We start from the raw sequence: 229,466 nt of genomic DNA, 5'->3' as shown, positions 1-229,466 counted from the left end.
CGTCTCCCGCCGCCTCCCCGGCGGCGGCGGGAGACGCGGACGCGAGCGCGGCGTGTCGTCTCATCGGGGCTGCGGCCCGCTCAAGGCTGCGGCGTCGGCGCCGGATGCTCGTGGTGGTCGGGATGCTCGTGGGCCGCCTTCCAGGCGCCGAGGACGCTGGTGACCCACTCGGCGACGGCGTGCGCCCGGGCGTCCTCGCGCAGCGAGGTGAACAGCACCGGCCTGCCGTCCCGCACGGCCTTGGCGTCGCGGGACATGACGGTGAGGTCGGCCCCGACGAGGGGCGCGAGGTCGGTCTTGTTGATGACCAGCAGGTCGGCGCCGGTGACGCCCGGCCCGCCCTTGCGCGGCACCTTGTCGCCGCCGGAGACGTCCAGGACGAAGATCTGCTTGTCGGCGAGGCCGCGGCTGAACGTCGCGGTCAGGTTGTCGCCGCCGCTCTCCACGATCACCAGGTCGAGGGGGCCGAAACGCTCCTCCAGGGTCTCGACCGCGTCGAGGTTGGCGACGATGTCGTCGCGGATCGCCGTGTGCGGGCAGCAGCCCGTCTGCACGGCGAGGATGCGTTCGGGATCGAGTACGCCCGCCTTGCGGAGGAACTCGGCGTCCTCGGTGGTGTAGATGTCGTTGGTCACCACGCCGAGGCGCAGCGCGGGCCCGAGGGTCCGGCACAGGGCGGCGACCAGGGCGGTCTTGCCGCTGCCCACCGGGCCGCCGACGCCGAGACGCAGCGCCCGCCCGTGCGGGTCGGGAGCGTCGTGCTGATCGCTGTGGTCAACGCCCATGAGGCTCGTCCTTCTGTCGGGGAGAGTCGGCCGGGTCTGCCCGGTCCTGCCTGAATTGCGTCGCGTGCAGGAGCGCGGGCCGGTCAGGAGACAAACAGCCGCACCTCCCTGCGCAGGTGGCCTTCGGCCAGGAGATCGAGCGCCGGAGCGCCGCAGGACGGCAGCGCCGCCCAGTCGTACCGGATCGTGTGGTCGTGCGCCACGTCGTCGATGCGGGAGCCGGGCGAGGCATCCTCACGCGACGTGAAGTCGCGTGCATGGCCGTGATCCGAGGCCGTGCCGCCGGGGCGGTCGGTCGGTTCAGGCGATTCGCCGGTCTCCCTGGTGTCCCTCTGGCCTGCGACGCCGACGGAGATCGTGTCGTCGGCTGCCGGGGTGCGGCCGAGAGGCTCGGTGCATTGGGGCGGTACGCCCATCTCGCCCACCAGGGCGTCGTTCACCGCCGCGACGGCGGCCGTGGCCGTGCCGTCGAGTTCGGGGGAGAGGTCGGCGAGCAGCCGGTGCACGGTGACGGGATCGAGGCCGAGCAGGCGCACGGCCGCCGTCGCCGGTCCGGTGATCGCGTTGTAGGCCGCCGCCAGCGCCGCGTCCCTTGGCGGGCATCCGGCGGCGCAGGCGACCGCGCCGAGCGCGACGGGGTGGTGCGCCCCTTCCGGCAGCGCCAGGGCCAGTCCGTCCAGCACCGCCGACGGCCAGATTCGCCGCGCGCTGCGCACGAGCAGCCGGCCCTGGGTACGGCTCGCCGTGCGCATGGCGGGCGAGGGGGTCCGGGCGTCGGCCTCCGCGTCCAGTTCCCCCCACAGGCCGGCGGATTCCTCCGGTGACGCGTCTCCGGCCGGGGGCGTGTCACCGGGCGAGGCCGCCCTCGTGGTACCCGATTCGCGGGCCGGGGCGCGGCCCCGAGCCCTGGATTCGGCGTCGGATGCGCCATCCGCCGGAGAGGGCCGGAAGATCCCGTCTCGCACGGCCGATTCCCGCCGCGGCTTCACCTGGTCCCCAATGGTGGCGGCGAGGTGGCAGGCGGCGGCGGAGAGGGCGGCGGCGACGAGTCCCGTCGTGGCGAGCCGGCCTCGGAGGAACCGCGCCAGATCCTCCGGGCCGGCGATCGCCCCGACGTGAACCGCCTCCTCGGCTCCCCCGGAGTGGGCGTGCCCGCCCGCGGGTAGCCGGGAGTCGGCGATCAGGAGGAGGGCGGCGGACAGGCCGGTGGTGCCGAATCCGGTGGCGGCGTCCGCCGCGCCTCGTGTGCCGTGCATCAGAACAGGCCGTACATCAGAACAGGAAGTACCGCTGGGCCATGGGCAGCCGCTCGGCGGGCGCGGGCTCGATGAGCTCCCCGTTGATCCGGACGGCGAAGGTGTCCGGATCCACGTGGATCGCGGGCAGCGCGCCGTTGTGCGGCATCGACTCCTTTCCTCGGCCGCGCACGTCCGCGACGGCGACCAGCTTGCGTCGTACGGCCAGCCGCTCCGCGAGCCCGGCCTCGATCGCCTGCGGGGCGACGAAGTGCAGCGACGTGGCGGAGGCGGCGGCGGGCATCGCCCCGAACATGGGCCGGGGCATCACCGGCTGCGGCGTGGGGATGGAGGCGTTGGCGTCGCCCATCTGCGCGTAGGCGATCATGCCGCCCTTGAGCACCAGGTGCGGCTTGACGCCGAAGAAGGCGGGCTCCCACAGCACCAGGTCGGCGAGCTTGCCCGCCTCGACGGACCCGACGTGCGCGTCCACCCCATGGGCAATGGCCGGACAAATCGTATATTTCGCGACGTAGCGTTGGGCGCGGAGGTTGTCGGCCCGGCCCGAGCAGTTCGACCCGAGCACGCCCCTGCGGTGCTTCATCACGTGCGCCGTCTGCCACGTCCGGATGATCGTCTCGCCGATCCGCCCCATCGCCTGCGAGTCCGATCCGATCATCGAGATCGCCCCGAGGTCGTGCAGCACGTCCTCGGCCGCCATCGTCGTCGGCCGGATCCGCGACTCGGCGAACGCCAGGTCCTCGGGCACCGCCGGGTTGAGATGGTGGCACACCATCAGCATGTCCAGGTGCTCGTGCAGCGTGTTGACCGTGTACGGCCGGGTCGGGTTCGTCGAGGACGGCAGCACGTTCGCGTGCGAGGCCATCGTGATGATGTCGGGCGCGTGCCCGCCGCCCGCCCCCTCGGTGTGGTACGCGTGGATCACCCGGTCGCCGATCGCGCCCAGCGTCGACTCGACGAACCCGGCCTCGTTGAGCGTGTCGGTGTGGATCGCCACCTGCACCCCGGTCGCGTCCGCCACCCGCAGGCAGGCGTCGATCGCGGCGGGGGTCGTGCCCCAGTCCTCGTGCAGCTTGAAGCCGCTCGCGCCCATCCGGAGCTGTTCGAGCAGCCCCTCCTCGCTCACCGTGTTGCCCTTGCCGAGCAGCGCCACGTTGACCGGCATGCCGTCCATCGCCTCGAGCATGCGCGGCAGGTACCAGCCGCCGGTCACGGTCGTCGCCTTGGTGCCCTCGGCCGGGCCGGTGCCGCCGCCGATCAGCGTGGTGACGCCCGCGGAAAGGGCCTCGTCGACGATCTGCGGGCAGATCAGGTGCACGTGCGAGTCGATCGCCCCGGCGGTGACGATCTTCCCGTTCCCGGCGAGGATCTCGGTGGACGGGCCGATGACCAGGTCCGGGTGTACGCCGTCCATGGTGTCCGGGTTGCCGGCCTTGCCGATCGCGACGATGCGCCCGTCGCGTACCCCGATGTCGGCCTTGACCACGCCCCAGTGGTCGAGGATCACCGCGCCGGTGATCACCAGGTCGGGGGCGCCCTCCGCGCGGGTGGCGCGGGCCTGGCCCATCGACTCGCGGATCACCTTGCCGCCGCCGAAGACCGCCTCGTCGCCCGCTCCGGCGGGGCCCATGCTGAGGTCGTCGGTGATCTCGACGTACAGGTCGGTGTCGGCGAGCCGTACCCGGTCGCCGGTGGTGGGGCCGTAGAGCAGCGCGTACCGGGCGCGGTCGATGGTCGGCCCAGGCACGGGGGTCGGCCCTGGGACCGGCCCTGAGATCGGCCCAGAGGTCGGCTCAGACATCGGGGCTCCTGTCCAGCGGTCCGGCCCACTCGGGCCGCAGGCCCGGCACGACGCGGCGGCCGGTGATCGGAACGAGCGTCACGTCGCGTTCCACGCCCGGCTCGAACCGGATCGCGGTCCCGGCGGGCACGTCCAGCCGCATGCCCCAGGCGGCCTCGCGGTCGAACCGCAGCCCCGGATTCGCGGCGGCGAAGTGATAGTGCGAGCCGACCTGCACGGGCCGGTCGGCGGTGTTGACCACCCGCACGGTACGGCGTTCGCGCCCCGGGTTGAGCGGGATCGGGCCGTCCCCGAAGACGATTCCTCCCGGTGCCTCCGGTACCGGGAGCGCCCCGTCGGTGGCGCTCATTGGATCGGATTGTGGACGGTGACGAGCTTGGTCCCGTCGGGGAAGGTCGCTTCGATCTGCACCGATTCCAGCATCTCGGGCACCCCCTCCATGACGTCCTCACGGCGCAGCACCTTGCGTCCGGCCTCCATCAGATCGGCCACGCTCTGCCCGTCCCTGGCGCCCTCCAGAAGGAAGGACGCGATGATCGCGGTAGCCTCGGGATGGTTGAGGCGGAGCCCGCGGGCCTTGCGATCGCGCGCCACGCCCGCGGCGACGTGAATGAGCAGGCGTTCCCGCTCATGTGGAGTGAGCCGCATGGCGGGACCCTAGGTAACGGGCGTTTCCACGACGTTAATCCGCCATTTCGGCGATGTGTCGTATCCCGGGCCGGACCTATCGGCGAATAACCGTCACGGGTGAACCTCCCGCAAACAGCAATTAACGTACCGGAACTTGCTGGGAAATTTGCCCAAGTCACCTTGACGGTCAGGTAGTAGCGCGGGGGCGGAGCCGCAGGGAGGACAATTGCGGAATTCATCCTGGCCGGGCATATCGCGGATCGGCGCGCTGGTCGCCGCCTCGATCATCGGCCTCGCCGCCTGTGGGGGTGGAACGAGCCAGAGCACGAGCGGAGCGACCGGAGGTGCGGCGGGAGACACGATCAAGGTCGGCATTCTGCATTCGCTGAGCGGCACGATGGCGATCAGCGAAGTGACCGTGAAGGACGCCGAACTTCTCGCGATCGAGGAAATCAACGCCGCCGGCGGCGTGCTCGGCAAGAAGCTCGAACCGGTCGTCGAGGACGGCGCGTCCGACTGGCCGACGTTCGCCGAAAAGGCCACCAAACTCATCGCCCAGGACAAGGTCGCCACCGTCTTCGGCGGATGGACCTCGGCCAGCCGCAAGGCGATGCTGCCGGTCTTCGAGAAGCGCAAGGCGCTGCTGTGGTACCCCGTGCAGTACGAGGGCCTGGAGAGCTCGCCGTACATCTTCTACACCGGCGCCACCACCAACCAGCAGATCGTCCCGGCGCTCGACTATCTGAAAGAGGAGGGCAAGAAGAAGCTGTTCCTGGTCGGCAGCGACTACGTCTTCCCCCGCACCGCCAACAAGATCATCAAGGCGTACGCGGCGGCGAACGGCATGGAGATCCTCGGCGAGGAGTACACGCCGCTCGGCCACACCGAGTACAGCACGCTGGTGAACAAGGTGGTCGAGGCCAAGCCGGACGCGGTGTTCAACACCCTCAACGGCGACAGCAACGTGGCCTTCTTCAAGCAGTTCAAGAGCGCGGGCGTGACCGCCGAGAGCATGCCGGTCATGTCGGTCAGCGTCGCCGAGGAGGAGGTCAAGGGCATCGGCGTCGACAACATCGCCGGTCACCTGGTGGCCTGGAACTACTACCAGACCACCGACCTGCCGGCGAACAAGAAGTTCGTCGACGCCTTCAAGGCCAAGTACGGCGCCGACCGCGTCACCTCCGACCCGATGGAGGCCGGCTACAACGCGGTCTACCTGTGGGCCGAGGCGGTGAAGAAGGCCGGCACCACCGAGGTGGAGGCGGTCAAGAAGGCCGCGGGCGGCATCGCCCTGGAACGGCCCGAGGGCATGGTCACCATCGACGGCGAGAACCAGCACATGTTCAAGACCGCCAGGATCGGCGTGATCGAGCCGGACGGCCTCATCAAGGAGGTGTGGAACTCCGGTAAGCCGATCAAGCCGGACCCGTACCTGAAGACCTACACCTGGGCGGGCGGCCTGAGCTAGCCGCCCGGCACGAGCGGGTTCCGGGGCACGGCCGCGACCTGACCGGGGACAGGACCCCGGCGCGGCGACGCGGCGCGGCCGTGCTCCGGAACCGGACCTCCGGACCTCCGGACCTCCAGGACCAGGAAAGACAAGGGAGCCGGGTTGCAGGCGTTTGTCAACCAATTGCCCGTCGGGCTGTCGATCGCGGCCGTGCTGCTGCTCATAGCGCTCGGCCTGACGTTCACGTTCGGCCAGATGGGTGTGATCAACATGGCCCACGGCGAATTCATAATGGCCGGGGCCTACACGGCGTACCTGCTGCAGGATCTCGTCGGCAACCAGGCCGTCCCGGTCGCGTTGCCGATCGCCTTCCTCGTCGCGGGCGCCATGGGCTGGGTGCTTGAGCGCCTGGCCATCCGGCGCTTCTACGGCCGCCCGCTGGACACGCTGCTGCTCACCTGGGGCGTCAGCCTCGTGCTGCAGCAGCTCGCCCGCGACCTGTTCGGCGCCCCCAACGTCCAGGTGGTCGCGCCGGGCTGGCTGACGGGCGGCCTCCCGCTGTTCGGCACCCAGATCCCGTACGCCCGACTGTTCATCCTCGCCCTCGCCGCCGGGTGCGTGGTCGCGATCTGGGCCTATCTCACCAGGTCGTCCCAGGGCCGCCGGATGCAGGCGGTGATGCAGAACCGGCAGCTCGCCTCCACCAGCGGCATCAACACCGGCCGGGTGGACCAGCTCACCTTCTTCATCGGCTCGGGCCTGGCCGGCATCGCCGGCGTCGCGCTCACGCTGATCGGGCCCGTCGGCCCGTCGCTCGGCACCTACTACATCGTGGACGCGTTCCTGGTGGTCGTGTGCGGGGGCCTCGGCCAGCTCCGCGGGGCCGTGCTCGCGGCGCTCGGGCTCGGGCTGCTCAACTCCTACGCCGAGTTCTGGACGAACGCCAGCCTGGCGAAGGTCATCGTCTTCGCCGCGATCATCGCGTTCCTCCAGCTCCGCCCGCAGGGGCTGTTCGTACTGCGATCGAGGGCGCTGACATGACCATCACCGAGAAGACCGCACCCGAGCAAGCCGTCCCCGCCGCGGCCACCCCGCGCGAGCGGATCGCCCACGCGGTCCGCTCGGGCCCGGCCCTGTTCGTCGCGGTCGCCGTGCTCGCCCTCGTCGTCGCGCCGCTGGCGCTGGAGCCGTTCCGGCTGGGGCTGCTCGCCAAGTACCTGTGCTTCGCGATCGTCGCCCTCGGCATCGGCCTCGCCTGGGGCCGGGGCGGCATGCTCACCCTCGGGCAGGGGGTGTTCTTCGGCATCGGCGGCTACGCGATGGGCATGTACCTCAAGCTCAACGACGCCGGCGGCGACCTGCCCGACTTCATGGTGTGGAGCGGCGTGGAGACGCTGCCCGCGCTGTGGGAGCCGTTCCGCAGCCCGGCGTTCGCGATCGCCGCGGCCGTGCTCGCCCCGATCGCGGTCGCCGCCGTGCTGGGCACGCTCGTGTTCCGCCAGCGGGTACGCGGCGCGTACTTCGCCATCCTCACCCAGGCCCTCGCCGCCGCCCTGGTGATCCTGCTCGTCGGCCAGCAGGGCCTGACCGGCGGCACCAACGGCCTGACCAACTTCTTCGAGCTGTTCGGCCAGGACCTCGCGGCCGAACAGACCCAGCAGGGCCTCTACTTCGTCGTGGCGATCATCCTCGGGCTGCTGTTCCTGTTCGCCTGGCACCTCAACCGCAGCCGCTTCGGCAAGCTGCTGGTCGCGGTCCGCGACGGGGAGGACCGGGTACGGTTCCTCGGCTACAACCCGGCCACGGTCAAGACCATCACCTTCGCCATATCGGCGGGCATGGCGGGCATCGCCGGGGCCCTGTTCGTGCCGGTCGTCGGCATCATCTCGCCCGCGCTGCTCGGCGTGGTGCCCTCGCTGGAGCTCGTGGTCGCCGTCGCGGTCGGCGGCCGGTACGTGCTCGGCGGGGCGGTGCTCGGCGCGGTGATCATGAACTATGCCAAGACCGCCTTCAGCGAGGAGTTCGCCGGCGGCTGGCTCTACCTGCAGGGCGCGCTGTTCATCCTGGTCATGACGCTCGCCCCCGGCGGCATCGCCGGGCTGATCGCCTCGGCCCGGGAGGCCCTGGCGCGGCGGCGCGGCCGTACGACTCCGGAATGGACGGCCCCGGAGGCGAAGGAGGCGACATGACCCCGACCGACGACAACCACGCCAACGGCGTGCCAGGCGACAACCACGCCAACGGCGTCCCCGGCGAAAGCCCGCTGCTGGAGATCAAGGACCTGTCGGTGGTCTTCGACGGCTTCCGCGCCCTCGACGGGGTGAACCTCACCGTGCGGAAGGGCGAGCTGCGCTTCCTGATCGGCCCGAACGGCGCCGGCAAGACCACCCTCGTCGATGTGACCACCGGCCTCACCAAGCCCGCCACCGGCTCGGTCCGCTTCGCCGGCGCCGAGCTGGTCGGCCGCAAGGAGCACCAGATCGTCCGCATGGGCGTGGGCCGTACCTTCCAGACGTCGGTGGTGTTCGAGGCGCTCACCGTCGTGGAGAACCTCGACCTGGCCGCGTCGTTCCGGAAACCCCTGTGGTCGCTGGGACGCCGCAGACGCGGTGTTTCGGACGCGGTCGCCCGGGCATTGGAGACCACAGGTCTGACCGATCTCGCCGGCAGCGCCGCCGGTGTGCTCTCTCACGGCCAGCGTCAATGGCTGGAGATCGGCATGTTGATCGCACAGGAACCGCGGCTGCTGCTGCTCGACGAGCCGGTGGCCGGCATGTCGAAGGAGGAGCGTGCCCGCACCGGAGAGCTGCTCACCCAGATCGCCGAGGAGCACACGGTGATCGTGATCGAGCACGACATGGATTTCCTGCGCCGTTACGCCTCGGTCGTCACGGTGTTGCACGAGGGCAAAGTGCTCATGGAAGGCTCGGTGGACCAGGTGCGCACGGACCCGAAGGTACGTGAGGTCTATCTCGGCCGGGCCGCCCAGCCGGTCCACGGGGAGGTGGGGTAGGTGCTGTCGGTCCGAGGTCTCGACGCCGGGTACGGCAGGGCGCGCGTGCTGTTCGGCGTGTCCCTGGACGTCGAGCCGGGTCAGCTCATGTGCGTCATGGGCCGCAACGGCGTCGGCAAGACCACGCTGCTGAACACGATCATGGGGGTGCTGCCCGCGTCCGCCGGCACCGTCACCTTCGAGGGCCGCGACGTCACCCACCTCAAACCCCACGAGCGCGTACGGCTCGGCATGGGCTACGTCCCCCAGGGCCACGAGACCTTCCCGCAGCTCAGCGTCCTCGGCAACCTGCTGGTGACCCTGGAGGCCTCGCCACACAAGGACAACGGCGCGATCGAAGAGGCCCTGGAGATCTTCCCCCGCCTCAAGCCGATCCTCAAGCGCCGCGCAGGCTTCCTCTCCGGCGGCCAGCAACAGCAACTCGCCATGGCCCGCGCCCTGGTCACCCGGCCGAAGCTGCTCATCCTCGACGAGCCCACCGAGGGCATCCAGCCGTCGATTATCCTGGAAATCGAGGAAGCGATCGAACGCCTGCACGCCTCTGGCCTCGCGGTCCTGCTCGTCGAGCAGTACCTGGATCTGGCCCTGCGCATGGCCGACCGCTTCCTCATCCTCGACGCGGGCCACGTCGTCCACTCCGGCGCGGCCGACGAACTGCGCGGCGAGGAGGTGCACCGCCTCCTCGCGGTCTGACCCGCCAAACCCGCGCCCGCGCCAACGCATCCGTACCGCCTGGTTCGGGACTGTCGATGAGTTCGCAGGGTGGCGTCGTCGGCGACCGGACGATCAACCATGCCCTGACCTTCTCTTATGCCTATTAGTAGCGTTTCCATTACCAAGAGTGTCATTGCGCGTTACGATTGGTAGCCAGATCAATCACGCGATCTCACACTCAGGTGCGTGGTCCTGCGTGTGATTCGTGTGGAAGCGCGTGGAGACGAGAGAAGGCGACGATGGCCAACCCCGTGGAGATCGACCCGGAGCAGTCCCCCAGACACCGCTTCGCCTTCGAGATGCGAAAGCATCGCCTGCGGGAGGGATGGACGCAGAAGCACCTCGCGAAGCTGCTTCTGGTGGCGACCAGCACGGTGGGCAACATCGAAACGACCTACCGCGCACCCGATCAGCGGTTCGCCGCCGAACTTGATCGTGTGTTCGGCCTGCAGGGAGAGTTCCAGCAGCTCTATCGGAACATCCGCTTCGAGACCGCCCCGCCGCACGTCCGGGACTATCGGGCCGCCGAGGAGAAGGCGGACGAGTTGCACATCTGGAGCCCCATGCTGATCCCCGGCATGTTCCAGACCGAGGCGTACGCACGCAAGATTTTCGAGGACGCGCCGGGCATCACCCCTGATGAGGTCGACGCGAGAGTGCATCGCCGGATGCAGCGTCAGACGCTCGTCACCCGCGACCGGGGCCCGCTGGTCCTGGGCCTGATCGACGAGGGTGCGCTGCACCGGTGGTATGGCGGTGCCGCCTTGATGCGCGAGCAGTTCGACCGGCTTCTGGAAATCGCCGTGAGGCCCGGGGTGACCATTCAGATCGTGCCCTACGCCTCGCAGAGCGCAGCCGGTCTCATGGGTGCTTTCGAGATCGCCATCATCAACGGCAGCGCGTATGCTGCGTATCTGGACTCCACCCCTGATGGGCGCACCGCCGGAGACCGCAGTATCCTCGCCCGCGTCCTCAGCCGCTGGAACCGTCTCCGCGCGGCGGCGCTACCTGAGCGCCCATCGCTCGAATTGATCAAGGAGATGGGTAACCGATGGACCTGACCAACGCGGACTGGCGCAAGTCCACCCGGTCCGGCGACAACGAGGGAACCTGCGTGGAGGTCGCCACCAATCTGCCTGGCGTTGTCGCCGTGCGCGACAGCAAGGACCCCGGTGGCCCGGCGCTTATTTTCCAGCCCGGCGAGTGGGCGGCCTTCCTCGCTGATCTAAAGAATGGGGAGCTCAATCCCTGACCGGCCATCAGCCCCGAGAGCCCTCGGCGTCGGTCGAGGGCTCTACTGTCGGCACCAGCTTCGAGGAGATGGCTCGCGGGCTCTGTTGGCCGGACGGTACCTGGACTGGTCGTGGTCCAAGCCGAAACATGAATGAGTTGACCCCGCGCTGGAAAAGCTTTTGTAGGAACCCGGGCCGAAGCCGCGCCGTTGCTCTGGTTGACGGAGCATGGGCGGTACGGCCCGCTGAGGATTTGTCGCGCCTGTCGGTACGTCCTCGGGGAGGGCTCGGTGTATGGGCGGATTCGCGTGGGCGCGGGGCGTCGTCGGCTCTTTTCGTCACGACGCTACGAGGGACGAGGGACTTGTGCCGCGGAGAAGACGGTGCGTGCCACGACGGGCGGTCTATTCGCGGTGGGACCGACTCGTCTGTTTCGGGGCTTTGGGTCGGCGGTGTGTGGCAGTGACGCGGTGAACGCGGTGTGGCTGCCCACGCGCTTTGGCTGGGCGGTGCGCGGCCTCCGTCTGGACGGCACCGCACATGCACGTCCATGGTGCCGATTGGCGGTGCGCGGCCGTCAAAAGGCAGGGGCGATGTATCCGCCTCCGCGCCCGGAGACGGGCGATGTGCGATCGGTGAAGGCGGAGTGATGGGCGGCCGGGTCGATTGGCTGATGTTCGGCCGGGGGCAGGGGGCGGGGTTTGGGCTGCGCCGGTCCTCGTTTGAGGACGCGGGGGAGCGGGCGCGCTGGGAGGGGCGGCTGGTGAGCCTCGCCGAGCCGCGTGCGGGTGTGGGCACCGAGGGCGGGGGGAGCGTGTGCCGCCTGGTGTGGGGGGACAAGGTGATCGTGTTGCACCGGTCGCCTGTGCCTGATTCCGGTTCGGCGGCGCCGCTCGCGACCTATGCCTACATCGGGGAGGGGGCGCGGTTCGAGCCAAGGGAGGTGCTGGTCACGGCCGGTCTCTGGCAGGGGCTCGTCCCCGCGCCGGGCGGCCGGGACGGCCCGATCGACGCCGACCGCCTGCCGCCGCTCACGCCGCGCATGCTGGACGAGGTCATGGCGCGGGCTCGGAGGCCCCCGCACGATGCGCTGCGTCGTCTGACGGCGGAGGTTCTACGCGATCCCGGACGCGGCTTCTCGTGCCGTCTTTCGCCGGGCGCCCCGCCCAAGGCGCTCATGTGGGGCCTGATGGACCTGCTCGGTGATGTTGTCGGTGATGGGAGCGGACGTTATTGGACGTTCTCCACGGCGGAGGCCGATGACGTGCGTTCCCGCCTTCCCAGGTTCGTATTCCTCGACGAGTGGCGGCACAGCCGCCTTCAGCCCAGTCACTTCCGCCTCGACCTGACCGGCCCACCCCCGCCCGGGGACGACCCCTGCCTCCGTGCCGCGGACGTTCTCCTCGACGCCTACCTGCGCGGATCCGCCGAGAGCGTCGGTTTGCTGCTGCGCCGTACGGGGGCGGCCCGGGGCAGGCTCGGCGAGCCCAAACGCATCGCACGCCTCCTCGCCTTCGCCGAGGGCATGGGCGTCCCCGTGGCCGGCGATGTTCCCGGCGTCAGCGAGGAGGGCGAGCCCACCGTGGAACGCCGCCTGCCCGACGTCTCCGCCCTCCGCCGTACCGACCCCCACCCCTCGGATACCGGCCCCCCGTCCCCGTCCGCCCCCCGGCCTCGAGAGCCTTACCCCTTCGAGCGTCCCGCCTCCCGCACCCGTCGGCCTTACGAGGCGTCGTCCCAGCCGTTCCCGGCGGTCCCGCCTCAGGCCGATCCCGGCAGTCAGGGGCATGCCCCGGAAGGGGCGGGTCCGGGGGAGCAGGGGCGGACGGCGTTGTTCCGGGCGGTTGGTCCTCGTGTTGCGCCTGGGCCGGGTGGGGATGTGCCGGTAGAGCCGGAGGTGGGTGAGGAGGGCGATCAGGAGCGGCGCCCCGGAGAGCAGGGGTGGAGCGGGCCGGAGCCGAGCGGGGTTCGAGTACGGGAGGCCGGGCCGGGAGAGTCCTCGCCTGGTGAGGTGAGGCCTGAAGACGTGCGGGTGGCCGCGCATGGCACGCTGGTCCCCCCACCAAGATCAGGGAGCGCGGGCGATGGCCCTTCCTCGGCGGAGGAGTCGCCTGTCGTGGCCGGTGCTCCGGTGGCGTATTCGGCTCCGGAGGCCGCTCCGGCCGGAGAGCCGGCGGTTGTCGGTGGAACGGAGCGAGAGGATCATCCGGCGGATGATGTCTCCGCCGTCGGCTCAGGCGTGGCCGAGTCTGAGGCCGACACCGACACCGACACCGGGACCGACACCGGGACCGACACCGAGACCGGGACCGGGACCGACACCGCGGCCGAGGCCGCGCCGTCCGCGTCCGGCGCGGTGTCCCTGGTGGACGTGGGCGAGACGATCGGTATGGAGGAGGCGGAGGCCGAGACGGCGCCGCTGACGCGATCGGCGAGTGCGGGTACGGTCCATCGGCGGGTGTCCGAGCCGATGCCGCAGTTGGTGGAGCGGCTAGGGGCCGCGGGCACGGCGGCGGAGATGGAAGGCATCGTCGACGACATCGCGGCGGCGGCCGAGCAGGGTGGTAAGGCGAGCCGGGCGGAGCTCAGGGCATTGTTTGTGGCCGGGGGATTCTTCCGGGAGCGGCTGGCGGCGATGCTTTCCGAGCAGGAGGCAGAGCGGGTGCTGCGGGGGCTTACCGCGCACGCGTTCACCGACGACGACCCCGCCGTGCTGCTGCAGGCCGTGAAGCTGGCCGCCGAGCCCGGCACGCCCGAGGCGATACGGGAGGCGCTGCTGGAGGTGGTGGTCGTCAACGGCGGGGCCCGGGTGTGGCTGGACAACTATCGGCCGGCCGCGCCCGCGACGGGACCTGTCACCGCGCCCGTGCCGAAACCGGCCGTCGCTCCGCCGCGACCTCGCCGTACGCTGGCCGTCGCCCTGAAGGAGCCTAGCCAAGGCGGCGGGCGGTTCAGCGAGTTCGCGCTCCTGGCCGGCGTCGTGGTCGTTCTCCTTCTCCTGGGCAGCGCGGTGATCTTCCTCGCCGGGTCCCTCTGACGTCCGGTGCGATGCCCGGAGCTAGCCGGTGAGGGGCGGCACGGCGTTCCTGGCGCGGTCGAGGGCGAGGTCGGGCCACCACTGGCCCGCCTCGGGGGTGACGATGCCGTAGACAGGATCCGCGGGGCCTGCCGTGCCCCGGAGGCAGCGCATGGAGGAGTAGCCGGGGCTGTTGAGCCAGAGCAGGGCGTCGGCCAGGGGGTGGCCGGTGGCGGTGGTGGGGCGGGCGCCCGCGCCGCGGCCGGGCGGGTTGCACCACTCCTGCGGGTCGGGGAAGCGGCCGGGCGGGGGACGCCACTCGCCCTTGCCGTTCCGGCTGGTGTCGATGACGAAGCGGGGGAGGGCCGGGGTGTCGTCGGGGACGGCGTCCAACGCGTCCGCTGAGCAGGCCGCTTCCGGTGAGGAGAGGCGCAGGTGGACGCACTTGGACAGGCGTACCCCCCACGCGATCGACTCCGGGGTCGGGCGGTAGCCGGTCAGGTTGAGGTAGAAGCCGTCGGCGCGGGCGATTCCGGCCTCGGCCAGGCGTTGCGCGGACGCTTCCAGGGACGGCCAGTCGGACAGGCCGCCGTCCAGGTACACGGCCGTGCGCGCCAGGCCGCCCAGCTTCGTCACGGCGTACGTCAGGTCGTCCAGGCGCTGCCGCAGGGCCTGCTCGCCGCCGCGCGGGCATTCGGGGGTGCCCGGGGCCCGCGACAGCCCGGCCGGTTCGAGGGCGACCACCGCCCGGCCGTCGCCGATGCCTCCGGCGACGCCGTCGATCCACGCCCGGTACGCCGCGCCGCTCTCCGCGCCGCCGTTCCAGCAGTCGCGCATCGGCACGAAATCGGTCACGAACACCGGGACGCGGCCCTGCCGCCCCGCCTCGGCCAACGTGTCGCGCACGATGCGGCCGACCTCGTCCGGTGTGCCCTTGCCGAGCCACGTGGCCTGGGGAACCTCGGCGAGCGCGCGCATCAGCGCGGCGTCCCCGGCCCTGCCCTCGGCCTCCCAGATCCGGGCCTGCCGCGCCGCGTCGGTGTCGGCACGCGCGTGCAGCGCCACCGCCCCGCCCCGCAGCGGGTTCTCGCCCGTCGCCACCGGCGGGGGCGGGTCCACAGCCGAGCCGTCATCGCCCTGTACGGCCGCCAGCGCTCCCGCGGCGACCAGCCCGAGCGCCGCCGCGCCCGCCCACACCGCCACCCGCCGCAGCGGCAGGCGGACGCGGGCGCGCCGCGCCGGCGGCGGTGGCAGGGGGTCGGTCAGGTTACGGGTGTGCCCGTTGGCCAGGGCGTCCACGAGCTCCCCGGCCGTCGGCCGTTTCGCGGGATCCTTGGCCAGCGCCCGCGCCACCAGCTCGCCCAGCACCCCGCCGATCGGCGGCAGCTCCGGCTCGTCGTGCACGACCCGGTACAGCACGTCCTGCCCGGATCCGGTGCCGAACGGCGGCGAGGCGGTGGCGGCGAACGTCACCACACCGCCCCAGGAGAAGATGTCCGACGCGGCGGTCACCTTTCCCCGGCGCGCCTGCTCCGGCGACATGTACGCGGGCGTGCCGAGCACGGCGATCGACTGCGTCGCGGCGTCGGCGAGCTGCGCCAGCCCGAAGTCGATCACCTTCGGGCCGACCGGCGACAGCAGTACGTTCGACGGCTTCAAGTCCCGGTGCACCACGTCGGCGGCGTGGATGGCCTGCAGCGCCATCGCCATGCTCACCGCGAGCCCCTCCAGAGCCGAGCCGCTCAGCGGGCCGCGCGTGCGCACCGCCTCCAGCAGGGTGGGGCCGGGCACGTACTCGGTGACGAGATAGGCCGTGTGGCCCTCCACCTCCGCGTCGAGCACCGCCGCCGTGGAGAATCGGGCGACCCGTCGCGCCGCGTCCACCTCCCGCCGGAACCGCCGCCGGAAGGCGACATCGGCGGCCAGATGCCGGTGGATGAGCTTGATGGCGACCCGCTCGCCGAGCGGAGTCTCGGCCAGATAGACGACCCCCATGCCGCCCTCGCCCAGGCGACGGAGTATGCGGTACCGGGCGACCTGTGTCGGGTCGCCGTCCAAGAGGACACCGTCCATCGAGACAGGATCGTAATCCGCCCCGCCGTGCCCGGCCACCGAAACGACCGTATCGACGACGTCGAAGCGCCGCACCGGACGTGCCGCGCGACGTCGGTCCGACGGCCATGCTCAGCCCGGCGCTCCCGGTCCACGCCGTCGCCGGGCGAGGTGCCATGCGAACGATCACGCTAAACGGCTGCTCTTGGGCGAGGGGAGGTCCCTTGCGGCGTACATCCGGGCCCTGGCGTTAGCCCGCCATCTGGCGGGCGGTGCCGCGGTGTCATGCGAGCGGCCGCGCCGAGGGCCTTTCCTGGGCGAGGGGAGGTCCCCTGCGGCGTATGTCCGGGTTACTGACGGTAGCCCTCCACCTCGCGGGCGGGCCGTACCGAGGCGCCGTCGGGGTCCTGGCCGGCGTCGCGGCGGGCGCGGCGCTGGCGCAGTAGGTCCCAGCACTGGTCGAGAGCGGTCTCCAGCTCGCGGATGCGGGCGTTTTCCTCGTTGGAGGTCACTTCGCCGCTTCTGAGCCGTTCGCGTAGCCGGTGCTCCTCGTCGATGAGGTCGTGGATGCGCGAGAGGATATCGCCGTCGTTCATCAGGTGGTCTCCTCGAAGTAGGTCCCCCTTGACATTAGCGCCGCGCGGAATCTGCTACGGTTCTACGTATGCTGCGCGGGCTGCTCCTTAGCCGCCGCGGCGAGGGCCTGTAGATCAAGGTCGGCTCCCTCGTCGCGGTGCGAGCCTTGCGCGTCGGCCGCCCCGTCCGGTGGCGACTCCTCTGATTCCGTGAGTGTCTTTGTACGCGTGCCGCCGCCGGTCCCGATCCGTTGACCAGATCGACACCGACAAGGAAGAGCAATCGTGTATCCGCAGCAGCAGACCAGTGGCATGCCGTTCCACCGCTATCAGCCGTTCACCCCGGTCAAGCTGACCGACCGCACCTGGCCGGACAAGGTCATCGACCGGGCCCCGCAGTGGTGCGCGGTGGACCTGCGGGACGGCAACCAGGCGCTGATCGACCCCATGGACTCGGCCCGCAAGCTGAAAATGTTCGAGCTGCTGGTACGCATGGGATACAAGGAGATCGAGGTAGGGTTCCCGGCCGCCTCGCAGACCGACTACGACTTCGTGCGGCGCATCATCGAGGAGGACCGCATCCCCGACGACGTGGTCGTGCAGGTGCTGACCCAGGCCCGGCCGGAGCTGATCGAGCGCACCTTCGAGTCGCTGCGCGGCGCCAAGCAGGCGATCGTGCACCTGTACAACTCGACCTCCACGTTGCAGCGCCGCGTCGTGTTCGGGCAGGACAAGGACGGCATCACCGCCATCGCGGTCGAGGGCGCCAAGCTGTGCAAGAAGCTCGCCGAGGACATGGGCGACACCCAGATCTTCTTCCAGTACTCGCCGGAGTCGTTCACCGGCACCGAGCTGGAGTACGCGGTCGAGGTGTGCGACGCCGTCACCGAGATCTGGCAGCCCACCCCCGAGAAGAAGGTCATCATCAACCTGCCGGCGACGGTCGAGATGGCCACCCCCAACGTGTACGCCGACCAGATCGAGTGGATGCACCGCCACCTGGCCCGCCGCGACTCGATCGTGCTGTCGCTGCACCCGCACAACGACCGCGGCTCCGCCGTCGCCGCCGCCGAGCTGGGCTACATGGCGGGGGCCGACCGCATCGAGGGCTGCCTGTTCGGCAACGGCGAGCGCACCGGGAACGTCTGCCTGGTCACGCTGGGCATGAACCTGTTCTCGCAGGGCATCGACCCGATGATCGACTTCTCGGACATCGACGAGATCCGCCGGGTCGTGGAGTACTGCAACCAGTTGCCGGTGCACCCCCGCCACCCGTACGGCGGCGAGCTGGTCTACACCGCGTTCTCCGGCTCCCACCAGGACGCCATCAAGAAGGGCTTCGAGCACCTGGAGCGGGACGCCGCCGAGGCGGGCGTGCCGGTGGACGACTTCCGGTGGGCGGTGCCGTACCTGCCGATCGACCCCAAGGACGTGGGCCGCACCTACGAGGCGGTCATCCGGGTCAACAGCCAGTCGGGCAAGGGCGGCGTCGCCTACATCATGAAGGCCGAGCACGGGCTGGACCTGCCCCGCCGCCTGCAGATCGAGTTCTCCCAGGTGATCCAGGCCCGCACCGACGCCGAAGGCGGCGAGGTCACCCCGGCCGAGATGTGGAGCATCTTCACCGACGAGTACCTGCCGAACCCGGCCGCGCCGTGGGGCCGCTTCGGCCTGCTCGCCCACCGCACCGACTCCACCGGCGACGACCGGGACCGCATCGGCGCCGACGTCCGCGTGGACGGCGAGATCCGCGAGATCACGGGCGTCGGCAACGGACCGATCTCGGCTTTCGTCGACGCGCTGCGCGGCGTCGGCGTCGAGGTCCGCGTGCTCGACTACACCGAGCACGCGCTCAGCGCGGGCACCGACGCACGCGCCGCCGCCTACATCGAGTGCCAGGTGGGCGACCGCGTCCTGTGGGGCGTCGGCATCGACTCCAACACCGTCACCGCCTCCCTCAAGGCGGTGCTGTCGGCCGTCAACCGGGCGTCCCGCTGACCAGCTGAGCTGCTGACCCGAGCCGGTCGGCGCGCGATCCGGCGGGTGTCGCCGGGTGCGGACCACGGCGGACGGCGGGTCCGGCCGATCTCAGGTACGGCACGAACATCGCCATATCCGGGCTCTGCGGGCGCCGGGCACGGCGGCGAAACGAGTGAGACGCTCCTCCTTCCGGCCGCCGTGCCCGGCGCCTTTTGGCGTGTGCTGCCGTGATCGCACGTGTCTGCGGCGTCGACGAGGACACGCCCCGATCGGACCCTGCCGCCCGCGCACCCCTCGCTCTCGCGCGCCGCCGTGGTCGTGGTGGCCGCCGGGCGGGACCCGAAGTGTCCGGCCGCCGCCGCGGCGAGACGACGCCGGTGCCCTTTCCCCGGCCCACGTGCTAATTCAAAAATTTGGAACGTTCGCCGCCCGCGCGTTCACCATCGAAAACGCTGCGGGTCGGCTATGAAATTTAATGAAACGCATTGCGGCCGATCAATCCCTGTGTTTAGCTCATCGAGATCGAGCCGAAGGTCGTCTCGGCTCTGGGACGAAAGCGGCACCCGCTTTGGGTGTCACGAAAGGGAGTCCGATGAAATCTTCAGCGTTGAAGGCCGCCCTCGCCGGCGCCGCCGCACTGGCCATCGCCGTGAGCATCAACGCCCCCGCGTTCGCCATCAACAAAACGTCGAAGAACTGTATCTACCGCAACCCCGATCAGCTTCTGTACATCGAGAACTACCAGGGCACGAACCAGCACTGCTTCGCCAACGCGGGCTTCCTGAACGGCCTGGCCATCTACGGCGTGAACTACATCGACCCCGGCAGGAACCGGGTGAGCATCTGGTACTACGAAACCGTCAACAGCCCGAGCCAAAGCAGGATGATTCTCGAGCCCGGCCGTCCGTACGACCCTTATCCGAAACCTCCGATTCACGCGATCACGGCGATAGAGATTTTCTAAATGATTTCTCGGTGATCTGACTCACGCCGGGGATTTCCGCCCCGCTCGCAGAGGCAGGCCGATCATGCGGGCCACGCATAGCGCGCCGTGATCGAAGGCGGCCGCGCAGCCGACGACCACGTTGCGATACATGCCGAACGGCTCGAAGTCGATCGCCCCGTAAACCCGGGTCCACGCGATGCCCGAGCCCTCGGCGAGGACGCGGTCCCCGATCGGAACGCGCTGCCGCCTGAGCACTTTCCTCCTCGCGCCGTAGCGGTTACGGCGGTCGTCAAAGGTGGGGCCCGCAGGCGCACGGCCGCCCGCCTTGACCAACCTCACACTCCCTGTGCGCGTTTCCCGCGCCGACCCGGCCGCACAGCTCCCGCGGGCTGGGGCGGCGCAGGGTGTGAAGCCTCGTCCTGCGGGGAACGCCTGCCGGACGGCTCGGGCCGACCATCGGGGGACAGGTTGGCGCCGGCCCTTCGTGCTCGAAACGCCGGGATCTACATTGTGAGTACGACCGCCTCGTCAGCAGTGGATCGATTTCCGTTCTCGTCGTCGGCGGGACGCGTCGGCTACCGATTGTGGGCGGACGTACACCCCTGGCGAGGCGGAGGTCGTGCGGATGGACCGGGAATGGGTACCGGAGCCGATGGTCGGCGAGGCGGTGATCTGCGTGGCCGCGCCGTCGATGGCGCTGTCGTGCGCCACGGGACAGATCGGCGAGGCGGCGCTGGACGGCTTCTACCACTCCGACCGCCGCCTGGTGGGCCGGTTGCGGGTGACGGTGGACGGGCGCGAGCCCGAGCCGCTGCGGCACCGGCTGCTCGGCGCGGCCGGCGCGGAGTTCCTGGGCGTGCATCGGACGCCGTTCGACCAGGTCACCGGCCCGGTTGTCACGATCAGGCGGATTCGCGACGCGAACGCCCTGTCCGAAACGATTATCCTGCGCAATCTGGGCAGGCAGCGGCTGTCCTGCCGGGTGCGCGTGGAGGCGGGCAGCGATCTGGCGGAACTGTCGCGCATCCGGTCGGGCCGGCCGCCGGCCCCCTTGCCCGCGGCGCCGGTCCCGGATGGGATGCGCTGGGACGACGACGGCGGGACCGCGACCATCACCGCGGTGCCAGGGCCGGACGAGGTGGACGCCGAGGCGCAGACGCTGAGCTGGTCGGTCACCGTGGAGCGGGGGCAGGAGTGGACGCTCGCGCTGAGCATCGATCACACGCCGTCCGGCGTCGCCGGACCGGGCTCCTTCGCCCGAGCCGACGGCGAGGTGCTGGGCTCGCCGGTGGTCCGCTCCCGCGACTCGCGGCTCGTCGGATGGTGGGAGCGGAGCCTGGCCGACCTGCGTGAACTGATGCTGGCCGACGCCGCGCACCCCGAGGAGGTGTTCGCGGCGGCGGGCGCGCCCTGGTATCTCACCCTGTTCGGCCGCGACGCGATCTGGACGGCCCGCATGCTCCTGCCCCTGGGCACCCGTCTCGCCGAGGGCACGCTGCGAGCGCTCGCCCGCCGCCAGGGCGAACGCTACGACCCCGTCGCCGAGGAGGCGCCCGGCAAGATCGTGCACGAGGTCCGCAGGACCGCGACCACGCCCTACGAGGGCCTGGCGCTGCCCCCGCTGTACTACGGCACGATCGACGCCACCCCGCTGTTCGTCAGCCTGCTCGCCGAGGCGTGGCGGTGGGGCCTGCCCGCCGAGCGGGTCGCCGGGCTGCTGCCCGCCGCCGAGCGGGCGCTCACCTGGCTGCGGACCGACGCCGACCCCGACGGCGACGGATTCTGCGAGTACATCAACGGCGGCGCCACCGGCCTCGCCAATCAGGGCTGGAAGGACTCGCCCGACGCCATCCAGTTCGCGGACGGCGCCTTCGCCAAACCGCCCATCGCACTCGCCGAGGTGCAGGGATACGCCTACCGGGCGGCCGTCGACGGCGCGGATCTGCTCGCGGCCTTCGGCCGGCCGGGCGCGGACGCCTGGCGGGAGTGGGCGGCGCGGCTGCGCGAGCGGTTCCGTGAACGGTTCTGGGTCCGGCACGAGGCGCGGCCGTACATAGCGATCGCCCTCGACGCGAGCAAGCGGCCGGTGGACGGCGTGGCGTCCAACATGGGCCACCTGCTCGGCCTCGGCCTGCTCGATCCGGGCGAGGAGGCGCTGGTCGCGGACCGGCTGGCCGGCTCCGACATGGACTCGGGGTGCGGCCTGCGCACCCTGTCCGGCACGCACCCCGGCTTCAATCCGATCAGCTACCACTGCGGCTCGGTGTGGGCGCACGACACCGCGATCGCGGTGTCCGGGCTCGCCGCCTCCGGTCACGGCGGGACGGCGGCGGCGCTGTTCGCGGGCGTGTCGCGGGCCGCGGCCGGGTTCGGTCACCGCCTGCCCGAACTGTGGTCCGGCGAAGGGTGCGCCGAGGGCGAGGAGCCGTTGCCGTATCCCGGCGCGTGCCGCCCGCAGGCGTGGGCGGCCGCCGCCGTGGTGCACATGCTGATCGCGCTCGCGGGGATCCGGCCCGACGTGCCGAACCGCCGGATCGAGATCCGCCCGGTGCGTCCCTGGCCGCTCGGCGCGATCGACATCGTCGGCCTCACCGTCGCGGGTGAGCCGCTGTCGGTGCGGATCGCCGCCGATGGCAGCCCCAGCGTCCTGACGGGGCCGGGGGACCTGCGCTTCGTGCTGTCCTGATCCGAGGCGCGATCCGAGGTCAGGGGTCGCATCCCGCCGCGCGGGCGCGGATCTCCAGGTGGCGTCTGACATAGGCCTCCGAGCGGGCCTGATCGCCCGCGGCCGCGACCATGGGGGCGAGGCACTCCAGCGCGTCGGCGACGCAGGGATGCTCGGGGCCGTACGCCTTCTCGAAGATCATGAGGGCGTCCTCCAGGGTACGACGGGCCTCGACGGCCTCGCCCAGGAGATAGCGCACCGGCCCGAGCACCATCAGCGCCTCGGCGCGGTAGGGATGCTCGTGGCCGTAGATGCGGGTGTAGATGGCGAGCGCGTGATCGAGGACGGCCCGGGCGGGCTCGAGTTCGCCCTGGTCCCGCAGCGCCGCGCCCAGGCACACCAGGCACAGGGCCACGTCGGGATGCTCGCCGAGGCGGTCCGCACGCCTGTCGGCCAGGCGCTCCAGGTTTTCGCGCGCCCCGGCGGCGTCCCCGAGGCGGCGGCGCACGTCCCACAGCCGCACGAGCACGGTCATGGTCTCCAGGTGCTCGTCCCCGAACTCCCGCGTCATGATCGCGGCGGCGCTCTCCAGATGGCGCTCGGCGTCGAGCAGCCGGCCCAGGTCGCGGCAGACGACCCCCAGATGTTTCCGGCACGTCGCCACCTCCGGATGATCGGGGCCGTACGCGGCGGTGAGCGTGCGCAGCGATCGCTCGTGCGCGCGCAGGGAGCCCTCCAGATCACCCAGGCGCCACAGGATGATGCCGAGCAGGTCGGCGTACTCCGCCGCCTTGGGGTCGTCGTGCCCGTGGGCGTCCTCCCGCAGCCGCAGCGCCCGCTCGGTGACCTCCCGCGCGCCCGGCAGGTCCGACTGCTCGCGCAGCACCCGGCCGAGGTGCACCAGATCCTCCGCCACCAGGTCGCCGTCCGCACAGTGGTGCGGGCGACGGTCGTCGAGCGCCGCCTGCCGGATGGCGAGCGCGCGCTCGACGTGACGCCGGGCGGCGTCCAGCTCGGCGCGGTGGAAGCACAGCCGGGCCAGTTCCGAAAGCGTCTCGGCCACCTCCGGGTGCTCGGGGCCGAACGCGTTCTCCCGCAGGGCGAGCGCGCGCTCGAACAGCTCCCGCGCCTGGTCATAGTCGGCACGCCAGTGCAGGTAGTGGGCGGCCAGGTGGAGCAGCCGCCCGCAGGCCGCCCGGGCCACGCCGTACCGCTCGGCGTGTCCGCACACGACGAGCACGTGCGGAAGCAGCCGGGCGCAGAGCGGCCAGGTGCGCGGCCGGGTGACGACGGTGGGGAACTCCGCCTCCAGCAGCGCCAGGGCGTGCTCGGCCCAACGGGCCGCCTCCGCCTCGGTCAGGTTCTCGCGCAGGGTGAGCTGTACCAGGCGGTGGACGTCGAGCCGGTCGGCGCCGGCCGACAGCAGCGAGTACCCGGCCAGTTCCATGATCATGCGATCGTAGGCGACCCGGTCGGCGACCAGCCCGCGCAGCGGGGCGGGCAGCGTGGCGGCGCGTCTGTGGATCATCCCGCGGGGGATGTCGTCGGGGGCGAGACAGGCGATGAGCGACAGCAGGTCACGGGAGCCGGGGGCGCGCTCCTCGGCCTTGCCGACGGACATCTCCCAGGTGGTGGCGATGGTCTCGCCGTAGTCCCAGGGGCGGCCGATGCCGCTGATCTCGCTCCAGCGGTCGAGGAGCAGTTCGTGGTAGTCGGCGAGGGAGGTGCCGGTGCGGTTGACGTAGGCGGCGGCCTGGGCGAGGGCGAGCGGCAGGTTGCCCAGTTCCCGCGCGAGGTCGGCCGCGGCGTCGCGGTCCGGGCTCGGCGCGCGCCTGCACAGGAACTCCACCGCCTCCGCCCGGCTGAGCACGCCGATCCGCACGCTGTCCGCGACGAGATCGTTCCAGTCGCCGCCGCGCGAGGTGACGAGCACGTGACCGTTGCCGGGCGGCCAGTACGCGGCCAGGACGCCGACGTCCTCGGCGTTGTCGAAGATCAGTAGCCAGCGGCGGCGGCCGCGCAGGGTGCTCTGGAGCGCGGCGAGCAGATCCGCCTGATTGGCGATCTCGGAGAGGCCGAGTGCGCGGGCCAGGCCGAGCAGGGCCTCGATGATCGAGGCCGGCTGCTCGGCGTGGATCCACCAGACGATGTCGTAGGAGTCCTGGAAGCGATGCGCGTACTCCAGCGCCACCTGGGTCTTGCCGACGCCGCCGAGGCCGCACACGGCCTGGGAGCGGCGTTCGCCGGAGTTCATCCGGCGGCGCAGATCCTCCAGCATTTCCGCCCGGCCGACGAAATTGGGATTACGCGGCGGCAAATTGGTGATCGTGGTGTCCATAATCGCCGGGGCGGGCCGGCCGATTTCCGTCCGGCGGGGCCCGGTTTGCGCGCCGACGATCGCGGAGCCCAGGGTCATGGAGAGAAAGGTGAACGCCGCCGTGCCGATGACCGCGATGACGGTCCACGCCAGCCGGGCGCCGTTCAGAGGCCCGTCCACCTGTGCCAGGACCGAGGCGTACGCTCCGAACCCGGCGATGATCGCGGCGATCGACGCCCACGCTGTCTCCGGCCGGGTCGGCTTGCGGCGGCCCCCGTCGGAGCGCCTTGCCACCGCCATCACCTCAAGGCGTTTTCCCCATTTGACAGATTGACTGTAATTTACGTCACTTCGTCATGGTGTGGTGGTATTTGGGGAAACTCCGTCGCTACATCTTGCTTGCCGTTCCCGAGATTTCCCTCATGGAGGGGTCCTCCTCGCGTGTCCTGTGGGTGGCTCGGCCGCGCAGGATGCCGGCGCTCGTGAGTTCTACGACACCCTGCTCGGCCTCACCCGCTGGGCGAGTGGCACCGTGGTCGATCGCCGCCGCGCGCGAGGCGTACGACCGGGGGCGAGGCGTACGACCGGAGGCACGGCACGACGGCGAACTGACGGCTGCCGGACGGCTCGGGCCGATCATCCCTGCCGGGTTCGGGTCCAGCCGCGCCGGCGCGGGGGGGGGGGTCACGCCGTCGGGGACCGGGAAGGCCCGCCCGCGCCTTCGGCGGTCAGCGCCACGGTTCTTCGGGGCTGCCGGATCGTCTGTTGTGGTGATCCAGCACTTTGGACAGCAGCTCGGTGAACCGCTGCCGCTCATCGGGGGAGAGCGGTGCCAGCAGTTCGTCCTGGACTTCGGCGAGCCGTTTCTCCAGAAGACGTAGCCGCCGGGTGCCCTCGGGGGTCAGCGAGATGATGTTGCGGCGGCGGTCGGCGGGGTCCGGGGCGCGTTCGACCAGGCCGTCCCGGGCGAGTTCGTTGATCGTCGCGACCATGTCGCTGAGGTGGATGCCGCTGCGGCGCCCCAGTTCGGCCTGGCTGGCCGGGCCCGCGTCCTCCAGCGTCGCCAGCAGCCGGTAGTGGTAGCCGCGGGCGCCGACGGACGAGAACCCGTCGCCCAAGAGCCGTCGCGCGTGGTTGGCGGTCTGGCCGAGCAGCCAACTGGGCAGGCCCTCCCACCGGGAGGTCGTCTCCTCGGACGGGTTCTCCATGGGGCAAGTCTACCGATCGTTCGGGCCACTAACGATTGTGTTATCGTTAGGGCGACAAACGTTTGGCTAACTAACGTTTACCTACCGAACGAATCCCTGGAGTCGGGACCATGATCAAGCCCTTTCGCATCGACATCCCGCAGGCCGACCTCGACGATCTGGCCGACCGGCTGGCGCGTACCCGCTGGCCCAACGAGGTCGCCGACGCCGGGTGGGACTACGGCTTCCCGCTGGCGCGGCTCAAAGAGCTCGCCGAACGCTGGCGGACCACGTACGACTGGCGCGCGCACGAGGCCGAGCTCAACAAACTGCCGCACTTCACCACCGAGATCGAAGGACAGAACATCCACTTCGTCCATGTCCGGTGCGCGAAGCCCGGCGCGCTCGCGCTGATCCTCACCCACGGCTGGCCCGGCTCGTTCCTGGAGTTCCTCGACGTCATCGAGCCGCTGTCGCGCGATTTCCACCTGGTGATCCCGTCCCTCCCGGGGTACGGCTTCTCCGGGCCGACCCACGAGCGCGGCTGGGACGTCGTGCGGATCGCGCGGGCCTGGGCGGAGCTGATGCGCCGCCTCGGATACGAGCGCTACGGCGCGCAGGGCGGCGACTTCGGCGCGGGCATCTCCCTGGCGCTCGGCGCGGTGGCGCCCGAGCGGGTCGCCGGGGTCCACGTCAACTACCTTCCGACCCGGCCCGATCCGGACGCCGGCGTCGAACTGTCGCCGGCCGACGAGGCGCGGCTGGAGAAGGTCCGGCGGCTGATGGCGAACCGCCCGCCGTACCAGGCCCTGCAGGCCCTCACCCCCCAGACCATCGGGTACGCGCTGACCGACTCGCCGGTCGGCCAGCTCGTCTGGATCGCCGAGCGGTTCGCGCAGTGGACCGACCCCCGCACGCCCGTCGGCGACGACCGCCTGCTCACCGACGTCTCGCTGTACTGGCTGACCGCCACGGCGGCCTCCTCGGCGCGGTTGCACCACGACACCTCCCGGGGCACGGGCCGGTGCCCGGTGCCGGTGGGCGTGGCGGTGCTCCCGTACGACATCACGCAGTCGGTGCGGCCCCTGGCCGAGCGGCTGTACGACATCAGGCACTGGTCGGAGTTCGAGCGCGGCGGCCACTTCGCTGCGATGGAGGTGCCGGGGCCGTTCGCCGAGGACGTCCGGAGGTTCTTCGAGAAGGTCGCGTGACCCGCATGCGCCAGGGGCGGCGGCGGGCTCCTGAGCCCCCCGCTGTCGATGCCGCGGCTACTGCGGGAGCGGCAGGCCGACCATCCGGGCCATGCACAGGACGCCATGGTCGAAGGCCTGCGCCGGATCGGAGATGACGGTGTTGTACATGCCGAACAGTTCGAAGCTGACCGCCCCGTAGATCCACGTCCAGGCGATCAGGGCGCGCAGGATCACGTCGTCGCCGACCGGTGGGAAGATCTGCTCGCGCAGGCGGTCCGCGTCCCGCGCGAACGAGGGGGGCGCGGGCGGCAGGCCGGTGAACGGCGCGAGCACGCCCGCGGCGGCGGCGTCGCGCATCACGCCCGCGAGCACCACCCCGGGGCGTGCGGCGGGGGCCGCCGTGTCCTGGGGGGCCACGTAGCCGGGCACGGGGGTGCCGTGGATGAGCGCGTACTCGTGCGGGTGGGCCAGCGCCCATTCGCGTACCGCACGGCAGCAGGCCAGCCACCGCCCGATCAGGTCCTCGCGGGGGCGGGTCGCGTCCGCCGCCTCCACCGCGTCGCCGACGGCCTCGAACGCCTCGATGATCAGCGCGGTGAGCAGATCATCCCGGCTGGGGAAATATCGGTACATCGCCGAGGACACCATGCCCAGTTCGCGCGCCACCGCCCGCAGGGACAGGCCTGCCGCCCCCTCCACGGCGAGTTGCCGCCGCGCGGCGTCCTTGATCTCCCGGGTCAGCTCGGCCCTGGCTCTTTCCCGTGCGGTACGGCTCGCGCTCATGCCCGGCATCCTACCCCGATGGAGAGCGCTGGCAATAAACGAGAGCACTGCTCTTGACACTCCTGCTCCAATAAGAGAGCATTGCTCTCGTAACGGAGCGGTGGAATCAAGGGAGTCGCGATGCGCGACATGGCGAAAGGCGCCAATCTCGGCCTGATGTTCCTGCTGGAGATCGCCGTCTACCTGGCCGTGGGCCGCTGGGGCTTCACCCTGGCCGCCGCGTTGCCGGTCAAGCTGCTCGCCGGGCTCGGCGGTCCGCTGCTGTTCGCCACGGTGTGGGGACTCCTCGCCGCGCCGAAAGCGAGAGTCCGGCTGCGCGGCCTCGCGCGGGCGGGCCTTGAGATCGCCTGGTTCGGCGGCGGGGCCGTGGCCCTGATCGCCGCCGGGTCGCCCGCCGCGGCCGCCGTTTTCACCGCTCTGTACCTCGTCAACGCCGCACTCAGGATCACCTGGCACGGCGGGCTCGCCTGGCGGTGACCACGCGAGCGCCCGTACCGGAAAGGAAACCACATGAGCACCTACGTCATCGCCGGAGCCGGCCAGATCGGCTCGCACCTGGCCGAGAGGCTCGCCGGGGGCGGCCACGAGGTCACCGTCGTCACCCGGTCGGGCTCCGGCCCGAAAGCGCCGGGCATCCGCCGCGTCGCCGCCGACGTCGCCGACGCCGAGCGCCTCGCCGAGCTCACCAAGGGCGCCGACGCCCTGTTCAACTGCGTCAACCCGCGCTACTGGCGCTGGCAGACGGACTGGCCGCCCATGGCCGCCTCGATGCTGTCCGCGGCCGAGACGTCCGGGGCCGTCCTGGTCATCCTCGGCAACCTGTACGGCTACGGCCCCCACGACGGCCCGCTCACCGAGGACCTGCCGCTCGCCGCCACCGGCGTCAAGGGCCGCGTCCGCGCCCGGATGTGGGCCGACGCGCTCGCCGCGCACGAGGCGGGCAGGGTCAGGGTCGTGGAGGTACGCGGCTCCGACTACTACGGGCCCGGCTGCCTCGACCAGTCGCACCTGGGCGAACGCTTCATCCCCAGGCTGCTGGCCGGCCGGCCCGCGCTGTTCGTCGGCGACCCGGACCAGCCGCACAGTTGGACGTACGCGCCCGACGTGGCCCGCGCGCTGGAGATCGCCGCCGTGGACGAGCGCGCCTGGGGCCGGCCCTGGCACATCCCCACCGCTCCCGCCGTCACCGCCCGGGCGGTCGCCGAACGGGTGAGCGAGCTGACGGGCGCTCCGGCGCCTCGGATCCAGGTGCTGCCCGAGTGGCTGCGCCGTACGGCCGGGCTGGTGTCACCGATGATGCGGGAGCTGGGGGAGACCCGCTACCAGTTCGACCGGCCCTACCTGCTGGACTCCTCGGCCTTCCAGGCCACCTTCGGCATGACCCCGACGCCGCTGGACGAGGGCCTCACCGAGACCATCGCCTGGTGGCGCGCCCGCGAGACCGCCGCCGCCTGATGGGAGCCACCGGGGGCGGTCTGCAGGCGGACTCGGTGCCCGGCAGCCGCTGGTGAGTACGCACTCTCGCCGCCTGGACCGCTGCTTGGGTCCTATGGTCAGACCGTGCCCTCGCCGGTGGTCAGGGGTCTTGATGCGCCGATGGGATGTCGTGCCCGCCGGTGAGCGCGTGAGCGCTGGTCCATCAGGCCGCCGACCGGCTCCTGCGGGCCGCCGAGAGCATGGCGTCGGCCGATGGAGGATGCGGCCCCGGCGAAAAGCGCGGTTCGCCGGGTACGTCCGGGCGTTCTAGGACGGCGCGACCACCTCGCATTTGACGCCGAGCTCGCGATCGAGCCGGTAGGTGTGGTGATCGACCTGGTTGGTGTCGGCGAGTTCGAGGTTGAAGAACGACATCTGCTCGCCGTCGAAGAACGGCCCGGAATGCCAGGTGCCGCGGCGCAGCAGCACCGCCACGTCCCCCGGGATCCGGAAGGCCGTGATGTCGTCGAGGCTCGGCACGGCGTCGGGGTCGTCCACGTTGTACGGCGGCGCGACCGCGAGCAGCCACGGCCGCCCGCCCACCGCGGCGAGCGCCTGGGTGACCGCCCGGTGCCGGGTGATGCCGGTGAACGCGGGGGGCTTGTCGGTCAGGGACATCACGTAGAAGCGCGGGGTGCCGCGGGACAGGTCGAGCAGCGCCTCCTGCTCGCTGAACAGGGCGCCGTCCGGCGTCGCGGCCAGCACGGCGCCGAAGGGCTCGAACGCCTCCGGGGTGAGCGGCCGGGCGGTGATCCGGTGGGTGGTGAGGGTCGTCATGGCGTCTCCGGGCTCGGAGGAGTGGCTGGCACGCGATCGACCGTAGCACTTGTCAGACATGTTGTGGTAGGAGTGGTGGCGTAACCGGATCGAAGGAGGTCTCGCTCATGGGCGACCAGTGGAACGCGCTCCGGGTGGGTCCGCGCATCCTGCGCCCGGCCGGGCCGGGCACGCCGACCGGCCCGCTTAGCGGTCGTGTGTTCGCCGTCAAGGACCTCATCGACGTGGCCGGTCAGACCACCGGCGGCGGCAATCCGGCGCTGCTCGCCGAGCGGAAACCGGCCGAGCACGACGCCCCGGTGGTGGCCGCGCTCCTCGCCGCCGGGGCGGCCTGCGCCGGCAAGACGCAGACCGACGAACTGGCGTTCAGCCTCAGCGGGATCAACCGCCACTATCCGGTCCCGGTGAACCCCCGCTGCCCCGACCGGGTCACGGGCGGCTCCTCCAGCGGATCCGCCGCCGCCGTGGCCGCCGGGCTGGTCCCGTTCGCGCTCGGCACCGACACCGGGGGCTCGGTCCGGGTGCCCGCCTCCTACTGCGGCCTCGTCGGGGTACGGCCCACCCACGGGGCCCTGCCGCTCGACGGCGTGCTCCCGCTCGCGCCGTCCTTCGACACCGTCGGCTGGTTCGCGGCCGACGTCCGCACCGCCGCCGACGTCGGCCGCGTCCTGCTGCCGCCCGCGCCGGACACGCTGTCCCCCGCCGGGGTCGTCGTGCTCGACGAGACCCTGGCCGAGGTCCCCGCCGACGTCGCGTCGGCGATCACGCACTGCGCGGGCCGGCTCGCCGACGCCTGGTCGCTGCCGCTGCGCCGCACCTCCCTCGGCACGCCGCTGCACGAATGGCTCACGGTGTTCCGCACCATCCAGGCCGCCGAGGCGTGGGCGGAGCACGGCGCCTGGATCGAGGCGAACCCGGGCGCGCTCGCCCCCGAGATCGAGGCCAGGTTCCGCGCCGGGGCGACGACCGGCGCGATCACGCTCGCCGAGGCCCGGCGACGGCGGGCCGAACTCGCCGCGCGCCTCAACCACCTCCTCGCGGAGGGCGCGGTCATCGTGCTGCCGAGCGCCGCCGGGGCCGCCCCGCTCCGCGACCCGCTGGTGGCCGCAGACCCCGACGCGCTGGCGGCCAACGAACTGGTCCGAACCCACACCATGCGGCTGACCAGCCTCGCCGGCCTCACCGGCGCCCCCGTCATCGGCCTGCCGCTGGCCCAGGACGCCGACGGCGCCCCCGTCGGCGTCTCGCTGCTCGGCCCGCCCGGCGCGGACCGGCTGCTCCTCGACCTCGCCGAGGCGGTCCCCGCCGCCTGGCTGCCCGAGCCCCCGGACGCCGAGCGCGAGGAGCTCCTCACCGCCTTCTACCGCTACGAGGAGGCGCTGGTCACCAACGACGTCCCGGTCCTCATCGACCTGTTCGCCCCGGGCCCGCACACCATCCGGTACGGCCCGGCGGACGCCGCCTACGGCGCCGACGAGATCGCCGCCTTCCGCCGCTCCCGCCCGGCCACCGACCTGGAACGCGAACTCCTCCGCTACGACGTGCGGCTGATCGCCCCGGGCGTGGGCGTCGCCGCCACCGAGTTCACGCGTACCGGCTCGGGGCGACGGGGACGCCAGACCCAGACGTGGGTCCGCCACGCGGACGGGTGGAAGGTCGAACTGGCGCACGTGTCGCTCCTGCCGGACTGACACGGGCCCGGCGGAGTCAGATGCGGCGGACGCCGGTCAGGTGGAGGGTGAGGGTGGGTTCGCCGAGGGGGCGGGAGCTCTCCTGGTCGAGGGCGTCCGTGCCGGGGTCAAATGCGGCGGACGGAGCGGACGAGGGCGTAACGGAAGGCGTCGCGGACGTGGGCCTCGGAGGCCCAGTAGGCGGTGGCGCCGCTGTGGCGGACGCCGGTCAGGCGGAGGGTGAGGGCGGGTTCGCCGAGGGGGCGGCGGAGGAGGCGGGAGCTCTCGTCGTCGAGGGCGTCGGCGCCGGGCCAGGCGATCTCCCATTCGACGCGTTCGCCGCCGACCAGTTCGGCCAGGTCGAACAGGGACATGGCGGGGTCGATGCCGTCCGGAGGGGCCGAGCCGTGTGGGATCGGGACGGTGTCGGTGGCGAGCATGACCGGGACCTCGTCGGCGTACCAGATCTTCGTGGTGGTCAGCGCCTTCGTCTCCGGCGGCACGCCGTACGCGTCGGACTCCTCGGGGGTGATCATGCGGGTGGCGTGGGAGACGACCTCGACGCGAGGGGTGCGTCCCATCGAGGCGATCAGCTCGGACTGCTCCATCTGCTCGTCGAAGCGGGCCGGGATGTCCAGGGCGGATCGGTTGACGACCGTGCTCGCCCCCTGGCGGCGGCGCAGGTAGCCGCGCTCCTCCAGTCGGATCAGCGCCTCGCGCACGGCGGGCCTGCTCGCCGACAGGGATGACACGAGGGCGGGTTCGCCGGGCATCGGCTGCCCGTCCCTGGCCGCGCCTTCGAGCACCTTCTCCAGACGGTCGGTGAGGCTCTGCGCCTTCCGCCCGGCACCCTGACTCCGCCTGCGCATGCCAGCACCCTAACCAACCCCAAGGCCAACCATGCCGACGCCGTCTTGTCCGGCGGGGACATATCGCGCGGCGGGCGGCGTTCGTAGCGTCGGGCGCATGGACAAGCCATCGATAACGATCACGTACTGCGTCCCGTGCGACTACCTGCCGAGGGCGCTGTGGCAGGCGGCCGAACTGCTCCGGCCGCTGGCGGAGTCGGTCGCGGGGCTGACGCTCGTGCCGGGCACCGGAGGCGTCTACGAGGTGGCCCTCGGGGACACCGTGTTGTTCTCCAAGGCCGAGCAGGGACGCTTCCCGGAGGTGGACGAACTGGTCAAGGCCGCGTTCGCCCAGCTCGGCTGAGTTTGGGTTTGCCCTGAATCCTCCCCGAATCAAGCGCTAACACCGCAGAAATATACGAGCAATACGTTTTGCGTACTTTGCCGTTATGGCGGAGATGACCAGGCGGCGCTCACGCCGTCGGCGGCGGCAGGGCGGGAACCGGGGCTTGCTGGCGCTCCACGAGATCGACGGCCTCGAGGTCGACGAGGGCCTGCAGTCGGTGGTCGCCCGCATCGCCCGCCGCATGGGCACCGACGTCGCCACCCTGTACGCGTACGATCGCGACCGGGAGCGGCTGGTCCTGGCCGCGACGCACGGGCTGGCCCGGTCGGCCATCGGGTTCGTCACCCTCGCGTTGGGCGAGGGGATCAGCGGGGAGGCGGCCCTGCGGCGCTCGCCCGTGTCCGCGGCGGACGTCACGGACGAACCCCAGTTCAAGATCATCCCCGGCTTCGACCAAAGCCGCTACCGGTCGATCCTCGCGGTGCCCGTCTGCCACCGCGGCGAACTGCTCGGCGTGCTCAACGTGCAGACCGCGGGCCCGCGCGGCTACGGCCCCGCCGACCGGGACCTGCTGCGCGGGCTCGCCGACGAGGTCGCCCGCTACCTCGCCCGCTACCGCAGCGACGGCCGCCTGTCGCTGCGGCTGCGCGGCCCCACCCTGCTGTCCACGCTGAGCGGCATGGTGGCCGCCTCGGGCGGCCGGACCGAGGTCTGCGTCCGGGTGCTCGCCGAACTCGCCGTCGCGCTCCCCGAGGCCGAGGCGGCGATCGCGCTGTACGCCGACGGTGCCGAGCCGGTCCTCGTCGCGCCCGATGGCGGCGGCGAGGTGCACCCCCGCCTCGCGGCGGCGCTGCGCGGCGGTACGGTCCTCGACCAAACCGGGTCCGGCCAGGCCGGATCCGACCAGGCCGTGTTCGTCCTGCCGCTCGGCCGCGACGGCGACACCTGCGGGGCGCTCGCCCTGCTGTCCGCCGACGGCGCCTCGACCTGGCGGGATCCGGCCGTGCGGCACTACCTCGGCAGCGTCGCCGAGCAACTCGGCCTCGCGCTGGAACGCCTTCCGCAGACCCCGTCCGGGTCCAACGCCGAGCACGCCGAGCACGCCGAGCGCGGCGCGGCCGAACCCGGGCTCTACGACCGCCTCGTCTCGTTCGTCCTGAACGACCGCGGCCTGGAGGCGCTCGTCGCCGAGGCGAGCGCCGTCTGCGGCACGCCGATCGGCGTCGTCGACGGGTTCGGCGCGCCGCTCGCCGGCACCGTCACCGGCGAGGTGTCGGCCGACCTGCCGCTGCACCCGGTCGAGGCCCCGCCGGGCCGCCTGCTCGTCGGCCCGTCCCCGCCGCCGGAGGACGACCTCGCCGTCGTCGCGCACGTCATCGCGCTCGAACTCGCCAAGTGGAAGGCCGCCTTCGAGGTGGAGTCCCGGCTGCGGGGCGACGTCCTTGATCTGCTGCTCGCCGACGACGACGTGGACCCGCGCGAGGCGCTGCCCCGGGCGAGCCTGGTCGGGCTCAACCTGGCCCGGCCGTACCGGCCGGTCTGGTTCGTCTACGACGGGGCGGGCGAGGACGGCACGCTCGCCGCGCGCAGCCGGGCGCAGACCGTACGGCGCGCGCTGGGGGAGCCGCCGCAGGTCGTCATCTTCCTGCGCCCGCACGGGATCCTCGCGCTGGTGGACGAGGAGGCCGGCGACGTCGAGGCGCGTGCGCGGGCCGCCGCGCGGAGCCTCGGCGCGCTCACGCGCTCGGACGCGGTCGGGGTCGGCTGCGGGGCCCCGGTGGTGTGGCCGAACGGGTTCCGCGCCGCCGTCCGCCGGGCCGCGCTCGCCGCCGACCTGGGGCGCCGGCTTGGCCACCGCGCCCCCGTCGACGTGAGTCGGCTCGGCGTCTACGGCCTGCTGCTGGAACTCGACGAGACGGCCTGGCGCGCGTTCGTCACCGAGCAGCTCGGCCCGCTGCTCGACCACGACGCCGTCTCCGGCGGCGAGCTGGTGCGCACCCTGGAGGCGTACCACTGCCTGCAGGGCGGGCTGCGGGCCGTCGCCGACGCGCTGTTCGTGCACGTCAACACGCTCAAGTACCGGCTGGCGCGGATCGACGCGCTCACCGGCGGCCGGTTCTCCTCGCCGAGCCTGCGTTTCCAGATGTTCCTGGCGCTGTACGCCCTGCGGCTGCTTGAGCCGGGGCGGCCGAGTTTCCTCGCGGACGACGCCGCGGCGGGATTGTTGTCCTCCGGGGACAGTGCGGACGGCCGCGGCCCGCGGTGAAGCTCGGCATCGTGACTCTCAACAGCGTGGTCCCCGCCGGACTCCCCGCCGATCCCCCTGCGGGCATCCGGCCGTTCGAGGTGCTGCAGGCCGGGCAGGGCGTCCCGCCCGGAACCGCCTACCTCGGCGCCCAGCGCGGCTCGGTGCTCTGGGGCCGGCTGCCCTGCCCCGCGGACCGCCCGGTGCTGCGGGTCGAGCCCGGCCGCAGCGTCGTGATCGACACGGTGAGCCACGAGGGCATCCTGGAGGACCAGGGCCGGGATCCGCTCGCGTTCATGGCCCGCTACGGCATCGCCGCCGACCTGGTGCTGCGGGACGCGATCGACGTGGCGCGGGACGTGCCGCACCGGCCCGGCGACGGCCCGCATGTGGTGCTCGGCCCGATCGCGGTCACCGGGGCGAGGCCCGGCGACATGCTCGCGGTGCGGATCGAGGATCTGCGTCCGCGGCTGCCGTACGGGTTCGTCTCCAGCAGGCACGGCCGCGGCGCCCTGCCGGGGGAGATGCCGGAGGGGCCGGGCTCGACCTTCGTGCTGTGCACGGCCGGCGAGGGCCCGGACGGCCCGGTGGGGTGCATCGCCACCCCGGCCGGGGTGATCCGGTTCCCCCTCGGCTACTTCCTCGGCGTGATCGGCGTCGTCCCGGCCGACGGCGGCCGGGCGAGCTCGGTCCCGCCCGGACGGCACGGCGGCAACCTCGACATCAGCCTTCTCACCGCCGGCTCGACGCTGTTCCTGCCGGTGCAGGTGCCCGACGCCCTCGTGTACGTCGGGGACCCCCACTACGCGCAGGGCGACGGCGAGGTGGCCCTCACCGCCTTCGAGGCCCCGCTGCGGGCCACCCTGCGTTTCGACCTGATCCCCAGGGCCGCCGCCGAGCACATGCGCGCCCTCTACGGCGAGACCGACGACCTGCTGATCCCGGTGGGCCTCGACGAGGACCTCGACCGGGCCATGGCGGCCTGCGTGCGCAACGGTCTCGATCTGCTGACCAGCCGGTATCCCTTGGACCGCGCCACCGCCTACGCCTACCTCAGCGCGGCGGCGGACTTCGCGGTCTCCCAGGTGGTGGACCAGGTCAAGGGGGTGCACGGGCGTATCCGCAAGTCCGACCTGGCCGCCCTGCTCAGCCCGGAATTCCTTCCCGTACCCGAGGAGATGTGATGCGCCTCCGCGTCCCCGTCTTAACGCCTGTTCTGGCCCCCGTCCTGGCTGCCGTCCTCGCCCTCGCGGTCTCCGCGTGCGGCTCCACCGCCAAGGAGGAGGCGACCCCCGCCGCGTCCGGCGGCGTCCCGCTCACCGTCGGCCTGAACTACGTCGGCACCGTCGAGCACTTCGCCCCCTACTACGCGCTCAAGGAGGGCCTGTACGCCAAGGAGGGCCTGGACGTCACCATCAAGCCGGGCGGCGACACCCCGCCGTCGACGTTGCTCGCCGCCGGGCAGGTGGACATCGCGGTGCTCGACACCCTCAGCACCATCACCGCCGCGAGCCAGGGCGCGGACTTCGTGGCGATCGCCACCGAGTACCAGCAGACGCCCACGTCGATGACCTGCCGGAACGACTCGGGCGTGAAGCGGCCGTCCGACCTCGCGGGCAAGCGGCTGGGCCTGAAGCAGGCCGCCAACGTGTATCTGCCGGCGATCCTGTCCGCGATCGGCGTGACCAAGGACCAGATCAAGATCGTGCCGATCGGCGGCCAGGACGTCAGCCTGCTCATCTCGGGCCAGGTGGACTGCATGTTCTCGTCGTTCGCCTTCAACGAGCCGCGGTCCATCGAGGCGGCGGGCGTGCCCGTCACCGTGTTCCCGCTCGGGCAGCTCGGCATCCCCTCCCAGGGCAACACCTACGTGACCACCCGCAAGATCTACGACGACCCGGCCAAGCGCGCCGCCCTCACCAAGTGGGTCGGCGTCATGTCCAAGGCGTACGAGGTGCTGCTGCGCGACCCGGAGGCCGGGGCCAAGTACATGGTCGACAACAAGTTCACCAGCGGCCTCGACCTCGACCAGCAGATCTACCAGTCCAAGACGCAGACGTCCTACATCGCCGACGACCACACGGCCGAGAACGGCCTGCTCTCTCTCAACCCGAAGGCGTGGGAGGAGGTCGCCAAGGTGGCGGTGAAGCTCAAGCTCACCCCGAAGCTCGTGGACGTCAAGCCGCTGCTCGGCGACCTGTCCGGCGAGGCCGGCACCGCGAAACTCTGACCCGCACGACGACGGAACGGGAGCCCGGAAGATGACCACGACGACGACCTTCGACGAGCCGGTGGGCCTGCTCTACCAGATGTGGGAGGTGCGCGAGGAGGCCACCGCCGACCTCGTACGGCGGGCCTTCGACGAGTTCGCCTACGCCGAGGAGCTCGGCTACGACTCGGTATGGGTGGGCGAGCACCACAATGTCCAGGACGCCCCCTTCTACGGGCGGATCCCCGTCCCGGAACTCCTGCTGGCCCGCGTCGCCGCGACGACCTCGCGCCTGCGCCTCGGCACCGGCGTCAAGGTGCTGCCGAGCGTCCCGGCGCAGCGCAGCGCCGAGGAGATGTGCCTGCTCGACCTGGTGTCCGGCGGCCGGGCCGAGTTCGGCGTCGGCCAGGGCACGGCAGGGCCCGCCGACCCGGAGGCCCGGCGGCGCAAGCAGGAGCGGTTCCGCGAACTGTTCGGCGAGATCCTCATGCTGCTGCGCGGCGACACCTCCACCGGCCTGCCGCTGCTGAACGTCGGCCCGGCGCCCCACCTGATCTCCCGCATCTGGGCGGCCTGCCGCGACGACGCCTCGATCGACTACGTGGCCGAGCGGGGCGTGAACTTCGTCGTCGGCCAGGCCGAGATCGCCGAGGCGCAGGCCCGCTACGTCGCCCGCTACCGCGCGGCGGGCGGCACCGGGAAGGTCCGCGGCGTGCGCGCGGTGTTCATCGGGGAGAGCCGCGAGGAGGCGATGGCCCGGTTCGGGGAGGCATTCGAGACGTACTACGCCCAGATGGGCCGCAACGGCCGGTACGCGGCGGACGCGACCGCCGCCGGGCTGCTGCCGGCGCAGGCGGTGACGCTCGACGGCCGGCTGCGCCGCGCCTGCGTGATCGTCGGCGACCCGGACCAGGTCACCGCCCAGTTGCGGGAGTACCTGGAGGTGACCGGCGTGGACCAGCTCGACCTGCTCGTGCAGTTCCCCGGCCTCGCCCCCGAGCCGACCCGCCGTACCCTCGAACTCTTCCAGCGGCACGTACGGCCCGCGCTCGCCGGGGCGGCCCGCCATGGCTGACCGACGCGACAGGGAGGGCATCATCGTCCGGGACGTCACGATGACGTACGAGCGGCGCGGCATCGCCACCACGGCCGTGGACGCATGCGACCTCGTCGTGCCGAAGGGGTCGTGGGCCTCGCTGCTCGGCCCCTCCGGCTGCGGCAAGTCGACCCTGCTGAAGATCCTCGCCGACATCGTGCGGCCCACCTCCGGCACCGCCACGATGGACGAGCTGACCCCGGCGGAGGCCCGCGCCGCCCGGATCTTCGCCCTGGTCTCCCAGCAGTCGGTCATGCTGCCCTGGCGGCGGCTCGCCGAGAACGTCGAGCTGGGCCTTGAGGTGGCGGGCGTCCCCAAGCGGGAGCGGCGGGCCAGGGCCAGGGAGGCGATCGAGCTGGTCGGGCTGTCCGGCTTCGAGAAGGCCTACCCGCACGAGCTGTCCGGCGGCATGCGCCAGCGCGGCGCGATCGCCCGCGCGCTCACGCTGCGGCCCCGGTTCCTGCTCATGGACGAGCCGTTCGGCGCGCTCGACGAGCTCACCCGGGAGCGGCTCAACTTCGAGCTCATCCACATCCTGGAGGAGACCGGCGCGACCCTGCTGCTGGTCACCCACTCGGTCACCGAGGCGGTGATCCTGTCCGACACGGTCGCGGTGATGTCGCCGCGGCCCGGCCGCATCGTGCACGTCGCCTCGCTGCCGTTCGGGCACCGTCGTACCCCCGAGCTCCGCGACGACCCCGGGTTCGTCGCGGCCGAACGCGACCTGCGGCACGCGCTCGGCTCCGGGACCGCACCGGCGCCGGTCGCCCCCGCCCGTGCGCTCCTCGCCGGTTGACCACGGGAGGCCGGATGAACCGCGTCAAAGCGAAGATCTTCGAGGGCGTGGCGGGGGTGCGCGCCCCCGTGGCCTTCCTCGTCGCCGCCCTGGTGCTGTGGCAGCTCGTGACGGCGAGCGGGCTGGTGAGGTTCTACGTGCTGCCCGCGCCGAGCACGGTCCTGGAGGCGATGGCGCGGTACCGGGGCGAGCTCGGCGAGCAGGCTGCGGCGACGCTCGGCGTCGCCCTCGCCGGGTTCGCGCTCGGCACCGTGTCGGCGATCGCGGTGGCGATGACGCTCACCTACTCGCGGCTCGCCAGGACGGCCGTGTACCCGCTGCTGCTGGCCCTGCGCGCGCTGCCGTTCATCGCGATCATCCCGATCCTCGTGGTGCTCATGGGCACCGGGTACGAGCCGCGGATCACGGTCTGCGCGATCAGCACGTTCCTCACCACGCTCGTCAACCTCATGCGCGGGCTGCGCTCGGCGGACGCGGAGGTGGAGGAGCTCATGCACACGCTGAGCGCCAGCGGCCTGCAGCGGCTGCTCAAGGTGCGGGTGTACGCGGCGCGGCCGTACCTGCTGGCGGCCCTGCGGATCTCGGCGTCGTCGTGCGTCATCGAGGCCACGGTCGCCGAGTGGATCACCGGCGACAGCGGCCTCGGCTACCTCGTGCAGATCTCCGGATACACCTTCCAGATCGGGCTCATGTGGGCCGCGATCGTGGTGGCCTCCGCGCTCACGCTCGGGCTCGTCGGGATCATCACGCTGGTCGAGCGGGTCGCCATGCCCTGGGCGCCGGCGACGACGGCGGGCAGGGGGGCCGCCGCATGAGGCGCGCGCTGCCCGCCGTCCTGCTGCTCGTGGCGATCGTCGTGGGGTGGGAGCAGTACGTCACCCGCGCCGGGGTGAGCGTCCTGGTCGTCCCGCCGCCGTCGGGCATCGCCGCGGCTATCGTGGCGAACCGCGCCGACCTCGCCCACCAGACCCTCGTCACCCTCACCGAGGCGTCGCTCGGCTTCCTGCTCGGCAACCTCGTCGCGATCGTGTGCGCGGTCGCGTTCACCTACTCCGGGCTGCTGCGAGCCGGGGCCTATCCGCTGGTGCTGGCGCTGCAGGCGATCCCGCTGGTGGCGATCGCGCCGATCCTCGTGCTGTGGCTCGGGCCCGGCGTGCTGTCCAAGGTCCTGCTCGCGGCCTTCCTCGCGTACACCGTGACCCTGGTCACCATGGTGCGCGGGCTCGGCTCGGCGGACGTCGAGACGCTGGAGCTCATGCACACGCTGAACGCGTCGCGGTGGCAGGAGCTCACCCGCGTCCGGTTCCCCGCCTCGCTGCCGTACCTGTTCACGTCGCTGCGGCTCGGCGCGTCGGCGGCGATCGTCGCGGCCATCGCCGCCGAGTACGTCGGCGCGCTGGAGGGGCTCGGGTATCTCATCCACGACACCCGGGCGCGGCTCGACAACGCGTACCTGTGGGCCGCGGTCGTCACCGCGGCGGCGATCGGGCTGGCCGCGTTCGGCCTGGTCGTGCTCGTCGAGCGGTGGGCGATGCCGTGGCGGCGCGGGGCGGTGGAGGAGTCATGAGCACCAGACAGCCGCAGATCGCCTTCTCGGCCCGGGAGTTCCGCGACACGCTCGGCCACTTCGCCTCCGGGGTGACCGTGGTGACCGCCGTGCTCGACGGCGTGCCGGCGGGGCTGACCTGCCAGTCGTTCTTCAGCGTGTCGCTGGAGCCGCCGCTGGTGTCGTTCTCGGTCGCGGTGTCCTCGCTCACCTATCCGGTCATCCGCGACGCCGGGGCCTTCTGCGTGAACGTGCTCGCGCACACCCAGCGGCACGTCTCCGACCAGTTCGCGCGCAGCGGCGGGGACAAGTGGCGCGGGATCGCCTGGCGGCCGACCGCGGCGGGGAACCCCGTCATCGAGGGGGCGCACATCTGGATCGACTGCCTGCTTGAGGCGGAGCATCGGGCGGGCGACCACCACATCGTGATCGGCCGGGTGCGCGAGCTCGGGCCCGCGTCCGGCGCGGCCGGGCGGCCGCTGCTGTACTACAGGGGCGGATATCACACCTTCGGGTAACTCTGGGCGCGTATTCTCCTTGCCTAGCCGGACGCGCTGCGAAGGGAGCCCGAGGTGGTTCTGGACGAGGACCGGTGACCGCCGAGCTGATCGTCGGCCCGATGTCGCGGTACGCCGACGCCACGCGGGCCTCGATCTGGGTGGAGACCAGCGAGCCGTGCGTGGTCACCGTCGAGGCCGGGGACGTGCGCGGCCGGGAGCGCACCTTCACCGTGCACGGCCACCACTACGCGATCGTCGATCTCGACGGGCTGACGGGGGCCGTGCCGTACACGGTGGCCCTGGACGGCGAGCGGGTGTGGCCGCCACCGGACGGCGGGCTGCCGCCGAGCCGGGTGCGGCCGTTGTCCGAGCCGCGCAGGCTGCTGTTCGGGTCGTGCCGCACCAGCGTCCCGCACGACGCGCGGCACGTGCTCACCCACGGCGTGGACGTGCTGCGCGCGTACGGCCATCGCCTCATGAACGCCCCGGACGAGGAGTGGCCCGACACGCTGCTCCTGCTCGGCGACCAGGTGTACGCCGACGAGCCGTCGGCCCGGATGCTGGAGTTCATTCGGTCACGCCGCGACGGCGAGCCGCAGGACGAGGTCGCCGACTTCGAGGACTACGCCGAGCTGTACCGGCAGGCGTGGACCGACCCGGAGATCCGCTGGCTGTTCTCCACCCTCCCCACGGCCATGATCTTCGACGACCACGACGTACGGGACGACTGGAACACCAGCGCCGCCTGGCGCGAGACGATGGCGGACGTCCCCTGGTGGCGCGGCCGCATCATCTCCGCGCTCGGCGCCTACTACCTCTACCAGCACCTGGGCAACCTGTCCCCCGAGGAGCGGGCCGCCGACCCCCTGTACGCCCGGCTGCGCTCCGGCGAGGGCGACCAGGGGGCGGCGCTCGACGAGCACGCGGCGAAGGCCGACGCCGAGCCCACCTCGGTCCGCTGGAGCTACTCCCGCGACGTCGGCCGGGCCCGCCTGGTCGTGCTCGACACCCGCGCCGCCCGCGTCCTCACCCCCGGCGCCCGCCGCATGGTCGACGACAAGGAGTGGGACTGGGTCACCGAGCAGCTCACCGGCGACGTCGACCACCTCGTCGTCTGCTCCTCGCTTCCGGTGCTGCTGCCGACCGGCATCCACCACGTGGAGTCGTGGAACGAGGCCGTCGCCGACGGCGCCTGGGGGCGGCGCGTCGCCCGCTGGGCCGAGGTGCTGCGCCAGCAGCTCGACCTGGAGCACTGGGCCGCGTTCCGCCGCTCCTTCGAGGCGCTCGCCCGCCTGCTCATCGACGTGGCGACGGGCGCCCGCGGCACCCCACCCACCACGATCCTGCTGCTCTCCGGCGACGTCCACTACTCCTACCTGGCCAAAACCCGCCGCCACGACATCTACCAGATCGTCTGCTCCCCGATCCGCAACCCCCTCAGCCGCGCCCTACGCCTCGCCAACGTCGTCGCCTCCTTCGGCCTCGCCGGCCTGGCGGGCGGCCTGCTGGCCAGACTCTCCAGACTGCCCCGCCCGCCACTGCGCTGGCGAATCACCAACGGCCCGTGGTTCCAAAACGCCATCGCCACCCTCGACCTCGACGACGGCGCGGCCACGGTCCGCTGGCACACCGCCGGACCGACCGACCTCACCTCGGTGACCGAGGTGGCGGCGGTGCGGCTCAGCCCGGCGGCATCGAAGGCGCGCTCACGGTCCGTCGGCAGATAGCCGACCTGACCGACGTCACCTGGGTGACCGAGGTGGCGGCGGTGCGGATCAGCCCGGTGGCATCTACGGCGCGTTCACGGTCCGTCGGCACATCGCGGACCCGGCCGACGTCGCCTGGGTGAACGGGATGGCCGCGGTGCGGATCAGCCCGGCAGTACCTCGGCGAGCCGGTCGACGGCCCAATTGACCTCGTCCTCCGTCACCACCAGCGGCGGCGCGAGCCGGATCGTCGAGCCGTGGGTGTCCTTGGCGAGCACGCCGCGCTCCAGCAGCGCCTCGCACACCTGCCGCCCGGTCGCCACCGACGGGTCGAAGTCGATCCCGGCCCACAGCCCGCGTCCGCGCACCGCCACCACGCCGCGCCCGACCAGCTCGCCGAGCCGCCGGTGCAGCACCGCGCCGAGCTCCCGGGCCCGCGCCTGGAACTCGCCGGTCCGCAGCAGCCCGATCACCGCGATGCCGACGGCGCACGCCAGCGGATTGCCGCCGAACGTGGACCCGTGCTGTCCCGGCCGGATCACGCCGAGCACGTCCGCGTTCGCCGCGACCGCCGACACCGGCACCACGCCGCCGCCGAGCGCCTTGCCGAGCACGTACATGTCCGGCACCACGCCCTCGTGGTCGCAGGCGAACGTCTCCCCGGTACGGCCCAGCCCCGACTGGATCTCGTCCGCCACGAACAGCACGTTCCGTTCCAAGCAGATCTGCCGGATCTGCCGCAGGTAGCCGTCCGGCGGCACGACGACGCCCGCCTCGCCCTGGATCGGCTCGATCAGCACGGCCACCGTGTTCTCGTCGATCGCGTCGCGGACGGCGTCGACCAGGCCGTACTTGACGACCGTGAACCCCGGCGCGAACGGCCCGAACCCGCCCCGCGCGTCCGGATCCGTGGAGAACCCCACGATCGTGGTGGTCCGCCCGTGGAAGTTCCCTTCCGCGACGATGATGTTCGCCTTGCCCTCGGGCACGCCCTTGACCTCGTACCCCCACTTGCGCGCCACCTTGATCGCCGTCTCGACGGCCTCGGCCCCGGTGTTCATCGGCAGCACCATGTCCTTGCCGGTGAGCCCCGCCAGCGCCGCGCAGAACTCGGCGAACCGGTCGTGGAAGAACGCCCGGCTGGTCAGCGTCAGCCGATCGAGCTGCTCCCGCGCCGCCGCGAGGATCGTCTCGTTGCCGTGCCCGAAGTTCAGCGACGAGTACCCCGCCAGGCAGTCGAGATACCGGCGCCCCTCCACGTCGGTCACCCACGCGCCCCGAGCCTCGCGGATCACCACCGGCAGCGGATGGTAGTTGTGCGCGCTGTGGCGCTCGCCGCGCTCGATGTGCTCGGCCGTCATGCTCATGATCGGATCTCCAGGGTGCAGCACTTGGGACCCCCGCCGGCCTTGCGCAGCTCGCTGAGGTCCACCGGGATGACGTCGTAACCGCGGCGCTTGAGCTCCAGTTCGAGCCCGCCCGCCTCGGCGTTGATCACGATGTGGCGGCCGTCGGAGACCGCGTTGAGCCCGAGCACCGCCGCGTCCTCGGCCGAGGCGATCACCGCGTCCGGGAACATGCGCTCAAGCACCGCGCGGCTGCCGGGGGAGAACGCGCCCGGATAGTAGGCGACGTTCCCTCCGTCGAGCGGGAACAGCGCGGTGTCGAGGTGGTAGTAGCGCGGGTCCACCAGTCGCAACGTCACGACCGGCCGCCCGAAGAACTCCTGCGCCTCGTGGTGCGCCGGCGGCCGGGTGCGGAACCCCGTCCCGGCGAGAATCACGTGATCGAGCGAGAGGAAGTCCCCCTCACCCTCGTTGACGTGCTCGGGCTCCTTCACCTCCGAGAACCCCCGACCGAGGAACCACGTCAGGTACGCCGGCCCCTCCGGCCCACGCTCGGCGTTGGCGAACCGGGCGCCGTACACCTTCCCGTCCACCACCAGCGCCCCGTTGGCGGCGAACACCATGTCGGGCAGCCCGTCGATCGGCTCGATGAGATCGACGCGGTGCCCGAGCTCCTCGTAGACGGCCTTGAGCCCCTCCCACTGCCGGATCGCGCGAGACCGGTCCGCCCCGGCCTCCGGGTCCATCCAGGGATTGATCGCGTACTCCACCGCGAAGTAGTCGGGTCGACACATCAGGTAATGCCGAACACGCGTCATGCAACGCTCCACAGAGGAAAAGGGCTGGTCAGCGAGATACGACCAGGATAGAAACGGCATTTGGCGCGGACCAAGCGGACGACGTTGCGCGTATCCGGCATTCCATTGCGTCCCAGAGCCCCGCCACGACGATTCGTTGCGCCGAAACCCGCGCGAAAGCCCGCCGAAACCCACCCGGACGCGCCGGAACCTTCCTCACTCCGTCGGCACGGGCGTCTCCACCAGCCGCGACAACACGATCGCGCTCTTGGTCCGCACCACGAACTCCTCGCTCGCGATCCGCTCGATCACCCGCTCCACATGCCGCATGTCCGTCGCCCGGATGTGCAGCAACGCGTCCGCCTCCCCGGTGATCGTGCACGCCGACACGATCTCCGGACTGTGCGCCACCGCCATCGCGATATCCGCCGGCGACGTCTTCCCCCGGCAGAACAACTCCACATACGCCTCGGTCGTCCACCCCAGCGCCGCCGGATCCACCCGCGCCGTGAACCCCCGGATCGCCCCCTTCTCCAGCAGCCGATCCACCCGCCGCTTCACCGCGGGCGCCGACAACCCCACCCGCTGCCCGATCTCGGCGTACGTGGCCCGCGCGTCCTCGACGAGCTCCCGGATGATGGCACGATCAAGCTGGTCAAGCTCCACGCAGACCTGTATACCGCGCCGCCGTCCGAAGCCGCCCGTCACCGGGCGGACAGGCCGTCCTCCGCCCACGTCATCGCCTGGTCGGTGTCAGCCGCGCTCGTGTGCACGACGCCTCGATGAGCGGGTTTATGCGGATTGCTGCAAACGGCGCATCTGCGACTCCGGCAGATCCAGCAGCGTCGTGCTGTCCTCCGCCGAAAACCCGGCATCCCGCAACCTGGCCGCCGTGGCCCTTGCCAGCACGAGGCGCTGCTGATGGTAGGACGCGAGCACCTCGCAGGGGACACCGGGCAACTCGTAGACGTACTCGACGCTGACCGGAGTCTCCTTGGGCAAGCCGAGGATGAAGTGCTTCACCGCCTCGACCTCTTCGAAGAGCTCGCTCAAGGTCTCGCCGTTCACGCCAGAGCGGATCGGGGCATCGACGGGGCTCGCGTGCCAGACGTCGATGTCGGTGTCGAGAGTGCGCGCACGGCTGACGCGAAATACCAGTCGGTGAGAGGTCGAGGTCATGCGAGCCAATCCTTCCCGAACACATGCGCTAGGTCGGCCTGGAGCTCGTCAAGATCCCACCGTGTGATGTTCTTGACTCGGACCATCGCGCGGGCCACCACGATCTGCTCTCGGTTGTGAAGCAAGAGTACGCGAGAGGATCGCGTCGACTCGACCCAGTCGACCCGAAGTTGGTGCTCACGAGCGAGCTTGTAGATCCGGTCGCGGATATCGGGGTATGTGCACAGCACAAGGTAATAATAAGGTAACCGATAGTAGCCGCGGTGGGTTGTTGCCGATAGAGCGTTGTACGTACAGGGTTCTGTACGGGCGATGGGAGAGGTGCATGAAGACGATGACGTACTCGGAATCACGAGCACGCTATGCCGAGGTGCTCGACTCTGTGGTGAACGATCACGAGGAGGTCATCATCACCTGTGCCGGACACGAGCCGGTGGTGATCGTGTCGCTTGACGACTATCAGTCGCTCAAGGAGACGGCGTACCTGTTGCGCAGCCCGGAGAACGCGCGTCGCCTGCTGGCGTCCATCGATCGACTGGAGAACAGCGGCGGTGTCGTACGGGAGTATCCCTGATCGTTTGATGGACGTGAAGAGAAGATCATCCCCGTTATAAGGCCCTGACAGGGTGAACGGACGGCGGTCACCTGTACGGAGCCTGATCAGTCGTTAGGTAGACCGTCGCGCAGATCTGCGACGAATGCCGACCATTCGGCGGGGGTGAAGGCGAGAGCGGGGCCGTCAGGGTTCTTGGAGTCGCGCATGGCGACGATGCCCGGAAGGTTCGTCGCCACCTCGACGCAGGCTCCGGTGTCGTTGGACCGCCGAGACTTGCGCCATTCCGCCTTGCTCAGATTCACCTCTCCAACACCTCCTTGATCGTCTTTGCGGACAGTGTTTGGGGCTGAAATCGACGTAAGCCCCGCTACGCGAAGGAGCGTTGCCGAAACTGACGCCGCCGCGCTCGGTCGAGTCGAGGTATGGACGGCTCACCGGTCATACGGCCAGTATCGCTCGCCTCCGGGCGGGTGCGGAGGGGGTCATGAGGGATCCCCTTCGGCGGCGTCGGGCCAGCGCGTCAGGAGGGTGTGGAGGGCGTCGAGGCAGCGGGTCCAGGTGGCCTCGGTGGGGCGGGCGTGGGCGAACCCGCCTGCGGCTTCGAGGCTGACGAAGCCGTGGAGCGTGCTGCGCACCAGGCGGACCGCGTCGGTCAGGTCGGGCTCGGCCAGCGCGTAGGCGCGCAGCACGCTGTAGGTCAGCTCGACCGCGCGTCGCGGTCCGTGTGCCCGCGCCGCGAGCTCGGGATCGATCCGCATGGGGACCTGCGTGGCCGTGTAGCGGCCGGGGTGGGCGTGGGCGTACTCCCGCCAGGCGTTCGCGAACGCCACCAGCGCGTCCTTACCGGCCCGCCCGGCGGTGGCCTCGGCGATGCGAATGGTCTTCTCGTCCGCCGCCAGCAGCGCGATCCGCCCACGCAGGTCCTCAAGGCCGCGCACGTGCACGTACAGGCTCGCGTCCTTCACGCCGAGCCGCCGCGCCACCGCCGACATCGTCACATGGTCGAGCCCGACCTCGTCCGCCAGCTCAGCGCCCGCGAGCGTCACCCGCTCCGCCGTCAGCCCGGCCCGCGCCATGCGCGCTCCGCCTCTCATCCTAGAGATACATAGGGCAACCAAAGAACATTAGGTTATGCCTTTTATCCCAAGGGTGGCAATCGAAGGCAGGGGTGCCGGACCGCGATGGCACGCAGGTGTTTGCGGGTACGAACCGCCTAGATAGCCACTGGTATCCATTTGATGACTTTAGGTAGCAGGAACGCCGTATGATCGATGGGGTGGTGGAGACTCTGGGGTTACATGTGGTCGCGAAGAGGTAGGTGTCATGCCCATGGACGATGGCGCAACCTCGCCGGGGTTCTCTATGAGCGTCCGGGTGAGCGGTCCTCTCGGGAACGGCGCGCGGCAGACGTCTGAGGATGACGTCACGATAGTGGGCCGTCTCCACATGGGAGACTTCTCTCCTGCCACTCTTCGCTGCCGGATAGACACCTATGCGGGCAGCGTTCTCGCCGACTTTGACAGTGAGCTGCGCGATGCGGTGCTGGAGGCGATGGATCAGCTTGTCATGGCGAGCGGCAGAGCCGAGGTGCAACCAGACGGCTCGACCGTGAGGATCATGCATCTGGAGGCGGTGCAGCGTTTGACCGGCGCGTCGACGTCTCCGCTGTCGGAGCTGGCGCATGAGCAGGGAGTGGGCCCGATCCGTAGCATCGAAGAGTTGCGGGGCGATCCCATCGATGGATTTCTGCTCTAAGCCGCGAGGGTGACATAGGCAGGGGTGCGGCTGTGGGTCGTTTCCTGCCTCACCGGCTGGAACGCCCGGGGTAGTCGGCGACGCCGTCTTCGAGTAGTGCGAAGGCGCGTTCGGCGGCCTTTTGGGTGTCGGGGAGGATGTCCTCCCAGGGCTCGCCGGCTCGCCTGCGGTCGTGGGCCTGCTGGGTGAGCACGCGTAGCACCGCATTGATCTGGGCGGCGATGACTCTGGGGGTGAGGTCGTCCGGTTCGGCGTCGGCGGCGTCGGCCAGGGCCGTCGCGAGGAGTTCCTCGCGGGTTTCGTGGAGTTGGGTGATGCGGGCGGTGAGGGTCGGGCTTTCCGCGATCAGGCGGGCGAACCAGTCGGCGCCCGCGTTGAAGCCGTAGCGCCAGTGCTGGGTTCGGGCCGCGTCGAGGAAGTCGTCGCGGATGGCGTGTAGCGCCGATACGCCGGGGGGACGCTCGCGGACCACTCGGGCGAGGTAGTCCTCTGCGGCGTCGCGGCGGTCGAGGAACAGGTCCTCCTTGGTCTTGAAGTAGTTGAAGACCGTGTTGACCGAGACGTCGGCGGCGCGTGCCACGTCGGCGACCGTCACCTTGTCGAAGCCGTGCTGCATGAACAGGCCCATGGCCGTGTCGGAGATGCGCTGCCGGGTCTCCCGCTTCTTGCGCTCGCGCAGGCTCAACTCCTCGGACATGGGGAGATTCTAGCAGTGGTCACAAAATTTAAGTGACACCAAAATTGGTGTTACCCTACTTGGCATGATTCGCACCAGTGCGTTGACGAAGACGTTCATCACCGGTAGGGGCGGGAGGAAGGCGGCGGTGGAGGCCGTGCGTGGCGTCGATCTGCACGTGGGGGCGGGGGAGATCGTCGGCTTCCTGGGTCCCAACGGCGCAGGGAAGACCACGACCCTGCGCATGCTCACCACGCTTCTGCCGCCCACCTCCGGCACCGCCACCATCGCCGGGTACGACCTGGCCGCTCAGCCTGCCGAGGTACGGCGCCGCATCGGCTACGTCGCCCAGGGGAACATGGTCGGGCCCATGGCGTACGTGGGACGGGAGTTGGAGACCCAGGCCCGTCTGTACGGCATGAGCCGCGCCGAGGCCCGCGCCCGCGTGGCCGAGAGCCTGGAGTTGATGAACCTCGAAGGCGTCGAGGAGCGCCCGGCCGCCGCGCTGTCCGGCGGTCAGAAACGGCGCGTGGACCTCGCGATGAGCCTGCTGCACCGGCCCCGGCTGCTGTTCCTCGACGAGCCCACCACGGGCCTGGATCCGCAGAGCCGCGCGAACCTGTGGGACCACGTGCGGCGGCTGCGCGAGCGGGACGGCATGACCGTCTTTCTCACGACGCACTACCTCGACGAGGCCGACGCCCTGTGCGACCGCGTCCTGATCATCGATCACGGCCGCATCGTCACCGAGGGCACCCCGGCCGCGCTCAAGGCCGAGCTCGGCCCGGACGCCACCCTCGACGACGTCTTCCTCAAGGTGACCGGGCGCGAACTGCGCGAGGACACCGCCGCCTGACCGGCCGTACAAGGAGATGTACAAGGAGATAACGCCTGTGACCACGCTGATCCTGGCGCGCCACTATATGCGCGCCACCTTCGGCAGCAAGTTCGCCGTGTTGTTCAACGCCGTCCAGCCGATCCTGTTCCTGGTGCTGTTCGGCCCCCTGTTCGCCCGCAGCGGCGTCGGCTCCTGGGAGGTCCTGGTCCCCGGCCTGCTGGTGCAGCTCAGCCTGATGAGCACCGGTCTGGCCGGCTTCGACATCTTCCTCGACCAGCGCTTCGGCGTGCTCGAACGGCTGCGCGTCACGCCCGCGAGCCGGGTCTCGCTGCTGCTCGGCCGGGTGATCAGGGACGTCGCGGTGCTGTCCGTGCAGTCGGCGCTGCTGATCGCCATCGGCTGGGCCTTCGGCCTGCGCGCCCCGCTCGCCGGGGTGCTGCTCGGTCTCGCCCTGCTCCTCGTGCTCGCCGTCGGGCTGGCGTCGCTGTCCTACGCCGCCGCCCTGGCCATGCCCAACGATCTCTTCCCTCCGGTCGCCACGACGGTCGTCGTACCGCTGATGCTGCTGTCCGGGGCGCTGCTGCCGATGTCCCTCGCGCCGCCGTGGCTGGACGTGCTCTCCCGCCTGACGCCGTTCCGCCACGTGGTCGAGGCGCTGCGCTCGTTCTTCGCCGGCGCGTACGTCTCCGCCGCGGTCGGCTGGGGCCTGCTGGCCGCGGCGGTGTTCCTCGTCGTCGGCGTCGCCGTCGGCACCCGCCTCTACCAGCGGGAGAGCGCCTGACACGAGCCGCCCGCCCGGCCGGGCCCGCCGGTCAAGCGCCGCGCGTGCGGGGTCGGCTCGGGCCGGTCGGGGCGTCCGTGCACCGGGTCAGGGCGTCCTGGGCCTCGGCGAGCCAGATGGGGGCCTCCCAGCGGCGGGCGATCTCGACGGCGTGCGTGAAGTGTTCGGCGGCCTGCTCTCGTTTGCCGATCAGCAGCGACAGTTCGCCGAGGGTGTGGGCCACCGGGCGCATGGCGATGGCCGTGGAGGCGGTGCCGGGGAGGTGGTCGTGTACGGGGAGGAGGGCGTCGATGAGTTCTTCGGCCTCGTCGCGTTCGCCGAGTGCGCATACGGCCATCGCGCGCAGTGTGGCCAGGGAGGAGAAGAAGTAGTCGCGGCGCAGCGGATGGGCGGGGGTGCGGGCGGCGCGGGCCTCCTCGATGCGGCCCTGGGCGGCGAGGGCGAGTGCCAGGGCGTCGGTGGCCACGGTGCCGCCTGTTTCCTGTAGCGCTCGGATCGGCTCCACGAGTTCCGCGAGTCGGCCCTGGGTGATGCGCATCGTGCCGATCGCCATGACCAGGAAGGCGTCCGCGTGCAGCGAGCCGTGGCGTTTCATGTGCGTGTAGGCGTCGAGGTAGACGCGTTCGGCCTCGTCCAGTTTGCCGGCGATGTGCGCCAGCGTGGCCTCGGCGCACATGGCGACTCCGCGCGCCTCGGCCATCTCGTACGCGTCGGCGATCTCCAGGCAGCGGCGGACGTGGCGGCGCAGCGCGGTTACGTCGCCGCGTGCCGCCGCGGCCGTGCTCGCGACGTACTCGGCGTACCAGCGGAACGCGGGCAGGTCGTGGCGCTCGGCCACGCTCGCCAGTTCCGCGCCGAGGGCCGCACGCTCCTCGGCCTCGCGCTCGTAGTCCAGCTCCTTGATCCGGGCGGTCAGGGCGCCGGCGGTGATTCTCGGGTCGTCGAGGCCGGCGGCCAGCTCCGCCAGTTCCCGCGCCGCCTCGGCCGCGCGTGGGTCCCGCTCGTGGGCCAGTTCGGCGGCGAGGGTGTCCAGCAGGCGCGCCCGGACGAGCGGATCCAGGCGGTGCCGTCCGTGGCCGTCGGTCCAATCGCTGACGCCGGGATCCGTGGGATTTCCGGTGTTCGCCCCCGGTGTTCCGCCGTCTTGCGCGGTGTCGCTCGCGTTCCTGGCACCGTGGCCACGCTCCGCGCGGCCGTACAGCAGTCGCATGAGCAGGTTCACCAAGGGGCGGTCGACCTTGGCGTAGGGGCGGACGTTCCACGGGGTCGGCTCGGTCCACGCGGTGAGGGCCGCGATCAGCAGGTCCTCCCGGTCCGCGGTCACCGCGACGTCGATGGCGCGCTCGCGGGTGGCGCGGGCGTCACCGAGGGCGCCGGCCCGCACCTGGGCGCGCAGCAGGGCGCCGAGGATGTCCACCCGCCGGGCGTCGTGGTCGCCCTCCTCGCCGGTGCTGCGCTCGAAGCACTCCAGCGCCTGGCGCAGCAGTTCCACCGCCGAGTCGTGCGCGTACCGGCGGGTGGCCACCTCGGCGGCGCGCAGCGAGTAGTGCAGGGCGAGCGGGGCGGTCGCCGCCGTGCCCGCCCGGGCGTAGTGGTGGGCGAGCGCCGTCGGGTCGGCCGACGGTCGTTCCCGCAGCGCCTCGGCGATCCGGGCGTGCATCCGGGTACGCCGGATCCGGGACAGGTCCTGGTAGAGCGTGTCCCGCACGAGCATGTGCACGAACCGCACCCGGCCCGGGGACGGCTCGGTCAGCAGCCCCGAGACCACGCCGGCGTCGAGCGCGTCGAGGACGCCCTCCTCGTCGGCGTCGGCGGCCCGCACCAGCAGGTCCACGTCGGCCTCACGCCCCACGACGGCGGCGAGGCGCAGCACCGTGACGACGGCCGGAGGCAGCCGGGCCAGCCGCCGGCGCAGCACGTCCCGCACGCCCTCCGGCACCTCCGAGATCGCCACCAGCGCGCCCTCGCCGGCCAGCAGCCGGGCGCTCTCCCGCACATAGAACGGGTTCCCGCCGGTGCGTTCGGCCAGGGCGGACACGGTCTCGGCGTCCACCGGGCGCTCGCAGACGGCGGCCACGAGCGCCGCCACCTCGTCGGGGGCGAGCCCGCGCAGGCTCACCCGCACCGGCGAGCGCCGGGCGAGCGCCGCCAGCGCCTCCTCCTGTACGGGCGTCACCTCGGCCGCGCGATACGCCACCACCAGCAGGATCCGTGCGCCGCCGAGCTCCTCGGCGAGCGCGGTGAGCAGCGAGACCGTCTCGGCGTCGGCCCGGTGCACGTCGTCGAGGAGTACGGCGAGCGGACGCTCGGCCGCGACCCGGCGCAGCCACTCCGAGACCGCCCGGTGCAATCGGAATCGCCCGGACGAGGTGTCCTCGCCCGCGCTCAGCCGGGTCAGGGCGGAGTCGTCGCTCAGCAGGGGGGCCAGCGCCCGCGCCGCCTCACCCGGCGGCACGCGCTCGGCCAGCGGTCGCAGCGCCTCCATCCACGCCCACGCCGCCGGAGCGCCGTCGTCCTCCGGGCATCGCCCCACGGCCACCCGCCAATGGCCTGCGGTGACGTACTCCAGCAGCCGCCCGAGCAGGGCCGACTTGCCCGCTCCGGCCTCTCCGGTCACCACGGCGATGCCCGCTCGACCTGCCGCCACCGACTCGGCGGCCTCCCGCAACGCCGCGAACTCGGCCTCCCGGCCCACGAACGTGGCGGGGGCGGGGAGGGGGGAGGAGGGCAGGGCCGCCGCCGAGGCGTGCGCTCCTGCGGCGGGCGGCGCGCCCGCCGGTCCGGATGGTGCGGCGCCGGGGAGCCGGAGGGCGGCGTGCAGGACCGGCATGCGCTGGTTGAGGATGGCGTCCTCGAGCTCGACCAGGTCCGGTCCCGGGTCCAGGCCCAGTTCGGTGGCGAGCACGGATCGTGCCCGGCGCAGTGCGTTGAGGGCGTCGGCCTGGCGGTTGCCGCCCCACAGGGCGAGGGCGAGCAGCCGCCAGCCCTCCTCGCGGAGCGGTTGCTGCCGGGTGAGGGCCTCGGCCGCGGGTACCGCCTCGGCCGGGGCGCCGCGGCGCAGGGTCAGCTCGACCGAGAGTTCGCGGGCCGAGGCGCGCAGCTCCTCCAGGCGGGACGTCTCGGCGACGGCCCACTCCTCGTCGGCGACCTCCGCGTACGCGGCGCCGCGCCACAGGCCGAGCGCCTGGTCGAGAAGGGTCGCGGCGCGGGCGGGGTCGGCGGGGCCGATGTCGCGGGCCTGCCGTACCAGCCGCTCGAAGCGCCAGGCGTCCACCGCGTCGTCGTCGAGTTTGATCGCGTAGCCGGGCGCCGCGCTGACCAGGATCCGGGCCGGGGCGCGCGGCGGGCGGTCGGGTTCCAGCAGGCGTCGCAGGTGGGCGATGTAGGTCTGCAGCGACGCGATGGCCTTCGGCGGCGGCTCGCCTCGCCACAGACCGTCGATCAGCCGGTCGACGGAGACCACGTCGCCGCGAGCGACCAGCAGCATCGCCAGCAGCGCACGCTGATGCCCGCCACCCAGATGCACGGCACGGTCGTTGATCTCGGCTTCGATCGCGCCGAGTACCCGGATCAGCACCGGGCAATCATAAAGGCAGGTGAATCGCCCAAGACAGCATCAAGTCGGTATCAAGCACCCGGCCGACAGTGGAGAGAGCCCGGCATTGTCCGTGGCACTTATCCCTGTTGAGGCTGAGGAGACCGATATGGCCGCTATCGCACCTGATCGTCCTTATGTGCACAGGATGGTCATCATCCACCGTGTCTTCACCCGTGAGTCCCGGCTGCTCGCCGAACTCGTCCCGGGCGTGGCACCCGGGAACCGCGCCCGCGCCACAACGCTCGCCGCCCACTTCCGGGACTACCGTACGGTGCTGCACCACCACCACGAGGCCGAGGACGAGCTGCTGTGGCCGAAGCTGCTCGCCCGCGTGGACCTCGACGCCGACGTGGTGCTGCGCATGGAGGCCCAGCACGAGCGCATCGCCGCCACCCTCGGCCGGGCGAGCGCCGCGTTCGACGGATGGGAGCGCACGGCGGACGCACAGGCCCGCGACTGTCTCGCCGCCATCCTGCGCGAGCACCGGTCCGTCCTCGCCGAGCACGTGCACGACGAGGAGGGGTACGTCCTCCCGCTGATCGAGGAGCACCTGACCGTTCCGGAATGGGAGGCGTTCAACGTCCGCGCCGCCGCGGGCGTCCCCCCGCACAAGCGCCTGCTCCTGCTCGGCGCGATCCTGGAGGACGCCGACCCCCGCGAACGCGCCTACCTGCTCGGCGGCCTGCCCCGCCCCGCCCGGCTGCTGTGGCGCCTAGTCGGCCGCCCGGCGTACGCCCGCCGCATGCGCCGCGTCAGAAGGGGTGGCTGACGAGGACCCCATCCCGGTGGCCCTGCCCGGGCCGCCGCGACCGAGCCAGGGTGCGCTGAGCTTCGGCGCCGCGCCGGTGGGGGAGCGCGGCGAAACGAGGGACCGCCGCCGTGCGCAGGTCGCGTGGCGGGGGAGGGGCGGTACGACACGTCCGCGTGGATCGCCGGGAAAAGCGAAGACCCGGCCGCCCGGCACCGAGGGTGCCGTGGGCGACCGGGCCCGTGACGTGGCTGTCAGGCCTTGTCGGCCTCCGCGCTCGCGCGCTCGACGGCCTCCTCCGGCGCGGCCTCCAGGTCGTCGGACGCCTGGGCGTTGGTGGAGGACTTGTCCAGCCGCACCCAGCTCGTGATGCTCTCCACGGCGAACAGCACGGCCAGGTAGGCGGTGAGCACCGCCATCACGATCGTGAGCTGTCCGATCGCCGCGCCCACGCCGATGATCAGCAGGCGGCACTCCCAGCCGAGCCCGGCCTGGAACACCCACGCGGGCGGCCAGATGCTCTGCCGGGTCCGGTACACCGTGTCGTACGTGTGGTAGCCGATCACATAGATGAGCACGAACAGCAGCCACTTGGGAGCGTCGGCGGCCAGTGCGACCAGCAGGATCGTCAGGAACTCGACGGCCCGCACCAGCGGCGGCACCAGCCAGTCGAACCGCCCCAGATGGTCGCGCGGCATCGTGGGCACCACGAGGGCGACGACGATCAGCGCGGGCACCAGCATGATCGGGCCGGTGCCGACGTCCAGCGTGCCGGTGAATCCCAGGGCGGCGACGGCGATCAGGGCGACGAGCGTGGTGAACACCGGGGGCAGGCCGGGGCCCAGATGGTCGCGTAGCAGGGTGGCGAGCGGGCCGTCGTCGCGGTAGGAGACCAGCCGGGCGGTCTGGATCCGCAGCCGTTCCTCGTCGGGATCGGGGGCGGGCACGGAGGTGGTCTGCGGTTGAGTGATCATGCGAGCGACCTCACAAGACGTCCGGTCAGGGTGTAGACGGCCGCGATGCCGCCCCAGATCAACAGGGTGAGGAAGGTGACGCGGGGTTCGAAGAACGCGGCGGTGATCGCGATCGCGGCGAAGCGCTCGCCGATCGGGAAGACGATCATCTTGCGGGCCCAGTGCACCGGGCGGAACCGGCCGGCCCTGGACCAGGCCTTGAGCATCCGCTTGACCACGCCGGTCTGCTCGGCCTTGCGCTGCACCAGCGCCTCGCGCAGCGGCGTGTCGGGGCTGACGGTCAGCTCGAGCGTGGGAAGCGGGGTGGGCTTGCGGCGCCGGCGGCGGTGGCCCGCGCCGAAGGAGAAGTCGAGCAGGTGCCGCACCGACTGCAGGGCCAGCGCCACCAGGGCGAGCGTCCACACGTCGCCCTGCCCGGCCACGGTCGCGCCGATCGCCAGGCCGGCGAAGACCACGTACTCCTTGAACCGGTCGAAGGTCGCGTCGAGCCACGCGCCGAGCACGCCGAACTTGCGGGCGTACCGGGCGAGCTGGCCGTCCACGCAGTCGAACACGAACGCGAAGTAGATCAGCACCGCGCCGGCCACCGCGCCCGCCCGGGTGCCGGTGGCGAAGGACCCGGCCGACAGCAGGCCGAGGGCGATGGAGATGAGCGTCACCTGGTTCGGGGTGAGCCCGCGCCGGGCCGCCCAGCGGGCGATGAACCGCGAGTAGGTGCTGACGAAGTACGTGGTGAAGAAGCCGTCGGCGCCCTTGACCGCGTTGTTGAGCCGTGCCCGGTCCTCGTCGATGCCCGCCATGATCTGCTGGGCCTCGTCGGCGTCGGCCTGGGTGAGGATCCGCCGGTAGTACAGATCGCGGCGTCCCCGGATGCCCACGGAGACGCCGCGCCGTACCAGGCAGAGCACGAGCAGTTGGGTCAGGTCGTCCTCGGGGCCGAGCAGGTGGGCCAGGTCGGCGAGCTCGCGGGCGGCCTCGGCGAGCACGGGAGCGTTCCTGGCCCTGATGTACAGCGGGCCGAGCGCCACCGCGTTGGGCCGGGTGACCGCGTGGAACGCCGAGCCGACCGAGATCACCCGGGACCGCCCGGCGCGCATGCGCACCGGCAGGCCCTCCAGGGTGCGGTCGCCGATCTCCGGCTCGGCCTCCTCGATCGGCGGCTCGGGCGTCAGGGGCTCGCCGTTCTCGGCGATCTCGCCGTCGCCGTTCTCCGAGATCTCGGTGCTCTCGGCCTCCTGCCGGGGCTCCTTGGCGATCAGGGCGAGCGCGCCGCGCTTGGTCTTGGTGATCTGGTAGATCAGCTCGTCGTGGATCACCGAGGCGGCCGGCATGATCAGCACGGGCTCCTCGGTGTCCTCGATCGCGTCGGCCAGCGCGCGCAGGTCCCCGGCGAGGTCGGTGCTCTCCAGCACCCGGCCCGGATACTGACGGTACGCGCCGGCGTCGGCCGGTCGGGCGATCGTGACCGGCTCGGGATCGAGCGCGGCGGCCTGGCCGTAGAGGCGGGCGGTCACCGTGGGCGCGGTGACGAAGGATGACAGCCGGACCTGTGCGGGTGACACCGGCTGTGTGTCTGATTCGTTCGGACTGGGTGAAGTGCCCAGCAGGACCACGCGGGTCATGGCACCCTTTCAGGCAGCGGTGAAAGGCTTGTTCGGTGCGGGGGGTCCGCCAAAGTGAGAAGTTTAATGACCTTTCGGTAAGCCCGGTGCATCGGAAACTTCACCCGGGATTCTCCCCCGGTTTGCCCTCTCCATTGGAACCCCGCCGCCCCCCGCGCGTCCATCGGCCGCAACTACACTGTGCGGGGTGAGTCTGTATCGTGACGAGGGCGTCGTGTTGCGCACCCAGAAGCTGGGCGAGGCCGATCGCATCGTGACGATCCTCACCAAGCGTACCGGCAAGGTTCGCGGCGTCGCCAAGGGCGTGCGGCGCACCATGTCGCGGTTCGGTGGCCGCCTGGAGCCGTTCACCCACGTCGACCTGCAACTGCACACCGGCCGCTCGCTCGATGTGATCACCCAGGTCGAGACCCTGCGCCCGTACGGCGAGGCCCTCGTGCACGACTATCCGCGCTACACCGCGGGCACCGCCATGCTGGAGACCGCCGACCGGCTCACCGTCGGCGAGAAGGAGCCCGCGCTCCGCCAGTTCCTGCTGCTCATCGGCGGCCTGCGCACGCTCGCCGGCGGGGAGCACGAGGCGCGGCTGGTCCTGGACGCCTACTTTTTGCGCTCGCTCGCCGTGGCCGGCTACGCCCCCGCGTTGTCGGAGTGCGCCCGTTGCGGCGCGCAGGCCGTGCGCGCCTTCGCGATCGCCGCCGGCGGGGTGGTGTGCGGCGCGTGCCGCCCGGCGGGCGCGGCCGTACCGGCGGCGGAGACGATCGCGTTGATGATCGCGTTGCTGCGCGGCGACTGGGACACGGCCGACGCCTCCGAACCCCGTCACCGCGGCGAGTGCAGCGGCCTTGTCGCCGCATATCTCCAATGGCACCTCGAACACGGAATACGCTCGCTACGCCATGTCGAACGAGTTTGAGAGCGAGCGATGACAGCCGTCCGCCCACCGTCACCCCATCCGTCCGGAGCGACCCCGCCTCCGATTCCGCGCGATCAGATCCCGCGGCACGTCGCCATCGTCATGGACGGCAACGGCCGCTGGGCCAAGGCCCGGGGCCTGCCCCGCATCGAGGGCCACAAGATGGGGGAGGCGTCGCTCTTCGACGTGATCGAGGGCGCGATCGAGCTGGGCATCCCCTACCTGTCGGCGTACGCGTTCTCCACGGAGAACTGGAAGCGCTCGCCCGACGAGGTGCGCTTCCTGATGGGCTTCAACCGCGACGTCATCCGCCGCCGCCGCGACCAGCTGCACGCGATGGGCGTGCGGGTGCGCTGGGCCGGCCGCCCCGGCCGCCTGTGGAAGAGCGTGATCAAGGAGCTGACCGACGCCGAGGAGATGACCCGCCACAACAAGGTGCTGACGCTCCAGTTCTGCGTCAACTACGGCGGGCGCGCCGAGATCGTCGACGCGGCGGTACGGCTCGCCGAGGACATCGCCGCCGGGCGGGTGAGGTCGGCGAAGGTGAGCGAGAAGACGTTCCGCCGATATCTAGACGAGCCGGATATTCCTGACGTTGACCTGTTCGTGCGCTCGTCCGGCGAGCAGCGCACCTCGAACTTCCTGCTGTGGCAGTCGGCCTACGCCGAGATGGTCTTCCTCAACCAGCTCTGGCCCGACTTCGACCGGCGCGACCTGTGGCAGGCGTGCGAGATCTACGCCAAGCGCGACCGCCGGTACGGCGGGGCCATCCCCAACGAACTCCAGCGGTGATGCCGCCCCGGGCCCGTGCGCCCGCCGCGCCTGAGCTAGGCGCGGCGGCGGGCCCGGTAGGCCGCGACGTGCATGCGGTTGCCGCAGGTACGGCTGTCGCAGTAGACCCGGGATCGGTTGCGCGACTCGTCGATGAAGACGTGCGAGCAGTCGGGCGCGGCGCAGGCGCGCAGGCGTTCCCACTCGTCTTCGGCCAGCAGGTGGGCGAGGGCGACGCCGCAGTCGGCGGCGAGGTGCTCGGCGACCGACGAGCCGGGGGCGAAGTAGTGGATGTGCAGCGGATGCCCGTCGTGCTCGGTGAGCCGGGGGATGATGCGGGTGCCGCTGAGCAGGGCGTTGAGCCGGGTGATGACGCCGTCGCGGTCGGGGGCGGCGATCACCTCGCAGAACGCGGCCCGCACGCCGCGCACCCCGTCCAGGTCTCGTTGGCCGAGCGCGCCGACGCCGCTGACCTCTCGCCTGCGCAGGAAGTCCGCGAGGTCGTCCAGGTCGGTCAACGCCTCCTCGCCGTGGGTCTCGGGCGCGGTGTTGACCAGCTCCACCACGGTGGCGAGCGAATGCGTCATGTCATGACTGAATGGCATGTTGACTCCTGTCCGCTCGGGTCATAGCGTATCCGGGTGCGCCGCTGGTCGCTGACACGTTGGAAGAGTATCCCCGTTCTCGTCGCCGTGGCAGGCGCTCTGGTGATCGCGACCTCCGCGCCGCTGGTGCGGCTGTCACAGACCGCCCCCGCCACCTCCGCGCTGTTCCGATGCGGCTACGCGCTTCCGGCGCTGTTCGCCCTCGCCTGGTTCGAGCGCCGCCGTCGTGGCCCGATGCCGTGGCGCGAGCGCCGCCAGGCCTGGCTCGCCGGGCTGTTCTTCGCCCTCGACCTGCTGTTTTGGCACCTGTCCATCCGGTACGTCGGGGCCGGGCTCGCCACCGTGCTCGGCAACCTCCAGGTGGTCGTGGTGGCGTTCGCCGCGTGGGCGCTGCTCGCCGAGCGGCCGTCCAGGCACCTGATGATCGCCACGCCGCCGGTGCTCTTCGGGGCGGCGCTGATCTCGGGCGTGTTCGACGCCGCGCCGTACGGGGCCGATCCGGCGCTCGGGGTGCTGTTCGGCCTGCTGACGTCGCTGACGTACTCGGCCTTCCTGCTGGTGCTGCGCTCCGGCTCGGGGGAGAACCGCCGGGTGAGCGGCCCGCTCGCGCACGCCACGCTCGTCGCCACCGTCCTGATCGCCGCGCTGAGCCCGCTGTTCGGCGGCGCGGACCCGGTGCCGAGCTGGCCGGCGCACGGCTGGCTGCTGCTGCTCGCCCTCGGCCCGCAGGTGCTCGGCTGGGTGCTGATCACCTACTCGCTGCCCCGGCAGCCCGCCGCGCTCACCGCCCTGCTCCTGCTGATCCAGCCGGTCGCCACGGTCGCGATCTCGGCGGCCGCGCTCGCCGAGCGTCCCTCGCCGTTCCAGCTCACCGGCTGCGTCCTGATCGCCCTCGGCGTCCTGTACGGCTCCCGCCCTCAACCGGCCCTGACCGCCGCCGAGCAGGACGAGCAGGTCCCGAAGACCTCCACCGTGTGAGTGACGTCGGTGAAGCCGTGCTCGGCCCCCACCGACTCGGCCCACCGCTCCACGTCCGGCCCCGCCACCTCGACCGTGCGCCCGCACCTGCGGCACACCAGGTGATGGTGGTGACTCCCGGTGGCGCACGCCCGGTAGACGGCCTCGCCGTCGTCGGTGCGCAGCACGTCGATCTCCCCGGCGTCGCTGAGCGCCTGCAGCGCGCGGTAGACCGTCGTGAGACCGATCTTCGCGCCGCCCGCCCGCATCTCGGCGTAGATGTCCTGCGCGCTGCGGAAGGACGTGCTCCCCGCGAGGACCTTGCGAACGGCCTGTCGGCGATTGGTCGTCATGTGGCGGACTCCTGTGTACGGCTTCGCCGTACGAATCTACCCACCCCCAGCGCGACCCCGAACCCGGTGAGCGCGATCAACACGATCGCCGCCCCCGGCGCGACGTCCACGTAGAAGGCGGAGGTGAGCCCGCCCACGGTCGCGACCACGCCGAGCGCCATCGACAGCAGCATGGTCGCCCGGAACCCCCGGGTGAGCTGCTGGCTCGTCGCCACCGGCACCACCATCAGCGCGCTCACCAGCAGCAGCCCCACCACGCGCATCGCGACGACCACGGTGAGCGCGGCCGTCACCGCGATGAGCAGGCTGAGGAAGCGCACCGGCAGCCCGCTCGCCTTGGCCACCTCCTCGTCCTGGCACAGCACGAACAGCTCGCGCCCGAACACGGCGACGACGCCGAGCACCGCCACCGCCATGATCGCGATGACCCACAGGTCGGTGGCGGTGACGCTGCTGATCGAGCCGAACAGGTACGCCGTCAGCGTGGAATTGCTGCCCCCGGGCGCGAGCCCGATCAGCATGACGCCGCCCGCGATGCCGCCGTAGAACAGCAGGGCGAGCGCGACGTCGCCGCTGGTGCGCCCGCGCGCCCGCACCAGCTCGATGACGATCGCGCCGAGCACCGACACCGCCACGGCGGTGAGCACCGGCGCGGTCCCGGTGAGGAAGCCGAGCGCGACGCCGGTCAGCGCGACGTGCCCGATGCCGTCGCCGAGCAGCGACAGCCGCCGCTGCACGATGAACGTGCCGACGGCCGGGGCGGCGAGACCCACGAGAACGGCGGCGATCATCGCCCGCCGCATGAAGTCGAAGGCGAGCAACTCGATCACGGCGTCCACCCCGGCACGCGCTCCTGCGGGCCGTGCGGGTGCACGTGGTCGTGGCCCGGCCGGGCGTGCACCCCGACCGCCTCCGGCGGCGGCCCGTCGTGCACGATCAGCCCGTCGCGCAGCACGATCGAGCGGGTGATCAGCGGCTCGAGTGGCCCGCACTCGTGCATGACCAGCACGACCGTGCGGCCCCTGGCGACCAGCGTGGCGAGGGTGTCGGCGAGGGCCTGCTGGCTCGCCGCGTCCACCCCGGCGGTGGGCTCGTCCATCACGAACGTGTCCGGCTCCCCGGCGAGCGCGCGGGCGATCAGCACCCGCTGCTGCTGCCCGCCCGACAGCGTGTGAATCGGGTCCCCGGCCCTGTCCTGGAGCCCGACGGCCTCCAGGGCGGCGGCGACGGCCGCCCGGTCCGCCGCCGAGGTGCGGCGAAATCGCCGCTGCCGGGCGATCCGCCCGCCGAGCACCACCTCGCGCACGGTCGCCGGCACGCCGCCGCCGACGGCCAGGCGCTGCGGCACGTACCCGATGCGCCACCAGTCGCGAAAGCGCGCCGGGGGCACGCCGTACAGCAGGGTGGTGCCGCCCGACAGCGGGACGAGCCCCAGCAGCGACCGGACCAGGGTCGACTTCCCCGACCCGTTGGGACCGAGGACGGCGAGCACCTCGCCTTCGGCGACGGTGAGATCGATGCCGCGCAGGACGGGCCGGCGGTCGAGGGTCACCTGACCGCCGGTCATCTGGAAGGCGAATGTCACGGGCGTGTGGTCCAGTCGTTCAAGGGGGGTTTCGGGTGTCCGGTTGCCGGGGGCCGCGGCTCAGGTGCAGCCGAGCGCGGTACGCAGGTGGGCGAGATTGTCCCGGGTCGCCGACAGATAGTCCCCCGTCGCCGGACGGCTCTCGATCGGGTTGAGGACCGCGGTCTTCGCACCCACCTCCGTGGCGAGAACCTCGGCCACCTTCGGATTGACGAGCTCCTCGGTGAAGATGGTAGTCACCTTCTCCTGCTTGGCCACCTTCGCCACCTCCGCCAGGCGCGCGGGCGAAGGCTCCGATTCGGGGTCGATGCCGCTGATGCCCACCTGCTTGAGCCTGTAGCGGTCGGCGAGGTAGCCGAACGCCGCGTGGCTCGTCACGATCGTACGGCTCGCGCACGTGCGCAGCCCGTCGCTCAACTCCTTGTCCACCGCGTTCAGCTCGGCGGCCGCCGCCGCGGCCCGCGACCGGAACCCGGCCGCGTGCGGGGCGTCGGCCTGGGCCAGCCGCTCGCCCAGCTTCGTGGCGACGGTGGCGAACCGGGAGGGGTCCAGCCACAGATGTGGATCGTAGCCGACCTCCTCGTGTGCCTCCTCCCCTTCGTGCCCCTCCTCCTCGCCGTGCGGGTCCGCGCCGGTCGCGGGCAGCGTGGTGACCGCGGCGGCGACGTCGAACGACCGGTCGGCGGCGTGCTCGGCGACCGCCTCGTCCACCGCGGGCTGCACGCCCTTCAGGTAGACGATCAGATCGGCCTGCTCGATGTCGGCGATCTGGCGCGGCGTCAGCTCCAGGTCGTGCGGCTCGACGCCGGGCGAGGTCAGCGTGGCCAGCTCGACATCGGCCCCGCCCACCCGGCGGCTGACCCACTCCAAGGGGTAGAAGGCCGCCAGCACCCGCGGCCGGTCACCCGGCGCGCTCGCGAAGGACCCGCCGGAGGCGCCCGTGGACGCCGAGCCGCACGCGGCGGCGGCCAGCAGCGCCAGGCCCCCGGCCAGCGCTGCCAGCGGACGCCGGGGGGACCGGACGGACAAGAAGGTTCGGAATGAAGACGAACGACGGGAGGTTTCAGACGTCACATGCCCGAGTATGGTGCAAAATGAAAACCATTGTCAAAACGGGCTGAATCGAGCCCATGCCGCGTAAGGGGCATACGGCCTCCCGCCAGAAAGAGAGAGCGGGCCCGGCGACTTCCGCCAGGGCCCGCCCTCACGCGACTCTCAGGCCACTACGCGATGCTCACCGGCGTACACGTTCATCGACGTGCCGCGGACGAACCCCAGCAGCGTCAGCCCCGCCTCCGCCGCCAGCTCCACCGCGAGCGACGACGGCGCCGACACCGCCGCCAGCATCGGAATGCCGGCCATGACGGCCTTCTGCACCAGCTCGAACGACGCCCGTCCCGACACCATCAGCACCGTCGAGCGCAGCGGCAGCCGCCCCTCGCGTACGGCCCAGCCGACCAGCTTGTCCACCGCGTTGTGCCGCCCCACGTCCTCGCGCACGCACAACGCCGCGCCCGAGGCGTCGAACAGCCCGGCCGCGTGCAGCCCCCCGGTGCGGTCGAACACCCGCTGCGCCGCCCGCAGCCGGTCCGGCAGCGCCGCCACCAGCTCGGCGTCCACCCGCAGCGGGTCCCCGGCCACCTCCCACCGGGCCACCGTCCGCACCGCGTCCAGACTCGCCTTCCCGCACACCCCGCACGAGGAGGTGGTGTAGAAGTTGCGCTCCAGCGACGTGTCCGGCGGCTCCACGCCGGGCGCCAGGGACAGGTCGAGCACGTTGTAGGTGTTCATCCCGTCCTCGACGGCCCCGGCGCAGTACCGCATCGCGATGATGTCGTCCGCCGAGCCGATCACGCCCTCGCTCACCAGGAACCCGGCGGCGAGGTCGAAGTCGTGCCCCGGCGTACGCATCGTGATCGTCACCGGCCGCCCGTTGACGCGGATCTCCAGCGGCTCCTCGGCCGCGAGCGCGTCCACCCGGTGCGAGACGCCCGCGCCCCGCACCCGCATCACTTTGCGCTGGACGGTGACCCTGCCCATCAGCCCGGCGCCTCACCGGCGGCGACGTTCTGCACGTGCTGGAACCCGAACCGCCCCTTGATGCACAGATTGCCGTGAGTGACCGGATTGTCGTGCGGCGAGGTCACCTTGACGATCCGGTTGTCCTGCACGTGCAGCGTCAGGTTGCACCCGACGCCGCAGTACGAGCAGATCGTCGTCGTCTGCGTCTGCCGCGACTCGTCCCAAATCCCGGCCTCGCGCATGTCGAACTCGGTCTTGAACGACAACGCGCCCGTCGGGCACACCTCCACGCAGTTGCCGCAGTACACGCACGCCGAGTCCGGCAGCGCCGCGTCGAACTCGGTCGAGATCGTCGCGTCGAAGCCGCGCCCCGCCACCGAGATCGCGAACGAGTTCTGCCACTGCTCGCCGCACGCGTCCACGCACTTGTAGCACAGGATGCACTTGTCGTAGTCGCGCACGTACAGGTCGTTGTCCACCTTCACCGGCTGATCGACCTTCGCCGCGTCCGGCCCGAACCGGTCGGGCCGCGCGCCGTACTCCTCGATCCACTCGGCCGCCCGCGGCGTGGTCGACAGGTCCACCGACGACCCCAGCAGCTCCAGCACGATCTTGCGGCTGTGCCGGACCCGCTCGGTGTCGGTGCCGACCGTCATGCCCGGCTCCGCCTTGCGCGAGCAGGCCGGGGCGAGCGTGCGCGCCCCCTCCACCTCGACGACGCACACCCGGCAGGCGTTCTTCGGCGTCAGCGTGTCGCCGTAGCACAACGTCGGGACGTCCTTGCCGACCGCGTGGCAGGCGTCCAGAATCGTCGAGCCCTCGGGCACCCGTACGGCCTTGCCGTCCACGGTGATCTCGACGAGCCGCTTGGGCGGCCCCACCGGAACACCCGTCATCACGTGTCATCCCTTCGCGCTTCGCTGAAGACTCCCAGCCGGTCGATCGCCGACTCGACCGCGTTCCAGGCCGTCTGCCCGAGCCCGCAGATCGAGGCGTCGCGCATCGCCTGCCCGACCTCACGCAGCAGCGTGAGGTCGTCGCCGGGGGAGCGGCCGTTCACGCTGAGCCGGTGCAGCGCCTCCTCCTGCCGGACCGTGCCCACCCGGCACGGCACGCACTGCCCGCACGACTCGTCGCGGAAGAACTCGGCGATGCGCAGCAGGATCCGGGGCAGCTCCACGCTGTCGTCGAGCGCGAGCACCACGCCCGACCCCAGGGTGGCGCCCGCCGCCCGGGTCCCTTCGAAAGTGAGCGGGATGTCCAGCTCGTCGGGCCGCACGAACGCCCCGGCCGCGCCGCCGAGCAGCACCGCGCGCAGCGTCCGCCCCTCCGGCACGCCGCCGCTCAACTCCAGCAGCTCGCGCAGCGTCGCCCCGAACGGCACCTCGTACACGCCGGGCCGCCGCACCGAGCCGGAGACGCAAAACAGCTTCGGCCCGGTCGAGGCGCCGACGCCGATCGCCTTGTACGCCTCGGCGCCCATGCTGAGCACCGGCAGCACGTTGACGAGCGTCTCGACGTTGTTGACCACGGTCGGCTTGCCGAACAGGCCCTTCTCCACCGGGAACGGCGGCTTGCTGCGCGGCTCGCCGCGATACCCCTCGATCGAGTTGAAGATCGCCGTCTCCTCGCCGCAGATGTACGCCCCGGCGCCCCGGCGGATCTCGATGTCGAAGGAGAAGTCCTGGCCGAGCACCCGCTCGCCGAGGAACCCGCGGGCGCGGGCGGTGGCGATGGCGTGCTCCAGGCGGGCCAGCGCCCGCGGATACTCGCCCCGGATGTAGAGGTAGCCGCGCTCGGCGCGGATCGCGTACGCGGCGATCGTCATCGCCTCGATCAGCGCGTACGGGTCGCCCTCCATGATGACCCGGTCCTTGAAGGTGCCCGGCTCGCTCTCGTCGGCGTTGCACACCAGGTAGTGCGGGTGGTCCGGCTGCCCGGCGGTCGCCGCCCACTTGCGCCCGGTGGGGAAGGCCGCGCCGCCCCGGCCGACCAGGCCGGAGTCGAGCACCTCGCGGATCACCCCGGCCGGGCCAAGCTCGAACGCCCGCCGCAGGGCGGCGTAGCCGCCGCTCGCCCGGTAGTCGTCGAGGCTCGCCGGGTCCACCACGCCGACGCGGCGCAGCAGGATCAGCCCGTCGTCGCCGGCCTGTGGCACGGCCGCCTCCGCCGGAGGCTCGACGGGCTCGTCGCCGGGGTCGCCCGGCAGTTGCTCGGCGGAGGCCGGGCCGTACACGGTCGCGCCGGGCGTCGGTCCCGCCTTCAGCGTGAGCGCGGCGGGCGCCCGCTCGCACAGGCCCAGGCACGGGCTCGGCTGCCAGGACAGGCCGGGCGGGCCGAGCCGGTCCTCGACCGCCCGCCGTACCTCGTCGGTGCCCCTGGCCTGGCAGGCCAGGTCGGTGCACACGTACGTGACGCTCGCCGGTCGGGGCTTGGTGGACAACAGGTGGTAGAAGGTGGCCACGCCGTACGCCTCCGCCGGGGGGACGGTCAGGCGGCGGCAGATGTAGTCGAGCGCCCCCTCGCTGATCCACCCGACGCGGTCGTTGACCGCGTGCAGGGCGGGCAGCAGCAGGTCGCGCCGCTCGCGGGCCTCATGCCCGCCCGCGGCGACGCGCAGGTCCCGCTCGCTGCGGTCGCCGCCCTCCCACGCGGAGGGCGCCGGCCCAAGGAGCGCGTCGACGGCGGCGCGCTCCTCGGCGGTCGGCTCGACGTCGTGGAAACGAAGATCCAATGTTCACCCAACCTGTGCGGGGACGAGCTTGTCCACCCGGATCGCGGTCGCCTTGTACTCCGCGGTGCCGGCGATCGGGTCGGTGGCCTCGATCGTCAGACTGTTGGTGTCCACCTCGTCCGGGAAGTGGAACGTCATGAAGGCCAGCCCCGGCCGCAGCCCCGGATCGATGTTCACCGGGGCGATCACCGACGCGCGCCGCGAGGTGACCTTGACCAGCTCGCCGGCGACCACGCCGAGCTTGTCGGCGTCCTCCGGGCACAGGTCGAGCGTCTCGCCCTTGCGCAACGGCGAGTTGAAGCCGCTGGACTGCACGCCGGTGTTGTAGGAGTCGAGCCGCCGCCCGGTGGTGAGCCGGATCGGGTACTCGTCGTCGAGGACGTCCACCGGCGGCGAGTGCCGCAGCGCCGCGAACGGGGCGGGCCTGCCGCGCTTGACCGGGTCGGTCTCCCACAGCCGCCCGTGCATGTACGGCGGCTCCAGCGAGTCCTCCGACGGGCACGGCCACTGGATGCCCTGCAGCCTCTCCAGCCGCTCGTAGGACATGCCCTTGTGGTCGGGGGAGAGCGAACGCAACTCGTTCCACACCTCCTCGGCGGTCGGGTAGTGCCAGTCGTGGCCGAGGCGGCGGGCGATCTCGCAGAGGATCTCGATGTCGTCGCGGGCCTCGCCCGGCGGCACCAGGGCCTTGCGTACCCGCTGCACCCGGCGCTCGCTGTTGGTGAAGGTGCCCTCGGACTCGCACCAGGCCGCCGCCGCGGGCAGCACCACGTCGGCCATCTGGGCGGTCTTGGTGAGGAAGATGTCCTGGACCACCAGGTGGTCGAGCATGCTCATCCGCTTGATCGTGTGCAGCGAGTCCGCCTCGGACTGGACCGGGTTCTCGCCGATGACGTAGGCGGTGGTGACGACGCCGTCGCCCATGCCCTCCATCATCTGGGTGAGGTTGCGGCCGTAGCGCGGCTGGATCGGCACGCCCCACGCGGCCTCGAACTTCTCCCGTACGGCGGGGTCGAGGATGTCCTGGAAGCCGGGCAGCCGGTTGGGGATGGCGCCCATGTCGCCGCCGCCCTGCACGTTGTTCTGCCCGCGCAGCGGGCTCAGGCCCGAGCCGTAGCGGCCGACGTGGCCGGTGAGCAGCGACAGGTTGATCAGGGCGCGCACGTTCTCGGTGGCGTTGTGGTGCTCGGTGATGCCGAGCGTCCAGCACAGTTGCGCCCGGTCGGCGGTGGCGTACGCGTGCGCGAGCTCGCGGATCGCCTCGCCGGGCACGCCGGTCACCTGCTCGGCGACCTCCAGCGTCCACGGCTCGACCGCGGCGGCGAACTCCTCGTAGCCGGTGGTGGCGCGCTCGATGAACGTCGTGTTCGCCAGACCGGCGTGGATGATCTCCCGGGCGACGGCGTTGGCGAGCGGGATGTCGGTGCCCACGTTGAGGCCGAGCCACCGGTCCGCCCACTTGGCCGTGTTGGTGCGCCGGGGATCGACGGCGAACATGCGCGCGCCGTTCCTGATGCCCTTCAGCACATGGTGGAAGAAGATCGGATGGGCCTCGCGGGCGCTCGACCCCCACATCACGATCAGGTCGGCGTGCTCGACCTCCTCATAGGAGGACGTGCCGCCGCCGCTGCCGAACACGGCCGACAACCCGGCGACGCTGGGCGCGTGGCAGGTGCGGTTGCACGAGTCCACGTTGTTGTTGCCGACGACCACGCGGGTGAACTTCTGCGCCACGAAGTTGAGCTCGTTGGTGGAGCGGGCGCAGGCGAGCATGACGAAGGCTTCCGGGCCTCCTCGTTCGATGTTGCGCCGGAATCCCTCGGCCGCCCTGTCCAGTGCCTCGTCCCACGTCGCCCGCCGAAGGACGCCGTCCTCGCGGACCAGGGGATGGGTGAGCCGTTCGTAATGCTCGGCGCGCTTCCTCTTCATGCCCATCCTTCCGTCTGTATGCAGTTGACGGTAGACACCGATCCTGACGTCCCACAAGGCCGTCTCCGCCTGGTGAAAGGCCAGTTGTTAACCAGATTGTCGCCAAGGTACACCGCCCGCGTCCTCGCAGGCTCTTACCCGTGAACGCCAATCCCGTACACGGACATCGCGGGACACGCCTTGACATGCCGATTCGGCTCCACGCCGATCCCCGCGCGGGGCGGCGGCGGGTAAGGGGCGCGTACGGGGGTGGCGGTGGCGGCGCGCTCAGGAGGGCCGGACGCGCCGGCGTCGGCGCGTCTTCATCGGCACCGGCGGCGCCCCCTCGCCGTCACGGAACCGCTGTTCCAGGTACGAGCGCCGGGTGTGCTCGGTGTGCACCCGCATGATCGCGCAGGCCCGGTCCGGGTCGCCCGACTCGATGGCGTCGATGAGCGCGGTGTGCTCCTCCCACGAGCTGCGCCCCCGCTGCCGGGCCACCGGCGTGTGGTACCACCGGACCCGCCGGGACACCTGCGCGGCCAGCTCGCCCAGCACCCGGTTCCCGGACAGCTCCATCACCAGGGCGTGCAACTCGGCGTTGACGCTCACCGCCGTGTCCACGTCGTCGTTCTCGACCGCCGCGAACCCGCGCTCGCACAGCGCGCGCAGCTTGGCGACGCCCTCCGGACGCCGATTGATCGCGGCCAGCCGCGCCGACTCCGCCTCAAGCAGCGACCGTACGGCGAGCAGTTGATCGGCCTCCTCGGCCGTCGGCACGTGCACGAACGCGCCGTGACCGGGCCGCAGATCGACCCACCCCTCGCCGCTGAGCTGCTGCAGGGCCTCGCGGACCGGCTGGCGGGAGACGCCGAGCAACTCGGCGAGCTCGCTCTCCACCAGATGCCGGCCCGGCCGCAGGACACCGGTGATGATGAGTTCGAGCAGCGCGTCGAAGACGCTTTCGCGCAGCGGGACGGGGCGTGCGATCCGTGGAGCCGAAATTTGACTCGCCAACTTTTCCGCCATTTCCGCTCGCAGCTTTTCCTTCCCGCGCCGTCTGTTCACTCCAGCATACGGTCCAAGGGTTTCCCACCGGCCCGTGGGCAGGCAGATCGACTCACCCAACCCGCGAGATGATCCAGACGGCGATTTGCGTACGCGACTTCACACCGGGCTTCTTCGGAATGGTGCGGATAGGGGCGTCCACGGCGTGCCGGAGATGAACAGGCGGGGTCCCTATCTGTTTGTCGCTCAAGCCTTCGGCGACGAGGCGCGCCTCGCCGAAACCGGAAAGATCACGCCGATCGGAGAAGAGGCCGACGCGTGCCGAGGCGCTCAGAAGAGACCGAAGCGGTCGAGGGCGAGGAGGGTGATGAAGGTGGCGAGGGCCACGCGCATGAGCCTGCCGCCTGGCCGCAGGGACGGCCAGGACAGGTAGGCGAGCCAGACGACGAAGGCCAGGACCGGGAGGACGGCGATGGCGCCGCGCCAGTCGGGGACGGCCAGGCCGGCGAGCAGCAGGATGACCATGACGACCGGGAGGATCCAGCGGGGGAGCTGGTACAGGAAGACCAGGAGCGCCGCGCTCTTGAGTTCGACGGCACGGCGAAAGCCGGTCGCGCCCGGGGTGAAGAACTGCTCGCCCGCCGGGAGCGGGCGGGGTGACCTCGCCCCGGTACGGCCCTGCCCCCCGGTACGGCCCGGCGCGGGCTTCCTGGCCAGCGGGTGCGCGGGCAGTCCCGCCGGAGACTTGGAATCGTGCTTGGACGCCACGACCCGAGCCTAACGCCTGCCCAGAGGCGCGGGACGACGAGACCGTGGTCGCGATCGGTAGGCCACCTCCTCGGACGCTCGGCCCTTGGGGGCATGGGATTCTGGTGGGCATGTTCGCTGTCATCCGGTACTCGGTGCCCGCGGCGCGGGATGAGGAGTTCGCCGGGCACACGCGGGAGATCCTCGGCGTGTTCGCCGCGCAGCCCGGTTTCCGCGCGGGGCGGGTGGGGCGAGCGGTGGATGAGCCGGAGTTGTGGGCGATTGTTAGTGAATGGGAGGGGGCCGGGTTTTACCGGCGGGCGTTGTCGGCGGCGCGGATGACGATGTATCCGCTGATGTCGCTTATGGTCAACGAGCCGAGCGCCTTCGAGGTCGTGTCCGGGGTGTGAGCGGCGTGGGGCCGGGCCGGGGACACCCCGTGCGGCTAGTAATGTTGCGGCGGGCAGCATCGGAATTCCCCTAGGCTAGGGGAAGGATCGAGCGGGTGACGCAGGCGCCGATCGGCATGATGCTCCCCGAATCCGACACATACCAATCCCGACCGCCAGCCGGATGGAGATCGTTCAATGGCACGCCGTACCGACGTGATGGACACCATCGTCAGCCTCGCCAAGCGCCGGGGCCTGGTCTATCCGTCGAGCGAGATCTACGGAGGTCTCCGCGCGTCCTGGGACTACGGCCCGCTCGGCGTCGAGATGAAGAACAACGTCAAGCGCCAGTGGTGGAAGGCCATGGTGCAGGGCAGGGAGGACGTCGTCGGCATCGACTCCTCGGTGATCCTCGCCCGTGAGGTGTGGGAGGCCAGCGGTCACGTCAAGGAGTTCGTGGACCCGCTCACCGAGTGCCAGTCGTGTCACAAGAGGTACAGGGCCGACCACCTGGAGGAGGCGTTCCAGGCCAAGCACGGCCGCGCCCCGGAGGGCCTGTCCGAGATCACCTGCGCGAACTGCGGCACCAAGGGCGCCTTCACCGAGCCGCGCATGTTCAACGGCCTGCTCAAGACCTTCCTCGGCCCGGTCGAGGACGAGTCGGGCCTGGCCTACCTGCGGCCGGAGACCGCGCAGGGCATCTTCATCAACTACATGAACGTGCAGCAGTCGGCGCGCCGGAAGATCCCGTTCGGCATCGGCCAGATCGGCAAGTCGTTCCGCAACGAGATCACCCCGGGCAACTTCATCTTCCGGACCCGCGAGTTCGAGCAGATGGAGATGGAGTTCTTCGTCAAGCCCGGCACCGACGAGGAGTGGCACCAGTACTGGATCGACGAGCGCATGCGCTGGTACGTCGACCTCGGCATCAGCAAGGACAACCTGCGCCTGTACGAGCACCCCAAGGACAAGCTGTCCCACTACTCCAAGCGCACCGTCGACATCGAGTACCGGTTCAACTTCGCCGGCAACGAGTGGGGCGAGCTGGAGGGCATCGCCAACCGCACCGACTTCGACCTCACCACGCACTCCAAGGCCTCCGGCGCCGATCTGTCGTTCTTCGAGCAGGAGTCCGGCGAGCGCTTCACCCCGTACGTCATCGAGCCCGCGGCCGGCGTGGACCGCGCCCTGCTGACCTTCCTGCTCGACGCCTACGCCGAGGACGAGGCCCCCAACGCCAAGGGCGTCATGGAGAAGCGCACCGTCATGCGCCTCGACCACCGCCTCGCCCCGGTCAAGGTCGCCGTCCTGCCGCTGTCGCGCAACGCCGACCTGTCCCCGAAGGCCCGCGACCTCGCCTCCGAGCTGCGCCGCCGGTGGAACGTCGAGTTCGACGACGCGGGGGCGATCGGCCGCCGCTACCGCCGCCAGGACGAGATCGGCACGCCCTTCTGCGTCACCATCGACTTCGACACCCTCCAGGACCAGGCGGTGACCATCCGCGAGCGCGACTCCATGCGCCAGGAGCGCATCGCCCTCGACCAGGTCACGCCCTACCTGCGCGCCAACCTCGACGACTAGCCGACCGGCCGCGGGCCTCCCGCCGAGGCTTCTTTCACGGCTCAGGACGCCGCAAATGCGCGCAGAACGCATCATCCGCAATTAGGTTGCCTACCATGCGGTTGTTGGTGGTCGAGGACGAGGAAGATCTCGTCAACGCGCTCCGGGTGGGACTGGTGCGCGCGGGGTACGCCGTGGACGTCGCCTACGACGCCGCGGAGGCGGACGAGAAGCTGCACGTCAACGCCTACGACCTGATCCTGCTCGATCTCAACCTGCCCGGCGGCGACGGCTTCGAGATCTGCCGTTCGGTGCGCAGGAGCTCCCGCGCCCAGTCGGTGCGCATCCTGATGGTCACCGCCCGGGACCGGCTCGACGACCGGGTGCGCGGCCTCGACGAGGGCGCCGACGACTACCTGGTCAAGCCGTTCGCGTTCCCCGAACTGCTGGCGCGGGTTCGGGCGCTGCTGCGCCGGGACGGGCCGAGCGGCACGGCGGTGATCCAGGTGGGGGCGCTGCGGCTGGACACCGCCCGGGTCGAGGCGTTCCATGGGAACCGGCCGCTCAATCTGACGCCGAAGGAGTTCGGCGTGCTGCACTACCTGATGACCCGGCCGGGGAACGTGGTCTCGGCCGAGGAACTCCTCGAGCACGTCTGGGACGAGCACACCGACCCGTTCACCAACACGGTACGGGTGACGGTCGGCACGCTGCGCCGCAAGCTGCAGGTTGACGGCCTGATCGAGACAGTGATCGGCAAGGGGTACCGGCTGAGAGAGGATCGATAGAAATGCCCTCCCTGCCGGGGTTCATGCAGACGATCCGCTTCCGGCTCACCGTGCTCTACTCGGCGATGCTGTTCGCGGTGGCCGCCCTGGTGCTGGGAGGCATCTACCTCGCGGTGGCGAAGACCACCGAGAACCGCGAGGTCCGCGTCAAGTGGGTGGAGAAGAGCATGGGCCACCCGGTGCCCATGGTCTATCTGAAGGAGTTCGAGAACCAGGTCAACCTGGAGACCATGCGGACCCTGCGCGACTACTCGCTGGGCACGCTTGGCGGGCTGTTCCTGGCGAGCCTCGGCATCGGGTGGGTGCTGTCGGGGCGGGTGCTGCGGCCGGTCCGGGCGATCACGCGGACGGCGGAGGAGATCCAGGCGACCGACCTGAGCCGGCGCATCCGGCTCGACGGGCCCAAGGACGAGCTGCGCGACCTCGCCGACACGGTCGACACGATGCTCGACCGGCTGGAGGCGGCCTTCCGCGCGCAGCGGCAGCTCATCGACGACGCCTCGCACGAGCTGCGCACCCCGCTGGCGATCATCCGGGCGAACGTGGACGCCGTGCTCACCTCGCCGGGCACCACCGAGGAGGAACGGGCCCGCGCCGCCGCGATCGTGGACCGGGCGACGACCCGGATGACCCGGCTGGTGGAGGACCTGCTGGCCACCGCCCGCCGCTCGGCCCCCGCCCTGTCGGACGCGAACGTGGACGTGGGGGAGGCCGCCCACGAGGCCGCCGAGGAGTTCGCGGCGGTGGCGGCGGCGCGGAACCTGTCGATCCGGCAGGCGCTGCGCGACGGGCTCATCGTGATCGGCGACCATGACGCGCTGCGCCGCGCCGTGCACAACCTGCTGTCCAACGCGATGCGGTTCGCCCCGTTCGGGAGCGAGGTGCTGGTGGCGGCGGGCCGTACCGGGGGGTGGGTCTGGATCGCGGTGCGCGACAGCGGGCCCGGGCTGTCGGAGCAGGACCGGGAGCGCGTGTTCGACCGGTTCTGGCGGGGCGAGGCGAGCCGCCGCGACCGGCACGCCGGGCTGGGCCTGGCGATCGTGCGGCAGATCGTGGAGTCGCACGGCGGGCAGGTGCGGGTGTTCTCCCGGCTGAGGGAGGGCTCCACGTTCGTGCTGTGGCTGCCGGAGACGGACGGGGCGTCCGGGGACGTGCCCGACGTCGACCCGGTGAGCGCACGGTCGTCGGGCGAGATGCTGTCCAGCGGACGCGGCGGCGGATCCGCCGGGTCCGCCGGGCTCGGCGGGCTCGGTGGGCTCGGCGGGCTCAGCGGGCAATCGTCGTCGCCTTCCGCGTAACCGCCTCCACATCCCTGTGTAACACGTTAAGGCGTGCCGCTTCGGGACTTATGGCTCTACTCCCGCTAACCATCGCGAAGCATGATCTGTTATGGGCGCCCGCACGGCCCGAGGGAAGCCGGATATTGCTGGGGAAATTGGTATGAACCAATGGTTTGAACCAAAGGTATATACCAATCGATCCGATGTGGTCTGTATCACTTTGATATGGCGGGATGTCGATTGGATTAGACCGCGAAGTGGGCATCTACCTGGGGAAACAGGATGTTCCCGGAGTGGTGACGTTTCTCATGGTTCGTCATAGGTAGAGTCCCGTGGGCAAGGCGGTAAAAAACGCCACGCGGTCGCGGGAGGAGCTGTCGTGCCCAAGTACGTTTACAACTTCACCGAAGGTAACAAGGATCTCAAAGACCTCCTTGGCGGCAAGGGCGCCAACCTGGCGGAAATGACCAATCTGGGCCTCCCTGTGCCCCCCGGTTTCACCATCACGACCGAGGCCTGCCGCGCCTATCTCCGAGACGGCAGGGAGCCGGAGGAACTGGAGGCCGAGGTCGCCGAGCACCTGGCGAGCCTGGAGAAGGCGATGGGCCGCCGGCTCGGCGACGCCGACGATCCGCTGCTGGTGAGCGTACGTTCCGGGGCGAAGTTCTCGATGCCCGGCATGATGGACACCGTCCTCAACATCGGCCTCAACGACGACTCGGTGCACGGCCTCGCCAAGCAGGCCGCCAACGAGCGCTTCGCCTGGGACTCCTACCGCCGTCTGATCCAGATGTTCGGCAAGACCGTGCTCGACGTCGACGGCGACCTCTTCGAGGAGGCCATCGACGAGGCCAAGCGCGCCAAGGGCACGCGCGACGACCTCGACCTCGACGCCGACGACCTGCAGAAGCTGGTGAAGACCTTCAAGGGCATCGTCCGCGAGCGGACCGGCAAGGACTTCCCCGCCGACCCGCGCGAGCAGATGCGCATGGCCGTCCGCGCCGTCTTCACCTCCTGGAACTCGCCCCGCGCCGTCCTCTACCGCCGCCAGGAGCGCATCCCGGCCGACCTCGGCACCGCCGTCAACGTGTGCGCCATGGTCTTCGGCAACCTCGGCATGGACTCCGGCACCGGCGTCGCCTTCACCCGCGACCCCGGCACCGGCCACCAGGGCGTCTACGGCGACTACCTGCAGAACGCCCAGGGCGAGGACGTCGTCGCCGGCATCCGCAACACGATGCCGCTGCAGGAGCTCGAGCGCATCGACAAGCGCTCCTACGACGAGCTCCTGCAGATCATGGAGACGCTGGAGAACCACTACAAGGACCTGTGCGACATCGAGTTCACGATCGAGCGCGGCAGGCTGTGGATGCTGCAGACCCGCGTCGGCAAGCGCACCGCCGCCGCCGCGTTCCGCATCGCCGTCCAGCTCGTCGATCAGGGCCTCATCGAGATGGACGAGGCGGTCACCCGGGTCACCGGCGCCCAGCTCGCCCAGCTGATGTTCCCCCGCTTCGACGCCGCCGGCCACGACCCGATCGCCAAGGGCATGAACGCCTCGCCCGGCGCCGCCGTCGGCAAGGCCGTGTTCTCCTCCGCCCGCGCCGAGGAGCTCGCCGCCGCCGGCGAGGACGTCATCCTGGTACGGCGCGAGACCAACCCCGACGACCTCGGCGGCATGATCGCGGCGCGCGGCATCCTCACCAGCCGCGGCGGCAAGACCAGCCACGCCGCCGTCGTCGCCCGCGGCATGGGCAAGACCTGCGTCTGCGGCGCCGAGCAACTCGACGTGGACACCGCGGCCGGGCGGTTCACCGCCCCCGGCGGGGTCGTCGTCAACGAGGGCGACGTGATCTCCATCGACGGGTCGAGCGGCGCGGTGTACCTCGGCGAGGTGCCCGTCATGCCGTCCGCGGTCGTGGAGTACTTCGAGGGCTCCGGCGACACCTCCGACGAGCTCGTGGCGGCCGTGGACCGCATCCTCACCCACGCCGACGCGGTGCGGCGGCTCGGCGTGTGGGCCAACGCCGACACGCCGGAGGACGCCGCCCGCGCGCGGCGGTTCGGGGCGCAGGGCATCGGGCTGTGCCGTACCGAGCACATGTTCCTCGGGGACCGGCGGCAGCTCGTGGAGAACCTGATCCTCGCCACCACCGACGAGGAGCGGCAGGCCGCGCTCGACGCGCTGGAGCCGCTGCAGCGCCAGGACTTCGTCGGCATCCTGGAGGCGATGGACGGGCTGCCGGTGACGATCCGGCTCATCGACCCGCCGCTGCACGAGTTCCTGCCCGACCTTACCGAGCTGTCCGTCAGGGTCGCGCTCGCCGGGGACGACGCCACCGAGAAGGACCGCAGGCTGCTGGAGGCGGTCAAGCGGCTGCACGAGCAGAACCCGATGCTCGGCCTGCGCGGCGTGCGGCTCGGCCTGGTCATCCCCGGGCTGTTCGGCATGCAGGTCAAGGCGATCGCCGAGGCGGCGGCCGAACGCAGGCGGCAGGGCGGCGACCCCCGGCCGGAGATCATGATCCCGCTCGTCGGCGCGGTGCAGGAGCTGGAGATCGTACGCGAGGAGGCCGAGCGCATCCTCGCCGAGGTCGGCGTCGAGGCGAGCATCGGCACCATGATCGAGGTGCCGAGGGCGGCGCTGACCGCCGGGCAGATCGCCGAGGCGGCCGAGTTCTTCTCTTTCGGCACCAACGACCTGACCCAGATGACCTGGGGCTTCTCCCGGGACGACGTCGAGGCGGCGTTCTTCTCCCGGTACCTGGAGCTCGGCGTCTTCGGGGTGTCGCCGTTCGAGACGCTGGACCGCGAGGGTCCCGGGCGGCTCATGCGGATCGCCGTCGAGGAGGGGCGGGCCACCCGTCCCGACCTGAAGCTCGGCATCTGCGGCGAGCACGGCGGCGACCCCGACTCGGTGCACTTCTGCCACGAGATCGGGCTGGACTACGTGTCCTGCTCGCCGTTCCGGGTGCCCGTCGCCCGGTTGGAGGCCGGGCGGGCCGCGCGGGCGTCGGCGGGGTCCGACACCCGCTGATCCCCTCTTGATCCCCTGCCGATCCCGCGGCATCGCCTGACGGCGCGCCGGTCGTCCCTTGCGGGGGGCGACCGGCGTTCCGTCTGTTGCGGAACGGGTAGAACAACTCTCCCTTGACCGTCCCGGGAGGTGAGCGTTGGAGTCGTACGCGCGGCGTCACTCGGGGAGCGACGAGCGGTTCCGGCAGGCCCGCTGGGTGCCCGAGCCGCCGGGGAATCCGGCGCGCGGGCCGTACGAGCGGGATCGGGCGCGGGTGCTGCACAGCGCCGCGCTGCGGCGGCTGGCGGCCAAGACGCAGGTGGTCGGGCCGGGCGAGGTGGTGGACCGGGGGCGACACATCCCGCGCACGCGGCTGACGCACTCGCTGGAGTGCGCGCAGATCGGGCGGGAGATGGGCAAGACGCTCGGGTGCGATCCGGACCTGGTGGAGACCGCGTGCCTCGCGCACGACCTCGGGCATCCGCCGTTCGGGCACAACGGGGAGGTGGCGCTGGACGAGCTCGCCGCGTCGTGCGGCGGGTTCGAGGGGAACGCGCAGAGCCTGCGGCTGCTCACCCGGCTGGAGGCGAAGGTGCTCACCGAGGACGGCCGCAGCGCCGGGCTCAACCTCACCCGGGCGACGCTCGACGCGAGCTGCAAGTACCCGTGGACGCGGGCGCAGCGGCCGGGCGGGGCGGGGCCGTACGGGGTGTACGACGACGACCTGCCGGTGTTCGCGTGGTTCCGGCGCGGGGCGCGGCCGGGGCGGCTGAGCTTCGAGGCGCAGGTGATGGACTGGGCCGACGACGTCGCCTACTCGGTGCACGACCTGGAGGACGCGCTGCACTCCGGGCACGTGACGCTGGAGCTGCTCGCCGACCCGGGGGAGCGGCGCGAGGTGTGCGCGCTCACCCTGCGCTGGTACGCCAAGGAGGTCGGGGACGCCGACGCCGGGGAGCTTGAGGAGACGTTCGCGCGGCTGGTGGCCGAGCCGATCTGGCCGGGCCGTAACGGGCGGGCGGGTCGCTCCGTGGCGGGCGGGCTGCCGGACCTGGTCGCGCTCAAGGCCCTCACCAGCGCGCTGATCGGGCGGTTCTGCCGGGCCGCCGAGGCCGCCACGATCGAGGCGTACGGCCCCGCGCCCGGCCACGCGCCTGACCCCGCGCCCGGCCCCGCGTCCGGCCCCGCGCCTGACCAGGGCCGCGAGCCCGCCGACCTGGTGGTGCCGCGCCGGGCGCGCATCGAGTGCGCGCTGCTGAAGGGCGTCACCGCCCACTATGTGATGAGCCGCGACGACCACGGCGCCAACCAGGCGCGGCAACGCGAGCTGATCGCCGAGCTCGCCTCGATGATCGCGCGTGACGCCCCGGTTACCCTGGAACCCGCGCTGCGTCCGGCGTTCCTTGACGCGCCCGACGACGCCGCGCGCCTGCGCGTGGTGATCGACCAGATCGCGTCGCTGACCGACACGTCGGCCGTGGCCTGGCACCGGGACCTGCGCGCCCGCTGAGCAGACGAGGAGCGACCATGACGATTGTGATCATCGGAGCGGGACTCGCGGGGGCCAAGGCCGCCGAGACCCTGCGGGAGGAGGGATACACCGGGCGGGTCGTCCTGATCGGCGCCGAGCAGGAGCTGCCCTACGAGCGGCCGCCGCTGTCGAAGGGCTACCTGCAGGGCACCGCCGAGCTGGGCTCGGTGTACGTGCACGACGCGGCCTGGTACGAGGACAAGGGCGTCGAGCTGCGGCTCGGCGTGGCCGCCGCGGCGATCGACCGGGACGCGCGGGAGGTGGTGCTCGCCGACGGGTCGCGGGAGCCGTACGAGTCGCTGCTGCTGGCCACGGGGGCGACGCCGCGCCCGCTGCCGGTGCCGGGCACGGACCTGGCGGGGGTGCACTACCTGCGCACGATCGCCGACAGCCAGGCGCTGCGCGCCGCGTTCGCGCACGGCGGCGAGGTGGTGATCGCCGGGGCGGGCTGGATCGGGCTGGAGACCGCGGCGGCGGCGCGGCTCGCCGGGTGCGAGGTGACCGTGGTCGAGCCGGACCCGGCGCCGCTGTACCGGGTGCTCGGGCCGGAGGTGGGCCGCGTGTTCCAGGCGCTGCACGAGCGCCACGGCGTGCGGTTCCGGTTCGGGGCGGCCGTCACCGGGCTGCGCGGCGACAGCACCGTCCGGGAGGCCGTGCTGTCCACCGGGGACGTGCTGCGCGCCGACGAGGTCGTGGTCGGCATCGGCGTCACGCCGAACGTCGAGCTGGCGCGGAGCGCGGGCCTCGAGGTCGCCGACGGCGTGGTCACCGACGCCTCGCTGCGCACCTCCGACCCGGCGATCTGGGCCGCCGGAGACCTCGCCGAGTCGTTCAACCCGCTGCTCGGGCGGCGCGTCCGGGTCGAGCACTGGGCCAACGCCCTCAACGGCGGCCCGGCGGCGGCGCGGGCGATGCTCGGGCGCGAGGTGGTCTACGACCGCGTGCCGTACTTCTACAGCGACCAGTTCGAGCTCGGCATGGAGTTCAGCGGCGACATCACCGGACACGACGAGGTGGTCTACCGCGGCTCGGTGGAGCGCCTGGAGTTCATCGCCTTCTGGCTGCGCGGCGGCAGCGTGGTCGCGGGGATGAACGTGAACGTCTGGGACGTCGTCGGCGACGTGCAGGCGCTGATCCGCGCCGGGCGCTCGGTGGACGTCAAGCGGCTCTCCGACCCCGAGGTGCCGCTCGACCAGGTGTAGGGCGGGCAGGTGTAGGAAGGGCAGGTGTAGGGAGGACCTGGCGGGCCGGAGGCCGGGCGCGGGACGCCCGGCCTCGCCGCCTCAGTCCTCGATGAAGACCGGCTCGTCATCCGGGCTGCGGGTGGGCTTCGGCTTGGGCTTGCTCGTGGGGGTCGGCGTCGGCTGCTTCCCGGTGCACAGCACCGTGCACTGCGGCGTCGCGCCCATGCGCTTGCGCAGGTCGAGCATCTCCTTGCGCGGCGAGTAGGTGCGGTTGCCGTCGAACCAGGCGTCCAGGTACTTCCACGGCTTCACCATGCCGCGCCGTACCCACCAGTAGCCCGCCGGGGACTCCCAGGAGACGGCGAAGTACAGGTTGGGGGCGCCGCCGGCGGCGTTGCCGGAGTTGCCCACCCGGCCGAGCACCTGACCGGCCTTCACCTTCACGCCGGGGCGGATGCCGTCGGCGATCGAGTCGAGGTGGCCGCCCAGGTAGCGCACGCCGTCCGCGCCGATGATCGCGACGAACCGGCCCTCGCGGTCGGGCCCCCGGTCGGTGGACGAGCGCCACCGGTCCTCTGCGTTGACCTCGTGCACGGTGCCGTCGATGGGGGCGACGAACCGGCAGCCCTTCTTCGCCCAGATCGTCGATTTCGGCAGGACCAGCAGCTTGCGGGCGTAGGTGACCTTGCAGCCCGCCACCGGGAAGACGTAGGTGTGCGACGACAGCTTCGGCGGCGGCACCCGCACGGGGTCGTCGCCGACGCCGGGGGTCGGCAGGGGCGTGGCGCCGGGCGCGCCGCTGGGGGAGGTCCTGAAGGACTGGCCGTCGTCGGGGCCCGCCGTCGCCGCGGAGACGATCGTGTCCTGTGCCGGGGGAGCGGGCGGCACCGTGCTGATCCCGGGGACACCGGCGGACGTGGTGCAACCCGCGGTCAGCAGGACCAGGCCCGCGAACGCGGTCACTCTCCCCGAACGCATGAACTCCCCCAGTCAGGGCCGTGTCAGCCGTGCTGTGCTTGGACCCCTCATTTCTAACGGACCATTCATCCGCATACGACCGGTTCTCACAACCGATTGGTTGCGGTACGGCATCACTGAGGCGGATGCGGCGAATAGACTCGCCACCGTGGCCGGGCGCATCAGTGACGAGGACATCGCTCTCGTGCGGGAGCGCTCACCGATCGCCGACGTGGTGGGTGAGCACATTCAGCTTCGCAACGCGGGGGGTGGCAACCTCAAGGGGTTGTGCCCCTTCCACGACGAGAAGTCGCCGTCGTTCAACGTCACCCCCGCGCGGGGCTACTACTACTGCTTCGGCTGCGGCGCGGGCGGCGACGTCATCACCTTCGTCCGCGAGATGGAGCACCTGTCGTTCACCGAGGCGGTCGAACGGCTCGCGCAGCGGGCGGGCATCCAGCTCCGCTACGAGCAGGGCGGCTACGTGCCGGGGCGGGAGCAGGGCGAGCGCACCCGCCTCATCGAGGCGCACCGGGCCGCCGCCGAGTTCTACGCCGAGCAGCTCTCCTCGCCCGACGCCGCGCCCGCCCGCCGCTTCCTCGCCGAGCGCGGGTTCGAGCGGGTGGACGCCGAGCACTTCGGTGTCGGCTACGCGCCGGCCGGGTGGGAGGCGCTGTCGCGGCACCTGCTCGCCCGCGGGTTCACCACCGCCGAGCTGATCAAGGGTGGGCTCGCCAAGGAGGGCCGCCGGGGCCCGATCGACCGGTTCCGCGGGCGGCTCGTGTGGCCCATCCGCGACATCACCGGCGACGTCATCGGCTTCGGCGCGCGCAAGCTCAACGACGCCGACGAGGGGCCGAAATACCTCAACACCCCCGAGACCCCCATCTACAAGAAGGGCTCGGTGCTGTACGGCGTCGACCTGGCCAAACGAGAGATCTCCCGGCGCTCCCAGGCCGTGATCGTCGAGGGGTACACCGACGTGATGGCCTGCCACCTGGCCGGGGTGCCCACCGCGGTCGCCACCTGCGGCACCGCCTTCGGCGAGAAGCACGTCAAGATCCTCCGGCGGCTCCTGCTCGACCAGGACGAGTTCCGCGGCGAGGTGATCTTCACGTTCGACGGCGACTCGGCCGGGCAGAAGGCGGCGCTGCGCGCCTTCACCGAGGAGCAGCGCTTCGTCACCCAGACCTTCGTCGCCGTGCAGTCCGACGGGCTCGACCCCTGCGACCTGCGGGTCAAGCAGGGCGACGCCGCCGTGCGCGACCTGATCGCCAGCCGCGAGCCGCTGTTCGCCTTCGCCATCCGCAGCGCCATCTCGCGCTTCGACCTGCGTACCAACGAGGGGAGGATCGCCGCGCTCGACGCCGCGGCGCCGATGGTCGCCGCGATCAAGGACACCGCGCTGCGCAAGCGCTACGCCGTCGATCTGGACCGCTGGCTGGGGTTCATGGACGAGCAGCTCGTGCTGCGGCGGGTGCAGGAGGTGACGGCGCGGGCGCACGGCCGCCCCGCCCCGCGCGCCAGGGCGCCGCGGCCGGTGGCCGACCTGTCCAACCCGGCGGTGCGGGTCGAGCTGGAGACGCTCAAGCTCGCCGTGCAGCGCCCGGCGCTGATGGGGCCGGAGTTCGACGCGCTCGGCGCGGAGGCCTTCAGCGTGGCCCAGCACGCGGCCCTGTACGAGCTCGTCATGGCCGCCGGGGGCACCGTCTCGGCGGGCCCCGGCGGGCAGCCGTGGGTGGACCGGCTGCTCGCCGCCGCCCCGGACGAGAACACGCGGGCGATGGTGACGCGCCTGGCCGTCGAGCCGATCGCCACCAGCCTGGACAGCGAGGAGCGCTACGCCTCCGCGACGCTCGCCGGTCTCGGCGAGATCGCGGTGACCCGCGCCCTGGTGCAGATCAAGGCCCGCATGGAGCGGCTCAACCCGGTGGACGAGCGGCAGGAGTACAACCGCCTGTTCGGCGAGCTGGTCGCGCTCGAACAGCAGCGGCGGGTGCTGCGCGATCGCGCCACCGGGGCGTAATTAATCCCCCTTTCCATTCACCGGATTTGGCAAACATCTTTCCCGGTCTCAATTCGGTAATGGTGATCCCTTACCTTCGGTGACAAAAATGGGTCTGCCGTTTTGCCGTCCTTATAGCGCAGACTGTGTTCCGTGGGTGCATCGGTGTTGCCAACGAGTGGGCCGCCGGCGGTTGATCAGGTGGCCGATCTGATGGCGAGAGGAAGGGAGCGTGGAAGCGTCACCGTCGACGACGTGGCCGCCGCGCTCGACCGCTCCGAGCTTCCCGCGGACGCGCTTGAGCGCGTCGTGCGGATGCTCGCCGACAACGGCGTGGAGGTGCTCGAACCGCAAGCCGAGGATGACACGGTCCGGGCCGAGGAGGAAGACCTCGGCAGACGGGCTCCGACCAGCGACCTGGTCCGCATCTATCTGCGGGAGATCGGGCGGGTGCCCCTGCTGACCGCCGAGGAGGAGGTGGAGCTCGCCAAGTCCATCGAGGCGGGTCTGTTCGCCGAGGACCGGCTGTGCGCCGCCGGCCGTCGGCCGATGCCCGAGCTTGAGGAGCTGGTCTGGGAGGGCGTGCGCGCCAAGCAGCGTCTGATCGAGGCCAACCTGCGGCTGGTGGTGTCGATCGCCAAACGGTACGTGGGCCGCGGCATGCTGTTCCTGGACCTGATCCAGGAGGGCAATCTCGGCCTCATTCGCGCGGTCGAGAAATTCGACTACACGAAGGGCTACAAGTTTTCCACGTACGCCACCTGGTGGATCCGCCAGGCGATCACGCGGGCGATCGCCGACCAGGCCCGGACGATTCGAATTCCGGTGCACATGGTCGAGACGATCAACAAACTCGTGCGCGTGCAGCGGCAGCTCCACCAGGATCTCGGCCGCGAGCCCACCCCCGAGGAGATCGCGCTGGAGATGGACCTGCCGGTGGACCGGGTCGTGGAGATCCAGCGCATCGCGCAGGAGCCGGTGTCGCTCCAGTCGCCCATCGGCGAGGAGGACTCCGACCTCGGCGACTTCATCGAGGACGCCGACGCGGTGGTGCCGATGGAGGCGGCGGCCTTCATCATGCTGCAGGACCAGCTCGACGACATCCTGGCCACGTTGTCCGAGCGTGAGCAGCGCATCATCCAGTTGCGGTTCGGGCTCTCCGACGGCCATCCGCGGACGCTGGAGGAGGTCGGCCGCGAGTTCGGCGTGACCCGGGAGCGCATCCGGCAGATCGAGTCCAAGACGCTCGCCAAACTGCGCCACCCGACTCGGGCGCAGATGCTGCGCGACTATCTCGAGTAGCGGCTTGGAGGGCATGTACGACTTTTCGCTGAATGTCGTACATGCCCTCAGCCCTTGTTTACCTGCCGATTCGCGGCAAGACTGCTGGTGTGGACGCTCGACTCGCGGTCGACGACGCCGCGCTCGGGCGGGCCGCCCTGGCGGTGCTCGACGCGAACTGGACAGGTTCGGCCACCGTGCCCGCGCCGGGCCTCTACCCGCATCAGTGGAACCTCGACTCCACCCTGGTGGCCGCCGGCCTCGCCGCCCGCCCCGAACGGACCGCCCGCGCCCGCGCCGAGCTGACCGGCCTGCTGACGGCGCAGTGGCGGGACGGGATGATCCCGCACATCGTGTTCCGGCCGGGCGACGGCTACTTCCCCGGCCCGGCCGTGTGGCGGTCGGCCGACTGCCCGGCCGCGCCCGCCGGGGTGGCGACCTCGGGGCTGACCCAGCCGCCGCTGCAGGCGTACGTGGTGTGGCGGATCTGGCGGCGGTGCCCCTGCGAGGAGACCGCCGGGTTCGTGCGGCGGGTGTGGCCGCACCTGGCCGCCCAGCATCGGTATCTCAGCGGCAGCCGGGACCTCGGCGGGGCGGGCCTGGCCGCGATCGTGCATCCGTGGGAGTCGGGCATGGACGACAGCCCGGCGTGGGACGCGCCGCTGGCCGCGCTGCCGTTCCGGGCCGGGGTGCACGAGGACCGGTACGTCTGGCTCGCCCTGCGGTACCGCGACGCCGGGTACGACCCGGCGTATCTGCGCGCCGAGCATCCGTTCGCCGTGGAGGACCCGTTCTTCAACGGGGTGTGGCTCGCCTCGACGTGGGCCATGACGCGGCTCGCCGAGGTGGCGGGCGCGGGGGCGGGGCCGTACGAGGAGGCGGCCGAGCGGATCCGCGGTGCGCTGCTGGCGCGGCTGTGGGACGCCGCCGACGGGGGGTTCCTCGCGCGGGACCTGCGGGCGGACCGGACGATTCCGGTGCGGACGATCGGTGGGTTCGGGCCGATGCTCGACCCGGGCATGCCCGCGCACGTGGTGGACGCGCTCGCCGACCTGCTGGAGTCGCCCCGGTTCATGGGGGCCGCCGGATATCCGGTGCCGAGCTGTGAGATCAGGGCGGTGGAGTTCGACCGCGCACGCTACTGGCGGGGGCCGTCCTGGGTGAGCGCGAACTGGCTGGTACGGCAGGCGGCGCTCGCGCACGGGCGCGAGACGCTGGCGGCGACCCTGGGGGCCACGACGCTGCGGCTGGTGCGGCAGTCCGGGTTCCGGGAGTGCTTCGACCCCTTCGACGGCTCCGGGCGGGGATGCCGGGACTTCTCCAGCTCGGCCGCGCTCACCCTCGACCTGCTCGCGCCCGGCGGCGTGCCGACCGGGTAGCGTCGGCACATGCGCCTGTTCCGCCCGAAGCTGCCCGCCGCCGTCCGCGCCGCCCTGGACCTTGAGCCGGGGGAGCGGGTGCTGTCCCACGCCGCCACGGCCGACGGCGGGTACGTGGTGGCCACCGACCGCGCGCTGCACCTGCCCGCCGGGGTGCGGATCGGCTGGCACCTGATCGAGCACGCGCGGTGGGAGGAGACCGGGCTGCTCGTCACCGGGACCGACGGGTCCGCGCATCGGGCCGCCGTGCCCGAGCCGGGGCTGCTGCCTGAGACGATCAAGGAGCGCGTCACCTGGTCGATCGTCGCCAGCCGCCACGTACGGCTCGGCGACCGGGGCGGGGTGCGCCTGGTGGCCCGGCGGACGCCGGGCGCCGACGGCCCCGATCTGCGCTGGGACCTCGTCTTCGACCAGGGCCTGGATCCCGCCGACCCCGGGCTGCGCGCCCTCGCCGAGCAGGCGCTGGAGGACGTGCGGCGCAGCCTGGGCGTCTAGCCCTCGCCGAGTACCCGCGATGTCCGCACGGCGCACCCGCGGACGTCAGAGGGTCGAGCCGCCCCGCTCGGTGGTCGGTGTGCCGACCCTCGCCGTCGGCGTGAGACCGTTGCCGGGGCCGCCGCCCGCCGAATTGTCGCTCCGGGCCGAGGGGATGAAGGGCATCTTCTCGCCGACCCGGTCCTTGGCCTTCGACGCCACCTGGGACGCGCGGGCGCCGACGAGGCCGGCGGCCTCCTGCACCTTGGGGTTGTCGGCGACGCGCTGTGCGAGCCGTTTGATCTGCTCGTAGCGCTCCCGGCCCGCCCGCGTGCCCAGCACGTAGCCGACCGCGAGGCCGACGATGAACACCACTCGATAGCGCATGCTTCCCACCTCCAAGTAAAACCGGCATATCCCGGTAACCAGCCCCCTACCCGCCGCTGGCGGCTCCTCCCCTCGAAATGGATGCGACATGCACCCCTCGGAGTGCGCTAATCTAGTCACGCACCGCAGGACGGGGGCCCGCCCCCGCTCCGAAGTGCGTCGATCCCGCGTAGCTCAATCGGCAGAGCGTCCGGCTGTTAACCGGCAGGTTATAGGTTCGAGTCCTATCGCGGGAGCCACCTGGCCGAAGCCCCGGATATCCTCCGGGGCTTCGGCGTTTCCGGGGGTTTCCCAGGGGCTCGCGGGGTCTCGTGGGCTTTCGCGAAGATCCGGGAGGTTCCGGAGAGTTCCGGAAGTCTCCGGGCAGGTGACCTTCCCCGCCGAGTTGGTGTAGAACATTATTCGGATAGGGGAGGTGGCCGATGTCCGATCTCGTGCTGGACTCGCTCAACAAGGGCGTGCTGACGCTCGCCTTCAACCGGCCGGACCGGCTCAACGCCTGGACCGACGAGATGGGACGGCGCTACTTCGACCTGCTGGAGGAGGCCGACCGCGACCCGGCCGTCCGCGTCATCGTGGTCACCGGGGCCGGGCGCGGCTTCTGCGCGGGGGCCGACTTCGCGGCGCTGCACAGCATCCAGGACGGGACGTACGACGGCGAGACCGACAAACGCCCCACCACCTTCCCCATCACGATCCGCAAGCCGATCATCGCCGCCGTCAACGGCGCCTGCGCCGGGCTGGGCATGGTGCACGCCCTCGTCTGCGACCTGGTGTTCACCGCCGAGGACGCCAAGTGGACCACCGCGTTCGCGCGGCGCGGCCTCATCGCCGAGTACGGCCTCGCCTGGATCCTGCCCCGGATCGCCGGGCACGCCGTGGCGATGGACCTGCTGCTGTCCGGGCGCACCTTCACGGGGGCCGAGGCCGCCGCGCTCGGGCTGGCCCGGCGGGCCGTACCGGGGGAACGGCTCATGCAGGAGACCCTCGCGTACGCCTGGGACCTGGCCCGGCACAGCTCGCCCACGTCGATGGCCGTGATCAAGCGGCAGGTCTGGGGCGACTGGTCCCGGACGCTGGAGGAGTCCCGCGACGACGCCGTGCGCGAGATGCTCCAATCGTTCGCCCGCCCGGACTTCGCCGAGGGCGTCTCCAGCTTCGTGGAGCGCCGTGCCCCCGACTTCCCGCCGCTGCCCTCCTAGTACGGTTGCCCTGGCGGGTCCGCTGCCCGCCGTCGACAGCCGATCGCAGCGCAGGGGGGCATCGTGCGGCTTCTCCACTCGGGCAAGGTCCGCGACGTCTACGAGGACCGGGGGGACATCCTGCTGGTGGCGTCGGACCGGGTGTCGGTCTACGACGTCATCCTGCCCACGCCGATACCGGACAAGGGCCGGGCGCTCACCCGGCTGTCGCTGTGGTGGTTCGAGCGGCTCGCCGACGTCGTGCCCAACCACGTGATCTCCGCCGACGACGTGCCGGCCGAGTTCGCCGGGCGGGCCATCCGGTGCCGGAGGCTGGAGATGATCCCGGTGGAGTGCATCGCGCGCGGCTACCTGGCGGGCGGCGGGCTGAAGGAGTACGAGCGCGACGGGGCGATCTCGGGGGTGCCGCTGCCGGCCGGGCTCGTGGAGGGGTCGCGGCTGCCCGAGCCGATCTTCACCCCGACCACCAAGGCGGCGCTCGGCGCGCACGACGAGTTCGTCACCTACGAGCAGGTCGCCCGGGGCGTGGGCGCCGATGTGGCGCGCGAGCTGCGGCGGCTCACCCTGGAGGTCTACCGGCGGGGCGCAACGATCGCCGCCGAGCGGGGGATCATCGTCGCCGACACCAAGCTGGAGTTCGGCTGGTCGGCCGAGCGCGAGCTGACCCTCGGCGACGAGGTGCTCACCTCTGACTCCTCCCGCTTCTGGCCCGCGGAGGACTGGCGGCCGGGCGGGCCGCAGTTCGCCTTCGACAAGCAGTACCTGCGGGACTGGGCCACCAGCACCGGCTGGGACAAGACCGAGCCCGCGCCGGAGGTGCCGCCGGAGATCGTGGAGATCACCCGGCAGCGGTACGTCGAGGCGTACGAGCGCATCACCGGCGAGAATTGGTAGCCGCCACCACCGAGTGCCGACATCATTGACGAAAGGCCGCACGTCATGCGAGTCGCCGACGCCTTCCTCGCCGCCCACGGCCGTGCCCCGGAGGGGGTCTGGCACGCGCCGGGCAGGGTCAACCTGATCGGCGAGCACACCGACTACAACGACGGCTTCGTGCTGCCGTTCGCGCTGCCGTGGGGCGTGTCCGCCGCGGTCGCGCGCCGCGACGACGGCGTGGTCGCCATCCGGTCGCTGCAGGCACCGGACGAGGCGTACACGCTCACCGACCTGGACCGGGCCGAGGGCTGGGTCCGGTACGCGGCCGGCGTGGTGTGGGCGCTGCGGGACGCCGGGCACGACGTGGGCGGCGCCGACATCGTGCTCGACGGGGACGTGCCGCGCGGCGCGGGGCTGTCCTCGAGCGCCGCGCTCGAGGTGTCGGTCGCCGTCGCCCTCGACGAGCTGTACGGCCTGGGCCTGGACCGGATGACGCTCGCCAGGCTGGCGCAGCGGGCCGAGAACGAGTTCGTCGGCATGCCGTGTGGGATCATGGACCAGGCGGCGTCCGCGCTTTCCGCCGAGGGGCACGCGCTGTTCCTCGACTGCCGCTCCCTCGGCCACCGCAACGTGCCGCTGGACGTGTCCGCCGCCGGATACACCTTCATGATCATCGACACCGGGGTGCACCACGAGCTCGCCGACGGCCAGTACGCCCGGCGGCGCCAGGACTGCGAGAACGCCGCCAAGCGGCTGGGCGTGGCGGCGCTGCGGGACGTCACCGACCTGGCGGCGGCCCTCGCCCGGCTCACCGGCGACGAACGCAAGCGCGTCCAGCACGTCGTCACCGAGAACCACCGGGTCGAGGCCACGGTCGGGCTGCTGCGGGCCGGGGCCGTGGCCGAGGTCGGGGCCCTGCTCAACGCCTCCCACCTGTCGCTGCGCGACCAGTTCGAGGTGTCGAGCCCCGAACTCGACGTGGCGGTGGAGGCGGCGGTGCGCGGCGGCGCGCGGGGCGCGCGGATGACCGGCGGCGGCTTCGGCGGCTCGGCGATCGCCCTGGTGCCCGCCGACCGCGTGGACGGCGTGCGGGACGAGGTGAGCCGCGCCTACCGCGAGCGCGAATTCGCCGCGCCGCGCTTCCTGCCCGCGGTGCCCTCGCCCGGCGCGCGACGCCTGGCCTGACCGGCCGCTCTCCCCAGGTCGCCCCGGGGCCGTCCCGCATGCCGAAACTCGTTGGATCGGAACAGGCCGGGACTCGTAGAGTCCGGAGACATGGAGCCGCAATCCGTCCGCGTCGTCTACCGCAAGTTCGACGGCAGCCTGCACTGGCATCATTCGGCCCGCTACCTCGGCGAGGACGAGTACGGCCGGTGGGTCGGCTGCGAGCCGGGGGCGATCGGGCGGCGCGGGTACGAGCCCGAGGTGGTGTGGCACCACGCGTTCGTGATCCTGTTCCCCCGCGGCGCGTGGTGGACCGCGTCCTTCAACGCCCAGCCGAGGACCACGCGCGTCTACTGCGACGTCACCACCCCGCCCCGCTGGAACGGCGACGAGGTCACCGCCATCGACCTCGACCTCGACGTGCTGCGCTTCGACGACGGGCGGATCGTCCTCGACGACCAGGACGAGTTCGCCGAGCACCGGGTGAAGTACGGCTATCCGCCCGAGATCGTCGCCGGGGCCGAGACCGCCGCCTCCTGGCTCCTTGAGGCGGTGCGCTCGGGTCGGGAGCCCTTCGGGGACGGCTACGAGCCCTGGCTGCGCCAGGTGTCCGGCCTGCCGGAGACGATCTAGCCCAGCGCGTTCGGTTGAGTCGGGGGTCTATTTGGGGGCCTATCGCGCCGGGGGAAGCTCGCCGGAGCCGCGGACGATGAGCCGCACCGGCAGCACCACGCGGCGCGGCGGCCCGCACTCGCCGCCGATGCGGTCGAACAGCAGCTCCGCCGCCGTACGGCCGAGCCGCCGCGGATCCTGGGAGACGGCCGTGACCGGCGGGCTGAGCGAGTCGGCGGCGGCGAAGTCGTCGAAGCTCACGTGCGCCACGTCGGTACGCCCGCCCAGGTGGAGGGCGCGGACGACGCCGAGCGAGCTGCGGGCGTTCGCCGAGATCACCGCCGTGGGGGCGGGCGTGACCGACAGCAGGTCGAGGGTCTCGGCGGTGGCGTTCTGCGCGCCGGTGGCGTCCACCCGGACCAGGCGGTCGTCCACCGGGATGCCGGCGTCGAGCATCGCCGCGCGGAAGCCCTGGTAGCGCAGCCGCGTGGTGTAGACGTGCAGCCGGTCGCCGACGAAGGCGATGCGGCGGTGGCCGTGGCGGATCAGGTGGGTGGTGGCCGTCCACGCGCCGCCCTCGTTGTCGGCGAGCACGGTGTCCGCCTCGTACTGGATGGGCGGGCGGTCCACGAACACGGCGGGCAGCTTCGGCAGCGTCCGGGCGAGGTAGGAGTGGTCGTCGGAGGTCGGGGTGACGATGACGCCGGCGACGCGGCGGTGGGTGAGGCCGCCGACCGCCACCCGCTCGTTCTCCGGCGCGTACCCGGAGCTGGTGACGATGACGAACATGCGGCGCTCGCGGGCCACCTCTTCGATCGCGCCGGTCACCTCGGCGAAGAACGGGTCGGCGATGTTCTCCACCACCAGGCCGATCGCGTCGTCGCGCCCGACGCGCAGCGAGCGGGCCACCGGGTTGGGGCGGAAGCCGAGCTCGCGGATCGCCGCCCGCACCCGTTCCGCGGTGGCCGGGGCCACGCCGGGGTCGGCGTTGACCACGCGGGAGACGGTCTTCGGGCTCACTCCGGCGATCGCCGAGACGTCGCGCAGCGTGGGCCGGCGGGACATCAGGTCCCCGTTCGCGCCGCGATGCCGGCCATGACGTCCGCCAGACGGGCGGCGAGCTCGCGGGCCCGCGCCGGATCGACGCCGCCGGCGAGCTCCTGCTCCACCGACGCGGTGGCGGTCGCGACGGCGAACACGACGGCGTCCACGCCCGAGCGGCCCTCCTCGAACGCCTCCACGAGCCCGGCCACGAACGAGTCGCCCGCGCCGATCGGGTTGGCGACCCGCACCGGCACCGTCGGCACCCACGTGACGCCGTCCGCGTCGCCGTACGCCGTGCCCGCCGCGCCCGCCGTCACCGCGGCGCTGCGCGCGCCCCGGCGGCACAGCTCCAGCACCGCGTGCCGGGCCCGGTCGGGCACGTCGTCGCCGGTCTCGGCCACCGACTCGTGGGCGTGGCCGTGCAGCACCTGCTCGGCCTCCGCCAGGTTCGGCGTGACCACGTCCGGGCCGGCCGGTAACGCCTCGGCGAGCGCGGCGCGGGAGGCGTCCACCACCACCCGGGCCCCGGCGCCGCGGCCGATCGCGACCAGGCGGCCGTACCCGTCGTCGGGGGCGCCCGGGGGCAGGCTGCCCGAGCACACCAGGGTGGGGTGGTCGCCCCGGGCCAGCTCGTCGGCGACCGCCCGCTCGTACCGATCCCAGCCGCCGTCGGGCACGGCCGGGCCCGGCTCGTTGAGCACCGTCACCCGGCCGGAGTCCTCCAGGTAGATGGTGGCGACCCGGGCCTCGCCCGGCACCGGCACGCCGGTGAAGGTCACCGGCTCGGGCGCGAGCAGCCGCTCCACCAGCGCCGCGTCGGTCTGCGGCAGGAAGCTCACCAGCGTGGCGCGCCGGCCGAACGCCGCCGCCACCCGGCTCACGTTGAGGCCCTTGCCGCCCGCCGTCACCACGGCGCGGGAGGGGCGCTGCACGCTGCCGGGCCGCAGCTCCGGCAGCCGGACCGTACGGTCCACCGCGATGTTGGGAGAGGCGATCAGCAAGGCGACTCCTAGTGAAGTGGCGTCGGCGGCGGTCATCCGTATCGGCTGTTTTCATACCATTTCGGAGGAAGCGCGGCGGTGGCCTGGGCGGTCGGCAGCCGCTCGATCGCCGGGCGGCCGTGCGCGCGCACGATGTCGTTGAGCGCGGCGAGCCGCTGCCCGGCGCGGATCACCGCCGCCCGCCGCTCGGCGTCGGGCAGCCGGCCCACGGCGTCGCCCCACACCGCCCGCCCGGCGATGTACCCGCTCGCCCCGGCGCGGGCGCAGATGTCCATCTGCACCACGAAGTCGTCGTACCCCGCGCCCTCGCTGAGCAGCACCCACGGGACCCGCAGCGCCGCGTCGAGGTCGCGCGCCGCCGCGTGGGCGGACGCGCGATCCCCGGCCGTGCCGATCCGGCCGGGGAACTGCACCTTCAGGACGTCGGCCCCGGCGTCGGCGAACGTCGCGGCGGCGGCGACGATGGCCTCCTCGCGGGCGCGGGCCACCCGCTCGTCGGCCGGATCCTCGCCGTCGAGGGGATACCACAGCGGCTCGACGATCAGCGGGAGCCCGTGCGCGTGGCAGGCGGCGGCCAGCTCCGCCACGAGCTCCCGCTGGGCGGCGGCCACCTCGGTCAGCTCGGCCCGGTGGAACACCAGGAACTTGGCGCCGTCCGCGCCGACGGCGGCGATCTTCTCCACGCCCCAGCCCGGTCGCGGCCGTACGTCGAGCTCCCAGCCGAGCCGGGTGCCCGGGGCGTACACGAGCCGCTCGATCGGCGCGATCAGCCCCGCCGAGCCCGGCAGGTCGCCGGTGAGGACGGCCTGGCCGAGCGACCACACCGGGTCGAGCAGCAGCGCGGAGGCATGCCGCGCCATCATCGCCACCAGCTCCAGCTTCGAGGCCACGACGGTCTCGTGCGGGACCCGGCTGATGTCGGCGTCGAACAGCGCCAGGTAGTTCTCCGGATGATCGATCGCCGCGACGAGGAGGAAGCCGCCCGGGTCGGCGAGCCGGCTCATCCGCCGCAACGTGCCCAGGCGCCGGGTATCGAGGCCCTGGGCGGCGATATTTGAGGTCACTTGTCGCCTTCCATCAGCACTTGTCCTTGTAGATGTACTTGTTGACCTCGGGGTCGTTCAGGTTGTCCTTGGTGACGATGAGCGACTCGGTGGCGATGTTCGCCCGCACGGCACGCGTGAGGCCGCCGTGGTGCGCATGATCATCCCTCCGTCGTCATCCCTCCGTCGTCAGCCCTCCGTCGTGGTCAGCGGCATGCCCGCCGCCTCGGCCGCGAGGCGGGCCGCGCCGTACGCGCCCGGCTCGGCGATGGCGGTGGTCTGCATGGCGGGGAAGCGGCGCCGCTTGGCCGCGAGCACGACCGGGTCGCGCAGCCAGCCGCCCGCGGCCACCACCCGCCGGTACGGGCCCACCTGGGCGTCGATGCGGCCGAGCAGCGTCTCGGCGTGGTCGGCGAGGCCGTCGGCGACCGCGCGCCACAGGCGGGGTGGGGTCACGTCGTCGGTGATCCCGGCGAGGCCGAAGTGGTCGTCGCGCGGATCGACCAGGCGCAGCGTCGGGTGGCCGCCCGGCTCGGCGAGCGCGCGGCGGCTCAGCTCGGCGCGGCCCTCGGCGGTGGTGACGCCGAGCAGGGCGGCGATCCTGCCCAGCGTCAGGCCGGTGGGCAGGCCGGTGAGCACGCACAGGTGCCCGGCGACCACGTGCCAGCCGACGCTCATGCCCTGCTCGGTGAGCGCGCCGACGCGCTCGGGCGGCAGCGGCGGGCGCACCGTGCGGACCAGCGCCTCGGCGGTGCCCAGCGAGTTGAACAGCGCGCCGTCGGTCGCCGCCCCCACGCCGTACGCGGCGACCTGGTGGTCGTGACCGGCCACGGTGAGCACCGCGCCGCGCAGGACGGCGGGCACGTCCTCGCCCCCGGCGCGCCCGGCGGGCGTACCGGCCACCACCGGGTCCGGTAGCAGGACGCGGCCGCCCAGCAGCTCGGCGGCGGCGGGCCAGGGGCGGGCCGTGGCGAGATCGAGCAGGCCGGTACGGCTCGCCAGCGACAGCTCCGCCACCGGTTCGCCGCCCAGGCGGCGTACCACCCACTCGCCGACCGAGTAGAAGCGGACGGCGGCGGCGGTCTCGGGCCGCTCGCGGCGCAGCCACAGCAGCTTGGCCAGCGACGGCAGCGGCCCGGCCCGCATGCCGGTGGTGCGCTGGAAGACCTCCGCGCCCAGCTCGCGGTGGATCGTCTCCACGTCGCCGCGCGGGTCGTGCCAGGCGATCGCGGGGGCGAGCGGGCGGTCGGCGGCGTCGGCGAGCACGCCGGTCTCGGCCATGCCGGTCACCCCAACGCCGAGCACCCGCGGCTCGGCGGCCGACGCGGCGGCGGCCTCGGCGGCGACCGCGCCCGCCAGCTCGGCGAGCCGCGCCGGGTCGGTTTCGGCGTGGTAGTCGTCGTGACGCCAGGGCGTCGGCCGCTCGGCGCACTGGAGCTCCTTGCCCGCGGTGTCGACGGCGACGGCCTTGATGCGGGTGGTGCCGACGTCGACGCCCACGAAGAGCCCGGTCATCGTCCCTCCACCGGCGACGGCGGGCGGCACAGGATCGCCTCGACCCCGACGTCCCCGCCTGCCGCGCCTGCTGTGTCTTCCCCGCCTTCCAGCCGCCACCGCCCGCAGGCGTACGGGACCACCACCGCGTCACCCCGGCGCAGCGGGACCTCCTCCCCGGCGTCCGGCACCAGCCGGCCCGCGCCCCCGACCACGAGCAGCACCGCGAAACCGGGGTCGATGACCGGGCCGTCCGGCGATCCGGCCCCGCCGGCCCGCAGCCGGTGCGCCCGGAAGTACGGCGACGCCGCCACCGGCAGCAGGTCCGCCTGCCCTGACGCGTGCAATCTCTCGCCGGGCACCACGAGCGTGCCGAGCTCGTCCTCGCCGAGCGCGTCCAGCCGCAGCGCCGTCAGCGCCACGTCGAAGCCGAGGCCGAGGTGGCCCTCGCGGTGCGGGTCCAGGTCGAGCCCGTCCGCTTCGAGCAGGATCGACAGGTCGCTCGGCTCCTGCAGCTCCAGCAGGAACACCCCGGCGTCGATGGAGTGCGGCACCCCGGCCGGGACGAGCACGGCGTCGCCGGGCCGTACCTCCAGGGTGCGCATGAGCCCCAGCAGCCCGGCGGCGTCGCCGGCGTCCACCAGAGCGCGCACCTCGGGCAGCCGCACGGGCTCGGCGAAGCCGAGGCGGACCCGCGCGCCGGGATCGACGCCGAGCACGATCCACGCCTCGGTCTTGCCGTGCGGCAGGCCCAGGTGGCGGCGGGCGAACGCCCGGTCGGGGTGTAGGTGCACCGGGAGCCGCCCGCCCGGGTCGAGCAGCTTGACCAGCAGCTCGGTGGAGGCACCGAAGCGGGCGGCGTGCTCGGGCCCGAGCCAGCCGACGGGGTCGGCGGCGACGGCGTCGCGCAGCCGCGTGCCGTCGGGCAGGCGGGACAGGCCGCGCTCGGTCTGCGATGTCATCGTGGTCATCGACGCGATCCACTTCTCCGGACGCCGCGGCCCGCCCGGCGCGCCCTGGCCGCGTAGCGCGGCGATGCGGTCGCCGCCCGGGTAGAAGTGCTCGACCTGGTTCACCGGCAGCGGCTGCGGGCGGGGCCGCGGACGGCCCACTGACCTGCCCGGTTCCCGCCGCGGCGCTCCGGATGCGAAGCCCGGAGATGACATCGATGTCATGACCGGAAGCTAACGTCGCTGTCCGTAGCGGTCAATGGTGCGTGAGGCCCCGGATACCTGTTCGTTACCTGGCGGCGGGCACCGGTCGCATCACGTCGAGCAGGGCGTCGATCACGTCCTGCGGGTCGATGCCCTTGTGCCGGTAGTGGCCGGACAGCGTGTATTCGGCCAGGCCGTGCGCGGTGGACACCAGGGCCAGCAGGCGGGCCCTGGACGCGCCCGCGTCCGCGTGCGGCTCGGCGCCCGGCCAGTCGGCGACCAGCTCCTGGATCGCCCGGTCGGTCGCCGCCGCCAGCTCCGGATACTTGCCGGCGGACTTCAGCGCCGAGGAGAAGAGCAGCCGGTACTCCTGGGGATGGGCGAGGGCGTAGCGGATGTAGCTCTCGTAGAAGGTGCGCAGCCGCTCCTCCGGCGAGTCCTGGTCGGAGTACGAGGCGCGCACGTGCCGGGTCAGGTCGTCGAGGACCCGCGCGCTCATCGTGGCGAGCAGCTCCGCCTTATCCGCGAAGTGCCGGTACGGGGCGGTGCGGGAGACCCCGGTCAGCGTGCCGACGGCGCGGAGCGTGACGGCGTCGAGGCCCCCTTCGCGCAGCAGCCGCAACCCGCTGTCCACCAGCCGCGACCTCGTGTCATCTTTCACAGGGTCATCATCTCCCATGCCGTGATCGTGCGCCTATCAGGTTGACAACGTCAACCCGATGCGCCATGTTGACAACGTCAACCAAGGGAGCCTCAACGTGAAGATCACAGTGAACGGCGCGCCCGCCGAGGCGGACGCGGATCCCGACCTCCCTGCGGCGCACCTGCTGCGCGACCGGCTCGACCTCACCGGGACCAAGGTGGCCTGCGGCACGGGGGTCTGCGGCGCCTGCACGGTCCTGGTCGACGGCACGCCCATGGCGAGCTGCCTGCTGCCGTCCGCCGCCCTGCGGGAGCGGGAGGTCACCACCGTCGAGGGCCTGGGCGGCGACCACCCCGTGCAGCGGGCGTTCGCCGCCGAGGACGCGCTGCAGTGCGGCTACTGCACGCCCGGCTTCGTCGTCGAGGCCGCCGCGTTCGTGGACCGGCACCGGGCCGAGCACGGCGACGTCGCCCCCGACCGGCGCGCGATCGCCGACGCGATGGCCGGGCACCTGTGCCGGTGCGGCGCGTACGAGGGCGTCTACCGGGCGATCGCCGCCGCCTGCGAGGGCCGCTACGACGACGACCCCGGAACCCCGGCCCGGGTGGACGCCCCCGACAAGGTCACCGGGCGCGCCCGCTACACCACCGACGTGCGGCTCGACGGGCAGCTCGAAGGGGTGATCGTGCGCGCGGACCGGCCGCACGCGCGGGTGCTCGCCGTCGCGTTCGACGGCGAGGCCGCACTGGTGGATCTGCTGCCCGAGGACCGCGTGGTCCGCTACGCCGGGCAGCCGATCGCCGCCGTGGCCGCCGCCACGTACGACGAGGCGTGCGCCGCCGCCGCGCGGGTCCGGGTGCGCTACGCGGACCTGCCCGCGACGACGCGGCCCACCGGAGAGGGCCGGCCCATTTACGCGGAGAAGGACCGCAAGAACGTGCACAACGCCAGCGAGGGCTTCTCGATGCCCGGCAAGTGGCGCGGCAACATGCGCGGCCCGGCGTCGCTGCTGAGCTGGCGCGGCGGTGCCGCCGTGCGCAGGATCGCGGCGGCGGCCGAGCGCGGCGATCCGCGGCTGGTGACCGGCGAGTACGGCACCGCCGTCCAGGTGCACACCCCGTTGGAGCCGCACGCCTGCGTGGCCCGCTGGGACGAGCGCGGGGACCTGCACCTGTACCTGTCCACCCAGGCGATCGGCATGGTGGCCGAGCGGGCCGCCGCCCGGTGGGGGCTGCGGCCGGAGCAGGTGCACATCGTCGCCGACCACGTCGGCGGCGCCTTCGGGGCCAAGGTCCAGCTCGGCGTGGAGGCGATCGCCGCGGCCGAGCTGGCGCGGGCGGCCGGCGCGCCGGTGCGCGTGGTGTTCAGCAGGGCCGAGGAGCTCACCGACGCCGGGAACCGCCCCGGCACCACGACCCGGATCGCGATGCTCGCCGGCGCCGACGGCGAGCTGAAGGCGCTCACCATGGACACCCGCGCCGACGGCGGGGCCGCCATCGGGTCGGTGGTCGCCGGGCTGGCCCGGCTGATGTACGGCACCGCGCCCCGGCGGCTGCGCGACTACGACATGCTCACCAACCTGCCGCCGGGCTCGCCGTTCCGCGCGCCGGGCGGGCCGCCGATGGCGTGGGCGCTTGAGCAGACCGTGGACGAGATGGCGCACCGGCTCGGCGAGGACCCGATCGCGCTGCGCCGCCGCTGGGACGGCAACCGCAGGCGCCGCGTGCTCTACGAGTGGGCCGCCGAGCTGCCGGTGTGGCGCGAGCGCGCGCCCAGCGGGTCGCGGACCGGGCGGTTCCGGCGCGGGGTGGGCGTGGCCGCCGCCGCGTGGCTGTACGCGCTGACCACGAACGCCCAGGTCGAGCTGACGGTCGAGGGCGGGGTGGTGGTCGCGCGCAGCACGACGCAGGACATTGGCACCGGCACCCGCAGCGTGATCGCCGAGGTGCTGCGGGAGGAGCTCGGCCTGCCCGAGGACAAGATCCGGGTGGAGATCGGCCGGTCCGGGACCGTGTCGGGACCGCCGTCGCTGGGCAGCCGGGCCACCACCTCGGTGGGCCCTGCCGCGCGGGACGCGGGCCGGAAACTGCGCGACGCTCTCGGCCCGGAGTTCGCCGAGCGACCGGAAAAGCGGCTCGTCGACGCCGAGGGGCTGCGCGTCGTCGGCGAGCGGGCGCGCGACCGCGGCGGCTACCTGGTGCCCATATCGATGCACGGCGTCGGCGTCGGGCGCGGGCTGAGCGGCGCGGTGCAGGTGACCGAGGTCGAGGTGGACACCCGGCTGGGCGTCATCCGGCCGCTGCGGGTCTGGGCCGGCATCGCCGCCGGGCGGATCTATCGGGAGCGGCTCGCCCGCAGCCAGTGCGAGGGCGGCGTGATCCAGGGCATCGGGTACGCGCTGTACGAGGAGCGGCAGTTCGACCCGGAGACCGGGCACGTCCTCACCGCGAACCTGGAGGACTATCGCATCCCCGGCATCGGGGACACGCCGGAGATCACGGTGCGGTTCCTGGAGGAGGGCTGGGACCACGTCACCGGGGGAGGCATCGGCCTCGCCGAGGTGTCCACGATCGGCGTCGCCGCCTCGGTCGGCAACGCCGTGTACAACGCCACCGGGTGGCGGCCCCGGCACCTGCCCATCCGCCCGGACCGTCTGCTGCAGGGGCTGAAGGGACTGGAGGGTATGGGATCGTGAGCACGATGACGTTGCGGGAGCTTTCCGAGACGCTGGCCGCCGACGGGGGCGAGCCGCGGGCCGGGGGCACCGACGTGATGGCGCGCCGGGGCGGCGGGCCGTACCGGGACCTGCGGGGTTTCCCCGAACTGCGCGGGGTGACGTGGGACGCGGACGGCTCGGCCCGGCTCGGCGCGCTGACGACGATCGCGGAGATCGCCGGGGACGCGCGGCTGGCGGCCGCCTACCCGGCGCTGACGCTCACCGCGGGCGCGCTGGCGACGCCGCAGATCCGGGCGGTGGGCACGCTCGGCGGCAACCTGCTGCAGCGCAACCGGTGCGCGTACTTCCGCCACCCCGGGTTCTCCTGCCTGCAGAAGGGCGGGGACGCCTGCCCGGCGCGGCAGGGGCGGCACCTGCACGGGACGGTGATCGGCGACTCGGCGTGCGTGGCGCCGCACCCGTCGTCGATGGCGATGGCGCTGCTGGCCTACGACGGCGCGGTCGCCGAGGTGAGCGGGCGCGGCGAGATCCCGATCGCCGCCCTGTACGGCGACGCCCCCGACCGCGACCACCTGCTCGAACCGGGCGAGATCCTCACCGCGGTACGGCTGCCGCCCCCGCTGGCGGGGGAGCGGGCCGCCTATCACCGGGCGATCGGGCGGCTGAAGGCCGAGTGGCCGCTGGTCGAGGCGGTGGCGCGGGTGGCGCTCGACGGCGACGTGATCGCGTACGCGGCGGTGGCGGTCGGCGGCGTGGCGCGCACGCCGCTGCGGCTGCCGGAGGTGGAGCGCGCGCTGACGGGCCGATCCACGACGGCCGGGCCGACCGAGGCCGCCGACCTGGCGACGGAGCGCTGCGCGCCGCTGCCGGAGACCGGCTACAAGGTCGCGCTGCTGCGCGGGACGGTGCTTGAGGTGCTGGAGCGGGCGGCAGGCTAGAGGGCGAGCTCGCGCTCGATGCGCCTGAGGCTGTGGCGGGCCAGCGCCAGGTTGGCCCGCTCACGGTCGAGGGCGAGGTAGAGGAACATGTAGGCGCCGTCGCGGGTCAGCACCCGGATCAGGTGGTACTGGCGGTGCAGCGTGACCAGGATGTCCTCGATCGACTCGTCCATGTCGAGCGTGGCCATCATGCGCATTTCATGCCGTACGACCTCGGCGTTCCCCGCCGCGGCGATCTCCAGGTCCAGGTCGCGCCCGCCGCCGGCCGTACCGAGGCACATGCCGCTCTCGTAGTCCACCAGGGCCGCGCCGATCGCCCCGTTGACGGCCATGGCCTCCTTGAGCGCGGTCTCGATGTTCATCTGCCTGCCTTTGTCGTCCTCATGTGGTTGGTGAGCATAAAGTATCCTTACGCGTCTGGAGTGGAGAAGGAGGCGATGTGCCGGAGCTTGCTGCATTTCGCCGTCCCGGAAGGGTCCTACGGCGCTCGCCGTGACCCGGGCCGAGGACACGGGCCCCCTAGGGCCGGAGTTGCTCCGCTGCCACCGGGAGAACTTCACCGGACTGCTCCACGTCGACGGAACCCCCGGTGGTTCGCTGTGCCTGCGTGACGGCCTGGTGATCGCCGCCGCCACCCCGGCCGCCCCCGGCCCCGAGGTGCTGCTGCTGCGCTCGGGACGCATCGCCGAACAGGACTGGACCCGGGCCTACGACTCCGCGCTGCCGTCCGGGCGGCTCGCCGACGAGCTGGCCGAGCGCGGCCTGGTCGGCGCGGCCCGGATCGAGGCGGTGTGCCTGCTCGCGATCGCCGACGCGGCCTTCGCCCTGACCGCGCACGGCGCCACGGCGGTCCTGCGCGAGCCCGCCGGACCCGACGCGCTGCCGCCGCCGCTGCCGCTGCTGCCCGGCATGGCGCCCGCCCGGCTGGTCCGCGAGACCGCCCGCCGGGCGCGGGCCCTGGCCGGGTGGGAGGAGCTCGGGGTCACCGTGCGCGTGCGGCCCCGCCCGGCGACCACGGTGCCCGCCGCCCGGATCGTGCCCGACTCGATCCAGCGGGGAATCCTCGGCGCGGTCAACGGGCGGCGGACGCCCCGCGACATCGCCTTCGCCGTCGGCCGCGGTCTCTACGTCGTCATGCGGGAGATCGCGCGGATGGCGGAGGAGGGGCTGCTCGAACCGGGCGTGCCCCTGGCCTCGGGCGTGTCCGGCGAGGCCCCGGGCGGGCTGCCCCGGCGCCGCCGAGGCGCCAGCATGATCAACGAGATGTTGCCCCGGCCCCGGACGGACGGACCGCTCAAACTGCGCCGCCTGCGTGCGATCGCACCCCTCCAACCGTCCGTCGGCTCCGAAGAGCAGAGCGAGCGGGAAAAGGAGGACGGCGAGTGAGCCCCCTATACCGATTTCGGTTGCCATAGTTGGCGCTGAATGAGGGAACTGAAACGATTGGCAGAGAGGGTGCAGCGATGAGCTACGAAGCGGTTCTTGCCGAATTACTCGCCTTGCGCGAGCAGGTGACCGGTGTGACCGAAACGGCCGTGGCCGCGGTCGACGGGCTGCTCGTGGCCGCCGACTGTGAGATCGTCCGGCCGGAGGTCATCTCCGCGCTCGCCGCGGCCGCCCTGGGCCTCGGCAAGCGCACCGGATATGAGACGGGGCTGGGCGACCTGCGCGAGGTGGTGATCCGCTGCGGCAGGGGCCATGTGGTGGTGTACTCCATCCGCGACGAGGGCCTGCTGGTCGTCGTGGGGGACGAGGGGCTCGACGTGGCCCGCCTGCACGTGGTCTCCCGCGAGACGGTGGAGCGCCTCGCGGCGCTGCTGGTCGAGGAGTCCCCGCGCCCGATCTGACGGATGGGCCGAAAAGTGCTAATTTGGTCAATACTCGTTGATCTTCATCCCGGCCCCCTCGCGGGGCCACGGCGAGGGATGATGCGACCGGTGGTCCGGGTCGCCGGTCGCGACGAGGGCGCCTCGTCTCCCTCCGGAGGCGGGGCGCCATCCGGCACCAGCCGCTCGGCCTCGGCGCACAGGGCCATCACCACCAGCAGGTGAAGCGGCACGTCCGGATCGAGCGGACCATCCACATCGGTGCCGAGGCGTCCGCTTCGCCTGCCTCTGCCTACGCGATTCACCGCTCCACCTCATCCGTTCCCCGTCGCGGTGTCGTCACTCAGCGAAGACGCGGTGCGCGCCCGGGAGGTTGGCGGGCGATTTCCTACGGATATCCGTGCGCGTGCGGCATGATCATAGGCTGTGACGGAATCCGTGGAGGAACAACGAACCACCCCGCCGTACGTGGCGGGGGAACGTGAAATGCTCATCTCCTGGCTCGACTGGCACCGGGAGACGCTCGCGCTCAAGTGCGGGGGGCTTTCCGAGGCGCGGCTGCGCGAGCGGGTCGCCCCGCCGTCCACGCTCTCCCTGCTCGGTCTGGTACGGCACATGGCCGACGTGGAGCGGGCCTGGTTCCGGCGTACGCTGGCCGGCGAGGACGCCCCGCCGCTCTTCTACGGTCCGGGCGACCCCGACGGCGAGTTCGACAACGTCGACTCCGCCTCCGCCGGCGAGGCCTTCGCCGCCTGGCGGGCCGAGGTCGAGCACGCCCGCGAGCTGGTCGCCGCCCAGCCCGACCTGGAGGTCACCGGCGTCTCAGCACGCAGCGGCAAGACCGTCTCGCTGCGCTGGATCCTCGTCCACATGATCGAGGAGTACGCCCGGCACAACGGCCACGCCGACATCCTGCGCGAGCGCCTCGACGGCAGCAAAGGAGTCTGAACCGCAAGGACAAGGGCCGCCGGGGCCTGCCCGGGGGCGTCTCCGGGGGCGCGGCCAGGACCGGCGCCCCCGGAGACGCTCCGGATCAGCGGCGTACTTCCTTGCGCAGGGAGGCCCAGAACTCGGCGTCCACCGCGCCCTCGCCGCCCACCAGGGCCTGCGGGCCGGTGGCGTAGGCGCCGGGCCGGCGCGGCGTGGCCGGGCGCGGCCCCGCCGCGGGCGCCTGGCTGAAGCTGCGCATCCGGCGGGTGGAGAACGTGAAGCGCACCAGGAGCCCGAGGCCGACCGCGGCGAGACAGGCCGCGTAGCTCAGGATCACCCACATCGCCCCGGGCCGGCCGGCGGTCAGGCCGTGCACCAGCCCGATGGGCCAGCAGATGTACGCCGTGCTGTGCAGCACGCGCCAGATCCACGGCTTGGCGTGGAACCGCACGCGGAGCACGCCGATCGCCATGATCATGACCATCATGTAGCCGGCCACGGAGCCGAGGCCCACCGGGACCGAGCCGATGAACGGCACCACGCCTTCCAGCGCCGCCGCCTTCGCCGCGATGACCTTGGTCGCCACGTGCACGGCGAGGAATCCGACCCCGATGAACGCCATCGCCCGGTGGATGAGCTGCAGCGCGACGCGGAACCGGATCGAGAGGATGAGACGGTCGGTGCAGGCCAGGCCGAACATGACCGCGTTGCTGAGGGAGACCAGCACGACCACCCCCGCGTAGCGCTCCAGGAAGCCGAAGACGCTCACGGAAGGGCCCTTGAGAATGGGAACGATGAGCACGACCAGGAGGATGAGTGCCGACGCGAGGAACGGCCATCCCGGCAGGGAGCCCGTCCTGGACACCTGACCTTGTCGCATGTCCTTCATACCGTCCTCGTGGATGGTGGGGGCGAGGTTGGGGGGTGTCAGCCCGGGGACGTTGGACTACGCCACAGGGGACACTATCGCCCCAAGAGCCCCGCTGGTACGTGAATGTTATGAAAAGTCGATGTCTCCTACATGTGGCGTTTGAGTCTCCGGCCGGGCGGGGGGATGCGGGGCCGTACGGGCGACATCGCGTCGTGTAAGTCAGGCATATACCGGTGTACGGACGCACCTGCCTGGGCGTTCAACGCAATCGCTGACAGGATGCGGCCATTCGGGGGCCGCGGGCGGCCGGGCATCATTGGGCAGAGCCCCGCCAGGAGTCCGACAGGGAATAGGGATGACCATGCGGATACCGGGAGTCACCGGCGCCGATCTGGAACTGCTGCTTCCCTCACCCCTGGAGCCGATCGACGACGATCGGCTCGCCCGCCATGACGTACGGCTGCTGCTGAAGCGCGACGACCTGATCCACCCCGACCTGCCGGGCAACAAGTGGCGCAAGCTCAAATACAACCTCGCGGCGGCACGCCAGGCCGGTCACCGCACCCTGCTCACCTTCGGCGGCGCCTACTCCAACCACATCCGGGCGACCGCCGCCGCCGGACGCCTGTTCGGCTTCGACACCATCGGCGTGATCCGCGGCGAGCGGCACCTGCCGCTCAACCCCGTGCTCGACTTCGCGGTACGCCAGGGGATGCGCCTGGCGTACCTGGACCGGACCACCTACCGCGCCAAGACCGACCCCGGCGTCATCGAGCGCCTCCACCACGAGCACGGCGACTTCTACCTGCTGCCCGAAGGCGGCAGCAACGCCTTGGCGGTGCGCGGCTGCGCCGAGATCCCGGCCGAGATCGGCGAACCCTATGACGTGATCTGCTGCCCCTGCGGAACCGGAGGCACCCTCGCCGGCATCGCCGCGGGAACGCCGCCGGGGACACGCGCGATCGGTTTCGCCGTGCTCAAGGGCGCGTCCTTCCTCGTCGCCGAGGTCGCCAGGCTGCAACGCCAGGCGTACGGCCACACGGTCGGAGACTGGCACGTCGACCTGGACCACCACCACGGCGGCTACGCCAGACGCACCCCGGATCTCGACCGCTTCGCCGCCGACTTCGAACGCCGTCACGGCCTGCGACTCGACCGGGTGTACGTCGCCAAGATGATGCTCGGCGTCTTCACCCTCGTCGCCGATGGGCGGATCCCGCCGGGTTCGACCGTCGTGGCCGTCGTCACGGGCGTGCCGTAACGAGGTCCGCCGCGCCCTTGGCCTGCGAGGCGCCGCGAACCGGCCTCCGGCGCCGGGCGCCGATCGAGCGGTCCGCCACACCCCTGTCGGACGGACGCCACGGCATTTATCGCGGACCGAAATCGACCTATCCATTTGGGAGAGGCGATACCAGGGAATCCCACGCAGCCGAGCCGCGTAACTCCTCCCTGAGTTCTTCCCTGCCGTCCGAATATTGCGTTGAACCTAACCTCACACGATGAAATTCTGAGAGTTAGGCTGTATCGCGCGACGACGGTGTCACGGGAGCGGGTTGAGGCGATGAAAACGCTGGAGCTCGAACTCAAGGGACTGGTCTGGAGTGCGGAAGGCCGGCCACGCACCCTGCGGCCGAGCCCGCTCGTCGCCGAGGCCCTGAACGTCACGGTCGTCGTGGCACGCGACGCGGCCGAGGCACGAAGCTTCACCGACGTCGTACTCGGACTGGAATTCCCGGATAAAGGGTGGATTCTGCTCGACGGCCGGGAAATCACCATGGTGACGGAACCCAACAAGCGGGACATCGGGTTCGTGCCGGCCGGTGGCGGTCTTTCCCCGGCGCTGTCGATTGAGCAGAACATCGGCATCGGGCTGCGTGAACCGCCCGGGCAGCGCCGGAACGTTGTCCGATACGTCGCCGACCGCCTGCACCTCACCGGCGACCTGCGGCTGCGACCCGCCGATCTTCCCCCGAGCAGACGGCTGCGGGCCGCGGTCGCCCGCGCGGTGTGCCACTCCCAGGTTCCGCGAGCGATCGTGATCGAGGAGCATTCCGGGTCCCCGCCCTGCGAGGCGGCGATCGGCGCCGCACGCGACTTCGGGGAACTGCCGATCCTCGTCGTCTGCGACCGGCCGGACAGGGGCAGGACGCTCGCCGCCCCGGGCGAGCCCTACGAGGTGATCGACGCCGATGAGACGTAGACATCTCCTCGCCACCCTCGCGGGGCTCGCCGCGGCCGGGGCGGGGGCCGCCGGATGCTCCGGCGGGCGCCGGCTGCGAGTCGCGGTGATCTGGAGCGGCTACGAGCTGCGTGCCTTCCAGCGGCTGCTGGCGACCTACCGTAATCCGGTCTCCGTCTACTCCGCCGGGGACAACATCGCGGCGTTGCTGCGCAACCCGGCGGCCGCCGCCGTGCCGGACGTGGCGATCGTGTCACGGCCCGGGCTGATCCAGGAACCCGACATCTGCGGCAAGCTCCAGACGTACGACCGCAAGGGCGGCGTGGGTTCCCCCTTCTGGGACGGCCTCGCGAGCTGTGGCCGGGATCGCGTCCCCACCCTGCGGGGAGTGTGGATCAAAACGGCGCACAAGTCCCTGGTCTGGCACCGCCCCGGCACCATGGCCGAGCCCGGTGGCTGGGAGCAGTGGCATACGGAGCTGGAAACGGCCACCAAGCAGGCATGCGGGTCCCGCTGTCCGGTCGCGCCGCTGTCGATCGGCGCCGCCGACGGATGGGTCCTCACCGACTGGTTCGAGAACGCCCTGCTCGGCACCGTGGCCGGCCGCGCCGCGTACCCGCGCCTCGTGGCCGGCGACGATCCGGCCCTGTGGCGCGAAGCCGTCGAGGAGGCCCTGACCCGGCTCGGGCGGCTGTGGGCCATCCCCGGGCTGCTGCCGGGCGGCGGCCGCCGGGCGCTGACCACCCAGTTCGAGGATTCGGTCCTCGACGTGTTCCGCTTCGGCACCGCGCACGCCGTGGCCGCGCCCGACTTCGCCTGGCAGGTGGTGCGGAGGTTCGCCCGGACGACCGCCGACTCCTACCGCGACCGGCTCGACCTGCTGCGGTTCCGTTTCCCCGGCGTCGACCGGGGACAGCCCATCGTCGTCGGCGGCGACGTCGCCGTCGCGCTCGCCTCGGGCGGGGAGGACGCGCTGGACTTTCTCCGGTGGCTCGACGATCCGAAGGAGAAGGCCAAAGCCCCCCGGCTGGACTGGACGCAGGAGATCGGTTCGACCCCGCTCATCGGCGCCGCGGACGACCACCCGCCCACGGTACGCCGGGCGCAGGGCGTCCAGGACGCACAGCCGATGGTGTTCGACCTGTCCGACCAGCTCACCGGAGGGCTCGCGGGCGGCGACGGACAGGGGCTGTGGCGGATCCTCACCGAGTTCTTCACCGCCGTGACCGTGGACGGGGAGCGACCGGAGAACGCCGTGGCGCAGGCCGTCAAATCGATGGCGGCCACGGCGGCGGGGGACCGCTCATGAGGGAGGGCCGCAAGCCCCGCAGGCCACGGGAGCTCCGGGTGGCGGCGTGGTGGCCACGGGCGTACCGGCCGTGTGAGGCGAGGGGGCGATCATGAAACCGGATGGCACGTCTTCGGAGCGGGCGCTGTTGTTCGAGGCGGCGCCGCTGCTCGACACCCGCGTGCCGGCCCGGTGGCATCGCCGGGCCCGGTGGCGGCCGTGGACGTACCTGCTGTTCGCCGCGGTGCTCGTGGGCGGCGTGCTGGTCGCGCCGCTCGTCGCCACCGCGGTGGCGAGCCTGACGGAGGAGGACGGCCCGGCCAACTACCGGGCCGTCCTCGCCGACCCCGAGATCCGGCAGGCCCTGGTCAACAACGTGATCTGGCTGCTTCTCGCCGTGCTGGTGTGCGCCGCCGGGCTCGGCCTCGCCCTGCTCGCGCGGAACCTGCCGCCGCGGACCCGGGCGGTCCTGACGGCCGCGCTCGCCCTGCCCGCGGTCATCTCGCCGCTGACGGCCGGCATCGCCTTCCGGCTGATCTTCGACACCAACCCCGGCCGCGGCGTGGTGAACGCCGTGCTCCCCGGCCAGGTGCTGTTCCTCGGGCCCGGCTGGATCTGGCTGGTGCTCGGCTCGGCGTTCGTCTGGCAGTGGACCGGGGTGGCCTTCCTGGTCTTCCAGGCCGGGCTGCCCCAGGTGCCCGCGGACCTGCGCCGGGTCGCCCGGGTGCTCGGGGTCGGCCCGCTGCGCCGGCTGCGCCTGGTGGAGATCCCGGCGCTGTTCCCGACCGCGGCGCTGGCGTTCCTGATCGTGCTCACGGCCGCCGCGCGGGTGTTCGACATCGTCCTCATCGGCGCGCCGGGCGCGGTCCAGTCCGAGCTCGAGGTGGTCGGCCTCACCTGGTGGCGTCGCCAGGACCTCGGCCCCGGCCGATCCTCCGCGCTGGCGTTCCTGCAGTTCGCCGTCGCCGCCGCGGTGGCGCTGGCGGTGCTGTGGCGGCTGCGCGGCGAGTTGCCGGGCCGGCCCGGCGGCTCACCGCCCCCGCCGCCCCCGCCGAGCCCGTCGGCCACCAGGCTCGCCCATCGGGTGCTCGCGCTGGCGGCGGCCGTGCTGTGGGCGGCTCCGTTCGGCGTGCTGCTGCTCACCTCGTGGCGCTCGTCGGAGGCGGTGGCGACCTCCGGGCCGTGGGCGGGAGGCTACGGCCCCGAGTCGTACGCCGACGCGTTCGCCGACGGCACGTTCGCGGAGGCGCTGGCGGGCACCGCCGTACGGGCGGTGTTCGTCGTGGTCATCGTGCTGGTGGCGGCGGTCCTGGCCGCGTACGGCCTCACGCACGCCCGGGTGCCGCACCACGGCGGCCGGGCGACCGTGGTGGTGCTGACCGCGCTCGCCGTACTGCCGCCCCAGGTCATCGCCCGGCCGCTCGGTGCGGTGCTGGGGCAGTGGGTCGGCGGCGTGGTCGCGCTCAGCGTCGTGTACGCGGCGCTGATGCTGCCGCTCGCGGTGCTGGTCCTGCGCAACGCGTTCGCGACCGTCCGCGCCCCGGTGGTGGCCCGCCCGCTCGCCGAGGGCCGCTCGGCCGTCTACGAGGTGGTGCTGGAGAGCGGCCCCGCCGTGGTCGCCGTGGCCGTCCTCGCGTTCGTGCTCGCCTGGAACGACCTGGTCGTCGGCCTGTTCCTGAGCTGGCCGGCGGCGAACCAGGTGCCGCTGGTCCTGCTCCAGCAGGCGCGCCAGTTCAGCACCGGCGCCGGGACCCTGGCGGCCGAGGCCGTCGTGGCGTCCGCCGTGCCGATGCTGCTGGCGGTCCTCACCGCCCGCGTGCTGGTCCGCGGTCTCACCCAGGGAGTACGCCGATGACCCGAACCGAGCCGGAACCGCCGCCCCGGAAACCGACCAGACTGAGCTGGGCCATCCCGACGACGCCCGCCGAGTGGCGGGCCGTCGCGATCACCCTGGCCGGCAGCGTGGCCACGATGCTGCTGCTGGAGAAGTTCACCGACGGGCTGCTCCAGTTGATCCCGCTCTGGCTCCTCCTCACCGTGTGCGTGCCCCTGGCGATCCTGCGCTGGTTGCACGGGCGCCGCGCCGCCACGGACACGCCCCCGGCCGAACGCACCGCCCTGCCGCGGCCCGGACGCCTGGTGGGACGGGACGGCGAACTGCGGGACGCCGTGCGCAAGGCGAGGGAACACGGCATCGTGGTGGTGCGCGGCGTGGCCGGCATCGGCACCTCCGCGCTCGCCGTCGCCGCCGGACTCGAGTTGGCCCCCGAGCCCGACGCGCAACGCTACGCCGACCTGCGCGGCCAGGAGCGGCAACGCCCGGAGAACCCACTGAGCGTCGCGCGCCGCGTACTGCGCACCCTGGGACTGCATCCGGGTCAGGTGACGAACGTCTCGGCCGCGCGGCGGGAGGTGGAGCACGCCCTGCGGGACACCGGGCGGCTGCTGCTGCTCGACAACGTGAGCACCTGGCGCCAGGTCGAATGGCTGCCCCGCCAGGTGCCCGGGGCGTACATCCTCGTGGCGGGCGAGGTGGACGGCATCCCGATGGACGTGGACCTTCCCATGGTCCAGGTCGGCCCGCTGTCCCGCCAGGACGCGATCGCCCTGCTCGCCGAGCCCGAGTACGCCGAGCCCGAGATCGCCGACCGCCTCCGGGCGGACCCGGCCGCCACCGAACTGCTCGCGGACCGGTTCCTCACCCGGCCCGCCGTCGCCGTCGGCATCAAACGCTGGCTCGCGGAGAACCCCCAGGTCACCATCGCCTCCCTCGTCGCCGACCTGGAGGAGGAGCCGCACGACCAGGCCCTGGGCGTCGTGCTCGCCAAGCTGCTCCAAGGCGTGTCCCCGCAGGCCCGCCGCCTGCTCGGGCTGCTCAGCCACGTCCCGGTCGCCGAACTGGGCGCCGACGCCGCCGCCGCCCTCGCCGCCGGCCCCCGGTACCAGGTCGAGGCGGCGATGGACGAGCTGAGCCGGCACTGCCTGGTGGAGAAGGTGCGCGAGTCACGCGTCCGCGTCCAGGACACCGCCCACGCCGTCGCGCCCCCGCTCCCGCAGCGCGAGCTGGACGCCGCGTGGCGACGCCTGGTCGGATACTTCGCCGACCGGGCGACCGAGTCGGCCCGGCTCCTCGCCGAAAGCGGCCCGCAGGCCCGCCGGGCACGCGACTGGTTCGAGATCGAGGACAAGGCCCTGCTGGTCGTGCTGAAGACGCCCCCGGCGCCGTGGGCGGCACGCCCGCTGACCCGGATCTGGGCCGCGCTCGACACCTGGTTCCTGCTGGAACAGCGACCGACCGACCGGCGGGACGCCGCCCGGGCCCTGCACAAGGCCGCCTGCGCCCTCAACGACGACACCATGCGGATGATGGCCGACCTGCGGCTCTGCCAGATCGCCCTGTCGCTCGGCGACCCCGGCGCCGCCGCCCAGCACCTCAACGAGATCAAAAGCCGCCTGCGCCTGCCCGCCGACGTCGCCTCCTGGCCCGCGGCCCTGCACGTCGCCCAGGCCGCCACCCTCCTCGCCCAGGGCGACGAACTCGACGGCGTGGAACAGCACCTGACGCACTTCACGCGGGCGCTGCCCGGCGGCGACCTGACCGGCCAGGCCACCGCCTTGATCAACAGAGCGGTGGTACGCCTCCGCCGCGGCCAGCTGCCCACCACCAACCCCGCCGAGGCCCGCGAGGCGTACAACGAGGCCCACCACCTCCTCGTGGGCGCCGCCGGCATGGCCAAGGCGTCCGGCAACCGCGCCGCCGAGGCCCACGCCGCCGAACTCCTGGCCCTCGCCCGCTGGTACCTCGGCATGCCGCACGACGCCGTGGAAGGCTGGCGCGAGGCGGCCGACCTGTTCGACCGCGTCGGCGACGCCACCGGCCGCGCCCGCTGCCACGTCCACGAGGCCGCCGCCCTCCTGGACGGCGACAACCCCGACCACGCCAGGGCGGCCACCCTGCTGCGCGAGGCCGCCGACCGCCTTCCCCGGCACGGACTCACCACCGCCCTCGCCCACCTGTGGCTGATCCGCGCCGACCCGGAGAACGCGGCCAACCACCGCAAGGCCGGCCTGGCCGCCCTCTCCACCTGGACGGGCCCGGCCGTACCGGAACAGGTCAAGGTGATCCGACGCCTGCTGAAGGAGCGTCAGCCCGTGCCACAACCAGGCGGATGAGGCCCATCCGCCTGGTCGGCCGGTCCTTCGCACCGTAGGGGCCGTAGGGACCGGTCAGAACCGACCGATCGCCGCGTCGCGTGCTCCTTGGCCGCCAGACGATTTAGCACCTGCTGACCGGGCCGGGGTGGGACAGTAGGCACCATGAACACTATCCTCAATGTCATCTGGTTGATCTTGGCCGGCCTGTGGCTCGCATTAGGCTACGTCGTGGCGGGGATCATCTGCTGCATCCTCATCATCACCATCCCGTTCGGCATCGCGTCGTTCCGGATCGCGGGCTACGCGCTGTGGCCGTTCGGCCGAACCATCGCCGACAAGCCGTCCGCCGGCGCGTGGTCGGTGCTCGGCAACGTCATCTGGGTGATCGTCGCCGGCATCTGGTTGGCGATCGGGCACCTCCTCACCGCGATCCCGCTGTTCATCTCGATCATCGGCATCCCGCTGGCGATCGGAAACCTCAAAATGATCCCGATCTCGTTGATGCCGCTGGGCAAGGACATCGTCCCCGTAGGCCGCGTATAGGTGACCCGTGACGACCACCCCGTCACCCGCTCCACCCAGTACGCGCCCCGTCCCCTGCTCCGCTCCTCCTCGTAGCCGCCGATCCCCGGGACGAGACCGCCGCGGTAGTGCTCAGCTTTCGGACCCGTTGATCCCCCTGCCGTGTGTGGCAAGGAGCCTCTTGAAAACCGAGCGGTGACATCGTGCGCCCCGCGGCCCGAGTTGCGGCGGCCGGGACCGGCCCCAGGCCACACACCCGGCCGCCGAGCGGGAGCCCTTCCCCCTTTGTTCCTTCTCCGAGAGCGCGGGAAGGCTCGGGCGGTTTCGAAATCCGGTTCGGTCGCGAGTTTGAGAAACGGCGAAATATTTCTCCACCCCCGTTGAAGAGGAGAAAGGCTGAGTATGATCCGATGGCGGCCATGACGCTGTGAGGAGGTGGCACGCACTTGAGCACCGAGGAGAGCGAACCCGAACTTGACATTCATCGTGAGGATCGCCGGCGGTGTACGGTCCTCCACTTGGTGGGTAACCTCGGCGGCGAGGCACCTACTCGACTTCGTGACGAGATGGTACCGGCGATGCGTGGGCGTGTGTCGCCCTGTATCGTCCTTGATCTGCAAGGAGTGGATACAGCCGATCTAAACGGGATTGCTTCACTGATCGCAGCTCTGAAAAGGCTACGCAGTGCCGGAGGTCGCCTAATGGTCGCGGCGACTCCACAGCAAGTCCTGCGATCCCTCGAAGAGCGAAGGTTGGATCGACCATTTGACTTCTATGATGATTTGGCTCAGGCCTTACATATGATCGAGAGTTCAGGGTGAACCGAACCCGCCGACGTATCTAGGGAGCTAGGGCGGGCTTTTGTCGCAGCCGAGAAGTTGAAGCCCGGTGAAGGACAAAACCGACGAGTTGCGGCTGAGATTGCGAGCATGATTCTCCTGCGTACGAGAGCCTCCTGGCGTTGGAGCCTCATACCTGTGCTCCTGTGGGGGAATGGCCTGCCCGGCGATCGGCCGCCGCCGGACGGAGCTCCTGGGGAATGTTCGACGGCACGCACCTGGTTGAGCCGGGCCTTCGCCCGGTCGGCGACCGGCTGGTGATCACAAAGGCGGTCTGACCAGCTTGAACCGAGGCTACGCCTCCTCAACACGGCGCGAGCTCCGCCCGGGGGTCAGCGCAGGAATTCCATCGCCCGTTCGGCTACGAGCGGGGCCGCCTTACCGAGCGGGCCGAAGTGGTCCAGGCCGCGCAGGGTTTCGAGAACGGCATTGGGCAGGGTGTCGCGGAGGATGACGAATCCGGCCCTGTGCGCGGCAGGGGTGCGGCTTCCGCACAGGAGCAGTACGGGAGCGGCGACGGCCGCGAACTCGGTGTGCCGCCCCTGCTTGGCCGCGATTTGCTGGTGCTCGGCCAGGTTCTGCTCAAGAAGGGACCGCATGCGCTGCCAGGCCCGGCCGCGGAACCCGACGCGCATCACGAAGCGCAGGTACCAGTACGGCATCTTGGCCACAAAGGCCGGCGCGCCACCCGAACCCCTGATGAAGTGTACGAACGCGCCATAGGCATCGCCGGCGGCGAGCCGCTGCCGGTAGGGCTCCATCCACTCGGTGGGGACGGGAGCACAAGGGACGCCGGGCTCATAAACCACGACCCGATCCAGCACCGAGGACGTCCGCGCCATCTCCATGACGGCAAGCCCTCCATAGCTGTGACCGAACGCCAGCCGAGCCCCCGTCTCCGCCTGCACGGCGAGGAGATCTTCGACCTCCTTGCCCAAGGAGTACCCGGGCCCCTGCGGACCGCTCCTGCCGCGCCCTCGCCGCTCCACCAGATGGACGGTGAACGAGCGCCCCAGCGCCGATGCCAGCGGCAGATACTCCTCAGAGGTCTGCAGGGCCCCACCGACCACGATGAGCCCCGGCCCTTCGCCCAGCGTCCGATAGCCGATGGTGGTGCCGTCAGCCGAGGTCACCGAGCGCGCTCGTACCATCGGCAAGGTTTCCACGGGCCGGCTCATTTCCCTGCCTCCTTTTCCCAGCGGTCGAAGGTCGCCAGCAAACGGGCGGTGTGCTCGGCGTACTCGTCGTACGGGACGCCGCTGTCCTCAACGAGCGTGGCGAGCCGATCCTCGAAATCCTGCCGGATCGAGGTCACCAGTCGCTTGCCCTTGTCCGTGAGGCTGAGCCTCCGGCGATGCCCCCCGGCCGCCTCGGGCTGTACGTCAAGCAGCCCGTCGGCGGCGAGAACACTGGTCATCCGGCTCACGGACGGCTCGGTCACGCCGAGCCGGTTGGCGAGGTCCCGCTGCGTCGAGGCACCCAGTTCCCCGACCAGGGTCAGCGCCAGGAAGCGACTGTAGGAGATGTCGTGCTCGGCCCTCAGAATCCGGTCGGCCGCCCGATCCAGACGCGCGGTCAGCACATGCAGGTTCAGACTCAGGTTCCGTTCCATGCGTACAACTTAGCATGCTAACTTAGCTTTGCAAGTACCAATCGACATCTCCGCCCCTCGCTCGACGTGGGCGGCGCAAGCTACCGGTGCCGGCTTCTCGTCGAGACGCGGTGGTGCAGGTTGTCGATCTGCATGATCGATTCATCCGTGCGCGTCGGTCATGCACTAGTCTGCGATCTCATGACGCGGGGTCGTAGAGGATGCCCGGCCGTTCTCGTACCGCTGGCCGCGCTGTTCGTCTTGATCATGATTGCGGTCTGGCGCGACAACGCACGCCTGGACGCCTTAAACAGCGGGTCCTCGACTACACGCTTCCACCGAACACGAGCCATTCCCTCGCCCTCTAGGACGTGGCCTTCGGGAGGAACATGGGCGGAGGAAGCGGTGACTATTGCGACTACCGGATCAGGATGACCATCGAGACCTCACTCACGATGGAGGAGATCCGCAGCTACTACCGCAGGGCAGCGATTGCGGGAGCGGAGCACAGGGCGGTGGTCTCCTTGTGGTTCGGAGACCTCGGCGACACGAGAGGCCGTGAGGTCATCGTCGAGGTCTTTGACCGCCACGGTAGCGATTGGGACTGGCGCTGTACATAACGCCTACGGGAGATTGCGATTGGGGGACATCACCACAGATACCGAAGCTGCGGAGGTATCACCCGCGGAGCGCCGGCGTCTTGGTCACTTGCTTCTTCACAACCATGCCAAGCGCGATCAACCTCAGAGGGTCTGCGGTTCATGCTGTGGCCCCTTTCGCTTGCCTGCGCGATCTGAGCGGACGGCCTCGGTCTCCTTCCGTAAGTACTGTGCGAGCAGCCGTTTATGGCTGCATCGCGTGGCATCCGGCGGGATGTGATCCGCTGGCCGCCTCCGGACAATCCCAGGTCACATCGTCTTATATCCCACGGTCATCCGCCCCCACCTGCAACTGCCGCACTTGCAATCTGGCAGCTCAGGGTTTCTCCGGCTACTTGGAGGAAGGGATTTCATGCTTGGGATATGTGCGGATGACTTGCAACTTCCGCAACGAGAGAATTGCATGTATCGGCAGCTCAGCCGACTGGTGTGGCCCGTAATCGCCGCTGCACTCATAAATCCGTCGGTCCTGGGTTCAAGTCTCAGTCGCCCACTCTCGTACACCCTGCATATGACCGTCTTTGACCCCTCTATGACCTCGCTCTAGTGCAGGGCTATCAGCAGGTCACTGGTCTTCCCGTTTGCAACGCGCACGCCCTAGCTTTCGATCACCCGTCTACCCCTCTCGAAGCGGAAGCTGGCCGCGGGGAGGGGTCAAGGTGGAGCGGACCTACCGGACGAACGACCTCGCCCCCTCCCTGCGGTTTGCTCGGCTTGTCCTAGGTTGACGGCAGACGAGATGAGCACACTCAACCGACGAAGACGATTTTGACGATCGCCCTCGGAGTCAGAGTGCCTTCACCGAAGGCATTGTTCTACTCGACCCTCAATGGCGGGGAACAGCCTCTCACGGGACGGTGCGGCAAAAGGTACCGCCGAAGCAGGTGCTGGTAGCAGAGCGCATAACGCGATCTTCTCCACACACTGCTACATACTTGTTACCGTAACCAATTGCAGAGTAGTACAACCTCTGGGAGAGTGCTGCTCTGCAGCCTTACAACCGTGCACTAGTCCTGGCCCTCGATGGAGAGTGCTGTGCCACTGATCGACAAGTCCACCTTCACTAAAGCAATAGCGAATATCGCACGTTGGGGTGATACTGATATTTTTCCTTTTCCTATCGAGAATCATATGTTCCATGACAGGTCGTCCGATATTGCCGACTTGCTCGCGGACGTGGCTAACGACTTTGATAACCACCTAAATCTGGACCCAGTTTTTAGCTACTCGACCCTCGCTCCAGTGGGGTATACGGGGTTCCGCTGGGCAACCCAGATCGATCCGCTCTGGAATGCTTACCTGCTAAGCCTAGTTCTTGCTCTTGCTCCTGAAATTGAGAGATTCCGAATTCCGGCAGCCCAAAAGCATGTATTCTCATACCGATATCAGCCAAACGGCGACGGAAGCCTGTTCGCGGCAGGAGCGTGGAGTGATTTCCAGAAGGAGGCCCGGCGGCGAGCAGAACTGTCTCGCTATGTTATAGCAGTCGACATCGCGGACTTTTATTCACGGATCTATCATCACCGGCTAGAAAATTCTTTACGGGAGGTTGATGCCGGCGGGATGCACACCCGCCAGATAATGGCCATCCTTTCTAAGCTCTCCCGCAATACTTCATACGGGCTGCCGGTGGGAGGTCCTGCAGCCCGTTTGCTATCCGAACTTGTGCTGGATCGGGTGGACGATCTACTTGCAGCGAATCCCAGCACCGCTAATTTTTGCCGATATGCTGACGACTATCGATTTTTTGTCAACGACATGCAAACCGCGTACAGGGCTATCGGATTCGTATCGGAGAAGCTGTTGGTTAATGAAGGGCTGTCTTTGCAGAAGGGGAAGACTCGAATAATGTCTTCTTCGGAATATCTCGCCACCCTTGATCCGCCCAACCCTCCCGAGGGCAGCGCTGCAAAATTCCTTGGGCTTCATATTCACTTCGACCCCTACTCGCCAACGGCCACTGAAGACTATTTCCGCCTGAAAGACAAACTTCATGAGTTCGATATATTGGCTCTCTTGCGAGAGGAGTTAACAAAGGGGCGCATCCATGCTGCCCTTGCGCGACGCCTTATATCCGCTCTGCAATACATGGACACAAGCACTCGCAAACAGGCCGTGATCTCACTGCTGGAGAATATAGACATTCTGGCGCCAGTGATCCCACAGGTAATGCTGGCAGTCCGTAGCACCCTTACCGATATCGACGATCCGAATTTCGTGGACGGTGTGCATGATCGAATTCGCCAATTAATCACCTCTTCGCACTATGCGGCAAATATAGCCCTGAACTTAGCCTTCATGATTCGAGTGCTAGCCAGTCATCGATCGCTTGCCAATGAACAGCTGTTCATAGCGATCTTCGATAGAACCCACGGCTTTGGGAGTGGACCAGCTCCCAACATCAAGCGTGACATAGTCCTGGCGATGGCGCGTTGGCGCGCCGCGTACTGGTTGAGCGATCTAAAGAACTATGTGAGCGCTGCGGATCCGTGGGTCAAGCGAGCATTCATTGTAGCCTCATATGCTTTGGGTGATGAGGGAAAGCATTGGCGAGATGCCAACAAACATAGCCTGAGACCTTTTGATAAGCTTCTACGGGACTGGGCAGCGTCGAAAGTCCAGGTCCAGAATTGGCAGGTGCCGATATGATATCCGCTAAGCTTTTCGCTGGCCATGCTTCAATCTGGCGACAGATAGCACCCACGCTGGATCAGGTTGTAAGATGGTCCAATTCCCAGCAGCGGTCACTAGGCGCGGCAGTGGTCGCATCAGGAAGTTCTGACCGTCATGCTCTGCTCGCCGAGGTCGCATTCAACATGGCCGCAGAGGGGATATCTAATTTACCATATGTCCCACCAAAGAAGTTTGAGCAGAATGCCAGGGACTTTGTGGCCAGACTCCCTCGGGGGCAGTTCTCCATGGAAAGCCTTAATGCCGGCGAATGGTATGAAGCGTACAGGATGTCCAGACTCATCGCGAAGTACGCAACAAGCAATGCAGGGTTTACATTTAGCCCGACCGTTCCGGGATGCGGGGTGGTAGATGAGGCTACGGCAGATATTGTGCACGGTGCCGAATTGATTGAGGTGAAGGCTGTCACGCGCCCATTTAGATCATCGGACTTTCGTCAGGTATTGACGTATAGTGCGATGTATTATGCCTCTGGGGTGCCAATAGAAAACGTCACACTATTGAACCCCCGGAGAGGACGTTACTTTAGCTGCCCGCTCGATGTCCTGGCCTTCGGAGCTAGCGGGCTATCCGGGCCTGGCCTCATGCAAGAAATAGTAGAACTTATGACAGGACTGCAGACATCGGCTTAGCATTTCTTTTGGAGGTCTAGTGCTAACGTCGATCCGACTGGCGATATCGCGGCAGGAGCTGGCTTAGCAAGATCTCTATCGTACTATTTGGTGCGTGCGGTGGACATATCAAGCAGGATGAGAAGGTGTGGTCGGCGAGCCTTCTGAAGGCTTCTGCTCGCTGTAGCTCCGGAGCGACCGACTTATCCATCAGGTGGCCGTGTAATCTACGATCTCGTCGAGCGTAGATCGACCGGACGGCTCGTGCGGGCCATAAATCGAGACCTTGTTTGTGAGATGTCGATAGTGGGTGTTTGTCGCTTGACGAGTGCGGCAAGGTGTGCCGTGGCTGGGGAACGAAATCCCGGCCCACCCGCTCGCTCGAACCTCGTGTGGCGGCCAGCCATAATAAGGCGATCTTCGTGCTGTACCTGTGCGGCGGCGGCGCGTCCCTGGTCGGCGAGTGCGGCTTGGTGCGGCGGCGCTGTAGTGCGGCGGGCGGCCTGCGTTCCCGCCACTGGCCGGGACCGGTGCCCACACCGCCCGCCAGGCCGGGCGGAGCGGGCGGCGGCCTGGCGTGCCATCGCCTTGATCCCCTGAAGGATTAATTCGGCAGTGTGCGGCCGTGCTCCAGGTAGAGGGGGCGGCCTAGCCTGCGGGCGGTAAGGGCTGCGCCGACGCGGTCGGCGAGACGGTCGATCAGCAGGCTGTGGATTTCTTCGATTGGGTGGAAGTCGTAGCCGGCGAGTTCGTCGGTGCCGAGTTTGATGTTTTGCCGGGCCGTGGGGGTGAGGGTTCCGCCGTCGAAGAGGAAGAGGACTTTGTCGCCTTCGGTGGGGTGGGGTGCCCAGTCGACGACGAGGAGGTCGCCGATGGGGGGTTGGATGCCGAGTTCCTCGTGGACTTCGCGGACGCAGGCTTGGAAGGGGGTTTCGCCGGGTTCGATGTAGCCGCCTGGGATGTCGCGGTGGTCCTTGTAATGGGGTTGGACCAACAGCAGGCGGTCGTGTTCGTCGAAGAAGAGTGCCCCGGCTGCGGCGCGGGGAGTGGCCATAGGTGGGGTCTCTTGTTCGGTCACGACCCCACCGTACGGGAAGTGTGGCGAGGGACCGTACGGCTGGACAGGCCCTCGGCCAGGCGGGAGCCGGCCCGGCCGGCATCGAAGCGAGTCGCTGCAGCGTGGTCTGCAGGGCCTGGCTGCGCCGCCCGTGCCGGAAGGTCAGACCGGCGACCTGCTCGACGAAGGTCGTTCGCGCGCAGGCGCCGTTGCGGCAGCGGAACCGGTGGACCCGCAACTTGATCAGCACCTGGCGCTGACCTGCGGCGCTGTCATCCAGGCGGCGTACGTAGCTGCTGCGTACCCGCGCCGAGGTGATCCCGGACGACGGGCACACCGCCCCGTCGGTGGTTGTTGTGGCATGGACGGTCAGGCGGTTGGCGGTGATGGTGAGGGCGTTGACCGCGGCGTCGGGGGTTTGGCCGAGCCAGAGGTCGTGGGGGGAATCGTCGGTCACGACCCTTCATGATCGTGGAGTCGGTGACTCTGCGTGGCCCTGGCACCAAATGTGATCCAGAACCAGCTTTCAAGATCCGGCGACAGGGCCACGCGCCTGCGGTGGCAGAGCGGGCGGGGTACGGCGTAGAGGTGCTGCTTCGGGTCTACGCGAAGTGTCTCGACGGGCAACGGGACGTCGCCAACCAACGCATCGTCGGCGACTGACCGGTGAGCGTGATCTACTTCGGAGGGGCCGCGGTTCATCCCGTGGCCCTTTGCGTTTCCCCGCGCGACCTGGCAACGGCCCCGATTCCATTCCGCGTGTATTCCGCGAGCAGTGGTTCACGGCTGCGTCGTGTGGCATCCGGCGGTACGTGATCCGCTGGCCGCTCCTGGAGAAATCCCAGGTCACACCGCATACGCGGGGTGGATGAGGGTGGGGCGACTGGGACTTGAACCCAGGACCGACGGATTATGAGTCCGCTGCTCTAACCGGCTGAGCTATCGCCCCGGAGAACCGGTTTGGCTGGGATGTACCCGGAGCCTCTGGGACGGTATCACGGGTTCGAGAGGTGTGGTACACGGCGGCGAGCCGGTGGGGGTTCGGGTTTGGGATGGGATGGGGTGAGAGGCGTGATGGTGGCGGCGGGGATGGATGTGGGGGACTTGCGGCCGGAGGAGGCGCGGGAGAGGTTTAGGGCGGGGGTGCGGGTGCCGACGGCGGGGTGGTGTCGGGGGTGGACGCAGGCCAATTTGCTGGCGGTGCCGAGGGAGATTGCCTTTGATCTGCTGCTGTTCGCGCAGCGTAACGCTCAGGCTTGTCCGGTGCTGGATGTGGGGGACCCGGGGGCGGTGAGTACGGGGCTGTTCGCGGGGGATCTGCGGACGGATCTGCCGGGATATCGGGTGTACGAGGGCGGGGTACCGGTGGCGGAGCCGGACGAGGTTCGGGGGGTGTGGCGGGAGGATCTGGTGGCCTTTCTCATTGGGTGCAGTTTCACCTTTGAGGACGCGCTGCTGGAGGCGGGGGTGCCGGTGCGGCATCTTGAGGCGGGGACGAATGTGCCGATGTATCGGACGTCGGTGGAGTGCCGGCCGGCGGGGGTGCTACGGGGGCCGCTGGTGGTGTCGATGCGGCCGGTGCCGGGATCGTTGGTGGCGACGGCGGTGCGAGTGACGTCGCGGTATCCGGCGGTGCATGGGGCGCCGGTGCATGTGGGGGATCCGGCGGGGATCGGGATTCGGGATCTGGGTGCGCCGGACTTCGGGGATCCGGTGGAGGTACGGCCCGGCGAGACGCCGGTGTTCTGGGCGTGTGGGGTGACGCCGCAGGCGGCGGTGATGGCGAGCGGGGTTCCGTTCGCGATCGGGCATCTGCCTGGGCATATGGCGATCACGGATGCGCGTGATCACCTGTTTCAGGTGCCGTGAGGGCGTCGGGCTCAGGGTGGGCGGTCGTCGTCGTGGTGGTGCGGTAGTGCAGGGTCATGGCCCCGTACTGGGCGCCGTTGGCCGCCATGCCGAGGATCTCGATCGCGCCGAGGTTCGCGGACACGAACGCCGGCCCGATGATCCAGGCCGGAAGCGACCGTCCCGACAGGAAGAAGTCCAGGCTCGTCCGTACGGCACGGCGCGCCGCGAAGCCGATTCCGAGCACGGTGCCGAAGTAGAGCGCGAGGACCAGCTAGTCGAGCCAGATAGTCGAGGAGGTTCACATCCAGCCGCATGGATCGCGAGCTACCCCTGAGGGTAGGGGGAACACCGTCACCCGATGGGAAGGCGAACGGATCATGTGTGCGGGGGTGGACGGCGTGCTGGGCGAGCTGCTTGAGGCGGGCCATCTGTGCGACTTCGATTCCCTGCCCATGCTGGTGGCCCGGCATGCCGCCGCCGTGGGCCTTGGCGACCTGCGCATCTACCTCGTCGACCGGCAGCAGGCGGTCCTGCGGGTCCTCCCGCGGGTCCCGGACGAGGTCCTGGGCGAGCCGGAGCTGAAGATCGACGATTCGCTGCCCGGCCTGGCGTTCCGCGACATCGAGGTCGTCGGCCCGTATCGCACCCCCGAGGAGGAGGCGGCGGGCGAGCCGTACTGGCTCTGGGTTCCGATGCTGGACGGCACCGAGCGGGTGGGCGTGATGGAGCTTCGGATGCCGCAGGCCCGGCGGGATCTCATCGAGCGGGCGCGGGCGCTCGCGAGCCTGGTGACGTTGATGATCATCAGTAAGCGGGTGCACAGCGACACCTTCGCCAGGATCACCCGCACCCGCAGGATGTCGCTCGCGGCCGAGGTGCAGTGGCAACTGATGCCGCCGCTGGCGTTCGCCAACAAGGAGGTGGTGGTGGGGGCGGCGCTGGAGCCGGCGTACGAGGTGGGGGGCGACGCCTTCTCCTACGCGCTGAGCGGGCGCAGCTTCTACCTGTCGATCTTCGACGCGATGGGTCACGACACCTCGGCGGGGCTGACGGCGAGCATCGCGATCGGAAGCTGGCGCAGCCACCGCCGGATGGGCCTCGGCCTGGCCGCCATCAGCGAGGCGATCGCGCGGGACGTCATCGAGCAGTTCGACGGGGAGCGGTACGTCACCGGGATCCTGTCCCACCTGGACCTGGACACCGGCGAGCTCACCTGGGTCAACCGCGGCCACCCGCCCCCGCTGATCATCGGGGGCGGGCGGTGGATCGACACGCTGGAGAGCGAACCGGCGCTGCCGATGGGCCTGCTGCTGCCGGAGCGGCCACGAGAGTACCGGCGCCGGCTTGAACCGGGCGACCGGCTGCTCTACTACACCGACGGCATCCCCGAGGCCCGCGATCCGTCCGGGGAACTGTTCGGCATGGAGCGGTTCGCCGGCTTCGTCGTCCGGCAGGAGGCGAAGGGGCTGTCGGCCCCCGAGACCCTGCGGCAGTTGATGCGGGACATCCTGCTGTACCAGAACGGGCGGCTCCAGGACGACGCGGCCGTGCTGCTCGCGGAGTGGCGCGCCGGCACCGCCGCGAGGGTGTTCTGACGTACCGAGCGGCGCATGGTGCACCGGGGCCGAATCGACCGTGCCGTACGAGGAGCGACCCGGCGAGGCGAGGCGGTCAACCGCGCTAGGCGGGGCCTCCCGCCGCCTGCCGCGCGACCGGGACGGTGGGGGTGAACTGGGCCAGCTCGTTGATGCCCAGCGACTTCTCGATGTCGGCGATCCTGCGGACGTACCGGGAAAAGCCCATCGGTCCGAAGCGGCGGTACTCCTCCTCGCGAAGCCGCTCGCTCAGGTCGGCGAAGGTCTGGGGCGGCATGATGGCGCGGAACGCGGGGAAGACCTCGGTGTCTTCGCGGGCCTCGTGCGGCTCGTACATGCGGATGAAGGCGGCCATCGTCTCGACCAGCTCCTGACGGGCCCGCCGGTCGAACGCGCCGCGGGTGTTGTCCACCGTCAGCAGGACGCTGGTGAGCATGCGGCCGGCCTCGTGCTGGCTCCGCAGCACCTCGACCGTGGAGGTCATCCTGTTCGCCCTGAGCAGGACCGAGAACAGGTACCGCTCCTCGACGTGCTCGTGGTGGTCGTGGATGAGCGAGCGGATGACGCTCGCGGCGCCGCCGAGCTCATGCCGCGGGACGTCGTCGCCGCGCTCGATCCTCGCGATCACCTCGCGGTAGACCAGCAGCGCGCGCTTGAGCACCCCGTGCTCGCGCATGAGGTCCTCCGGCGGGCTGATCGGCAACTCGTCGGCCGCCATGGCCGCAGTGGCGACGTTCATGGCGGCGATCGTCCCGCCGCCGGCCACCGCCGTGCCGAGCTCCATGAGGCGCCGCCTGCCCAGGAGCGAAGTCCGCGCGTCCGATTCAGCCACCATGCTCTCCCTTTGTAGTTGAACGACTACTGTGAGTGTAGTCGGGCTGTATTCGGCCGTCATGACGCCACGCCCGAGCCGGAGACGCGGGCAGTGGATCACATGCCGAAACCGGGGTTACGGATGTGGCACACGCGCCGCGACGGTACGGTTGTGGAAGACGTTGGGAATGTCGGCAGACACCCCTACGCGGCCCCTGCGGGGCAAGTGCTCGATTACTTGCGCGAGGTGATCGATGCCTGCCCCGCAGGGGATTTGCCGAGCCCTCCTCGATGCCCGCCTACGATGCCGCATACGGGCGTTCGGAGGAGGACGCATGCTCGACAAGAGGCTGACCGAGGCGCGCTGGACCCACGTCGCGCTGCCCAGCGGCGATCTGGACAGATCAATCGAGTTCTACACCACGATGACGCCGCTGGTCGTGGTCTCCACCCACGAGGACAAGGACGGCCGCAACGCCTGGCTGTCCAACAAGGGGCAGGTGGAGACGCCGTTCGTGCTGGTGCTCGTGGAGTTCGCCAAGGACAGGGGGAGACCGCAGCCACAGCTGGCGCCCTTCGCCCACCTGGGCATGGAGGTGCCCTCCCGCGAGGAGGTGGACCGGATCGCGCAGGAGGCCAGGCGGATGGGCTGCCTGCACTGGGAGCCGGTGCAACTGCCCCCTCCGGTCGGCTACGTCTGCGCGTTGCGGGATCCCGACGGGAACGTCGTCGAGATCTCCCACGACCAGAAGGTGTTCGAGGAGGTCCGCACGCTGTGGGGCGGCGACTCCTGAGGCGGCCGCAGGCCGTCCGGGTCAGTCCTCGGCGGGTTTCCACACCTTCCGTACGGCGTCCGCGGCCGACGCCGCCTGATCGAGCCCGGCCTTGAACGCGGGGCCCCACAGGGCGGGGTCCAGGACGTTGGCGCCGAAGACGGCGAGCGCCGCCTCGTCGGGGGTGAGGGACAGGACCTTGGCGTCCCCCAGCGTGTCGATCTCGGCCTGGACGCGCTCGCGCGGCCACAGGGCGGACAGCGGTTCGAGGACCACCACCGAGGAGGCGCCGGCGGCCAGGTCGGCGTTGACGGGGGAGCGCACGCCGCCGTCGATGTACCGCCGGTCGCCGACGGTGACCGGCGGGAAGACGCCGGGCACGGCGCAGCTGGCCGTCACCGCCTTCACCAGCGGCACCCCCGAGTCCCTGTCCCAGACGACGAAGTCGCCGGTGTAGGCGTCCACGGCGGTGATCCGCAGATCGCGATCGGGCCACCCCTGGATGGGCAGCCGCTCGAAGACCCTGGCCGTGTGGTCCTCCGGCGCCGTCTCGGCGGCGAGGGCCATCTCGCCGATCCTGCGCCGTCCCTCCTTGGGGTCGATCGTGGGATCGAAGAGGATGGCGAAGGCGGCGAGCAGGTCGGCGTCCGGCGTCGGCTCCGGGGACCTCGCGCTTCCGGTCTCGGCGGCGATTTGGGCCTCGATGGCCTGTTCCAGATCGGCCCCGCCGGTCACGAGCGCGCCGACGACGGAGCCGGCCGACGTCCCCACGATGCGATCGGCGTCGGTGAGATCGACCCCTTCGCGGATCAGGCCGTGGATCATGCCGACCTCCCAGGAGATCCCGGCGATCCCGCCGCCCGCGAGAACCAGCGCCTTGCTCATGCATACCTCCGCCAGCGGAACAATGCTCTGCCGCTCCAGGCTAGCTTGAACCGGAGGTATTCGGTTGAACGCTCCAGGGACTGTGTTTCCACCTATGCTGGGTAACGGGGCGAAGGACGGGCGGGGCAGGGGAGCGACGGGTGGACGACAGGGCTCAGGGTGCCGCCGTTCGGGGGGAGCGGGCCGAGGTGGACGGGGACGCGGAGCCGCGGACGGCGCTTGGCCGCTGGCTGGACGGAGTGCGCGCCAATCCGGCGGGCCGCCTCACCCTCAAGATCGTCGTGGGTGTGCTCGGCGCGGCCATGGTGATCGGCGGTCTGATCCTGGTGCCCTTCCCCGGGCCGGGGTGGCTGATCGTGTTCGGCGGCCTGGCCGTGCTCGCCACCGAGTTCGCCTGGGCGCACCACGTGCTGGAGTTCGGCAAGAAGGTCCTGGGCATCTGGACGCAGTGGCTGCTGCGGCAGAACTGGCCGGTCCGCATCCTGGTCTCGGTCGTCACGCTCGCCATCGCGGGCGCGATCGTCTGGTTCATGGTCAGGCTGACCCTCGGCGTCGACCTGATCGTGGAGGGCCGGCAGATCGTGGGCCTGTGACCCGGCTGTGCCGGGTCGGGGGCCGGGTGTGGATCGGGGCGGGGGTCGGGCCGGGCTACGGGGCCGGGCTACGGGCCGGGCTAGAGGTACAGGCCGGTGCCGTGGTCGGTGTGCTGGGTCGCGATCGCGTGCAGGTCGCGCTCCCGCATCACGAGGTAGACCTCGCCGTGGATCTCCACCTCGTACTGCTCCTCGGGGTTGAACAGCACCTTGTCGCCGACCTTCACCTGCCGGGCGCTCGCGCCGACCCCGCAGACCCGACCCCAGGTCAGGCGGTTGGCCATCTTGACCGTCGCCGGGATGACAATGCCCGCCGTGCTTCTCCGCTCCTCGGAGTCGCGTTCGACCTTGATCATGACGCGGTCGTGGAGCATCTGTATCTCGAACTTCGGTTCTGTCACGCTGGAAGTTTATGTGCCCCGGACGGGTAAAGGCTTGCCTGTTCGCCTCACCTGGCTGACCTTTTCCTCCTGACCTAGGCGACTTGCGAGCCATACTGGTTCCATAGGGATCAGAAGGATCGGGACGGGTGCGGGAGGCGTATTGGTCCCACGGGGCGATGTACGGTACCTCGACCGCATCCCCGCCAAGGGGATGTTCGTGGTGGGGGCCGATGTCGTGCCCGGTCGCTACGTGTGCCGGGCACCGGGAAACGGGCGCTGGATCCGCTACCCCGCCGGGAACACCTGGCCGGTGGCGGGGCGGCCGGACGCGCCCGGCGAGGCCGAGGTCGTCATCGAGACGGGGGACGTCGCCTTCCAGACCCACATGCCGGGCGACTGGCACCGGGTCGGCACGCCGGGTGCCCAGGACCACGACGGCGAGTCCGGCGCCCTGCCGGTCATCGACCCCGACCTCGACCAGCGCCTGGCACGCAGGCTCAAGGCGAACCACGACCTGCTGCGCCACGTGCGCACCGGCAGCGCGTGGGCGGGCGACCGGCTCCGCCCGCGCGGGACCGAGTGGCTGCGCTTCACCGGCCTGACGCTCGTGGTCATCCTGTTCCTCAGCGCGGCGCTCAACGTGGACACCGCGCCGCTGATCTTCTTCGCGATCGTGTCGAGTTCCGTGACGTACGGGCTGCGGCTGAGCGTGTGGCACCGGCGGCTGGGCGGCCTGCGCGCCGCCGCGAAGGCGAACCCGGACCGGTTCTGCCTGCCCGGCGACCTGGACGAGACCGGCCGGGCGCTGCTCGCCCGCGCCCAGGACGCCATCCGCCGGGTACGCGAGTCCGAGGTCGCCCGCGCCGGGCTGCTGGAGCCCGGGGAGAACGCCGTGACGCTGCCCCAGCAGGAGTGGCAGATCGCCAAGACGCTGCGCAAGGTCGCGCAGCTTCGCCAGGACCAGCGCGACGTGCTCGCCGAAGGGGTCACGCCGCAGGCCGAGGCGGCGCTGCGCCCGCTGCGCGCCGCCCTCGACGAGGTGGAGTCCTCGGTGACCGCCCGCGTCGAGGCGCTGGAGCGCTACGCGGACCGTACGGCCGAGGCCGACGCCGCCTACCAGGCGCACGCCCAGGTGGTGCGGGTGGCCCGCCGCGCCGCCGAGTACCAGGATCTGCTCGCCGAGACCGTCGCCGACGAACTGGCCGTCTCCGAGATCGACCGCCTCGCCCGCAACGCCGCCGATCTGGAGAAGGCGCTGCACGACAGCCTCGACGCGGCCCAGCAGGCCTGCGTCGAGCTGCCCCGGCCCGAGGACTGACGCGGGCTCGCCGGGTCCCGCTCCCGCTCAGCGGGCGGCGTCGATGCGCCTGGTCAGGATGGCGGCCGCCTGGTCGAGTTTCGCGAAGCCGGCGGACTTTTGCGACAGGTAGACGTACACGATGAGGTTGTGGAGGCGGAACGCGCCGTAGGAGATGTGGCCGAATGACTCCGCGCGCCGGTAGCTGATCCCCTGAGCGCCGACGGCCGGGCGGCCCTTGCGGAGCACCGTGCTCGGATTGCGCTCCACCTCCTCCTCGAAGGTGGTCCTGGTTATGTAGTCGAAGGTCTGGCTCGCGGAATTGTCGTCCGGCAATCGGACGATCGTGACACTGATGAACGGGCCGGACGTGGTCTGCCAGTAGCAGGCGCCCCGGGTCGAGAACTGCCGCTTGGCGGGGCCGCCGAGCAGGCTCGCCGCCTGCGCGTCGGTGAGCATGTCGCAGGCCCGGGGCTCCTGGGCGTAGACCGCCTTACCGGTCTGGGTGGGGATGGCCGTGGGGGGAGGGGTGGTCCCTCCGCCGCCGGTGCCCGTGGTCGTCCCCGTGGTTTCCCCGGTGGTGCCGCCGGTGGCCTGGTTCGAGCCCTGGCCGGAGTCCCAGACGCGCCAGACCGTGAGGCCCGCCGCCGCGAGCAGCACGACCGCGAGCGCCGCGCCCACGAGCGCCATGATCGTCGGCCTGCCCCCGCCGGGGACCGTCGCGTCCGTGGGGTGGGGCGGGAAGGTCGGTCCGGTGGGCGAGGCGTGCCCCTGCGGGGGCGGCCCGTACGGCGGCGGAGGGCCGGGCGGGGCGTCCGGGGCCGCCGTGATCGCGCGCAGGTGCCAGGCGGCCTCGTCGGCCGAGAGCCGGCGCGCCGGGTCCTTGTCGAGCAGGCCGGAGAGCACGTGGGACAGCGGCCCGGCCAGCCGCATCGGGTCGGGGTCGTACAGCAGCGGCGCGGTGAACATCGCCTCCAGCCGCTCCCGGTGGTACGGCGCGCGCCCCTCCACGGCCGTGTACAGCGTCGCGCCGAGCGACCACAGGTCCGACTCGGGGCGGTCGCCCTCGCCGCGCAGCCGCTCGGGGGCGATGAAGCCGGGGGAGCCGGTGAGGCCGCCGGTGTGGGTGAGCGTGGCGTCCCCGCTGAGGCTGGCGATGCCGAAGTCGGTGAGCACCACCCCGCCCTCCGGGGTGATCAGCACGTTGCTCGGCTTGACGTCGCGGTGCAGGATGCCCGCCCGGTGCGCGGCGGAGAGGGCGTCCAGCAGGCTCAGCCCGATCCGGGCCACCTGCGGCGCGGGCATCGGGCCGTGCTCACGGATCATCTGGTGCAGGGACCGGGCCCGCACCAGTTCCATGATGATCCACGGCCGACCGTCGTCGACGACCACGTCGAGCACGGTGACGATCGAGGGGTGCGAGCGCAGCCGGGCCGCCGCGCGCGCCTCGCGCAGCATGCGCTCGCGCAGCTCGGCGCGCTCGGACTCGTCGAGTTCGGGCGGGAGCCGTACCTCCTTGATGGCGACGTCCTGGTGCAGCAGCTCGTCGGTGGCGCGCCACACGGTGCCCATGCCACCCTGGCCGAGGGGGGAGTGCAGCCGGTAGCGCCCCACCAGCAGCCGGGGTGTAGCCGTGTCCACATCTGGACGATAGTCCGTTCGTAAAGCGCCTAACGGTGGTTTTTTCGTATATCGCGCCCTCCTGAACCGGGTGCGCCTGGGAGACCGCCGCTCCGGCGTCCGCCGCCGTAGGCCGGGACGTGCACGAGGCGTCGGCCCTGACCGGAGACCCCGCCCGAGCCGAGGCCGGAAATATACCGGCGGGTATCGCCATCGACGCCGTCTGGCGTCACACTGAACGGATCCCCCCGGTGAAAGGTCCCGAATGGCGAGACTCGCTCCGTTTGCCCGGCTGCCGCGTCCCCTCCGGTGGGCGGCCCGCGTTCTGACCGTGATCCTGGTGCTCGCGGTCGTCGCGGCCGGATTCGCCACGTTCACGATCAGGCGCTCGTTTCCGCGACTCGACGGAGAGATCGCCCTCGCCGGGCTGAGCGCCCCGGTCACCGTTCACCGCGACCGGTACGGCGTGCCGCACATCTACGCCGACACCACCGACGACCTGTTCCGGGCGCAGGGCTACGTGCACGCCCAGGACAGGTTCTGGGAGATGGACTTCCGCCGCAAGACCACGGCGGGTCGCCTGTCGGAGCTGTTCGGCGCGTCCACGCTCGACGTCGACAAGGTGGTGCGCACGCTCGGCTGGCGGCGGGTCGCCGAACGCGAGCTGCCGCTGCTCGCGCCGGAGACCCGCCGGGCGCTCGACGCCTACGCGGCGGGCGTGAACGCCTGGCTGGCCCAGCACGAGGGCGCCTGGGACAAGAGCCTCGAATACGCCGTGCTCAAGCTGATCAACGGGTCCTACGCCCCCGAGCCGTGGACCCCCGTCGATTCCCTGGCCTGGCTCAAGGCGATGGCGTGGGATCTGCGTTCCAATGTGGCGTCCGAGCTGGAGCGGGCGATCGACGCCTCCCGCCTGCCCGCCGACCGCGTCGCTCAGCTCTTCCCGGGCTACCCCTACGACCGCAATGCCGTGATCGTCCCCGGCGCCCCGGCCTCCGGCGACGGGGGCAAGGCCGCCACGGCGTCGGTCCGGGCGGCTCGGCCGATCGCGGGGAACGCGCTGGAGGGGGCCGTACGCGCCCTGCGGGCGGTGCCGGGACCGCTGGGCGGGGCGGAGACCGACCGGGCGGGGATCGGGTCGAACTCCTGGGTGGTGTCCGGCCGGCACACCGCCACGGGCCGCCCGCTGCTCGCCAACGACCCGCACCTGGGACCGACCCTTCCGTCCATCTGGTACCAGGCGGGCCTGCACTGCCGCCGCGCCGGGCCGGCCTGCCCCTTCGACGTCGTCGGCTACACCTTCTCCGGGCTGCCCGGCGTGGTGATCGGCCACAACGCCCGGATCGCGTGGGGCTTCACCAACCTGGGGCCGGACGTCACCGACCTGTACGTCGAGCGGGTGAAGGGCGACGCCTACCAGGTCGGAGGCGAGTGGCGGCCGATGGAGGTGCGGCGGGAGCGGATCAACGTCGCGGGCGGCAAGCCGGTGGACCTGGTGGTCCGCTCGACCCGGCACGGGCCGATCATCTCCGAGGTGCTCGACGACGCCCGGAGCGCCCTGCGCGGCGCCGTGGGCGCGGACGAGGGGGGCGTCGGACACGCCCTCGCGCTGCGCTGGACCGCCCTCGACCCCGGCCGTACGGGCGACGCGATCATGCTCCTCAACACCGCGCGGAACTGGGAGGACTTCCGCCGTGCCGCCGAGCGGTTCGAGTCCCCCGCGCAGAACATGATCTACGCGGACGTGGACGGGAACATCGGCTACCAGGCGCCGGGCCGCATCCCCGTTCGCGCCAAGGGCGACGGCCGCAGCCCGGTGCCCGGCTGGACCGGCGACAGCGAGTGGACGGGATTCATCCCCTTTGAGAAGCTCCCCAGCGTCTACAACCCGCCCGAGGGCTTCATCGTCACGGCCAACAACGCGGTCACGGCCGAGGACGCCGGGCCGTTCATCACCGCCGACTGGGCCTACGGGTACCGCGCCCAGCGCATCACCGACCGGCTCAAGCAGGCGATCGCCCGGGGCCGCGTCACCGCCGACACGATGGCGGACATTCAGCGGGACTCCGCGAACACCTTCGCGCCCGTGCTCATGCCGTACCTGCTGAAGGTTCCGTTCCCGGACGGCGAGTTCGGTACGGCGCTGCGCGAGGTGGCGAGCGGCTGGGACTTCGACCAGGGCCGCGACTCGGCCGGCGCGGCCTACTACAACGCGGTCTGGCGGCATCTGCTCAAGCGCGTGTTCGACGACGAGATCCCCGAGGGGGCCCGCGCCGGCGGCGGGGACCGCTGGTTCGAGGTGATGCGGTCCCTGCTGACGCGTCCGGACGACCGGTTCTGGGACGACGTGCGCACCACCGGCAAGATGGAGACCCGCGACGACATGCTCGCCGCCGCGTCCCGCGACGCCCAGGACGAGCTGCGTGAGCGCCTCGGCGACGACCCCGCCGAGTGGCGATGGGGCGACCTGCACACGCTGACCCTCACCCACCAGAGCCTCGGCACCTCGGGCATCGCCCCGATCGAATGGCTGTTCAACCACGCCCCGCTCCGCCTGGCGGGCGGCAAGGACGCGGTGAACGCCACCGGCTGGAACTCCGCCGAGGGGTACGAGGTCGACCACGTCCCGTCCATGCGCATGATCGTCGATCTCGCCGACCTGGACGCATCCCGATGGATCAACCTCACGGGTGCCTCCGGGCACGCCTTCCACACCAACTACACCGATCAGGCCGATCTGTGGGCCGATGGGAGGACCATCCCCATGCGCCACACCGAACGCGCCGTGCGCGCCGACGCCGTCACCACCCTGACACTCACACCTCGGTAACTCGCAGATGCACGTGCAGATGCACCGGCTTCGGTAAATCGCTTTTCTCTGTTCTTTCACTCACGTTTCATCGCTCGGTTCCCTCATGCCTGAACCGGGACGCAGGAGCCTCCTGTGAGCAGGCGCCGGTCCCGCAAACCGCCCTCAGTACGCGCTGGTGACGGAGGAGATTTCCGCGAGCGGGAATTCCAGGTAGTCGCCGGCCTCCTCGCACCAGGCGTCCAGGACGTTGCGGCGCAGCTCGCCGTGGCTGATCGTGGCCGTGATCCCGTCCGTCAAGGTGATCATCGCGCGGACGCCGCGGTCGACGACGAAGCCGAGCAGGGACTGCTGCGCCGTCGGCAGGCGGGAGGCGAGGCGGCCGATCACCGCCCAGGTCTGGCCCGGCTGCCGTTCCGGGTCCCGCGCGTGCATCAGGCGGCGGGCGTGCTCGCGGGGGTCCGGCGGCGGCTCGGCGAGGGCGAACGGCGTGGTGTCCAGCTCGGCGACCTGCCCGCCCGGCAGCAGGATCAGCTTGCCGCCCGGCGGCTCGCGCCGGATGGTGATCTCGCCGGTGTCGTCCACCGGCACCGGGGCGTAGCCCGCCTCGCGCAGCGCGGCGAGGGTGCGCTCGGCGGGCTGCGAGCTGGCCAGCACGGTCGGCGCGAGCTGCCGCAGGCCCAGCTTGGACAGCCGGCGGTGCGCGGCGATCTCGGCGAGCAGGCCGGGGTCGGAGCCCTGGATGATGCAGGCCACGGTGGTCACGGTGACCTCGCCGTGCCGCCGCGCCACGTCGCGGATCAGGTAGGTGAGCGCCTGCGGCAGCGTGCCCGCGCGGGCCAGGTCGGCGAGCAGGCTCTCCGCGCCGTGGCCGGCGTCGAGGGCGCGCCGTACGCTCGCGGGGGAGAACCGCCAGACCGAGGCGGCGCCCTTGCTCTCCCGGTCGGCGGCCCGGTCCAGCAGCGAGGCGAGCTCGGCCGACGGCGGGCCGGTGACCACGGCGGTGAGGTCCGGGCCGAACAGCGCGGTGCGCTGCGCGCCGGCCAGGGCCTTGGTGGAATGCTCGATGAGCGCCGGATCGTGCTCGACCTCGGGCACCTGCTCGTCCTGCTCGGCCCCGGCGACCGCGCCGAGGTGGGCCAGCGCCCGTCCCAGGGAGGTCGCGCTCTCGCCGGAGACCAGGCCGAGCAGCCGCCCCTCCTCCAGTACGGCGGGGCAGCAGGCGGCCAGCAGCTCCCGGTCGAGCAGCGGCGCCCTCCAGTGCACGGCCTGCACGAGCTCGGGCAGCGTGGCGAACGCGGCGCCCTCGGGCAGCCCGGCGAGCGCGCCGAGCACCGCCCACCGGATCCGGGCCACCGTCTCGCCCGCGGCGTCGTCACCCAGGACGGTCGGATATCGGCCGTCCTGGCGGCGTAACGACGAGCGCTCCATGCGCCACCAGGCCGACAGCAGCACCCGCAGCCGGGCCGGGGCGTCCTCCAGCCGCCAGGCGTCGAAGCGCTCGGTGGGCACCAGGCCGCCGGCCGTCTCGTCGAGGGCGATCAGCCGGGCGACCGCGCACACCTCGAGCAGCAGCCGAGTCTCGGCCTCGGTGCTGCCGGTCTCCCTGGCCACCCGCCGCACCTCGCGCACGCCGACGCCGCCGTTCTTCAGCAGCGGCAACGGGGTCTTGTCGGTGTTCTCCAGCAGGGCCGCGGCGCGGTCGACCACGTGCGGCGCGGCCAGGCACATCTCATGCTCGGCCGCGGCGGTGTCCACCCGCACGGTCGCCACGTCCGGCGGCTCGGGGGTGAACGGGGGATGGTAGTCGGGGCCGCGCAGCGCCAGCGCGACCTCGCGCGGCATCTCGGCGATGTCCCACCGGGTGCGGAACAGCAGGCCGCGGTCGGCGGCCCACTTCTCCGCGGTGCCCTCGACGGTGAAACGTTCGCCGTTCACGCTGCGCACCGGCCCGTCCCAGGCGAAGTCGTCGAGCAGGCCGAGCGTGCCGTCGGGGGCGTCGGCGAGCAGCGCGCCCAGTTGGTCGCTGTCCGAGAGCGTCGCGCAGATACGGCCGATGAGCTGCCGTTTCCCGCCCTGCGTGGAGAGGCCGAGGCGGCGGCTGACCCGTCGCAGCTCCTCCACGTTGAGCGTCCAGGCCTCCAGGAACGAGGCGAGGGAGTCGCCCAGGCCGCACGGCGCGGTCCACCAGCGCGCGACGGCGTCGGCCAGGTGGATGCGCCCGTCGGGGCCGGGCCAGGCGAGCGCGTGGTCGTACACGTGCTCAAGCCAGGGCCGCACCTCGCAGGTCGGTACGCCGAGGAAGCGGGCGAGCTCGTCCTCGGTGGCGCGGTCGCCGATCACCAGGCACGCCTGCAGCAGCTCGAGCGGCGGCAGCGGCAGGCCGCGCATGACCTCCATGACCGCGAGATTGTCGATGAGGCGCTCGGCGAGGGTGTTCAAACGCCGGGGCCAGGGGGCCGCGATGGCGTCCGGCCGATTGGCCAGAACGCGGGCGAGCCGGTCTTCGTCGAGGGTCGTCAGCCAGCCGAGTAGGTGATCGTCCATCACAGATCTCTCATAGGTCTTGCGGGACCGACCAGAAAGCCACCGTAATGCAGATCACCCTTGTTCGGGATCTGCCTGCCGGAATCCACACCGATTCCGCCCGTGCCGACGGCGGCGCGGGGGTCTCCCGGCGCAGCCGGTGTGACGGGATGCCCAGGTACGACATGGATCCCGTCATCTACATGTTCTCCGCGGATCGATTACGAGCAGGACGTGCCGTGGATCAGGTCGGGACGCCTCCGTCCTCCGGCACCCGTCGCCCGGCCGAGCCGGGTCCCGGGCCCTCGCACGCCGTGCGGACGTCTGCGGCGATTCCCGTTACCGGGAACTGTTCTCCACTTATCGGAAGTCGTCAATGCTCTTCGCGGAAGCCCGCGAAACTCGGGAAAAATTGGGGAACGCAGAAGTCCCACCATTAACAGGAAGATCTTCAGAAGCAGGCGGCGGCGGGCCCGGCGCAGGTCTCCAGGATGGCCCAGACCGCCTTGCCGCTGGGGGTCAGCGGCGACCATCCCCAGCGCACGCTGAGCGAGTCGACGATGTGCAGGCCGAGTCCGCCGGGCTCCAGCGGGGCGGGGTGCCGCAGCACCGGCGGCGTCGTCCCCGGATCGGCGATGGCGCAGGCCACCAGGGACCCGCGGCGGATGAGCGAGAGCCGGATCGGCTCGGCCGCGCGGGGTGCGGCGAGCGCCAGGCCGTGCCGCAGGGCGTTGGTCGCGAGCTCGGAGACGACCAGCCCCATGCCTTCGGCGAGGTCCTCCATCGCCCAGCCGCACAGCGTGTTCATCGCGAAGGTGCGCGCGGTCCGCGCCACCTCCGGACGGGCGGGGAGGGCGAAGGTGGCGGTGGCGGCGGGGTCGTGGAAGCGCCCGCCCAGCAGATCGCGGGCGGGGTCGGGCCACCAGCCGAGCGGGGGCCACCAGTCGAAGGCCGGCTTGCTCTGTCCACGCGTCAGGTCCGTGGAATGCATGGGAACAAGGATGCTCCAACATCATGTGCAAGTGCAAGAGCGAATGCACGTGCAAGAGCCTCGTGCACGCGCTACCGTTGTCTCAAGGAACCCTGAATCTGAAAGGGGAGCCCACGCGCGATCTTTGACAGACTGTGTGATGCAGTCCACAACCGGAGGAAAGTGACGTGTCCATAGATCCGCCGGGTTCCGGCTCCACAGTTCGGCGCATCATGCTCGGTGCCAGCCTTCGGCGGCTGCGCGAGCAAAAAGGACTCACCCGCGAGGTGGCCGGATTCCATATCCGGGCCTCGGAGTCCAAGATCAGCCGAATGGAGCTCGGCCGGGTCGGTTTCAAGACACGTGACGTCGAAGACCTGCTCACGCTCTACGGCGTCAACGACGACGCCGAACGCCGTAGCCTGCTGGAGATGGTCCGTGAGGCGAACACGCCGGGCTGGTGGCACAAGTACGGCGACCTGCTGCCAAGCTGGTTCACCACCTACGTCGGCCTGGAGGAGGCCGCGGCCGTGATCCGCACCTACGAGGTGCAGTTCGTGCCCGGCCTGCTGCAGACCGCGGCGTACGCCCGCACGGTCATCCAGCTCGGATATCCGGATGGCTCGGAGGAGGAGCTCAAACGCCGCGTGCATATGCGCATGCAGCGGCAAGAGCGTCTCGGCCGCAAGGACGGGCCGAAGCTGTGGGCGGTGATCGACGAAGCGGCGCTCCGGCGGCCGATCGGCGGCCCCGACATCATGCGCGAGCAGATCCAGCACCTGCTGGACGTCTCGACTCTGCCGAACATCACCATCCAGGTGATGCCGTTCAAGTTCGGCATGCACGCCGCCGAAGGCGGGGCGTTCACAATCTTGCGTTTTCCAGAGTCCGACCTGTCGGACGTGGTCTACGTCGAGCAGCTCTGGGGTGCCTTATACCTGGACAAGCGTGAGGACATCGACCCGTACCTCACCGCGATGGAGCAGTTGTGCGTGGAGAGCACCACGCCAGGCGGCACCGCTGAGATACTCGGGGACATTCTCAGAGAGATGTAGATGCAGCAGACGTACAACGGGATGCCGGCCAGCGACCTCGACGGGGTCCGGTGGCGCAAGAGCATCCACAGCAACTCGACCGGTAACTGCGTGGAGCTCGCCGAGCTCCCCGACGGTGACATCGCCGTCAGGAACTCCCGCTTCCCCGAGGGCCCCGCCCTGATCTACACGCGAGATGAGATCCGGGCCCTCGTCATGGGGGTGAAGGACGGCGAGTTCGACAACCTGCTGGCGTAACCGCTTATTAACATTGACCGCATCCGATTAACGCGGGTGCGGTGGTGGTGTAACCCGGATCATCGTCGAGTCCGGCACATTGGGACCCGTCCATCGCGACGACGACACGCGTTCGGACATCTGTTTGGACGACATCGTGGGGGCCCTGATGCTGGACCGGATGACGCTGTACCCCGTGGCCGACGACGTGCTGTTCGCACCGGGCGGCCGTGTCGTGATCCGTACCTACGGCGTGGCCGCGCCGGCGGAGTCGGCCACGGGGGAGACGGGCGAGGAGCGGGCCGTCGCCTACCGCACCTGGGTCACCGGCGTGCGCGACCAGCCCCGCTACTGGCGCTGGGGGCACTTCGAGGACGCCCGCCGCGGGCACCGCAAGGTGCTGGAGTGGCTCACCGGGCGCGGTCCGCAGCCGCAGCAGGTCGCCACCGTCTGAGCGTTCCGGCGTGTGCCGCCTCACGGCGAGCGCACCGGGGCGTTCCAGCGGAGGATCACCGGCTCGCCGTGCTCGAAACCGAGGGCGCTGATCGTTCCGGTGTCGAGCCGGAACAGGCGGCCGTCCCGCGGCGGGAGGCCGAGCCAGCGCGCGGTCAGCGCCCGCAGCAGGTGACCGTGCGCGACCACGGCCACATCGCCGCCGTTCCCGCCGCCGCCGTCGTCGGTGTCGGGGTCGGCCTCGGCGTTGGCGTCGGCGAGGACGGGCCGGACCCGGGCGATGACGCGATCGACGCGTGCCCCCACCTGGTCGATCGTCTCGCCGGGATGCTCGGGGCCGCCCGGGATGACCCCGTCGCGCCACAGGTACCAGCCGGGCCGGTCCTCGCGGATCCGGGCCGTGGTGACGCCCTCGTAGCCGCCGTAGTCCCACTCCCACAGGTCGGGGTCGGGCTCCGGGGCCGCCGCGCCGTTCCCGGCGGTCAGGCCGGCCAACTCCGCCGTACGGCGAGCGCGTAGCGCCGGGCTGACGAGGACCAGCGCGAAGCGGTGGCCGGCGAACTCGGGGGCGAGCAGCCGTGCCTGCTGCTCGCCGCGCCCGGTCAGGGGGACGTCGGTGCGGCCGGTGTGCCGGTGGTCGCGGCTCCACTCGGTCTCGCCGTGCCGGAGCAGAATCAACTCAGCCATATTCGACCATCATGCCGGTCGCCGATTCCCCGCCGTACGGGGGGCTCGCCGGGGCCCGGTCGGTGCCGCCGCTCGGCCGCCGTCCGAAGCCCGACCCGCGGCTGGATGGGGCGATCAGGGGTTGATACCGTGCCAGGGACGCGCTGTGCTCAGCGAAATCCGGTGGGAGTCCGGTGCTGTCCCGCAACTGTCATGCCCGTGAGGGCGAGCCAGGTCGCCTGGGCACCGCGCCGACGACATCAACCCTCGTGGAAAAGGGTGATCCGTCCGCACGGGTCCCTCGATTCCCGGCAACCCCTGGAGGATCTCGTGAGGCCCGTACGGCTGGCCTTGGCGAGCGCGTTGCTGGGTGTCCTCGGGTTGGCCGCCTGCGGCCAGGCACAGGACTCCGCACCCGCCCCCTCGTCCGCACCCCCCGCCGCCACCGCGTCCGCGTCCGGCGCGTTCCCCGTCACCGTCCAGGCCGGCAACGGCGCGGTCACCATCGCCGCGCGGCCGGAGCGGATCGTCTCGCTCTCGGCGACCGCGACCGAGACGCTGTTCGCGATCGGCGCCGGGCCGCAGGTCGTCGCCGTGGACGAACGCTCCAACTTCCCGGCCGAGGCGCCGAAGACCTCGCTGTCGGGATTCAAGCCCAACGTCGAGGCGATCGTCGAGCAGCGGCCCGACCTGGTCGTGATCACCAATGATGTGGGCGGCATCGTGGCCGAGCTGGGCAAGGTCAAGGTGCCCGTGCTCGTCGAGCCGTCGGCGGCCGACTTCGACGACGCGTACGACCAGATCGCCGACCTCGGGGCCGCCACCGGCAACGCGGACAAGGCGCGCGAGGTCGCGGACGGCATGAAGCGGGAGCTGGACCGGCTCGCGGCCGAGGCCCCCAAGAACAAGAAGCTGAGCTTCTACCACGAGGTGGACACCACGCCGTACTCGGTGACGTCCAGCACGTTCATCGGCCGGGTCTACGGCCTGTTCGGGCTCGTGAACATCGCCGACGAGGCGCCGGACGCGAGCGGCGGCTACCCCAAGCTGTCGACGGAGTTCATCGCCAAGGCCGACCCGGATCTGATCTTCCTCGCCACCGCGAAGTGCTGCGGGCAGAACCGGGACACCCTCGCCAAGCGGCCGGGCTGGTCCGGCCTGTCGGCGATCAAGAACGACCGGGTGATCGGCCTTGACGACGACATCGCCTCCCGCTGGGGGCCGCGCGTCGTCGACTTCGCCAAGACCGTCGGCGGGGCCGTGCGCGAAGCGTCCGGCTGATCCATGGGCGTCCGTCGCGCGTCGTCCGAGCACTCCGCCGCCTCCGAACACACCGCTGTCGCCGAGCAGCCTGCGGCCTCCGCGCCTTCCGGGTTCCTCCGGCGTCCGGCCGTGGCCGTGCCGGGGCGGCGGGCGCGGGTGCTGCCGGTGCTTGTGGCGGTGATCCTGCTCCCGGCCACGATGACGGCCGGGCTGCTCGTGGGGGCCGCCGACATGCCGGTGAGGGGAGTCCTGCTGACGCTGCTCGACCGGCTGCCGCTGGTCACGGTGGACCCGGGGCTGTCGCCGGTCGAGCAGGCGCTGCTGCTGGAGCTGCGGCTGCCGCGCGTGCTGACCGCGGTGGTCGTCGGCGGGCTGCTCGCCATCGCCGGGGCCGGTTACCAGGGCGTGTTCCGCAACCCGCTCGCCGACCCCTACCTGCTCGGCGCCGCCGCCGGGGCCGGGCTCGCCGTCACCCTCGCCGTCGTGCTCCTGCCGGGTGAGGCGGGGAACGCGGCCGTGCCGGTGGCCGCGTTCGCCGGGTCCGTCGGCGGGGTCTTCCTGGCGTACGCGCTGGGCCGCACGGCGGTGCACGGCGGCGGCACGGCGACGCTCGTGCTCGCGGGCGTCGCGGTCATGTCGTTCCTCACCGCGATCCAGACGTTCGTGCAGCAGCTCGACGTCGAGGAGCTGCAGCGCGTGTACGCCTGGATCCTCGGCGACCTCGGCGGAAGCTGGGAGCAGCTCGCGGTGATCGCGCCCTACACGGTCGCGTCCACGGCCGTCATGCTGCTGCACGGGCGGCTGCTCGACGTGTTGTCGGTCGGCGACGAGGAGGCGGCCGGGCTGGGCGTCAACGTGGCCCGCGTCCGGCTCGTGGTCCTCGCCGCCGCGTCGCTCGCCACCGCCGCCGCGGTCGCGGTGAGCGGGCTGATCGGCTTCGTCGGCGTGGTGGTGCCGCACGTGGTGCGGCGGCTGGCGGGCGGCTCGTACCGGATCGTGCTGCCGCTCTCGCTCGTCGGCGGGGCCGCGTTCCTGGTCGTCGCCGACCTGGTGGCCCGTACCGTCGTGGCCCCGGCGGAGCTGCCCATCGGCGTGGTCACCGCCTTCGTCGGCGCCCCCTTCTTCGTCGCCGTCCTGCGCGCCACCCGGTCGGTGGAGACGTGAGCGCCCCCGCCCGCGAGGGACGGAACGAGGCGGCGCGGAAGACGGTCGGCGGGCTCGCGGTGCGAGGGCTGGGCGTGGATCTCGGCGGGAAGCCGGTGCTGTCCGGCGTCGAGCTGACCGTGCCGGGCGGGGCCTGGCTGGCCGTGATCGGGCCCAATGGGGCGGGCAAGTCCACGCTGCTCAAGGCGATCGCCGGGGTCGTGCCGTACGCGGGCGCGGTGCTCGTGGACGGCGAGCCCGCGCACGCCGGAAGCCTGCGCGAACGCGCCCGGCTCTTCGCCTACGCGCCGCAGACGCCGTCGCTGCCGCCCGACATGACCGTGTTCGACTACGCGCTGCTCGGGCGCACGCCGTACATCTCCTATCTGGGGCGGGAGGGCCGCACCGACCGGGAGATCACCGCCTCGGTGCTCGACCGGCTCGGGCTCGCGGCGCTGGCCCGGCGCCGCCTCGCCCACCTGTCGGGCGGCGAACGCCAGCGGGTCGTGCTCGCCCGCGCCCTCGCCCAGCGGGCGCCGATCCTGCTGCTTGACGAGCCGACGACCGCCCTCGACCTCGGCCACCAGCAGCAGGTGCTCGAACTGGTGGACCGCCTCCGGCTCGCCGACGGCCTCACGGTCGTCGCCGTCCTGCACGATCTGAGCCTCGCCGGGCAGTACGCCGACGCGGTGCTGCTACTGTCGCAGGGCCGCCCGGTCGCGGCCGGGCCGCCCGCCGAGGTGCTGACGGCGACGTCGCTGGCCGAGCACTTCGGCGCCCGCGTCCGGGTCGAGGCCGGGCCGGGCGACCGCCCCCTGATCCACCTGGTCCGCCCCGAGGGCGGGTAGCCGCCGAGGTAGTCCATGGCAGAACCGGTTCCGCATCCGATGACGCTCGCCTACCGGCAGGAGGACGGGGCACGGCTCGCCTCGCTGCTGTGGGAGTTCGGGCCGGGCTGGCGCATGATCTCCTCGGCGGTGCTCGGCGGCGGGATCGGGCCGCGGGAGTGGGTGCTCAACGCCCAGGTGGCGAGCGGGTACGCCCGCCTCGACCCCGCCGATCACCTGCGGGAGCTCGGGCCGGGCGGATCGGGCGTCGGCATGATGACGGTCGCGTACGCCGATCGTTACGTGCGCCGTCATGACGGCGGCGTGGAGGCGGTCGCGACCGTGGGCCTGCGCCGTCCCACCTGGGCCGCCGCGCCGCCGGACGCCGACGACCCGGAGCTTGAGCCGCGAGGCGAGGCGGGCTCGCACGGCGGGCCGAGCGCCGATGGTGCGCGGGACGCGGCGGCCACGGTGGACGCTGTGGCCACGGCGGACGCGGTGGACTCCGGTCGGCGGGCGCCGGCTCCCGGGACGATCAACATCGTGGTCGTGGTGCCGGTCGCGATGTCGGACGCCGCCCTGGTGAACGCGGTGATGACGGTGACCGAGGCCAAGACGCAGGCGCTGGTCGAGACCGGCTTTCCCGGCACGGGGACCGCCTCGGACGCGGTTTGCGTCGCCGTGCGCCAGGACGGTCCCGAGGAGATCTTCGGCGGGCCGCGCTCGGTGTGGGGCGCGCGCATCGCTCGCGCCGTGCACGCCGCCGTGCGCGACGGGGTCCACGAGTGGCATCGGGGGCCCCGTCCGCGCTGAGCCGCCGCCCCGCTGCCGGGCGGCGGCCGAGTGGAAGGCGACTACTGGAAGGCGACGCTGCCGACGACGCGGTCGATCATGGAGTTGTCGCAGCGGCCCGGGGCGCAGAAGAAGGTGATCAGTGCGGTTGGCTGGCCCTGAGCGCGTCTGACCAGGTAGGCGACGAAGTCGAGGCGGCCGCCCTGCTGCGGGTCGTTGATCGTGCCCGTCACGCGGAAGCCCGGGCGTCCGCCGACCGTGGCCGCCGTGGGCTCGGAGCCGAAGCCGACCGGGCCGGGCAGCACGGCCGGCAGGGTGTCCTTCAGGTGCTGCACGTCGGAGACGTCGAGGGTGTTGTTCACCTGCGCGAGGATTCCGGCCGCCCGGCCGGGGTCCTCGCTGTTGATGATGCGGTTCACCGTCGTCCAGTCCGAGACGAGCGGCACCGAGAACAGCGTCTCGAACTCCGCCGCGCTGGGCGAGATGATCACATACTCGTCCCCGTGTACGCGGGTGCTCCACTCGGCGGGGTGGCTGAAGGTGAACGGCGCGGCCAGGTTGCCGGAGAAGGTGTGCCAGGTGACCGGCGACTGGCCGCCGGGGTTGAACAGCACGAGCGCCACCACGGCCAGCGAGACCAGCGCGGCGGCGATGCCGATCAGGGGTCCCTTCGGCACGCCCTTGCGCCTGGCCTGCCGGGGCCGGTACTCGGCGGCCGGCTGGGTCCAGGCCGCGCCCGGCGGCAGGCTCGACATGCCCTGCCCCGGGTGGCTGTGCGGCCCCGCGCCTCCGGGCGGCCAGGTGTTCGCCCCCGTCACCGGCCCAGAAATCGGCCCGGAGATCGGGCCGGGGAAGGGACCGGACACGGGCCCTGGCGCCAGACCCGCGACCGGCTCGGGCGGCGAGGGCACGGGCGGTGTGCTGGTCGTGCCGATCTCCGGGGCCACCCCGGCCGTGCCAGGACCGCCCGCGATCGCGTCGCGCAGCGCCGTGATGAACTGCTGGCAGGTGGCGTACCGCTCGGTCGGCGACTTGGCCAGCGCCCGCGCCATCACGGCGTTCACCGCGTGCGGCAGCTCCGGCCGGTACGGCGTCAGCGGGGGCGGCTCGTGCGACACGTGGGCGTACAGCAGCGCCAGCTCGGTGTCCCGCTGGAACGGCGGCAGCCCGGTCAGCGCCTCGTAGACCACGCACGCGAACGCGTACAGGTCGCCGCGGCCGTCCACCGGCAGGCCGCGGATCTGCTCCGGCGCCACGTACCGGGGCGTGCCCATGAACTGGCCCTGGCTGGTCAGCCCCGCCTCGGCGTACGTGCTCTTGGTGAGCCCGAAGTCGGTGAGGTAGACGTGGTCGGCCTCCGGGTCGCTCGCGGGCCCCTCGGCGACCAGGATGTTCGCCGGTTTGACGTCGCGGTGCACCAGGCCGTTGAGGTGGGCGGCGTCCAGCGCCGAGGCGATCTGCGTGAACAGCCGCCCGGCCCGGGCGATCGGCAGCGGGCCGCCGGACTGGATCAGCTTGCGCAGGTCGCTGCCGTCGACGTAGCGCATGGCGATGAACAGCAGCTCGTTGCTCTCGCCGGCCTCGTAGATCGGGATGATGTGCGGGTGGTCGATGCTCGCCACCAGCCGCGACTCGCGGATGAACCGGTCGCGGAAGCGCGGGTCGTGGGAGAGCTGCGGGGCGAGCACCTTCAGCGCGACGGCCCGGTTCAACCGGTGGTCGTGCGCCCGGTACACCGTGGCCATGCCGCCCCGGCCCACCACGGACTCGACGAGATAGTCGCCGAGCCGCGTCCCGATGAGCGGTGGCAACGGAGGTCCCCCGAGATCGGTCACGGCGACTCCACCGGATGCCCGCAGAAGCCGCAGAATCTGTGGGCGTGGCCGAGGCGCATGCCGCACTGCGTGCAGAAGCGCATGGTTTGGGTGCCGCCGACCGGGACCTCGGTCGGGCGGGGGTGGGGGACGGCGGGGTGCGGCAGGTCCCCCGGATAGGCGGGTGCGCCGAGGGGCGCGCCCTGCTGGGGCGGGAGGTTCGCCCCTTGGAGGCCGATCTCGGCGGACTGGGCGTACTCCAGCATCTCGGTCGGCTGCGGCGGCCAGGAGGAGATCTGCATCGCGTCGGGCGGCGTCGGCCCGCCCAGGTCCTCTTGGGCGCGCTCGCGGCGGCGGCGCAGCATCATCGGCACCAGCACGGCGACCAGCAGCCCGGCCACGACCACGCCGCCGGTCACCCACAGCCAGGGGGAGGCCGACGAGGTCCGCTGCGGCGCCGCGCTCGGCTGCGCGCCCTTCGCCCCGGTGTCCTCGGCGGTGCCACGCTTGCTCTGCGCGACGCGCAGGTGGTCGGCGGCGACCGCGTGGTCGCCGCGCAGCCGCAGCACCTGCTGCAGGACCGGGATCGCGTTGGTGTAGTTCTTGTTGTGGTACGAGGCCAGCGCGGTCTCGTACACCACGTCCACCTGGCCGCGCCGGGGGGTGACGTCGGCGGCGACCAGCGCGTTGTGGATGTCCTCGACCGGGGTGAGGATCACCGGTTCGTCGCCGCCGCCGGTGACCAGCCCGATGATCTCGCTCTTGCCGTCGTCGATGACCGCCGCGCCGTCGCCGTCGCCCTTCAGCGCCTTGTCGATCTTCTCGGTCTCGCTCTTGCGGAACGTGCCGCTGCCGGGCGGTTCGAGGTGCGCGGCGGTGAGCACGGGCGGCTTCTTCGCCGAGGGACGGTCGGGCAGCGTCATGAAGTCGATCGACTCCACCTTGCTGTCCAGTTTCGTGGCGAGCGGCACGGTGGGCAGGCCGTCGACGTCTTCGGTGATCTTCAGCACCGCGGCGGACGAGGGGGATGAGCCCGATTGCAGGACCTCCGCGGGCAGCCCGTCGGAGTTCTCGGCGATGGTGTACGGGAAGACCGTCACCTTGGTGGTGACCGTCGCCTCGCAGATGGAGTTCTCCTCGACCGGGGGATAACAGCGCTGCAGGCGGGCGTTGAGATCGGGGTCCTTCAGCCTGTGCCGGGAGTAGTCCGCGGGGATCTTGACCTTGAAGTACTCGGCGAACACCCGGTTGGCGGCGTAGACGCGGGCATCTCGATCGCTCTTCACCACGCCGGTGGCGGTGACGACGGCGCCGTCGGGCGTCACCGTGAAGCCGCTGCCCTCGGCGATGAGGGTCTCGTACTCGCGCTCCACGCGCCTGATGATGCTGCGATCGTCGTGAAGGGTGATCGAGACGCGCGACGTCGCCTCGACACGCACCGCCCCTGGGGTGACCCGGTCGGTCGAGCCGCTCGGGTGCGGGTGCATCGGAAGCACCAAAAGCACATTTAGGGCGGCGAACCCCGCGACGAGGGAGTGCAGGCGCGGCATCCGGCGTCTCCTCACTGACGTATCCGATTCAAGCGTCTCAGCGCGCCACGGGCCGTACAAGCCTCAATGCGTTACCGACATGCAGTTGCAATCGGGTGTTAAACGCCCTGCGATCTTGGAGATCGCTTGCGTATGGCTTGCGTTGTCCCTTTAGGGGGTGTTTCAGACATATTCAGAGTGGTGTGTCAAGATTAGGCTGCGAGCATGTCGTACAGCACCGCCCCTGACCGCCCCGGCATCCGGATCGTGGTCGCCGACGATCAGGCCATGATCCGCGCCGGGCTGCGGCTCGTGGTGGAGAGCGAGCCGGGCATCGAGGTCGTCGGCGAGGCGTCGGACGGGGTCGAGGCGGTCTCGGTGGTCCGCCGCCTGCGGCCGGACGTGGTGCTCATGGACGTCGCCATGCCGCGCAAGGACGGCCTCGCCGCCGCCCGGGAGCTGCTCGCCGACCCGCACCCCTCGAAGATCATCATGCTGACCACCTTCGACACCGACGAGAACCTGTACGCCGCCCTGCGCGCCGGCACCAGCGGCTTCCTGCTGAAGGTCTCCCCGCCCGAGCAGCTCGTCGAGGCGATCAAGGTGGTGGCGCGCGGCGAGGGCCTGCTGGACCCCGCCGTCACCACCCGGGTGATCGCCTCGTTCGCGCACCGCCACGAGCCGGTCGCCTCGCCGCGGCTGAACGACCTCACCCCCCGGGAGCTCGAGGTGCTGCGGCACCTGGCCCGCGGCCTCACCAACGCCGAGATCGCGGCGGCGCTCTTCGTCGGCGAGGCCACGGTCAAGACCCACGTGGCCCGGGTGCTCATGAAACTCGACCTGCGGGACCGCGCTCAGGCGGTCGTGTTCGCGTACGAATCCGGGGTGGTACGGCCCGGCGCCGGCACGGCCGGGTAGTAGGCCGCCCAGGCGGCGTCGCCCATGCGCAGGACGCGCACGCCGACCGCGCCGAGGGCGATCACCGGAACGGCCCAGAAGAAGACGGTCACCGGGCCGTACGGCACCACGAACGGGACGATATAGCCGACCGCGACCAGCGCCGGCACCCACCAGCCGATGAAGCGGGCCCGCCACACCGCCACGGCGAGCAGCGGCAGCCCCACCAGGCCGACGAACGCCCACGGCATCTGAAAGCCGAAGATCACGCCGGGCAGGTTGAGGACCTCGTCGACGAGCTTGCCCGCCTGGTCCGGCGGATAGTGCTGGCCGAACCACCACTCGACCGGGTCGATCAGCAGCAGCGCCGACAGGTTGATGTAGCCGACCACGGTCAGCGTGCCCCCGATATTGGCGAGCACGCTCAGGCCCTTGCCGGCGGGCTGGCCGGCGACGCCGTTCACGGTGTACCGGCGTGCCAGGTGCAGCAGGCCGAACGCGGCGACGGCCGTCAGGATCCAGCTCCAGTGGTAGAGCGCCGACTGCGCCTGGGCGAGCGCCGGGTTGTCGCCGAAGCTCACGGTCTCGTGGTCGTCCCCCCAGGTGCCGGGGTCCACGAGGACGGCGATGAACTGCAGGAGCGGGGCGAGGATGAGGAGCGTTCCCGCGGCGACGCGCCGGAACGTGATCTGATTGTTCAACATGGCTCTTCGGCCTTCTTCGAGGTGACGGACACCGGGAAAGGTAGGAGACCGGAGCCGGCCGCCACGTCCCTCGCGGGGCTGATGAACCATCCGCCGTCCGGCGGAACCCGCCTCACCCGCCGGGGGTCGCGTCGGCCCGGTACCGGCGACGCCGGGGCGGATGCCGAAGCATGGCCTTGTATGAGAGGTTTGTGCACCGAGAACGTCGGTGTCGGGAGGCGGAATGAACCGGGTTGTGCTGGTGACCGGCGCGGGCGGCGCGGCCGGGCACGCGGTCGTGCGGCGGCTGGCCGCCGACGGCGACACGGTGATCGCGGCCGGCACCAGGAAGGAACGGCTGCCGGTGGAGGCGACCGAGGCCGTCGCCGTCGACCTGCTCGACCGGCCCGCCGTACGGAATGTCGCCGCCGACCTCGGGGAACGGCACGGGCGGGTGGACGGCGTGATCCACCTGGTGGGCGGCTGGCGTGGCGCGCCGAGCTTCGCCGAGACCGACTTGGCGGACTGGGACGTGCTGCACGACCTGCTCATCCGCACGCTGCAGCACGTGTCGCTGGAGTTCGAGCCGCTGCTGCGGGCGAGCGGCGACGGTCGCTTCCTCATCGTCTCGTCCAAGGCCGCCGCGGCGCCCACGCGGCGCGACGCCGCCTACGGGGCGGCGAAGGCGGCGGCGGAGGCCTGGACGCTGGCGCTGGCCGAGGCGCTCGACGGCACCGGCTCGGCGGCGGTGATCTTCGTGATCAAGGCCCTGGCGGACGACGCGATGCGGGCCGCCAGGCCGGGCGCGACCTTCGCCGGGTTCACCGACGTCCGCGACCTGGCCGACCGCGTCGCCGCATTGTGGGACCGTCCCGCCGGCGAGCTCAACGGGCGGCGCATAGACCTGACCGAGCCGGACTGACCGCGCTGGACCGATTGAGCCGGACCGATTGAGCCGGACCGATCGAGCGGGGGTGGACGGCCGTGCGCTCACGGCGCGCGGCCGGTCTCCTTCTCGAACGCGGTGAGCTGCTGCTCCAGAGCCTTCATGAGTTCGAAGACCTGGCCGGGTGGCAGCCGGATGCGGCTGACGATGCGGGTGGGCACGCTGAGGATGCGCTGCCCGGACGACGGGTCGTCGGCGAGCTGCGGCGGGCGCGTGATGACCGCGAAGTCGAGCACGAAGCCATCCTGGGTATGCCAGACCGAGACGAAGTTGGCATAGCTTCCGGCCTCCACCTCGGCGGAGATGCTCACCTCGAGGTGGCTCTCCGGCTCCTGCTCCTGGTTCAATTCCCCTCCTGCAGGATCGAGGGGTACGGCTCGGCGCCCCGCTTTTTGAGCAACTCGGTCATCAGGCCGATCTCGGAGCTCTGCGAGTCGACGATGTGCTGGGCGGTCGTCCGCACGTCGGCTCGATCGCTGAGACGGAGCGCGGCCTTGGCCATCTCCACGCCGCCCTCGTGGTGGCGGATCATCAACTGGAGGAAGAGGATCTCGGCGTCCTTGCCCTTGGCCGCCTTGAGCCGCTCGATCTCCTGCGGCGTCGCCAAGCCGGGCATCGCCGCCGGTCCGGCCCCGGGGGTCGGGGCGGCGGCGGGAGCTCCGTGCCCGCCGTGCCCGGCCATCCAGGCCATCGGCGGGCGGGTGGTGCCCTGGTCCAGCCCCCACTGCTGCAGCCAGCCCATGAACATGCCGCGCTGCGCCGACTGGGTGACGATGATGTCGTAGGTGAGCGTGCGGATCTCCGCGTCGGTGGTGGCGTCCCTGGCGATGAACGACATCTCCACGGCCTGAGAGTGATGAACCCCCATATCCCGCGCGAAACCGGCGTCCACCGAGGCGTCGCCGGGGGTGCCCGACCCGCGCAGCGTGAAGAACAGCACCAGGCCCGCCACCAGGCACAGCGCCCCGGCGGCGAACAGTAGATTGCGCCTTTGCCAGATCATTGTCAGCAAGCGTACCCATTGTCGGGGCGGACCGGACCTCGTGCTTAGGCGGGGCGAAGAGCCATGCCAACGCATTATCCTCCACATACGTCGCGCGAACTGGCGAAACCCGGACTTGGGCATCCAATGGAGGATTGATGGCGAAGGACAAGACACGGGCCCGGCGCGAGCAGTTGGCGAAGTTGCGCGCCGAACAGCAGCGCAGGGAGCGGCGCGCGGCGATGCTGATGTGGGGCGCGGGCGGCTTCGTCATCGTCCTGTTGATCGGCCTGGTGGGCTTCTACCTGGTCCGGGAACGCGCGGCGGCGTCGCTCGACGGCGTGCGCACCTACAACTACCGGGGCGCCATCCACCGGGAAACCAAGCTCACCTATAAAGAGACGCCGCCGGTGGGCGGCGAGCACAACCCGGTGTGGCAGAACTGCAAGATCTACGACAAGCCCATTCACAACGAGACCGCGGTGCACTCGATGGAGCACGGCGCGGTCTGGATCACCTACCGGCCGGACCTGCCCGCCGACCAGGTGGAGAAGCTCAAGAGCCTCGTCACCAGCGACTACATCCTGCTCAGCCCGTACCCCGGCCTGCCGGCCCCCGTGGTGGCGAGCTCCTGGAACAACCAGCTCTACCTCACCGGCGCGGACGACCCGCGGCTGCCGAAGTACATCGCCCGGTACAAGCAGAACGCCACCTACACCCCGGAGAACGGCGCCTCCTGCCAGGGCGGCACCGACGCCGTCGCCGATGAGGCGCCGCTGCCGTCCCCGACGGGGGACCCGCACGCGGAGAGCGCCCGCCCCAGCGCCTCCCCGACCGCATCCGCGAGCGTCTCGCCGACCCCCACGCCGACCCCCGCGCAGGACAAGTAGCGGACCTCAGGCGAGCACCTGCTCCACGGGCAGCGCCGTCATGCCGTGGGCCTCGGCCACCGCGACGTTGGTCAGATGACCCTCGTGGGTGTTGAGGCCCCCGGCGAGCACCGGGTCGGCGCGCATCGCGGCGCGGAAGCCCCGGTCGGCGATGGCCAGCGCGTACGGCAGCGTCACGTTGGTCAGGGCGTACGTCGAGGTGTGCGGGACCGCGCCGGGCATGTTCGCCACGCAGTAGAAGATCGAGTCGTGCACCCGGTAGACCGGGTCCGCGTGCGTGGTGGGGCGGGAGCTCTCGAAGCACCCGCCCTGGTCGATGGAGATGTCCACCAGCACCGAACCGGGCTTCATCCGCGCCACCAGGTCGTCGCCGATCAGCTTCGGCGCCCGCGCGCCCGGCACCAGCACCGCGCCGATCACCAGGTCGGCGTCGAGCACCGCGCGCTCGATCTCGTAGATGTTGGACGCCACGGTCTGGCAGTGCCCCTGGTAGATCACGTCGGCCTGGCGCAGCCGGTCGATGTTCTTGTCCAGCAGCAGCACCTCGGCCTGCATGCCGAGGGCGATGGCGGCGGCGTTCATGCCGGAGACCCCGGCGCCGATCACCACCACCTTCGCCGCGTACACGCCCGACACCCCGCCCATCAGCACCCCGCGCCCGCCGCCCTGCCGCATCAGGTGGTAGGCGCCGACCTGCGGGGCGAGCCGTCCGGCCACCTCCGACATGGGGGCGAGCAGCGGCAGGTACCCCTGCGGGGTCTGCACGGTCTCGTACGCGACGCCGGTGACGCCGGAGGCGAGCATGGCCTGCGTGCACTCCCGCGAGGCGGCCAGGTGCAGATAGGTGAAGAGCGTCTGCCCCTTGCGCATGCGGTGGTATTCGGCGGGGATCGGCTCCTTGACCTTCAGCACCAGCTCGCCCTCCGCCCAGAGGTCGTCGGCCGAATCGAGAATCACGGCCCCGGCGGCGGCGAAATCCTCGTCGGGAATCGCCGACCCCTCGCCCGCGCCGCGTTCGACGAGGACCTGGTGACCGTGCCGGGTCAGCTCGTGTGCGCCCGCGGGGGTCAGGGCGACGCGATACTCCTGGCTCTTGATCTCACGAGGAACCGCGACCTTCATCAGAAACCCTCCGAGGAGACCGCCTGCAGTGCCCATCCCCCATTCACTCTGCGGTCCTGGCCGCCCTCCGCGCACCGCACAATGGGCATGGATTGTTTATCGTTACCTGACAAATTGTCAGGGCTTCCGCGCCCGGGCGTCGGGGTGATCGTTTGATTGGCCCGAAATCCCGCGCCTCGATAGGCTCTGGCGCGGACGCGGCGGACGGATCGGGGGAGTGAGTGCACGACAGTCCCGCCCCGGGCGCGTACCCCCCGGGCGCCCAGCCACCTGGCACATATCCCCTGGGCGCATATCCCCCGGGTGCCCAGCCACCGGGCGTGCAACCAGCGGGCCCCCAGCCACAGGGCCTCCAACCACAGGGTCCGCAACCTCCCGGCGTACCGTCCCCCGAGGCGCCCCGGACGCAGGGAGGCGCCGCCGGGCAAAACGGGACCGGACAGAACGGAACCGGACAGAATGGGGCCGGGCACAGCGGGGCCCCGCGCGCAGCCACGATCGCTCTGACGGTCTCGCTCGTCCTGGTCGTGGTGCTGACCGGGGTCCTGGCGACCGTCGCGGTGCTGATGACGCGCAACCCCGACGCCCCGCCGCTGTCCACCGTGGCGGTGCGCCGCCTGCAGACGCCCATGCACTTCGCCCCGGTCAAGGCGGTCAAGCAGGCGCCCTGCCCCGGCGCGGAGGCGGTGCTGGACGAGGCGGGCACCACCTGCTACCAGGTGGAGCCCGGGGTCACCGTGACCACCGTGCAGAAGATCGAGACGTTGCGTGAGCGCAACGGCTCCTACTCGGTGCGCATCGTGCTGTCGCCGCAGAACCGGGGGCCGATCTCCGACCTCACCAGGGACACGGTCGAGCGGCAACTCGCCGTCATCGTCGGCGACAAGGTCGTGACCGCCCCCCGCGTCACCCAGGCGATCATCCAGGACAGCCTCAGCATCGCGGGCTTCACCAAGGAGGGCGCCGACGCGCTGGTCGCGCGACTGGTCGGGGCCCCCGGCGCGCCCCCGGCCACAGGGCCGTCCACGGTGCCCAATACGACGCGGTCATCCGCCGGGACCGACGCGGGCACCGCGCCCGGAACCTCGCCCGCGGCGACCGCCTCCACCTCGGCCGGTTCCGGGGCCACGCAGGGCACCCGAGGCGGAAACCCGGCCTCGGGGACCGGCAACACTGGCGGAGCGGGCGGCACCGGCGGTACAGGGGGCACCGGCGGCGCGGGCGGTACAGGGGGCACGGGCGGCACCCGCGGCACGGGCGCAGCCGCGGCAGGCGGCAGCCCCAGGTTCGACTCCTGCCGCCAGGCCGTCGCCAACGGCTACGGCCCCTACACCCGCGGCTGGCATCCCGAGTACGACTGGTACGCCGACGGCGACATCGACCATGACGGCGTCGCCTGTGATCCTCAGGACCTGGCGGCCTGAGCCGCCGCCCCGGCCAGGGCGATGTCCTCGGGGCGGATGGGGACGCGCGTGAGCGGCAGGCCGGTGGCGGCGCGTACGGCGGCGGCGATCGCCGGCGTCGAGGACAGCGTGGGCGGCTCGCCCGCGCCGCGCAGGCCGTACGGGGCGTGCGGATCGGGGTTCTCCAGGATGGACAGCCGCATGGGCGGCACGTCCAGGATCGTGGGGATCAGGTAGTCGGTGAACGACGGGTTGCGCACCACCCCGTCGCGTACCTGGATCTCCTCCATCAGGGCGAGGCCGAGGCCCTGCGCGCTGCCTCCGTGGATCTGGCCCTCCAGCGCGAGCGGGTTGAGCGCCCGCCCGACGTCCTGCACCGCGGCGAGCTCCACCACCTTGACCAGGCCGAGCTCGACGTCCACGTCCACCACGGCGCGGTGCACGCACAGGGCGAGCTGCACGTGCGAGGAGCCCTGGCCGGTGACCGGGTCCATGGGCACGGTGGGCCGGTGGTGGAACTCGCGGGTCTCCTCGACCGGGCCGTGCCGTTCCAGCAGCTCGGCCAGGGACGCGCCGGGGCTCGCGGCGCGCAGCGCGTCCAGCCTCGCCCGCACGGCCTCGCAGGCGGCCTTGACCGCGCCGCCCGTCATGTACGACTGGCGGGAAGCCGAGGTGGAGCCGGCCGAGCCGACGCCGGTGTCGGCGGGCACGACCGTGACCCGCCGCACGCCCAGCTCGGTGCGGGCGATCTGGGTCTGGATGGTGAGCAGCCCCTGGCCCACCTCGGCGGCGGCCGTGTGCACCAGCGCGTGCGGCTCGCCGCCGAGCAGCTCGACCCGCACCCGCGCGGTGGAGTGGTCGTCGAACCCCTCGGAGTAGCAGATGTTCTTGATGCCGACGCCGTAGCCGACGCCGCGCCGTACCCCCTCCCCGTGCGTGGTCTGCGCGACGCCGCCGGGGAGCCCGCGCAGGTCGTCGGCGGGCCCCGGCGGCGGCAGCGGCATGGCCGCCAGCTCGCGCAGCATGGCGGCGAGCGGCGCGGGGGAGTCGATCACCTGGCCGGTGGCGAGCGCCGACCCCTGCGAGACGGCGTTGCGCACGCGGATCTCCACCGGATCGAGCCCGCACGCCTCGGCGAGCCGGTCCATCTGCGACTCGTAGGCGTAGCACGCCTGCACCGCGCCGAAGCCGCGCATCGCCCCGCACGGGGGATTGTTGGTGTAGACGACGCGGGCGTCGATGTCCACGTTCGGCACCTCGTACGGCCCCACGCCCAGCGAGGCCGCGTTGGCGACCACGGCACCGGAGGAGGACCGGTACGCCCCGCCGTCGAGCACGATCTCGGCGCGCACGTACACGAGCCTGCCGTCGCGGGTCGCGCCGTGCTCGTAGCGCATCCACGCCGGATGCCGGTGCACGTGCCCGAGGAACGACTCCTCGCGGCCGTAGACGAACTTCACCGGGCGGCCGGTGCGCAGCGCCAGCAGGCAGGCGTGGATCTGCATGGACAGGTCCTCGCGGGCGCCGAACGCGCCGCCGACGCCGGCGAGCGTGAGCCGTACCTTCTCGGCGGGCAGCCCCAGGCACGGCGCGATCTGCGCTTGGTCGACGTGCAGCCACTGGGTGGCGACGTACAGGTCCACGCCGCCGTCGTCGGCGGGCACGGCGAGCCCCGACTCCGGGCCGAGCGGCGCCTGGTCCTGCATGCCCACCTCGTACTCGCCGGTCACCACCACCTCGGCGGCGTCCGGCCCCGTGCCCAGTCCTGTGCCCAGTCCCGTGCCCAGCCGCATGCCCGGCCCCGAGTCACGCCCCGCGCCGGTGAGCACCGGCTGGCGCCGTACCAGGTTGCCGCCGGGATGCACCGGCGGGCAGGCCGGGTCGAAGGCGGCCCGCCGGGCGTCGGTCACCGGCTCCCGCACCTCGTAGCGCACCGCGATCGCGGCGGCGGCGCGGCGCGCGGTCTCGGGATGGTCGGCGGCCACGATCGCGACCGGCTCGCCCTGGTAGCGCACCTGGTCGATGGCGAGCACCGGCTGGTCGGCCGCGTCCAGGCCGTAGTGCTTGGCCCCGGGGACGTCCTCGTGCGTCAGCACGGCGTACACCCCCGGCATGGCGAGCGCCGGGCCCACGTCGATCGAGCGGATCCAGGCGGACGGGTGCGGGCTGCGCAGGGTCGCCCCCCACAGCATGCCCTCCAGGAACAGGTCGGAGGAGTAGGCGAACTCGCCGGTCACCTTCAGCGTGCCGTCCGGGCGCGGCGCGCTGTCGCCGACGCCTCCGGGCGCTCGATCGGCCCGCGCGTCCGTCTCGGTGTGGCTCATTGTCGCAGTACAGCAGGGCCGTACGGCGGGGCCTAGTGGCGTCGCGGAGAAGCGCGGGGGCGTGGCGGGGCCCGTCGTTGGAGGTTCCTCCAAAGGCGGGGGATTAGTCTTGGTACGTGCGCATTCGCGATCTTCTGGCCATTCCGCACCTGAAGCTGCGGCTGCTCTGGGGCGAGGAGCACCTGGACCGGGTGATCGGCGGCGCGCAGGTGACCGATCTGCCCGATCCCGGACGCTACGTCGCCAGTGGAGAACTCGTCCTGACCGGGCTGATGTGGCTGGACGAGCCCGCCGACTGCCGCCGGTTCGCCGACGTGCTCGCCGCGGCCGGCGTCGCGGCGCTCGGGGCCGGGGACGCCCGCCTCGGGCACATCCCCGGCGCGCTCGTCGAGGCGTGCCGGGCGCGCGGGCTGCCGCTGATCGAGGTGCCCGTCGAGGTGTCGTTCGGTGCGATCGTGGACGAGGTGAACCGCCGGCTGACCGGGGCGCGGGCCGGGGAGCTCAGCAGCGCCCTCGGCCGCCACCGGCGCATCGTCGCCGCCGTGGCCGAGGGGGCCGGGCTGGAGGAGCTGCTGGCGCTGACGGCGAGCGAGCTGGGCATCACCGGCGGGGTGATCTCGGCGGCGGGCACGCCGATCGCGGGCTCCCTGGGCGTGGCGCCGGGCGAGCTGCCCGCCCTGGCGGGGCGGCTGGCCAGGGAGTACCTGGGCGCGGCCAAGCTGCCGCACGTCGCGCGGGTGGGCGGCGGCGCGTACACGCTGTTCGCGGTGGACCGGTCGCACCGGGCGGCCGGGTGGGTGCTGGCGTGCGCGGGGGAGCCGGGCGTCGACGTCGGCCTCGAACTGGCCGCGTGCGTGGCGCTTGAGCGCAACCGGCAGGAGGAGGGGCGGCGGGTCGAGCGCCGCCTCGCCGCCCAGCTCATCGGGCTGGCCTGCTCGGCGAATCCCGAGCCCGTCGAGCTGGCCGCGCGGCTGCGCACCTGCGGCATCGAGGCGGGCGACCCGTACGCGGTGGTGGCGGCCACGGTGCGGCGGCCGGGCGCGACCCGGGGGCCGGATCCGGCGGCGCTCGGCGGGCAGGTGCTGGAGGAGCTGCTCGACCGGCGGGTCGTGGCGGTGGCGGGGGCCGACGGGGCGGTGGCGATCGTGCCGCTCGCCGTACCCGGGGATTCCGGCGCGCCCGGCGGACCGCCGGAGACGGCGAGGGCGCTGGCCGAGCGGCTGCGCGCGGGGGTGGAGGCCCTGGCCCCCGCTCTCGCGGGCGCCGGCGCGGCCGTCGGCGTGAGCGCCGCGGTGCGGGGGCCGGGGGCCGTGCGCGGGGCGGTGGAGGAGGCCGGGCACGCCCGGCGGATGGCCGAGTCGCGCGGCGGCGGCGTCGTGACGAGCGACGAGATCTACACACACGATCTTTTGCTGGCGACGGTGCCCGACGACGTCCGGCGCTCGTTCGCCGCGCGACTGCTTGATCCTTTATTTGATTATGATCGGCGGCACCAGTCGGAGCTTGTGCGGACCCTGGCGACTTTCCTCGAATGCGCCGGGTCGTGGCACGCCTGCGCCGACCGGCTTCATATCCATGTGAACACGGTTAGATATCGAATTCGACGCGTCGAGGAGTTGACCGGCCGCGATCTTTCCTCGATGGCCGACCGGGTGGACCTGTTCCTGGCCCTGCGGGCGAACTGAATCAAGAAACGTCAGCAGCAGCCGAATGGCAGGTCCATAAGCCGGATCGGTGACGCGGAAAACGTCGCATTGTTGGCTGTGATAGTCGTAGCATTGGTCCCTGCGGCCGCGACCGATAGACCGGTCAGAACGGCCAGACCAATGAGGGCGAGGCGTCGGCGCATGTTGACTCCCGTCGTGTCGTACGGCTCGGAACATCTTAGGGGTGCCGGTGAGCAGTCAAGATCTCGTGGGCCAGCGAATCAAGACGGTGCGCCGTCAGCGCGGTCTGTCGCAAGCCCAACTCGCACATCCGGAGCTGTCGGATAGCTACGTTTCCCTAATCGAGAGTGGAAAGCGTACTCCGACACCGGCCGTCCTGGAACTGCTCGCCGCCAAGCTCGAATGCTCGCTCACCTATCTGCTCAACGGCGTCACCGCCGAGCAGATGGAGGAGATCGAGGTCGGCCTCCGCTTCGCCCGGCTCGCGCTGGAGAACGGCGAGGTGGAGGAGGCACGCGCCCGCTTCGCCGAGCTGCGCGCCGACCCCAGCCTCGCCGGCCTTGCCCAGCTCCGCCTCGACGCCGAGTACGGCTACGCCCTCGCGGCCGAGGCCTGCGGCGACCTGGAGGAGGCCATCGAGGTCCACGTGCGGCTGCTGGAGTCCGAGGACCTCGCCACCGAGCGGCGGATCGCGATCTCGCTGGCGCTGTGCCGCTGCTACCGGCAGCAGGGCGACCTGACCGCGGCGGTGCGGGTCGGCGAGCGCATGCTCGGCCGCGAGGACCGGCCGTCCTGGAGCGACGAGCTGGTGGAGCTGGGGGCGACGCTGCTGCTCGCCTACATCGAGCGCGGCGACCTGCTGCGGGCCCGGCAGTTCTCCGGCGAGCTGCTGGCCGCGGCCGAGCAGCTCGGCACCCCCCGGGCCACCGTCGCCGCCTGCTGGAACGCCGCCATCGTCGCCGAGCAGACCCGGCGCGGCGACGAGGCCCTCGCCCTGGCCGAGCGCGCCCTGGCCATCCACTCCGAGAACGGCGACGCCCGCAACCTCGCCCGCGTGCGCGGCGCCTACGCCTACCTGCTGCTGCGCATCCGCCCCGAGGAGGCCGAGACCTGCCGCGACCTGCTGGTACGCGCCAAGGCCGAACTGAACGAGACGTCGGCGAGCATCACCGACCGGGCGCTGTGCAACGTCTACCTCGCCAAGGCCGAGCTCGCCCTCGGCAACAACGAGAAGGCCGCCGAGTACGCCATCGAGGCCCTCGGCAAGCTCAAGGAGAACGCCCGCGGCCCCCGCGCCGAGGCCCGCCTCGTGCTCGGCCACGCCTACCTGCGGCTGGGCAGGGACGACGCCGCGGCGAGCGAGCTGTCCGCCGCCGCCGAATGGCTCGGCCAGGCCCCGGTCTCCCGCTCGATCACCCAGGGCTGGGTCACCGCCGCGGCGGCGCTGGAGAACCTCGACGACGAGGAGGCCAGCGCCGAGGCCTACCAGCGCGCCCTCGCCGGAGTCGGCCTGTAACACCTCACGATCCACCCCGCGATCCCCCTCACGATCCTCAGCGAGCCGCCCGATCGACCTCTCTCCGATCGGGCGGCTCGCCCATGTGCGCCCCTGATCGCGCGCTCACTCGGTGGACCTGGTGGCCAACGATTAAGGGGGAGCGTGGCGCGGTGCGCGGTCCCGCCCGCCTTGGCCCGTCGGCCCGTGGATTACGCCGGTGGCGTCGAGACCGGGCCCCCGCATCGGTAGCCTGGTGACGTTATGAGGACCTCATCCTTCGCGGCCGTGTCGGCCGGTGCGCTCGCCGTACTGGTGAGCGTCCTGCTCGGCACCGTGCTCGCCGCGCCCGCCCTGGCTCACACGACCCTCAAGCGCAGCGACCCGGCGAAGAACGCCAAGGTCGAGAAGCTGGAGCGGGTGGAGCTGGAGTTCACCGAGCAGGTACGGCTGCCGACCGTGATCGTCCGCGGCCCCGGCGGAAAGAACGTCCACGACGGCAAGGCGAAGGCCGACGGGCGGATCGTGACCCAGGACGTCGTCGACGACCTGCCCGCGGGCAAGTACACGATCGCCTACCGGGTCGTCTCGGCGGACGGGCACCCGGTCGAAGGCGAGATCCCGTTCACCGTGGTCGCGCCCGAGCCCGCCGAAAGCGAATCCGCGACGCCGGACGCGACCGACTCGCCGGACGCGACCGCCTCGGCCGACACGACCAGCTCGCCGGACGCGAGCGCCGTCGGGGCGGCCGGCGCACCGTCCACCGCGCCGCCCGCCTCCACCGCGGCGACGCTGGCCTTGACCGAGGAGCAAAAAGGCGGCGTGCCGGTGTGGCTGTGGATCGTGGTGTTCGGCCTGGCCGGGGTCGGCATCGGCCTCGCCATCAGCCTGCGGCCCAAGAAGACCGGCGACAAGACGCCCGAGGACGCCAAGACGACCGGGGAACAGTGAGCGGCCCCGCCGGGAACGGCGACGAAGCCGGAGAGCGGTGACGACCGGGACGTGACGCCGAAGACATGACGATTAGGACGTGACGCCGAGGACGTGACGACCAGGACGTGGCGACGAGGACGTGGCGACGAGGACATGACGCCGAGGAAATGACGACAAGGACATGAAGTCGAGGACATGAAGACGGCGAGCGGGCAGGGACGGGACGAGCGGACCGCGGGGCCGGTCGGGCGGGGCGGCACGGCGCGGCTGATCATCTCGGCCGCGTGCCTGGCGGCGGGCGCGCTGGTGGTGGCGATGGTCGCCGGAGGAGCCGCGAACCCGCGCATCATCCCCGGCCTGCCGGACCAGGGCATGTTCACCCGCTGGATGCTGCCGGTGTCCAAGCTCGCCATGGACGTCGCCGGCGTGCTCACCGTGGGGCTGCTGCTCGCCGCGACCGCGTTCCTGCCCAGCGACAAGGGCATGCTCGGCAAGAACGCGCTCGGCTACGTCAAGGCCGCCTCCTGGAGCGCGCTCGCCTGGTCCGGGGCCGCCGCGGCCACGCTCGTGTTGACCGTCTCCGACACCCTCGGCATGCCGGTCGGCGAGCTGCTCGCCGGGAACGAGCTGACCAGCTTCGCCGGGCAGACCCAGCAGGGCGTCGCGCTGGTGCTCGTGGTCCTGTTCGCCGTGGCGATCGCGTTGTTCGCCCGGGGCGCGATCACGGCGGGAGCCTCGGCCGGGATGCTGGTCCTCGCCCTGATCACCCTGCTGCCGTCGCCGCTCACCGGCCATTCGTCAAGCGCCCCCAACCACGGCCTGGCGACCACCTCGGTCGCCTTCCACATCCTGCTGCTCGCGCTGTGGATCGGCGGGCTCGGCGTGCTGTGCGTGCACGCCCTGCGCGGCGGGCGGCACCTGCCCGAGGCCGCGGCGCGGTTCTCCCGCACGGCCCTGTGGTGCTTCGTCGGGGTCGGCCTGTCCGGCCTGTTCAGCGCCCTGGCCCGGCTGACGTCGGTGACGGACCTGGTCACCTCCTCCTACGGCTGGCTGATCGTGTTCAAGACCCTCGCCTTCGCCGGTCTTGGCGTGATCGGCTGGTGGCACCGCCGCCGCACCCTGCCGGAGATCGCCGCCGGGCGCTCCCGGGCCTTCGTGAACCTGGCCACCGGCGAGGTGCTGCTCATGGCCGCGACGATGGGCCTGGCCGTGGCCCTGTCGCGGACCGCGACGCCGCCCGTGGACGCGCCCGTCGACCGGGCCTTCGAACTGCTCGGCTACCCCCTGCCGCCGCCGGTCTCGCTGTCCAACCTGGCGACGCTGTGGTGGTTCGACCTGTTCTTCGCCGTCGTCGCCGCGGCCCTCGCCGGTTTGTACGGCGCGGCCGTGGTCCGGCTGGCCCGCCGCGGCGACCGCTGGCCGGTGGCGCGCACCCTGTCCTGGTTCACCGGCGTGGTGATCCTGGTGATCGCCACCCAGAGCGGCGCGGCCCGCTACGCGCCGGTGCTGTTCAGCGTGCACATGGCCGAGCACATGGTGCTCTCCATGCTGGTGCCGATCTTCCTGGTGCTCGGCGCGCCGGTCACGCTCGCGCTGCGGGCGCTCAAACCGGCCGCGCGCCGCGGCGACCGCGGCCCGCGCGAGTGGCTGACGGTGATCCTGCACAGCCGCGTGATGAAGGTCGTGGGCCACCCCGCGTACGCGACGATCATCTTCGTCGGGTCCACCTACGCGCTGTACTTCACGCCGCTGTTCGCCGCGGCGATGCAGGAGCACCTGGGCCACATCGCGATGACCGCGCACTTCCTCGCCGCCGGCTCGCTGTTCTTCTGGGTGATCATCGGAGTGGATCCGGCCCCGCACGCGCTGCCGCACGTCTGGCGGCTGCTGCTGCTGTTCGTCACCATGCCGTTCCACGCGTTCTTCGGCGTGGCGCTGATGAGCATGACCACGGTGATCGCCGAGGAGTGGTACGTCCAGCTCGGCCGTACGTGGGGGGCGTCGTCGCTGGCGGACCAGTCGGCGGGAGGCGGGATCGCCTGGGGGTTCGGGGAGATCCCCACGCTGATCGTGGTGATCGCGCTGGCCTTCCAGTGGTACCAGAGCGACGAGCGCCGGGCGCGCCAGGCCGACCGCCGCGCCGACGCGGTCGCCGCCCGCACCGGCGGCACCGGGGACGCCGAACTCGACGCCTACAACGAGTACCTGGCGCGGCTGAACAAGTCGGACGGGGCCGGGTAACCCGCGAGGCTATGGAGCCCTAACTTTCCGGAGTGCTGCGACATACCTTTGGGTAGCGTTTCCTGGAGAGGGCGTCACGCGTCGGAGGTGGGGGGCCGCCGCCGGGATGCCTGACCGTTCTCAATCACTCGTCGAGCGTGAGCCGGTAACGTCACAGTTGATCGACGCGCTCATGGCCGGGGTGGGGAGGCGAACGTGTCGCCGCCGAGACGCGCTCAGGAGGGTCGGGGGACGTAGGTGCATGAGGAACTTCGCATGCGAGGGGACCGGGGGCTCTCGCAGATGCTGGAGGACCACTTCGCGGAGTGGTCCGAACGCACCGGCATCGCCGTGGAGGTGTGGGCGCTGCCCCGGCGCGAGCCGTCCCCTCGTGTGGTCGCCAACGTCTACGCGACCGTGCGCGAGGCCCTCGACAACGTGGCGCTCCACAGCAGGGCGCGGACGGTGTCCGTCGCCCTCACCGTCGGCCCGAGCGGCCTGCGGCTGACCGTCAGCGACGACGGGCACGGCTTCCCGTCCTGGACGACCGGGCGCGGCCTGGTCGCGATGCGGGCGTACTTCGCCGAGATCGGCGGCAGGCTCACCGTCAACTCGGTGCCCGGCGGAGGCACCACCGTCAGCGGCTTCATCCCGGCGGAGGCCCTCACCTCCTGAGCCGCCGACCGGTGCGGCGCAGGGCGGACTAAGGCAGGATGAGGACCGGTTAAGGCAGGGTGAGGATCTCGTACCCGCTCTCGGTGACCAGGATGGTGTGCTCGAACTGGGCCGTACGCTTGCGGTCCTTGGTCACCGCCGTCCACCCGTCCGGCCAGATCTCGTAGTCGATCGTGCCGAGCGTCAGCATCGGCTCGATCGTGAACGTCATGCCCGGCACCAGCGTGCGCGTCAGCGACGGGTCGTCGTAGTGCGGCACGATCAGCCCGGAATGGAACGTCTCGCCGATGCCGTGCCCGGTGAAGTCGCGCACCACCCCGTAGCCGAACCGCTTGGCGTACGCCTCGATGACCCGGCCGACGATGTTGAGCTGGCGGCCCGGCGCGACGGCCCGGATGGCCCGCATCATCGCCTCGCGCGTGCGCTCCACCAGCAGCCGCGACTCCTCGTCCACCTCGCCCACGAGGAACGTGGCGTCGGTGTCGCCGTGCACGCCCCCGATGTACGCCGTGATGTCCACGTTGACGATGTCGCCGTCGCGCAGCACGGTGTCGTCGGGGATGCCGTGGCAGATCACCTCGTTGATCGAGGTGCACAGCGACTTGGGATAGCCGCGGTAGCCCAGCGTCGAGGGGTAGGCCCCGTGGTCGCACAGGAACTCGTGCCCGATCCGGTCGAGCTCATCGGTGGTGACGCCCGGCGCGACGTGCCTGCCGACCTCCTCCAGCGCCTGCGCGGCGATCCTGCCCGCGACCCGCATGCGCTCGATCGTCTCCGGCGTCTGCACGTCGGTCTCGCCCCTGCGCGGTTGTTTCCTGCCGACGTACTCTGGGCGCTCGATGGAGGAGGGGACCTTGCGTTGGGGCGAGATCCGCCCCGGCCGGAGAGTGGTCGTCATGACGGCAAGTCTAATTGCGCTCGCGGCAGGGCAGGATCGCAGCGGAGACGCGGCGGGGACGAGTGCCGAGGAGGCCCGGTGAGCGAGGAGTGGAACGAGGACCTGCACGGGGAGATCACCGAGCGCTGGTGGTTCTGCCTGAAGCACATGCGGGTGGAGCCCGACGAAGGCTGCCCCAACAAGGACCGCATGGGCCCCTACCCGACCCGCGCGCAGGCGGCCGCCGCCCTCCAGACGGCCGCCGAGCGCAACGAGGCCTGGCGGAAGGACGACAAGAAATGGGACGACGATTGAAGCCGCCGGGCATCACCCTGGAACGCCGAGGCCGTAACCCGTCACTCGGGGACGTATGGCCCGGTGACGCGGTCGGCGAGGCGGGCGAGGCGTTCGCGCAGGCCGAGGCGGTGCTGCGGCGGCTCGCCCGCGGCCATGCTCACCAGGTGCTGGGCGGCGTCGAAGCTGAGCGGCGCCGCCTTGGGCACGGCGAGCGCCTCGTGGGCGAGGCCCTCCAGCTCGGGGTCGCCGCCGTCCAAGGCGAGGATCGTCGCCCCCGTACGGCGGGCGTCGTCGACGCGTTCCAGCAGCGGCGCCGGTGCCGGGTCCTCGGCGACGACGAGCAGCGTCTCGCCGCGCCGGGCCGCCTCGACGCGCTCCAGGCCGATCGACAGGTGCGCGGGCGCGCCGGGCGGCGGCGACCAGCGCACGAGCGTGGGCGTGAGCTGGGGCAGGCCGGACAGCCGCGCCTCGTCGTCGAGATGCGCGGCCAGATGCCAGGGATCCTCCTCCGGCGTGCCGACCACGAGCAGACCGCCGGGCGACCGGGTGGAGCGCAGCGCCCGGCCGAGCCGCCGGGTGCCCTCCACCCAGGCCGAGGACAGCACTTCACGCAGGAAGGCCACCGAAGCCGCGTCCATGCCCCATATCGTGCCGCAGCGTCGGCCATACGTCCCGCGAACGCCCGTTCCCACCGGACCCGGCGCTCCCGGTTTCCCCGCCACCTGGCAGGATCTACACCATGAGCATTGAACTGCCGGACGTGAGCGGACTTTCGATCGGGATCCTGGGCGGCACGGGCGACCAGGGCAAGGGCCTGGCCCGCCGGTTCGCCCTGGCCGGGCACACGGTGCTGATCGGCTCACGCAGCGCCGCGCGGGCCGAGGAGGCGGCGGCGAGCCTGGACGTGAAGGTGCGCGGCGCGGAGAACGCCGTCGTCGCCGCCGAGGCGGACGTGGTGGTGGTCGCGGTGCCCTGGGAAGGCCACAAGGCCACGCTGGAGGCGCTGCGCGAGCCGCTCGCCGGAAAGATCGTGGTGGACTGCGTGAACCCGCTCGGCTTCGACGCCAAGGGCGCCTACGCGCTGCCGGTCGAGGAGGGCGGCGCCGCCCTGCAGGCCCAGGCCGTACTGCCGGACAGCAGGGTCGTGGCGGCCTTCCACCACGTGTCGGCGGTGCTGCTGCTCGACCCCGGCGTGGACGAGGTCGACCTGGACGTCCTGGTGCTGGGCGACGACCGCGAGGCCACCGACACCGTCCAGGCCCTGGCGAGCCGCATCCCCGGCGTCCGCGGCGTCTACGGCGGCCGCCTGCGCAACTCCGGCCAGATCGAGGCGTTCACCGCCAACCTCATCTCGATCAACCGCCGCTACAAGGCCCACGCCGGCATACGCATCACCGACGTCTGACCGTACTTCTGGCCTAACTCATGGCCTCACGTGTGGCCTAACTTGTGGCCTCACTTTTAGCTCACTGCGCCTGCTCCGGGCGCAGCGCCTCCCAGAGCACCTCGGTGTCGAGGGTGACGTCCATGGGACCGGGCAGTTCGAGGGGCTGCCCGAACGCCACCTTGTGCTCCTTGCCGTAGCCTTCCGCGCTCGGCTCGGAGAACAGTCGGAGGCTTGCGTCGTATATGTCCACGACGAGACAGAGCGGGACGCCGGACCGCGCGTAGAAGTTCGGCTTCAGCGTGTGATCGTCGAATTGGCTGCTCGGTGAGACCACTTCGACGGCGAGGAGCACGTCGTCGGCGTGGACCTCGTGCTCACCCCACAGGCGCGGGTTTCTGGGCACGACGGTCAGGTCGGGGCGGTATCGGTCCATGTTCGTGCCGAGGAACAGGGACGCGTCCGGCCACAGGCGCCAGCCACGCAGCCTGGTGAAGGGCATGAGCATCTCGATGAGGAGGAAGATCACGTCATTGTGTTTCGGGCCGGGCATGGGGGATATCACGATCCGGTGGTAAATGATCTCAACACGGTGATCGGGTAGTTCGTCGCAGAGTTGTCTCCACCTCTGCTCCAACTCCGCCCGTGGATCGACCGTGACGGGTGGTGTCATGTGCTCGTGCTTGTCCAAGACCTTGGCCATGTCCTTGATGATGCCCGCGGACCGATGGATTCGCAACGTGAGCGATCGATCGCATATGGTTGTCATCGGTGGCGGCGATGGCGGACTAAAACTGACAAATAGCGCTATTAAGGTCATTCTTACTCTATGAATCCCTTGCGCCCTGAAACGCGTACCGTCCACCTGCCGCAGCCGTCGTTGGAGGGCAGTGGCCCGATAAAGATCCCGATCTACCAGACCTCGGGCTTCGTGTTCGAGGACCCCGCCGTGTTCGCCGAGGGCATGCGGCGGCCGAACGGGGCGTTCGTCTACGGGCGGCTGTCCAACCCCACGGTGCGGGCGCTGGAGCAGGCGGTCGCGGATCTGGAGGGCGGGGTGGGCGGCGTCGCCGCGAGCTCGGGCATGGGGGCGATCAACACGGTGCTGCTCGGCCTGCTCAAGGCCGGCGATCACCTGATCGCGCAGCGGGCCCTGTACGGCGGCAGCGCCGCGGTCGTGGCCGACCTGGCCGCCCGGTTCGGCGTCGAGGTGACGTACGTGCCCGAGGACGACCCGGAGGCGGTCCGGGCCGCGCTGCGCCCCGAGACCCGGATGCTCTACCTGGAGACGATCGCCAACCCGATGACCCAGGTCGCCGACCTGCCCGGGATGTGCGCGGTGGCCCGCGAGGCGGGTGTGATCACGGTCGTGGACAACACCTTCGCCTCGCCGATGTTGTGCCGCCCGATCGAGCACGGCGCCGACATCGTCGTGCACTCCGCCACGAAGTACCTCAGCGGCCACACCGACGTGCTCGGCGGCGTCGCGGTCTTCGCCACCGAGGAGCTGCATGAGCGGGTGTGGCACTTCGCGGTCGAGCTGGGCAGCACCGCCGACCCGTTCGCGGCCTGGCTCACCCTGCGCGGCATGCAGACGCTGCCGCTGCGCATGGAGCGGCACTGCGCCAACGCCCGGCTGCTCGCCACCCGGCTCGCCGAGCACCCGGCCGTGGCCCGCGTGCACTGGCCCGGCCTGCCCACCCACCCGTCGTACGCGCTGGCGGCCAAGCTGCTGCCCGACTTCGGCGGCGTGTTCTCCTTCGACCTGGTCGGCGGGCGGGCCGCGGGCGAGACCTTCATGCGGTCGGTACGGCTCGCCCTGCTGGCCCCCTCGCTCGGCGGCGTGGAGACGCTTGTGCTGCACCCGGCGACGACCTCGCACCGCGGCCTTGACGCCGAGGAACTGGCCGCCGTCGGCATCGGCGCGGGCACGGTTCGCGTGTCGGTGGGCATCGAGCACCCCGAGGACCTGTGGGCCGACTTCGAGCAGGCGCTGGAGCACTGCCGGGCCTGATCTCGGCCCGGCTCGGCGCGCACTCCGGCGGGGACCGGGATTGACAGGACCATTCGGAACTTAGGAAAATTCCTCAGTGCTTCCGGTGGACGTGATGCGGGCCCTCGCCAGCGAGCGGCGGCTGTGCATCCTGGAGTGGCTCAAGGATCCCGTCGCCCATTTCCCGCCGCAGACGGACGGCGACCTGGTGGAGGACGGCGTCTGCTCGGTCTACCTGGCCGACAAGCTCGGCATGACGCAGCCGAGCGCGACGGGCCACCTGAAGATCCTCGAACGGGCCGGGCTGATCCGCGGCAGGCGCATCAAGCAGTGGGTCTTCTACCGCCGCGACGAGGAGCGCATCGCCGAGATCAAACGACTGATAGCGGGGGAGTTGTGAGGCGAGTGGACGGCGCGGCGACACCGGCGCGGGCCGACGTCGAGCGGGCGGCGGAGCGGATCGCCGGGTACGCCCGGCGTACGCCCGTGGTGGAGGTCGAGCCGGGGCTGTGGCTGAAGCTGGAGACGCTGCAGCACAGCGGGTCGTTCAAGGCGAGGGGCGCCTTCAACCGCATCCTGAGCGCGCGGGAGGCCGGTCTGCTGCCCGCCGCCGGGGTCATCGCCGCCAGCGGCGGCAACCACGGCCTGGCGGTGGCGTACGCGGCCGGGACGCTCGGCGTACGGGCGGAGATCTTCGTGCCCGAGGTCACCAGCCCGGTCAAGGTCGCCGGGCTGCGCGCGCTCGGCGCGGAGATCACGCAGACCGGCGCGATCTACTCGGACGCCTACGAGGCGTCGGTCAAGCGCGCCGCCGACACCGGCGCGCTTGAGCTCCACGCCTACGACCAGTTCGAGATCGCCGCCGGGGCGGGCACGACGGGCCTGGAGATCCTGGAGCAGACCGGGGGAGTGGACACGATCCTGGTCGCCGTCGGCGGGGGCGGCCTCATCGCGGGCGTGACCGCCGCCGTGGCGGGCCGCGCCCGGGTGGTGGCGGTCGAGCCCGAGCTGATCCCGACCCTGCACGACGCCCTCGCCGCCGGTCGCCCGGTCACCGTGAACGTCTCCGGCGTCGCGGCCGACTCCCTCGGCGCCAGCCGCGTCGGCCGGGTCGCGTTCGACGCGGCCACGGCGGCGGGCGTGCGGAGCCTGCTCGTCTCCGACGACGACATCATCGCCGCCCGCCGCGAACTGTGGCGCTCCTACCGGATCGCCGCCGAGTACGCCGGAGCCACCGCGCCGGCGGCCCTGCTCTCCGGCGCGTACCGCCGCTCGCCGGGTGAGCGCGTCGCCGTGATCGTCTGCGGCGCCAACACCGACCTCGCCACGCTCGCCTGACGGCGGGGACGAGCGGGGCGGCGTGCTCAGGCGTAGCTGTGCTCGGCCGAGGGGAAGGAGCCGGTCGCGACCTCGTCGGCGAAGGCGCGCACCGCGCGGTCCATCTCGCCCGCGAGGTCGAAGTACTTCTTCACGAACTTCGCCGGACGGGTGTTGAGCCCCATCATGTCCTGCCAGACGAGCACCTGGGCGTCGCAGCCGGGACCCGCGCCGATGCCGATGGTGGGAATCGACAGCGCGGCGGTGACGCGCTCGGCCAGCTCGGCCGGGACACATTCGAGCACGACCGCGAAGGCGCCCGCGTGCTCCAGGGCCTTGGCGTCGGCCATGAGCTCGTCGCCGGACTGGCCCCGGCCCTGCACCCGGTAGCCGCCCAGCACGTTCACCGACTGCGGGGTGAGGCCGAGGTGACCCATCACCGGGACGCCGGCCGAGACGAGCGCCTCGATCTGGGGCAGTACGCGCCGACCGCCCTCCAGCTTGATGGCGTGTGCCCCGGCCTCCTTCATGAACCGTGCGGCCGACTCCAGCGCCTGCTGCGTCGAGGCCTGGTAGGAGCCGAACGGCAGGTCGGCCACGACCATGGCGCGGGAGGAGCCGCGCACCACCGCGGCGGTGAGCGGGATGAGGTCGTCGACCGACACCGGGATCGTCGTGTCGTAGCCGTAGACGACCATCGCGGCCGAGTCGCCGACGAGCAGGACGGGGATCCCGGCCTCGTCGAACACCCGCGCCGTCATCGCGTCGTACGCGGTCACCATGGGCCACCGCTCGCCGCGCTCCTTGGCGGCGGCGATGTCGCGCACGGTCACCCTGCGCCGAGCCTGGCCGCCGTACAGCGCGGTCGACCGGTCGATGGCGGTGACAAGGGAAGCGGACGATGTGGAAGCAGAGGACATCGATACCTCCAAGCCTCGAGGCGCCCCTGTGGCGTCCCCGGACGTCTCCGATGATGGCACGGCCACCGTCACGTACAACACCCCCGCCCCCGCTCCTTCACCCCGCCGCTGGTCTCGCTGTGCGCGAACACCTCCGAAGGAATCGAAACGCAACGGTTGCGTATCGCATTATGGGTGCGCTACGGTAGCGTAGCGAAACACGCCCGTATCGAAATCCGTTTGGAGTTGTTGTGGAGCAATCCGCGCAATCCGCGCACCCGCGCCGCTGGCAAATCCTCGCCGTGATGGTGCTCAGCCTGTTAACCGTCGTGCTGGACAACACCATCCTGAACGTCGCCCTCAAGACGATCGCGGACCCCGTCGAAGGTCTGGGAGCCACCCAGAGCCAGCTCGAATGGGCCATCAACTCCTACACGCTGGTCTTCGCCGGTCTGTTGTTCACCTTTGGCGTGCTCGGCGACCGCACCGGCCGCAAACGCATGCTGCTGATCGGCATGGCGGTGTTCGGCCTGGCATCCCTGGCGAGCGCGTACGCCCAAGACCCGACGCAGCTCATCGTGGCCCGGGCGCTGATGGGCATCGGCGGCGCCGCGATCATGCCCGCCACGCTCGCGATCATCTCCAACGTCTTCCCGCCGCAGGAGCGGGGCAAGGCGATCGGCATCTGGGCCGGCGGCGTCGGCCTCGCCGTCGCGGTCGGGCCGATCACCGGCGGCCTGCTCATCGAGAGCTTCTGGTGGGGCTCGGTCTTCCTGATCAACGTGCCGGTGGTGCTGATCGCCATCGTGCTGATCGCCGTGCTCGTCCCCGAGTCGCGCGACCCCATGCCGGCCAAGCTCGACCCGATCGGCGTGCTGCTGTCCATCGTCGGCCTCGTCGCCCTGACGTACGGCATCATCCGCGGCGGCGAGCTCGCCACCGTCGCCAGCCCGCAGGTGTTCGCGCCGGTCGTGCTCGGCGTGCTCATGCTGGCCGCGTTCGTCTGGTACGAGCGGCGCATCGACCACCCGGCGTTCGACGTGCGCTACTTCCGCGACGCCCGCTTCTCCACCGCGGTCGCGCTGATCGGCATGGTCTTCTTCGCCATGATGGGCACGCTGTTCTTCCTCGTGTTCTACTTGCAGGTCGTGCTGGGCTACAGCCCGCTGCAGTCGGGCGCGCTGATGATCCCGTTCGCGACGGCGCAACTGCTGTTCTCCCCGCTCAGCCAGCGCATCAACGCCCGTTTCGGCCCCCGGCCCACCGCCACGGTGAGCATGCTCGTGGTCGCCGGGGTGCTCGCGAGCTACTCCCTGCTGACCGCGCAGACCCCGATCCCCGTCCTCATGGTCCTGTTCTTCGTGCAGGGCGCCGCGATGGCCAACCTCATGCCGCCCGCCACCACGGCGATCATGGAGGCGCTGCCCCGTGAGAAGGCCGGCGTCGGCTCGGCGATGAGCAACACCATCCGCCAGGTCGGCGGCGCGATGGGCGTGGCCGTGCTCGGCTCGCTCCTGTCGGCCATCTACCGCGACGGCGTCGCACCCGCGCTGACCGCGCTCCCCGAGGCCGTACGGCACGCGGCCGGCGAGTCCCTCGCCGCGACCATGGCCGTCGCCCAGAACCTCGGCCCGCGCGGCGCGGCCCTGATCGAGCCGGCCAACCACGCCTTCCTCGACGGCATGCACGTCACCGCGCTCGCCGCGTCCGTCATCGCCCTGCTGGGCGCGCTGGTCGTGCTGAAGTGGCTGCCCGGGAAGAAGGCCGCGCCCGCCGAGCCCTTCGCGCAGCAGCCCATCGAATCGGAGAAGCAGACAACGGTATCGGAGAAGCAGACAACGATAGGGTGAGGTAATCATGACGACGCAGCGCGAAGCCGTGGCCGCCCGCGCCCCGGGCCGTCCCCGCAGCGAGAAGGCCGAAAAGGCGATCATCGCGGCGGTCATCGACCTGCTCGCCGAGGGCCTGAGCCTGTCCGAGCTATCGATCGAGGCGATCGCGCAGCGGGCGGGCGTCGGCAAGACCACGATCTACCGCCGCTGGTCCAGCAAGGAGGATCTGGTCCTCGACGCGCTCACCACGCTCAAGGCCCCGGTCCCCGACTTCGGCGACCGGTCCACGCGCGACGCGCTGGTGGGTTACCTCAGACTCATGCAGAACGAGTCGGAGCACCCCCGCGCCCGGTGCATCATGAACGTCGCGCTGCGCGAGCGCGAACGCTACCCGGACCTGGCGGAGCGCTTCCACAAGCTCGCCATCGAGCCCCGGCGGGCCGTACTGCGGGATATGCTGCAACGCGGCGTGGACAGCGGGGAGCTCCGCCCCGACCTGGACATCAAGGTCGCCATGTCCGCCATCATCGGCGCGATGCTCTACTTCACCAAGTGGAATCACGGCAACGAACCCCCCGCCGACCTCCCCGAGCGCATCGTCGAGGCCCTGTTCCGGGGGTTCGCTGGGGGTAAAGCCGGGGGTAAAGCCGGGGGGTAGAGCAGCGGGGGTGGACCTGTGCACGACCTGCCTGCGCGGCCATGCGCCGGACTTCTTCTTGTGAGAGATTCCGGCTCGGCGCCGCGCAGGCGACCGGTCGTTTCAGGCGATAGGCCGACGGAAACGGCTCACCCGCCGAAAGCAGGATCCCCCTGGCTGATCGGCGAAGGGGGCGGGGCGTCCGGCACCGGAGCGGATTCGACGCCATCGAGTGCCGCTAAGGCGCCGTCTCGCGCCAGCGGTTGGTGATGGGCAGGCGGCGGTCGCGGCCGAAGTTCTTCGGGGTGATCTTCGGCCCCGGCGGGTACTGCCGCCGCTTGTACTCGGCCCGGTCCACCATGCGGATGACCCGGGCGACGAGTTCCGCGTCGTGGCCCGCGGCGATCAGCTCGTCGCGGCCCATGTCCCGCTCCACGTAGTCGATGAGCAGCCGGTCGAGGATCTCGTACGGCGGCAGCGAGTCGGTGTCCCGCTGGTCGGGCCGCAGCTCGGCGCTGGGCTCCTTGATGATGGAGTGCTCGGGGATGGGCGGCTCGGCGAAGCCGTGCAGGAACTCGTTCTCCCGGCCCGCCTGCGCGTTGCGCCAGCGGGACAGGTCCCACACCATCGTCTTGAACAGGTCCTTGATCGGGGCGAAGCCGCCGGCCGCGTCGCCGTACATGGTGGAGTAGCCGGTGGCGAGCTCGCTCTTGTTGCCCGTGGTGAGCACCAGGTGGCCGTGCTCGTTGGACAGGCCCATCAGCAGCACCGCGCCGCGGATCCGGGCCTGCAGGTTCTCCTCCGCCAGCCCGTGCAGGTCGATCTCCTTCTCCACCGCGTTCACGATCTCGGCGATCGGGGCGACCCGCGCGTGCACGCCCTGCCGCCGCACCAGCTCGTGGGCGTCGGTGAGCGAGTGGTCGGAGGAGTAGCGCGAGGGCATCAGCACCACGTGCACCCGGTCCGGGCCGAGCGCGTCGGAGGCGATCGTCGCCGTCAGCGCCGAGTCGATGCCGCCGGACAGGCCGAGGATCACCGACGAGAAGCCGTTCTTGGCGACGTAGTCGCGCACCCCCAGCACGAGCGCCGCGTACACCTCGGCCAGGTCGTCGAGCCGGTCGGCGATCCGCGGCGGCTCGGGAGCGTACGGCGCGACCGGGTCCGCCGACAGCTCCAGCCGCTCCACCGTGATCATCGTGCCGTCCTTGGCGTCCACCGTGAACCGGCCGGGGCGGGCGTCGGCGGAGGCGGCCGGCAGCTCCAGGTCCACGACGAGCAGGTCCTCGACGAACTGGCCCGCGCGGGCGAGCAACCGGCCCTGGGCGTCCACCACGAGCGAGTCTCCGTCGAAGACCAGCTCGTCCTGCCCGCCGACCTGGTTGACGTACACCACCGGGCAGCCGGCCTCGCGGGCGCGGCGGGCGACCAGCTCCAGCCGCACGTCGTTCTTCTCCCGCTCGTACGGCGAGGCGTTCGGCACCACCAGCAGCCCCGCCCCCGCCTCGGCGGCCACCGACACCGGCCCGCCCTCCTGCCACAGGTCCTCGCAGATGGCGATCGCCACGTCCACCCCGTGCAGCCGGAAGACCGGCAGCCGGTCGCCGCGCACGAAGTAGCGGTACTCGTCGAACACCCCGTAGTTGGGCAGATGGTGCTTGGCCGTACGGGTGACGATCCGGCCCCGGTGCAGCAGCGCGGCGGCGTCGAGCGGCGTCCCCTTCGGCAGGCCCACGCGCGGCTCCAGGTTCGCCCGGTCGACGTACCCGACCACGACGGGAAGCTCGCCCAGCCCCTCGTCGGCGAGCCGCCGCGCCGCCGCCTCCAGGGTGGCGATCGAGGCGTCGACGAACGAGCGGCGCAGCACCAGGTCCTCCACCGGGTATCCGGTCAGGAACATCTCGGTGAAGACCACCAGATGCGCGCCGCGATCCGCCGCGCGGCGCGTCCATTTGAGCAGTTTGTCGGCGTTGGCGGCGAGGTCTCCCACCGCCGGATCGGTCTGTGCCAGGGCTATACGCAGTTGGGCCACGAGACCCAGCGTACGGTCCGTTCCGCAGAGGCGACCTGGGGAGGGGGCGACCCGGGGAGGGGGAGGGATCGTTCAGGTTCGCGGCGTGACGAGTCCGGTCTCGTAGGCGAGCACGACGAGCTGGGCGCGTTCGAGCAGCCCGAGCCGGTGCAGCAGGGCGGTGACGCGGGCGGCGACGTCCGCCTCCGGGACGGCGAGCGTCTCGGCGATCTGCGCGTTCGTCAGCCCTCGGACGACCAGCTTGATCAGGTCCAGGTCGGCGTCGGGCAGACCGGCGAGCGGGGCGGGGGCGGCGGGGTCGCTGTGGCCCGCGAACGAGGCGATCAGGCGGGTGGTGATGACCGGGTCGATGAGCGCGCTGCCCTCGGCGGCGGCGCGGATCGCGGCGACGAGCCGCTCGGGGGGCGAGGTCTTCAGCACGAAGCCGCTCACCCCGGCGCGCAGCGCCGCGTACAGGTTCTCGTCGGTGCCGAACGTCGTCATCACGATGACCTTGGGCGGGTCGCCGTCGGCGAGGATGCGGCGGGCCGCGGCCAGGCCGTCCAGGCGCGGCATCTGGATGTCCATCAGCACGATGTCCGGCCGGACGTCGCGGACCAGGGCGATGGCCCGCTCCCCGTCCTCGGCCTCGCCCACGTGCTCCAGGCCCGGCTCCAGGTTGAGAATGGTCCGCAGCCCCGTACGCACCAGCGCCTGGTCGTCGGCGACCGCCACCCGCAGGATGCCGTTCACACCGCTCGGACCCGGCTCCCCGGAGGAGTCGGCGGACGACCCCGGCGCGGATCCGGCCGCCGCATCCGGGCCGATGGCCGATCCGGCGTCTCGGACGGCGGCGGACATGGCCCCTGTGCCCGGTTTCGCGCCCGATGCCGCGTTAGGCGCGGCGGCCCGATCGACGTCCAGATGCGGAGCCTGCGCGAGGATGTCCCGTTCCAGTCGCTGGAGTTCCACCCCCAGGTCGAGTCCCAGCTCCTCGCGTAGCAACGTGCGCGCCCGGCGCAGCGCCCCGAGCGCGTCACCCTGCCGTTTGGCGCGATACAACGCCAGCGCGAGCAGTCGCCACGCCTCCTCGCGCAGGGGATGCGCCGAGGCGTGCGCCTCAAGATCGGGCACGATCGCCGGGGCCTCGCCCAGCCGCAGCCCGGCCTCGGCCCGGCGCTCCACCGCCACCAGCCGCAACGCGTCCAGCCGCAGCGACTCGGCCTTCGCCCACCCCAGCTCGGCGAACTCCGCCAGCGCCGGCCCCCGCCACAGGCCGACCGCCGTCCCCATCCGCTCCCACACCCGCGCGGCGTCGTCCGCCGGGGTGTTCTTCACCAGGTCCTCGAACCGCCAGGCGTCCACCTGCCCGGCATCGGTCCGCAGCGCGTACCCGGGCGGCGCGGACACCAGCACCGCCGCCTCCTCCCGCGGCGCCCGATCCGGCTCAAGCGCCCGCCGCAGCCGCGAGACGTACCCCTGGATCGTCGACAACGCCTGCGTCGGAGGCTCGCCCGGCCACAACTCGTCGATCAGCACGCTCATCGGTACGGCACGGCCCCCGGCGACCACCAGCCGCGCCAGCACCGACTGCTGGCGATGCCCGCCCAGATCGATGGGCGATCCGCCGCGCCGTACTTCGAACGGTCCGAGAACATGAAATGTCAACATTGCTTCGCAAGCGTACGGCCCCGCGACGCCGCTGGTACATGCCGCGGGTGAAGATCGTCAGCCGTAGGGGAACATCGCCTCGACCAGGGTGCCGCCCGCCTCGCCGGAGATCACCGAGCAGGTGCCGCCGAGTTCGGCGGCGCGTTCGCGCATGGAGGTCAGGCCCACGCCCGAGCGCGGCCGCGACGGCAGGCCGATTCCGTTGTCGGCCACGCGCAACCGAAGCACGGTGCCGTGACCCGCCGCCCCGGATCCGTCGCCGCCGGGCCGGAGGTCACCCCCATCTCCGGCCCTGGACGACCCGCCATCCCGGCCTTGGACTCGGTGACCGTCCTCGTTCTGGATCCGGTCTCCATCCCGATTTTCAACCCGGTCCTCAGCGCGGGCTCCGAATCGGCCCTCGGCCCGGGTCCCCGCCCGGTGCCCGTTTCGGTCGCCGTCCAGACCCCTGTTTCGGTCACCATCCCCCGCGTAGCGGCGGATGTCGATGCGGGCGGCGGTGGCGTTCGCGTGGCGGCGGATGTTGGTGAGCGCCTCCTGCACGATCCGGTACACGGCCACCTCGACGGCGGCGGGCAGGCCACCGAGATCGCCGCTCACCACCACGGCCGTCTGCGGCGGAGCCTCGCCGGCGAGCGCCCGGATCGCCCCCTCCAGGCCGAGATCGTCCAGCGCGGGCGGGCGCAGCCCGTACACCAGCTCGCGGATGTCGCCCGCGACCGCGTCCATACCGCTGCGCAGCCCCATCAGCAGCTCGTCGGCCGAGTCCGGGGAGCGTTTGAGCTGGATCCGGGCCATGTTCAGCGTCATCGCCATCGTCGACAGGCTCTGCCCCAGCCCGTCGTGCAGGTCGCGGCGCAGACGGCGGCGTTCCTCCTCCCGCGCGCCGAGGATCCGCTCCCGGGAACGCTGCAAGTCGGCCGCCATGCGTACGGCGTGCGCCACATCGGCGGCGTGCGGGGTGAGTGCCGCCAGCACCCGCTCGCCGTGCGCGGCGGAGAAGCGGCGCGGACCGGGCGGGCCGAGCAGGAGGCTGCCCACCCGCTCGCCGTGCCAGATGAGCGGAATGCGGCGGGGAGCGGACCCGACCATGCCGCTCTCCACGTACGACGGGCGGCCGTCGGGCACCTCGACCGCCGCCCCGGTCACCGCGAGCCCGTCGCGCAGCACGGCGACGACCGAGGCCAGCGCCTCGGCGGGGTCGGCCTGGTGCAACTCCCGGGTGAGCCGGTCGGCGAGGCGGCCGGGATCGCCGGCGTCGCCGTACAGCATGCGGTCGACGAGGCGCTGCAGCCGCCGCCGCAGCGGCTGGAAGACGGCCCCGGCGAACAGCGCCGCCACGAGCCCGGCGATCCGGTCGTACTCCGACACCACCAGGCTCGACAGGGCCCCGGCGGCGAAGTACACCGAGCCGACGACCGCCAGTAGCCCGGCCGCGACGAACGTGCGGCTGATGACCGTGTCGATGCCGTACAGACGGTAGCGGGTCACCGAGAACGCGATCGCGGCCGGGATCAGCGCCGCCCAGACCGTGGCGACGTGCCACACCGGGGGACCGATGAGCAGGAAGACCACGTACCCGGTGAAGCCGAGCAGCGGCCAGGCGATCTGCCGCCGCGGCTCCGGCCCGGCCCGGCGGAACCGCGCCGCCAGCGACAGCAGCCCGACCACGATCGCCGCGAGAATGCCGACCCACGCCCACTGGCTGATCGCCGCGTTGTACGGCGCGAGCGCGGGGATCTCCAGCGGGTTCGCCACCACGGCGGGCAATTCCGGCCGTACCGGGCGGGGACGGACGATGATGCGCGCCATCTCGACGAGGATGGGCAGCGAGCACACTACGGCCACCGGCCGCCAGCGGCGGGACGGCAGCCGCCCGTCGGGGGAGACCAGCGGCAGCAGCGTCGCCAGCAGCAGCCCGCACATCGCCCAGCCGACCGCCAGGCCGTAGCGCAGATAACCGGCCGTGACCAGGTCACCGTCCGCCGCCGTGCGCAGCATCAGCGCCGAGCAGATCTCGGCCACGCCCCCTGCCAGGCCGCCGGCGATCATCATCCACGCCATGGTCAGTCTCGGCCGGTGGTGGACGAGAAACGCGCCGACGGCGGGAAACGTCAGCCCGGCCCCGACCTCGGGCGTGGCCGGGATCTCCGGCCTCCACTCCGGCGGCAGCGCGGCCTGAATCACCAGAGCCGCGATGATCAACGCGGGGGACGCCACCGCCGCCACGACCGCCGCCGACCGGGCGAGCGTGATGCCCCGGCCGTACCCCGGGATGTCCGGCGTCGCGCCCGAGGGCTCACCCGCGTCGGACGCCTCACCCCGCCCCGTCTTCGCGGTGGCGCCCTCCGTCCCCACCGGTGCGATCCCCGTCACCCCGATCAACCCTTCGCCGCGCCGTTCCTCCCCCTGTGCCGGGAGGTTATCCGCTCATGGCGGACGCCGTGGCCGTATATGTCACAAACCGGGCGATATTGCGCATGATTCCGCCATAGCAGTCGTCGGCGCAGGTGGGCTGCCTGCCCCGCAGGCTCGTGCCGTACCCGGATCCACGAATTTCGCGGTCAAGTACAGCACCGATTGGTCATCTCACTACTGGCTGCCGTAACGTGTGCGAAACACGCGAAGGGCAGACTGGAAGAGACCTGACATGTCTCTTCCGCTGACCGCCAGCGCGACGACGACGATGTCGATCACGTCCGGTTGTTAGAGAGGTATGCCGTGGACCGCCAGCAGGAATTCGTTCTGCGCACGCTCGAGGAGCGCGACATCCGGTTCATCCGGCTATGGTTCACCGACGTGCTCGGTTTCCTCAAGTCCGTGGCGATCGCACCGGCCGAACTGGAAGGGGCGTTCGCGGAGGGGATCGGCTTCGACGGCTCGGCCATCGAGGGCTTCGCCCGCGTCTACGAGTCCGACATGCTCGCCAAGCCCGACCCCTCGACGTTCCAGATCCTGCCCTGGCGCAGCGAGTCCCCGGGCGCGGGCCGCATGTTCTGCGACATCCTCATGCCGGACGGCTCGCCCTCGCACGCCGACCCCCGCTGGGTGCTCAAGCGCACCCTCGCCAAGGCCGCCGACATGGGCTTCACCTTCTACACCCACCCCGAGGTGGAGTTCTTCCTCCTCAAGCGCAAGCCCGAGGTCGGCGAGAAGCCCGAGCCGATCGACTCCGGCGGCTACTTCGACCACACCCCGCACAGCGCGGGCCACGACTTCCGCCGCCAGGCGATCATGATGCTGGAGTCGATGGGCATCTCGGTGGAGTTCAGCCACCACGAGGGCGCCCCCGGCCAGCAGGAGATCGACCTGCGCTACGCCGACGCCCTCACCACCGCCGACAACATCATGACCTTCCGCCTGGTCATGAAGGAGGTCGCGCTGGAGCAGGGCATCTGGGCCAGCTTCATGCCCAAGCCGTTCACCGAGCACCCCGGCTCCGGCATGCACACCCACATGTCGCTGTTCGAGGGCGACCGCAACGCCTTCTACGAGCCCGGCGCCGAGTACCAGCTCTCCAAGGTCGGCCGCTCGTTCATCGGCGGCCTCCTCAGGCACGCCGCCGAGATCACCGCCGTCTGTAACCAGTGGGTGAACTCCTACAAGCGCCTGTGGGGCAGCGCCGAGGCCACCGCCGGCCAGGGCGGCGAGGCCCCCGCGTACATCTGCTGGGGCCACAACAACCGCTCCGCCCTGGTTCGCGTGCCCATGTACAAGCCGCACAAGGGCAACTCCTCCCGCATCGAGTTCCGCTCCCTCGACTCCTCCTGCAACCCCTACCTCGCCTTCGCGGTGATCCTCGCCGCCGGCCTGAAGGGCATCGAGGAGGGCTACGAGATGCCCCCCGGGGCCGAGGACGACGTCTGGGCCCTCACCAGCGGCGAACGCCGCGCCCTCGGCATCAAGCCCCTCCCGCAGAGCCTCGACGAGGCCATCGCCGCCATGGAACGCAGCGAACTCGTCGCCGAGACCCTCGGCGAGCACGTCTTCGACTTCTTCCTCCGCAACAAGCGCGCCGAGTGGGCCGAATACCGCCGCCAGGTCACCGAATTCGAACTGGGCCGTTACCTGCCCGTCCTGTAACCGCGGATCACCGTGGGTGAATCCCGGTGGGACGCATCGCCTGCGATCAACGGATGTCATCCGGCGTCGCCGGGTGCCACGACGGTTGACGTCCGTTGATTGAAATTTTGGGCGCAGACCTCCGGACGCATTCGTGGGGTTGGCCCATCCCTCCGGATCCACGACCACTGAGCTCCTACCCGGATATTGCTTCACGTGGCTGTCGCCCTGCGGTTGAACGGCAACGTCGTCTTCCAGCGCGCGTTCCACGTCGTGTGGTGCCCGAAGTACGCGTAATGATCACGATAGCGTTGCGCATGAGGGATTTGGGCGGCTGAGGCCGGTACGGTGCCGAGGATAATGATCGGTCTGCTTGCCTCACTTGGGGAGACCCTCATGCACCCGGCAACACCTCCCATTCCTTTACGGCCCATTCGCGGTGTGGCGATGGTGGTCGTCGTCATGCTGGCCTTCGACTGCCTGGTCGAAATGGTCTCGGCCGTTCTCAGCGCGCGGTACGCCGTTCTCATCGAGCAGAGTATCGACTCCTCCGGCTCCGCCGACGATGTGCAGATCGAAGCGGGCTTCATTCTCGGTTTCTCCACCGAACTGGTGGCGATGGGGGTTTTCGTTGCCACCGGAATAACCTTTTGGGCCTGGTTGTTTCAGGCCCGCGCGAACGCCGAGATGCTGACACCCTGGCGGCACCGGAGAGCCAAGCCATGGCTGGTCCTCGGGTGGGTTGTTCCGGTCGTGTGTTTATGGTTTCCCCGGCAAATTGTGGAGGACATCTGGATCTCCTCGAAGCCGGGGGTGTTGGAGAAGGCCCCCAGCCTCGCGCTCGCCCGTCGTGCCGGCCTGGTGTGGGCCTGGTGGTCCGCACTGCTGATGGCCCTGCTGATCGACGGCCTGGTCGAACCCATGACGGACGCGGAGCACCTGCCGTCACTGCGGGACGCGGCGCGGGTCGAGGTCGCCGGCGCCGTCTGTTACATCGTCGCGGCCGTGCTGGCCGCCGCGGTCGTTCTGAAGATCAGCGGCTTTCAGGAAGCGCGCCGGTCGGCGGAGCCCATCGATCTGGAGATGGCCGCCTGGCCTGCCCGGTCACGGGTGGCCGTGCTCGCCGGGCAGCCCGTCGCCAACGGCTCCGCCGACCGCGCGGAGCGGCCTCGTGGCGTGCCAGAGGACGGCGTACGCGATGAGGACCAGGCAGCAGCCCGCGATGACACCCGCCCCGAACTTGACGGCGATGCCGGCCCAGCTCGGGACTCTGGGCGGGTCGATGACCGTGGGCCAGAGCAGTCCCCCGAGGCAGGTGCCGAGGGCGGTCACGGCTAGGACGGCGTGCCGTACGGACGGGGGCAGGACCAGCCGGGCCGGTACGGCTCGCGCCTCCTGACGGGCGAGGCCGCGCAGCGCCCACCACGCGAGCACGCCGAGCCCGATGATCGACGACGAGTACTGCAGGACGCGGTAGACGGTGATCGAGCCGTGGACCGTCGCGTCGAGCCAGGCCCAGTCCCAGTACAGACCGTGCCAGGAGTGGGTGAAGGAGTCCCACAGGACGTGCGTGCCGAAACCGATCATCGCCCCGGCGGCGAGGGCGGGGAGGCGTCGCCATGAGGGCCGCGGCAGTGCGGCCGCCTTGCCCGCGATCGACGGAGGCAGCAGGGCGGTGAGCGGGTCGCGGCACAGCCACTGGAAGATCACGAAGATGGCGAGCGTCAGCGGGATCGAGTACAGCAGGACCCCGGTGGGGGAGTGCAACTGCCGGTAGAGGGCCACGCCGGGGAGGAACAGCGGCAGGTCGGGCGCCATGCAACCCAGCGCCAGCGTCCACGGGTCGAGGTAGCGGCGGATGGAGGTCCGCGATATCAGCGGCACGACCGCGGAGACGTGGCTCAGCGTGAATGGCACCCGGGTCTCCTTCCGCCGACGGCCGGAACGTGGCCCCAGAAGATCGTCAAGGCGAGGCAAGCGTATCCGCCCACGGCATCCGGATTGACCGCTTTATGCGCAGAAAAGGCCGCGGCCAAGTCTGTTCACGCTGATCGACAGATGCGCTCCGCCCGGTATCGGCTTGTTACGGCGCGGTCGGCGAAACTCGCATGCAGCCGTCGGCGTACTCGATCTTCAAGGTCGGGTACGGCCCGCTTCGTCGGCGGTCTCGGGCCGCTGCGGCGGCGAGGGACCGGGCCCGGGGGATCACGCGCCGGAGCGTCAGCGTTCTCCGGTCACCGGGAAGAGCAGGCAGGTGGTCGTCGCGTGGGCCAGGATGCGGTCCTCGGAGTCGAGGATCTCGGCCTCGGCGAACGCGGTGCGCCGGGTCCGGTTGCGGACCGTGCCGATCGCCCGGACGGGGCCGGTCGTCATGGTGATCGGGCGCAGGTACCGGGTGGACAGGTCGAGGGTCGTGTACGCCATGCCCTTGGGCAGCGTGGAGTGGATGGCGCACCCGGCGGCGGAGTCGAGGAGCGCGGCGTGGACGCCGCCGTGCACGCTGCCGATCGGGTTGTAGTGCTCCTCGCCGGGGACCAGGACGAACACGGCGCGGCCCTCCTCGACCTCGGCGAGAGTGAAACCGAGGGTGGCGGTGATCGGCGGGGCGGGAAGCCGGCCGTCGCGCAACGCCTGGACGAACTCCAGGCCGCTCATGGACATCGCCGCTTCGGCGATGTGCGTCGGGTCAGCCCACTCGTACGTGCGTGTCCGCCCCATGCCGACCGCCCTTCCTGGTTGCTCCGGTGTCAGGATGTGACGTTAACGTGCGTCCCATCGGAGAACCCGCCGGGGGCATGCCTTCGGGCTCCGCCCGTGGTTGGGGGGTGGCGACGCGGCGGAGGAGCTCCTCCTGCGCGTCGCGGCCGGGGCGGAGAACCGTGGGCCGCGTGCCCGGGGAAGGGCGGTCAGCGGGCGTCGAGGTCCGCCATGACGCGACGGGCCTGGGCGAAGAGCATGCCGACGTTGACGTTGCGGGTGCAGATGACGACCGCGACGATGTCCGGGTTGCTCTTGCTCCGCATGAACAGGTGGACGAGGTTCTCGCTGTTGACGAGGATTTCGTTGAAGTAGCGCCGGTTGTCGGAGACGCCGCGGTTCTGCTTCCAGAGGTCCTCGATCTGCACCACCGTCCGGCCCTGGAAGATGTCGGCCGTGGCGGCGGCGACGACGTCGAGGATCTCGCGAGGGTGATTGTCGACGGTGTCCACCGCCAGCAGCATGCCGGTCGAGATGTCGACGACGCCCGAGCCGATGTAATCGGGGACGTCGCGGCGGAAGGCCTTCAAGGCGTTGCTGACGACTTGGGTGAGGTTCATTGGAAGCTTTCTGAGCTGGTGTGCCGGGTCTGGCGGGCGGTGCGAGGGACGATGCTAGCCGCGCGCCGTGGGAGCAGAGTCTTGCGTTGTGGACGGCAGTCAAGCAAGACGATATCTGTGTGTAAAGAATTACGGATAGTGATATGGGGCCATCGACACCGACAGAGGCTAATTCGGTATACGACGCGTGATCCCTCCGTAACGGCCCTGTGCTAGAGTCGCGTCCCCGAACTCGGGATGGCCGAAGGCCATGGCCGCATCGGTTGTGAACGAGAACATCTGGTGGTCACTTGTCCTCGGCAGACTATGGGACCCGCCCGGGACGCCCGGAGACGGGCGGCGAGACCCGGATTCTCGACGAGTTGCACGTTTTGGCCGCAGGGAGGGCCTCGGGCGCTCTGCGCATCGACGGCGACCCCGGCGGCGTCGTCTACCTGGACGGCGGGCGGCTGGTGTTCGCCGAGGCGGCGGGAGTGCCCGACCTCGGCGCCCGGCTCGTCGGCTCGCGGTGGGTGTCGCCCGAGGAGTGGCAGGCGCTGCGCCGAGTGGAGCGCGCCCCCGGCGGGCTCGGCGAGCTGCTCGTCGAACGCGGCCTCGTCGGCAGGGACGACATGCTGGCCGTACTGCGCTCGGCCTCCCTCGACGCGATCACGGCGCTCACGGTGCCGGTGGCCGGTCGGCCGTCGGTCACCGGCGTGTGGTTCGCGTCGCGCGAACGCTCATGGGCCGGATCGATGCTCGCCCTGGAGATCGAGGCGGTGCGCACGGAGATGACGCGCCGGGCCCGGCTGATGGCGGGCGTCGACGTTCCCCTCGACGCCCTTCCCGTGGGTGCGGACCTGCGCCGCCCCTACGGCGTGCTCAATCGCGACCAGTGGCTGGTGGCCTCCCGCGTCGACGGGGTCACGCCCCTGCGCGACCTGGTGTGGCGCAACGGCCTCGCACTGTACGACACGGTCGAGAGCGTCGACGGCCTGGTCCGCGAGGGCCTGTTCGTCCTGCTCGCACCCGACCGCGCGGGTGAGGGCGAGCAGGCCCCCGGCACCACGCCGAGAGTGCCGGGGCCGCCGGGGACGAGAACTGCGCTGCCGGAGCAGGCCGACACCGGCGAGGATCCCCCCTGGGCCGCCGCTCCCATCCTGGCGGCCCCCACGCACCCGGGCTCCCCGACCACGTCGGGAAGCGTTATGGACCCCGATGTCTCGTCTCCCCACGTACGAGACGACATGTACGCCGACGACGCCGGGCACCCGGCGATCCCCCGGCGGTCCGACGCGCCGTGGGGTACGCCCCCTCCGGCCCCCATGCCGACCCCGACGCCGTCTCCGGCGCCGCCCCCAATGCCGCGTCGTCGCCCGGGCGCGTCCATCTGGGACCGGGTTCAGACCGACATGCGAGACGCCGGCCTACCCCAAGAGCTGTCGCAGACGGCCAGGACGGCGTTCGCAGCCGCGACCCCCGAGCTCCTGCGCAGGCTGCTGGACGGGCTCAGAGAGCTCGACGAGGACGATCCCCCGTCCCGGTGATGGGGGCAGGGTTCAGACCGACATGCGATACGTCGGCCTATCCCGAGAGCTGTCGTAGGCGGCCAGGACGGCGTTCGCAGCCGCGACGCCCGAGCTCCTGCGCAGGCTGCTGGATGGGCTCAGAGAGCTCGACGAGGACGACCCCCCGTCCCGGTGACCGGCGGAAGCCCGTCGCCGCCCGCCGACGGACGCGGGGCGACGTCGAGGCGTCGGCCAGGGTGCGCTCGGGCGGCCGGGAGCGGGCCTCTCGGCGGCGTCAGCGGCCGGTGAAGGGATCGCCCGAGGTCCCGAAGTAGCCGTGCGGGAGCGTGGTGGTCCGCCAGCCGCCGTCGAACCGGGTCAGGTGGTCGCTGATGCGCTTGATCAGGTCGCGGGTCTGGTAGTGGAGCATGCCGATGTTCAGCTCGTTGGTGCCGATGACCGCGATCACCGCGCTGTCGCCCGCGGCGAACACCGCGAGATAGCCCTCGCTGCCGCGCGCCACCGACTCCCGGAACCGCCCCCGGCCGGTCGTCTCGGTCGCCTGGCGGGCCAGGCCGAGGGTGGTGGCCACGAGGGCGGCGATCCGGGTCGGCTCCAGCCGGGGGATGTCGTGAGCGACCAGGAAGCCGTCGCTGGTGGCGACCATGCTCCCGTACACGCCGACGACCCGGTCCCGCAGGCTGCGCAACTCCTGGCGGATCCGCTCCTCGGGAGCGTCCTCCGTGTAGGGCATCGTCATTCGTCCATCCCACCAGGTCCGGATCCGTGGCGGATCCCATGCATGATCAACGTTGTCGTGGTCGCCGTCGCACCGCGGCCGAGCGGTTGCGGCTGCGCGATGAACCGCGCTCGGCCGCCCGATCCGTAGAACGTTCCCAGCGGGCGGACGGCGTACGAAGGAACGTGCGAGGGGAGAGGACGCGAAAGGAGGTGCGGACGCCGGAGGATCATCGGGTCACCGCGCGGAGGAACGACACCATCTGGCGCCCGGTGCGATGCGGCGCGTTCTCTCCCGGCTCGGGGGGCGCCTGGTCGCGGAGTGACCGGGGGTCGGGGCGCCTGGCGGTCTGCAGGAAGTTCAGGGAGATCAGCCGGAAGACCTCCAGGGTCGTGGCGAAGACGCTGTTGCCGACCTCCCAGGCCAGCTCCCGCGGCGTGGTGGGTCGGTTCACCCGGATGAGCAGCGCCCACTGCAGGGTCGACACCTGCAGGCGGGGGGCGTGCAGGTCCGGGTTGCGTACGACCGGCGTGTCGGCGGTGAGGGGCGTGGCGGCCGTGGCCATCTGCTTCACGAGCTCCTGACGCCGCCCCACCTCGACGAGCAGCGCGGTGAAGGGCATGGCGCCGGCGCCGTCCACCACCGGCGGACCCGACTCGCGGAAGCGCTGCCGCAGCGAGTAGCGGGGCCTGCTGGACAACAGTTCGAGCGCGGCGTCGATGGTCGCCTCCCGGACCGCGAAGCTCCACGCCAGTCCGTTGCCCGCCATGCCACCGGGAGGGACGGGCCCGACCGGCGGCGCGGGGGCGTTCGGCTGATCCGGCGGCTGCAACTGCGCGAACCATCTGCCCGGACCGGGCGTGCGCCTGGACTCGGCGTAGACGACGTCGCCCTCGCTGAGATGGATGGCCCCGCCGTACTCGCCGGGCAGGCGCAGCACGCCTGTCTGTCCGGAGTCGGCGAGCTTGCTCAGCCGTACGACGAGCGGTTCCCTGTGGAAGTACACGGCGGTTCCTCTTCGTTCGGCGTCATACGCCCTGGTGGCTGCCGGGCAGCGCCGCACCGGCCCGGCCGGCGACGTTCGCGTCGGAGCCTATGTTGGGGCCTGCGTTGGGGCCCATGCCGGAGCCCATGTCGAAGGAGATGTCGAAGTCACGCAGCTCACGCAACGCCATCGCCAGATTCGCCTGCGACCGGTCCAGCACCACCAGGAGCAGGAACTGCAGTTTGGGAGCCGGGCTGAACTGCCGGATCAGGTGGTAGTGCCCACTCATCGTGATGATCACGTCTTCGAGGCCGCCGTTCGCCGCCAGTCCACCGGCCATGAGCGAGACCACGTTGGCCACATCGGCCGCGCCCGCCGCCGCGACCGGCAGACGCAACTCGTCACGATCCTGCGCCGAGCCCAGCACCATGCCTGTGGCGGCGTCGATGATGCACCCGAGCAGGAAGCCGTCGATCTGCCTTACCCGGGAGAGCAGGGCGTCGAAGGGGGACTCGGGCATGGACGTGTCCTTTCCACAGGCACCGCAGACGCGAAATTCTAGGGGACACGCCCACTTCGCCGCCTAGTGGCAAACTGTACCGCTTCGTCGCTGTCGTCCCTGGTGAACCTGCCGAACGGCGTTCCACCCGGCACCCGGCGCGGGCCGTGTCGCATCTCAGGCTGTCGCGACGCGGCCCCCCGTCGTCCATCGCCGTGAATGAAGTGAAGCAAACAGCCTGCTCCCGTCCTCAACGGCCGGTACGACCCGGCAGATCGGCAAGCCGTACGCCGAGGCGCTCGGCGAGGCGCTGGAGATCATCGACACCTGCGACTTCTTCCTGGGCGAGGGCCGCCGCCTGTACGGCCATCGGTCCCGTCGGAGATGCCGGACAAGAACCTGTTCACCTTCCGCGTCCCCGGTGGGCATCGCCGCCGTGATCACCGCGGGGAACTTCCCCGGTCGCGGTCCGGTCCCGTCGTGGTACCTGATGCCCGCGCCGGCGACGGCGACCGGCTCAGCTCTTGTGTCGAAGTTTGCGGACAAGGTGGGTGCTTGCCGACATCCTGGCGGGTTGGGCGGGATGGTAATCGCTGCGTTACGCGCGACTAACGGTCGCGTCATGGCATCCTGGTTAGATCGTGATCGACTTAGCCCAGGTAAAGTAGATCTATTCCCTATCACCTTTTCGGATTTTTCGTCCTATGGCAGGGCTTAGGAGGACAAGTATGACGACGGCTGCGGGAGTGCAGACCGTGCTGACCGTCCCGGAGCGGTTCCGGGGCCCTGACACCACGGCCAACGGCGGCTGGGTGGCAGGCACGCTGGCGAGCATGCTGGCGGGGGCCGGGCACGACTCCCCGGTGGAGGTCACCCTCCATCGTCCGGTCCCGCTGGAGACCGAGCTCGACCTCGGCCAGATGGCCAACACGGTCGCCCTCACCAAGAAGGGCGAGCAACTCGTCGAGGCCATCCCGGTCGCGGAGACGCTCACGCCGCCGCCGTTCGTGCCGTTCCCCGAGGCCGCCCGCGCGGAGTCCGGCTTCGCAGGGCTGTCCGAGCACCCCTTCCCCGGTTGCTTCGTCTGCGGCGTGCGCCCGCCGGGCGACGGGCTGCGCGTGTTCCCCGGCCCGGTGCGCGACGGTATCGTCGCCGCGGGTTGGCGGGTGCCGGTGGCGGTCGCCGGCGACGACGGCGAAGTGCCCGACGCCGTGCTGTGGGCCGCACTCGACTGCCCCACCGGCTGGGCCCATTTCAAGCCGGGCCAGTACGCCCTGCTGGGCCGCCTGACCGGCCAGATCTTCGGCCGCGTCCACCCCGGCGGCACCTATTCGATCGTCGCCAGGGCGACGGGACGCGAGGGACGCAAGCTCTTCGGCGACAGCGCGATCTACGAGTCCGACGGCACATTGATCGCCGCCGCCCGCGCCACCTGGATCACTCCCCGCTGATGCCACATTGATGCCACGTCGATGCCGCGCTAATGCCGCGCCGCCTGGATCACTCCGCGTTGATAACGGGTTGATGCCGGGCTGATGCCGCGCGCCACGGCGGTGGCGCCGATGCGGCGGCGTCGCGGTCGCTCGCGGCGCCACCACACCGGCGCGTGCGGGTGGGCCGGACCGGTCACGGCAGAACCCGAGGAGCGGGCCGGGCAGGTCAAGGCAGAACGCCGAGAAGCGCGGCGGCGCTCGCGGCGAGGAGCAGGGCCAGGGCGGCGAGCGACAACAGGATCGTCGAGATGAAGATCGCCCATCGGGCGATCAAATAGCCGAGGGGGACCAGACGCGGGTCGCGTCTGCTCGGCGTCCACGGGCGCCGAGGGTCCTCGGCGGACAGATCGGCGCCGTCCGCGGCCTCCGCGGCCGACCGGGCGGCACCGTTGAGGGGGAGCCCGGTCAGCCAGCCCAGCAGCGCGGCCACGGCGGCGAGGTCGGCGGGCAGGCCCGAGGCCAGGTAGCGCACCTCGCCGGCCGTCCTGGTCAGGTCGCGGACCATGTTGCCGAGGCCGACGTTGGCGAACCAGGCGGGCAGGTCATCGACCCCCGCGCCCACGCGGGTGCCGCGCAGGAGGTCGGCCTTGGTGACAACCACCGCCACACGCTCCTGCCGGCCCCCGTCGGCACGGGCGGCCAACTCGTTGCGTACGCGCTGAAAGGTGTCGGCCGGATCCTCCGGCGAGAACACCACGCCCTTCTCCTCAAGCACGCGCCGCTCGTCGGCGGACAGCCCCTCCTGCACCGCAGGCAGCGCGAACGGGTCGATGATCAGCAGCAGGGCCTCGCCGTGCGCCAGGTAGCCCATCGCCTCGACGCGGCTCGCGCCGGTGTAGTGCTCCCCGGAGGGATCGAACAGGTAGAGGATGCGGTTGCCGTTCCGGGGCATCGGAACGGGCAACGTGACATCGAGCATGGTCGCGGTCGGCAGTGCCGTACCGGTCTTGGACACGCTGCCCGCGCTCAGCTCCGACCCGAGCCGCCGAAAGGCGATCTCGTCCCCCCGCACGGTGAAGCTGGCCCGCCCGCCCGCCGCCTCGACCGCGCCGGAGATCGCGTTGATCGCCAGCACCATGAAGGTCGTCTTGCCCGCATCCGGGCCCCCGACGAACGGCAGCGACTCCACCCGCGCCCGGCCGATGCGGTGCGGCAGCGGGCGCGCGCAGTCGGGGCAGTACGCCTGGAGCCGGTAGCGGCCCAGCGGCACGGTCGTCGGCAGCCGGGCCCCGCAACGGCACACATGGCGGGCCGCGCCGTCCAGGTTGGGCGTGAGGCGGCGATGCCGCGCCCCGCAGTCCGGGCAGGCGTACACGGGCAGCGCCAGCCGCGCGTAGCAGCCCTCATGCGGGCACGCCTGCAGAATGCGGCGGGTCAGCAGGAACAGATGCTCGACGCCACGCAGCACGAGCAAACACAGCAGCCACGCCGAGAGCCCGACCCCGACGATCACCAGATGCACGGCGGCGAGCACCACACCCACAACCGCGAGCGGCACCGCGGCCAGCACGATCCCCCCGGCCAGGGCCAGCCACACCGGAAACAGGAACAGTCCCTGCCACCCCAACAGCAACGCCCGCGTGACCGCCGCCAGCATGACCTGGGCGAAATGCACGATCTTCGGCACCGCGGCCCGCAGCACCGCGTGCCAGTCACGCCACACCTGCCTGATCAGATAGTGCCGGTACGCGGGATCGCGGCCCGGATCCTCCTGCTCGGCGGTCACGGGCGATCCCCCCGCTGCGGTGGCGGGAAGCAGAACCCGGCCGGCGTCGTAGAAGTAGACGCCGACGGCGGCGATCACAGCGGCGATCACCGTGACCGGGAAAAGGACTGGAGCGACCACACGGAAACCGAGATACAGGCAGGCAAGCACCAACCCAATTCCGAGGATCACGGCCAGCCACATCAGCCTTCTCCTCTCGCGCCGCTTCCGGTGTCGGCCTGCGCGTCCTTTCGTGGTGGCGGAACTTGCCGGGGTGTGGGTCTTTGGGTTTGCGCAGGTCGGCGGTGGGGTCGGTGGGTTGGGAGGAGTGTGGCCGGGGGCATCAGCCTTCTCCTCCCTTGGCCGTCTCCCCGGTGTCGGGCCGTGCGGAGTCGCGAGGCTTTCGGCCCCAGCGGAACGCGGTGGAGGGGCGAGGGTTCTTGAGTTCGTCGAGGCCGGCGGAGAGTTCGGCGTCGTGCTTGAAGCGGGAGTCGACCGAGCCGAATAGGGACCAGGCATTGGCCCGTTCTCGGGCCCAAGCATCCAGATTCGAGATGATTTTTCCGGTTCGGCGCAGGCGGATGGCGATTTCGAGGAGCGCGAGTTGCTCGTCTCGGTTCGGGCGTGGGCGGCGCAGCCATTCGCCGGTGAGCCATCCGGCGGTGTGTTCGCTCGTGCTCTCAAGCAGGGCGGCGCGGTACATGGGGGACCGCCGTGCCAGGGCGGTGGCGAGCGCCGTTCTGATCCTGGCGTGGAGGGTCTGGTCCACCTCGGGCGTCAACTCGGTGAGCCTGTCGAGATGTGCGGCGGCGCGCACAGGGGTGTCCGCACCGGCGGTGCGTACGATGATCAGAACCGCCTCGGCGTCCTTCGCGGCGTATCCGGGCACCTCGTCCGCCACTAGGCGCGCCAGCCGTACCGCCTCCTGCTGGTCGGGACCGACGGCGAGGTAGGCGCGGGTCGGCAGGTCGCTCAGCGTGCTGGAGGAGCCGATGCGGGGGCCGAGTCGTTCCACCAGGGCGGTGCACTCGTCTGGGGACGGAGGGACGCGCCAGAGCGTCCGCAGTGCGCGGTCGGGCACGTCGGCGTCGTAGTCCGCGTCGTCGGCGTCGTCGTGGTCCGCGCGCCGGGGGAGGGACATCAGGAGCGCGGTGGCCTCGACCCGGGACAGCCGTCCACGGCGGACGCCCGTCAGCAGGAGCGACGCCGTCGTGCGGGGTGCGTGCGGCCATTCGCCGGGGGAGAGCAGCGCCCACACCACGTCGTCGGCGAGCACGCTCTCGCGGACCTCGGGCGTCGCCGACTCCAGGCCGTCCACCACCGCGGTGATCAAGGTGTCGCGGGCCTCGCGGGGTGTGGCGTCGATCGCCGCGCGCAGACCGGCCGCGCCCGTGCCCACCAGGGCGCGCACGGCCCGCTCCACCTCTGAGTACGGCACGGCGATGCCCGCCGAGCGGGCCACGCGGATCACATGCGACAGCCCGTGCAGGTCACGCGCAGCGGCCAGCGCCTCGGCCACGGCGGGTGCCAGCCACTCCCGGGCGCCCGGGGGCAGGGCGCGGGCGGGCGGTGGGAGGTCGCGGTCGCCCAGGGCCAGCACGACGCAGCGCGCCGCGCACCGCTTGGCCAGACCGTCCGGGGCCGTGGCGGCGACCGCTGACGCCAGTTCGAAGCCCATGCGGTCGACGGCGCCGCCGAGATCCCGCCACACCCAGTCGGGCCGCCTCCCGGTCAGCAGGCTCGCGACGGCCGCCTGCTCCCGGGGCGTCACCGTCTCATCGCCCCGGCACAGGGCGAGCAACGCCGCTGCGGCCTCCGGGCCGGCCGCTCGCCCGGCCGTGTCACACAGTTCGGCGATCGCGTCGATGGCGGCCAGGTCCATCGATCTCCAGCAGGAGACGATGGTCCGGGTGAAGCGGGTGAACGTCGATTGGCCCCCGGCGGCCCCCGAGGCGCTGTCCGGGGGGTCGGCGAGCCGCACCACCGTCGCGTCGATCTCGGCCGGGATCCACACGTCCGGGGTGGTACCGACGATGATCTGGGCCGCGTTGACCGGGTCGCCGCTGTAGGTGATGAAGGACAGCCGGTCGGCCGAGGGCCACGGCAGGGAGTAGGAGATCACGGCGATCCATCGCACGATGTCCTCGATGCCGTCGAGGTGCTCGGCCACCAGGATGAGCCGCCCGTGTCCCCGGTCGAGCGTGTGCCGTACGACATCGAGCAGGACGCCGAGCCGCATGTACGCGGCGTCGCCGCCCGCCACGAGCCATTCGCCCAGGGACTCGGGGTCGGCGAGGCGTCCGGGGACGAGCTCGCCCGGCTCGGGCAGGGCCGTACCGGGTGGGGCGGGAGAGTCCGCCCAGATCTCGGCGCCCCAGAACTCCACCGGGCGCAGACCGGCCAGTTCGGCGGGCGTGACGATCAGGGCATGCCCGAGGAAGTTGCCGTACCGTCCCGAATAGTCCTGGCCCAAGTAGACGCACCGCGACAACACGCGGAGCCCGTCGTCCAGCGGCCCGTACGCCAGCGCCACCGGAAACGCCCGCGCCTGCTCGGGTGTCGGCGTGATCGTCGCGCCGGGCGGCGGTTTGTAGCCGAGGTAGAGTCCGGCGCGGGCATGCGTCCCCGCAGGCAGGCCGGGGGTCTCGGCGGTGAACTGGAAGCCCGCCCGTCCGGTCGGCCCGGACTCCGCCGAGGTGTACTGCAACTGCCACGCCACGGCTCACCTCCCAGCAGCAGCCGACGCCGACGCTGTCGTCATCGCGTCCTCGGAGTGCCTGAATGACTGGTGGCTCGTGGGGCCTGGATTCCGTCGAGGTGTGCTTGAGCTGTCACGCTGCGGCTTACCTGTGGTCGGAGCGGGTGCCGGGGCTGTCGTGATCGCGTCCTTGGAGTGCCCAAGCATCTGGTGGCCGGTGTGGACCGGGCTCTGTTGGGGTGTGTTGGAGTTGTCACGTCGCGGCTTATCCGTGGTTGGGGCGGATGCCGGGGTTGTCGTGATCGGGTTTTCGGGGTGCCTGAGTGTCTGGTGGCCGGTGTGGACCGGGCTTCGTCGAGGTGTGCAGGAACTGCCGCGCCATGGTTCACCTGCGGTAGAAGTCGACGCCGAGGCTGTCGTCATCGCGTCCTCCGGGTGCCTTTGAGCATGCCGAAGCGGTACAGGAGCCACAGGAGGGGGTCTTCGACCCGGTAGGGGCGGATGCCGCCGGGGCCTACCTTGTCGGTTTCCGGGATGCCGCCGAGGGCGGAGAGGGCGAAAAACGCGTAGTCGGTGTAGTTCTGTGACAGGTAACGGTCGATCATTCCCGCCTGCCATTCCTCTAGCAGGGCCCGCACTTGCTCATGTACGGCCTCTCGGTCGTCGAGGTCGAGGGTGCCGGTGGGTGTGCGTGCGCGGTGCAAAGGGGACTGGCGCTCCAGCGCGGGCAGCAGCGCGTCGATCTTGCTGAGGGCGACGGCCACCGGGACGCCGATCCTGCGGCCGGAATCCTCGCTCCGCAGGCGCTCGGTGACCCGGCTGATCACATTGATGGGGTCGCTGTCCGGATCGCCCTGGTTTGCCGAGGACAGGGCGCGTGCCGCGCCGCTGAGGGAGGACTGCGCCCCGACCAGGTCGAGCGGATCGACCAGGAACACGATCGCGTCGGCCGCCTCCAGATAGCGCAGGTGCAACTCGCTCATCTGCCTGCTGCGCAGATCCTCGCCTGCGGTGTCGAACAGGACCAGGGTCAGCGACGCGGTCGTGGTGCGCAAGCGGCCCCGGATCGTGCGCGTGAGCAGGTAGACGAGCGGATCGCGCGGGTCGGTCGCGGCCGACTGGGTGGCGCTCAGCAGCCTGCTCCGCCCGTACAGCGGGAGCGCGAAGTCCTGCTTGTAGCGGGCGATCGTGCGGTCGTCGCATGCGACCAGGCTGGCGTCCAGTTCGGCACCCACACGGTGCATGAGCTCATGCAGGAGAACGGCGATGTAGGTGCTCTTGCCCGAACCCTTGGCTCCGACCAACGCGACGATGCGCCCGGGGTTGGCACAGTACTCGGCGGGCAGTCGGTTATGACACCGCGGGCACACCCGCCATCCGGTCGATCGGTCACAGCGCGGGCAGACGGCCCTGCGACCCGGCCGCCGCGTGGAGAACACGGGAGGCAGCGACGCCGCCGCCGTCGAACCCAGATAGGCGGCCAGCCTCTCATCAAGCTCAGGCCCACACCCGCCTCCGCGCCCCTGCCGCCCCACGCACCGGAACGCGACCTCGGCCAGGGCGACCCGCTCAAAGCAGTACGGGCACGTGATCACCCTCTCCGGCCACCTCACCCCGCACCTCCACCACGCCGACCACCGCCTCGCGCTCCCCAAGCCGGTGTCCTTCGTGCTTGCGTCCCACGCGTCTGTGTCCGCTGGGCGGGCGCTCTCGGGGCTGGTGTGCTTTGGGGTTGTGTGTCACATGCATGCCTTCCACGGGTTTGTGTCCCCTGAGCGCGTGTTTTCCGGGCCTTTGCCCCGTGGACGACGTACCCCAGGTGCGCCAGGAGCACGGTGCTGGGCGCGTTTCGCAGCGGGCTGTCGGCGGGTAGCGGCTCGGTGTCGCGTGTCCCCCGGGCCGGTCTTCCGCGTGCTTGCGGTTCCTCCGGCATGCGCGTCCCGGGCCGGTGCCGGATGGTCCCGGGCCGCTCACACTCGCGGCTCCGGGCTGCTGCCGTTGCCCTTCCACAGGAAGACGTGGCATCCGGTCGCGGCGGTGGTTCGCTCGGTGTCGGCTCTGCGTGCCCGTGCGCATGCGCCGGTTCAAGCGTTTCAAGCGTCCATCGCTCGGCGGCTGTGGCGATCACCGGTTACTCGGCTTTCAGTTGCCGGACCGGTGGGTCGATCAGCTCGCTGTCGCCTTCGGCGAAACAACGCAGCCAGTATGGGCGGGTATGCCGCGGTGCGGGCAGGGTCAGACGGGTGGGTACGTCGACATCGACCCACTCCGCGATCACCTGGCCGTCCGCGGGTGAGCTGGGCTGGTGCGAGCCGGGTTTGAGCACCAGGCACAGGTAGGGAAGGCGCAGCGGGCGGTCGCCGGCGAGGTCGATCGCCAGGCCGCGTCGCCACGGCGCCCCCTGACGCATCAGGTAGTAGCGCACAGTGAGCTGTTCGGGCAGTTCGACTCGCGTCGGCGCGCCGCGGAGTCGGCGACCGTGGACGACGGCGGTCGCCGCCGCCTCGATCGTCACCGCCCGGGACTCGGGCACATCCAGTCGGACGCCGCCCTGGGCCTGGTACGCGGCCCGAGTGACAAGCATTTCCGCCTCATTCCAGCGGATCTCCACTTCCGGAGCGTTCGGCGGCCACTCGAAGCCCACGTACACCACCGGCCCTCGCCGCGCTGCCGTCAGCCGGGTGGGGGCGGCCAGATACACGTGCTCTCGGCAGGCGCCGACGGTCGCCAGGTCACCCGCCACGGTGATGGCCAGGAGCAGGCTCTCGCCCGCCCCGGGCCGTACGGCGTAGCCGGCGTCCGTGAGCGTGACGGGCAGAGACCGGCCCATGCGGCGTACCTCGGCGACGGGGAGCGTGGTCCCGGGACGCCACGGTGGAGGAGCCGACATGGCCATGATCTCCAGCAGGCCCTCGGCCGGGTCGGCGCATCGAATCAGGAAGCGTCCGGCCATGGACGGGTCCGGTTCGAGGCTGAAGTCGAGCACCGCGGTCGGCCGGGCCCGTGGCGTTACGTGCCATCGCACACCCGGCGTGATCGTTTCTCCGCCCAGATCCGGGTACGCGGCGGAGACGAGGTAGGTGTAGCCGGTGCCGTTGGTGACAGACCGATCCTGGAAGCCCGCCACGCCGCACTCCACCGGCATGCCGTCCCTGCGCACCACGATCCGAGAGGCCCCCTCCGGCAGCGACCACCGCCCCGTCACGACGCCATCGCCCGCCAGCAGTCGGATGTCACGGGGCTCGGGACGCACCATGACCGGTTCGGCCGCCACCGCCACCGCCGCCGCCTCCCCGCGCCGCGCCGTCACCCGGTAGACGAGAGGGGAGTTGACCGGCGGGTCCTCGTCCCACACCCGCGTACGGGTGGTCGTGGCCAGCGGCTCACCATTCCTTGTGACGCTATAAACGATCTCTCCGGCCTTCGACCCCGGACGCCACGACACAACGACGACCTCCCGGTCCAGTCTCACGCGCTGCCCGGACCCCCTCGTCTGCGGATCCTCGAACCCGTCACCCGACAAAACGAGCTCGGTGTGGGGTGGGGAGTGGTCTGTGGGTTGGTGGGGGTGGGGGTCGGTGTGTCGTGGTGGTGTGTTCGGGTCGCGTTTTGGTTGGTGTCTGGGGTCGTTGTGTGGGGAGGTGGCGTGCGACGGCGTGGCTTCGGTGGGGCGGTGGGGCGAGGGAGGAGCCGGAGCGAGGATCTCTACGCGGAGGTCCTGGATCGGTTTGGGGGCCAGGCGGGACAGGATGTCGTGGGCGCCGGGCAGGTCGGGGACCTGGCGCAGGGCGTCCTCCAGGGCCAGCCAGGCCTGGTCGGGGTCTTCGGCGGACAGGGCCAGGTCGCGTAGGCGTTCGGCCGTGGTCAGCCGGGCACGGGCCTCGGCGATGAGTGACGCGGCGTCGCCGGTCAGGGCGTTCGCGTCGAGGGCGTCGGCGAAGGCGACGGCCGCCTGGATCTCGCCGGCGTCGAGGAGGTCGCGCAGGCGTGCCGTGACGCCGCCGCCCGCCACGCCTCGTTCCATGCGCAGCGCGAAGATCAGTCTGCGGGCGTCGCTGGGGGCCAGGTCCAGGTCCTCGACGGCGTGGCGGAGCAGGGTGTCGTCGTAGGGGTGCTCAGGGGCCCGCTCCCGCAGCCGCGTCACGATGTCGTAGCGGATCAGGGCGGCCGGATCCGGGGCGGCGCGCAGGGCGGCGAGCACGGTGTCGGCGCTCGTCGTCGAGGGGCCGCGGGGTCGTCTGGCCCATTCGGCGGCGGTGCCGTCGAGGGCATGGGCCAGGGGTTCGCCGCCCGGTACGCGGAAGCGGTCGAGCACGCGCATACCGGCGCAACGGTCCCCGTAGGCGAAGTGGGCCAGATGCCGGGCACCGAGGGTGTCGAGCGCATCCCTGGCCCGGCCGTAGCCCGGATAGGGCGAGACTGCGGGCAGTTCGTCGGGCTCGCGCACCTCGATGGACAACTCGGCGACGAGCCGTTCGGCCTCGGCACGGCCGACGCCCGTCGAGGCGACGACGGAGGACAGCACCTCGGGGGCCATCAGACGCAGCCGCCCGGCGGCGTCGTCGAGCCGCCTGCGCGCGTCCGCCAGCCTGGCGTCGGCCTGCCTGCCCGCCTCGCGGAGCGCCTTCCGCAGAGGCCCCAGGTCGTCGTCGGCTGCGGCGGCGAAAACCGGGGCGAGCCGGGCGTGGTCGGCCTCCAGGCGATTGATCAGGCGCTTGAACTTGAGCATGCCCCGATGGCGGCGCCAGCACTGCCGCACCAGGCGGACGGTCTCGGTCACCTCGGCGGGCCGCAGCGGTTCGCGCAGCGCGTAGCGGACGCGCAGGTCCGCCGGGGGCGTGTTGTCCGCCTCCCGGGCGGGCTCCAGCACCTCCTGGACGTACCGCCGCTCGTCGAACCGCTCGCCCACGCCGACGCCCCCGCCTCCCGGCTAACTGACCTGGACCTGGGAGAGAGCCCTGCGTGAGCGGGCGACCTCCTCCTCGGACATGCCGCCGATCTGGATCTCCAGCTCCAGCATCTCGCCCGACTCGTGCTCCCGCGCGGTGACCCTGAGCAGGCCGGAGGTGTCCAGCGCGTAGGTGACCTCGAACGGCCAGCCCTCCGGCTTGCCGGGCGGGATGCGCAGCATGCCCTCGGCGATCTTCTCGTTGTCCTCCATCTCCTCGGACTCCACGCTGCCGGCCTGCTCCATGACCTCGATGTCCACGCCCGACTGGTTGTCGTCGAGGGTGTAGAAGTCCTTGGTGACCGAGGCGGGCAGCGGGTCGTCCACGTGCACCAGGTGCGACACCGAGCGGCGGCGGGTGTGCTTGTCGGTGATGACGATGCCGAACGACCGTGAGGCGACCGTCCTGATCGTGCGTCCCGCGATCTGCTCGCGCTGGTCGGCGGTCAGGCCGGCCTGCGCGGCTAGGTCCTCGGCCCTGCCCTCCTCGCCCGACCGCAGCAGCCGCCGGTAGACCTCCTCGAACGCGTACAGGGCCGCGCCCTTGGCGACCGCCAGGTCCGGGTCGTGCACGCGCGGCGTGAGCCCGAACTCCTCGCGCAGCGCCTCCTGGACGGCCGGCATCTTGGTGGAGCCGCCCACAAGCACCAGATGGTCGAATTCGGTGGCGCCCTTGGACCGGGCGGTCTCGATCGTGCGCCGGGTGATCTCGATGGTGCGGTCGAGCAGGTTGCGGGTGAGCTCCTCGAAGCCCTCCCGGGTCATCTCGACCTTGGCGACGCGGCCCTCGTGCATGACGCGCACCACATGCTGGGTACGCGCCGACAGGGTGCGCTTGAGATCCTCGGCGTCGCGGCGCAACTGCTGCTCGGTCTGCTTGTCGCCCAGCGGGTCGCCGACGTCCGGGTGCTCGGCCCGGAATCGCCCGGCCAGCTCCTCGGCGAGCTGATCGTCCCAGTCGGCGCCGCCGAGCTCGTGGTCGCCGTCGGTGCACACCACCTCGATGTCGCCGCCGGACAGCCGGATCACCGTGGTGTCGAAGGTTCCGCCGCCCAGGTCGTAGACGAGGATCGTGTGGTCCTCGCCCGGGTTGAGCACGCCGTAGGTGATCGCGGCGGCGATGGGCTCGGAGATGATGTCGATCACGTTCAGCCCGGCGATCAGCCCGGCCCGGCGCGTCGCCTCCCGCTCCGCCGCGCCGAAGTACGCCGGTACGGTGATCACGACGTCCTGGACCTCGTCGCCGGTGGTCACCTTGGCGTCCTCGGCCAGCTTGCGCAGGATGAGCGCGGAGATCTCCTCTGGGGAGTAGTCACGGCCGTGCATGCTGTGCGGCACGTCGTGCCCCATGTCGCGCTTGATCCGGCTGACCACGAGATCCGGTTCGAGCACGGCGCTGTCCTTGGCCGTGGCCCCCACGATCACGTTGTCGGGCGACTCGAAGAACACCACCGAGGGGGTGGTGTCGGTCCCCTCCTGATTGCGCAGCACCGTGGGCCGGCCGACATCGTCCACATAGGCGATGCAGGAGTACGTGGTGCCAAGGTCGATCCCGTAAACGGCCATCTGCTATCCGTCCCCCTCCTCGCGTCCACCGGCTCCCAGGACCGATGCGGCCCCGGCCCCGGTCGCTGCAGTGCCCGTGCCGGACGTTGTGGTTCCGGTCCCGGTTCCGGCCGCGGTCCCGGTTCCGCTCTCGGATTCGCTCCCAGACCCGAATTCGCCTTCGGACCTGGATCCGCTCCTGGACTGGGTCACAGTCCCCAACTCGGATACGGTCCCGGCGCCGGTCGTGGTTGTGCCGTCGGTCTCGGTTCCGGTCGTGCTTGGGCTCGTGGTGCCGGTGTCGGTCCCGCTGGTGGTTCCGGTCCGGGACTCGGCGGTCGTGGCGTCATTGCCGGTATCGGTTCCAGCCGTGGTCGCGGTGCCATGGTCGGCGATTGTGGAGTCGGTCGGCGTGGTCTCGGCGGCCTGCTCGGCACCGACGGCTGGGCCGTCATCGGATGCGGGTGCCGCCGTGGCCCGGGTCGGAACCTCCGGCTTGCCCGCCAGACCAGCAGAAGTGCCGAGAGCACCCACAGCGCCCACAGTGCCCGTAGTGCCCACAGCGGCCTGATTCGCCGCTTCGGGCTTTCGTCTGACACGTCCGACCACGACGTCGGCCTTTCGCGCCACCCGTTCGCGCACCGCACCCCCGGCTCCTCTCGTCACGCCCGCGAATCCGTCCGCGAGCACCTCGACGACTGTGCCATCCGCCTCGGGGGCGACGTCGGCGGTTCGCACCGGCCTGTGGATAACCGGGTCGTAAATGTCACCAGGGTTCACGGACACGCGTTCCGCGCCCGCCCGGCCGAGAACCTCGGCCACCTCGTCGGCCAGCGCTTCCAGCAGGGACGCGGCGTGCTCCGCGGACGGCGGCTCCTGTCGCCAGCGGGCCGCCTGCCGCCGCGCGTTGTCGTACAGCCGGTACAGACCCGCCCGCACCGGGGTGAGAGCCTCCTCCAGCAGTCCGTGCCGCAACTCCTGGTTCTCCGCGTGCAGCCGGTCGATCACCTTCTCCCGATGCGCGGCCCGCTCGTGCTCCCGGCGCATCGTCTCTTCCATCTCGGCCAGCCGCCGAGCCAGTACGTCGAGCGCCGAAAGCGGCACCTTCTCCTTTTCCGGTATTGCGTCGTCGTCCTCGGCGTCATCTGGAGGTGGCTCAAGGGGGGAAGAGGTCATATGCGTCCCGTGTGCCGGTAACTCGCTTTGCCGTACCCGACTCTAACTGTCGATCACCCATCCTGGTAGACGCTCGCCACCTCCAAACTCCGGTAAGCGACCATGTGATGACAGTGCGATTCACATACGCAGTGCAATGTCCCCATATGTGCAGAACTCAATTGGATCGGCCAATTTGTGCCCGCAGCCGACGTGGTTCGGCGATGATCGACAGGCTCGGCTGCTGAGTGGCTGGTGGCGCGCCAGGCCAGGGAGAGAAATCGGCTGCGGGCGAGACCACCTCGATGGCGCAGAAAGCTTCTTCGGCTGCAAGCCAGTGTCGCCGCGCGTCGGCACACCGGTGCGAGTGATGACGTGATCGAGACGAGCGTTTTCGTTGCTGTCGAAAAGTCGGACGTTTCGGCGAGGTGTACGCTGATGCCTTTCGGCGCACCGCGCGTCAGCAGCATGCGGAGGTCGGCCGAAAACTCCTGGTGATCATATCGGGGGGCGGGACTCGTAATGATCGTACCGTCGAGTGGCCCGAACCGGTGGGGTCGGGCCGGCGCTTCCACCTCCCGGCCGACGGCCCGCCGCGCTAGCCGTACAAGCTCGGGCGAAGCGGTGCGCTAGCCGTACCGGCTCGGCGAAGCGGCGCGCAGGGCGACCCGGCGCGCAGGGCGACCCGGCGCGCAGGGCGATCCGGTCGGCACCGAGCGGCATCGCTTTCGCAACATGGATTGCTGTTTGCACCGTAGTGCACGAGTATCCCACTGATCGAAAGACGCGTGGATTCTGGAGGTCCATGTGGTGCAGTGGTGTGTTGGGGTGGATCTGGGAACCAGCTTCTCGGCGGGGGCGGTCGCGGTCGAGGGCCGGGTGGACCTCCTGGAGATCAACGGCGACAAACGCGTCCCTTCCACGGTTCTGCTCAACGAGCAGGGGGTCATCGTCGCCGGAAGGGTCGCGCACCGGGCGTTGGGGGCGTATCCGGAGCGGGTGGAACGCAACCCGAAGCGATACGTGGGCAAGGGGACCATGCTGCTCGCCGGAGTGCCCGTGGAGGTGCGTGACGCCCTGGCCGCGCTGCTCAGGCTCTTCGTGGACGAGGGCCGGGCCCGGTTCGACCGCGTCGAGCCCTCGTGCGTGGTGCTCACCTGCCCGGTGGCCTGGGGCGAGGGCAGGCGCAGCGTGCTGCGTGCCGCGGGCGAGGCGGTCGCGCCGGAGGCGCGGATCGTGCTCGTGGAGGAGCCGGTCGCCTCCGCCCTGCACTACGCGTCGGCGCACCGGGTGAGCGGCGGCAAGCGGGTCGTGGTCTACGACCTTGGCGGTGGAACGTTCGATACGGCGATCGTCGAGGCGGACGGGGACGGATTCAAGGTCGTCGGCGAACCCGGGGGAGACGACGCCATCGGCGGCGAGGAGTTCGACGTACGGGTCTACGACCATTTCGGCCGGCAGGTGGAGCGGGTTAACCCGGAATGGTTCGCCGAGGTCGGCAGCAACCCCGACCGCCGGTACCTCGCCGCGGCGGCGAACCTGCTGGAGGAGGCCCGCGTCGCCAAGGAGACCCTGTCCACCTACGACACCGCCAGCCAGTACATCTCCGGCGCCGACACCGACGTCACCATCACGCGGGCGGAACTCGACGACATGGTCAAGGCCGACATCGTACGCACGGCGGATCTCGTCGGTGAGACGCTGGAGCGTGCCAACGTCGCCCCGGAGGACCTCGCCGGAATCTTCCTGACCGGGGGGCGCGAGCAGGATGCCGCTGGTCGACGACATCCTGCGGCAGCGGCACGGCGACCTGATCCGCATGTCGGACGACCCCAAGACCGTCGTCGCCCTCGGCGCCGCGCGGCTGGCCTGGAGCCTGGGGAAGAACGACCCCAGTGCCCCGATCCTGGAGGAGGTGCTGGAGGTCCGGTCCACCACCACGTGGCTCTACGCGCTCTGCGCCGACGAGAACGGCCATCACGTGCTCCGGCGGCTGGATCCGACCATCGGCGAGGCCGACCGCGAGGTGCAGTTCGGCCGGGTCGTGGACTGGGGGGTGTCGGACGACGGCATGGTGGTGGTCGAGACGAATCCCGGTGGCCTCCTGCTGCACACGCTGACGCCCGAGATGACCATTCGCTCCGGGCAGCGGTTTTCGGGCAAGCGCGGGGCACGGGTGCTGGTGCGCGGAGCCACCGGATGGGTGTTCTTCACCGACGATCGGGCCCGCAAGGTGAACCACGTCAGCGGCCTCCCCTGGGGCGAGGTCGGCAAGCTGACCGTCGTCGAACTCGACCTGCGCGCGTTCTTCGTCCAGGACGTCCCCGAGACGTCCCTGGGAGAGCAGGCGCAGTGGTTCGTGAACGAGGACAATCGGCAGCGGCGGCTGTTCGACCAGGACGGCCCCACGGGGAACGAGCCCGCGTCGGCGGTCGGTGCGGACGGCTGCGTCGTGGTCCTCGGCCGGTTCACCGGCAGGAGATCGCTGACCGGCGTCTACCGGACCTTCACCCCGTCGCAGGCGCTGTGCGTGCTCGCCCCCGGCGGCAAGATCACCACCATCGACCGGTCCAAGCCCAACTGGCTGCAACAGGTCCTGCTGTACGACGGCAAATGGTTCATCTCCACCAACGTCGGCCTGGAGATCGACGCCGCCCCGGATCCGGTGCGGGTGGTCGCCCCCCGCCCGCGCGGCGGCGCGCTGCGCTGGGTCCCGGCCGGCGGGCGCATGTACGCGGTGGGCATGGACACCGTCGTCCCTTCCCGAGGCTGGGCCGTCATGCTCTACGAGGCGGACGGCCGCGTGCGACTGCTCCACCACGAACAGCGCACGTCCCTGCTCGGACATCTGACGTCACGGGACAAGGCGGAGCGGCCCCGGCTGCTCGTCGACGGCGACACGCTGTGGATCGCGGTGTCGGGCCCGGACGGCACCTCGCGCATCATGCACGTCACCCCCGCCGGGGTCAGCGAGTTCCACCGCGCCCCGGGCTGGATCGAGCCGGTGGCGAAGGTGCCGCACGGGCTGCTGTGCCTGCACCGGCCCGACGCCGAACCGGGTGACGGGCAGGCAGAGCCGGCCGATCTGGTACGGCTGGTGGTTTAGTGCCTCGTGCCTTCAGCGCGGTGTGAGTTCGTGGACGGTTCGGTGGCGACGGGCAGGCAGAGTCGGTTGGTCTGGTACGGCCGGTGGTCTACTGTCTCGTGCCTTCAGTGCGGTGCGTAAGTTTGCGGACGTTTCGGTGGCGACGGGCGCGGAGCCGGAAGCGGCACGCCGCCCCGCCACCCGGACGTTCGGTCCGGATGGTCGCGAGGCGCCCGCCAAGGAACTCAAGCGCCGTATTTCCGGCGCGAGACACTAGCCGGTGGCCCCGTCGCCCAGCGCGTTGATGTCGGCGGCGATTTCGGCGCGTAGCGTCTCGGCCTGCCGGGCGAGCGCGGCGATCCGCGTCAGCCGTTCCCCGGCCGGCTCCTGCGCGGAACGGCCGCCGCTCCCGGCGATCAAGGACTTCAGCTCGGCGCGCCGGGCCTCCAGTTCCTTGCGCTGCTTGGCCAGCGCCTCGTCCGCGGCCTGCTCGACGGTGGCGCGCCAGGCGGCGGCCTCCCGCTGCAGCGCGAGCGTGAGAGCGGTCGCCGCCTGGGCGAACTGCTCGGCGAGCAGGTTCCGCAGCGCGGCCTGGTCCCGGTGCACCTGCTCCCAGGCCCGCCGCCGGCGCAGCACCTCGGCGGCCAGCACCGGCCCGACCAGGAGCCCGAGCGGCGTCAGGTGGGCGAGCATCAGGCCGATGGAGGCGGCCATCGTGGCGGCGGGGACCCCTTCCCGGAAGAGGTCGAAGCGCTGTGGAGGGGGTGTGTTGACCGTGAGGTTCCGCGGGAGGGTGGCGGGCATCGTCGCCCTGGCCAGGTCGACCTCCATCGGGTCGAGCCCCAGCGAGGTGAGGAAGTCGTTGAGCGTGCCGGAGACCAGGGCGGTCACCTCGTCGAGGGCGCCCTCCCAGGCCGCCTGCAGGGAACGTTCCACGCTGTCGGATAGCTCGGCCAGGTAGCGGTCGAGCTTCGACCGGGTGTCCAGCTCCGCGATCGCCCGGTCGTACGGCGCGCGCACCTGCGCCAGTTGCGTACGCACGAGCGTGGCGATCTCCTGGCCCAGGAACTGGTTCGCCGCGCCGTGCAGGCGTCGCCTGCGTGCGGTCGCAGCGAGGTCCTCCAGGGCCTGCTCCACCACGGCGAGGCGCTCGGCCGCCCGGCCCGGGGACGAGGCCGCGTCGTGGTCCTCGGCGGACGCGGCGAGCGCGGCCAGCACCGAGCGGGCCGCCGAGAGCACCGTGGCGCTCCGGGTGAGCGCCCGATCCCGCGCACAGCCGCGCAGGTAGGCCTCGAGCCTGCCCATGCCGCTGCGCGTCCGCAGGGCCTCGGCCCGTTCGGCCCGCCCCAGGGCGAGCTGGGCCGCCGCGGCCTCGCCGAGCTTGGCGCTGACGGGGAACCAGGGGGCGTCGAGCAGGGGCCGCAGTGCGTCGCCCGATTCCCGGACGAACGTCTCAAGGCGGCGCCGGTTCTCCTCCAGGAGGTCGCGCCAGTTCGCCGAGTCCTCCACCTTCGTCAGCACGAAGGCGACGGCCGGAATCCGTTGGACCGTCTCGGCGAGGAACTCCAGCTCGTGCCGGAGCACGGGCTGGTCTTGGGCGCTGAGGACGAACAGCAGGGCGTCGGCCCGCCGCAGCATCGCCATCGTCACCTGCCGATGGCCCACGGTCAGGCTGTCCACGCCGGGCGTGTCCACCAGGCACACGCCGTCGAGCAGCGGGCTCGGCACGGTGACGTCCACGCTCAGCACGGTGCGCCGCCTGGCCGGGTCACCCGCCACCGAGGCGTAGTCGGCGAGGTGTTCCGGATCGATCGGGACGTCGTCGGCGAGCTGATCGTGGACGACGGCGGTCAGGTTCTCGCCTCGCCGTACGCGCAGGTGGCAGTCGGTGGCGATGTCCGCGTCCACGGGGAGGAGGCCCGGCCGGCCCACCAACGTGTTGATCAGCCGGCTCTTGCCGCGTTTCTGGGCTCCGGCGACGACGATCGTCGTCTCGTCCTCCTTCCAGCGCGCCGCCGCCTGCGCCAAGGGCTCCGCCAGATCCGCGCGGCCGTACCGGCCCGCCAGCGCGTGCACCTCGTTCGCCAGGCGCAGCACCGCGGTCACACGTTCAGCGGTGGTTTCCATGGGTCGTGTCTCCTTGGGGGGCGTGGAGAATGGCCTGCGAGATCCTGGCGAAGGCGTCGCACACGGCCTCCACCGCGCGCCGGTCCCGCAGCGGCAGCGGGCGGTGCATGAGCGCGCGGAAGCGGGCGCTCAGCACCGCCGCGAAGGCCGCGACGTCCTGCGCGGGGGCGTCCAGGGCGGCCCCGACCTGGGCGGCGGCTCCGGTTCCCGTCAGCAGCCGATCCAGGGTGCGCCGGTCCTCGGCCGTCAGCAGCGCCGAATCCCGCAGCCGCCGGACGTGCTCCTCGTCGATCGGCACCGGCGGCACCGGCGGAAGCGGGGGCGCCGGGGGCGTCTCGGCGGGGGCCGAACGCGTGGGCGGCGCGGATCCCTGAGCGGGTTCCGGGGCGGTGGCCAGGTCCTCCAGTACGCGCAGGACGTCGCGGGCGCGCTGCCCGCCGACCCGGCCCTCGCCCAGCATGGCCAGCGCCCGCCAGCGCACCGACGCCGCGCGGGCCGCCTCGGCCACCTCCGCCGCGGTCGCCCCCACGGGCAGGCCGAGTCGCTCGGCCGGGTCGTCGGAGCCGGCCAGCCGCGCCAGTTCGGCGCGCATCTCGTCGTTCAGGACGAGCTGTCCGCGGCCCGCCGCCTCCAGCGCGCCGTGGATCAGCAGGCTGTGGAGTACGGCGGGGGCCTGCTGGGACTCCTCGAGCGCGGTGGCGAGCGTGCCGAGGATCGTGCGGTCGGATCCGAACGTCAGCGCGCGTGACAACCGGCGCAACTGCGCGATCGCGGCCAGCGCCTTGAGCTGCTCCGCGCGCCGCGTGAAGTGCGCGAGACCGGCCGCGACGGTGCCCGTGGGCGACGGCTCGGCCGACTCAAACCCCGAACGCTGCAGCAGGATCCGGTTGAGCGCCTCGACGCCGCCGGCCGTGCCGTTCCGGAGGGCGGTGACCGCCGTGCGGATGCCGTACCGGTGCAGGCGGCGCACCAGCTCCCGCCGTACCGGCGTGGGCACCGGGACCTCGGGCGAGTCGACGAAGTCGTCGAGGTCGAGCAGCAGGTAGTCGAGGTCCGCGTCGTCCAGCTCGGCGAGCGCCGACAGGGCCGCCAGCTCCCGATGCCCCAGCGCGCCGATGCGCGCGGTCTCCGCGAGCAGCCCGATCACCGGGACCACGTCGAAGACGGAGGCGCGCAGGTCCGCGTAGGCCCGGGCGGCCAGCCGCCGTGCCGTGGGCCACGGGTCGTCCTCGTCGCCGCGCCGGTCCACCTGGCTCAGCACGGCCAGGGTGTTGACGCGTGACATTCCGCACGCCTCGGTCAGGCGCCGGAACTCGGTGAGGATCTCGTCGTCGAATCGCTGGACGTAGCGCAGGACGTAGATCAACGCCTGGGCCTGGTCGTCGTCCTCGTCGGTGCCGAACAGCAGCCGGCGGGCGGCCCGCTCGTTATGGGCGGTGATGGTGTTCATGCCGGGCGAGTCGATCACCGTGACGGCGCGCAGCGCCTCGGAGCGCAGATGGACCCGGACGCGCATGACCTCGTCGACCGGCACCCCGAGGTCGGCGGGGAGGCGGCGGCCGGGCGCCAGGCGGGTCACCGCGATCCGGCCGTCGGCGCGCTCGATCTCGACGCGCCCGTCGTCCAGACCGTACTCGTACTGGGTGACGAACGGCGTGCACTCGCCGGGGGCGACCGTCGCGACGGGCAGGCCCAGCAGGGCGTTCACCAGGGTGGATTTGCCGCTGCTCACGGCGCCCGCGACCGCGACCTGGAGCGGTGCGCCGAGCCGGGCCCGCACCCCGTCGAGCCTTCGCCGCAGCCCGGGATCGGCCAGCCTGGCCGCGGTCGCGGCGCACAGTTCCCGCAGGTCGGCGGAGGGGTTCGCGCGCACCTAGAACTCGCCGGAAGCGTCGTGATCGACCCAGGGGCGGTGATCGGCCGAGAGGTGGTGATCCGCGTGCGGATCGCCCGCCTCGACGACGTCGAAGAGGGCGCCGTCGACATCCTCGGACCCGGGCTCCTCGGATTCGGCGTCGCCGAAGGCGAACGCCGCGTCGTCCACGTGGACGTCGGAGGGCTCCTCGCCGCCGAGGACGTGATCCATGGTGGCCGCGAACATGGTGTCGCTCTCCGCCTCGGTCAAGGGCGGCACCGAGTCGTACAGGAGCCGGCCGAACTCGGCCCGGTCCTGATCGTCCGGGTCATGATTACGGTCATGCATCAGGTGCATCCGCTGCGTACCGTTAAACCGTTCCATATGATCTCATCGACGCATGTCTCCGATGTCTGGAGATCGTCGGCTGGCGCACGGCCCTGCGGAAGACGACGATGAGGTCCTGCTCGACGCCGCCCGGTCCGGAGACGCGGAGGCGTTCCGGAAGTTGTGGGTTCCGGTGGAGAGGCGGGCATTCGCCCTGTGTTTCCACCTGACCGGAAACCGGGCGGACGCCCTCGACGCGCTGCAGGAGACGCAGATCGCGGTGTGGCGCAACCTGAACCGTTTCGAGGGCCGGTCCGCGTTCTCCGTCTGGGTGCTGGCGATCGCCCGCAACGCGGCGCGAGCGCTGATCCGCCGCAGGCCGGCGACGGTGGACCTGCTGTTCCCCGAGGCGGACGAGGCCGCCGGCGCGGGCATCGCGTTCGACGAGACGGTCGTCGCGATGGTGGATCTGCGGCGCGCGCTGGCCTCCCTGGACGCCTCCCACCGGGAGGCCCTGCTGCTGTGGGCGGGAGGGCTCTCGTACGAGGAGACCGCGGCCGTGCTGCAGGTGCCCCTCAACACGGTCAAAGTATGGATCTTCCGGGCACGGAAGGGGCTGCGCGAGCGGCTCGGGCGCCCGTGAGGCCGCGCCATCGGGGTCATCAGGGCCATCGGGGTCATCGGGGTCATCGCGGATCCATCCGGTAGACCGTCACCTTCGGCACTCGCACCACGCGGTCGCCGTCGGAGTATCCGCGCACCTCGGTGGCCGCGATCCTGCCGTCCAGCGACGGATCGTCTGTATGAATCATGTCGACAGCCTCGTGTATCCGCGCGTCAAAGCGCTGCCCGTCCGCCACGACCTCGTGGACGCCGACGGCTCGCAGCGCGTCAAGCAGCCGGGCGGCGAGCGCCGGATGCCGGTCCTCCAATTGATCACGGTAGCGGATGCACGCCGACACGAGGGCCTCGCGGCCGGGGTCGCCGCCGGAGAGCAGACGGTCGATCTGCTGGGTGACGGCCTGGCTTACGTTCCCTGCGGCCACCTCCCGCAAGGCCGCGGTCAGTGCGCGGTGGTCCCTTTCCGGGCGAGATGACGAGCCGCCCGGCCGCGCAGGAACCCGCTCGATCGTACGGGGGCGCGGGGGCGCCGCCGGGACCGTCGCCACGCGGGGGGGCGCCCATGAGGCGCGGCGCCGTACGGCGGGGATGACGGCCGCCGCGCCCGCCGCCAGACCCAGGGCCAGGGCGACGCCGGTGATGACCCAGGGGGCCGAACCGCCGCCCGTGTCCGGTGTGGGGGTCGGGGTGGGGGTGGGGGAGGCGGCCGTCGGCTGAGGTTCGAGGCCGGCCTTTCCGCCCGTCGCGGTGACCAACGGCGACGGCTTCTTACGCGACGGGGAGGGAGGCGGGGCCTTCGATGGAGCCACGGCTTGCGCCGACGCGGCCGGTGACGACGCCGGAGGCGCGGAGCCCTTCGGCGTCGGGGCGGTGACGCCGGACATCCCCGCCGTGAGAACGGCGCAGGCCAGCAGCAGAACGATGCCGAACAGCCGAGCCCACATCATGGCGCGTGTCTTTCCAGCAGACGGGACGGGCTCGGCGCCGATCTTCCCCGCGAGGTCGGATGGTTCACAGTCGATGTCCTCTCGTGGCCGTCGTCAGAGAGGATGCGCGCGGGCGAAGGATTGTTTCACCGGCGGCGGGCGCCCGTCGATCCGGGCGTGCGCGCGAAGCGGTTCGCCGAGAACGTGAAACAGAACGTGAAACAATGCCGGCACCCTTCGCATCTGTCTCTGTGACGCCGTACCCGTTCTCGCGCAAGGAGGCAGACATGGATGTGTTGGGCGGAGACCCCGGGGCCGGTTGGATCGACCTGGACGGCGATGGCGTCCAGGAGACATGGACGAGTGACGCCAACGGCGACGGGGTGGCCGAAACCCAGCTCACCGACGCCAACTTCGACGGAGTCGCCGACGTCCAGCAGTACGACACCGACGGCGACGGATTCGCCAACACCCGCTACGTCGACGTGAACTACGACGGAGTGGTCGACCAGGGGCTGTTCGACACCGACGGCGACGGCGCGTTCGATGCCCAGACCGTCGCGCAGAACGCCTTCGCCGGCGGGTCGTCCGGCGGGGCCGGGCCGTTCCCGGACTCGGGTGCGTCGGGCTCGACGCCGCAGCTCGACCCCCAGCTCGCCACCTTCCTCGACGCCCTCAACGCCGGCCAGGCGGACGCCTACACGGTCGTCAAGGGAACCATCGATCCCGGCTCGGTGTCCGCCGACGAGCTCGAGGCGGCTCAGCAGCGGCTGCACAACTCCGGGCAGAACACCTCCTTCCTGGAAGCCCAGGTCGCGGCCGACGAGATTCGCAACGACGTGGCGCGGGACACCCTCGAACGCCAGTGGGCGGATCAGGAGCGCGAGTACGCCGCGCAGGTCGAAAGGGAAGCGGAGCTCGCAGAGAGCCGGGCCGAATGGGCGGTGTGGGAGTCGCAGAAGGAAAGAGGGGTATGACTTCGCGCTCCCATCCGCTGTGATTCGGGAACCGACCCGGCGGCGATCGAGGGAGACGCCCGCCCGCGGTTTCCGGCTGCGCGCGGGCGGCGCTCGGGACCGTTCCATCGGGCTCGCGACCGTATGAGTGTCAACTTGTCACGACCGGCTCCGGGCCGGCCGTTCGTTCAAAAGGAGGCGGCACCATGGCCGTTCCCGGTAATCCGTGGCCTACGAGTGAGAAGTCCGGCGGAGCGCGGCTTCCGCCCTTATCGGACGCGGCCGGCGGGGAAGGCCAATATCAGGCGGCGGGCCGCGACCACATCTCGGCCATGTCGGTCCTGGCTCTGTTATCTGCCGGTTACCTCGTTATTTTCCCGAACATTTACGAGGTCTTCCACGTCCAGTGGAGCGGTAACCTGTCCTATGCCCTCTGGGCCCCCGCCCTGATCGGGGTCGTGGTGGCCCTCGTGGGCCTTTTGCGGAAGGAATATTCCGGCAAGGCGTTCGTCAGAATCTCTTTTCTGTACGCCGGCACATGGGGCATGCTTTTGATCGGCCGGCTGCGATGGATGGAAAACGTCGACCTGGCCGTCGGTGCCCTCTTCATCCCCGGCCTGGCCGGGGTCGCGCTGACCCTCGCGGGCTATATGGACAAGGAGTACTCCGGTGGACGGGCCGCGAGGATCGCCGCCCTCTACTGCGTCACTTGGCTGATGGGCGCGTCCGTCGTGCTTACGGACATCCGGGACAACACCTACTTGTTCTTTGAATACACGGTGCCCATCATTCCGTGCTTTGTCGCAATCGCGCTTGCGGTCGCCGATCGCCTACGGGGTGGTCGAAACGGTACGGCGATTGTGGTCGCCGGCAGTATGGCCGCGGTGGTGGTCGTCCAGGTGATCATCGCTTATTTCTTGCACGTCTCTTGACAGCGTCGCCTCGCACGAACGTGCCGCGCGAAATCGTCGGCGCCTCCGAACGGCCCGTTCTCGACCCACGAACGGGCCCGTTAACCCCGACAGGTTGGTGAAATGAACGTTCCGAGGGACTCGCGACGGCCGGATCACGGCGCGCCCGGCGGGTCGCAACTGCCGCCGTACGACCCGAACGGCCCCGCGACACCGCGCCCGTACCACCACGCGGGGCCCGGGCGGCCTCCGGTGATGTCCGTCATCGCCATCGCGCTCGCCCTCCCGTCGCTCCTCTTCTGGCTGTTGCCCTCCGGGTGGGGTTGGCCCCTCGTCGTCGCCGCCGTCGTCGGGCTCGCCGGGACGCTGATCGCCGTCCTCGGTCTCCGCAGGGGCGAACGGTGGGGAGGAACGGTCGCCGTCGTCGTCGGCACCGTCACCGTCGTGCGCGTGATCGACTTCGTGCTGATCTGGTAGGCAGGGTCGCGACGTCGATCGCCGATCCACAGGCGCCGGGTGCGGACGCCTTCCGGGCGCGGCGGCGGCATGGCACTCGTAGCCCTGCCCGCAATGTCAACCCTCTACCTGCTCATCCCATAATTGCGGTATGCGGGTGATGGTGATCGAGCACGAGGCCGACGCAGGGCTCGGATTTCTCGCCGGGTGGCTGCCCGCCGCCGGCGTGGAATGCGAGATCGTCCGGCCGTACCTGGGCGAGACGATGCCCGGCCGCGCGGCGGACGGCCTGATCGTGCTCGGCGGCGAGCCCTCGGCCTGGCAGGACGAGGACTACCCTTGGCTGCCCGCCACCCGCGACCTGATCGCGCGGTCGGTCGCCGAGGAGGTGCCCACGCTGGGCATCTGCCTCGGCGCGCAACTGATGACCATGGCCTGCGGCGGCACCGTGGAACGCGGGCGCCACGGCCTGGAGATCGGCATCGCCGCCATCGATCCGCTGCCCGCGGCGGCGGGCGATCCCGTCCTCGGGCGACTGCGGCCCGGCACCCCGGCGCTGCAGTACCACTACGACGTCAGCGCCGTCATCCCGCCCGGGGCCGTCCTGCTCGCCACCGGCGCGACCTACCCCCACCAGGCCTACCGCCTGGGCCCCGCGGCCTGGGCGGTGCAGTTCCACCCCGAGGCCACGCCCGAGATCTTCACCTCGTGGACCGCGGCGAGCGCGGACGGCCTCGCCGCGCAGGGGTACGACGTCGCCGCCCTCGATCGGGCGGCCGTGCGCGCCGGAGAGCGGCTGGCCGAGGCATGGCGTCCCCTCGCCGACGGTTTCGCCTCCGCCGTACGGCGTCAGCGGGAGTTCACGAGCCGGTGACCCGGCCGAAACAACGATGAAGCCCCCCTGCAATCGTGGACTGGAGCAGTGATGGCGCGATTACGGTCCGGGGGCGCTAACGACGGGCCGGAGTGAAGGGACTACTTTTGTCAAAGTGAACGCCGAGCCACGCATCGACACAACCGCAGGTAGGCTGGCCCGGCTCGGTTTCGCGGACGGAGCCCGAGCCGAGCGCCTGCTCGACGAACTCGGCCCCGAAGCGGTCGGGGACGTCGAGCTGCTGGAGGAACTGGTCGCCGCCGCCGACCCCGATCTCGCCCTGACCTCGCTGAACCGCCTCGCCGAACGCGACCCGAGCGTCCTCGGCGCCATGCGCGCCGACCCCGGCCTGCGCCGCCGCCTGATCGGCGTCTTCGGCGTGTCGGCCGCCCTCGGCGACCACCTCGCCCGGCACCCCGACCACTGGCGGCTGCTGGAGGACGGCGAGACGTCGCAGCGGCCGGGGGAGCGGGAGCTGCGCGGCGACCTGCTGCTCGCGGTCGGCGCCGACCCCGACGCCGACGAGCCCGTCGCCCGCGACGCGACCACCGAGACGCTGTCGGCGCTGCGCGTCGCCTACCGGGGCAGGCTGCTGCGCCTGGCCGCCAGGGACATCACCGGCGAGGTGACCTTCGCCGAGGCCACCGCCGAGCTGTCCGACCTCGCCGGGGCCGCACTGGAGGCCGGTCTCGCCATCGCCCGCGCCGAGAACGGCGACGCCCACGGCGTACGGCTCGCCGTCATCGGCATGGGCAAGTGCGGCGCCCGCGAGCTCAACTACATCTCCGACGTTGACGTGATCTTCGTGGCCGAGCCGCGCGACGACCTCGACGAGACCAAGGCGCTGCAGGTCGCCACCCGGCTCGCCCAGGGCATGATGCGCGCCTGCTCCACCAGCACGCCCGAGGGCTCGCTGTGGGAGGTCGACGCGGCCCTGCGCCCCGAGGGCCGCTCGGGGCCGCTGGTGCGCACCCTCGCCAGCCACCTCACCTACTACCGCCGATGGGCCAAGACGTGGGAGTTCCAGGCGCTGCTGAAGGCGCGCCCGGTCGCTGGCGACCTGGCGCTGGGCGAGGAGTACGTCGCGGCCGTCAACGACCTGGTGTGGCAGGCGTCCAAACGGGACAACTTCGTCGAGGACGTGCAGGCCATGCGCCGCCGCGTGGAGGCCCATGTGCGCGCCGACGAGGCCGAGCGGCAGATCAAGCTCGGGCCGGGCGGGCTGCGCGACATCGAGTTCGCCGTGCAGTTGCTGCAGCTGGTGCACGGCCGTTCGGACGGGCTGCTGCGCCGGCGGGCCACGCTGTCGGCGCTCGCGGCGCTGTCACGTGGGGGATATGTCGGGCGGGAGGACGCCAAGGCGCTCGCCGAGGCGTACACGTTCCTGCGCCAGGTCGAGCATCTGCTGCAGTTGCACCGGCTGCGCCGTACCCACGTCGTCCCCACCGGCGTGATGGACCTGCGGCGGCTCGGGCGCGGCCTCGGCATGACCGTCGATCCGGTCGGCGAGTTCACCACGCGCTGGAAGAGGCACGCGATGGAGGCCCGGCGCCTGCACGAGAAGCTCTTTTACCGGCCGCTGCTGCAGGCCGTGGCCCGGCTCCCCGGCGAGGACTCGCGGCTGTCCACCCACGCCGCCGTGGCCCGGCTTGAGGCGCTCGGGTACGCCGACCCCGAGGGGGCGCTGCGGCACATCGCCGCGCTGACCTCCGGCGTGTCGCGGCGGGCGGCCATCCAGCGCACGCTGCTGCCGGTCATGCTCGGCTGGTTCGCCGACGCCCCCGACCCCGACGCGGGGCTGCTGGGGTTCCGGCAGGTCAGCGACAAGCTCGGGGCCACCCCGTGGTACCTGCGGCTGCTGCGCGACCAGACGGCCGTCGCCGAGCGCATGGCCCGGCTGCTCGGCACCAGCAAGTACGTCACCGGCCTGCTGCTGCACGCCCCCGAGGCCGTGGCGATGCTCGGCTCGGACGCCGAACTGGAGGCGCGGCCGGTGTCGGCGCTGCTGGCCGAGGCCGCCGCGACCGTGCAGCGGCACGAGGGGGACGCCGAGACCGCCGTCAAGGCCGTGCGCGCGCTGCGGCGGCGCGAGCTGTTCCGGCTGTCGGTGGCGGGGCTGATGGGCCACCTCGACATCGAGCAGGTCGGGCAGGGCCTGTCGGAGCTCAACGACGTCACGATCCAGGCCGCGCTCGACGTCGCCATCGGCAAGGTCATGGCCGAGCGCGGCGGCCAGACGCCGACGCGGATCGCCGTGATCGCGATGGGACGGCTCGGCGGATACGAGTGCTCCTACGGCAGCGACGCCGACGTGATGTTCGTGCACTCGCCGGTCGAGGGGGCCGCGGAGAAGGACGCCACCGACGTCGCGCACGCCGTCGCCAACGAGCTGCGCCGGCTGCTCGCCCTGCCGGCGCCCGATCCGCCGCTGCTCATCGACCCCGACCTGCGCCCCGAGGGACGCCAGGGCCCGCTGGTCCGCACGCTGGCCTCCTACGCCGCCTACTACGCGCGCTGGTCGTCGCCCTGGGAGGCGCAGGCGCTGCTGCGTGCCCGATTCGCGGCCGGGGACGCCGACCTCGGGCGCGAGTTCACGGCGATGATCGACCCGCTGCGGTACCCGGCCGACGGCATCACCCCCGAGGCGCTGCGCGAGATCCGGCGGCTCAAGGCCCGCATGGAGGCCGAGCGGCTGCCCCGCGGCGCCGACCCCAACCTGCACATCAAGCTGGGCCGCGGCGGACTGTCGGACGTCGAGTGGGTCGCCCAGCTCATCCAGCTCAGGCACGCCTACCGGGTCCCGTCCCTGCGCACCACCCGCACCCTGGACGCGCTGCGGGCGGCCACGGCGGCGGGCCTGCTCGCGCCCAAGGACGAGGAGATCCTCGCCGACGCCTGGCGCTTCGCCTCCCAGGTCCGCGACGCCATCATGCTCGTGCGCGGCCGGGCGGGCGACGCCGTGCCCGCCGACGTCCGGGAACGGGCCAGGGTCGCGCGGGCGCTCGGCTATCCGCCCGAGGGCTCGGAGGACTTCGTCGAGGACTACCGCCGCGCCACCCGCCGGGCCCGCCAGGTCGTCGAGCGCGTCTTCTACGAGGGCTGACCGGCCCCGCGACCTCGGGGAAGGAGAGGCCCCGGCAACGAATGCCGCGTGTTCTTTCCGCACGTGTTCCCCGGGCGCCTTCCGGTTCTCCGCACGTGTTCTCCGGGTGTTTTCCGGGCGCTGCCGCGGGCTCCTCGAACTGACGACCGTCGACCCCGGCAGTGTGCGCTCACCAGCTGAAGGAAGACTTCCCAGACGGTCAGCTGTTCCGGTCTGCCTGGTCCCGACCCTCCCTGGAGGATTGCCGCAACGACCTTCTGATGGATCTCGGCGTCTCCTTGTCGCAGACTCCGCCCAGTCTCGCTGGCAAGAGTGCGTTGTTCCGGTCCGGGTGCTGTCCAGGTGCTCTCCGGATGTTCTTCCGGGTGTCTTCCGGGTGTCTTCTGGGCGCGTCCACAGAGTCGGCGCACGCCTGCCTGCCGCCGCCTTCCTCCGGCCACGAGCCGGGGCTCCGGCATCGCGTACGGGACATATCGCGATTTCAGGGACGTTTCCCCGGCGCATTTCCTTCGCGGTTCTTTCCGCATTGCGGTAATGATTGCCAAGGGTGTATCACGGTTCCGGTGATTCCCCTTGATATCCGTTTACGTTGACCTCGCGATCGGTCTCGTCCTGGCCTTCCTGCTGCTGTCGCTGCTGGTGAGCGGCATCAACGAGGGCCTGGTACGGCTGCTCAGCGTGCGCAGCAAGTTCCTGTGGGCCTACCTGCGGGACACCCTCGACGGCGGGCTTCAGGCGAACGACCCGAGGACGCGCGTCCTCCGCGTCCTCACCCGGGTCATGGAACGACTCTGCCGCCTGCCGTTGATCGGCCGCATGGCACGCAGCGTCTTCCGGGATTTCGTGGCGGGAAGCGCCAGATCACGGCTGCCGACGACCGTCGCCGGCGTTTTCCTGAAGTTCCCGTTCACCCGCGACCCCCGCCCGGTGTTCAGCGACGAGCCGGCGCCGAAGGAGATCCCGATCACGGGATCGGTCGCCGACGCCGTCTACGAGCGGCTCCAGGAGATCGACCACTACAAGGGCGGTAAGACCGCGATCTCCCAGATTCCGCCCGAACGCTTCGGCGTCGCGGTGATGGAGCTCGCGATGGGGCACGGCGGCGTACAGCCCCTGCTGAACCGGCTCAGAGACCAGGGCAGCCCACTGTTCCGTCCGCTGCAAAGCGTGTGGGAGAGCGTCTCTGACGACCTGGACGCCTTCCGCGCCGGCGCTCAGCGATGGTTCGACGGCGAAATGCAGCGCCTCACCATGCTCTACCGCCGGTATGTGCGCTGGGTGGTGGCGCTGATCGGCCTCATCGTCACGCTGGCCTTCAGCGTGGACTCGCTGCAGTACGGCAAGGAACTGCTGAACGACGCCGCCCTCCGCAGCACGGTCGCCGCGTTCGCCGACGCCGGAACGGAACAACTCACCTCGCTGCGGGACATGTGCGCCGGCACCCCGGAGAGCACCGACGCCTACGCCTGCGTCACCCAGGTGCTGAGCACGCCCGCGTTCGTCGAGGTCTTCGGCAACGGACCGCTGAGCCTCACCCTCCCCGACAGCGGCACCCCGCACATCACCTGGAACGCCGCCGCGTGGTGGGACAGGGTCACGATGCCCGAGCACTGGCCCGGCTTCCTGATCACCTTCATCGCCCTGCTGTTCGGCGCCTCGTTCTGGTGGGACGTCCTGCGCCGCCTCACCGGGCTACGGCCACGAAAGGACGCCGGCGGCATGTGACCACGTGCCCACTCTCGGATACGTGTTCGATTCTATCCACAGCCCCGGAGTTATCCACAGATCGCCTCCCATCCACTCGCGCAAGCGTTCGCATCGGAGAGAGTGTGCGTTGTCCACCGCAGCGCCCACCCGAGAGGCACCCGATGCCCGCCACCCCGCCCTCCGCACCCGACCCGTTCGACCCGCCGTCCCCGCCCCCGACGTCCACGCTCCTCGTGCCCGTGCCCGCGAAGGTGAGCGCGACCTATGTCGTGGCCGCCCCCGAACACACCCTGCCCGACCCCGCGGGCGAGATCGCCTCCGCCCTCGCGGACGTGCCCTTCCCCGAGGGTCGGGAGCCGTTCACGATCACCGTCACCGAGGCGACGCAGGACGACCCCACCCTGGCGTGGGCCTGTGAGATCCTTTGCTGCCCCGACTGCTCCCCAGGCGCGGAGCACCTGCTGGGCACGCTACTGAGCAAGCCCCGGCAGCGGCACCTCGTGGTCACCGCTACGACCGCCCCCGGCTGGCCTCCATCCCATCTGTACGCGGCGGCGAAGGCGGTCCACGCCCTCGCCGAGGCAACCGGCGGCATCCCACTCGACGCCGAGGCCCCCCGCCTGCTGCCATCGCGGTGGCGACCCACGCCGCCGGCCGGCCCCGAGGCGTTCGCGTCGGCCGAATGGATCTGGATCGGCGTCAGCCCCGACCGAGGCGGCTCCGCGCTGCTCACCACCGGCCTGACCCGCCTCGGCCTGCCCGAACTGCGCGCCGAGGCCGTACCCCCCACGCACGTCGCCGCGTGGACCCGCCTGTTCAAGGCCCTCGCGCAGGTACTAACCCGCCGCCTGTTCACCGGCCTCGCCGCCACCCCGCCGGGCCCCGCCACGCTCGTCGTACCCACCGAACTCGTGGTGATGGCGGCCGACGCAGCGGCGGCCGAGGGCATCCTGCCACCACGCGACCCCCGAGCAGTCACCGTACGGCTCGGCTACGGCCCTCCCTCTCCTCGCGTCCCCGTCACCCACCTCACCGTCACCGCCCACGAGCGGGAGCCCGTCACCTGGGCCGCCGAGGAAGGCCCGCCGCTCCCGGACGGATGACCACCCACGACGCCGCTCCAGGCGACGAGACCGCCCACTCACCAGCGGCCACCCGACCCCGAGTCTGCCTGATCAGACCGACCCGCTAGCTCCCATTAGGCGATGGTCGCCTCCCAGCCCCCACGCTGCAGGTGGATCGTCCCGTCCGGCGTGATGCGCACGTTCGCGCCGTACAAGGGCAACGAGCCCTTTTCCAGCCAGTAGTCGCGGGCCTCGTCCAGGAAGTCCCACAAGCGGCGGGGTCCGCCCTGGTGGACGACGCCGGGATCCTTCCTGGTCTGGACGGCTCGGGCCCACGACCCGTCCTGGTGCACCATCATCTCGGTCCGGGTGTCGCCCTCCTCGTCGAACCAGAATGCGACGCCGGGCGCGAGGATCTCCACCATCGAGCGCAGCTCCCAGGCGTTCTCCAGGACGTTGATCACCGGGTACCGCGCGGTCGAGACGTGCTCCCCCTCGGCGGTGCGCGCCGTCTCCCACAACGCGTCCAGCTCCGGCGGGTAGTCGGTGCCGGTCCTGGTGCGCATGAACATCGCCCAGTCCCGCTCGACCTGTCCGACCGCGCCGCCGTCATCGGTCTTGACGGCGGACACGATGAGCGAGGTGTTGGTGATGGTGGTCACCAGTCGGCCGCCGGGGTTGAGCACGGCCAGCCAGGAGGCGGGGACGGGCCGCACCGACACCATCGCCACGATGCGATCGAAGCTCCCCGGGATCGGCCCGGTGGCGTCCACGGTCGCGACGTGCGGGTGCAGCCCGAGCTCGCCCAGTCGCCGCGCGGCGGTCGTGGTGAGGTAGTCGTCCACGTCGACGCTGGTCACCTGCCCGTCGCCGAGCAGGTGGCAGAGCAGGGCCGCGCCGTACCCCGAGCCGGTCCCGACATCCAGCACGGCGTCCTCAGGCCCGATGCGGGCGTGCCGGTACATCTTCAGCACCAGGCCCGGCAGCGTGCTGGAGGAGGTGGGCCAGCCACGCGGCTTGTCGCCGGGTTTGGCGTGGTCGGCGTGCAGGGCGCCGATCCTCGTCACGAGCGTCTGATCGCGGAAGGCCGACTTCAGCCAGGCCGCCTCGTCGGCCGGGCCGTGCCGCAGTTCCCAGCGGCCGCTCCTGCGGGCCCACCAAGATGGGACGAACAGGTGACGGGGAGTGTTCGCGACCGGGTCACGCCACCGTGAACCCGGATGGGTGACCTGCTCGGCGAGGTGCTGCGCGTGGGTCTGCCAGTTCATGCCGGTCAGTCTGCTCCTCGATACGGGTGAACTTCACTTCCTGGTCCGGGCGAGGTCGACCGGCCGCGCGGGCAGGACGAGGGCGTCGCCCTCACATAGGGTCTCGGCCGGCGCGCAGTCGCCGCCGTCCGAGGCGGGCTTGCACTCGGAGCCGGAGGCCGGTCGGCAGTCCGCGCCGATGCGGCGGGGCACCTGGCCCAGAAGGTTCTTCGCACGCGCCGTCGTCGATCTGGGCGGCGAACTGGATGTCGTCGTCCCGGCCCGCGAGTATCGCGAATGCCTGCCCGTTGAGGCGCATCCCGGCTACGACGACTTGATGCGGCACGCCGTACGGGTGCATCGTCTCGACTTCGTCGAGTCCACGTCTGAGGCGCACATGGAGGCCAGCCACCTCATGCTCGACAAGGCCGACGAGCTGTACGCGGTCTGGGACGGCAAGCCGGCCCGAGGGTACGGGGGAACCGCGGACGTTGTGGCCGAGGCCCGCGCACGGGGGTTGGCGGTGCGGATTATCTGGCCGGAGGGCGCACAACGCGATTGAGGTCAGGACCTCGGTGTACCGGTGACTCACCAGCAGGAACGGCCCGGCATCACGATTGACGCCGGGCCGTTCTGTTCCGGTTCTGTTCCGTCTGACGTTGCTCGGCAACGCCGGGAACAACAACTAGCGACGAGGTTTTTCCAGCTCAGCGCCCGTGTCTGGGGAGATCGCCAAGGCCGGAAACGCCACCGTCATACGTCGTAGTAGAGCTCGAACTCGTGCGGGTGCGGGCGGAGGCGGATCGGGTCCACCTCGTTCTCGCGCTTGTAGGAGATCCACGTCTCGATGAGGTCGGGCGTGAAGACGCCGCCCTCAAGGAGGTAGTCGTGGTCGGACTCCAGGTTGGTCAGCACGGCGTCGAGCGAGCCCGGAACCTGCGGGATGTTGCGGGCCTCCTCCGGAGGAAGGTCGTACAGGTCCTTGTCCACCGGCTCCGGCGGCTCGATCTTGTTCTTGATGCCGTCGATGCCGGCCATGAGCATGGCGGCGAAGGCGAAGTACGGGTTGCAGGACGGGTCCGGCACGCGGAACTCGATGCGCTTGGCCTTCGGGTTCGACCCGGTGATCGGGATGCGGACGCACGCCGAGCGGTTGCGCTGCGAGTAGACCAGGTTGACCGGGGCCTCGTAGCCCGGCACCAGGCGGTGGTAGGAGTTCACCGTCGGGTTGGTGAAGGCCAGCAGCGACGGCGCGTGCTTGAGCAGGCCGCCGATGTAGTAGCGGGCGATGTCCGACAGGCCGGCGTAGCCGACCTCGTCGTAGAACAGCGGCTCGCCGTCCTTCCACAGCGACTGGTGGCAGTGCATGCCGGAGCCGTTGTCACCGAAGATCGGCTTGGGCATGAACGTGACCGTGTGGCCGTGCTGCAGGGCCGTGCTCTTGATGATGTACTTGTACAGCATCAGCTTGTCGGCCGTACGCAGCAGCGTGTCGAACTTGAAGTCGATCTCGGCCTGACCGGCGGTGCCCACCTCGTGGTGCTGCATCTCGGTCTCGATGCCCGCGTCGATGAGGTTGCGGACCATCTGCGAGCGCAGGTCGGTGAAGTGGTCCATCGGCGGCACCGGGAAGTAGCCGCCCTTGTAGCGCGGCTTGTAGCCCAGGTTGCCACCCTCGGTGGCCTTGCCGGTGTTCCAGGCGCCCTCGATCGAGTCGATGTAGTAGTACCCGGCGTTCTGCTTGGTCTCGAACCGGACGTCGTCGAAGATGTAGAACTCCGCCTCGGGGCCGAAGTAGACCGTGTCGGCGATGCCCGTGCCCTTGAGGTACTCCTCGGCCTTGCGAGCGACGTTGCGCGGGTCGCGGCTGTACGCCTCGCCGGTGAGCGGGTCGTGGACGAAGAAGTTGATATTGAGCGTCTTGTGCTGACGGAACGGGTCGATCACAGACGTCGTCGGGTCGGGCAGCAGCAGCATGTCCGACTCGTGGATGGCCTGGAAGCCACGGATCGACGAACCGTCGAACATGAGACCGTCGGTGAAGACGCTGGCGCTGAAGTTCTCCGCGGGGAAGGTGAAGTGGTGCGTCGTCCCCGGCAGGTCGGTAAACCTGACGTCGACGAACTGCACCCCTTCGTCCCTAATGAACTTCAGGACGTCGTCGGCGGAGTTGAACATCCAACCTCCAAGGGGCACGGGCTTGCAGGCTCGAAACTAGGCCGCTGCCGTTTCGACCCCGTGTCCCGTTTGTTTCGCAGATGTTAAGGGAGTGGCACATCCCGTTACTTCGGACCCTGAGTGATCCAGGTCACGAGGGGTACGACGCCGATTCGGCCGCTGCTTGGTCTATACCTATGCCGCCAGGATTCGCCACGCGGCCGTGCCAGGAGTCCTGCGGAACGACCCGCCGGGTGGAGCGGATACCTTGGGGGCATGAGCAGGCAGCCGCGGTGGACACAGACGTGGATCAGCGGCACCCCGGCCGCGGGTGCCGATTCCAAATATCCCGCATATCCCGGCGAGCGACTGGGGCTGCCGGAGCACGGCAGCGGCTCGGTCGCCGGAATCGGCCGCAGGCTCGGCGCGCTCATGGTGGACTGGCTGCTGTGCGTGTGGGCGATCGCGCAGGGACTGCTTCGCCTCGACGCCATGACCGCGTCATGGGTCGGCATGGCGATCTTCGCCGCCGAGTACATCCTGGTCGCGGGCACCACCGGCAGCACGCTCGGAATGCGCCTGTTCGGGATCCGGCTGGCCACGCTGACGCCCAGGCGGCCGTACTTCGTCGCGATCCTGATCCGTACGGTCCTGCTGTGCCTCGCCGTGCCGGCCCTGATCTTCGACCGCGACCAGCGCGGCCTTCACGACCGGGCCGCCGGAACCGTCGCCATCCGCATCTGACGTCCGTCGGATCCCTGCCCCGGTTACGGGCGGGTGCAGGGGTTACGGGCGGGTGCAGGTGAAGATGGCGGTGCCCGGGATGTGGCGTCCGCGCAGCGGGCTCCAGCTTCCCCACTCGCGGTCGTGGCCCTCCGGCCACTCGGGCTCGAGGAGGGCGGTGAGCAGCCAGCCCGCGCCGGTGATGGCGGCGACCCAGTCGCCGAGGGTGCGGTGGTGCTCCACATAGGAGGGCGTGCCGTCCTCGTCCAGCTCGACATAGGGCGAGCGGTCGAAGTACGAGCGGTCGGCGGTGAGGCCGTTCGGGCCGGGATCGTCCGGGAACGCCCACCGGATGGGATGGCTGACCGCGAACACGAAAATGCCGCCCGGGCGTACCACCCGGCGAACCTCGGAGAGCACGGCCCGCGCGTCGGCCACGAACGGGAGCGCGCCGAACGCCGAGCAGGCCAGGTCGAAGGATTCGGCGGCGAACGGGATGCGGGCGGCGTCGGCCTGGACGGCGGGCACCGCCAAGCCGGTGTCGGCGTCGATGCGCCGCGAATGCTGCAACTGCCGGTGGGAGATGTCGAAGGCCGCGACGCGTGCGCCCTGGCCGATCAGCCAGCGTCCGCACTGTCCCGCCCCGCAGCCGACCTCCAGCACCCGCTTGCCGCGAACGTCGCCGAGAAGCCGCGCCCGTTCCTCGTCGAGCCCTTCGGGGCACCAGATGAATCCGACGTCGCGCAGGAACTCCCCGTGCTCGGCCTGGTACTCGTCCGCGGTGGCGTCCCACCCTCGGCGGCTCGCTCTCGACGTCTCCGCTTCGGACAACGTCCGTCGCGTCACCCGGATGGAAGGCTCCTCGGTCATGTCACACCGTTCGCTTGGTGACGGCGCGAGTTCGGCCGCCGGTGGTCGTTCCGTGGTCGTTTCACGGTCGGGACGGCGAGGGTCAGCGACCCTTCGGCATGCGCGCGCCCTTGGGAATACGGGCTCCCTTGGGCAGCGGGCCCTTCGGCACCGGCAGCGTCTGGGGGAGGGCGCGTAGACGGGAATTGACCTCGGAGACGGCCGGCTTCTTGAGGTTGCGCGGCAGCTTCATCAGGTGGCGCTGAAGCTTGCGCAGCGGAATCTGACCTTCGTTGTCGCCGCACTGGATGTCGTACACCGGCACATCCAAGGCGACGCGCTGAACGCGCTTCTTCTCGGCTACGAGCATGCGCTGCACACGGTTGCCCGGCCCCTCGGAAACCAGGATGATGCCCGGATAGCCCACCACCCGGTGAACGACGTCACGGTCCCGGTTCACCGCGACGGCCGGGGTCACCTGCCAGTTGCCACGCATACTCTGCAGAATGGCGGCGGCGGCACCCGGCTGGCCCTGCAGCAGCGTGTGCTGCGCACGCTGTGCGAGCTGGCCGAACACCAGCAACCCCACGGTCAGGGCGAGCATGATCCCAATGATGATCATGTAAACAAGCCAGCCGGTGAGCACACCGATCAGCACGCACAGCAGCAGCGTGCCGAGTGCCGACAGATAGACGATCGGCATGCCCTTGGGGTTGGCCTGCTTGATGATCTGAGCGATCATCCGGAGTTGCTTGATGCGGCCCGGGCGATCTTTGGTCGCGGGGTCGGCGGGCTTCTTCGCCATATCCCGAAGGATACAAATTCCTGGGGGTGTTCGGGAAAACGGGCCGCCTCGAATACCGGTGTCAGGAGGTTCCAGCGCCCCGAGCCGAGACCGGTCGCCGCCGCCCTGACGCGGGCACGGGCTGCGCGGCTCTCCGACCGCTCGGACACCTCGGCTACGCCGGATGGAAGAGATATAGGGTCGCCGGATTCCGGCTTCCGCGTCCCGGCAGCAGCCGGAAGAAGTGCCGGGCGCGGAACGTGAAAGGCGGGCAGGATCAAACTCGCGGAGGGGCCCGTGGCGAAGCCCGGCACGGAGCCGATGGAGATGTACGAAGCCCGATCTGATGCGCTTGTGTGTGGTCGGCTGGGGGTTCAGCTCTCGACAACCGGCAACCCAAGCCGCGGCGGAGGGGGCCACGTGGTGACATGGGGCGGGCCGTATGGCGTGGCTTCCCGTTCCGCGTCCCGGCAGCAGCCGGAAGGAGTGCCGGGCGCGGAATGCGGCAGGCCAGCAGGGTCAGGCGGGCTGGATGGCGTGGCGCTCGACGGCCTGGCGGTAGAGGCGGCCGGCGCGGTAGGAGGAGCGGACGAGAGGGCCGGACATGACACCGGCGAAGCCCATCTCCTCGGCCTCCTTCTGCAGTTCGACGAACTCCGTCGGGTGCACCCAGCGGGAGACGGGGTGGTGCCGGGGGGACGGCCGCAGATACTGGGTGATGGTCAGCAGGTCGCAGCCGGCCTCGCGTAGATCCCGCATGGCCTGGACGACCTCCTCGCGCTCCTCGCCCATGCCCAGGATCAGGTTGGACTTGGTGACCAGGCCCGCCTCGTGCGCGATCCTGAGCACCTCCAGGGAGCGGTCGTAGCGGAAGGCGGGCCGGATACGCCGGAAGATGCGCGGCACGGTCTCGATGTTGTGGGCGAACACCTCCGGGTGGCTGGAGAACACCTCCTCCAGCTGGCCCCGGTCGGCGTTGAAGTCCGGCACGAGCAGCTCGACGCCGCAGCCGGGCACCATCTGGTGGATGAGCCGGGCGGTCTCGGCGTACAGCCAGGCGCCGCCGTCGGGCAGGTCGTCGCGGGCCACGCCGGTGACGGTGGCGTAGCGCAGGCCCATCTGGCGTACGGACTCGGCCACCCGCCGGGGCTCGTCGGTGTCGTACTCGGCCGGTTTGCCGGTGTCGATCTGGCAGAAGTCACATCGGCGCGTGCACTGGTCGCCGCCGATGAGGAACGTCGCCTCGCGGTCCTCCCAGCATTCGGAGATGTTGGGGCAGCCCGCCTCCTGGCAGACGGTGTGCAGGCCCTGATCCTTCACCAAGGATCTGATCTCGTTGAAGGTGGGCCCGTTGCGCAGCCGGGTCTTGATCCACTCCGGCTTGCGTTCGATGGGGGTCTGGCTGTTGCGGACCTCAAGGCGGAGAAGCTTACGGCCCTCGGGGGAGACGCTCACGGTACCTCCTTCGGAGGCGTCGCGAGCGAGACGCCGCCGTGGTCTGTGGTCCGCGCGCTCACACCGCCCCCCTTGTCCGCACCACGGTGCTCGGTCACCTTCCCACCATATGCCCGTGCAGCGAATAGATCGGCACTGCCTCCCGCCGCCCCCGGCGGCCACGGCGTGCGATGCGTCACAGGGGGAGGAGGTCCTCCTCCTGCATGTCGACCGGCTCGGCGCCCAGGGCCTCGGCGAGGCGCTTCTCGGCGATGGGCATGACCTCGTCCACGGTGAGGCGGCGGCCCGTCTCGGCGGACAGCGAGGTGACCCCCGCGTCCCGGATGCCGCACGGCACGATGCGGTTGTACCAGCTCAGATCGTTGGCGCAGTTGAGGGCGAAGCCGTGCATGGTGACGCCCCCGGTCACGCGGATGCCGATCGCGCCGAGGCTGCGGTCCGGCAGGCCGCTGGCGGGGTCGCCGGTTACCCACACGCCGCCGCGCCCCAGCACCCGGCCCGCCGTCACGCCGAAGTCGGCGCACACATGAATGAGCGTGTCCTCCAGCAGGCGAACGTACCGGTTCACGTCCAGCGACGGGCCCAGCATGACGATCGGGTAGGCGACGAGCTGCCCCGGACCGTGCCAGGTGATCTTCCCGCCGCGGTCGACGTCGATCACGGGCGCGCCGTCGGCGGGCCGTTCCTCGGGACGCGTCCGTTTGCCCGCGGTGTAGACGGGGGCGTGCTCCAGCATCAGGCACGTGTCGCCGATCTCGCCGGACACACGCCGCGCGTGCACCTTTCGCTGCAGGCTCCAGGCCTGCTCGTAGGGGACATCCACCCCTAACCGGACGATGGCCAGCTCAGTCATGCCGATCTCCTCGGGAGCGGGGTCGAAGGAGTTCAGGAGGCGAGCAGGCGCGGCTCGATGCGAAGCTCCTTGACGCCGCCGGAGCCGTCACGCTCGATCTTGTACGCCGCGCCCTCCGGCTCGACGGTCACCGCCTGGACGAGCTCGGTGCCGACATAGTGCAGGCCCACGCCCTCGTCCGCGGCGTACCCCTCGGGCAGTTCACCCGAGGCGATGGACTCGTGCAGCAGGGGCCGCCGCTGCGGGTCGGAGTTATAGTGCACGCCACAGGAGTACGGCAGCAGCCCCATGCCCTCGGCCCAGGGCCGCAGGCGCGGGCCGAAGGAGTCGGTGTTGCCGCCCACGTGCCAGCACAGCGCCCCGGCGCTCTGCCCGGTCAGCACCACGCCGGCCCGCCACGCCTCGGCGAGGGCCTCGTCCAGGCCGTGCAGGCGCCACAGCGCCATCAGGTTGGCAACGCTGCCGCCGCTGACGTAGATCACGTCCTGTTCCAGCAGATACTCGCGCGGGTCGTCCACGTTGGGCATCGGGAAGACCGTCAGGTGGCTCACCTCGACGTCCCAGTCGCGGAACGCGCCGTACATCTTCAGCAGCCAGTTCGCGTCGTCGCCGAGGGCCGTGGCGAGCAGGCTGAGCCGTGGCCGGTCCTCCCCGGTCAGGTCCAGGGCGTACCGCAGCAGCCCCGACGGCTCCAGGAAGCCGTATCGAGGCGACGGCCGGAAGGACCCGCCGCCGATGGCGAGGATGTGGGACTGCCCGAGCCTGCTCATCACGCCTCCTAGAACGCGGCCGACCGTCCGCACCGTACGGCGGTCGCCGCCCACCCGACATCCGCGTCGCGATGCCACCCGACTTTACCCGCGTCGAGTCAAGGTCGCGGAGCCTGGTCGCGGGGAGTCGCAGGGAAACGAGAAAATGCCTGTTCGGCCCGATCGCCAGCCATGTGTGGCCTCCTCGCCCACGGGCGCGAGGTCGGCTGTGACCCGCACTCCACCGATCTTCCCGGCTCACCCATCTTCCCGGCGACGCATCTGCCGGTCGCCGGTGGGGAAGTGGTGTACGGGCGGGTTGGCGATCAGGGGTCGGGCGCGTGTCTGCGTCGCCGTTTCGCGGGAGGTCGCCTTGATGGCGGCGGGCTCGGTGATCGGGCCCGGGGCGGTCGCGCCTGCCGGTCGCCGGTGGGGTAGTGGAGTACGGGCGGGTTGGCGATCAGGGGTCGGGCGCGTGTCTGCGTCGCCGTTTCGCAGGAGGTCGCCTCGATGGCGGCGGGCTCGGTGATCAGGTCCGAGGTACTCGGACCTGCCGGTCGCCGGTGGGGAAGTCCGGTGGGGAAGTGGAATACGGGCGCGTTGGCGATCACGGGTCGGGCGCGCATCTCCGCCGCCGCTCGGAGGAACACGCCTCAACGGCGGCGATGACGGTGATTAGCCCGGGCGGTGATGCTTCCGGTCGATCACGCGGGGAGACCTCGCGGTCGCCGCCTGTTCGCGCAGGCGGCGACCGCGTTGGCCGAAGGCTGGCCGGATCCTCGGCCGAGGATCCGGGTGGAGATCAGCCGGGTTCGGCCGAGGCCGTGCAGGATCAGGCCAGGCCGAGTTGGGCCTCGAAGCGGCCCTCCTCGAGGCGACGCTTGATCGTGGTGAGGAAGCGGGCCGCGTCGGCGCCGTCGACCAGGCGGTGGTCGTAGGTGAGCGCCAGGTAGACCATCGAGCGGACCGCGATCACCTCGCCGTCGGGCGTGTCGAGCACGACCGGGCGCTTGACGACCGCGCCGGTGCCCAGCATGCCGACCTGCGGCTGGTTGAGGATCGGCGTGTCGAACAGGGCGCCGCGGCTGCCGGTGTTCGTCAGCGTGAACGTGCCGCCGGTGATCTCGTCGGGGCTGATCTTGTTGGTGCGGGTGCGCTCGGCCAGGTCGGCGGTCTTGCGGGCGAGGCCGGCGAGGTTGAGGTCGCCGGCGTTGTGGATGACCGCGACGAGCAGGCCGCGCTCGGTGTCCACCGCGATGCCGAGGTGCTCGGCGTCGAAGTAGGTCACCTCGCCGGTCTCGTTGTTGATCGTGGCGTTGAGCTTGGGGTGCTGCTTGAGCGCCTCGACCGTGGCCATCTCGAAGAACGGCAGGAACGACAGCTTCACGCCCTCGCGGCGCTGGAAGTCGGCCTTGGCCTGCTCCCGGAGCTTCGCGATCTTGGTGACGTCGACCTCGACCACCGTGGTGAGCTGCGCCGAGACCTGCAGCGACTCCATCATCCGCTTGGCGATCGTCTGCCGCAGGCGCGACATCTTCTCGGTACGGCCCCGCAGCGTGGTGTCCACCGCGACGGGCTCAGGGGCGGCCGCGGAGGGCTGGGCAGCGGGGGTGGCGGGCTGGGCCGGAGCGGCGGCGGGGGCGGCCGCCGCGGCCGCCTGGGCGGCGCGCTCGCGCTGTGCCCGGGCCGCCTCAAGCACGTCCTGCTTGCGGATGCGGCCGCCGACGCCGGTGCCGGTCAGCGTCTCAAGGTCGACGCCGTGCTCGGCGGCGAGCTTGCGGACCAGCGGCGTGACGTACGGGGCCTCGCCGGACGGGGCGGGCGCGGCCTCGGCCGCCGGACGCTGCTCGGGGACCGGCTGCGGCGCGGGCGGGGCCGGCGGCTGGTACTGCGGCGGGGCGGCCGGCTGCGGGATCGAGGAGATCGGCGGTGCCGGTGGGGGAGCCGGCTGCGGGGCGGGCTGCGGAGCCGGCTGCGGCGCGGGCGGGGCGGGCGGCGCCGGTGGCTCGGGCTGGGCCGCCGGGGCCGCAGGGGCCGCGGCCGGGGCCGCCGCGGCGGCGCCGCTCTGGTCGATGACGGCGAGCTCCGCGCCGACCTCGACCGTCTCGTCCTCACCAACGATGATCTTGGTGAGCACGCCGGACGACGGCGACGGGATCTCGGTGTCGACCTTGTCGGTGGAGACCTCGAGGAGTGGTTCGTCGGCCTCGACGCGGTCGCCTTCCTTCTTCAGCCAGCGGGTGACGGTGCCCTCGGTGACGCTCTCGCCGAGCTGGGGCATCTGTACGGAGACCGGCATGGTGTCCTGTGGCTCCTTCTATCGCATGTGTGGTGAGGGCACTTTTCAGTTGTGCACGTGCAGTGGCTTGCCGGCCAGGGCGAGCATGGCCTCGCC

At 71.3% G+C, this 229,466-nt stretch carries 201 protein-coding genes, 2 tRNA genes, 3 pseudogenes and 1 riboswitch (2 of these 207 only partly in view); of the genes and pseudogenes, 110 read left to right on the top strand and 96 right to left on the bottom strand.

Features of this window, described 5'->3' with window-relative positions; genetic code table 11:
• The 6 genes from AB0K60_RS11510 to AB0K60_RS11485 all read right to left on the bottom strand — a co-directional run.
• Positions 1-64, bottom strand: partial view of an urease accessory protein UreD gene (locus AB0K60_RS11510; protein WP_364051702.1) — the 5' portion only. It extends 767 nt beyond the left edge of the window; 64 of the gene's 831 nt are visible here — the first part of the coding sequence; it begins with the start codon at positions 62-64; its stop codon lies off the left edge, out of view.
• A 16-nt stretch (positions 65-80) separates the two neighbouring features.
• The gene (ureG, locus tag AB0K60_RS11505; RefSeq protein ID WP_364051699.1) at positions 81-785 is read right to left on the bottom strand and encodes an urease accessory protein UreG; all 705 of its coding nucleotides are present in this window, start codon (positions 783-785) and stop codon (positions 81-83) included.
• Positions 786-868: 83 nt separating this feature from the next.
• Positions 869-2,041 (bottom strand): urease accessory UreF family protein, encoded by a 1,173-nt coding sequence (locus AB0K60_RS11500; protein WP_364051696.1) that lies wholly within the window; start codon positions 2,039-2,041, stop codon positions 869-871.
• Positions 2,042-2,057: 16 nt separating this feature from the next.
• Positions 2,058-3,842, bottom strand: a complete 1,785-nt coding sequence (locus tag AB0K60_RS11495; protein WP_364051693.1) for an urease subunit alpha — start codon at positions 3,840-3,842, stop codon at positions 2,058-2,060.
• A complete protein-coding gene (locus AB0K60_RS11490) occupies positions 3,835-4,191 on the bottom strand; it encodes an urease subunit beta (RefSeq protein WP_364051690.1) in 357 nt (118 codons plus the stop codon). Before AB0K60_RS11490 ends, AB0K60_RS11495 begins: the two co-directional genes overlap by 8 nt.
• Complete coding sequence (locus AB0K60_RS11485; RefSeq protein ID WP_364051687.1) at positions 4,188-4,490, bottom strand: urease subunit gamma; 303 nt, start codon at positions 4,488-4,490, stop codon at positions 4,188-4,190. Before AB0K60_RS11485 ends, AB0K60_RS11490 begins: the two co-directional genes overlap by 4 nt.
• A gap of 208 nt (positions 4,491-4,698) precedes the next feature.
• On the opposite strand from AB0K60_RS11485, the gene urtA reads away from it, so the two are divergent.
• The 8 genes from urtA (at position 4,699) to AB0K60_RS11445 (ending at position 13,918) form a co-directional block, all read left to right on the top strand.
• Positions 4,699-5,940: an urea ABC transporter substrate-binding protein gene (gene urtA, locus AB0K60_RS11480; RefSeq protein ID WP_364051684.1), complete on the top strand. Its 1,242-nt coding sequence runs from the start codon at positions 4,699-4,701 to the stop codon at positions 5,938-5,940.
• Positions 5,941-6,084: 144 nt separating this feature from the next.
• On the top strand, positions 6,085-6,963 hold the full coding sequence (gene urtB / locus AB0K60_RS11475) for an urea ABC transporter permease subunit UrtB (protein ID WP_364051681.1): 879 nt from the start codon (positions 6,085-6,087) through the stop codon (positions 6,961-6,963).
• Positions 6,960-8,111, top strand: coding sequence for an urea ABC transporter permease subunit UrtC (urtC, locus tag AB0K60_RS11470; protein ID WP_364051678.1), 1,152 nt, complete (start codon positions 6,960-6,962; stop codon positions 8,109-8,111). The genes urtB and urtC overlap by 4 nt, the downstream gene beginning before the upstream one ends.
• Entirely contained in the window at positions 8,108-8,935 is an 828-nt protein-coding gene (urtD, locus tag AB0K60_RS11465; protein WP_364051675.1) for an urea ABC transporter ATP-binding protein UrtD, read from the top strand. The genes urtC and urtD overlap by 4 nt, the downstream gene beginning before the upstream one ends.
• Positions 8,936-9,628 carry an urea ABC transporter ATP-binding subunit UrtE gene (urtE, locus tag AB0K60_RS11460; RefSeq protein ID WP_364051672.1) on the top strand — a complete coding sequence of 231 codons (693 nt, stop codon included), beginning with the start codon at positions 8,936-8,938 and terminating at the stop codon, positions 9,626-9,628. It abuts the gene before it with no gap.
• Between the two features lie 260 nt (positions 9,629-9,888).
• Positions 9,889-10,710: a helix-turn-helix transcriptional regulator gene (locus AB0K60_RS11455; protein WP_364051669.1), complete on the top strand. Its 822-nt coding sequence runs from the start codon at positions 9,889-9,891 to the stop codon at positions 10,708-10,710.
• Positions 10,701-10,901, top strand: coding sequence for a DUF397 domain-containing protein (locus AB0K60_RS11450; RefSeq protein ID WP_364051666.1), 201 nt, complete (start codon positions 10,701-10,703; stop codon positions 10,899-10,901). Before AB0K60_RS11455 ends, AB0K60_RS11450 begins: the two co-directional genes overlap by 10 nt.
• A gap of 629 nt (positions 10,902-11,530) precedes the next feature.
• Entirely contained in the window at positions 11,531-13,918 is a 2,388-nt protein-coding gene (locus AB0K60_RS11445; protein ID WP_364051663.1) for a hypothetical protein, read from the top strand.
• 21 nt (positions 13,919-13,939) lie between these two features.
• Here the strand turns inward: AB0K60_RS11445 and AB0K60_RS11440 are convergent, their stop codons facing one another.
• Together AB0K60_RS11440 and AB0K60_RS11435 are read right to left on the bottom strand one after the other, a co-directional pair.
• On the bottom strand, positions 13,940-15,970 hold the full coding sequence (locus AB0K60_RS11440) for a glycoside hydrolase family 6 protein (RefSeq protein WP_364051660.1): 2,031 nt from the start codon (positions 15,968-15,970) through the stop codon (positions 13,940-13,942).
• Positions 15,971-16,299: 329 nt separating this feature from the next.
• Positions 16,300-16,545: a DUF2630 family protein gene (locus AB0K60_RS11435; protein WP_364051657.1), complete on the bottom strand. Its 246-nt coding sequence runs from the start codon at positions 16,543-16,545 to the stop codon at positions 16,300-16,302.
• A 264-nt stretch (positions 16,546-16,809) separates the two neighbouring features.
• On the opposite strand from AB0K60_RS11435, the gene leuA reads away from it, so the two are divergent.
• Together leuA and AB0K60_RS11425 are read left to right on the top strand one after the other, a co-directional pair.
• Positions 16,810-18,522 carry a 2-isopropylmalate synthase gene (leuA, locus tag AB0K60_RS11430; protein ID WP_364051654.1) on the top strand — a complete coding sequence of 571 codons (1,713 nt, stop codon included), beginning with the start codon at positions 16,810-16,812 and terminating at the stop codon, positions 18,520-18,522.
• A gap of 574 nt (positions 18,523-19,096) precedes the next feature.
• A complete protein-coding gene (locus AB0K60_RS11425) occupies positions 19,097-19,468 on the top strand; it encodes a hypothetical protein (protein WP_364051651.1) in 372 nt (123 codons plus the stop codon).
• Between the two features lie 21 nt (positions 19,469-19,489).
• Here AB0K60_RS11425 and AB0K60_RS11420 read toward each other — a convergent pair whose 3' ends face one another.
• Positions 19,490-19,705 (bottom strand): hypothetical protein, encoded by a 216-nt coding sequence (locus AB0K60_RS11420; RefSeq protein ID WP_364051648.1) that lies wholly within the window; start codon positions 19,703-19,705, stop codon positions 19,490-19,492.
• Between the two features lie 370 nt (positions 19,706-20,075).
• Here AB0K60_RS11420 and AB0K60_RS11415 point away from each other — a divergent pair, with 370 nt between their 5' ends.
• Positions 20,076-22,136, top strand: a complete 2,061-nt coding sequence (locus tag AB0K60_RS11415) for a glycogen debranching N-terminal domain-containing protein (protein WP_364051645.1) — start codon at positions 20,076-20,078, stop codon at positions 22,134-22,136.
• A 19-nt stretch (positions 22,137-22,155) separates the two neighbouring features.
• Here AB0K60_RS11415 and fxsT read toward each other — a convergent pair whose 3' ends face one another.
• Together fxsT and AB0K60_RS11405 are read right to left on the bottom strand one after the other, a co-directional pair.
• Positions 22,156-24,726, bottom strand: a complete 2,571-nt coding sequence (gene fxsT, locus AB0K60_RS11410) for an FxSxx-COOH system tetratricopeptide repeat protein (RefSeq protein WP_364051642.1) — start codon at positions 24,724-24,726, stop codon at positions 22,156-22,158.
• A 434-nt stretch (positions 24,727-25,160) separates the two neighbouring features.
• The gene (locus AB0K60_RS11405) at positions 25,161-25,640 is read right to left on the bottom strand and encodes a MarR family transcriptional regulator (RefSeq protein WP_364051639.1); all 480 of its coding nucleotides are present in this window, start codon (positions 25,638-25,640) and stop codon (positions 25,161-25,163) included.
• Positions 25,641-25,750: 110 nt separating this feature from the next.
• Between AB0K60_RS11405 and AB0K60_RS11400 the strand changes: the two genes are divergently transcribed.
• The gene (locus tag AB0K60_RS11400) at positions 25,751-26,830 is read left to right on the top strand and encodes an epoxide hydrolase family protein (RefSeq protein WP_364051636.1); all 1,080 of its coding nucleotides are present in this window, start codon (positions 25,751-25,753) and stop codon (positions 26,828-26,830) included.
• Positions 26,831-26,887: 57 nt separating this feature from the next.
• On the opposite strand, the gene AB0K60_RS11395 is transcribed toward AB0K60_RS11400, so the two are convergent.
• A complete protein-coding gene (locus AB0K60_RS11395; protein WP_364051634.1) occupies positions 26,888-27,595 on the bottom strand; it encodes a TetR/AcrR family transcriptional regulator in 708 nt (235 codons plus the stop codon).
• 120 nt (positions 27,596-27,715) lie between these two features.
• Here AB0K60_RS11395 and AB0K60_RS11390 point away from each other — a divergent pair, with 120 nt between their 5' ends.
• Together AB0K60_RS11390 and AB0K60_RS11385 are read left to right on the top strand one after the other, a co-directional pair.
• On the top strand, positions 27,716-28,072 hold the full coding sequence (locus AB0K60_RS11390; RefSeq protein ID WP_364051631.1) for a YrdB family protein: 357 nt from the start codon (positions 27,716-27,718) through the stop codon (positions 28,070-28,072).
• Between the two features lie 33 nt (positions 28,073-28,105).
• On the top strand, positions 28,106-29,050 hold the full coding sequence (locus AB0K60_RS11385; RefSeq protein ID WP_364051628.1) for an NAD-dependent epimerase/dehydratase family protein: 945 nt from the start codon (positions 28,106-28,108) through the stop codon (positions 29,048-29,050).
• Between the two features lie 288 nt (positions 29,051-29,338).
• On the opposite strand, the gene AB0K60_RS11380 is transcribed toward AB0K60_RS11385, so the two are convergent.
• Positions 29,339-29,848, bottom strand: coding sequence for an ureidoglycolate lyase (locus AB0K60_RS11380; RefSeq protein ID WP_364051625.1), 510 nt, complete (start codon positions 29,846-29,848; stop codon positions 29,339-29,341).
• 107 nt (positions 29,849-29,955) lie between these two features.
• Between AB0K60_RS11380 and AB0K60_RS11375 the strand changes: the two genes are divergently transcribed.
• Positions 29,956-31,539: an amidase gene (locus AB0K60_RS11375; protein WP_364051622.1), complete on the top strand. Its 1,584-nt coding sequence runs from the start codon at positions 29,956-29,958 to the stop codon at positions 31,537-31,539.
• Positions 31,540-31,646: 107 nt separating this feature from the next.
• Here the strand turns inward: AB0K60_RS11375 and AB0K60_RS11370 are convergent, their stop codons facing one another.
• Positions 31,647-32,387 (bottom strand): GntR family transcriptional regulator, encoded by a 741-nt coding sequence (locus AB0K60_RS11370; RefSeq protein ID WP_364051619.1) that lies wholly within the window; start codon positions 32,385-32,387, stop codon positions 31,647-31,649.
• 97 nt (positions 32,388-32,484) lie between these two features.
• Here AB0K60_RS11370 and AB0K60_RS11365 point away from each other — a divergent pair, with 97 nt between their 5' ends.
• The 10 genes from AB0K60_RS11365 to AB0K60_RS11320 all read left to right on the top strand — a co-directional run bounded on the left by AB0K60_RS11365 (position 32,485) and on the right by AB0K60_RS11320 (position 42,831).
• Positions 32,485-32,730, top strand: coding sequence for an Rdx family protein (locus tag AB0K60_RS11365; RefSeq protein ID WP_364051616.1), 246 nt, complete (start codon positions 32,485-32,487; stop codon positions 32,728-32,730).
• A 145-nt stretch (positions 32,731-32,875) separates the two neighbouring features.
• Positions 32,876-34,978, top strand: a complete 2,103-nt coding sequence (locus AB0K60_RS11360; protein ID WP_364051613.1) for a GAF domain-containing protein — start codon at positions 32,876-32,878, stop codon at positions 34,976-34,978.
• Positions 34,979-34,989: 11 nt separating this feature from the next.
• On the top strand, positions 34,990-36,141 hold the full coding sequence (locus tag AB0K60_RS11355; protein ID WP_364051610.1) for an acetamidase/formamidase family protein: 1,152 nt from the start codon (positions 34,990-34,992) through the stop codon (positions 36,139-36,141).
• Positions 36,141-37,187: an ABC transporter substrate-binding protein gene (locus AB0K60_RS11350; RefSeq protein WP_364051607.1), complete on the top strand. Its 1,047-nt coding sequence runs from the start codon at positions 36,141-36,143 to the stop codon at positions 37,185-37,187. The genes AB0K60_RS11355 and AB0K60_RS11350 overlap by 1 nt, the downstream gene beginning before the upstream one ends.
• 31 nt (positions 37,188-37,218) lie before the next feature.
• On the top strand, positions 37,219-38,241 hold the full coding sequence (locus tag AB0K60_RS11345; RefSeq protein WP_364051604.1) for an LLM class flavin-dependent oxidoreductase: 1,023 nt from the start codon (positions 37,219-37,221) through the stop codon (positions 38,239-38,241).
• Positions 38,234-39,058 carry an ABC transporter ATP-binding protein gene (locus tag AB0K60_RS11340; protein WP_364051601.1) on the top strand — a complete coding sequence of 275 codons (825 nt, stop codon included), beginning with the start codon at positions 38,234-38,236 and terminating at the stop codon, positions 39,056-39,058. Before AB0K60_RS11345 ends, AB0K60_RS11340 begins: the two co-directional genes overlap by 8 nt.
• Positions 39,059-39,072: 14 nt before the next feature.
• A complete protein-coding gene (locus AB0K60_RS11335; RefSeq protein WP_364051598.1) occupies positions 39,073-39,873 on the top strand; it encodes an ABC transporter permease in 801 nt (266 codons plus the stop codon).
• Entirely contained in the window at positions 39,870-40,625 is a 756-nt protein-coding gene (locus AB0K60_RS11330) for an ABC transporter permease (RefSeq protein ID WP_364051595.1), read from the top strand. Before AB0K60_RS11335 ends, AB0K60_RS11330 begins: the two co-directional genes overlap by 4 nt.
• Positions 40,622-41,122, top strand: coding sequence for a flavin reductase family protein (locus AB0K60_RS11325; protein ID WP_364051592.1), 501 nt, complete (start codon positions 40,622-40,624; stop codon positions 41,120-41,122). The genes AB0K60_RS11330 and AB0K60_RS11325 overlap by 4 nt, the downstream gene beginning before the upstream one ends.
• A 74-nt stretch (positions 41,123-41,196) precedes the next feature.
• A complete protein-coding gene (locus AB0K60_RS11320) occupies positions 41,197-42,831 on the top strand; it encodes an alkaline phosphatase D family protein (protein WP_364051589.1) in 1,635 nt (544 codons plus the stop codon).
• 143 nt (positions 42,832-42,974) lie between these two features.
• On the opposite strand, the gene rocD is transcribed toward AB0K60_RS11320, so the two are convergent.
• The 4 genes from rocD to AB0K60_RS11300 form a co-directional block, all read right to left on the bottom strand.
• The gene (rocD, locus tag AB0K60_RS11315) at positions 42,975-44,177 is read right to left on the bottom strand and encodes an ornithine--oxo-acid transaminase (protein ID WP_364051586.1); all 1,203 of its coding nucleotides are present in this window, start codon (positions 44,175-44,177) and stop codon (positions 42,975-42,977) included.
• Entirely contained in the window at positions 44,174-44,974 is an 801-nt protein-coding gene (gene ddaH, locus AB0K60_RS11310; RefSeq protein WP_364051583.1) for a dimethylargininase, read from the bottom strand. The genes rocD and ddaH overlap by 4 nt, the downstream gene beginning before the upstream one ends.
• Before the next feature lie 195 nt (positions 44,975-45,169).
• A complete protein-coding gene (locus tag AB0K60_RS11305; protein ID WP_364051580.1) occupies positions 45,170-45,619 on the bottom strand; it encodes an Lrp/AsnC family transcriptional regulator in 450 nt (149 codons plus the stop codon).
• Positions 45,620-45,745: 126 nt separating this feature from the next.
• Positions 45,746-46,132 (bottom strand): hypothetical protein, encoded by a 387-nt coding sequence (locus AB0K60_RS11300; RefSeq protein WP_364051577.1) that lies wholly within the window; start codon positions 46,130-46,132, stop codon positions 45,746-45,748.
• Between the two features lie 325 nt (positions 46,133-46,457).
• On the opposite strand from AB0K60_RS11300, the gene AB0K60_RS11295 reads away from it, so the two are divergent.
• Positions 46,458-46,706, top strand: coding sequence for a type II toxin-antitoxin system prevent-host-death family antitoxin (locus AB0K60_RS11295; protein WP_364051574.1), 249 nt, complete (start codon positions 46,458-46,460; stop codon positions 46,704-46,706).
• Positions 46,707-46,792: 86 nt separating this feature from the next.
• Here the strand turns inward: AB0K60_RS11295 and AB0K60_RS11290 are convergent, their stop codons facing one another.
• On the bottom strand, positions 46,793-46,990 hold the full coding sequence (locus AB0K60_RS11290) for a DUF397 domain-containing protein (protein ID WP_364051571.1): 198 nt from the start codon (positions 46,988-46,990) through the stop codon (positions 46,793-46,795).
• Positions 46,991-47,170: 180 nt separating this feature from the next.
• Positions 47,171-47,764 (bottom strand): WHG domain-containing protein, encoded by a 594-nt coding sequence (locus AB0K60_RS11285; protein WP_364051568.1) that lies wholly within the window; start codon positions 47,762-47,764, stop codon positions 47,171-47,173.
• Between the two features lie 247 nt (positions 47,765-48,011).
• Here AB0K60_RS11285 and AB0K60_RS11280 point away from each other — a divergent pair, with 247 nt between their 5' ends.
• The gene (locus AB0K60_RS11280) at positions 48,012-48,443 is read left to right on the top strand and encodes a hypothetical protein (protein WP_364051565.1); all 432 of its coding nucleotides are present in this window, start codon (positions 48,012-48,014) and stop codon (positions 48,441-48,443) included.
• A 49-nt stretch (positions 48,444-48,492) separates the two neighbouring features.
• Here AB0K60_RS11280 and AB0K60_RS11275 read toward each other — a convergent pair whose 3' ends face one another.
• Positions 48,493-49,140: a helix-turn-helix domain-containing protein gene (locus AB0K60_RS11275; RefSeq protein ID WP_364051562.1), complete on the bottom strand. Its 648-nt coding sequence runs from the start codon at positions 49,138-49,140 to the stop codon at positions 48,493-48,495.
• Between the two features lie 64 nt (positions 49,141-49,204).
• Between AB0K60_RS11275 and AB0K60_RS11270 the strand changes: the two genes are divergently transcribed.
• Positions 49,205-49,975 (top strand): ATP-binding cassette domain-containing protein, encoded by a 771-nt coding sequence (locus tag AB0K60_RS11270; protein WP_364051559.1) that lies wholly within the window; start codon positions 49,205-49,207, stop codon positions 49,973-49,975.
• A 37-nt stretch (positions 49,976-50,012) separates the two neighbouring features.
• A complete protein-coding gene (locus tag AB0K60_RS11265; RefSeq protein WP_364051556.1) occupies positions 50,013-50,738 on the top strand; it encodes an ABC transporter permease in 726 nt (241 codons plus the stop codon).
• A 31-nt stretch (positions 50,739-50,769) separates the two neighbouring features.
• Here the strand turns inward: AB0K60_RS11265 and AB0K60_RS11260 are convergent, their stop codons facing one another.
• Positions 50,770-54,315, bottom strand: coding sequence for a BTAD domain-containing putative transcriptional regulator (locus AB0K60_RS11260; protein WP_364051553.1), 3,546 nt, complete (start codon positions 54,313-54,315; stop codon positions 50,770-50,772).
• Positions 54,316-54,481: 166 nt separating this feature from the next.
• On the opposite strand from AB0K60_RS11260, the gene AB0K60_RS11255 reads away from it, so the two are divergent.
• Positions 54,482-55,105: a hemerythrin domain-containing protein gene (locus AB0K60_RS11255; protein ID WP_364052099.1), complete on the top strand. Its 624-nt coding sequence runs from the start codon at positions 54,482-54,484 to the stop codon at positions 55,103-55,105.
• 233 nt (positions 55,106-55,338) lie between these two features.
• On the opposite strand, the gene AB0K60_RS11250 is transcribed toward AB0K60_RS11255, so the two are convergent.
• Both AB0K60_RS11250 and AB0K60_RS11245 read right to left on the bottom strand, forming a co-directional pair.
• Entirely contained in the window at positions 55,339-56,058 is a 720-nt protein-coding gene (locus AB0K60_RS11250; RefSeq protein WP_364051550.1) for a DUF5941 domain-containing protein, read from the bottom strand.
• Entirely contained in the window at positions 56,055-57,620 is a 1,566-nt protein-coding gene (locus AB0K60_RS11245; RefSeq protein WP_364051547.1) for a CDP-alcohol phosphatidyltransferase family protein, read from the bottom strand. The genes AB0K60_RS11250 and AB0K60_RS11245 overlap by 4 nt, the downstream gene beginning before the upstream one ends.
• A 247-nt stretch (positions 57,621-57,867) precedes the next feature.
• Between AB0K60_RS11245 and recO the strand changes: the two genes are divergently transcribed.
• Together recO and AB0K60_RS11235 are read left to right on the top strand one after the other, a co-directional pair.
• Positions 57,868-58,596, top strand: a complete 729-nt coding sequence (gene recO, locus AB0K60_RS11240) for a DNA repair protein RecO (protein ID WP_364051544.1) — start codon at positions 57,868-57,870, stop codon at positions 58,594-58,596.
• Positions 58,597-58,605: 9 nt separating this feature from the next.
• A complete protein-coding gene (locus AB0K60_RS11235) occupies positions 58,606-59,388 on the top strand; it encodes an isoprenyl transferase (protein WP_364051541.1) in 783 nt (260 codons plus the stop codon).
• A gap of 35 nt (positions 59,389-59,423) precedes the next feature.
• Here AB0K60_RS11235 and AB0K60_RS11230 read toward each other — a convergent pair whose 3' ends face one another.
• Complete coding sequence (locus AB0K60_RS11230) at positions 59,424-59,972, bottom strand: CGNR zinc finger domain-containing protein (RefSeq protein ID WP_364051538.1); 549 nt, start codon at positions 59,970-59,972, stop codon at positions 59,424-59,426.
• 36 nt (positions 59,973-60,008) lie between these two features.
• Between AB0K60_RS11230 and AB0K60_RS11225 the strand changes: the two genes are divergently transcribed.
• On the top strand, positions 60,009-60,950 hold the full coding sequence (locus AB0K60_RS11225) for a DMT family transporter (RefSeq protein ID WP_364051535.1): 942 nt from the start codon (positions 60,009-60,011) through the stop codon (positions 60,948-60,950).
• On the opposite strand, the gene AB0K60_RS11220 is transcribed toward AB0K60_RS11225, so the two are convergent.
• The 10 genes from AB0K60_RS11220 to AB0K60_RS11175 form a co-directional block, all read right to left on the bottom strand.
• A complete protein-coding gene (locus AB0K60_RS11220; protein ID WP_364051532.1) occupies positions 60,890-61,282 on the bottom strand; it encodes a transcriptional repressor in 393 nt (130 codons plus the stop codon). The genes AB0K60_RS11225 and AB0K60_RS11220 overlap by 61 nt on opposite strands.
• Positions 61,279-62,112, bottom strand: a complete 834-nt coding sequence (locus AB0K60_RS11215; RefSeq protein ID WP_364052096.1) for a metal ABC transporter permease — start codon at positions 62,110-62,112, stop codon at positions 61,279-61,281. Before AB0K60_RS11215 ends, AB0K60_RS11220 begins: the two co-directional genes overlap by 4 nt.
• Positions 62,109-62,849, bottom strand: a complete 741-nt coding sequence (locus AB0K60_RS11210; protein WP_364052093.1) for a metal ABC transporter ATP-binding protein — start codon at positions 62,847-62,849, stop codon at positions 62,109-62,111. The genes AB0K60_RS11215 and AB0K60_RS11210 overlap by 4 nt, the downstream gene beginning before the upstream one ends.
• Before the next feature lie 78 nt (positions 62,850-62,927).
• Positions 62,928-63,896 (bottom strand): metal ABC transporter substrate-binding protein, encoded by a 969-nt coding sequence (locus tag AB0K60_RS11205; protein ID WP_364051529.1) that lies wholly within the window; start codon positions 63,894-63,896, stop codon positions 62,928-62,930.
• Between the two features lie 186 nt (positions 63,897-64,082).
• A complete protein-coding gene (gene fdhD, locus AB0K60_RS11200) occupies positions 64,083-64,907 on the bottom strand; it encodes a formate dehydrogenase accessory sulfurtransferase FdhD (RefSeq protein WP_364051526.1) in 825 nt (274 codons plus the stop codon).
• A complete protein-coding gene (locus AB0K60_RS11195) occupies positions 64,907-65,785 on the bottom strand; it encodes a 2Fe-2S iron-sulfur cluster-binding protein (RefSeq protein ID WP_364051523.1) in 879 nt (292 codons plus the stop codon). The genes fdhD and AB0K60_RS11195 overlap by 1 nt, the downstream gene beginning before the upstream one ends.
• The gene (locus AB0K60_RS11190; RefSeq protein WP_364051520.1) at positions 65,785-67,623 is read right to left on the bottom strand and encodes an NAD(P)H-dependent oxidoreductase subunit E; all 1,839 of its coding nucleotides are present in this window, start codon (positions 67,621-67,623) and stop codon (positions 65,785-65,787) included. The genes AB0K60_RS11195 and AB0K60_RS11190 overlap by 1 nt, the downstream gene beginning before the upstream one ends.
• 3 nt (positions 67,624-67,626) lie before the next feature.
• A complete protein-coding gene (locus tag AB0K60_RS11185) occupies positions 67,627-69,552 on the bottom strand; it encodes a molybdopterin-dependent oxidoreductase (protein ID WP_364051517.1) in 1,926 nt (641 codons plus the stop codon).
• A 267-nt stretch (positions 69,553-69,819) separates the two neighbouring features.
• The gene (locus AB0K60_RS11180) at positions 69,820-70,560 is read right to left on the bottom strand and encodes a GntR family transcriptional regulator (RefSeq protein WP_364051514.1); all 741 of its coding nucleotides are present in this window, start codon (positions 70,558-70,560) and stop codon (positions 69,820-69,822) included.
• A 309-nt stretch (positions 70,561-70,869) separates the two neighbouring features.
• A complete protein-coding gene (locus tag AB0K60_RS11175) occupies positions 70,870-71,307 on the bottom strand; it encodes a DUF6703 family protein (RefSeq protein WP_364051511.1) in 438 nt (145 codons plus the stop codon).
• Between the two features lie 110 nt (positions 71,308-71,417).
• Here AB0K60_RS11175 and AB0K60_RS11170 point away from each other — a divergent pair, with 110 nt between their 5' ends.
• The 7 genes from AB0K60_RS11170 to AB0K60_RS11140 all read left to right on the top strand — a co-directional run bounded on the left by AB0K60_RS11170 (position 71,418) and on the right by AB0K60_RS11140 (position 81,052).
• The gene (locus AB0K60_RS11170; RefSeq protein ID WP_364051508.1) at positions 71,418-71,696 is read left to right on the top strand and encodes an antibiotic biosynthesis monooxygenase; all 279 of its coding nucleotides are present in this window, start codon (positions 71,418-71,420) and stop codon (positions 71,694-71,696) included.
• Positions 71,697-71,873: 177 nt separating this feature from the next.
• The gene (locus AB0K60_RS11165; protein WP_364051505.1) at positions 71,874-73,256 is read left to right on the top strand and encodes a glycine--tRNA ligase; all 1,383 of its coding nucleotides are present in this window, start codon (positions 71,874-71,876) and stop codon (positions 73,254-73,256) included.
• A gap of 95 nt (positions 73,257-73,351) precedes the next feature.
• On the top strand, positions 73,352-74,023 hold the full coding sequence (locus AB0K60_RS11160; RefSeq protein WP_364051502.1) for a response regulator transcription factor: 672 nt from the start codon (positions 73,352-73,354) through the stop codon (positions 74,021-74,023).
• 2 nt (positions 74,024-74,025) lie between these two features.
• Positions 74,026-75,321 (top strand): HAMP domain-containing sensor histidine kinase, encoded by a 1,296-nt coding sequence (locus AB0K60_RS11155; RefSeq protein WP_364051499.1) that lies wholly within the window; start codon positions 74,026-74,028, stop codon positions 75,319-75,321.
• A 361-nt stretch (positions 75,322-75,682) separates the two neighbouring features.
• Complete coding sequence (ppdK, locus tag AB0K60_RS11150) at positions 75,683-78,340, top strand: pyruvate, phosphate dikinase (RefSeq protein ID WP_364051496.1); 2,658 nt, start codon at positions 75,683-75,685, stop codon at positions 78,338-78,340.
• A 136-nt stretch (positions 78,341-78,476) separates the two neighbouring features.
• The gene (locus AB0K60_RS11145) at positions 78,477-79,829 is read left to right on the top strand and encodes a deoxyguanosinetriphosphate triphosphohydrolase (protein WP_364051493.1); all 1,353 of its coding nucleotides are present in this window, start codon (positions 78,477-78,479) and stop codon (positions 79,827-79,829) included.
• Positions 79,830-79,846: 17 nt separating this feature from the next.
• Entirely contained in the window at positions 79,847-81,052 is a 1,206-nt protein-coding gene (locus AB0K60_RS11140; protein ID WP_364051490.1) for an FAD-dependent oxidoreductase, read from the top strand.
• 81 nt (positions 81,053-81,133) lie between these two features.
• Here AB0K60_RS11140 and AB0K60_RS11135 read toward each other — a convergent pair whose 3' ends face one another.
• Positions 81,134-82,012 (bottom strand): M23 family metallopeptidase, encoded by an 879-nt coding sequence (locus AB0K60_RS11135; RefSeq protein WP_364051487.1) that lies wholly within the window; start codon positions 82,010-82,012, stop codon positions 81,134-81,136.
• Positions 82,013-82,160: 148 nt separating this feature from the next.
• Here AB0K60_RS11135 and dnaG point away from each other — a divergent pair, with 148 nt between their 5' ends.
• The 4 genes from dnaG to AB0K60_RS11115 all read left to right on the top strand — a co-directional run bounded on the left by dnaG (position 82,161) and on the right by AB0K60_RS11115 (position 87,151).
• Positions 82,161-84,017 (top strand): DNA primase, encoded by a 1,857-nt coding sequence (gene dnaG, locus AB0K60_RS11130; protein WP_364051484.1) that lies wholly within the window; start codon positions 82,161-82,163, stop codon positions 84,015-84,017.
• 144 nt (positions 84,018-84,161) lie between these two features.
• On the top strand, positions 84,162-85,298 hold the full coding sequence (gene rpoD / locus AB0K60_RS11125) for an RNA polymerase sigma factor RpoD (RefSeq protein WP_364051481.1): 1,137 nt from the start codon (positions 84,162-84,164) through the stop codon (positions 85,296-85,298).
• 89 nt (positions 85,299-85,387) lie between these two features.
• On the top strand, positions 85,388-86,656 hold the full coding sequence (locus AB0K60_RS11120; protein ID WP_364051478.1) for a hypothetical protein: 1,269 nt from the start codon (positions 85,388-85,390) through the stop codon (positions 86,654-86,656).
• 9 nt (positions 86,657-86,665) lie between these two features.
• Entirely contained in the window at positions 86,666-87,151 is a 486-nt protein-coding gene (locus tag AB0K60_RS11115) for a hypothetical protein (protein ID WP_364051475.1), read from the top strand.
• A gap of 45 nt (positions 87,152-87,196) precedes the next feature.
• Here AB0K60_RS11115 and AB0K60_RS11110 read toward each other — a convergent pair whose 3' ends face one another.
• Positions 87,197-87,517: a YtxH domain-containing protein gene (locus AB0K60_RS11110; RefSeq protein ID WP_364051472.1), complete on the bottom strand. Its 321-nt coding sequence runs from the start codon at positions 87,515-87,517 to the stop codon at positions 87,197-87,199.
• 163 nt (positions 87,518-87,680) lie between these two features.
• On the opposite strand from AB0K60_RS11110, the gene AB0K60_RS11105 reads away from it, so the two are divergent.
• The 5 genes from AB0K60_RS11105 (at position 87,681) to AB0K60_RS11085 (ending at position 91,392) form a co-directional block, all read left to right on the top strand.
• Positions 87,681-87,756: transfer RNA gene (locus tag AB0K60_RS11105), tRNA-Asn, on the top strand.
• A 183-nt stretch (positions 87,757-87,939) separates the two neighbouring features.
• Positions 87,940-88,719: an enoyl-CoA hydratase-related protein gene (locus AB0K60_RS11100; protein WP_364051469.1), complete on the top strand. Its 780-nt coding sequence runs from the start codon at positions 87,940-87,942 to the stop codon at positions 88,717-88,719.
• 63 nt (positions 88,720-88,782) lie between these two features.
• Complete coding sequence (locus tag AB0K60_RS11095; RefSeq protein WP_364051466.1) at positions 88,783-89,613, top strand: phosphoribosylaminoimidazolesuccinocarboxamide synthase; 831 nt, start codon at positions 88,783-88,785, stop codon at positions 89,611-89,613.
• A gap of 45 nt (positions 89,614-89,658) precedes the next feature.
• Complete coding sequence (gene galK / locus AB0K60_RS11090; RefSeq protein ID WP_364051463.1) at positions 89,659-90,780, top strand: galactokinase; 1,122 nt, start codon at positions 89,659-89,661, stop codon at positions 90,778-90,780.
• Positions 90,781-90,870: 90 nt separating this feature from the next.
• A complete protein-coding gene (locus tag AB0K60_RS11085) occupies positions 90,871-91,392 on the top strand; it encodes a DUF402 domain-containing protein (protein WP_364051460.1) in 522 nt (173 codons plus the stop codon).
• 39 nt (positions 91,393-91,431) lie between these two features.
• Here AB0K60_RS11085 and AB0K60_RS11080 read toward each other — a convergent pair whose 3' ends face one another.
• The 6 genes from AB0K60_RS11080 to AB0K60_RS11055 form a co-directional block, all read right to left on the bottom strand.
• Entirely contained in the window at positions 91,432-92,436 is a 1,005-nt protein-coding gene (locus tag AB0K60_RS11080) for a LacI family DNA-binding transcriptional regulator (protein WP_364051457.1), read from the bottom strand.
• Entirely contained in the window at positions 92,436-93,416 is a 981-nt protein-coding gene (locus tag AB0K60_RS11075) for a hexose kinase (protein ID WP_364051454.1), read from the bottom strand. The genes AB0K60_RS11080 and AB0K60_RS11075 overlap by 1 nt, the downstream gene beginning before the upstream one ends.
• 32 nt (positions 93,417-93,448) lie before the next feature.
• Positions 93,449-94,480, bottom strand: coding sequence for a hypothetical protein (locus AB0K60_RS11070; protein WP_364051451.1), 1,032 nt, complete (start codon positions 94,478-94,480; stop codon positions 93,449-93,451).
• 168 nt (positions 94,481-94,648) lie between these two features.
• Positions 94,649-95,974: an FGGY family carbohydrate kinase gene (locus AB0K60_RS11065; RefSeq protein WP_364051448.1), complete on the bottom strand. Its 1,326-nt coding sequence runs from the start codon at positions 95,972-95,974 to the stop codon at positions 94,649-94,651.
• Positions 95,971-97,029 carry a mannose-6-phosphate isomerase gene (locus AB0K60_RS11060; protein WP_364051445.1) on the bottom strand — a complete coding sequence of 353 codons (1,059 nt, stop codon included), beginning with the start codon at positions 97,027-97,029 and terminating at the stop codon, positions 95,971-95,973. Before AB0K60_RS11060 ends, AB0K60_RS11065 begins: the two co-directional genes overlap by 4 nt.
• 163 nt (positions 97,030-97,192) lie before the next feature.
• Entirely contained in the window at positions 97,193-97,768 is a 576-nt protein-coding gene (locus AB0K60_RS11055) for a TetR/AcrR family transcriptional regulator (RefSeq protein WP_364051442.1), read from the bottom strand.
• A 97-nt stretch (positions 97,769-97,865) separates the two neighbouring features.
• On the opposite strand from AB0K60_RS11055, the gene AB0K60_RS11050 reads away from it, so the two are divergent.
• A complete protein-coding gene (locus tag AB0K60_RS11050; protein ID WP_364051439.1) occupies positions 97,866-100,445 on the top strand; it encodes a molybdopterin-dependent oxidoreductase in 2,580 nt (859 codons plus the stop codon).
• A 5-nt stretch (positions 100,446-100,450) separates the two neighbouring features.
• The gene (locus AB0K60_RS11045) at positions 100,451-101,365 is read left to right on the top strand and encodes an FAD binding domain-containing protein (protein ID WP_364052090.1); all 915 of its coding nucleotides are present in this window, start codon (positions 100,451-100,453) and stop codon (positions 101,363-101,365) included.
• Here the strand turns inward: AB0K60_RS11045 and AB0K60_RS11040 are convergent.
• A complete protein-coding gene (locus AB0K60_RS11040; protein WP_364051436.1) occupies positions 101,362-101,727 on the bottom strand; it encodes a hypothetical protein in 366 nt (121 codons plus the stop codon). The two genes, AB0K60_RS11045 and AB0K60_RS11040, sit on opposite strands and share 4 nt — an antisense overlap.
• 130 nt (positions 101,728-101,857) lie before the next feature.
• Between AB0K60_RS11040 and AB0K60_RS11035 the strand changes: the two genes are divergently transcribed.
• The 3 genes from AB0K60_RS11035 to AB0K60_RS11025 all read left to right on the top strand — a co-directional run bounded on the left by AB0K60_RS11035 (position 101,858) and on the right by AB0K60_RS11025 (position 104,139).
• Entirely contained in the window at positions 101,858-102,751 is an 894-nt protein-coding gene (locus tag AB0K60_RS11035; protein ID WP_364051433.1) for a hypothetical protein, read from the top strand.
• Between the two features lie 77 nt (positions 102,752-102,828).
• A complete protein-coding gene (locus tag AB0K60_RS11030) occupies positions 102,829-103,212 on the top strand; it encodes a roadblock/LC7 domain-containing protein (protein ID WP_364051430.1) in 384 nt (127 codons plus the stop codon).
• 405 nt (positions 103,213-103,617) lie between these two features.
• On the top strand, positions 103,618-104,139 hold the full coding sequence (locus AB0K60_RS11025) for a DinB family protein (RefSeq protein ID WP_364051427.1): 522 nt from the start codon (positions 103,618-103,620) through the stop codon (positions 104,137-104,139).
• Between the two features lie 85 nt (positions 104,140-104,224).
• Here the strand turns inward: AB0K60_RS11025 and AB0K60_RS11020 are convergent, their stop codons facing one another.
• Positions 104,225-105,010: a hypothetical protein gene (locus AB0K60_RS11020; RefSeq protein WP_364051424.1), complete on the bottom strand. Its 786-nt coding sequence runs from the start codon at positions 105,008-105,010 to the stop codon at positions 104,225-104,227.
• Positions 105,011-105,347: 337 nt separating this feature from the next.
• On the opposite strand from AB0K60_RS11020, the gene AB0K60_RS11015 reads away from it, so the two are divergent.
• From AB0K60_RS11015 to AB0K60_RS10985, 7 genes are all read left to right on the top strand, one after another.
• Positions 105,348-106,253: a pyridoxal-phosphate dependent enzyme gene (locus AB0K60_RS11015; protein ID WP_364051421.1), complete on the top strand. Its 906-nt coding sequence runs from the start codon at positions 105,348-105,350 to the stop codon at positions 106,251-106,253.
• A gap of 300 nt (positions 106,254-106,553) precedes the next feature.
• A complete protein-coding gene (locus AB0K60_RS11010; RefSeq protein ID WP_364051418.1) occupies positions 106,554-107,192 on the top strand; it encodes a hypothetical protein in 639 nt (212 codons plus the stop codon).
• Entirely contained in the window at positions 107,182-108,480 is a 1,299-nt protein-coding gene (locus AB0K60_RS11005) for a hypothetical protein (RefSeq protein WP_364051415.1), read from the top strand. The genes AB0K60_RS11010 and AB0K60_RS11005 overlap by 11 nt, the downstream gene beginning before the upstream one ends.
• A 91-nt stretch (positions 108,481-108,571) precedes the next feature.
• Positions 108,572-110,314: a sugar ABC transporter permease gene (locus AB0K60_RS11000; protein WP_364051412.1), complete on the top strand. Its 1,743-nt coding sequence runs from the start codon at positions 108,572-108,574 to the stop codon at positions 110,312-110,314.
• Positions 110,311-112,632, top strand: a complete 2,322-nt coding sequence (locus AB0K60_RS10995; protein ID WP_364051409.1) for a hypothetical protein — start codon at positions 110,311-110,313, stop codon at positions 112,630-112,632. The genes AB0K60_RS11000 and AB0K60_RS10995 overlap by 4 nt, the downstream gene beginning before the upstream one ends.
• Before the next feature lie 144 nt (positions 112,633-112,776).
• A complete protein-coding gene (locus AB0K60_RS10990) occupies positions 112,777-113,157 on the top strand; it encodes a YccF domain-containing protein (RefSeq protein ID WP_364051406.1) in 381 nt (126 codons plus the stop codon).
• 425 nt (positions 113,158-113,582) lie between these two features.
• A complete protein-coding gene (locus AB0K60_RS10985; RefSeq protein ID WP_364051403.1) occupies positions 113,583-113,957 on the top strand; it encodes an STAS domain-containing protein in 375 nt (124 codons plus the stop codon).
• A 350-nt stretch (positions 113,958-114,307) separates the two neighbouring features.
• Here the strand turns inward: AB0K60_RS10985 and AB0K60_RS10980 are convergent, their stop codons facing one another.
• A complete protein-coding gene (locus tag AB0K60_RS10980; RefSeq protein ID WP_364051400.1) occupies positions 114,308-115,108 on the bottom strand; it encodes an alpha/beta hydrolase in 801 nt (266 codons plus the stop codon).
• Positions 115,109-115,149: 41 nt separating this feature from the next.
• Positions 115,150-115,587, bottom strand: coding sequence for a MarR family transcriptional regulator (locus AB0K60_RS10975; protein ID WP_364051397.1), 438 nt, complete (start codon positions 115,585-115,587; stop codon positions 115,150-115,152).
• 410 nt (positions 115,588-115,997) lie between these two features.
• Between AB0K60_RS10975 and AB0K60_RS10970 the strand changes: the two genes are divergently transcribed.
• Positions 115,998-116,186, top strand: a complete 189-nt coding sequence (locus tag AB0K60_RS10970) for a hypothetical protein (RefSeq protein WP_364051394.1) — start codon at positions 115,998-116,000, stop codon at positions 116,184-116,186.
• 1,074 nt (positions 116,187-117,260) lie between these two features.
• Positions 117,261-118,874 (top strand): RNA-directed DNA polymerase, encoded by a 1,614-nt coding sequence (locus tag AB0K60_RS10965; RefSeq protein WP_364051391.1) that lies wholly within the window; start codon positions 117,261-117,263, stop codon positions 118,872-118,874.
• A gap of 1,257 nt (positions 118,875-120,131) precedes the next feature.
• Here the strand turns inward: AB0K60_RS10965 and AB0K60_RS10960 are convergent.
• Together AB0K60_RS10960 and AB0K60_RS10955 are read right to left on the bottom strand one after the other, a co-directional pair.
• Complete coding sequence (locus AB0K60_RS10960; RefSeq protein WP_364051388.1) at positions 120,132-120,605, bottom strand: NUDIX hydrolase; 474 nt, start codon at positions 120,603-120,605, stop codon at positions 120,132-120,134.
• An 854-nt stretch (positions 120,606-121,459) separates the two neighbouring features.
• Positions 121,460-121,533, bottom strand: a tRNA-Ile gene (locus AB0K60_RS10955).
• Between the two features lie 140 nt (positions 121,534-121,673).
• On the opposite strand from AB0K60_RS10955, the gene AB0K60_RS10950 reads away from it, so the two are divergent.
• Positions 121,674-122,453 carry a putative hydro-lyase gene (locus tag AB0K60_RS10950; RefSeq protein WP_364052087.1) on the top strand — a complete coding sequence of 260 codons (780 nt, stop codon included), beginning with the start codon at positions 121,674-121,676 and terminating at the stop codon, positions 122,451-122,453.
• Here the strand turns inward: AB0K60_RS10950 and AB0K60_RS10945 are convergent.
• Positions 122,416-122,679, bottom strand: coding sequence for a hypothetical protein (locus tag AB0K60_RS10945; protein WP_364051385.1), 264 nt, complete (start codon positions 122,677-122,679; stop codon positions 122,416-122,418). The two genes, AB0K60_RS10950 and AB0K60_RS10945, sit on opposite strands and share 38 nt — an antisense overlap.
• A 133-nt stretch (positions 122,680-122,812) precedes the next feature.
• On the opposite strand from AB0K60_RS10945, the gene AB0K60_RS10940 reads away from it, so the two are divergent.
• Positions 122,813-124,030 (top strand): PP2C family protein-serine/threonine phosphatase, encoded by a 1,218-nt coding sequence (locus AB0K60_RS10940; protein WP_364051382.1) that lies wholly within the window; start codon positions 122,813-122,815, stop codon positions 124,028-124,030.
• 85 nt (positions 124,031-124,115) lie between these two features.
• Here the strand turns inward: AB0K60_RS10940 and AB0K60_RS10935 are convergent, their stop codons facing one another.
• Positions 124,116-124,865 (bottom strand): hemerythrin domain-containing protein, encoded by a 750-nt coding sequence (locus AB0K60_RS10935; protein WP_364051379.1) that lies wholly within the window; start codon positions 124,863-124,865, stop codon positions 124,116-124,118.
• Between the two features lie 313 nt (positions 124,866-125,178).
• Between AB0K60_RS10935 and AB0K60_RS10930 the strand changes: the two genes are divergently transcribed.
• Positions 125,179-125,637: a VOC family protein gene (locus AB0K60_RS10930; RefSeq protein WP_364051376.1), complete on the top strand. Its 459-nt coding sequence runs from the start codon at positions 125,179-125,181 to the stop codon at positions 125,635-125,637.
• A gap of 21 nt (positions 125,638-125,658) precedes the next feature.
• Here AB0K60_RS10930 and AB0K60_RS10925 read toward each other — a convergent pair whose 3' ends face one another.
• Entirely contained in the window at positions 125,659-126,501 is an 843-nt protein-coding gene (locus tag AB0K60_RS10925; protein WP_364051373.1) for a patatin-like phospholipase family protein, read from the bottom strand.
• Positions 126,502-126,641: 140 nt separating this feature from the next.
• On the opposite strand from AB0K60_RS10925, the gene AB0K60_RS10920 reads away from it, so the two are divergent.
• Complete coding sequence (locus AB0K60_RS10920; RefSeq protein ID WP_364051370.1) at positions 126,642-127,094, top strand: TIGR02611 family protein; 453 nt, start codon at positions 126,642-126,644, stop codon at positions 127,092-127,094.
• Between the two features lie 80 nt (positions 127,095-127,174).
• On the opposite strand, the gene AB0K60_RS10915 is transcribed toward AB0K60_RS10920, so the two are convergent.
• Positions 127,175-127,495, bottom strand: coding sequence for a co-chaperone GroES (locus AB0K60_RS10915; RefSeq protein WP_364051367.1), 321 nt, complete (start codon positions 127,493-127,495; stop codon positions 127,175-127,177).
• A 142-nt stretch (positions 127,496-127,637) separates the two neighbouring features.
• On the opposite strand from AB0K60_RS10915, the gene AB0K60_RS10910 reads away from it, so the two are divergent.
• The gene (locus AB0K60_RS10910) at positions 127,638-128,795 is read left to right on the top strand and encodes a hypothetical protein (RefSeq protein WP_364051364.1); all 1,158 of its coding nucleotides are present in this window, start codon (positions 127,638-127,640) and stop codon (positions 128,793-128,795) included.
• A gap of 27 nt (positions 128,796-128,822) precedes the next feature.
• Here AB0K60_RS10910 and AB0K60_RS10905 read toward each other — a convergent pair whose 3' ends face one another.
• Positions 128,823-130,415, bottom strand: a complete 1,593-nt coding sequence (locus tag AB0K60_RS10905) for a serine/threonine-protein kinase (RefSeq protein WP_364051361.1) — start codon at positions 130,413-130,415, stop codon at positions 128,823-128,825.
• Positions 130,416-130,659: 244 nt separating this feature from the next.
• On the opposite strand from AB0K60_RS10905, the gene AB0K60_RS10900 reads away from it, so the two are divergent.
• The gene (locus AB0K60_RS10900) at positions 130,660-133,224 is read left to right on the top strand and encodes a penicillin acylase family protein (protein WP_364051358.1); all 2,565 of its coding nucleotides are present in this window, start codon (positions 130,660-130,662) and stop codon (positions 133,222-133,224) included.
• Between the two features lie 144 nt (positions 133,225-133,368).
• On the opposite strand, the gene AB0K60_RS10895 is transcribed toward AB0K60_RS10900, so the two are convergent.
• Both AB0K60_RS10895 and AB0K60_RS10890 read right to left on the bottom strand, forming a co-directional pair.
• Positions 133,369-135,750, bottom strand: coding sequence for a helicase-associated domain-containing protein (locus tag AB0K60_RS10895; protein WP_364051355.1), 2,382 nt, complete (start codon positions 135,748-135,750; stop codon positions 133,369-133,371).
• A 430-nt stretch (positions 135,751-136,180) separates the two neighbouring features.
• The gene (locus tag AB0K60_RS10890) at positions 136,181-136,720 is read right to left on the bottom strand and encodes an ATP-binding protein (RefSeq protein WP_364051352.1); all 540 of its coding nucleotides are present in this window, start codon (positions 136,718-136,720) and stop codon (positions 136,181-136,183) included.
• A gap of 212 nt (positions 136,721-136,932) precedes the next feature.
• Here AB0K60_RS10890 and AB0K60_RS10885 point away from each other — a divergent pair, with 212 nt between their 5' ends.
• From AB0K60_RS10885 to AB0K60_RS10875, 3 genes are all read left to right on the top strand, one after another.
• The gene (locus tag AB0K60_RS10885) at positions 136,933-137,754 is read left to right on the top strand and encodes a helix-turn-helix transcriptional regulator (protein WP_364051349.1); all 822 of its coding nucleotides are present in this window, start codon (positions 136,933-136,935) and stop codon (positions 137,752-137,754) included.
• A complete protein-coding gene (locus tag AB0K60_RS10880; protein ID WP_364051347.1) occupies positions 137,755-137,991 on the top strand; it encodes a DUF397 domain-containing protein in 237 nt (78 codons plus the stop codon).
• A 160-nt stretch (positions 137,992-138,151) separates the two neighbouring features.
• Positions 138,152-138,424, top strand: a complete 273-nt coding sequence (locus AB0K60_RS10875) for a hypothetical protein (RefSeq protein ID WP_364051344.1) — start codon at positions 138,152-138,154, stop codon at positions 138,422-138,424.
• Between the two features lie 20 nt (positions 138,425-138,444).
• Here the strand turns inward: AB0K60_RS10875 and AB0K60_RS10870 are convergent, their stop codons facing one another.
• Positions 138,445-139,110 (bottom strand): histidine phosphatase family protein, encoded by a 666-nt coding sequence (locus AB0K60_RS10870; RefSeq protein WP_364051341.1) that lies wholly within the window; start codon positions 139,108-139,110, stop codon positions 138,445-138,447.
• A 117-nt stretch (positions 139,111-139,227) separates the two neighbouring features.
• Positions 139,228-139,348, top strand: a riboswitch (cobalamin riboswitch).
• Between the two features lie 71 nt (positions 139,349-139,419).
• On the opposite strand from AB0K60_RS10870, the gene AB0K60_RS10865 reads away from it, so the two are divergent.
• The 4 genes from AB0K60_RS10865 (at position 139,420) to AB0K60_RS10850 (ending at position 143,135) form a co-directional block, all read left to right on the top strand.
• Positions 139,420-140,370, top strand: a complete 951-nt coding sequence (locus tag AB0K60_RS10865; RefSeq protein ID WP_364051338.1) for an ABC transporter substrate-binding protein — start codon at positions 139,420-139,422, stop codon at positions 140,368-140,370.
• Between the two features lie 180 nt (positions 140,371-140,550).
• On the top strand, positions 140,551-141,516 hold the full coding sequence (locus AB0K60_RS10860; protein ID WP_364052084.1) for an iron ABC transporter permease: 966 nt from the start codon (positions 140,551-140,553) through the stop codon (positions 141,514-141,516).
• Positions 141,513-142,343, top strand: coding sequence for an ABC transporter ATP-binding protein (locus AB0K60_RS10855; RefSeq protein ID WP_364051335.1), 831 nt, complete (start codon positions 141,513-141,515; stop codon positions 142,341-142,343). The genes AB0K60_RS10860 and AB0K60_RS10855 overlap by 4 nt, the downstream gene beginning before the upstream one ends.
• Positions 142,344-142,358: 15 nt before the next feature.
• Positions 142,359-143,135: an adenosylcobinamide amidohydrolase gene (locus AB0K60_RS10850; protein ID WP_364051332.1), complete on the top strand. Its 777-nt coding sequence runs from the start codon at positions 142,359-142,361 to the stop codon at positions 143,133-143,135.
• Positions 143,136-143,176: 41 nt separating this feature from the next.
• On the opposite strand, the gene AB0K60_RS10845 is transcribed toward AB0K60_RS10850, so the two are convergent.
• Both AB0K60_RS10845 and AB0K60_RS10840 read right to left on the bottom strand, forming a co-directional pair.
• Positions 143,177-144,949, bottom strand: a complete 1,773-nt coding sequence (locus AB0K60_RS10845; protein WP_364051329.1) for a serine/threonine-protein kinase — start codon at positions 144,947-144,949, stop codon at positions 143,177-143,179.
• A complete protein-coding gene (locus AB0K60_RS10840; RefSeq protein WP_364051326.1) occupies positions 144,946-146,478 on the bottom strand; it encodes a hypothetical protein in 1,533 nt (510 codons plus the stop codon). Before AB0K60_RS10840 ends, AB0K60_RS10845 begins: the two co-directional genes overlap by 4 nt.
• Positions 146,479-146,682: 204 nt before the next feature.
• Between AB0K60_RS10840 and AB0K60_RS10835 the strand changes: the two genes are divergently transcribed.
• On the top strand, positions 146,683-147,375 hold the full coding sequence (locus AB0K60_RS10835) for a response regulator transcription factor (protein ID WP_364051323.1): 693 nt from the start codon (positions 146,683-146,685) through the stop codon (positions 147,373-147,375).
• On the opposite strand, the gene AB0K60_RS10830 is transcribed toward AB0K60_RS10835, so the two are convergent.
• Positions 147,312-148,058, bottom strand: a complete 747-nt coding sequence (locus AB0K60_RS10830) for a hypothetical protein (protein ID WP_364051320.1) — start codon at positions 148,056-148,058, stop codon at positions 147,312-147,314. The genes AB0K60_RS10835 and AB0K60_RS10830 overlap by 64 nt on opposite strands.
• Positions 148,059-148,281: 223 nt before the next feature.
• On the opposite strand from AB0K60_RS10830, the gene AB0K60_RS10825 reads away from it, so the two are divergent.
• A complete protein-coding gene (locus AB0K60_RS10825) occupies positions 148,282-148,959 on the top strand; it encodes an SDR family NAD(P)-dependent oxidoreductase (protein WP_364051317.1) in 678 nt (225 codons plus the stop codon).
• A gap of 68 nt (positions 148,960-149,027) precedes the next feature.
• Here the strand turns inward: AB0K60_RS10825 and AB0K60_RS10820 are convergent, their stop codons facing one another.
• Positions 149,028-149,330, bottom strand: coding sequence for a DUF3467 domain-containing protein (locus AB0K60_RS10820; protein ID WP_364051314.1), 303 nt, complete (start codon positions 149,328-149,330; stop codon positions 149,028-149,030).
• Positions 149,327-149,986: a DUF305 domain-containing protein gene (locus tag AB0K60_RS10815; protein ID WP_364051311.1), complete on the bottom strand. Its 660-nt coding sequence runs from the start codon at positions 149,984-149,986 to the stop codon at positions 149,327-149,329. The genes AB0K60_RS10820 and AB0K60_RS10815 overlap by 4 nt, the downstream gene beginning before the upstream one ends.
• A 137-nt stretch (positions 149,987-150,123) precedes the next feature.
• On the opposite strand from AB0K60_RS10815, the gene AB0K60_RS10810 reads away from it, so the two are divergent.
• Positions 150,124-150,855, top strand: a complete 732-nt coding sequence (locus AB0K60_RS10810; RefSeq protein WP_364051308.1) for a DUF3105 domain-containing protein — start codon at positions 150,124-150,126, stop codon at positions 150,853-150,855.
• 6 nt (positions 150,856-150,861) lie between these two features.
• Here the strand turns inward: AB0K60_RS10810 and ald are convergent, their stop codons facing one another.
• Positions 150,862-151,977: an alanine dehydrogenase gene (gene ald, locus AB0K60_RS10805; protein WP_364051305.1), complete on the bottom strand. Its 1,116-nt coding sequence runs from the start codon at positions 151,975-151,977 to the stop codon at positions 150,862-150,864.
• Positions 151,978-152,507: 530 nt separating this feature from the next.
• Between ald and AB0K60_RS10800 the strand changes: the two genes are divergently transcribed.
• On the top strand, positions 152,508-153,401 hold the full coding sequence (locus AB0K60_RS10800; RefSeq protein ID WP_364051302.1) for an excalibur calcium-binding domain-containing protein: 894 nt from the start codon (positions 152,508-152,510) through the stop codon (positions 153,399-153,401).
• On the opposite strand, the gene AB0K60_RS10795 is transcribed toward AB0K60_RS10800, so the two are convergent.
• On the bottom strand, positions 153,383-155,704 hold the full coding sequence (locus AB0K60_RS10795; RefSeq protein WP_364051299.1) for a molybdopterin cofactor-binding domain-containing protein: 2,322 nt from the start codon (positions 155,702-155,704) through the stop codon (positions 153,383-153,385). The genes AB0K60_RS10800 and AB0K60_RS10795 overlap by 19 nt on opposite strands.
• Positions 155,705-155,820: 116 nt before the next feature.
• On the opposite strand from AB0K60_RS10795, the gene AB0K60_RS10790 reads away from it, so the two are divergent.
• The 5 genes from AB0K60_RS10790 (at position 155,821) to AB0K60_RS10770 (ending at position 162,694) form a co-directional block, all read left to right on the top strand.
• The gene (locus AB0K60_RS10790) at positions 155,821-157,389 is read left to right on the top strand and encodes a PucR family transcriptional regulator (RefSeq protein WP_364051296.1); all 1,569 of its coding nucleotides are present in this window, start codon (positions 155,821-155,823) and stop codon (positions 157,387-157,389) included.
• A 211-nt stretch (positions 157,390-157,600) separates the two neighbouring features.
• Positions 157,601-158,887, top strand: coding sequence for a helix-turn-helix transcriptional regulator (locus tag AB0K60_RS10785; protein WP_364051293.1), 1,287 nt, complete (start codon positions 157,601-157,603; stop codon positions 158,885-158,887).
• 243 nt (positions 158,888-159,130) lie between these two features.
• Positions 159,131-159,817, top strand: coding sequence for a copper resistance protein CopC (locus AB0K60_RS10780; RefSeq protein ID WP_364051290.1), 687 nt, complete (start codon positions 159,131-159,133; stop codon positions 159,815-159,817).
• A gap of 177 nt (positions 159,818-159,994) precedes the next feature.
• Positions 159,995-162,040 carry a cytochrome c oxidase assembly protein gene (locus AB0K60_RS10775; RefSeq protein WP_364051287.1) on the top strand — a complete coding sequence of 682 codons (2,046 nt, stop codon included), beginning with the start codon at positions 159,995-159,997 and terminating at the stop codon, positions 162,038-162,040.
• A gap of 255 nt (positions 162,041-162,295) precedes the next feature.
• The gene (locus AB0K60_RS10770) at positions 162,296-162,694 is read left to right on the top strand and encodes an ATP-binding protein (protein WP_364051284.1); all 399 of its coding nucleotides are present in this window, start codon (positions 162,296-162,298) and stop codon (positions 162,692-162,694) included.
• A gap of 49 nt (positions 162,695-162,743) precedes the next feature.
• Here the strand turns inward: AB0K60_RS10770 and map are convergent, their stop codons facing one another.
• Entirely contained in the window at positions 162,744-163,592 is an 849-nt protein-coding gene (map, locus tag AB0K60_RS10765; RefSeq protein WP_364051281.1) for a type I methionyl aminopeptidase, read from the bottom strand.
• 78 nt (positions 163,593-163,670) lie between these two features.
• Between map and AB0K60_RS10760 the strand changes: the two genes are divergently transcribed.
• A complete protein-coding gene (locus tag AB0K60_RS10760) occupies positions 163,671-163,886 on the top strand; it encodes a hypothetical protein (RefSeq protein ID WP_364052111.1) in 216 nt (71 codons plus the stop codon).
• A 41-nt stretch (positions 163,887-163,927) separates the two neighbouring features.
• On the opposite strand, the gene AB0K60_RS10755 is transcribed toward AB0K60_RS10760, so the two are convergent.
• The gene (locus tag AB0K60_RS10755) at positions 163,928-164,506 is read right to left on the bottom strand and encodes a hypothetical protein (protein ID WP_364051278.1); all 579 of its coding nucleotides are present in this window, start codon (positions 164,504-164,506) and stop codon (positions 163,928-163,930) included.
• Positions 164,507-164,607: 101 nt separating this feature from the next.
• Here AB0K60_RS10755 and npdG point away from each other — a divergent pair, with 101 nt between their 5' ends.
• Positions 164,608-165,273, top strand: coding sequence for an NADPH-dependent F420 reductase (gene npdG / locus AB0K60_RS10750; protein WP_364051275.1), 666 nt, complete (start codon positions 164,608-164,610; stop codon positions 165,271-165,273).
• 61 nt (positions 165,274-165,334) lie between these two features.
• Here the strand turns inward: npdG and AB0K60_RS10745 are convergent, their stop codons facing one another.
• Positions 165,335-165,955 (bottom strand): Uma2 family endonuclease, encoded by a 621-nt coding sequence (locus tag AB0K60_RS10745; protein WP_364051272.1) that lies wholly within the window; start codon positions 165,953-165,955, stop codon positions 165,335-165,337.
• 126 nt (positions 165,956-166,081) lie between these two features.
• On the opposite strand from AB0K60_RS10745, the gene AB0K60_RS10740 reads away from it, so the two are divergent.
• The 3 genes from AB0K60_RS10740 to AB0K60_RS10730 all read left to right on the top strand — a co-directional run bounded on the left by AB0K60_RS10740 (position 166,082) and on the right by AB0K60_RS10730 (position 168,583).
• On the top strand, positions 166,082-167,266 hold the full coding sequence (locus AB0K60_RS10740; RefSeq protein WP_364051269.1) for an aminotransferase class I/II-fold pyridoxal phosphate-dependent enzyme: 1,185 nt from the start codon (positions 166,082-166,084) through the stop codon (positions 167,264-167,266).
• A gap of 76 nt (positions 167,267-167,342) precedes the next feature.
• On the top strand, positions 167,343-167,645 hold the full coding sequence (locus AB0K60_RS10735) for a metalloregulator ArsR/SmtB family transcription factor (RefSeq protein WP_364051266.1): 303 nt from the start codon (positions 167,343-167,345) through the stop codon (positions 167,643-167,645).
• Positions 167,642-168,583 (top strand): threonine/serine dehydratase, encoded by a 942-nt coding sequence (locus AB0K60_RS10730; protein WP_364051263.1) that lies wholly within the window; start codon positions 167,642-167,644, stop codon positions 168,581-168,583. Before AB0K60_RS10735 ends, AB0K60_RS10730 begins: the two co-directional genes overlap by 4 nt.
• Before the next feature lie 26 nt (positions 168,584-168,609).
• Here AB0K60_RS10730 and panB read toward each other — a convergent pair whose 3' ends face one another.
• Positions 168,610-169,482, bottom strand: a complete 873-nt coding sequence (gene panB / locus AB0K60_RS10725; RefSeq protein ID WP_364051260.1) for a 3-methyl-2-oxobutanoate hydroxymethyltransferase — start codon at positions 169,480-169,482, stop codon at positions 168,610-168,612.
• A 230-nt stretch (positions 169,483-169,712) separates the two neighbouring features.
• On the opposite strand from panB, the gene AB0K60_RS10720 reads away from it, so the two are divergent.
• Together AB0K60_RS10720 and AB0K60_RS10715 are read left to right on the top strand one after the other, a co-directional pair.
• Positions 169,713-171,311, top strand: coding sequence for an MFS transporter (locus AB0K60_RS10720; RefSeq protein WP_364051257.1), 1,599 nt, complete (start codon positions 169,713-169,715; stop codon positions 171,309-171,311).
• 7 nt (positions 171,312-171,318) lie between these two features.
• The gene (locus tag AB0K60_RS10715) at positions 171,319-171,951 is read left to right on the top strand and encodes a TetR/AcrR family transcriptional regulator (protein WP_364051254.1); all 633 of its coding nucleotides are present in this window, start codon (positions 171,319-171,321) and stop codon (positions 171,949-171,951) included.
• Between the two features lie 217 nt (positions 171,952-172,168).
• Here the strand turns inward: AB0K60_RS10715 and AB0K60_RS10710 are convergent, their stop codons facing one another.
• The 3 genes from AB0K60_RS10710 to AB0K60_RS10700 form a co-directional block, all read right to left on the bottom strand.
• Positions 172,169-173,959, bottom strand: a complete 1,791-nt coding sequence (locus AB0K60_RS10710; RefSeq protein WP_364051251.1) for an NAD+ synthase — start codon at positions 173,957-173,959, stop codon at positions 172,169-172,171.
• A gap of 72 nt (positions 173,960-174,031) precedes the next feature.
• On the bottom strand, positions 174,032-175,609 hold the full coding sequence (locus AB0K60_RS10705; RefSeq protein WP_364051248.1) for a BTAD domain-containing putative transcriptional regulator: 1,578 nt from the start codon (positions 175,607-175,609) through the stop codon (positions 174,032-174,034).
• 57 nt (positions 175,610-175,666) lie between these two features.
• Entirely contained in the window at positions 175,667-177,985 is a 2,319-nt protein-coding gene (locus AB0K60_RS10700; protein ID WP_364051245.1) for a histidine kinase, read from the bottom strand.
• 345 nt (positions 177,986-178,330) lie between these two features.
• Here AB0K60_RS10700 and AB0K60_RS10695 point away from each other — a divergent pair, with 345 nt between their 5' ends.
• The 3 genes and pseudogenes from AB0K60_RS10695 to AB0K60_RS10685 all read left to right on the top strand — a co-directional run.
• On the top strand, positions 178,331-179,692 hold the full coding sequence (locus AB0K60_RS10695; protein ID WP_364051242.1) for a glutamine synthetase family protein: 1,362 nt from the start codon (positions 178,331-178,333) through the stop codon (positions 179,690-179,692).
• Between the two features lie 195 nt (positions 179,693-179,887).
• A pseudogene (locus AB0K60_RS10690) lies at positions 179,888-179,962 on the top strand (IS200/IS605 family transposase); the annotation flags it as partial.
• Between the two features lie 69 nt (positions 179,963-180,031).
• Positions 180,032-180,697, top strand: a pseudogene (locus AB0K60_RS10685) (DUF4328 domain-containing protein); the annotation flags it as partial.
• Positions 180,698-180,775: 78 nt separating this feature from the next.
• Here the strand turns inward: AB0K60_RS10685 and AB0K60_RS10680 are convergent.
• The 3 genes from AB0K60_RS10680 to AB0K60_RS10670 all read right to left on the bottom strand — a co-directional run bounded on the left by AB0K60_RS10680 (position 180,776) and on the right by AB0K60_RS10670 (position 182,988).
• Positions 180,776-181,588 (bottom strand): DUF4184 family protein, encoded by an 813-nt coding sequence (locus AB0K60_RS10680; protein ID WP_364051239.1) that lies wholly within the window; start codon positions 181,586-181,588, stop codon positions 180,776-180,778.
• 303 nt (positions 181,589-181,891) lie between these two features.
• Positions 181,892-182,389 (bottom strand): PaaI family thioesterase, encoded by a 498-nt coding sequence (locus AB0K60_RS10675; RefSeq protein ID WP_364051237.1) that lies wholly within the window; start codon positions 182,387-182,389, stop codon positions 181,892-181,894.
• A gap of 188 nt (positions 182,390-182,577) precedes the next feature.
• Positions 182,578-182,988, bottom strand: a complete 411-nt coding sequence (locus tag AB0K60_RS10670) for a hypothetical protein (protein ID WP_364051234.1) — start codon at positions 182,986-182,988, stop codon at positions 182,578-182,580.
• A gap of 290 nt (positions 182,989-183,278) precedes the next feature.
• Here AB0K60_RS10670 and AB0K60_RS10665 point away from each other — a divergent pair, with 290 nt between their 5' ends.
• Positions 183,279-184,514, top strand: a complete 1,236-nt coding sequence (locus AB0K60_RS10665) for a DUF4388 domain-containing protein (protein WP_364051231.1) — start codon at positions 183,279-183,281, stop codon at positions 184,512-184,514.
• Between the two features lie 256 nt (positions 184,515-184,770).
• Here AB0K60_RS10665 and AB0K60_RS10660 read toward each other — a convergent pair whose 3' ends face one another.
• The 3 genes from AB0K60_RS10660 to AB0K60_RS10650 form a co-directional block, all read right to left on the bottom strand.
• Positions 184,771-185,235: a roadblock/LC7 domain-containing protein gene (locus tag AB0K60_RS10660; protein ID WP_364051228.1), complete on the bottom strand. Its 465-nt coding sequence runs from the start codon at positions 185,233-185,235 to the stop codon at positions 184,771-184,773.
• A 208-nt stretch (positions 185,236-185,443) separates the two neighbouring features.
• Positions 185,444-186,220: a hypothetical protein gene (locus AB0K60_RS10655; protein WP_364051225.1), complete on the bottom strand. Its 777-nt coding sequence runs from the start codon at positions 186,218-186,220 to the stop codon at positions 185,444-185,446.
• 22 nt (positions 186,221-186,242) lie between these two features.
• On the bottom strand, positions 186,243-186,719 hold the full coding sequence (locus AB0K60_RS10650; protein ID WP_364051222.1) for a hypothetical protein: 477 nt from the start codon (positions 186,717-186,719) through the stop codon (positions 186,243-186,245).
• Between the two features lie 217 nt (positions 186,720-186,936).
• Between AB0K60_RS10650 and AB0K60_RS10645 the strand changes: the two genes are divergently transcribed.
• Complete coding sequence (locus AB0K60_RS10645) at positions 186,937-187,416, top strand: aldehyde dehydrogenase family protein (protein WP_364052081.1); 480 nt, start codon at positions 186,937-186,939, stop codon at positions 187,414-187,416.
• Between the two features lie 10 nt (positions 187,417-187,426).
• Positions 187,427-188,149 (top strand): hypothetical protein, encoded by a 723-nt coding sequence (locus AB0K60_RS10640; protein WP_364051219.1) that lies wholly within the window; start codon positions 187,427-187,429, stop codon positions 188,147-188,149.
• Positions 188,150-188,357: 208 nt separating this feature from the next.
• Here the strand turns inward: AB0K60_RS10640 and AB0K60_RS10635 are convergent, their stop codons facing one another.
• The 6 genes from AB0K60_RS10635 to grpE (AB0K60_RS10610) form a co-directional block, all read right to left on the bottom strand.
• Positions 188,358-190,007 carry a hypothetical protein gene (locus tag AB0K60_RS10635; RefSeq protein ID WP_364051216.1) on the bottom strand — a complete coding sequence of 550 codons (1,650 nt, stop codon included), beginning with the start codon at positions 190,005-190,007 and terminating at the stop codon, positions 188,358-188,360.
• Positions 190,008-190,239: 232 nt separating this feature from the next.
• A complete protein-coding gene (locus tag AB0K60_RS10630) occupies positions 190,240-192,615 on the bottom strand; it encodes a hypothetical protein (protein ID WP_364051213.1) in 2,376 nt (791 codons plus the stop codon).
• A gap of 398 nt (positions 192,616-193,013) precedes the next feature.
• Positions 193,014-193,964: a hypothetical protein gene (locus AB0K60_RS10625; RefSeq protein WP_364051210.1), complete on the bottom strand. Its 951-nt coding sequence runs from the start codon at positions 193,962-193,964 to the stop codon at positions 193,014-193,016.
• A gap of 761 nt (positions 193,965-194,725) precedes the next feature.
• Positions 194,726-197,503, bottom strand: a complete 2,778-nt coding sequence (locus tag AB0K60_RS10620) for a hypothetical protein (protein WP_364051208.1) — start codon at positions 197,501-197,503, stop codon at positions 194,726-194,728.
• A 21-nt stretch (positions 197,504-197,524) separates the two neighbouring features.
• A complete protein-coding gene (locus AB0K60_RS10615; protein WP_364051205.1) occupies positions 197,525-199,108 on the bottom strand; it encodes an Hsp70 family protein in 1,584 nt (527 codons plus the stop codon).
• 3 nt (positions 199,109-199,111) lie between these two features.
• Entirely contained in the window at positions 199,112-200,263 is a 1,152-nt protein-coding gene (gene grpE, locus AB0K60_RS10610; RefSeq protein WP_364051202.1) for a nucleotide exchange factor GrpE, read from the bottom strand.
• Positions 200,264-201,280: 1,017 nt separating this feature from the next.
• Between grpE (AB0K60_RS10610) and AB0K60_RS10605 the strand changes: the two are divergent.
• Positions 201,281-201,943, top strand: a pseudogene (locus AB0K60_RS10605) (Hsp70 family protein); the annotation flags it as partial.
• Between the two features lie 67 nt (positions 201,944-202,010).
• Positions 202,011-203,348 carry a hypothetical protein gene (locus tag AB0K60_RS10600; protein WP_364051199.1) on the top strand — a complete coding sequence of 446 codons (1,338 nt, stop codon included), beginning with the start codon at positions 202,011-202,013 and terminating at the stop codon, positions 203,346-203,348.
• A gap of 252 nt (positions 203,349-203,600) precedes the next feature.
• Here AB0K60_RS10600 and AB0K60_RS10595 read toward each other — a convergent pair whose 3' ends face one another.
• The 3 genes from AB0K60_RS10595 to AB0K60_RS10585 are packed head-to-tail and all read right to left on the bottom strand — an operon-like array spanning position 203,601 to position 207,657.
• Complete coding sequence (locus tag AB0K60_RS10595) at positions 203,601-205,454, bottom strand: dynamin family protein (protein ID WP_364051196.1); 1,854 nt, start codon at positions 205,452-205,454, stop codon at positions 203,601-203,603.
• Entirely contained in the window at positions 205,438-207,327 is a 1,890-nt protein-coding gene (locus AB0K60_RS10590) for a dynamin family protein (protein ID WP_364051193.1), read from the bottom strand. Before AB0K60_RS10590 ends, AB0K60_RS10595 begins: the two co-directional genes overlap by 17 nt.
• Positions 207,328-207,657 carry a hypothetical protein gene (locus tag AB0K60_RS10585; protein ID WP_364051190.1) on the bottom strand — a complete coding sequence of 110 codons (330 nt, stop codon included), beginning with the start codon at positions 207,655-207,657 and terminating at the stop codon, positions 207,328-207,330.
• A 61-nt stretch (positions 207,658-207,718) separates the two neighbouring features.
• Here AB0K60_RS10585 and AB0K60_RS10580 point away from each other — a divergent pair, with 61 nt between their 5' ends.
• Positions 207,719-208,279, top strand: a complete 561-nt coding sequence (locus AB0K60_RS10580) for an RNA polymerase sigma factor (protein WP_364051187.1) — start codon at positions 207,719-207,721, stop codon at positions 208,277-208,279.
• 43 nt (positions 208,280-208,322) lie between these two features.
• Here the strand turns inward: AB0K60_RS10580 and grpE (AB0K60_RS10575) are convergent, their stop codons facing one another.
• Complete coding sequence (grpE, locus tag AB0K60_RS10575) at positions 208,323-209,204, bottom strand: nucleotide exchange factor GrpE (RefSeq protein WP_364051184.1); 882 nt, start codon at positions 209,202-209,204, stop codon at positions 208,323-208,325.
• A gap of 266 nt (positions 209,205-209,470) precedes the next feature.
• Between grpE (AB0K60_RS10575) and AB0K60_RS10570 the strand changes: the two genes are divergently transcribed.
• The 7 genes from AB0K60_RS10570 (at position 209,471) to AB0K60_RS10540 (ending at position 218,293) form a co-directional block, all read left to right on the top strand.
• The gene (locus AB0K60_RS10570; protein ID WP_364051181.1) at positions 209,471-210,160 is read left to right on the top strand and encodes a hypothetical protein; all 690 of its coding nucleotides are present in this window, start codon (positions 209,471-209,473) and stop codon (positions 210,158-210,160) included.
• A 185-nt stretch (positions 210,161-210,345) separates the two neighbouring features.
• Positions 210,346-211,071, top strand: a complete 726-nt coding sequence (locus AB0K60_RS10565; RefSeq protein ID WP_364051178.1) for a hypothetical protein — start codon at positions 210,346-210,348, stop codon at positions 211,069-211,071.
• 102 nt (positions 211,072-211,173) lie between these two features.
• Complete coding sequence (locus AB0K60_RS10560) at positions 211,174-211,527, top strand: hypothetical protein (protein WP_364051175.1); 354 nt, start codon at positions 211,174-211,176, stop codon at positions 211,525-211,527.
• A gap of 130 nt (positions 211,528-211,657) precedes the next feature.
• A complete protein-coding gene (locus AB0K60_RS10555; RefSeq protein ID WP_364051172.1) occupies positions 211,658-212,380 on the top strand; it encodes a type 1 glutamine amidotransferase in 723 nt (240 codons plus the stop codon).
• Positions 212,381-212,495: 115 nt separating this feature from the next.
• Positions 212,496-215,483, top strand: coding sequence for a bifunctional [glutamine synthetase] adenylyltransferase/[glutamine synthetase]-adenylyl-L-tyrosine phosphorylase (locus tag AB0K60_RS10550; protein WP_364051169.1), 2,988 nt, complete (start codon positions 212,496-212,498; stop codon positions 215,481-215,483).
• A gap of 573 nt (positions 215,484-216,056) precedes the next feature.
• The gene (locus AB0K60_RS10545; RefSeq protein WP_364051166.1) at positions 216,057-217,208 is read left to right on the top strand and encodes a hypothetical protein; all 1,152 of its coding nucleotides are present in this window, start codon (positions 216,057-216,059) and stop codon (positions 217,206-217,208) included.
• Positions 217,209-217,351: 143 nt separating this feature from the next.
• Entirely contained in the window at positions 217,352-218,293 is a 942-nt protein-coding gene (locus AB0K60_RS10540) for a hypothetical protein (RefSeq protein ID WP_364051163.1), read from the top strand.
• 95 nt (positions 218,294-218,388) lie between these two features.
• Here AB0K60_RS10540 and AB0K60_RS10535 read toward each other — a convergent pair whose 3' ends face one another.
• On the bottom strand, positions 218,389-219,522 hold the full coding sequence (locus tag AB0K60_RS10535; RefSeq protein ID WP_364051160.1) for a methyltransferase domain-containing protein: 1,134 nt from the start codon (positions 219,520-219,522) through the stop codon (positions 218,389-218,391).
• A 139-nt stretch (positions 219,523-219,661) separates the two neighbouring features.
• Between AB0K60_RS10535 and AB0K60_RS10530 the strand changes: the two genes are divergently transcribed.
• Positions 219,662-220,063, top strand: a complete 402-nt coding sequence (locus AB0K60_RS10530) for a hypothetical protein (RefSeq protein ID WP_364051157.1) — start codon at positions 219,662-219,664, stop codon at positions 220,061-220,063.
• Between the two features lie 191 nt (positions 220,064-220,254).
• Here the strand turns inward: AB0K60_RS10530 and glnA are convergent, their stop codons facing one another.
• The gene (glnA, locus tag AB0K60_RS10525) at positions 220,255-221,679 is read right to left on the bottom strand and encodes a type I glutamate--ammonia ligase (protein WP_364051154.1); all 1,425 of its coding nucleotides are present in this window, start codon (positions 221,677-221,679) and stop codon (positions 220,255-220,257) included.
• Positions 221,680-221,934: 255 nt separating this feature from the next.
• Here glnA and AB0K60_RS10520 point away from each other — a divergent pair, with 255 nt between their 5' ends.
• Positions 221,935-222,402 (top strand): RDD family protein, encoded by a 468-nt coding sequence (locus AB0K60_RS10520; protein WP_364051151.1) that lies wholly within the window; start codon positions 221,935-221,937, stop codon positions 222,400-222,402.
• Positions 222,403-222,444: 42 nt separating this feature from the next.
• On the opposite strand, the gene AB0K60_RS10515 is transcribed toward AB0K60_RS10520, so the two are convergent.
• The 7 genes from AB0K60_RS10515 to lpdA all read right to left on the bottom strand — a co-directional run.
• Positions 222,445-223,251: a class I SAM-dependent methyltransferase gene (locus AB0K60_RS10515; protein ID WP_364051148.1), complete on the bottom strand. Its 807-nt coding sequence runs from the start codon at positions 223,249-223,251 to the stop codon at positions 222,445-222,447.
• 82 nt (positions 223,252-223,333) lie between these two features.
• Positions 223,334-224,035, bottom strand: a complete 702-nt coding sequence (locus tag AB0K60_RS10510; protein ID WP_364051145.1) for a DUF4191 domain-containing protein — start codon at positions 224,033-224,035, stop codon at positions 223,334-223,336.
• Between the two features lie 498 nt (positions 224,036-224,533).
• A complete protein-coding gene (gene lipA / locus AB0K60_RS10505; RefSeq protein ID WP_364051142.1) occupies positions 224,534-225,469 on the bottom strand; it encodes a lipoyl synthase in 936 nt (311 codons plus the stop codon).
• Positions 225,470-225,644: 175 nt separating this feature from the next.
• Complete coding sequence (lipB, locus tag AB0K60_RS10500) at positions 225,645-226,322, bottom strand: lipoyl(octanoyl) transferase LipB (RefSeq protein WP_364051139.1); 678 nt, start codon at positions 226,320-226,322, stop codon at positions 225,645-225,647.
• A gap of 32 nt (positions 226,323-226,354) precedes the next feature.
• Positions 226,355-227,092 carry a peptidase E gene (locus AB0K60_RS10495; protein WP_364051136.1) on the bottom strand — a complete coding sequence of 246 codons (738 nt, stop codon included), beginning with the start codon at positions 227,090-227,092 and terminating at the stop codon, positions 226,355-226,357.
• A gap of 811 nt (positions 227,093-227,903) precedes the next feature.
• Positions 227,904-229,370, bottom strand: a complete 1,467-nt coding sequence (gene sucB, locus AB0K60_RS10490) for a 2-oxoglutarate dehydrogenase, E2 component, dihydrolipoamide succinyltransferase (protein WP_364051133.1) — start codon at positions 229,368-229,370, stop codon at positions 227,904-227,906.
• Between the two features lie 45 nt (positions 229,371-229,415).
• A protein-coding gene (lpdA, locus tag AB0K60_RS10485) for a dihydrolipoyl dehydrogenase (protein WP_364051130.1) crosses the window boundary here: on the bottom strand, positions 229,416-229,466 show its final stretch. 1,329 nt of this gene lie beyond the right edge of the window; only the last 51 of its 1,380 coding nucleotides appear in the window; its start codon lies beyond the right edge, outside the window; the stop codon is at positions 229,416-229,418.

Origin of the sequence: Thermopolyspora sp. NPDC052614 (genome assembly GCF_040678635.1) — a bacterium.
Classification (GTDB): domain Bacteria; phylum Actinomycetota; class Actinomycetes; order Streptosporangiales; family Streptosporangiaceae; genus Thermopolyspora.
Note: the sequence above shows the minus strand (reverse complement) of the source record. Positions and strands in the feature narration are given on the sequence as shown.

Bases quoted from the DNA above. Each gene is read 5' to 3' on its own strand.
- AB0K60_RS10580 (WP_364051187.1), top strand. From the start codon at position 207,719: ATGTCTGGAGATCGTCGGCTGGCGCACGGCCCTGCGGAAGACGACGAT.
- glnA (WP_364051154.1), bottom strand. From the start codon at position 221,679: ATGTTCAACTCCGCCGACGACGTCCTGAAGTTCATTAGGGACGAAGGG.
- AB0K60_RS10970 (WP_364051394.1), top strand. From the start codon at position 115,998: ATGACCATCGAGACCTCACTCACGATGGAGGAGATCCGCAGCTACTAC.
- AB0K60_RS11160 (WP_364051502.1), top strand. From the start codon at position 73,352: ATGCGGTTGTTGGTGGTCGAGGACGAGGAAGATCTCGTCAACGCGCTC.
- galK (WP_364051463.1), top strand. From the start codon at position 89,659: ATGCGAGTCGCCGACGCCTTCCTCGCCGCCCACGGCCGTGCCCCGGAG.
- AB0K60_RS11370 (WP_364051619.1), bottom strand. From the start codon at position 32,387: ATGCGCAGGCGGAGTCAGGGTGCCGGGCGGAAGGCGCAGAGCCTCACC.
- AB0K60_RS10835 (WP_364051323.1), top strand. From the start codon at position 146,683: ATGTCGTACAGCACCGCCCCTGACCGCCCCGGCATCCGGATCGTGGTC.
- AB0K60_RS10595 (WP_364051196.1), bottom strand. From the start codon at position 205,454: ATGGAAACCACCGCTGAACGTGTGACCGCGGTGCTGCGCCTGGCGAAC.
- AB0K60_RS11220 (WP_364051532.1), bottom strand. From the start codon at position 61,282: ATGACGACCAATCGCCGACAGGCCGTTCGCAAGGTCCTCGCGGGGAGC.
- AB0K60_RS10675 (WP_364051237.1), bottom strand. From the start codon at position 182,389: ATGGGGCGGACACGCACGTACGAGTGGGCTGACCCGACGCACATCGCC.
- AB0K60_RS10560 (WP_364051175.1), top strand. From the start codon at position 211,174: ATGAACGTTCCGAGGGACTCGCGACGGCCGGATCACGGCGCGCCCGGC.
- AB0K60_RS11485 (WP_364051687.1), bottom strand. From the start codon at position 4,490: ATGCGGCTCACTCCACATGAGCGGGAACGCCTGCTCATTCACGTCGCC.
- AB0K60_RS10755 (WP_364051278.1), bottom strand. From the start codon at position 164,506: ATGGACGCGGCTTCGGTGGCCTTCCTGCGTGAAGTGCTGTCCTCGGCC.
- AB0K60_RS10615 (WP_364051205.1), bottom strand. From the start codon at position 199,108: ATGGCCGTTTACGGGATCGACCTTGGCACCACGTACTCCTGCATCGCC.
- AB0K60_RS11455 (WP_364051669.1), top strand. From the start codon at position 9,889: ATGGCCAACCCCGTGGAGATCGACCCGGAGCAGTCCCCCAGACACCGC.
- urtD (WP_364051675.1), top strand. From the start codon at position 8,108: ATGACCCCGACCGACGACAACCACGCCAACGGCGTGCCAGGCGACAAC.
- AB0K60_RS10570 (WP_364051181.1), top strand. From the start codon at position 209,471: ATGGATGTGTTGGGCGGAGACCCCGGGGCCGGTTGGATCGACCTGGAC.
- AB0K60_RS11165 (WP_364051505.1), top strand. From the start codon at position 71,874: ATGGCACGCCGTACCGACGTGATGGACACCATCGTCAGCCTCGCCAAG.
- AB0K60_RS10830 (WP_364051320.1), bottom strand. From the start codon at position 148,058: ATGTTGAACAATCAGATCACGTTCCGGCGCGTCGCCGCGGGAACGCTC.
- AB0K60_RS11415 (WP_364051645.1), top strand. From the start codon at position 20,076: ATGGACCGGGAATGGGTACCGGAGCCGATGGTCGGCGAGGCGGTGATC.
- AB0K60_RS10775 (WP_364051287.1), top strand. From the start codon at position 159,995: ATGAAGACGGCGAGCGGGCAGGGACGGGACGAGCGGACCGCGGGGCCG.
- AB0K60_RS10535 (WP_364051160.1), bottom strand. From the start codon at position 219,522: ATGAACTGGCAGACCCACGCGCAGCACCTCGCCGAGCAGGTCACCCAT.
- AB0K60_RS11255 (WP_364052099.1), top strand. From the start codon at position 54,482: ATGGTCATCATCCACCGTGTCTTCACCCGTGAGTCCCGGCTGCTCGCC.
- AB0K60_RS11375 (WP_364051622.1), top strand. From the start codon at position 29,956: ATGGGCGACCAGTGGAACGCGCTCCGGGTGGGTCCGCGCATCCTGCGC.
- AB0K60_RS11445 (WP_364051663.1), top strand. From the start codon at position 11,531: ATGGGCGGCCGGGTCGATTGGCTGATGTTCGGCCGGGGGCAGGGGGCG.
- AB0K60_RS11135 (WP_364051487.1), bottom strand. From the start codon at position 82,012: ATGCGTTCGGGGAGAGTGACCGCGTTCGCGGGCCTGGTCCTGCTGACC.
- fdhD (WP_364051526.1), bottom strand. From the start codon at position 64,907: ATGGGCAGGGTCACCGTCCAGCGCAAAGTGATGCGGGTGCGGGGCGCG.
- AB0K60_RS11230 (WP_364051538.1), bottom strand. From the start codon at position 59,972: ATGCCATTCAGTCATGACATGACGCATTCGCTCGCCACCGTGGTGGAG.
- AB0K60_RS11155 (WP_364051499.1), top strand. From the start codon at position 74,026: ATGCCCTCCCTGCCGGGGTTCATGCAGACGATCCGCTTCCGGCTCACC.
- AB0K60_RS10660 (WP_364051228.1), bottom strand. From the start codon at position 185,235: ATGACGATGCCCTACACGGAGGACGCTCCCGAGGAGCGGATCCGCCAG.
- AB0K60_RS11330 (WP_364051595.1), top strand. From the start codon at position 39,870: ATGAGGCGCGCGCTGCCCGCCGTCCTGCTGCTCGTGGCGATCGTCGTG.
- AB0K60_RS10895 (WP_364051355.1), bottom strand. From the start codon at position 135,750: ATGGACGATCACCTACTCGGCTGGCTGACGACCCTCGACGAAGACCGG.
- AB0K60_RS11005 (WP_364051415.1), top strand. From the start codon at position 107,182: ATGAGACGTAGACATCTCCTCGCCACCCTCGCGGGGCTCGCCGCGGCC.
- AB0K60_RS10520 (WP_364051151.1), top strand. From the start codon at position 221,935: ATGAGCAGGCAGCCGCGGTGGACACAGACGTGGATCAGCGGCACCCCG.
- AB0K60_RS11295 (WP_364051574.1), top strand. From the start codon at position 46,458: ATGAAGACGATGACGTACTCGGAATCACGAGCACGCTATGCCGAGGTG.
- AB0K60_RS11250 (WP_364051550.1), bottom strand. From the start codon at position 56,058: ATGATCACTCAACCGCAGACCACCTCCGTGCCCGCCCCCGATCCCGAC.
- AB0K60_RS11450 (WP_364051666.1), top strand. From the start codon at position 10,701: ATGGACCTGACCAACGCGGACTGGCGCAAGTCCACCCGGTCCGGCGAC.
- AB0K60_RS11285 (WP_364051568.1), bottom strand. From the start codon at position 47,764: ATGGCGCGGGCCGGGCTGACGGCGGAGCGGGTGACGCTCGCGGGCGCT.
- AB0K60_RS10810 (WP_364051308.1), top strand. From the start codon at position 150,124: ATGGCGAAGGACAAGACACGGGCCCGGCGCGAGCAGTTGGCGAAGTTG.
- AB0K60_RS10870 (WP_364051341.1), bottom strand. From the start codon at position 139,110: ATGGCTGAGTTGATTCTGCTCCGGCACGGCGAGACCGAGTGGAGCCGC.
- AB0K60_RS10860 (WP_364052084.1), top strand. From the start codon at position 140,551: ATGACGGCCGGGCTGCTCGTGGGGGCCGCCGACATGCCGGTGAGGGGA.
- AB0K60_RS11335 (WP_364051598.1), top strand. From the start codon at position 39,073: ATGAACCGCGTCAAAGCGAAGATCTTCGAGGGCGTGGCGGGGGTGCGC.
- AB0K60_RS11300 (WP_364051577.1), bottom strand. From the start codon at position 46,132: ATGACCTCGACCTCTCACCGACTGGTATTTCGCGTCAGCCGTGCGCGC.
- urtC (WP_364051678.1), top strand. From the start codon at position 6,960: ATGACCATCACCGAGAAGACCGCACCCGAGCAAGCCGTCCCCGCCGCG.
- AB0K60_RS11500 (WP_364051696.1), bottom strand. From the start codon at position 2,041: ATGCACGGCACACGAGGCGCGGCGGACGCCGCCACCGGATTCGGCACC.
- AB0K60_RS11435 (WP_364051657.1), bottom strand. From the start codon at position 16,545: ATGAACGACGGCGATATCCTCTCGCGCATCCACGACCTCATCGACGAG.
- AB0K60_RS10795 (WP_364051299.1), bottom strand. From the start codon at position 155,704: ATGAGCCACACCGAGACGGACGCGCGGGCCGATCGAGCGCCCGGAGGC.
- rocD (WP_364051586.1), bottom strand. From the start codon at position 44,177: ATGAGCATGACGGCCGAGCACATCGAGCGCGGCGAGCGCCACAGCGCG.
- AB0K60_RS11140 (WP_364051490.1), top strand. From the start codon at position 79,847: ATGACGATTGTGATCATCGGAGCGGGACTCGCGGGGGCCAAGGCCGCC.
- AB0K60_RS10890 (WP_364051352.1), bottom strand. From the start codon at position 136,720: ATGCATTCCACGGACCTGACGCGTGGACAGAGCAAGCCGGCCTTCGAC.
- AB0K60_RS10925 (WP_364051373.1), bottom strand. From the start codon at position 126,501: ATGAGCAAGGCGCTGGTTCTCGCGGGCGGCGGGATCGCCGGGATCTCC.
- lipB (WP_364051139.1), bottom strand. From the start codon at position 226,322: ATGACTGAGCTGGCCATCGTCCGGTTAGGGGTGGATGTCCCCTACGAG.
- AB0K60_RS10585 (WP_364051190.1), bottom strand. From the start codon at position 207,657: ATGCATGACCGTAATCATGACCCGGACGATCAGGACCGGGCCGAGTTC.
- AB0K60_RS10555 (WP_364051172.1), top strand. From the start codon at position 211,658: ATGCGGGTGATGGTGATCGAGCACGAGGCCGACGCAGGGCTCGGATTT.
- AB0K60_RS11275 (WP_364051562.1), bottom strand. From the start codon at position 49,140: ATGTCCGAGGAGTTGAGCCTGCGCGAGCGCAAGAAGCGGGAGACCCGG.
- AB0K60_RS10740 (WP_364051269.1), top strand. From the start codon at position 166,082: ATGAATCCCTTGCGCCCTGAAACGCGTACCGTCCACCTGCCGCAGCCG.
- AB0K60_RS10935 (WP_364051379.1), bottom strand. From the start codon at position 124,865: ATGGTGGCTGAATCGGACGCGCGGACTTCGCTCCTGGGCAGGCGGCGC.
- AB0K60_RS11380 (WP_364051625.1), bottom strand. From the start codon at position 29,848: ATGACGACCCTCACCACCCACCGGATCACCGCCCGGCCGCTCACCCCG.
- npdG (WP_364051275.1), top strand. From the start codon at position 164,608: ATGAGCATTGAACTGCCGGACGTGAGCGGACTTTCGATCGGGATCCTG.
- AB0K60_RS11065 (WP_364051448.1), bottom strand. From the start codon at position 95,974: ATGACCGGGCTCTTCGTGGGCGTCGACGTCGGCACCACCCGCATCAAG.
- AB0K60_RS11040 (WP_364051436.1), bottom strand. From the start codon at position 101,727: ATGAACATCGAGACCGCGCTCAAGGAGGCCATGGCCGTCAACGGGGCG.
- AB0K60_RS10640 (WP_364051219.1), top strand. From the start codon at position 187,427: ATGACGACGGCTGCGGGAGTGCAGACCGTGCTGACCGTCCCGGAGCGG.
- AB0K60_RS11400 (WP_364051636.1), top strand. From the start codon at position 25,751: ATGATCAAGCCCTTTCGCATCGACATCCCGCAGGCCGACCTCGACGAT.
- AB0K60_RS10850 (WP_364051332.1), top strand. From the start codon at position 142,359: ATGGCAGAACCGGTTCCGCATCCGATGACGCTCGCCTACCGGCAGGAG.
- AB0K60_RS10780 (WP_364051290.1), top strand. From the start codon at position 159,131: ATGAGGACCTCATCCTTCGCGGCCGTGTCGGCCGGTGCGCTCGCCGTA.
- AB0K60_RS10650 (WP_364051222.1), bottom strand. From the start codon at position 186,719: ATGCCCGAGTCCCCCTTCGACGCCCTGCTCTCCCGGGTAAGGCAGATC.
- AB0K60_RS10900 (WP_364051358.1), top strand. From the start codon at position 130,660: ATGGCGAGACTCGCTCCGTTTGCCCGGCTGCCGCGTCCCCTCCGGTGG.
- AB0K60_RS10495 (WP_364051136.1), bottom strand. From the start codon at position 227,092: ATGAGCAGGCTCGGGCAGTCCCACATCCTCGCCATCGGCGGCGGGTCC.
- AB0K60_RS10510 (WP_364051145.1), bottom strand. From the start codon at position 224,035: ATGGCGAAGAAGCCCGCCGACCCCGCGACCAAAGATCGCCCGGGCCGC.
- AB0K60_RS11340 (WP_364051601.1), top strand. From the start codon at position 38,234: ATGGCTGACCGACGCGACAGGGAGGGCATCATCGTCCGGGACGTCACG.
- AB0K60_RS10880 (WP_364051347.1), top strand. From the start codon at position 137,755: ATGCAGCAGACGTACAACGGGATGCCGGCCAGCGACCTCGACGGGGTC.
- AB0K60_RS10515 (WP_364051148.1), bottom strand. From the start codon at position 223,251: ATGACCGAGGAGCCTTCCATCCGGGTGACGCGACGGACGTTGTCCGAA.
- AB0K60_RS11235 (WP_364051541.1), top strand. From the start codon at position 58,606: ATGACAGCCGTCCGCCCACCGTCACCCCATCCGTCCGGAGCGACCCCG.
- AB0K60_RS10930 (WP_364051376.1), top strand. From the start codon at position 125,179: ATGCTCGACAAGAGGCTGACCGAGGCGCGCTGGACCCACGTCGCGCTG.
- AB0K60_RS10815 (WP_364051311.1), bottom strand. From the start codon at position 149,986: ATGATCTGGCAAAGGCGCAATCTACTGTTCGCCGCCGGGGCGCTGTGC.
- AB0K60_RS11100 (WP_364051469.1), top strand. From the start codon at position 87,940: ATGTCCGATCTCGTGCTGGACTCGCTCAACAAGGGCGTGCTGACGCTC.
- grpE (WP_364051184.1), bottom strand. From the start codon at position 209,204: ATGATGTGGGCTCGGCTGTTCGGCATCGTTCTGCTGCTGGCCTGCGCC.
- AB0K60_RS10885 (WP_364051349.1), top strand. From the start codon at position 136,933: ATGCTCGGTGCCAGCCTTCGGCGGCTGCGCGAGCAAAAAGGACTCACC.
- map (WP_364051281.1), bottom strand. From the start codon at position 163,592: ATGACGACCACTCTCCGGCCGGGGCGGATCTCGCCCCAACGCAAGGTC.
- AB0K60_RS11000 (WP_364051412.1), top strand. From the start codon at position 108,572: ATGAAACCGGATGGCACGTCTTCGGAGCGGGCGCTGTTGTTCGAGGCG.
- AB0K60_RS11180 (WP_364051514.1), bottom strand. From the start codon at position 70,560: ATGGCGGAAAAGTTGGCGAGTCAAATTTCGGCTCCACGGATCGCACGC.
- grpE (WP_364051202.1), bottom strand. From the start codon at position 200,263: ATGACCTCTTCCCCCCTTGAGCCACCTCCAGATGACGCCGAGGACGAC.
- AB0K60_RS10770 (WP_364051284.1), top strand. From the start codon at position 162,296: ATGCGAGGGGACCGGGGGCTCTCGCAGATGCTGGAGGACCACTTCGCG.
- AB0K60_RS11085 (WP_364051460.1), top strand. From the start codon at position 90,871: ATGGAGCCGCAATCCGTCCGCGTCGTCTACCGCAAGTTCGACGGCAGC.
- panB (WP_364051260.1), bottom strand. From the start codon at position 169,482: ATGTCCTCTGCTTCCACATCGTCCGCTTCCCTTGTCACCGCCATCGAC.
- AB0K60_RS11015 (WP_364051421.1), top strand. From the start codon at position 105,348: ATGACCATGCGGATACCGGGAGTCACCGGCGCCGATCTGGAACTGCTG.
- AB0K60_RS11385 (WP_364051628.1), top strand. From the start codon at position 28,106: ATGAGCACCTACGTCATCGCCGGAGCCGGCCAGATCGGCTCGCACCTG.
- AB0K60_RS11010 (WP_364051418.1), top strand. From the start codon at position 106,554: ATGAAAACGCTGGAGCTCGAACTCAAGGGACTGGTCTGGAGTGCGGAA.
- AB0K60_RS10840 (WP_364051326.1), bottom strand. From the start codon at position 146,478: ATGCCGCGCCTGCACTCCCTCGTCGCGGGGTTCGCCGCCCTAAATGTG.
- AB0K60_RS11110 (WP_364051472.1), bottom strand. From the start codon at position 87,517: ATGCGCTATCGAGTGGTGTTCATCGTCGGCCTCGCGGTCGGCTACGTG.
- AB0K60_RS11080 (WP_364051457.1), bottom strand. From the start codon at position 92,436: ATGTCCCGCCGGCCCACGCTGCGCGACGTCTCGGCGATCGCCGGAGTG.
- AB0K60_RS11115 (WP_364051475.1), top strand. From the start codon at position 86,666: ATGCGCCTGTTCCGCCCGAAGCTGCCCGCCGCCGTCCGCGCCGCCCTG.
- AB0K60_RS10670 (WP_364051234.1), bottom strand. From the start codon at position 182,988: ATGAACCTCACCCAAGTCGTCAGCAACGCCTTGAAGGCCTTCCGCCGC.
- AB0K60_RS10995 (WP_364051409.1), top strand. From the start codon at position 110,311: ATGACCCGAACCGAGCCGGAACCGCCGCCCCGGAAACCGACCAGACTG.
- AB0K60_RS11030 (WP_364051430.1), top strand. From the start codon at position 102,829: ATGAGCTACGAAGCGGTTCTTGCCGAATTACTCGCCTTGCGCGAGCAG.
- sucB (WP_364051133.1), bottom strand. From the start codon at position 229,370: ATGCCGGTCTCCGTACAGATGCCCCAGCTCGGCGAGAGCGTCACCGAG.
- AB0K60_RS11020 (WP_364051424.1), bottom strand. From the start codon at position 105,010: ATGAAGGACATGCGACAAGGTCAGGTGTCCAGGACGGGCTCCCTGCCG.
- AB0K60_RS11280 (WP_364051565.1), top strand. From the start codon at position 48,012: ATGCCCATGGACGATGGCGCAACCTCGCCGGGGTTCTCTATGAGCGTC.
- AB0K60_RS11495 (WP_364051693.1), bottom strand. From the start codon at position 3,842: ATGTCTGAGCCGACCTCTGGGCCGATCTCAGGGCCGGTCCCAGGGCCG.
- AB0K60_RS11390 (WP_364051631.1), top strand. From the start codon at position 27,716: ATGCGCGACATGGCGAAAGGCGCCAATCTCGGCCTGATGTTCCTGCTG.
- AB0K60_RS10875 (WP_364051344.1), top strand. From the start codon at position 138,152: ATGACGCTGTACCCCGTGGCCGACGACGTGCTGTTCGCACCGGGCGGC.
- AB0K60_RS11365 (WP_364051616.1), top strand. From the start codon at position 32,485: ATGGACAAGCCATCGATAACGATCACGTACTGCGTCCCGTGCGACTAC.
- AB0K60_RS11395 (WP_364051634.1), bottom strand. From the start codon at position 27,595: ATGAGCGCGAGCCGTACCGCACGGGAAAGAGCCAGGGCCGAGCTGACC.
- AB0K60_RS10565 (WP_364051178.1), top strand. From the start codon at position 210,346: ATGGCCGTTCCCGGTAATCCGTGGCCTACGAGTGAGAAGTCCGGCGGA.
- AB0K60_RS10990 (WP_364051406.1), top strand. From the start codon at position 112,777: ATGAACACTATCCTCAATGTCATCTGGTTGATCTTGGCCGGCCTGTGG.
- AB0K60_RS10600 (WP_364051199.1), top strand. From the start codon at position 202,011: ATGCCGCTGGTCGACGACATCCTGCGGCAGCGGCACGGCGACCTGATC.
- AB0K60_RS11350 (WP_364051607.1), top strand. From the start codon at position 36,141: ATGCGCCTCCGCGTCCCCGTCTTAACGCCTGTTCTGGCCCCCGTCCTG.
- AB0K60_RS11270 (WP_364051559.1), top strand. From the start codon at position 49,205: ATGATTCGCACCAGTGCGTTGACGAAGACGTTCATCACCGGTAGGGGC.
- AB0K60_RS10705 (WP_364051248.1), bottom strand. From the start codon at position 175,609: ATGTTGACATTTCATGTTCTCGGACCGTTCGAAGTACGGCGCGGCGGA.
- AB0K60_RS10540 (WP_364051163.1), top strand. From the start codon at position 217,352: ATGCCCGCCACCCCGCCCTCCGCACCCGACCCGTTCGACCCGCCGTCC.
- AB0K60_RS11210 (WP_364052093.1), bottom strand. From the start codon at position 62,849: ATGACCGGCGGTCAGGTGACCCTCGACCGCCGGCCCGTCCTGCGCGGC.
- AB0K60_RS11345 (WP_364051604.1), top strand. From the start codon at position 37,219: ATGACCACGACGACGACCTTCGACGAGCCGGTGGGCCTGCTCTACCAG.
- ureG (WP_364051699.1), bottom strand. From the start codon at position 785: ATGGGCGTTGACCACAGCGATCAGCACGACGCTCCCGACCCGCACGGG.
- AB0K60_RS10745 (WP_364051272.1), bottom strand. From the start codon at position 165,955: ATGGCCAAGGTCTTGGACAAGCACGAGCACATGACACCACCCGTCACG.
- AB0K60_RS11440 (WP_364051660.1), bottom strand. From the start codon at position 15,970: ATGGACGGTGTCCTCTTGGACGGCGACCCGACACAGGTCGCCCGGTAC.
- AB0K60_RS10715 (WP_364051254.1), top strand. From the start codon at position 171,319: ATGACGACGCAGCGCGAAGCCGTGGCCGCCCGCGCCCCGGGCCGTCCC.
- AB0K60_RS11490 (WP_364051690.1), bottom strand. From the start codon at position 4,191: ATGAGCGCCACCGACGGGGCGCTCCCGGTACCGGAGGCACCGGGAGGA.
- AB0K60_RS11185 (WP_364051517.1), bottom strand. From the start codon at position 69,552: ATGAAGAGGAAGCGCGCCGAGCATTACGAACGGCTCACCCATCCCCTG.
- AB0K60_RS11405 (WP_364051639.1), bottom strand. From the start codon at position 25,640: ATGGAGAACCCGTCCGAGGAGACGACCTCCCGGTGGGAGGGCCTGCCC.
- AB0K60_RS11045 (WP_364052090.1), top strand. From the start codon at position 100,451: ATGACGTTGCGGGAGCTTTCCGAGACGCTGGCCGCCGACGGGGGCGAG.
- AB0K60_RS11325 (WP_364051592.1), top strand. From the start codon at position 40,622: ATGAGCACCAGACAGCCGCAGATCGCCTTCTCGGCCCGGGAGTTCCGC.
- AB0K60_RS11195 (WP_364051523.1), bottom strand. From the start codon at position 65,785: ATGACGGGTGTTCCGGTGGGGCCGCCCAAGCGGCTCGTCGAGATCACC.
- AB0K60_RS10975 (WP_364051397.1), bottom strand. From the start codon at position 115,587: ATGGAACGGAACCTGAGTCTGAACCTGCATGTGCTGACCGCGCGTCTG.
- ddaH (WP_364051583.1), bottom strand. From the start codon at position 44,974: ATGACGCGTGTTCGGCATTACCTGATGTGTCGACCCGACTACTTCGCG.
- AB0K60_RS11170 (WP_364051508.1), top strand. From the start codon at position 71,418: ATGTTCGCTGTCATCCGGTACTCGGTGCCCGCGGCGCGGGATGAGGAG.
- AB0K60_RS10825 (WP_364051317.1), top strand. From the start codon at position 148,282: ATGAACCGGGTTGTGCTGGTGACCGGCGCGGGCGGCGCGGCCGGGCAC.
- ald (WP_364051305.1), bottom strand. From the start codon at position 151,977: ATGAAGGTCGCGGTTCCTCGTGAGATCAAGAGCCAGGAGTATCGCGTC.
- AB0K60_RS10940 (WP_364051382.1), top strand. From the start codon at position 122,813: ATGTGTGCGGGGGTGGACGGCGTGCTGGGCGAGCTGCTTGAGGCGGGC.
- AB0K60_RS10950 (WP_364052087.1), top strand. From the start codon at position 121,674: ATGGATGTGGGGGACTTGCGGCCGGAGGAGGCGCGGGAGAGGTTTAGG.
- AB0K60_RS11425 (WP_364051651.1), top strand. From the start codon at position 19,097: ATGAAATCTTCAGCGTTGAAGGCCGCCCTCGCCGGCGCCGCCGCACTG.